The 192,177-nt window shown below is 65.5% G+C and carries 158 protein-coding genes, 4 pseudogenes and 1 riboswitch; of the genes and pseudogenes, 77 read left to right on the plus strand and 85 right to left on the minus strand.

Features of this window, described 5'->3' with window-relative positions:
- The 5 genes and pseudogenes from Q1K70_RS04850 to Q1K70_RS04870 all read left to right on the plus strand — a co-directional run.
- A pseudogene (locus Q1K70_RS04850) lies at nt 1-187 on the plus strand (site-specific integrase); the annotation flags it as partial.
- A 129-nt stretch (nt 188-316) separates the two neighbouring features.
- On the plus strand, nt 317-1,495 hold the full coding sequence (locus Q1K70_RS04855; protein ID WP_300156437.1) for a tyrosine-type recombinase/integrase: 1,179 nt from the start codon (nt 317-319) through the stop codon (nt 1,493-1,495).
- 228 nt (nt 1,496-1,723) lie between these two features.
- Nucleotides 1,724-5,188, plus strand: coding sequence for a hypothetical protein (locus Q1K70_RS04860; protein ID WP_300156439.1), 3,465 nt, complete (start codon nt 1,724-1,726; stop codon nt 5,186-5,188).
- On the plus strand, nt 5,181-11,042 hold the full coding sequence (locus Q1K70_RS04865) for a DEAD/DEAH box helicase (protein WP_300156441.1): 5,862 nt from the start codon (nt 5,181-5,183) through the stop codon (nt 11,040-11,042). The genes Q1K70_RS04860 and Q1K70_RS04865 overlap by 8 nt, the downstream gene beginning before the upstream one ends.
- A 438-nt stretch (nt 11,043-11,480) precedes the next feature.
- Nucleotides 11,481-11,666 (plus strand): DUF1508 domain-containing protein, encoded by a 186-nt coding sequence (locus tag Q1K70_RS04870; RefSeq protein ID WP_300156443.1) that lies wholly within the window; start codon nt 11,481-11,483, stop codon nt 11,664-11,666.
- A 329-nt stretch (nt 11,667-11,995) separates the two neighbouring features.
- On the opposite strand, the gene Q1K70_RS04875 is transcribed toward Q1K70_RS04870, so the two are convergent.
- Nucleotides 11,996-13,468 (minus strand): outer membrane homotrimeric porin, encoded by a 1,473-nt coding sequence (locus tag Q1K70_RS04875; RefSeq protein WP_300156445.1) that lies wholly within the window; start codon nt 13,466-13,468, stop codon nt 11,996-11,998.
- Nucleotides 13,469-13,513: 45 nt separating this feature from the next.
- On the opposite strand from Q1K70_RS04875, the gene Q1K70_RS04880 reads away from it, so the two are divergent.
- From Q1K70_RS04880 to Q1K70_RS04930, 11 genes are all read left to right on the plus strand, one after another.
- Complete coding sequence (locus Q1K70_RS04880) at nt 13,514-13,891, plus strand: TetR family transcriptional regulator C-terminal domain-containing protein (RefSeq protein ID WP_300156446.1); 378 nt, start codon at nt 13,514-13,516, stop codon at nt 13,889-13,891.
- Between the two features lie 337 nt (nt 13,892-14,228).
- Entirely contained in the window at nt 14,229-14,894 is a 666-nt protein-coding gene (locus Q1K70_RS04885) for a CerR family C-terminal domain-containing protein (protein ID WP_300156448.1), read from the plus strand.
- A gap of 18 nt (nt 14,895-14,912) precedes the next feature.
- The gene (locus Q1K70_RS04890; RefSeq protein WP_300156450.1) at nt 14,913-15,905 is read left to right on the plus strand and encodes an efflux RND transporter periplasmic adaptor subunit; all 993 of its coding nucleotides are present in this window, start codon (nt 14,913-14,915) and stop codon (nt 15,903-15,905) included.
- The gene (locus tag Q1K70_RS04895; RefSeq protein ID WP_300156452.1) at nt 15,902-17,107 is read left to right on the plus strand and encodes an ABC transporter permease; all 1,206 of its coding nucleotides are present in this window, start codon (nt 15,902-15,904) and stop codon (nt 17,105-17,107) included. The genes Q1K70_RS04890 and Q1K70_RS04895 overlap by 4 nt, the downstream gene beginning before the upstream one ends.
- Nucleotides 17,104-18,246, plus strand: a complete 1,143-nt coding sequence (locus Q1K70_RS04900) for an ABC transporter permease (protein ID WP_300156454.1) — start codon at nt 17,104-17,106, stop codon at nt 18,244-18,246. Before Q1K70_RS04895 ends, Q1K70_RS04900 begins: the two co-directional genes overlap by 4 nt.
- Before the next feature lie 741 nt (nt 18,247-18,987).
- Nucleotides 18,988-19,587, plus strand: coding sequence for an ATP-dependent Clp protease proteolytic subunit (locus tag Q1K70_RS04905; RefSeq protein WP_300156456.1), 600 nt, complete (start codon nt 18,988-18,990; stop codon nt 19,585-19,587).
- A gap of 366 nt (nt 19,588-19,953) precedes the next feature.
- A complete protein-coding gene (locus Q1K70_RS04910) occupies nt 19,954-21,237 on the plus strand; it encodes an MBL fold metallo-hydrolase (RefSeq protein ID WP_300156458.1) in 1,284 nt (427 codons plus the stop codon).
- Between the two features lie 953 nt (nt 21,238-22,190).
- Nucleotides 22,191-23,141, plus strand: a complete 951-nt coding sequence (locus Q1K70_RS04915; RefSeq protein ID WP_300156460.1) for a tripartite tricarboxylate transporter substrate binding protein — start codon at nt 22,191-22,193, stop codon at nt 23,139-23,141.
- A 153-nt stretch (nt 23,142-23,294) separates the two neighbouring features.
- The gene (locus Q1K70_RS04920) at nt 23,295-23,756 is read left to right on the plus strand and encodes a tripartite tricarboxylate transporter TctB family protein (protein ID WP_300156462.1); all 462 of its coding nucleotides are present in this window, start codon (nt 23,295-23,297) and stop codon (nt 23,754-23,756) included.
- 12 nt (nt 23,757-23,768) lie between these two features.
- The gene (locus tag Q1K70_RS04925) at nt 23,769-25,274 is read left to right on the plus strand and encodes a tripartite tricarboxylate transporter permease (RefSeq protein WP_300156464.1); all 1,506 of its coding nucleotides are present in this window, start codon (nt 23,769-23,771) and stop codon (nt 25,272-25,274) included.
- Nucleotides 25,275-25,391: 117 nt separating this feature from the next.
- On the plus strand, nt 25,392-26,078 hold the full coding sequence (locus Q1K70_RS04930) for a TerC family protein (RefSeq protein WP_300156466.1): 687 nt from the start codon (nt 25,392-25,394) through the stop codon (nt 26,076-26,078).
- A 385-nt stretch (nt 26,079-26,463) separates the two neighbouring features.
- Here the strand turns inward: Q1K70_RS04930 and Q1K70_RS04935 are convergent, their stop codons facing one another.
- From Q1K70_RS04935 to Q1K70_RS04985, 11 genes are all read right to left on the minus strand, one after another.
- Nucleotides 26,464-27,624, minus strand: a complete 1,161-nt coding sequence (locus Q1K70_RS04935; protein ID WP_300156468.1) for a UxaA family hydrolase — start codon at nt 27,622-27,624, stop codon at nt 26,464-26,466.
- Nucleotides 27,625-27,626: 2 nt separating this feature from the next.
- Complete coding sequence (locus Q1K70_RS04940; protein ID WP_300156470.1) at nt 27,627-27,911, minus strand: UxaA family hydrolase; 285 nt, start codon at nt 27,909-27,911, stop codon at nt 27,627-27,629.
- Between the two features lie 397 nt (nt 27,912-28,308).
- Entirely contained in the window at nt 28,309-29,835 is a 1,527-nt protein-coding gene (locus Q1K70_RS04945) for a sigma-54-dependent Fis family transcriptional regulator (RefSeq protein WP_300156472.1), read from the minus strand.
- 309 nt (nt 29,836-30,144) lie between these two features.
- On the minus strand, nt 30,145-31,236 hold the full coding sequence (locus Q1K70_RS04950) for a mandelate racemase/muconate lactonizing enzyme family protein (protein ID WP_300156474.1): 1,092 nt from the start codon (nt 31,234-31,236) through the stop codon (nt 30,145-30,147).
- Between the two features lie 451 nt (nt 31,237-31,687).
- On the minus strand, nt 31,688-32,380 hold the full coding sequence (locus tag Q1K70_RS04955) for a response regulator transcription factor (RefSeq protein ID WP_300156476.1): 693 nt from the start codon (nt 32,378-32,380) through the stop codon (nt 31,688-31,690).
- Nucleotides 32,349-34,142, minus strand: coding sequence for an ATP-binding protein (locus tag Q1K70_RS04960; protein ID WP_300156478.1), 1,794 nt, complete (start codon nt 34,140-34,142; stop codon nt 32,349-32,351). Before Q1K70_RS04960 ends, Q1K70_RS04955 begins: the two co-directional genes overlap by 32 nt.
- Before the next feature lie 236 nt (nt 34,143-34,378).
- Complete coding sequence (locus Q1K70_RS04965) at nt 34,379-35,812, minus strand: MFS transporter (RefSeq protein WP_300156480.1); 1,434 nt, start codon at nt 35,810-35,812, stop codon at nt 34,379-34,381.
- Nucleotides 35,813-36,077: 265 nt separating this feature from the next.
- Nucleotides 36,078-37,460: an aryl-sulfate sulfotransferase gene (locus Q1K70_RS04970; RefSeq protein ID WP_300156482.1), complete on the minus strand. Its 1,383-nt coding sequence runs from the start codon at nt 37,458-37,460 to the stop codon at nt 36,078-36,080.
- A gap of 73 nt (nt 37,461-37,533) precedes the next feature.
- On the minus strand, nt 37,534-38,454 hold the full coding sequence (locus Q1K70_RS04975) for an FAD-dependent oxidoreductase (protein WP_300156484.1): 921 nt from the start codon (nt 38,452-38,454) through the stop codon (nt 37,534-37,536).
- Between the two features lie 6 nt (nt 38,455-38,460).
- Nucleotides 38,461-38,769 (minus strand): thioredoxin family protein, encoded by a 309-nt coding sequence (locus Q1K70_RS04980; RefSeq protein WP_300156486.1) that lies wholly within the window; start codon nt 38,767-38,769, stop codon nt 38,461-38,463.
- 159 nt (nt 38,770-38,928) lie between these two features.
- Entirely contained in the window at nt 38,929-40,455 is a 1,527-nt protein-coding gene (locus Q1K70_RS04985) for a sulfatase (protein ID WP_300156488.1), read from the minus strand.
- A gap of 728 nt (nt 40,456-41,183) precedes the next feature.
- Here Q1K70_RS04985 and Q1K70_RS04990 point away from each other — a divergent pair.
- On the plus strand, nt 41,184-42,650 hold the full coding sequence (locus Q1K70_RS04990; RefSeq protein WP_300156490.1) for an outer membrane homotrimeric porin: 1,467 nt from the start codon (nt 41,184-41,186) through the stop codon (nt 42,648-42,650).
- 395 nt (nt 42,651-43,045) lie between these two features.
- Here the strand turns inward: Q1K70_RS04990 and Q1K70_RS04995 are convergent, their stop codons facing one another.
- The 10 genes from Q1K70_RS04995 to Q1K70_RS05040 all read right to left on the minus strand — a co-directional run bounded on the left by Q1K70_RS04995 (nt 43,046) and on the right by Q1K70_RS05040 (nt 56,531).
- Complete coding sequence (locus Q1K70_RS04995) at nt 43,046-43,741, minus strand: hypothetical protein (protein ID WP_300156492.1); 696 nt, start codon at nt 43,739-43,741, stop codon at nt 43,046-43,048.
- A 100-nt stretch (nt 43,742-43,841) separates the two neighbouring features.
- Nucleotides 43,842-44,261 (minus strand): hypothetical protein, encoded by a 420-nt coding sequence (locus tag Q1K70_RS05000; protein WP_300156493.1) that lies wholly within the window; start codon nt 44,259-44,261, stop codon nt 43,842-43,844.
- A gap of 15 nt (nt 44,262-44,276) precedes the next feature.
- Complete coding sequence (locus Q1K70_RS05005) at nt 44,277-46,262, minus strand: SUMF1/EgtB/PvdO family nonheme iron enzyme (RefSeq protein ID WP_300156494.1); 1,986 nt, start codon at nt 46,260-46,262, stop codon at nt 44,277-44,279.
- A complete protein-coding gene (locus tag Q1K70_RS05010; RefSeq protein ID WP_300156496.1) occupies nt 46,255-48,084 on the minus strand; it encodes an FtsX-like permease family protein in 1,830 nt (609 codons plus the stop codon). The genes Q1K70_RS05005 and Q1K70_RS05010 overlap by 8 nt, the downstream gene beginning before the upstream one ends.
- On the minus strand, nt 48,081-48,806 hold the full coding sequence (locus tag Q1K70_RS05015) for an ATP-binding cassette domain-containing protein (RefSeq protein ID WP_300156498.1): 726 nt from the start codon (nt 48,804-48,806) through the stop codon (nt 48,081-48,083). Before Q1K70_RS05015 ends, Q1K70_RS05010 begins: the two co-directional genes overlap by 4 nt.
- Before the next feature lie 13 nt (nt 48,807-48,819).
- Nucleotides 48,820-51,066, minus strand: a complete 2,247-nt coding sequence (locus Q1K70_RS05020) for a DUF1318 domain-containing protein (RefSeq protein ID WP_300156500.1) — start codon at nt 51,064-51,066, stop codon at nt 48,820-48,822.
- Nucleotides 51,067-51,070: 4 nt separating this feature from the next.
- Entirely contained in the window at nt 51,071-51,718 is a 648-nt protein-coding gene (locus Q1K70_RS05025) for a hypothetical protein (RefSeq protein ID WP_300156502.1), read from the minus strand.
- Nucleotides 51,718-54,981: a tubulin-like doman-containing protein gene (locus Q1K70_RS05030; protein ID WP_300156504.1), complete on the minus strand. Its 3,264-nt coding sequence runs from the start codon at nt 54,979-54,981 to the stop codon at nt 51,718-51,720. The genes Q1K70_RS05025 and Q1K70_RS05030 overlap by 1 nt, the downstream gene beginning before the upstream one ends.
- Before the next feature lies 1 nt (nt 54,982).
- The gene (locus Q1K70_RS05035; RefSeq protein ID WP_300156506.1) at nt 54,983-55,798 is read right to left on the minus strand and encodes a hypothetical protein; all 816 of its coding nucleotides are present in this window, start codon (nt 55,796-55,798) and stop codon (nt 54,983-54,985) included.
- Nucleotides 55,799-55,910: 112 nt separating this feature from the next.
- Nucleotides 55,911-56,531: a hypothetical protein gene (locus tag Q1K70_RS05040; RefSeq protein ID WP_300156508.1), complete on the minus strand. Its 621-nt coding sequence runs from the start codon at nt 56,529-56,531 to the stop codon at nt 55,911-55,913.
- A 723-nt stretch (nt 56,532-57,254) separates the two neighbouring features.
- Between Q1K70_RS05040 and Q1K70_RS05045 the strand changes: the two genes are divergently transcribed.
- The 23 genes from Q1K70_RS05045 (at nt 57,255) to Q1K70_RS05155 (ending at nt 84,151) form a co-directional block, all read left to right on the plus strand.
- Nucleotides 57,255-57,908 carry a cyclase family protein gene (locus Q1K70_RS05045; protein ID WP_300156510.1) on the plus strand — a complete coding sequence of 218 codons (654 nt, stop codon included), beginning with the start codon at nt 57,255-57,257 and terminating at the stop codon, nt 57,906-57,908.
- Between the two features lie 367 nt (nt 57,909-58,275).
- Nucleotides 58,276-58,980: a 6-hydroxymethylpterin diphosphokinase MptE-like protein gene (locus tag Q1K70_RS05050; RefSeq protein WP_300156512.1), complete on the plus strand. Its 705-nt coding sequence runs from the start codon at nt 58,276-58,278 to the stop codon at nt 58,978-58,980.
- A gap of 572 nt (nt 58,981-59,552) precedes the next feature.
- Nucleotides 59,553-60,467 (plus strand): NAD(P)-dependent oxidoreductase, encoded by a 915-nt coding sequence (locus Q1K70_RS05055; RefSeq protein WP_300156514.1) that lies wholly within the window; start codon nt 59,553-59,555, stop codon nt 60,465-60,467.
- 47 nt (nt 60,468-60,514) lie between these two features.
- The gene (locus tag Q1K70_RS05060) at nt 60,515-60,919 is read left to right on the plus strand and encodes a hypothetical protein (protein ID WP_300156516.1); all 405 of its coding nucleotides are present in this window, start codon (nt 60,515-60,517) and stop codon (nt 60,917-60,919) included.
- Between the two features lie 16 nt (nt 60,920-60,935).
- Nucleotides 60,936-62,039: a DegT/DnrJ/EryC1/StrS family aminotransferase gene (locus Q1K70_RS05065; RefSeq protein ID WP_300156518.1), complete on the plus strand. Its 1,104-nt coding sequence runs from the start codon at nt 60,936-60,938 to the stop codon at nt 62,037-62,039.
- Nucleotides 62,036-62,605, plus strand: coding sequence for a methyltransferase domain-containing protein (locus Q1K70_RS05070; RefSeq protein ID WP_300156520.1), 570 nt, complete (start codon nt 62,036-62,038; stop codon nt 62,603-62,605). The genes Q1K70_RS05065 and Q1K70_RS05070 overlap by 4 nt, the downstream gene beginning before the upstream one ends.
- Nucleotides 62,606-62,879: 274 nt before the next feature.
- Nucleotides 62,880-63,605, plus strand: a complete 726-nt coding sequence (locus Q1K70_RS05075; RefSeq protein WP_300156522.1) for an acylneuraminate cytidylyltransferase family protein — start codon at nt 62,880-62,882, stop codon at nt 63,603-63,605.
- Nucleotides 63,602-64,918, plus strand: coding sequence for a hypothetical protein (locus Q1K70_RS05080; protein ID WP_300156524.1), 1,317 nt, complete (start codon nt 63,602-63,604; stop codon nt 64,916-64,918). Before Q1K70_RS05075 ends, Q1K70_RS05080 begins: the two co-directional genes overlap by 4 nt.
- Nucleotides 64,902-65,963, plus strand: a complete 1,062-nt coding sequence (locus tag Q1K70_RS05085) for a class I SAM-dependent methyltransferase (protein ID WP_300156526.1) — start codon at nt 64,902-64,904, stop codon at nt 65,961-65,963. The genes Q1K70_RS05080 and Q1K70_RS05085 overlap by 17 nt, the downstream gene beginning before the upstream one ends.
- On the plus strand, nt 65,963-67,150 hold the full coding sequence (locus Q1K70_RS05090; RefSeq protein ID WP_300156529.1) for a hypothetical protein: 1,188 nt from the start codon (nt 65,963-65,965) through the stop codon (nt 67,148-67,150). Before Q1K70_RS05085 ends, Q1K70_RS05090 begins: the two co-directional genes overlap by 1 nt.
- Before the next feature lie 134 nt (nt 67,151-67,284).
- Nucleotides 67,285-71,778 carry a glycosyltransferase gene (locus Q1K70_RS05095; protein WP_300156531.1) on the plus strand — a complete coding sequence of 1,498 codons (4,494 nt, stop codon included), beginning with the start codon at nt 67,285-67,287 and terminating at the stop codon, nt 71,776-71,778.
- 21 nt (nt 71,779-71,799) lie between these two features.
- Nucleotides 71,800-72,531 carry a class I SAM-dependent methyltransferase gene (locus tag Q1K70_RS05100; protein ID WP_300156533.1) on the plus strand — a complete coding sequence of 244 codons (732 nt, stop codon included), beginning with the start codon at nt 71,800-71,802 and terminating at the stop codon, nt 72,529-72,531.
- Between the two features lie 35 nt (nt 72,532-72,566).
- Nucleotides 72,567-74,879, plus strand: coding sequence for a hypothetical protein (locus Q1K70_RS05105; protein WP_300156535.1), 2,313 nt, complete (start codon nt 72,567-72,569; stop codon nt 74,877-74,879).
- A gap of 40 nt (nt 74,880-74,919) precedes the next feature.
- Complete coding sequence (locus Q1K70_RS05110; protein ID WP_300156536.1) at nt 74,920-75,600, plus strand: class I SAM-dependent methyltransferase; 681 nt, start codon at nt 74,920-74,922, stop codon at nt 75,598-75,600.
- Nucleotides 75,597-76,532, plus strand: a complete 936-nt coding sequence (locus tag Q1K70_RS05115; RefSeq protein ID WP_300156538.1) for a class I SAM-dependent methyltransferase — start codon at nt 75,597-75,599, stop codon at nt 76,530-76,532. The genes Q1K70_RS05110 and Q1K70_RS05115 overlap by 4 nt, the downstream gene beginning before the upstream one ends.
- A 60-nt stretch (nt 76,533-76,592) precedes the next feature.
- Nucleotides 76,593-77,327, plus strand: a complete 735-nt coding sequence (locus tag Q1K70_RS05120) for an FkbM family methyltransferase (RefSeq protein ID WP_300156541.1) — start codon at nt 76,593-76,595, stop codon at nt 77,325-77,327.
- A gap of 41 nt (nt 77,328-77,368) precedes the next feature.
- A complete protein-coding gene (locus Q1K70_RS05125) occupies nt 77,369-78,265 on the plus strand; it encodes a radical SAM/SPASM domain-containing protein (RefSeq protein WP_300156543.1) in 897 nt (298 codons plus the stop codon).
- 501 nt (nt 78,266-78,766) lie between these two features.
- Nucleotides 78,767-79,738 carry a glycosyltransferase gene (locus Q1K70_RS05130; protein ID WP_300156545.1) on the plus strand — a complete coding sequence of 324 codons (972 nt, stop codon included), beginning with the start codon at nt 78,767-78,769 and terminating at the stop codon, nt 79,736-79,738.
- Between the two features lie 98 nt (nt 79,739-79,836).
- Nucleotides 79,837-80,532: an acylneuraminate cytidylyltransferase family protein gene (locus tag Q1K70_RS05135; protein ID WP_300156547.1), complete on the plus strand. Its 696-nt coding sequence runs from the start codon at nt 79,837-79,839 to the stop codon at nt 80,530-80,532.
- Nucleotides 80,529-81,470: a phosphoglycerate dehydrogenase gene (locus Q1K70_RS05140; RefSeq protein WP_300156549.1), complete on the plus strand. Its 942-nt coding sequence runs from the start codon at nt 80,529-80,531 to the stop codon at nt 81,468-81,470. The genes Q1K70_RS05135 and Q1K70_RS05140 overlap by 4 nt, the downstream gene beginning before the upstream one ends.
- Complete coding sequence (locus tag Q1K70_RS05145) at nt 81,467-82,210, plus strand: SDR family oxidoreductase (RefSeq protein ID WP_300156551.1); 744 nt, start codon at nt 81,467-81,469, stop codon at nt 82,208-82,210. Before Q1K70_RS05140 ends, Q1K70_RS05145 begins: the two co-directional genes overlap by 4 nt.
- Before the next feature lie 10 nt (nt 82,211-82,220).
- Nucleotides 82,221-83,288 (plus strand): glycosyltransferase, encoded by a 1,068-nt coding sequence (locus Q1K70_RS05150; RefSeq protein ID WP_300156553.1) that lies wholly within the window; start codon nt 82,221-82,223, stop codon nt 83,286-83,288.
- A gap of 38 nt (nt 83,289-83,326) precedes the next feature.
- A complete protein-coding gene (locus Q1K70_RS05155; RefSeq protein WP_300156555.1) occupies nt 83,327-84,151 on the plus strand; it encodes a glycosyltransferase in 825 nt (274 codons plus the stop codon).
- A gap of 91 nt (nt 84,152-84,242) precedes the next feature.
- Here Q1K70_RS05155 and Q1K70_RS05160 read toward each other — a convergent pair whose 3' ends face one another.
- The 6 genes from Q1K70_RS05160 to Q1K70_RS05185 form a co-directional block, all read right to left on the minus strand.
- Entirely contained in the window at nt 84,243-85,493 is a 1,251-nt protein-coding gene (locus Q1K70_RS05160) for a (Fe-S)-binding protein (protein ID WP_300156557.1), read from the minus strand.
- 2 nt (nt 85,494-85,495) lie between these two features.
- Entirely contained in the window at nt 85,496-86,203 is a 708-nt protein-coding gene (locus Q1K70_RS05165) for a respiratory nitrate reductase subunit gamma (protein WP_300156559.1), read from the minus strand.
- Nucleotides 86,204-86,254: 51 nt separating this feature from the next.
- Nucleotides 86,255-86,494, minus strand: coding sequence for a sulfurtransferase TusA family protein (locus tag Q1K70_RS05170; RefSeq protein WP_300156561.1), 240 nt, complete (start codon nt 86,492-86,494; stop codon nt 86,255-86,257).
- 23 nt (nt 86,495-86,517) lie between these two features.
- Complete coding sequence (locus Q1K70_RS05175; protein ID WP_300156563.1) at nt 86,518-87,066, minus strand: DsrE/DsrF/DrsH-like family protein; 549 nt, start codon at nt 87,064-87,066, stop codon at nt 86,518-86,520.
- A gap of 49 nt (nt 87,067-87,115) precedes the next feature.
- Nucleotides 87,116-87,436, minus strand: a complete 321-nt coding sequence (locus Q1K70_RS05180) for a hypothetical protein (protein ID WP_300156565.1) — start codon at nt 87,434-87,436, stop codon at nt 87,116-87,118.
- Nucleotides 87,437-87,504: 68 nt separating this feature from the next.
- Nucleotides 87,505-87,978: a MarR family winged helix-turn-helix transcriptional regulator gene (locus Q1K70_RS05185; RefSeq protein ID WP_300156567.1), complete on the minus strand. Its 474-nt coding sequence runs from the start codon at nt 87,976-87,978 to the stop codon at nt 87,505-87,507.
- A gap of 133 nt (nt 87,979-88,111) precedes the next feature.
- On the opposite strand from Q1K70_RS05185, the gene Q1K70_RS05190 reads away from it, so the two are divergent.
- Nucleotides 88,112-88,468 carry a DsrE family protein gene (locus tag Q1K70_RS05190; RefSeq protein WP_300156569.1) on the plus strand — a complete coding sequence of 119 codons (357 nt, stop codon included), beginning with the start codon at nt 88,112-88,114 and terminating at the stop codon, nt 88,466-88,468.
- A gap of 79 nt (nt 88,469-88,547) precedes the next feature.
- On the plus strand, nt 88,548-89,612 hold the full coding sequence (locus tag Q1K70_RS05195) for a glycosyltransferase (RefSeq protein WP_300156571.1): 1,065 nt from the start codon (nt 88,548-88,550) through the stop codon (nt 89,610-89,612).
- A gap of 154 nt (nt 89,613-89,766) precedes the next feature.
- On the opposite strand, the gene Q1K70_RS05200 is transcribed toward Q1K70_RS05195, so the two are convergent.
- Nucleotides 89,767-90,675, minus strand: a complete 909-nt coding sequence (locus Q1K70_RS05200; protein ID WP_300156573.1) for an NAD-dependent epimerase/dehydratase family protein — start codon at nt 90,673-90,675, stop codon at nt 89,767-89,769.
- A 51-nt stretch (nt 90,676-90,726) separates the two neighbouring features.
- Nucleotides 90,727-91,983, minus strand: coding sequence for an NADH:flavin oxidoreductase/NADH oxidase family protein (locus tag Q1K70_RS05205; protein WP_300156575.1), 1,257 nt, complete (start codon nt 91,981-91,983; stop codon nt 90,727-90,729).
- A gap of 148 nt (nt 91,984-92,131) precedes the next feature.
- Between Q1K70_RS05205 and Q1K70_RS05210 the strand changes: the two genes are divergently transcribed.
- Complete coding sequence (locus Q1K70_RS05210; RefSeq protein ID WP_300156577.1) at nt 92,132-92,779, plus strand: TetR/AcrR family transcriptional regulator; 648 nt, start codon at nt 92,132-92,134, stop codon at nt 92,777-92,779.
- 32 nt (nt 92,780-92,811) lie between these two features.
- Here the strand turns inward: Q1K70_RS05210 and Q1K70_RS05215 are convergent, their stop codons facing one another.
- Complete coding sequence (locus Q1K70_RS05215; protein WP_300156579.1) at nt 92,812-94,212, minus strand: PLP-dependent aminotransferase family protein; 1,401 nt, start codon at nt 94,210-94,212, stop codon at nt 92,812-92,814.
- Between the two features lie 104 nt (nt 94,213-94,316).
- Here Q1K70_RS05215 and Q1K70_RS05220 point away from each other — a divergent pair, with 104 nt between their 5' ends.
- The 6 genes from Q1K70_RS05220 (at nt 94,317) to Q1K70_RS05245 (ending at nt 100,714) form a co-directional block, all read left to right on the plus strand.
- On the plus strand, nt 94,317-95,177 hold the full coding sequence (locus Q1K70_RS05220) for a DMT family transporter (RefSeq protein ID WP_300156581.1): 861 nt from the start codon (nt 94,317-94,319) through the stop codon (nt 95,175-95,177).
- Nucleotides 95,178-95,267: 90 nt separating this feature from the next.
- Nucleotides 95,268-95,777, plus strand: a complete 510-nt coding sequence (locus tag Q1K70_RS05225; protein ID WP_300156583.1) for a sigma-70 family RNA polymerase sigma factor — start codon at nt 95,268-95,270, stop codon at nt 95,775-95,777.
- An 18-nt stretch (nt 95,778-95,795) separates the two neighbouring features.
- Nucleotides 95,796-96,566 carry an anti-sigma factor gene (locus Q1K70_RS05230; protein WP_300156585.1) on the plus strand — a complete coding sequence of 257 codons (771 nt, stop codon included), beginning with the start codon at nt 95,796-95,798 and terminating at the stop codon, nt 96,564-96,566.
- A gap of 159 nt (nt 96,567-96,725) precedes the next feature.
- Nucleotides 96,726-97,505, plus strand: a complete 780-nt coding sequence (locus Q1K70_RS05235; protein ID WP_300156587.1) for a substrate-binding domain-containing protein — start codon at nt 96,726-96,728, stop codon at nt 97,503-97,505.
- A gap of 373 nt (nt 97,506-97,878) precedes the next feature.
- A complete protein-coding gene (locus tag Q1K70_RS05240) occupies nt 97,879-98,385 on the plus strand; it encodes a cytochrome P460 family protein (RefSeq protein ID WP_300156589.1) in 507 nt (168 codons plus the stop codon).
- A 91-nt stretch (nt 98,386-98,476) separates the two neighbouring features.
- Complete coding sequence (locus tag Q1K70_RS05245) at nt 98,477-100,714, plus strand: ATP-binding protein (protein WP_300156591.1); 2,238 nt, start codon at nt 98,477-98,479, stop codon at nt 100,712-100,714.
- 165 nt (nt 100,715-100,879) lie between these two features.
- Here the strand turns inward: Q1K70_RS05245 and Q1K70_RS05250 are convergent, their stop codons facing one another.
- The 31 genes from Q1K70_RS05250 to rfbF all read right to left on the minus strand — a co-directional run bounded on the left by Q1K70_RS05250 (nt 100,880) and on the right by rfbF (nt 134,643).
- Nucleotides 100,880-102,475, minus strand: coding sequence for a Gfo/Idh/MocA family oxidoreductase (locus Q1K70_RS05250; RefSeq protein WP_300156593.1), 1,596 nt, complete (start codon nt 102,473-102,475; stop codon nt 100,880-100,882).
- Between the two features lie 74 nt (nt 102,476-102,549).
- Nucleotides 102,550-103,722, minus strand: a complete 1,173-nt coding sequence (locus Q1K70_RS05255; protein ID WP_300156595.1) for a DegT/DnrJ/EryC1/StrS family aminotransferase — start codon at nt 103,720-103,722, stop codon at nt 102,550-102,552.
- Between the two features lie 328 nt (nt 103,723-104,050).
- A complete protein-coding gene (locus Q1K70_RS05260; protein WP_300156596.1) occupies nt 104,051-105,469 on the minus strand; it encodes a hypothetical protein in 1,419 nt (472 codons plus the stop codon).
- A complete protein-coding gene (locus Q1K70_RS05265; RefSeq protein ID WP_300156598.1) occupies nt 105,466-106,491 on the minus strand; it encodes a GNAT family N-acetyltransferase in 1,026 nt (341 codons plus the stop codon). The genes Q1K70_RS05260 and Q1K70_RS05265 overlap by 4 nt, the downstream gene beginning before the upstream one ends.
- A complete protein-coding gene (locus Q1K70_RS05270) occupies nt 106,482-107,387 on the minus strand; it encodes a polysaccharide deacetylase family protein (RefSeq protein WP_300156600.1) in 906 nt (301 codons plus the stop codon). Before Q1K70_RS05270 ends, Q1K70_RS05265 begins: the two co-directional genes overlap by 10 nt.
- Entirely contained in the window at nt 107,377-107,877 is a 501-nt protein-coding gene (locus Q1K70_RS05275; protein WP_300156602.1) for a DapH/DapD/GlmU-related protein, read from the minus strand. The genes Q1K70_RS05270 and Q1K70_RS05275 overlap by 11 nt, the downstream gene beginning before the upstream one ends.
- Nucleotides 107,874-108,989: a UDP-N-acetylglucosamine 2-epimerase (non-hydrolyzing) gene (gene wecB, locus Q1K70_RS05280; protein ID WP_300156604.1), complete on the minus strand. Its 1,116-nt coding sequence runs from the start codon at nt 108,987-108,989 to the stop codon at nt 107,874-107,876. Before wecB ends, Q1K70_RS05275 begins: the two co-directional genes overlap by 4 nt.
- 19 nt (nt 108,990-109,008) lie before the next feature.
- Entirely contained in the window at nt 109,009-110,115 is a 1,107-nt protein-coding gene (locus Q1K70_RS05285) for a hypothetical protein (RefSeq protein ID WP_300156606.1), read from the minus strand.
- Between the two features lie 20 nt (nt 110,116-110,135).
- Entirely contained in the window at nt 110,136-111,995 is a 1,860-nt protein-coding gene (gene asnB, locus Q1K70_RS05290; RefSeq protein ID WP_300156608.1) for an asparagine synthase (glutamine-hydrolyzing), read from the minus strand.
- 47 nt (nt 111,996-112,042) lie between these two features.
- On the minus strand, nt 112,043-113,077 hold the full coding sequence (locus tag Q1K70_RS05295) for a glycosyltransferase (protein WP_300156610.1): 1,035 nt from the start codon (nt 113,075-113,077) through the stop codon (nt 112,043-112,045).
- Nucleotides 113,064-114,188, minus strand: coding sequence for a glycosyltransferase (locus Q1K70_RS05300; protein ID WP_300156612.1), 1,125 nt, complete (start codon nt 114,186-114,188; stop codon nt 113,064-113,066). Before Q1K70_RS05300 ends, Q1K70_RS05295 begins: the two co-directional genes overlap by 14 nt.
- Nucleotides 114,185-115,174, minus strand: a complete 990-nt coding sequence (locus tag Q1K70_RS05305; protein WP_300156613.1) for a glycosyltransferase — start codon at nt 115,172-115,174, stop codon at nt 114,185-114,187. Before Q1K70_RS05305 ends, Q1K70_RS05300 begins: the two co-directional genes overlap by 4 nt.
- 489 nt (nt 115,175-115,663) lie before the next feature.
- Nucleotides 115,664-116,977 (minus strand): ABC transporter ATP-binding protein, encoded by a 1,314-nt coding sequence (locus Q1K70_RS05310; protein ID WP_300156614.1) that lies wholly within the window; start codon nt 116,975-116,977, stop codon nt 115,664-115,666.
- 1 nt (nt 116,978) lies between these two features.
- Nucleotides 116,979-117,821, minus strand: a complete 843-nt coding sequence (locus Q1K70_RS05315) for an ABC transporter permease (protein ID WP_300156616.1) — start codon at nt 117,819-117,821, stop codon at nt 116,979-116,981.
- A 128-nt stretch (nt 117,822-117,949) separates the two neighbouring features.
- Complete coding sequence (locus Q1K70_RS05320; protein WP_300156618.1) at nt 117,950-118,765, minus strand: hypothetical protein; 816 nt, start codon at nt 118,763-118,765, stop codon at nt 117,950-117,952.
- 113 nt (nt 118,766-118,878) lie between these two features.
- A complete protein-coding gene (locus tag Q1K70_RS05325) occupies nt 118,879-119,367 on the minus strand; it encodes a hypothetical protein (protein ID WP_300156620.1) in 489 nt (162 codons plus the stop codon).
- Nucleotides 119,368-119,504: 137 nt separating this feature from the next.
- Nucleotides 119,505-120,443 carry an NAD-dependent epimerase/dehydratase family protein gene (locus Q1K70_RS05330; RefSeq protein WP_300156622.1) on the minus strand — a complete coding sequence of 313 codons (939 nt, stop codon included), beginning with the start codon at nt 120,441-120,443 and terminating at the stop codon, nt 119,505-119,507.
- A gap of 23 nt (nt 120,444-120,466) precedes the next feature.
- Nucleotides 120,467-121,894 (minus strand): glycosyltransferase family 4 protein, encoded by a 1,428-nt coding sequence (locus tag Q1K70_RS05335; RefSeq protein ID WP_300156624.1) that lies wholly within the window; start codon nt 121,892-121,894, stop codon nt 120,467-120,469.
- A 48-nt stretch (nt 121,895-121,942) separates the two neighbouring features.
- Nucleotides 121,943-122,959 (minus strand): glycosyltransferase, encoded by a 1,017-nt coding sequence (locus Q1K70_RS05340; RefSeq protein WP_300156626.1) that lies wholly within the window; start codon nt 122,957-122,959, stop codon nt 121,943-121,945.
- Complete coding sequence (locus Q1K70_RS05345) at nt 122,956-123,777, minus strand: alpha-1,2-fucosyltransferase (RefSeq protein ID WP_300156628.1); 822 nt, start codon at nt 123,775-123,777, stop codon at nt 122,956-122,958. Before Q1K70_RS05345 ends, Q1K70_RS05340 begins: the two co-directional genes overlap by 4 nt.
- 223 nt (nt 123,778-124,000) lie before the next feature.
- The gene (locus Q1K70_RS05350) at nt 124,001-124,924 is read right to left on the minus strand and encodes an alpha-1,2-fucosyltransferase (protein ID WP_300156630.1); all 924 of its coding nucleotides are present in this window, start codon (nt 124,922-124,924) and stop codon (nt 124,001-124,003) included.
- A gap of 67 nt (nt 124,925-124,991) precedes the next feature.
- Entirely contained in the window at nt 124,992-126,098 is a 1,107-nt protein-coding gene (locus tag Q1K70_RS05355; RefSeq protein WP_300156633.1) for an SDR family oxidoreductase, read from the minus strand.
- A 32-nt stretch (nt 126,099-126,130) separates the two neighbouring features.
- Nucleotides 126,131-126,865: a cephalosporin hydroxylase family protein gene (locus Q1K70_RS05360; protein WP_300156635.1), complete on the minus strand. Its 735-nt coding sequence runs from the start codon at nt 126,863-126,865 to the stop codon at nt 126,131-126,133.
- 10 nt (nt 126,866-126,875) lie between these two features.
- Entirely contained in the window at nt 126,876-127,667 is a 792-nt protein-coding gene (locus tag Q1K70_RS05365) for a methyltransferase (RefSeq protein WP_300156637.1), read from the minus strand.
- Nucleotides 127,654-128,889, minus strand: coding sequence for an NAD-dependent epimerase/dehydratase family protein (locus Q1K70_RS05370; RefSeq protein WP_300156639.1), 1,236 nt, complete (start codon nt 128,887-128,889; stop codon nt 127,654-127,656). Before Q1K70_RS05370 ends, Q1K70_RS05365 begins: the two co-directional genes overlap by 14 nt.
- Entirely contained in the window at nt 128,886-129,905 is a 1,020-nt protein-coding gene (locus tag Q1K70_RS05375; protein ID WP_300156641.1) for an ATP-grasp domain-containing protein, read from the minus strand. The genes Q1K70_RS05370 and Q1K70_RS05375 overlap by 4 nt, the downstream gene beginning before the upstream one ends.
- A gap of 11 nt (nt 129,906-129,916) precedes the next feature.
- On the minus strand, nt 129,917-131,047 hold the full coding sequence (locus Q1K70_RS05380) for a DegT/DnrJ/EryC1/StrS family aminotransferase (protein WP_300156643.1): 1,131 nt from the start codon (nt 131,045-131,047) through the stop codon (nt 129,917-129,919).
- 5 nt (nt 131,048-131,052) lie between these two features.
- A complete protein-coding gene (locus Q1K70_RS05385) occupies nt 131,053-132,276 on the minus strand; it encodes a class I SAM-dependent methyltransferase (protein ID WP_300156645.1) in 1,224 nt (407 codons plus the stop codon).
- Nucleotides 132,273-132,824 (minus strand): dTDP-4-dehydrorhamnose 3,5-epimerase family protein, encoded by a 552-nt coding sequence (locus tag Q1K70_RS05390; protein WP_300156647.1) that lies wholly within the window; start codon nt 132,822-132,824, stop codon nt 132,273-132,275. Before Q1K70_RS05390 ends, Q1K70_RS05385 begins: the two co-directional genes overlap by 4 nt.
- The gene (rfbG, locus tag Q1K70_RS05395) at nt 132,821-133,885 is read right to left on the minus strand and encodes a CDP-glucose 4,6-dehydratase (protein WP_300156649.1); all 1,065 of its coding nucleotides are present in this window, start codon (nt 133,883-133,885) and stop codon (nt 132,821-132,823) included. The genes Q1K70_RS05390 and rfbG overlap by 4 nt, the downstream gene beginning before the upstream one ends.
- Nucleotides 133,876-134,643 (minus strand): glucose-1-phosphate cytidylyltransferase, encoded by a 768-nt coding sequence (gene rfbF / locus Q1K70_RS05400; RefSeq protein WP_300156651.1) that lies wholly within the window; start codon nt 134,641-134,643, stop codon nt 133,876-133,878. Before rfbF ends, rfbG begins: the two co-directional genes overlap by 10 nt.
- 599 nt (nt 134,644-135,242) lie before the next feature.
- On the opposite strand from rfbF, the pseudogene Q1K70_RS05405 reads away from it, so the two are divergent.
- The 3 genes and pseudogenes from Q1K70_RS05405 to Q1K70_RS05415 form a co-directional block, all read left to right on the plus strand.
- A pseudogene (locus Q1K70_RS05405) lies at nt 135,243-135,343 on the plus strand (IS5/IS1182 family transposase); the annotation flags it as partial.
- 72 nt (nt 135,344-135,415) lie between these two features.
- Nucleotides 135,416-136,491, plus strand: a protein-coding gene (locus Q1K70_RS05410) for an IS3 family transposase (protein ID WP_300156653.1) whose coding sequence is annotated in 2 segments (ribosomal slippage) — nt 135,416-135,677 and nt 135,677-136,491 — 1,077 coding nt in all. Because the reading frame shifts where the segments join, the coding sequence is not laid out codon by codon here.
- Nucleotides 136,490-136,732, plus strand: a pseudogene (locus Q1K70_RS05415) (transposase); the annotation flags it as partial. The gene Q1K70_RS05410 and the pseudogene Q1K70_RS05415, both read left to right, overlap by 2 nt.
- A gap of 19 nt (nt 136,733-136,751) precedes the next feature.
- Here the strand turns inward: Q1K70_RS05415 and Q1K70_RS05420 are convergent.
- The 9 genes and pseudogenes from Q1K70_RS05420 to Q1K70_RS05460 form a co-directional block, all read right to left on the minus strand.
- Nucleotides 136,752-138,368 (minus strand): hypothetical protein, encoded by a 1,617-nt coding sequence (locus Q1K70_RS05420; RefSeq protein ID WP_300156655.1) that lies wholly within the window; start codon nt 138,366-138,368, stop codon nt 136,752-136,754.
- Entirely contained in the window at nt 138,361-139,041 is a 681-nt protein-coding gene (locus Q1K70_RS05425) for a class I SAM-dependent methyltransferase (protein WP_300156657.1), read from the minus strand. The genes Q1K70_RS05420 and Q1K70_RS05425 overlap by 8 nt, the downstream gene beginning before the upstream one ends.
- 130 nt (nt 139,042-139,171) lie before the next feature.
- A pseudogene (locus Q1K70_RS05430) lies at nt 139,172-139,944 on the minus strand (IS5 family transposase).
- Nucleotides 139,945-140,049: 105 nt separating this feature from the next.
- The gene (locus tag Q1K70_RS05435; RefSeq protein WP_300156659.1) at nt 140,050-140,271 is read right to left on the minus strand and encodes a glycosyltransferase family A protein; all 222 of its coding nucleotides are present in this window, start codon (nt 140,269-140,271) and stop codon (nt 140,050-140,052) included.
- 50 nt (nt 140,272-140,321) lie between these two features.
- A complete protein-coding gene (locus Q1K70_RS05440; protein WP_300156661.1) occupies nt 140,322-141,350 on the minus strand; it encodes a glycosyltransferase family 2 protein in 1,029 nt (342 codons plus the stop codon).
- Nucleotides 141,347-142,153: an AglZ/HisF2 family acetamidino modification protein gene (locus tag Q1K70_RS05445; RefSeq protein ID WP_300156663.1), complete on the minus strand. Its 807-nt coding sequence runs from the start codon at nt 142,151-142,153 to the stop codon at nt 141,347-141,349. Before Q1K70_RS05445 ends, Q1K70_RS05440 begins: the two co-directional genes overlap by 4 nt.
- The gene (gene hisH / locus Q1K70_RS05450) at nt 142,153-142,773 is read right to left on the minus strand and encodes an imidazole glycerol phosphate synthase subunit HisH (protein ID WP_300156665.1); all 621 of its coding nucleotides are present in this window, start codon (nt 142,771-142,773) and stop codon (nt 142,153-142,155) included. The genes Q1K70_RS05445 and hisH overlap by 1 nt, the downstream gene beginning before the upstream one ends.
- Nucleotides 142,770-143,942, minus strand: coding sequence for an N-acetyl sugar amidotransferase (locus Q1K70_RS05455; RefSeq protein ID WP_300156667.1), 1,173 nt, complete (start codon nt 143,940-143,942; stop codon nt 142,770-142,772). Before Q1K70_RS05455 ends, hisH begins: the two co-directional genes overlap by 4 nt.
- A gap of 98 nt (nt 143,943-144,040) precedes the next feature.
- Nucleotides 144,041-145,141: a glycosyltransferase family 2 protein gene (locus tag Q1K70_RS05460; RefSeq protein ID WP_300156669.1), complete on the minus strand. Its 1,101-nt coding sequence runs from the start codon at nt 145,139-145,141 to the stop codon at nt 144,041-144,043.
- A gap of 204 nt (nt 145,142-145,345) precedes the next feature.
- Here Q1K70_RS05460 and rfaD point away from each other — a divergent pair, with 204 nt between their 5' ends.
- From rfaD to Q1K70_RS05540, 16 genes are all read left to right on the plus strand, one after another.
- Entirely contained in the window at nt 145,346-146,332 is a 987-nt protein-coding gene (gene rfaD, locus Q1K70_RS05465) for an ADP-glyceromanno-heptose 6-epimerase (RefSeq protein WP_300156670.1), read from the plus strand.
- A gap of 20 nt (nt 146,333-146,352) precedes the next feature.
- Nucleotides 146,353-147,864, plus strand: a complete 1,512-nt coding sequence (gene rfaE2, locus Q1K70_RS05470) for a D-glycero-beta-D-manno-heptose 1-phosphate adenylyltransferase (RefSeq protein WP_300156673.1) — start codon at nt 146,353-146,355, stop codon at nt 147,862-147,864.
- Nucleotides 147,865-147,910: 46 nt separating this feature from the next.
- A complete protein-coding gene (gene lhgO / locus Q1K70_RS05475; RefSeq protein ID WP_300156675.1) occupies nt 147,911-149,134 on the plus strand; it encodes an L-2-hydroxyglutarate oxidase in 1,224 nt (407 codons plus the stop codon).
- A 105-nt stretch (nt 149,135-149,239) separates the two neighbouring features.
- Nucleotides 149,240-149,851, plus strand: coding sequence for a chemotaxis protein CheC (locus Q1K70_RS05480; RefSeq protein ID WP_300156677.1), 612 nt, complete (start codon nt 149,240-149,242; stop codon nt 149,849-149,851).
- Between the two features lie 3 nt (nt 149,852-149,854).
- The gene (locus Q1K70_RS05485; RefSeq protein ID WP_300156679.1) at nt 149,855-151,960 is read left to right on the plus strand and encodes a hypothetical protein; all 2,106 of its coding nucleotides are present in this window, start codon (nt 149,855-149,857) and stop codon (nt 151,958-151,960) included.
- A gap of 63 nt (nt 151,961-152,023) precedes the next feature.
- Nucleotides 152,024-153,532 carry a radical SAM protein gene (locus tag Q1K70_RS05490; RefSeq protein ID WP_300156681.1) on the plus strand — a complete coding sequence of 503 codons (1,509 nt, stop codon included), beginning with the start codon at nt 152,024-152,026 and terminating at the stop codon, nt 153,530-153,532.
- On the plus strand, nt 153,529-154,809 hold the full coding sequence (locus tag Q1K70_RS05495) for a radical SAM protein (protein ID WP_300156684.1): 1,281 nt from the start codon (nt 153,529-153,531) through the stop codon (nt 154,807-154,809). Before Q1K70_RS05490 ends, Q1K70_RS05495 begins: the two co-directional genes overlap by 4 nt.
- A gap of 2 nt (nt 154,810-154,811) precedes the next feature.
- Entirely contained in the window at nt 154,812-155,741 is a 930-nt protein-coding gene (locus Q1K70_RS05500; protein ID WP_300156686.1) for a lysophospholipid acyltransferase family protein, read from the plus strand.
- 62 nt (nt 155,742-155,803) lie between these two features.
- Complete coding sequence (locus Q1K70_RS05505; RefSeq protein WP_300156688.1) at nt 155,804-156,682, plus strand: glycosyltransferase family 2 protein; 879 nt, start codon at nt 155,804-155,806, stop codon at nt 156,680-156,682.
- Nucleotides 156,683-156,895: 213 nt separating this feature from the next.
- Entirely contained in the window at nt 156,896-157,630 is a 735-nt protein-coding gene (locus tag Q1K70_RS05510) for a hypothetical protein (protein WP_300156690.1), read from the plus strand.
- A gap of 92 nt (nt 157,631-157,722) precedes the next feature.
- A complete protein-coding gene (locus Q1K70_RS05515) occupies nt 157,723-159,321 on the plus strand; it encodes a radical SAM protein (protein ID WP_300156692.1) in 1,599 nt (532 codons plus the stop codon).
- A 112-nt stretch (nt 159,322-159,433) separates the two neighbouring features.
- Nucleotides 159,434-160,924, plus strand: a complete 1,491-nt coding sequence (locus Q1K70_RS05520; protein ID WP_300156694.1) for a radical SAM protein — start codon at nt 159,434-159,436, stop codon at nt 160,922-160,924.
- 40 nt (nt 160,925-160,964) lie between these two features.
- Complete coding sequence (locus Q1K70_RS05525) at nt 160,965-161,975, plus strand: glycosyltransferase (RefSeq protein ID WP_300156696.1); 1,011 nt, start codon at nt 160,965-160,967, stop codon at nt 161,973-161,975.
- Nucleotides 161,972-163,099: a glycosyltransferase family 1 protein gene (locus Q1K70_RS05530; protein WP_300156698.1), complete on the plus strand. Its 1,128-nt coding sequence runs from the start codon at nt 161,972-161,974 to the stop codon at nt 163,097-163,099. Before Q1K70_RS05525 ends, Q1K70_RS05530 begins: the two co-directional genes overlap by 4 nt.
- A 363-nt stretch (nt 163,100-163,462) precedes the next feature.
- Nucleotides 163,463-163,864 carry a MucR family transcriptional regulator gene (locus tag Q1K70_RS05535; protein ID WP_300156700.1) on the plus strand — a complete coding sequence of 134 codons (402 nt, stop codon included), beginning with the start codon at nt 163,463-163,465 and terminating at the stop codon, nt 163,862-163,864.
- Nucleotides 163,865-163,962: 98 nt separating this feature from the next.
- Entirely contained in the window at nt 163,963-164,787 is an 825-nt protein-coding gene (locus tag Q1K70_RS05540) for a phosphoadenosine phosphosulfate reductase family protein (protein ID WP_300156702.1), read from the plus strand.
- A 27-nt stretch (nt 164,788-164,814) separates the two neighbouring features.
- Here Q1K70_RS05540 and Q1K70_RS05545 read toward each other — a convergent pair whose 3' ends face one another.
- Nucleotides 164,815-165,213, minus strand: a complete 399-nt coding sequence (locus tag Q1K70_RS05545) for a hypothetical protein (RefSeq protein ID WP_300156703.1) — start codon at nt 165,211-165,213, stop codon at nt 164,815-164,817.
- 80 nt (nt 165,214-165,293) lie between these two features.
- Complete coding sequence (locus Q1K70_RS05550; protein ID WP_300156705.1) at nt 165,294-165,635, minus strand: hypothetical protein; 342 nt, start codon at nt 165,633-165,635, stop codon at nt 165,294-165,296.
- A gap of 154 nt (nt 165,636-165,789) precedes the next feature.
- On the opposite strand from Q1K70_RS05550, the gene Q1K70_RS05555 reads away from it, so the two are divergent.
- Nucleotides 165,790-167,334, plus strand: a complete 1,545-nt coding sequence (locus tag Q1K70_RS05555) for a class I adenylate-forming enzyme family protein (RefSeq protein WP_300156707.1) — start codon at nt 165,790-165,792, stop codon at nt 167,332-167,334.
- Complete coding sequence (locus Q1K70_RS05560) at nt 167,316-168,527, plus strand: DUF362 domain-containing protein (protein WP_300156709.1); 1,212 nt, start codon at nt 167,316-167,318, stop codon at nt 168,525-168,527. Before Q1K70_RS05555 ends, Q1K70_RS05560 begins: the two co-directional genes overlap by 19 nt.
- Before the next feature lie 60 nt (nt 168,528-168,587).
- Here Q1K70_RS05560 and Q1K70_RS05565 read toward each other — a convergent pair whose 3' ends face one another.
- The 5 genes from Q1K70_RS05565 to Q1K70_RS05585 form a co-directional block, all read right to left on the minus strand.
- Nucleotides 168,588-170,579: a ribonucleoside triphosphate reductase gene (locus Q1K70_RS05565; protein WP_300156746.1), complete on the minus strand. Its 1,992-nt coding sequence runs from the start codon at nt 170,577-170,579 to the stop codon at nt 168,588-168,590.
- The gene (locus tag Q1K70_RS05570; protein WP_300156711.1) at nt 170,479-171,270 is read right to left on the minus strand and encodes a radical SAM protein; all 792 of its coding nucleotides are present in this window, start codon (nt 171,268-171,270) and stop codon (nt 170,479-170,481) included. The genes Q1K70_RS05565 and Q1K70_RS05570 overlap by 101 nt, the downstream gene beginning before the upstream one ends.
- A gap of 382 nt (nt 171,271-171,652) precedes the next feature.
- On the minus strand, nt 171,653-173,671 hold the full coding sequence (locus Q1K70_RS05575; RefSeq protein ID WP_300156713.1) for an APC family permease: 2,019 nt from the start codon (nt 173,669-173,671) through the stop codon (nt 171,653-171,655).
- A 239-nt stretch (nt 173,672-173,910) separates the two neighbouring features.
- A riboswitch (cyclic di-AMP (ydaO/yuaA leader) is annotated at nt 173,911-174,045 on the minus strand.
- 43 nt (nt 174,046-174,088) lie between these two features.
- A complete protein-coding gene (locus Q1K70_RS05580; protein ID WP_300156714.1) occupies nt 174,089-175,135 on the minus strand; it encodes a glycosyltransferase in 1,047 nt (348 codons plus the stop codon).
- Between the two features lie 81 nt (nt 175,136-175,216).
- The gene (locus Q1K70_RS05585) at nt 175,217-177,613 is read right to left on the minus strand and encodes a glycosyltransferase family 39 protein (protein WP_300156716.1); all 2,397 of its coding nucleotides are present in this window, start codon (nt 177,611-177,613) and stop codon (nt 175,217-175,219) included.
- A 127-nt stretch (nt 177,614-177,740) separates the two neighbouring features.
- Here Q1K70_RS05585 and Q1K70_RS05590 point away from each other — a divergent pair, with 127 nt between their 5' ends.
- The 5 genes from Q1K70_RS05590 (at nt 177,741) to Q1K70_RS05610 (ending at nt 184,917) form a co-directional block, all read left to right on the plus strand.
- Nucleotides 177,741-178,733: a DNA polymerase III subunit delta gene (locus Q1K70_RS05590; protein WP_300156718.1), complete on the plus strand. Its 993-nt coding sequence runs from the start codon at nt 177,741-177,743 to the stop codon at nt 178,731-178,733.
- An 87-nt stretch (nt 178,734-178,820) separates the two neighbouring features.
- Nucleotides 178,821-179,507, plus strand: coding sequence for a DNA repair protein RadC (radC, locus tag Q1K70_RS05595; protein ID WP_300156720.1), 687 nt, complete (start codon nt 178,821-178,823; stop codon nt 179,505-179,507).
- A gap of 17 nt (nt 179,508-179,524) precedes the next feature.
- Entirely contained in the window at nt 179,525-179,797 is a 273-nt protein-coding gene (locus Q1K70_RS05600) for an acylphosphatase (protein ID WP_300156722.1), read from the plus strand.
- Between the two features lie 132 nt (nt 179,798-179,929).
- A complete protein-coding gene (gene lon / locus Q1K70_RS05605; RefSeq protein ID WP_300156724.1) occupies nt 179,930-182,413 on the plus strand; it encodes an endopeptidase La in 2,484 nt (827 codons plus the stop codon).
- 272 nt (nt 182,414-182,685) lie between these two features.
- Complete coding sequence (locus tag Q1K70_RS05610) at nt 182,686-184,917, plus strand: vitamin B12-dependent ribonucleotide reductase (protein ID WP_300156726.1); 2,232 nt, start codon at nt 182,686-182,688, stop codon at nt 184,915-184,917.
- A 55-nt stretch (nt 184,918-184,972) separates the two neighbouring features.
- On the opposite strand, the gene Q1K70_RS05615 is transcribed toward Q1K70_RS05610, so the two are convergent.
- Nucleotides 184,973-185,170, minus strand: a complete 198-nt coding sequence (locus tag Q1K70_RS05615; RefSeq protein ID WP_300156728.1) for a ferredoxin — start codon at nt 185,168-185,170, stop codon at nt 184,973-184,975.
- 89 nt (nt 185,171-185,259) lie between these two features.
- On the opposite strand from Q1K70_RS05615, the gene Q1K70_RS05620 reads away from it, so the two are divergent.
- Entirely contained in the window at nt 185,260-185,586 is a 327-nt protein-coding gene (locus Q1K70_RS05620; RefSeq protein ID WP_300156729.1) for a zinc ribbon domain-containing protein, read from the plus strand.
- Between the two features lie 12 nt (nt 185,587-185,598).
- On the opposite strand, the gene Q1K70_RS05625 is transcribed toward Q1K70_RS05620, so the two are convergent.
- The 4 genes from Q1K70_RS05625 to Q1K70_RS05640 all read right to left on the minus strand — a co-directional run bounded on the left by Q1K70_RS05625 (nt 185,599) and on the right by Q1K70_RS05640 (nt 188,760).
- Nucleotides 185,599-185,991 carry a hypothetical protein gene (locus Q1K70_RS05625; RefSeq protein WP_300156731.1) on the minus strand — a complete coding sequence of 131 codons (393 nt, stop codon included), beginning with the start codon at nt 185,989-185,991 and terminating at the stop codon, nt 185,599-185,601.
- A gap of 190 nt (nt 185,992-186,181) precedes the next feature.
- The gene (locus tag Q1K70_RS05630) at nt 186,182-188,047 is read right to left on the minus strand and encodes a carbamoyltransferase (protein WP_300156733.1); all 1,866 of its coding nucleotides are present in this window, start codon (nt 188,045-188,047) and stop codon (nt 186,182-186,184) included.
- Nucleotides 188,048-188,060: 13 nt separating this feature from the next.
- Nucleotides 188,061-188,210, minus strand: coding sequence for a DUF5989 family protein (locus Q1K70_RS05635; RefSeq protein ID WP_005995311.1), 150 nt, complete (start codon nt 188,208-188,210; stop codon nt 188,061-188,063).
- 133 nt (nt 188,211-188,343) lie between these two features.
- Nucleotides 188,344-188,760 carry an SxtJ family membrane protein gene (locus Q1K70_RS05640; RefSeq protein ID WP_300156738.1) on the minus strand — a complete coding sequence of 139 codons (417 nt, stop codon included), beginning with the start codon at nt 188,758-188,760 and terminating at the stop codon, nt 188,344-188,346.
- Between the two features lie 266 nt (nt 188,761-189,026).
- On the opposite strand from Q1K70_RS05640, the gene Q1K70_RS05645 reads away from it, so the two are divergent.
- The gene (locus tag Q1K70_RS05645) at nt 189,027-190,841 is read left to right on the plus strand and encodes a methyl-accepting chemotaxis protein (protein ID WP_300156740.1); all 1,815 of its coding nucleotides are present in this window, start codon (nt 189,027-189,029) and stop codon (nt 190,839-190,841) included.
- 81 nt (nt 190,842-190,922) lie between these two features.
- Here the strand turns inward: Q1K70_RS05645 and arfB are convergent, their stop codons facing one another.
- Nucleotides 190,923-191,360, minus strand: coding sequence for an alternative ribosome rescue aminoacyl-tRNA hydrolase ArfB (arfB, locus tag Q1K70_RS05650; protein ID WP_300156742.1), 438 nt, complete (start codon nt 191,358-191,360; stop codon nt 190,923-190,925).
- Between the two features lie 12 nt (nt 191,361-191,372).
- Nucleotides 191,373-192,071, minus strand: coding sequence for an anaerobic ribonucleoside-triphosphate reductase activating protein (locus Q1K70_RS05655; protein ID WP_300156744.1), 699 nt, complete (start codon nt 192,069-192,071; stop codon nt 191,373-191,375).
- Between the last annotated feature and the right edge of the window lie 106 nt (nt 192,072-192,177).

A 192,177-nucleotide genomic window follows, 5' to 3' on the forward strand; every position in this document is an offset into this window, starting at 1 on the left:
CAACCTCGTCGGCAACTTCGGAGCACATTCGCTTCGAAAAACGTGGTGCTACCATCAACGTAAGACATTTGGTGTCAGCTGGGAAGTTCTGGCAAAACGTTTAAATCACAGTAGTCCGTCGATAACAAGACGCTATCTCGGGGTGCAAGAGGAGGAAGTAGAGGAAATTCTTCTGAATACAATCTAACTTTCCTAAAAGGGGTGTTCTGCCCCTTTTGCTTCAATCACTCGTTTTCAAATGGCTTTTCAAAGACCTGAATAGCGTTGCTGTTCAGGGTCTATGTCCTTTGTCAACTGCAACAATAATGGAGTTTTTATGGGAATTTATCAACGTGATGGACGTTATATGGTTTATTGGCATGAAAACGGCAAACGTCGTGATAAGTCTTTTGGCCGGGGCGACGATGCTCGCCTTCGGGCAGAGGCTTACGACTTTGCGATTCAACAGGCGAAAGCTGTGGGCGTAATGCCTGTTGAGGTGGCACCGGTCATCGAAACGGTGACTGGCACGATCCTCAATGCCCAAAACGCCGCGACAGCTGTTGAACCAGTCGTCCAGGTGACGACGCCACCAGCGGTGGCCCCGTCAGTAGCTCCTGTCGTGTCTACCCCTGTGGCTGGAATTACCTTTGGCCAGCTTTCGATGATGTATCTGGACCACTTGCGAGTGTCGGGGCGGACTGAGAAGCACATTGCCAATCTTGAAAGCTTGCTCAAACACATGTTCTTCGACATCCTCGGCAAGGATGCCCCGGTAGCCGGGATGACATACCTGAAGGACATTGTCCCGTTCATCCGCCAGATGCAAGGGGTCAGCCCACAGACTGGCAAGCCACGGTCCCAGACCACGGTGAATCGGTACTGTGACTACGTGGACGCGATCTTCAACTTCGGGATGGAAATGGAACTCATTTCCAAGAGCCCGATGAAGGGTCGGAAGAAAGCGAAGGAGCGTCCCCGGGATGTCCAGGTGTCCGTGGATGACATCCGCCGGATTATGGACCATGCTGAACCGCATATTCGCTGGGCGATGGAGGCTTGCTTCAACCTGGGGACTCGCCCGGGACCCTCGGAACTCTTCGCGCTCAGGTGGGAGCACGTTGACTTTGACGCTGGGACAGTGCGGATTTACGCGACCAAGACGAAAACCTTTCGGACGGTCCCGGTGACGGCGGCTTTCCTGGAACGCTTGCGGGCGATGCGGGAAATATCTAAATCTGGATATCTCGTTGAGTATGCGGGCAAACCGGTGAAGACGATTCGAGGTGGATTCAATAAGGCATGCGCCAAAGCCGGAATTACGGTTGATGTGCGGATGTACGACCTGCGGCATCTTTTCGCCACGACCATGCTCGCCAATGGCGCAGATTTGGCGGCGGTTTCGAAGCTGATGGGGCACTCGACGGTGAAGATGACCGCTGATGTTTACTACCACTACCTGGAAGGCGAGAAGGAAAAGGCGGTGGGGAAGTTGCCCAGCCTTGTTGGAGTTTGATGCGATTACTTGCGAGAGGTTCTTCGGAGCCTCTCGTTTTTTTGCTAATCATTAATATCCCGTTGCAAAGCTCATTTATTGTTAAACTCGACCGAATGGTTTCTGATAGTGACAATGGAATCGGTCGAAAATGGCTTTCCCAACGTCAATAGCGGTTAACGAAGGCCAAGTCATATGCATCAAGCGCGCTCAGAAATATTTACTATATTTTAACAAAAGGCAAACGTCATGGGATCTGGTAATGAGACCTTCATGCCGAGTATGTTCCATGCTTGGGAAGAGGACCTCAGAGGCAAGATCGAAACTGGGGAAGCTCCTTTTCTTGGACTCTTTGCTGATTCTTTTCGTTTGAAGACGCGCAGTTTTATTGTTAAAATTCTTGCAGATGATGGAGTCCCGGTCGAGCGAATAATCCAAGGTCTAAAAATACATCCGGCCCTCTTTGCTTCGTATCTGACTATCTTTCTCTCTGAAGGCTTCGGCAACACAGGTTACTTCGAAGTCTACTCTCATATTGCGAGGGCATTGGGGCTATCAAGATTGCCTGAATGCAAGAAAAAAAAACTTTGGCAAGCTTTCAGGCAAGCTTGTCTAAGCCTTGGCCTCTCTGTCGCTCCCCCAAATTGCAAGCACCACCAGATGGTGACTGAGTATCTTCGGCAGGCTGGACTACCACTTCTCTACGTCGAAAGACTCACCGGCCACATGCTGCGCTATGCTGAGGACGTTGGCATCCCCGACGATAACGATCCAGAGTCGATACGGGTTTGGCAGCAGGGACTCCTTCAGCGTTTGAACACCTCTTTCCCCCAGGTTGCCAAGCAGGCTGTTGAGCTGGATAGGGACGGCTACTATTCCCGCCTTTTTTTGCGTCTCTTCCCCCATCCTCCCTTGCCTGAATCGTTCTCGACTGCGCTTGAGCAGAAGATGGCTGAGACGATCAGGGCAAATGGTACCAAGCAGGAAACGGTTCGGTCAGTAGCCATTCCTCGCATCATCCTACGAGATTTTGAGATCGGAGTCCTTCTCCCGCACGGTCGGGATACAATCTGGGAAATTGCGGTGGACGAGCAGGAACAGCACTACCCGGGTCATAGGGAGGAGCGGTTTGTGCCACTAGCAGGTACGCTGCCCCGGGAAGTCGTAGTCAGGGAGGTAGGCAAAAGTTTATCATGGAGATTTCAGCTCTGGGAAGACGAACGTGACAACCGCTTCCTCCTCTTCGGCCCTGCCGATGGCCGCTACCTGAAAAGTTCGAGCCTTGCCGAGGATGAGATCTCAACGGAGCCTGGAGAGTACACGCTCCTTTGCCGGTTCGAACCGGAGCGTGTCGAAGGAGGGGTTCAGTTGCTCTCAGAAGATCCCTCACTCTATCTCTGGCAGATATCGCTTAGGCCAGGGCAATCGTGTGAGCTTCGCAGGGGGCCGGCCGGCGTACTCCTGAGGGCCGACGACGAACCCTCGCTTGAGTGGATCGGCGATTCAGTGCGGGCTGTTCGTGGAAACGATTTGTTTGTAAGCAGGGGGCTTAGCCTACGCATCTATATTCCTGAAGAGATCCGCCAGGCATGTGAAACAGGCTTTATTGTTTCCTTGCGAACCGCCTCTCTTGGACAAGAGGTAGTGCTCCCGATCGGGCAGATGGAGCGAGATGATATTATTTTCGAGTTAGATTCTGCCTTGGCCACCTGGAATCCGGGAGCAACGCGACTTCTCGTTGAGATTAGGCGTGCTGACAGCCAGCGCACCCTAATCCGGGGGAGTGCCATCGTCTGGAATGGGCTGTCTTTCGTAAAAAAACGTGTGGTGTTCTCCTGCAGCAAGCTCCCGACGAACCTCCTCCAGGAGGAGAGCGATAATATCTCCCTAAATGAGTCGACGCGCACAATTACCTACCGAAATGAGTCAAATCGGTTCTTCCGCCTGTCGTTCAGCGACGGTCCGCGTAAACTTTCTTTCACCTGGGCTGTCCCAGGTGTATTCCTCTTCCTTGAGAAGCCGTTAGAAGGCAATTATGAGGAGCGCCCCTTACGGCTGGGCAGTGCGGTTGTGGTCAGCCTTGCATCGCGGGATGTAGTAAAGATTTACGCACCAGAACTAGCAGTGGTCCGTTTTGGCTCGTTTGAGAGGAAAGTGGATTTCAACCGTTGTGGAGCGACCAGGATTCCCCTAGCCCCACTCCTGGAATATCTAGGGCCCGGTGAAAACGTGCTTGAGCTCTTCATTAACAGCACGGGGGAAACCCACCGGTTGCTCAGCCTTGTTTCTCCGCACGAGGTCTTCTCATTCGGTATCAAGAGTGGAGTATTCGGCAGCACTTTCTCGGTCTCTTTTTTAGTAACTGTTCCTGTCGAGGCCCTCCGCATTGTTGCAACAGAACTACTGCATGGGGGAGAGTCATCAACAGAGATCTGGCTTGCGGAAGATGTCCCTCAGCAAAACGGGCAATTCCCTTCAGGTGGGCAGGTAAGTTTCTTCAGAGAAGATGATGGTAAGTATATTCTTACAATTTCTCCAGACGGATGGAGCCAAGGTATCTGGCTCATCTACTTTGATGCAAAAATTAGTGGCAGATGGGGACGACTAACGAACACGCGACATGATGTATACGCAGGTAGCCTAACCATTTTTGAGGAGGAACTCGGAAGTATCGAAACCCTGCTGGACAGTTTTCTAGAGGAAGCAGGAGAAGGAGGGGCGCTAATGGCGTTCGAGCGGGTGCATCAGGCGCTACTCTGGTGTTACGCGCTTGAGTGTTGGGATAGCGGCCTTTCGAGACTTGAGGGAATCTGGTCGAAGCTTCTATCGCGACTCAGGGAGTGCCGGGGGCAGGTAACGCGCGAACTCCTACGCCTGAGCGTAGCAAAACCTTCGGATGGGGCAGCAGCAAGCTGGATTCCCATGCTCCAGATTGGTGTCGCCCACCCACGCATTTTTTGCGTTGGGAGGGAAACTTATCGCGGGCTTCAGGAAGACGGAAGCACATTCCTGGCCAGTCTTTCTTGCCTGGGCGAACTTGGCGAACTTAATGACCTCACCAATAACGCTGTCTTCAACATCGCTCCCATGGTCGCATTCACGTCCTATCACCCAGTTCTGTCGGGTTTCAGCCCGTCCAAGTACCGTGATGCTCTCGCCCAGACAGATTTGTCCGACCGGTGGAGGCTACTCCTGGATGAGAGCTGGAGCCCTGGGCGGGGGGATTACCTGGGAGCCATGCACTACCGTTACTCGGTCACTCAACTGAAGGACGCATATAAGGGAAGCTTGGCCGGGAACGACCATCGTCGAGGCCTCGCCCTTAAGCTTGGGAGTAGGGCTGACTCAGGAAAACTTCCGGACCCATGTCGGCTTCCAACCAAGGTGGGAGCTGCGTCGCTTGATTTGAGGCTTTTCCAGGAAGAGGCTTGCTTCCGCGAAGGTTCCGAGGAGGAGCTCATGCAGGAGCATCTCCAGGGGCTGGTTCGATTTCTCTGCCTCTTTGCCGGAGTATGCAGGCTCGAAGTCCGACAGCCGGGTGCCCTGGAGGCCTTTACTCGAGAAACACTGGCAAAGACCGATTTCACCCTCGGGGATTTCAAAAACGCATTGGGTTTCATGCTATATATCGGAGAGGACTTGTTCGGGTTTTATTTACTTTTGTGGGAGCTCATTTATTGTGCCGACGTGGATGGGAGAAAACTTCATGCGTGAAACCAATCCAATAGAGCTAGTAAGGACTCTCAGGGATACAATCAGTCGTTACATTCTGACGACTCTTCCGATCAGTCGGCGCTATCCAGACCTTGAACAAGCCTTTTCTCAGCTCGTTAACGAGCAGAAGCTTGTCAAGGGGCCGTATGTTGAGGGACTGCCAGACTTTGAAAAGGGCCGCTCGCTACGGACTCTCGTCGACGGAAACGATGGTTTTCTGCATAAGGCCTTTCTAAGTCTCCCCCAGGATCTACTCGACAGGCGCCTGCATCTACACCAGGAGCAAGCATTGGTCCATGCTTGCAGAGAAGAGCAGAGCCTTATTGTGGCTACTGGAACGGGCAGCGGTAAGACCGAAACCTTTCTTTACCCCATAGCGCAGAAACTCCTGAAAGATGAGGCCCCTGAGAGACTCGGGGTACGGTGTCTTCTCATCTACCCAATGAACGCGCTGGCGAACGACCAGCTCTACTACCGGATTGCCCCCCTCTTTGGGGTCCACCTAGCTGCACAGGGGATTACCTTCGGCCGCTATACCTCCCAAATTAAGGCGAAGTCATTGAGGTCCGAAGAGGAGCAAAGGCTTAAGGAGAACGTAAAGCTCATGCGGGTCTTGGGCAACAAGATCCCACAAAACTGGCTCCTGACCAGGGAGGAAATGCTTCAAACCCCGCCAAAGATTTTGATCACAAATTACGCAATGCTAGAGCACCTCCTGCTCTTGCCACGGAATGCGGCCCTCTTTGCTCAGGATGCCCTCGATTGTATCGTGCTTGATGAAATCCATACATACTCCGGTGCCCAGGCGACAGAGGTCGCTTTTCTCCTGCGAAAGCTCAAGAACAGGCTGGGCGTTAAGCGGCCTCTCCAGGTGTTCGGGACAAGTGCGAGCCTTGCTGCGGGCGAGGGAGCCGACGAGAAGCTCCTTCAGTTCGCAGGCAGCCTTTTTGGCGAGGAGGTGCATCGGGTTATCCGAGGCAAGCGGCAACCGCATGCGAGGCTTCGTGATGAAGCAATTGATATCTTCAGCCTCACGCCGGGCCAATGGATTATTGTGGGAGATGTCCTTCGCGAACTCTCCACGAGGGAAGAATCAAGTCCGAAGGACTGGAACGACGCTCTGGATGAACTTCCTGCCGCACTGCGTCTACAGGAAGATCTGTCGTTGCCTCAGGCTCTCGAGCAAACCTTCAGGGGCAATAGCGAAGTCCGGTCGGTCGCTTTTACCCTCGATACTGACACGATCCAAGATTTCGATATCCTTTCTAAACATGTGCTTGGTGAAGAAATTCAACCGGAAATTAGACACAGGGCCCTAAGTGCTATCATGCACCTGGGTATGTTGGCGAGGCAGGCTCCAGAGTCGTTCCCACTTTTGCCAAGCCGATATCATATCGCAGTAAATAGCATAGAGGGTGTCTGTGTGCGCCTCGATGGCTCTTCATCTGAAGGCTGGAGCGATATCAAGGCCCATCGTACATATACTGCTGAAAACAAAGTGCCATACTACCCGCTTAGTGTTTGTCGTAGATGTGGTCAGCCTTTTTTTGAGGGATACCAAGTAGACGAATTCATATTCAACTCGCCAAGGACAATTGAAGAGAGTGGCTCCAGGTCAATGCGAAAAGTGTTTTGGCTGGGGAGTCCTCCTGTAGACAGAACAAAGGACGAATTGGATGAATCTGTCGATGAGGAGACCAAAGCGGAGCAGCTACTAATCGACCCGTTGACAGGGAAAATTCAGGCTAAACGAAGTGATTGTAGTGTCCTCATCCAGCGGCTCGAAACGACAGCTAACGAGATTGAAAAAACACATTATGTTACGAAGTGCCCAGCCTGCGGCAGCCGGGCATCGGGCAGTATCGCAGAAATCCTGACCCGAATGCATCCAGGAAATGAGGCCATGGGAGCTGTCGTTGTTCAAAAAGTAATTGAAGCCGTTCCCGAAGCCCTCGACTTGGATGAGCCGCGACCGATGCGGGGACGCAACCTACTCGCCTTTTCCGATAGCCGCCAGGACGCCGCTTATTTTGCCCCCTACTTTCAGCGGACGAGCGGTGACCTTGCCTTGCGCACCGCGATCTACCAGACACTAAGGGACAGCGGCGAACCTCTAAATCTTCTCGACCTCGCTTATAATGTACTGAAATACTGGCAAAAGCGAGGGCAGGCCGTCATCCTCGATGCAAGCGGGAGGATGGTTACCAGCAGGGAGCGCCAAGAGGATATTCTCCGTGGGCTTATTGTTGCGGAATTCTGTACCCCGGGCGGGCGCAGGAACTCCCTTGAGGCCTTGGGCTGCGTCAAAGTCAGCTACAAGCCAAAGGCTTTCAACCACCTCATTCGTAGGGTCGAGGACTTTTTGCCTGAAGGGATTCGAGGACAAGCAAGGGCGTTAGTGAGCATCCTCCTGGAAACCATTCGGAGGGAGAAGGCTATCTCGAACCCATACGACTTAGATATGCGTGACCCCGCCATCTGGGGAGAAATTTATTGCCAGCACAGATCCTTTGAACTTCTGAAGGCCAATGATAAGATTAGTCACGCTTGGGTACCTCAGGAGCGGTCGAACCGACATAACCGTAGAACATGGTATCTTGTCGAGCAGCTCAAATTGCCATGGGAGAAGGCTAGGGACTTTCTCGCCCAGATGTGGGCTGCGATGCTTGATGAACGAATCCTCGTCAGCCTCAAGCCAGGGTTTGGCATCGATCTTCAACTTATGCAATTTAATTTCGGCGAGGCTTTCCCGCTACACTACTGCCAATCTTGTGGAATTATGCAGATCGACTGCGTTAACGGTCGCTGCGCTGCGTTTAATTGCCATGGTCAGTTGCTACAGTTATCTGATGAAGCACGAGAAGCGTTGAAGAGGCACAACCATTACATCTCAAGCTACATCCAGGGTACGGCTTTAACTTCCAGGGCAAGCGAACATACTGCAGCCTTGTCAACTGATCTCAGGCAAGAAATTGAGCAGGAATTTAGCGAACGTGCGATAAATCTTCTTAGTTGCACCACCACGATGGAAATGGGTGTCGACCTGGGGGAGCTTGAGGCTGTAGTTTGCCTCAATATTCCACCTGGCATCAGCAACTATCAGCAGCGCACTGGTCGAGCAGGTCGCCGTGCTCAGTCTGCCCCTTTTTGTGTCACTGTTGCTCGTAACTGTCAGTACGACCAATCCGTGTTTCGTGATTTTAAATCCTACCTATTTCAGCCAGCCCCTATCCCTAAGATTCATCTTGAAAACGCACAACTCTTCCAGCGTCATCAGTATTCAATCATCCTTTCGTATTTCCTCAAGGAGAAGATCCGAAACAAGGATATAAACGCACCGTGTCTTGGCGATTTTTTGGGTCAAGACTTCGGATCGGAGGAGTGCGGTCACTTCCTGGATGACCTCTATCACTGGTTAGAAAGCGAAAAAGGAAAGCATGCGATAGAAGAGGCCGGAGCATTAGCCCAACTTCTGCCTGAGCAGGTGCAGGCCAGAATCGCCCTAACTGGAGGTGCGCTTGGAGGAGGTTTCACGCTCCAGATAGAGCAGTTTGTAACCGCCATCAAGGAGCGGTGGGCAATCTATACCCAGAAGCGCGAAGAATACATGAAGGCAGACGATCCCGGTCGGGCCGCTCACTGGGAGAGGTTACGCAAGAAGTACATGGGGCAATTCTTGGTCAACCAACTCTCGGCCCGGGGGATGATCCCGACCTACAGCTTCCCTGTCCATACCTTGTCGCTGGAAGTGGTGAAGGAGATTGGGCAGCAGGGAGGCTTCGGCCAATCAAGTGATGTTGTCCTCAACCGCGATGCCATGCTTGGTATTAGCGAGTACGCTCCAGGCTCGAAGGTCGTCGCCAACGGACGTGTCTGGACAAGTTCCGGACTCGCCTATTATCCTAAGATGTTTATGCCCATTAGGTTCTATGCCATTTGCAAAACTTGCCAACACGTCCATGTTGGTGAGGAGAAAAGCGACCTTCCGGCTTCTTGCTCATTCTGTGGTGATGAAAAGCTGCAGTTCAGGCGACAGTTCATTGAGCCTCAGGGCTTTGTGACCTCGTACGAGTCCCGCAAGGGCAATGATCCATCGGTTCAGCGGATTTCTAGGCAGTATGCTGATGAGGCGCGATTAATATCCCTGGCCAGAGAGGACCAGTACCAGAGGTCTGATCATCCAGAAATATCAAAAGCCCTACTCAGGGGACACGCCCTGGACGCGAAGGAGCCGATTGGCACCCTGTTTATAGTTAATCGAGGCCCTTACGGCCAAGGTTATCATCAATGCCCGCTTTGTAATTTCATGCTCCCTGCAAGGAAATTTGAGTCTAAGGTGCAACAACACACAGAGCTTCTTAGCGACAAGCGTTGCAAAAACCAGAAACTATCATGGCCTATGGATTTAGCTCATATCTTTCATACGGACGTCACGATACTACGATTCACACGACCTCTTCCATCTCCACCAGTAAATACCGATGGAAATAGTAGTGAACATTTTGTGGAATCTTTTGCTCGAACCCTGGTTGAGGCCCTTCGTTTCAGTGCTTCGGAAATGCTGGACGTGCGATCTGGGGATCTGCGAGCTACTTACAAGCTAAACGGCGATTTCATCGAGGCCATCCTTTATGATGCGGTTCCAGGTGGAGCCGGATATGGGGTTCGGCTCTTCAACGAAACGCCCCTTCGTCGCCTTCTCGAGTTTGCCGAGCAAAGACTTGACTGCCCTGATGGTTGCAGCGGAGGTTGTCGTAGTTGCTTATGTGACTATTCAAACCAGCGGGTGTGGGAAATATTCACTCGACTGCCAGTCCTCGATTGGGTGAGAGGTATGCTCTCACAAGAACATGACCATCCATTGGTCAATGCCGGTGCCCAACCATGGGAAAAGCCGAGTTACGCTGGCCTATCAGCTCGTTTGAGCGGCGCACCAGAAATCCATTGTGTGGGTAAAAGACTTTTATCCGGCCAGGAAGATGACCAAGGCGAGGCCTTGTCTTGGTTGTTTGAGCGATTGAACAGCGGAACACGGATTAGTATCTACTTGACGGAGTCTCTCGAAACGGCCCCACATAAGCTTGGTTATGGCCAGCGGTCGATCCATCGTTATCTACATCCCTACGTTATGGATGGGCGGCTCACCATTAGCTGGATTGATGGGACTGTTGATCAACTCCCGCGGATATTTACCGCTCCACGGGAGGGAGCGATTGCCCTTTATACGGACTATCCAGTGCCCTCCATCCTTGAGCGCCTACTGCCCGAGCCCGCCTACCAACTTGTCTTGGACAAGGTGCGGGGGGATATGTTGGCGAAGCTTATTTCACAGGCCAAACCCTACCCGTCGAATTTTCTGGGAGAAGGGGGGGGGCTAGGACGTTGGGAGTTAAGGCCGGGCGAACCGAGAAACCTTGCAAGCTACTTCAAGGCAATCGATGGCGCCTATATTTCAGAGATGGTCATCAAGGACCCCTATTGTGGAGCTGGCCAATACAACCGACGCACCCTGGCGGACTTCATCTCATTCGTCACAGGCAAGGCCGCTAGCGTAAAGAAGGTAAAAATAAACTGCCGTGAGACAGATATGCACGCTCGCAGTTATGAGATTCCTAGTAAGGTCAACACTGAGCTCAAAAGGGTCTTAGGCAGCCTTTGCTCAGATCTAGCCATCAGGGTAATACCTTTTTTGGAGGCCAGAAACTTTCATGATAGAAGCGTTATATTTACGGTCATTGGAGCAGATGGCATGTCGACCCGCCATATATATGATCTCACCGGTGGCATTGATAACTTAATGGACCAGGGAAAGGAAACGAAGATTTTCCATTACGCGTCTACCCCTGGAAAATAACGCAATATATTCCTTGGGATCTGCTACGTCTTAACAATGTTCTTTGGCTATCGCGCCACAGACGCTTTGGCTGTCCGTTGTCGGTATGTTGGCTGATGCGCCACAGACCTACTGGTGACTGTTGGCAGGAGCCAACAAAAGCTCAGTGGCTTCCCCAAATTTTATCAAAAATATTGAAAAATTTCAATATGTTACCTTCTGCTGTTGGCATGGCATTCAAGAGGTCGTGGGTTCGATTCCCTCCAGCTCCACCACGAAGCATGCCAAGGGGTTACCGAGAAATCGGTGACCCCTTTTTCCTTTGAAGAATGTGGCACCGCCAACACGAATCGTTGGCTGGGTGATAAAAAAATTGTCCGATAATATTGCGCTTGACATCTCCTTATTAATAAATTTTATCTGGTTTCTGTTTTTAAATTAGTGACAAGGAGGCCATGAATGTCTCAGTGCACAGATTCGAAAGGTGACAAGTGGGAAGTTTATAAAGATGCAGGAGATAAGTGGAGATGGAGAAGAACCGCATCGAATGGTAAGATCGTCGGAGCTTCTGCGGAAAGCTATTCCAACAAATCTGATTGTATCGCAAATGCCAAGAGAAATGGCTGTACATGCAATTTAGCGTAATGTATTTTATTGTTTAACTATGGTGCAAGAGGTTGTGGGTTCGATTCCCTCCAGCTCCACCAAGAGGATGCCAAGGGGTTACCGAGAAATCGGTGACCCCTTTTTCTTTTGAAAAAAAGCACCAGCGCCAACACTTTTTGACATTTCAGACGCATCCGCTGAAGAAATCCTGGACCGAGGTGAAAACTACCGCTCGAAATCACCACCGCCGGCATCGAAGACTGACCCAGCCTCGCCGCAGTTTGCATAATAAAGGGCACCCCTTGCGAGGGTGCCCAACGCAGGGCCCGAAGGCCCCGATTCCGTGCGTCGAGTACCGTTTTAGCCGTCTAGAACTTATATGTCAGACCGAAAGCGACTTTCCAGGAGTTGTTGTCGTTTTTATCGGCCTGGTGGGTCAGGCGGTGCCCCCAAACGCTTTGCTGGAAATCGCCGTGCGCCCAGCCGGTCTCAAGGACGGCGGCCAGGTTCTCGTAGATCATGTACTTCGTATCGAAGTTGAACCCCATCACGTAATCATTCTCACCCAGGTCGTGGCCCATGGTGAAGTAAGAGTTATTGAGCCAAGTGCGGGCGTAACGGATGGCTCTGTTCGAGTTGTTGCCATGCACATACACGAAGGTCAGGCGATGGGTCAGCTTCTCGATGAACGATATGTTGTTCAGCGATGCGCCGAAACCGTAGTTGCCCACGGGATTGGTGTACATGTTGGAACCCTTGCCGAGTTCCTGGCTGTTATCGAACAGGAAGCTGTTGCCCGGTCCCCAGTAAGAACGCATGTAGGGCATGCGCTCGGAACCGTTGAGGGTCGACTTATCCTCGCCGGAGGACCAGAAGGCGAACACCTGCGGGGTGACGATGTCAAGGCCCGTGTACTCAACGCCGAAGTCGACCATCCAGCCTTCGCGCTTGGCCGCCTTGTGGTCGTTCGTAGCCCCACCGCCATAGATCACGTCACCATAGAACTTGATCGGATCCAAGGCGGTGACTTCAAAAGCGCCGCCAGCCCAGATGTAGGCGTTCTGGTTGTTCTTCCAGTAGCCCATGGTCCCGGGGGTAGCCATGTTGGATGAACTGGCAGCCGACACCAAGGTGTTGGCGAAGTTGTTGCCCCATTCGGCCACGTCCGTGGTGTCCTTGAAGGTGTAGTCGGCATTGCGGCCGGCCACGGCGACCATGGCCCACGGCGTGGCCTTGAAGCCTTCGATGGTAACAGGCAGGGCCAGGAAGTAGGCATCGAGTTCATCGGACTTTTGCGTGGTGCTGGTGTCGTAGGTCCGGTTGGAGTCGATCAGTCTGCCGAAGCCAGTCATGACCGACAGGGTCTTGTCGATCAGGGGGGCACTGATGGTCAGGGCGGCCATTTTGTCGCTCCAGACCGGGCTCTGGTAGAAAAGGCTGCTCTGGGGCAGGTTCACGTCCTGCAAGCCGGCCGTGACCTGTATACCTTCACAACCGGGGACCATAAACTGCAGGTAAGCCAGGTCAACCTGGACAGCCACATCCGGGTTCGCGGCAGTAAAGGTGCCGTGGCCCCAGGTATCCTCCACTTTGATTCCCAGTCTGAACTTCACGGCCTCGTTGGCGATGAAGTCCGTGCGCAGACGAAAGCGCTCCCATATCTCGAAGTTTTCCTCGGTCTTGGTACCGATCTTGTTCCAGCCGGTATAGTTGCGGTTTTCAAAGAAGTTGCCGTAAATACGCGCATCACCTGTCATCTTGACCTCGGTGGCCGCAAAGGCGCTGGCGAAAGCGCAAAGGACAATGAGGCCAGCCAGGACAAGGCTGTTCAATCGTTTCATACTTCCCTTCCTCTTGAGAAGGCCCTTTGCGATGATAGCCCACTCATGAAAATGCTCCTCGACGAAATGGCGCGCTCGGCACCCGAGGGAGGGGGGTCGCTAGCGGCCTTCCTCTTCGAAATGTTCGCGGAAGCCTCGCGGAGCGCAGGGATGGCGTCGATACTTCAGGGGCACAGCCAAAAAGTGCGCGCACTCTTGGCGGACGTTCTTCGGGGGGGCCAGGCACGTGGCGAAATCGATGTCCGTTTGGACCCGGAGACGGTAGCGGCGGTGCTGATTGGGGTGACGGACGGTTTGAGGGGGCTGTGGCTGCGCTACCCCAAGACCGACAGCGCCAAGGCGGTTTCGCTGTTTGCCCTTCTGCTGCAGCGTTTCCTCTCGCCGGCCGTGAGGGATTCGAACCTGCGCCCCATAGATTCTTAGCCTAACTCTCTATTCGGCTGCGTGAGCTACGGATGCATTTGAAAAAAACACAGAGCCGCCTCTAGCCTAACCCCGTCAAGACTGTTTTGTCCGGTCGACGCTTTCTAGACCGATTTGCCGCTCCCCCCGCTTGGACTGAGGCCGGCCGGAAAACGCGCGGATATCTTGCCTCCGCGCATCCGTGATGCCTACCCACATGGCCGGGGCGGACGCGTCCCCGCCCGGCGGACGCGCGACCGGTTGTCTGCCATTTGGATTATTCTCTTGACTTAACCAAATGGATGAATATACCATCCATCAATGGTATCAGCAGAAAATCACAGGAAGGAAGGCACTCATGACCCAGGAATCCGAGGGCAAGGCGGTGCGCGGCGACGCGACCCGCAAGCGTCTGATCGAAGCAGGATTGCGGCTTTTTGCCACGTTTGGCTACCACGCCGTGTCCACCCGCGACATTGCCCGGGCGGCGCAAGTTAACCATGCCGCCATCGGTTTCCATTTCAAGGGGAAGCAGGGGCTCTACGAGGCCGTTATCACCGCCATGGTGAAAAAGCTCCGGGAAATCTGCGTGCCGCTTGTCGCAACCATTGACCGCAATGTTGAAAGCTGTGCTGGAGACAGACCGCGCTTGCGGGAGCTTGTCCGGGAGGCCGTCGAACAGTTCCTGGCGGCTTCCGTGCGCACGGAGCGCTCGCGTTGGCTGGGGGTTCTGCTTCAACGGGAATATGTTGATCCGACACAAGCCTTTGAGACGATTTACCAGGAAGTGGTGGAGCCGGTTATCGGTGCAATAGAACGGCTCGTCCAGGCTGTTTCCGGCCCGGAAGAGACGCTGCAGCGCAATAGAATCAGAGTGTATTGCATCATTCTGCAACTGACCAACATAGGACGGGACCGGGCCATCTTGCAGCGTCGCTTCGGCTCCGAAATCTATGAGCCGGAACTGTTCTCTTCTCTGGTGTCGATCGTAGCCGAAGGCGTGTGCGGTATCCTTGGACTTTGACCCTGCGGAGGCTTTGCTGTGCGCATTACGCGATCCACTATTGTTATCTTGGCCGTTTTTCTGGTGGTTTTGGCCACGGGTATTGGTGCAGGTTTTTTGCTGGTACCGCCTTCCCCGCGCTACATCCAGGGGGAGATTGAAGCCACTCAGATCGATATTTCCCCCAAAATTACCGCCCGGATCACCTCCATTCTGGTCGCAGACGGCGCCACGGTTAAAAAAGGCCAGTCGCTGGTGACGCTGGAAAGCCCCGAGACGACCGCCAGATTGCATCAGGCCGAGGCGGCCCGGCAGGCGGCCCTGGCCGTCAAGAAGAAAACCGATGTGGGCAGCCGGGAGGAGGAGATCCGGGCGGCCAGCGATCGGCTGGCCGAAGCGAAGGCCCAGACCATCGTCCTTGAAAAAACCTACCGGCGCACCAAAACCCTAGAGGAGCGCGGAGCCGTTTCGACCCAGCAACTCGATGAGGCCGAGGCCAACTGGAAGATGGCCCTGGAAAAGGAACGGGCGGCCAAGGCTGCTTACGACATGGCCGTTACCGGCAACCGGGTCGAGGACCGGGAGAATTCCGCCGCGCTGGCGGTGCAGGCAGCCCGGGCCGTGGATGAGGCGCGTTCCCTGACCGATGAGTTGCAGCTGTCCTCCCCCATCAACGGCGAGGTCAAAGAAGCCGTGGCCAAGCGCGGGGAGCTCGTCTCCCCGGGCTATCCGGTCATGACCATCATTGATCTGTCCGATGTCTGGGTCACGGTCAATTTGCGGGAAGATCGGCTGGCGGCCGTACGCATGGGGCAGGAAGTTCTCGGCAAGGTGCCGGCCTTGGGTGGAGCGCCGATGCCGTTTGTGGTCAATTACATCTCCCCGCTCGGGGAGTTCGCGACTTGGCGGGCCACCAGCGACAGCGGTGATTTCGATCTCAAAACCTTCGAAGTGCGGGCCGTGCCGAAGCATCCGATTGTGGGGCTGCGGCCGGGCATGAGCGTGATATTCTCTGTGGGGAGGGCTTCATGAAGCTGCGGAGGGAGCCGCGGCCGCCGGTCCATCCGCGGGGATTCGCCTTCACGGTGCGCCGCGAACTCAAACGGATTCTGTCATGCCGCTTCCACATGGTCTTTCTGGTCCTGTTGCCATGTCTCGGCTTCGCGGCGATGTTGCTGATCTTTCACCGGGAGTTGGTGCGCGGACTGCCGGTGGCCGTGTGCGACATGGACGGCACCGCCGCCTCCCGGTTGGTGATCCGGGAAGTGGGGGCCGCGCCGAGCATGCGGATCGTGCAGCAGGTGGACTCCCCGCAGGAGGGCATGCGGCTCATGCGTCGAGGGGAAATCTATGCGTACCTATTTATCCCCAAAAACTTCGAATCCGATGCCAAGCGAGGACACAGGGGTGCAGCCGTGGCCTATTACAACTCGCAATGGGTACTGCCCGGCAACATGATCAACAAGGATCTGAGTAATGTTTCGTCCGCACTTTCCACCGCCTTCGAGGCCAAGTTGCGTCGTCATGCAGGGGCGCCCCGGGCGGCCGTCGCGGCGCTGGCCCAACCCGTGGCCATCGACGGCCATGCGCTTTTCAATCCCTATCTGGATTACCGCTATTTCCTGACCACGGCCCTGCTGCCGTCCATCCTGCAAATCTGCATCCTGCTGGCCACGATCCACGCCTTCGGCATGGAGCTAAAAAACGGCACCGCCGACATTTTCCTGGCCGGGGCCAAGGACAACGTCGTCGTGGCCGTGGCTGGCAAGCTGCTGCCGTTTTCGGTTTTTTATGTCCTGCTCGGTCTGGGGATGGTGAGCTTCCTTTTCCGCTATCTGGGCATGCCGCTGCGTGGCGGTTTCGGCACGGTTTGCCTGGCGACGGTCCTGTTCGTGTTGGCCTACCAGGCGGTAGGGCTGCTTTTCATCGCGGTACTGGGCAATTTCCGGCTCTCCGTCAGCCTTGCGGCCGTGTATGCCGCCCCGGCCTTCGCCTTTACCGGCATTACCTTCCCGATTCTGGGTATGCCACTTTTCGCCAAAATCTGGGGAGGCTTGTTGCCGCTAACCTGGTATTTGAAATTTCTGGTGCGCTACGGTTTCCACGGGGCGTCGCTCGCCATGGCGATGCCGGATCTCGCCGCCATGCTGGTGTTTGTCCTCGTCTGCCCGGCCATTGCCGTGCCCATCCTGGCCCACCGGTTGGGCACTCCCGCGGAATGGGGGGAATTATGAGCGTGTTTTTCGGGGCGTGCCGCGACGAGTTGAAAGGCATCCTCACCAACAGCGGGGCCAGGCTCATTTTGGTCGGCGCGGCGGTGGTGTATTCGCTGTTTTACCCGACGCCGTACCTCAACGAGGTGCCGCGCGAGGTGCCGCTGGTCGTGGTGGACAAGGACGGTTCCGATACGAGCCGCAAGCTCGTCCGGCTGGTGGACGCCGGCGAGGGCGCAGCCGTGGTCGCGCATATGCCGACCGAGGCCGCAGCCAAGCGCGCCCTGCTCGTGGGCAAGGTCGGGGCCGTCCTCACCATCCCCTACGATTTCGAAAAAAAACTGCGGCGCGGCGACCAGATCACCCTTGGCCTGTATGCCGATGCCAGCTATTTCCTCATCTACCGCCAGACATCCCTGAGTGTGAAGCAGGCCGTGGCCGCCTTATCGGCGGCCGCCAAGGAAACTCGTTTCCGAGCTGCCGGCGTCCCCCGGGAGCAGGCCGGCATTCGACAAAACCCGGCCACGCTGGAGCAGCGGCCGCTTTTCAACCCGTGGGTCGGGTACGCCCACTATACCGTACCGCCAGTTCTTTTGTTGGTGCTCGAACAGACGTTGCTCATGGGCGTGGGGTTTCTGGGTGTCGCCAATCGGCCGCGCCATCCCACCGATGAACCGGCGGGCCGCCTGTTTTCGCGCATGCTCGGTAAGACGCTGGCCTATCTCGCGGTCTACATGGTGCATGCCGTCTATTATTTTTTTCTTGTTCCCCGGATCTATTCCCTCTCCCAGCGGGGGAACCCCGCGGACATGCTGCTTTTTATCCTGCCGTTTTTCCTGGCCACCATCTTTCTCGGTCTGGCCCTGGTGCCGGTCTACCGGTACCGCGAAATGCCGGTAGAACTGTTGTTGCCGCTTTCACTCCCCTTTCTTTTCCTGTCGGGTTTTGCCTGGCCGCCGGAGTGCATGCCGCTGCCCATCCGCTGGCTGGCCCAGTTCGTGCCCACAACGCCGGCCATCGCCGGGTTTTTACGCATCAGCAAAATGGGGGCGGCACTGACGGACGTTCTGCGGGAATGGAGCACCTTGTGGCTGCTGACAGGCGCTTACGGGTGTTGTGCCTGGCTTTCCTTTACCAGGGAGGCGACCATGCGGCGGTAGGTCCTTCAACAGAACTGCACGCAGGTTGCGTATCCTCCTGGCGATTCAAGCGGAAGGGCAAAACAGTCTCGCCTTCCAAGCGGGCATGCGGACCGCTCCAGCAGACGAGGCCGCCAGCCGCTGCCTGGCCTGCATCTGGTTCCCGCCAGGCGCCGGAAGGATAAGAGGCCGGAGACTGGTTGCGGTCGAACCAACTGCCGTCCGAGAGAGCGGCCGGAATCCGTGCCGAATCACTTCGGATTGGAATCGCTCGCGAGATGTTCATGCGACTGACGAGACGCATCCCCTTTGTTGCGGTAGCTCCCGGCACGGCGGTCCCGTGAAATGTATCGGGTCGGCATGGGGCGGATAAGCCGCCCCGAAGCAAGGAGTGGCGAAGACCTCCACCATACGCGAAAGGCCAAGCGTCCATGATGGCGTTGCGGGGACCCGTATCCTCGTTTTTTTGGGCAGCCGTGTGCCGATTCTCGCCGTTCGAGCCTGCTTTCCGACAGGCCATGGCGTGGAAATTTCCGTTTCCCAGAAAAACTTGCGGCTTCTTTCTTCTCCTGATAGGTCCTGAAATGGGCGTTGCCTCCAACAAAGGCCGCTCATTTCTCTTTTTTGCAGACAATTGAGTTGCGACTGATCATCGTGTCCTGCGGCAACCGTCCCCAAACCTGGACTGGTCTGGAGAACTTCGCCTGGACGTCTCCTAGACGGAGTGCATCCGGATTTCATGTCAACCCCCACGAGCAAAATATGCGGCAATTCTTGTGCACGATCTTCCTTGCGGCGATAGCGTTGAGCGCTATGGGCCATATGCGCTTGGCCCATTCCAAAACCATGACCACGGGTGGTTCCGCCTACTTGTTTTTTGACGAAGTCACTCCTGCGTCCATAGGGAAGACGTTGGAAGATATTGTCGTCAACAAAAGAAATGTTATAATTTTAAATAGCGATGGAGGAATGGTTGAGTCGGCCATGGCGTTTTATGACGTTGTTCGGCATGGAATGAAAAGGGAGATAACCGTTGTCGGTGTCGGTCAGATATCGTCTGCGGCCGTGATTCTTTTTTGCTCCGGAAACAAGAGATTGATTGGTCGCAATGCGTATATGTTGTTTCACAATATATCAATGCAATATAAAAATACGAAGCCGACGGAACGAAACAAGCAGGAAGACAAGGATAGAATCCTTATTTTGGAAAATTTATATGCTAAGATTGTTTCGGAAACGACGCGTGGAAAAATTTCTCCGGAGCAGGTGCATCAAATGATGGATAAAAGTACCCTGCTGACAGCGTCGGAAGCGCTCAACATGGGGATTGCTACCGGTTATTTGGAGGGGCCAATATTTTAATGCAGGGATGTCGTCGCATCCAGCCGGAATCTTCCCTTCGAATGGAACGAGGAGCTGTCCCGATGCTCCTGGATGGATACTTCCGTGTCCCTTGGGGTTGTGTTTTTAATTATGGTCTGGAATTGTTAATATTTTACTGTATTGTCTGTCCGGTGCATTTGAGTTGCGGTTTTCCGGGTGAAATTTTCAAGCGGTCGTTGGCTGGCTCCCCTCTTTTCCTGGGTGGGCTTTGATTCTGGCTTATGGACATTCGACGCAGCTTCGGCAAAGTTGGAGGCCAGGGCGATGCCCCTTGACCCGTTGCGCGCCGAGGACGCGAAAGGCTGACCCCCGATAGTGCATTTCCACCGAACCAAGGAGAATCACATGCATTCCCGCAAAGGTTTTGGGTCGAAAATGCTGCGGCGAACATTGCTCAAGGGGATGGGGGCATTGGCGTTGGCGCCGCTCGTGACAGGGCTCGGCGTGAAAAATGCGCTGGCATCCCAGCCAAGCGACAAGCCCAGGATCGGCAGGGGACGCCACAATACCCGGCTGGTGCTCCTCGGCACGACGGGCGGCATGACCTGGTGGCCGGGTTCGAATCGGGCCAGCAATTCCCAGGCCCTGCTCGTCGGCGACGCCATGTATCTCATCGACCTGGGCTTCGGCGCTTGCGCCCGTCTGGCGGAAGCCTTCAACTTCGGACATTTCGTCACCATCGGCGGCCAGCGGACGCAACTGGAACTGTCCACGTTCCTCTCCGACATGCGCGCGGTCTTTTTCACCCATCTGCACATGGACCATCTGGGCGACTATCCCACCTTCCTCGAAATCGGCGCCAGAGCCGGCTATGCCGAGAAGCGGCCGCTGGCGATCATCGGACCCGGCGACCGGGGCAGGCTTGAAGAAAACATGTCCGGCTACAAGGGGACCGTCATCACTGCGGAGAGTCGCAATCCGCCCTTCGCCACCCCGACTCCCGGCACAAAGTCGATGACGGACCACATCCTTCAGGCCTTTGCGCAGACCTTCAACAATTGCGCCCAGGACGAAGGCTACCCGGACATCCCCAAGATCATCGACGTCAGGGAAATCGGCGATCCCAAGACAATACCCTGGCCGTCCGGCTTCGTCGTTCCCGATCCGAACAAACCCTGGACAGCGGACATCACCTGCCCGTCCATGAAGCCCTTCGAGATCTACAAGGACGACCGGCTGCGCGTCACAGCCACCCTCGTCGACCACTATGAAGTCTACCCCGCCTTTGCCTTCCGGTTCGACACCGAAGACGGATCGCTGGTCATTTCGGGCGATACCGGCCCCGACACCCGGGGCAATCTCCAGACCCTGGCCAATGGGGCCGATGTCCTCGTCCACGAGGTCATCGACGACTTCTGGATCAAGACCAGCTTCAAGGGCGTCAAGGAGGGAGACCCCGCTTGGCCGTTGTACCATCACGTCATGACCGCGCACACCAGCACCGCGGATGTCGGGAGAGTCGCGCAGCAATGCAGGGTCAAGACGCTGGTTTTAAGCCATATCGCGCCGGCCAACGCGCCGGTGGCGCGCCTGAGGCTGGCGCAACAGAACTTTCCCGGAGAATTGATAGTCGGCGAGGACCTCATGGAGATCGGCGTCGGCAATCCCCGGGGCCGGTCCAAAGCGTGAATGGCCCAGCCTGCGGATTCGCTGCGACAGTTTTCATGCCCGAGGGTGTTGAAAGGCAACCGGCCGACAAGAAGCATGTGCTCCACAAGGACCGGCGCCGACTGTAAACCTTTGCGCCGGGCGTTGGTTGCGTGTTGCCGTGGGCGTGAGGAAGACGCGAGAAGGAAGGCCGTTGTCGCGTCGGCAGATGCGCAACCAGCGTCAAGACCGGCGCGGCACCAGGCCCCGCCGGAGCATTCCCCTCCAGGGTTCCCCGCGATTTGAGCGAGAAGCTCTCCCGCTGCTTCTGGCAGGCGCCTCGAGTGTCCAGGCGGGTGAGATCTTCAGTCCCGCTGTGAAATGTTGACGAAATCTTGACCCCCTTGCGCGTCATGCCGGGCCGGGCTGGTTCCCCTGGGCGAATTTCCAGGCGGCCCGCGCATCTCAGGGCCTTCGGCCGGCCTGTCCCGTTTCCCGTGATCGGCGCACGTTCCTCTTGAGGGCCGGGCGCCTGCCTGCCGTCTGGCCGGCGAAACGCCGGGGCGGCCGCCGGGTCGGGAGGGCGGCCGGGAGCAGGCCTTTTCTCCTTTGATTTCCCTGAAGATTCCACGCGCCGGCCGCGGCGGGCGGGCAAAGCGAAGCCTGCCCGCGCCCGAGGACCCGAGGGACGTGCGCGCCATTGGGCGGCGGCCCAGGGCGTTTACCGGCGGCATGCCCAATAGTGGGCGCAATCCGGGGCGTTCGGCCGGATTGAAATTATTTTATCATGGTATTTCAGCTTGTTAAAAAACAAACTAGCTGGCACATGTCTTGCTTCGAGAAGAGGGCATACGTGGGTGAACATTCTGTGGCCGTTACTCGGGATGCCCTGCATTCCGGAAACCTGCTCTGACAAGGAGAAGCCGTCGTTTTCTGTCGTTGAGAATTGGCGAATGATTTTAGTCTTTATCAAGCAACAAGGGTTGGAGGTCATGATGAAGCGTATTTTGATGCTCCTCGTCGTTTTTGTTGCCCTGACTAATTCTGGTGCCTCTTTCGCAGCCGACTCCTTTCCCTCGAAACAACTAACCTATATCGTCACTTTCGATCCGGGCGGACAGTCGGACCGTGAGGCCCGCCGGCAGCAGGGGCCGCTGTCGAAGATCCTCGGTCAACAGGTCATCGTCGACTACAAGGTCGGCGGCGGCGGCGCCCTCGGCTGGAAGGAGCTGGTGCGCACCAAGCCCGACGGCTACACCTTCGTCACCATCAACACGCCCCACATCATCCTCCAGCCCTTGCAGCAGCAGGTCGGCTACAAGACCGACCAGATCAACCCCGTGGTCATGTTCCAGCGCACCCCGCTGGCCCTGGCGGTGTTGAAGGAAAGTCCCTACCGCGACCTCAAGGAGTTCGTGGAAGCGGCCAAGAAGGCCCCGGGAACCATCAGCGTCGGCGGCTCCGCCGTGTTCTCCGGCCACCACTTCGCCACGCTGCGCCTCCAGAAGCTGGCCGGCATCCAGCTGACCTACGTCCCCTTCACCGGCTCCGCCCCCCAGATGACCGCGTTCCTCGGCGGACACACCGCCGCCGTCATGGCCAACTCCGACGATCTGGTGCGCTTCGCGGACAAGCTCCGGGTGCTGGCCTTCTCCTCGGACGAGCGTTTTCCCGACTTTCCGGACGTGCCCACCTTCAAGGAGCAGGGCTACAACATGACCGACTCCATCGACCGCGGCGTGGCCGTGCCCATGGGGACCCCGCCCGAAGTGGTCGCCGTGCTCGAAAAGGCCTTCCTGCAGGTGGTCTCGGACCCGGCCATCCAGCAGGCCATGAAGGCCGACGGCTTCGTCCCCCTGGCCATGGGCCACGAGGAAAGCAAGGCCTACATCGCCAAGCTGACCGAACTCTACACCAACCTCGCCAAGGACCTGAAGGCCAACTAGCGTAGCGGCCGTTGAAGGATACGCAGTATTTTCAACGGCCGACGCACGTGAGGCCTGTCGCCCGCGAAGTCCGCCCGGAGAATTTCGCGACCGCGACGCCGGGGACGGCCCCAAGGACCAGCTTGGACGCAAGATCCAAGGGAGGAGTGCTTCGTGAGATCGTTACGCCAGCTCGACATCCTAAGCGGCTTTCTCATCGCAGGGATCGGCCTTCTGTTCTTCATCAGTTCCCTGAGCATCACGGACATGCTGGGCGAGCGCCTCCCCCCCTGGATGCTCCCCATGGGCCTGAGCGTCTGCACCATCGTCGCCGGCCTGGGCTTGTCCTTCAAATCCTGGAAAAGCCACGGCGCGGACATGGAAGTGGAATGGCCCGACCGCGCCGGCGGCCTCCACCTGCTGGTCTTCTTCGGGCTCACCGTGGCCTATCTGCTCGGCATCGAGCTGCTCGGCATGCCCCTGGCCACGGCCTGCTACATCACGGCGACCGTGTGGCAGCTCAACCGCCGCCTGGTCCAGGCCGTGGTCTGCGCCGTGATCACCGCCCTCGTCGTGCACTACGTCTTCAGCGTCGGACTGGAAATGAACTTTCCGGCCGGCCTTTTCGACAGGTAGGAGGCCGCTTTTATGTTTTCCATGAACCTCTTGTTCCAAGGATTCGCCTCGGCCATCTCGCCGGTCAACCTGCTGTGGGCCCTGGTCGGCTCGACGCTCGGCACCCTGGTCGGCGTGCTGCCCGGCATCGGCCCCTCCTCGGCCATCGCCATCCTCCTGCCCCTGACCACGTTCCTCGCGCCCACCCCGGCCATCATCATGATGGCCGCCATCTACTACGGGGCCATGTACGGCGGCTCCACCACGGCCATCGTGGTGAACATCCCCGGCGAGGCCTCGTCCGTGCCCACGGCCCTGGACGGCTACGAAATGGCCAAGCAGGGCCGGGCCGGGCCGGCCCTGGCCATCTCCGCCATCTCCTCCTGGGTGGCCGGCACCATAGGCATCGTGGGCCTCACCTTCTTCGCCCCCATCCTGGCCAGCTTCGCCCTGTCCTTCGGCCCGCCCGAGTACTTCGCCCTGATGTTCATGGGCTTGTCGCTGATCATCAGCCTGTCGGGCAAGGCGCTGTTCAAGGGCATCATCGGCGCGGCCTTCGGCCTGCTGATCTCGCTGGTCGGCCAGAACCCCCTCACCGGGGCGGCCCGGCTGACCTTCGGCTCGGACGACCTGCTGGCCGGGGTGAACTTCATCAGCATCATCATCGGCCTGTTCGCCCTGGGCGAGGTCTTCACCAACGTGGAGCAGCGCGTGGCCCTGGTCTACAACAGCGGCAAGATCGACTGGCTGCCCAAGTGGGCCGACATCTGGATGTGCCGCTGGACCATGGTGCGCTCGAGCCTCATCGGCTTCTTCATGGGGCTCCTGCCCGGCTGCGCCCCGGCCGTGACCACCTTCGTGGCCTACGACATCGAGAAACGCTGCTCCAAGACGCCGGAACGCTTTGGCAAGGGGGCCATCGAGGGCGTGGCCGCGCCGGAGGGGGCCAACAACGCCACCTCGAGCGCCGGGTTCGTGCCCCTGTTCGCCTTCGGCCTGCCCACGGGCCCGGCCCTGGCCGTGCTGCTCGGCGGCTTCATGATGTACGGCCTGCAGCCCGGCCCCCTGCTCTTCCAGAACAACGCGCCCTTCGTCTGGGCGGTCATCGCCAGCATGTACCTGGGCAACATCATCTGCCTGATCCTCAACCTGCCGCTGATCCCCTTGTGGGCGCGCATCGCCCGCATCCCCTTTCCGGTCCTCGGGCCGCTGATCGTGCTGTTCTCCGTGATCGGGGCCTACAGCATCCGCTTCCTGATGTTCGACGTGTGGGTGGCCCTGCTCTTCGGCGTGATCGGCTACTTCATGCGCAAGCTCCGCTTCCCGGTGGCCCCCCTGGTGTTGTCCACGGTGCTGGCCTCGATGCTGGAGACGTCCCTGTCCCAGTCCCTGATGCTCTCCGGCGGCTCTCTCGGCATCTTCTTCACCCGGCCCATCTCCCTGTGCTTCATCGCCCTGGCCCTGGCCTCCATCGCCAGGGGCCTGTGGATGCAGGTGAAAAGCGGCGGGGTCGAGGCGCTTTCCGACGCCGACGATTGAGGCGATCCCGGAATACACATACACTGCCCGCCTCCCCGCCCCGGCCGCCGGGCGCGGGGAGGCGGCGGCCACCGGCCCCGGCCGGGGCCGGCCGCGAACACGACAAGGAACACCGTCATGCCGCATTTCGATTTGCAGTTCATCGGCAGCCTGCTGAGCATCATCTGCATCGACCTCGTCCTGGCCGGCGACAACGCCGTGGTCATCGCCATGGCGGCCAACGGCCTGCCCAAGAAGCAACGCCTGCTGAGCATCGGCATCGGCGCGGGCGCGGCCGTGATCCTGCGCGTCGTCCTGACCGTCTTCGCGGCCAAGCTCATGGGCCTGCCCTTCATCAAGCTGGTGGGCGGCGTGCTGATCGCCTGGATCGGCGTGAAGCTCCTGGTCCAGGGCAGCCCCGACGAGGAGGGGCGCAAGCAGTGCACCACCCTGCTCCAGGCCGTCTTCACCGTGCTCGTGGCCGACCTCGTCATGTCCACGGACAACATCCTGGCCGTGGCCGGGGCGTCCAAGGGGGACCTGGCGCTGCTGCTCATCGGCCTGGGCCTGTCCATCCCCTTCGTCGTCTTCACCTCGTCGCTGCTGGCCAACCTCATGGACCGCTTCCCCTGGATCCTCCTGCTGGGCTCGGCGATCCTGGGCAAGGTGGCCGTGGAGATGATCCTGACCGACCAGTTCACCCTGGGCTTTTTCCAGGTGTCGCACGCGCAGGGCATCGTCGCCGAGATCGTGGGCGCCGTGGGCGTGGTCCTGGTCGGCAAGCTCTGCCTCAGGATGCAGGGGCAGGAGGCCAAGCGCTGTTGACGATCGAGGCCCGGGCCTTCGGCCCGGTTTTCCGCCGCCGTTTTTCCCGGCCATCCTCCACCCTCGGCCAGCCGTCGTCCCTGCCCTGACAGGAGCGGCGGCTGGCTTTTTTCGCCTGCCCGCGCGACGACCAGAGAGCCGGCCTGGCCTGGCTTTCGGCATGGAGGGGACAGCGGTCGCGGCCGTTCCCGGGGGGAGGCGCGCCCTGGCATCCCCCGGGGAACGGAGTTCCCGCCAGCCCTCAGGGGCGTGAAGCCGCTTTCCTCCTCTGCCGCCTGCGAGGAGTCGGTCCCAACCGGTGAAAAAAAAAGCCGGCGAACAGCCGGCCGGGAGAGGCCGATCCCGGCCGGGAGGGGCCGGCCGGGATCGGAGGAGGCGGGGCGCGCTAGGCGCTTTCGTACAGGCGGGTGAAGACGAATTCGCGGTGTCCCAGGGCCTCGGCCGAGGTGTTGCGGCCGTTGGCCGTGCGCACCATCATGTCGAGCAGCATGTCGCCGGCCTGGTCCAGGTTGATCTCGCGGCGCAGGATGCCGGACACGTCCACGTCGACGTGCTCGCTCATGGTGCGCACGGTCCTCGGGTTGGAGCTCAGCTTGATCACCGGCAAAATGGGGTTGCCGATGATGTTGCCCTGACCCGTGGGGAAGAAGTGCACCACGAAGCCGGCGGCCGCCACCAGGGTCACCATCTCGGCCGCGGCCGAGGAGGAGTCCATGAACCACAGGCCCGGGCCCGTGGGCGCGTCGGCCTTGTCCAGCACGCCGTCCACGATGCACTTCTTGCCGATCTTCTGGATGTTGCCCAGGGCCTTTTCCTCGATGGTGGTGAGCCCGCCCTCGATGTTGCCCTTGGTGGGCTGGGAGTCGCACAGGTCGTCGACCTTGTGGGCCTCGACCAAGGCGGCGTAGCGGTCGAACATGGCCATGAACTGGTCGCGGATCTCCGGAGTGCGGCAGCGGGCGGCCACGAGGTGCTCGCCGCCGGTGAGCTCGGTGGTCTCGCCGAAGAGCAGGGTGTTGCCGTTGGCGTAGAGCTTGTCGAAGGCGTCGCCCACGGTGGGGTTGGTGGCCAAGCCCGAGGTCGTGTCGGACTCGCCGCACTTGGTGGACACCCACAGTTCCTTGACGTCGCATTCGACGCGCTGCAACTCGGTGGCGAACTGGACGAATTCCTTGGCCTTGCGGGAAGCGGCGCAGATGGTCTCCAGGTCGCCGTGCTGCTCGATGGAGAAGCCGGCCACGGGCTTTCCGGTCTTGGCGATGCCGTCCACCACCCGGGCGGTCCAGACCGGCTCGATGCCGATGACCACCACGGCGGCCACGTTGGGATTGCTGCCCGTGCCGATGAGCGTCTTGAAGTGCAGGTCCAGGTCGGCGCCGAATTGCAGGCGTCCGTAGGGGTGGGGCAGGGCCAGGGTGCCCTTGATGTTGTTGGCCACGGCCTCGCAGGCGGCGTTGGACAGGTCGTCCAGGGGGAGGATGACCACGTGGTTGCGCACGCCGACCCGTCCGTTCTCGCGCCGATACCCCATGAATTTGGTCTTCATGCCTACCACCTTTTCGTCTTGACGTTGTGCACGTGGAGATGTTCGCCGGCCTGGATGGGAGCCACGACCTTGCCGATGTCCACGCCGTACTTGATGACCGTGTCGCCCACGGCCAGGTCCTTGAGGGCCAGCTTGTGGCCGATGGGGATGTCGTTCTTCACCGCGACCTCGAGGGTCTTGTCGCCCTCCATGACCCAGCCGGTGAGCTTTTGCCCGGCCTTGACGCCCTCGACGACGACGACGCCGACCATGTCGCCCGGTTCATGGACAATGAATTGCACGGACATACCTTCCTCCTGCATTGGATGTTTCTGCCTTGCTTGCCGGCAGCGGCATCGGGTTTCGCCCGGCCTGCCGGTCGTGCGACCCTGCCTGCCCGCAATCCCGCAAGGAACGTGGTCCGGCCAACGGCCCGGCCTGGGATGCGGGGCCGGGCATCCCGGCCCGGCCCGCGTCGCAACTCCTTGCCGCGCGTTTCTTGCGATCCGCTGCGGATCGAGGATTGCGGCCTCTCCAACATGCCGAGGACTAAGCAAGGGGCATGCCCGAGATCGCCGCATCGTAATGCAGCGAAATAATGTTCTTTGATGGTCGCGATGACGGACGGGGCGGCGAGGTCGCGCCGGATATTGGACGTGACGCCCAGTATTGGTCGTGAACGCGCGTTGGGCTTTCCGGGCCGGGTCAGTCCTTGACGGGCGCGGCGATGCCGAGCTTGCGCATGCGGTATTGCAGGGTCGTGCGCGGGATGCCGAGCAGGCCGGCGGCGCTCTCCGGCCCGGAGACGCGCCCCTTGGCCAGGGACAGCGCCTTTTCGATGTGGCGCTTCTCCATCTGGCGCAGGGTGGGGAAGGACGCCGGCGACTCCTGGAGGGCCAGGGGCGCGCCGCCGAGGAGCTCCTGCACGTCGCGCAGGGTCAGGGGGCGATGGGCGTTGGCGATGAGCATGCGGCTAACGAGGTTGCGCAGCTCGCGGATGTTGCCCGGCCAGTTGTACTCCTGGAGCTGGCGCATGATGCCCATGGTCAGGGAGATGTCCGGCACGCGCATGGAGGCGGACAGGATGCCGGAGATCCGCTTGACCAGCACCGGTATGTCCTCCCGCCGCTCCCGAAGCGGCGGAATGGTGATGATCATGGTGGCCAGGCGGTAGTAGAGGTCCGAACGCAGCCGTCCTTCCCGCAGGGACTTGACCAGGTCGATGTTGGTGGCCGCGACGAGCCGGATGTCGGCCTTGAAGGGGATGGATTCGCCCACGCGCTCGAAGCTGTTCTCCTCGAGCACCTGCAGGAGCTTGCTTTGCAGGTCCAGGTGCAGCTCGCCGATCTCGTCCAGAAACAGCGTCCCCTTGTTGGCCATCTCGATGCGGCCCTGGCGCAGGCTGGTGGCTCCGGTGAAGGCCCCCTTGGCGTGGCCGAAAAGCTCGCTCTCGAACAGCGTGGTCACCAGGGCCGGGCAGTTGACCTTGACGAAGTTGAACTTGGCCCGGCGGCTCTGCTCGTGGATGTAGCGGGCGATCATGGTCTTGCCCGTTCCCGTCTCCCCCTGGATGAGGATGGGGATCTCCAGGGGGGCCACCCGCCGGATCTGCTGCATGATCGCCTTCATGGCCGCGCTCTCGAAGACCGGTCCTTCGATCAGGTCCGGCGGCGGCGGCACGGCCTGGGGGCCGGCCCCCAGCATGGACAGGCGCTCGCGGGTCAGTATGGCGTCCACCCCGGAGGAGACGAAGGGGGTCAGGGTGGCGATGAAGTCCACGATGTCCATGAGGTTGGGCGGCTCCTGGCGGAAGGAGCAGTGCAGGGTGCCGAGCACGGCGTCGCGCACGATGAGCGGAAAGGCGATGGAGGCCTGCAGCCCGGCCTCGGCCAGGGGGTTGTCCTCCTGGCACTTGAACTGGCGGGCCAGGTCGCGGATGACCACGGGTTCGCGCGAGGTGATGGCCAGCCCGGCCACGGTCTGCGGGCTGGCCTGGCGGACGCTGGATTGCGCGCCCACCACCACGCCGTCGGCCGTGGTGAAATAGGTCAGGATCTCGACGTCGGAATCGTAGAGATTGATGGCCAGGCGGTCGTGGGGAAACAGGCGTCGCAGCTCGTGGCTGAGGACCTTGAAGTAGCCCTTGCGCGAGACCGCGCCGAGGACCGCGTCGTTGAGCCGGCGGATGACCTGCTGCTGGACCTCGAGGCTGCGCAGATTGATGTTTTCCACGGGTTTCCGGTGCGGCATGCCAAGCGACCCCTGCGACGCTGCGGATGCGGCGCGAAGGACGCCCCCCGCGGTCGCCGGGAAGCGCGCTCCGTGCGCCGGTCCTCAGTGTAGAGGATATCGCCCTGCCTGCAAAGCCGTCGTTCTCCTTCGCCTTTTGGGATCGTCTCCGGCCGCGCTCCTCCCGGCGGCGAGGAGGGGCGCGGCGACGCCTCGTGTCGCGTCCGCGAGGGGCAAGCCTGTGCCTTTCGCGGACAACAGTCGTGAATGGTTCAGTTTTTAATGCCGTTGCATCCTGTGGGGAACGCCAGCCTAGCGGTCCAGCCGATGGTGGGCGATGACGTCCTCGTCGAGTTCGATGCCGAGCCCCGGCTTGTCGCTCACGGCCAGCCGGCCGGCCACGGGACGCAGGGCCGGGACCATGAAGTCGTGGGCCAGGGGCGTGGCGTTGATCTCCATCTCGTCGCTTAAGGGGTTGGCCATGACGAAATGGGCCGTGGCCGCGACGCCCGGGCCGTAGTAGAAGGAATGGGGGATGACCTGGAGGTTGGCCGCCTCGGCCATGGCCAGGATCTTGCGGCAGCACAGCAGCCCGCCGGACTTGATGATGTCCGGCTGGAGCAGGTCGGCCGCCTGCTTCTCGATCAGGGCCTTGAAGCCGTAGTGGGCGTATTCGTTTTCCCCGGCCGCGACGAGCAGGTTGCACCGTTCGCGCACGAAGCGCAGGCCGTCGTAGTCGTCCATGGGATTGATGGGTTCCTCGAGCCAGCGCACGTCCCACTCCTCCAGGCGTCTGGCCATGGCCAGGGCCTCCTTGGGCGTCCAGCAGCCGTTGACGTCCAGGGTGATCTGCGTGGCCTCGCCCACGGCCCGGCGCGTCTGGCGCACGGATTCGAGGTCGCGCTGGTGCAGCTTGACCATGTGGTAGCCCTGGCCGGCCAGCTCGGCGGCGTCGGCGGCCGCGTCCGCGGGATTCTCGTAGGGCGGCAGGCTGGCGTAGGCGCGGATGCCCTCCCAGCAGGCCCCGCCGAGGAGCTTGTACACGGGCAGGCCGCAGGATTTCCCCAGGATGTCCCACAGGGCGATCTCCACGCCGCTGATGGCGTTGAGCACCATGCCCTTGCGGCCGTAGCGGAAGGTCGCCTGGTACATCTTGCGCCACAGGGCCTCGATGCGGGTGGGGTCCGCGCCGAGGAGGCGGGGCTTGAGGGCCTCGACGATGAAGGCGGCCACGGCCCGGGGGGTGAGCCGCCAGGCCTCGCCCAGGCCGACGATGCCCTCGTCGGTCAGGACCTTGACCAGCACGTGGCCGTCGCTTTCCGTGTCGAAGCCCTTGCTCGGGCCGGCGAACTTGCGGTCCTGGGGAATGCTCACGGCGATGGCCTGCACGTCGACGATCTTCATGGACGACACCCTCCTTGGCGGGGAAATTGGTTCGGGTCCGGCCTCGGCGACGACGGCGGGGCACTTCCCCAGGCCGCGGCCGCAGGCAAAGCGACCCGGGGCTGACCGGACAGCCCCCATCAAAAAGCATGCACGGCAAAGATTCAAGGCAACATACCAATATTACGAGATTTATTTTCCGGAATCAAAGCCCGGGGGCCGCAAGGATCGCCCAATAGTCGGCGGGAAGCCCGGGATCGGGCAAGGGAGGCGCTTGCCGGGGCGCGGTGCGCGGGGGCTGCTGACGCAAAGACCTGACGAGCGCGGGTTCGCCGGAGGTGGCCCCCCAAGCCGGCCGCCACGGCCACGGCGACGGCTGCGGATAGGGGCGGGACGAGGATGGCGTCGGCCGTCAAGCCGCCCCGGACGGCGGCGGCATCCGCGGCATTGGCGCCGCGCCGGCGGGTCCTGTTCAGGAACCGCCGGACGAGGGATCGATGTCGCAGGCGAGGCGCACGCCGGCCCGGGACACCCCCTTGGCGTGCTGCACGGCGAACCGGATCAATTCCGCCGAGCTCTTGAGCCCCAGCGATTCGATCATCGTGTACTTGTGGAATTCCACGGTCCGGGAGGAAATCCCTAGAATGGCGGCGGATTCCTTGACGGAAAACCCTTCGGCGATGAGTTGCAGCACTTCGCGCTGCCGGGCGGTCAGCTGGGAAAAGGCGTCCGCGGACACGGCGGGCTTTTCGCGCTGGTACTGCAGCAATTCGCCGGCCAGAAGCGGCGTGATGTAGGTCTTGCCCTTGAGGCCGCAACGGATCGCCGTCAGAAGCTCCGACGGGGCGGAGTGCTTGAGCACGTAGCCCAGGGCCCCGGCCTCGAAGGCGCTGGCGGCGTAATCCACGTCCACATGCATGGTGAGGAAGATGACGGCCACGGACTTGTGGCGCTTCTTGATCTGGCGCACGGCGTCGATGCCGTTGAGCAGCGGCATGGAGATGTCCGCCACCACGGCGTCCGGGCGCAACCGGTCCACGGCCTCGAGCAGGGCCCGGCCGTCCTCGACGATCCCGACCAGTTCGTAGTCGGGTTCGAGCAGGCCGCGCACGCCCTCGGCCACCATGCGATGGTCATCGGCCAGCAGGATTCTCGGCTTGATCATGCCGCTTCTCCTCCAAGGGAACCGTCACGTGGATCACGGCCCCCTGGCCCGGTTCCGAATGGATGGCGAATTCCCCTTTGGCGTACTGGACCCGCTCCCGCATACTGGCCAGGCCGATGCCGGGAGTCAGCTTGGCGCAGTGGGGCTTGAATCCGGCGCCGTCGTCCTTGATGGTCAGGACGAGTTTATCTTCCGTGCCCTGCAGGGAAATGTCAACGCGGCGGGCACGGGCGTGCTTGGCGATGTTGCGCAGGCCCTCCTGGACGACCCGGTAGAGGCACAGGGCCGTATCGAGCGGAATTTCCGTGAATTCGCCCTCGAAACTGCAATCCGCGGCCAGGCCTTCCCGGTCGGAGAAATTGAGGCACATGGCCTTGACCGCCCGGACGAGGCCGAAATCCCGCAGCTTCGAGGGGTGCAATTCCCGGGACAGCGCATGCATATCTTCGGAAAGGCTTATGATCTTCTTTTTCGCATCGATGATTTCGTCCAGAATCCGGCCTCCCGGCTGCCGGATGTGCAGCTCGACCGTGCCGATCTCGATGGCGATGGCGGCCAGGCGCTGGACGAAGTCGTCGTGGAATTCCCGCGACAGCCGGCTGAGTTCCTCTTCCTGGGAGAAAATCAGGCGTCTGGCCAGGGTCTGCAGCTCGTGCTGGCTGCAGCGCAGGGCGACTTCCGCCTTTTTCCGTTGCCGCAGGTTGAAGAGCAGGCCGACGACCAGCAGGGACTGCAAGGCGAAAAGAATCGCCGTGCCGACGATGTACTGCTTGTAGCGATCCCAGGTCGTGGATTCCCGGTACAAGACGGTTGCGTCCCGGGGCAGCAGGTCCTCGTCGAGGCGGAAACGGCTGAGTTGCCGCCAGTCGTAGAGCGTGACTTTCGTGTTCATGCCGTCGTTGAAAGGGATTTCGCCCGCCGGTTGCCCGGACAGAATGCGCAGGGCGATCCTGCCCGCCTCGAGCCCTTGCAGCCGCATGCCGACCATTGGTCCGCCGACGATCCCGCTGCCGAAATAGGAGTCGTAGATGCCCCAGATGGGGCAGCCGGCGTAATTCGACAGGGAAGGGATCACTTCCCTGGGCACGAAGAAGCGCCCCTTGGCATCGACGAAGAGCGTGGAGAAAAAAACCAGGGAATCCGGCGGAAGGCTCTGACAGCGGTCAAGGATCTCGCCAAGGGCGAGGCCGCCGAGGTCGATGAGTTCGACGCGCGGCTGCAAGGCCGTGAGGGCCTGGCGCAAAAGCATGGCCCTGATGATGTCGTTTTCGAACGCCCCGGAAATGAGCACGGCATGCTTGGTTTCGGGCTTGAAGCGTAGCGCCGAGGCCACGAGCCGGCGGGCCAATTCCGAGGGTTCCAGGACGCCGCTGACGCGTTTGCCGAAGGAGGAGGCGAGAATGTTGCCCTTGTACGGTTCGGGAATGTCGCAGACCACCACCGGAACCCCGGGGAAGACCTCCTCCGCCCGTTCGATGAGGAAATGCGTCGCCGGCACGTCCACGGAAATGACGAGATCGATGGGAATGGCCCCATACCGCTGCCGCAGCAGGTCGGACAGCGCCTGGCGCTGGTTCTCGTGGCGAAATCGCGACAAGTCCAGATACTCGGAAAAAATCTGCACGCTGAAAGGGGTTTTCTCGGACAGCGCCTCCCGCAGGCCGTTCTCCGCCAGTTGCGTGGCGGGAAAATCCAGGGGCATGGAGTAGAGGATCACCACCCGTTTTTCGACGCGGACCGAAGCGGAGGCCTCGGCGGCCAAGGCGACTGCGCCGTGCGACGAGAAAAGCGGAGTCCACGGGCTTCCCAGACAGGCAAACCACAAGAGGCACACGCACAGGCGTCTTGAAAAAAAACGGGCGGATGGCGTCCGCATAGGCGTTTCCAGGCGTTTTCCCAGCAACGAGACCTCCCGTCCCGGACGGCGCTTCCATCGTCTCCGACAAGCGGCGGCAAGGTCAAGGGACCCTGCCGCCGCCTGGGCGGCCGCGTCGCGGCCTATTCGATCTCCTCCAGGCTCTTGCCGCCGGTCCGCTTGCCCCACAGCAGCAGGGGCACCACCGGCACCAGGTACAGGAAGCCCACGGCGCCGAAGACGCCGGCGAAGCCGTAAGCCTGGTGGATGAGCGGAATGAGCGGCTGGGAGGCGGAAACGGACAGCCGGGCCAGTCCGTTGTGGAATCCGGTGGCGGTGTTGCGCATCTTGGTCGGGTAGGATTCGGCCGTGTAGGAGAACAGGATGAAGTTCACGGCCATGTTGACGACGGTCACGGTGAAGCCGGCGCAGATGAGCCCGGTCAGGCCGTCCATGAAGGCGAAGGCGATGGCGCTTAGGCCCGTGGCCACGCTCAGAAGCCCCAGGGGGATCTTGCGGCCGCCCCGGTCCGACACGAGGGAGGCCAGGAAGCAGCCGATGGGCACGCCGATGCTGATGATGGTGGCCGCGGTGAGGCTCTCGGTGACCGTGAAGCCCTTCATCTTGATCAGCTGCGTGGTCCAGGTGGTCAGCAGGAATCCGGCCGGGGTGATGGTGACGAACAGCAGGATCAAAAGCGACGTGCGCAGCAGGTAGCGCCTGGTGAACATGCCCGTGAGCACGCTCGTGAACCGGACCTTGGCTTCGACTTTCCGGCTCGCCGCGGACAGGTCGATGTCGCGGTGGGTCATGAAGGCGACCACGGCCTCGGCCTCGGCGACGCGGCCCCGGGAGACGAGCCAGCGGGGCGATTCCTTGAGGTATTTGAGGCCGAAGACGAAGGCGACCAGGCCGACGCCGCCGGCGTAAAAGATGATGCGCCAGGCCTCGGGCCCCATGGGGATGATCAGGCGGCAGAGAAAGGCGACCACGGGCACGGCGCAAAACCCCACGGCCGCCACCTTGCCCTGCCATTTCCCCCGGCTTTCGCACGGCGACATCTCGGCGATGTAGGTCTGGGAAGTCACCATCATGCAGAAGACGCCGAACCCGGTCAGGGCCCGGAACACGGTGAAGACCGCGAAGCTGTCCGTGAAGCCGGTGACGATGGAGGAGATGGAAAAGACCAGGATGGAACACAGGAACGTCTTGCGCCTGCCGATCAGGTCGGAAATGACCCCGCCGAGGAAGCCCCCCGAGGTCATGCCGATGAAATACCAGAAGACGATGGTGGCGATGTCGGTCATGGCCAGGTTCCAGGACTGGGACAGGGCCGGAGCCACGAAGCCGAAGTTCCAGTTGTCGAGCTGCTCGAAGAAGTAGGCGGCCATGATGATGAAGAACAGGAACTTGTGCACGCCGCTGACGGGGACGCCGTCGAAGTAGTTGTTGGCGAAACGCCCCGTGGGCAGTGCCCCGCCGGCGCTGTCCGACGCCGGCGCGCAGGCTTCGCCCTGCCCCATGGACGCCGCGTTTCCGGCGTTTTCGAGGACTTTGTCCATGCTGTATTCGGCCATGATGCTTTTCTCTCCTTTGCGGATAACAGGCTGTCGTTGGCCCGCCGTCGCGCGTCGCCTGCCTGGCGCGGCCCGGGGAATCCCCTCCTCCCGGGCTCGGGCCGCCTCCCCTTGGCGTGCGCCCCGGCGCTTGCGGCGGGCGCGGGCGAAATCCGGGACGCTGGCCGGGTTTCGCTGTCAATGATCGAAGGATCGCCGCGTCAGCGGCGCGCGGCGCGCCTCGTCTCCCCCGAATCCGCGGCCGAGGATTCGGGGGAGGCCTTTGTCAGTTCTTGCCCGCGGCGGCGGTCTTGTAGACGTCGAGGAACTGCGGGCAACCGGGGGCCAGCGGCGTCTTGCGCCCCAGGTCGCGCCCCTTGAGGCCGGGATAGTCCGGGCCGTAGCGGTAGGCCCGGTGGATGGCGTTGCTCATCATCTTGTGATGGCCGGGCAGGGAATCGTGGTCCTCGTCGAGCAGGCACTTGGGCTGGGCCATGGCGATGGGGCTCACGAAGTCCCAGACGATCTGCTTGTCCGGCGTCACCTCGAACAGGTGGCCGTGGTGGGTCGAGGTCACGAGCACGTTGCCGTTGGGCAGCTTCTGCACCCCGCCCTGGCGGTAGCTGAAGAAGCTGTTGATGTCCCTGGTGGCGTATTCCCAGACCACCTTGCCGGTCTTGGGGTCCATCTCCACCACCCGGGAGCGGTTGCCCTGGGGGCGTTCGGAGCCGTTGTCGAACATGAGGACGTGGCCGTTTTCCAGGGGCGTGACGCAGTGCTCGCCGAAGACCTGCTGGTCGCCGTCGTCGTACCAGGAGGGGGACTTGCCCGCGCCGTAGGCCGCCGGGTTGCCCCAGCGGTACTCGATGGCCCCGGTCTTGTGGTTGATGAGGTAGAATTCGCTGAAGTTGCGGGAATTGAGCAGGATCTGGTCCGTTTGCGGCAGGTAGGTCACCGTGTTGAAATGGGTCCAGTCGAAGTTGGGGTAGACGTCGCCCGTGGGCTGGGGCAGGTGGAAATTGATGTCGAGCTTGTCCGGGCCCTTGCCGACGTGGTCCCAGGCGTGCCATTCCCAGACGGTCTTGCCGTCCTTGTCCACCTCGCGCACGAAATCCACCCAGAAGTCGTTGTGCTCCACGCCGTCGCTGACGACCGGCCTCTCCGGGATGGTCTTGGGGTCGCGGCCCTTGGCCAGGGCCTCCTGCTTGGACTTGCGCTCCCAGGCCAGGATGAGGGTGTTGCCGTTCGGCATGCGGTGGAAGGTGTGGTGCTGGTAGTGGTCCTGGTCGGCGAGCTTGTATTCCCAGACCACCTTGCCGTCCCAGTCGATCTCCTGGACGACGCCGCCGATGCCGCCGAAGCCGTTGTCCTTCTGCTCCAGGTGGCCGCCGCGCAGCAGGTTGCCGTTGGGCAAAAGCTCGGCGTAGAGCCCGGCCGGGTACTGGCACTGCCATTCGTGGACGACGTCGCCGTCCATGTCGATCAGGTAGGTGGTCTTGCTTTTGACCGTGGGCGAAACCAGGGTGTAGCCCTGGTAGGCCTTGGCCTTGTCGTGCAGGAGCACACCGGTCGGCCCGACCATGGCCTCGTAGGCGAAGGCCGAGCCGGCCGCCAGGAGCAGTCCGGCCAGGACCAGCGCCGTCGCCGTCGTCTTGATCGCCGTTTTCATCTCGCAGTCCTCTTCGTTCGTTGCGGGTTGAGGATGCAAACGCCCCTGCCGCCCCTTTCGCGCCAAGCGCCCGCTACCGGCAGCGCAGGAACCGTTCCGCCGACAAGGCGGCCACGGTGCCGTCGGCCACGGCCGTGGTGATCTGGCGGAAGGGCTTGTCCACGATGTCGCCGGCCGCGAACACGCCCGGCAGGCTGGTGGACGCATCCGGCGCGGCCGGGATGTAGCCGGCCTTGGTCAGTTCGATCTGATTTTTGAACAGCGCGTTGTTGGGGAGTTGGCCCAGGAAGACGAACACGCCGTCCACGGGCTCGCGCCAGGTCCTGCCCGAGGCGACGTCTTGCAGCACGGCCGCCGTCAGCCGGCAGTCCGTCGTCTCCAGGTCCACCACCCGGGTTTCGGTGTGGCCCTCGGCCTTGCCCGAGGCGAACAGCGCCTCCTGGGCGGCGGCCGCGGCGAAGAACCTGGGCATGATCTCGACGAGGGTGACGTGGGCCACGCCGAGGGACAGGAGGTAGAGGCTCTCGTCGAAGGCGCTGTTGCCGCCGCCGGTCACCAGGACCCGCTTGCCGGCGTAGGGCGCGCCGTCGCAGATGGCGCAGTGGTGGACCTGGTCGCACTCGGTGGGGACGTCGAGCGCCACGGGCTTGCGCCCGGTGGCCAGGATCACGGCCGGGGCGCGGTACACGGCCTCGTCGGTCTCGGCCGTCTTGACCTCGCCGGCCAGCTCCAGGCGCTCGATCTCGCAGACTTCCTCCACCGGCACGCCCAGGCCGTCCACGTGCTCCCGCATGCGGCCCATGAGCTCCATGCCGTGGATGGACGGGTAGGAGGGGAAGTTCTCCACGACGTAGGTGGAATTGACCAGGCCGCCCGTGATGTTGGATTCGAGGACGATGGCCTTGAGCTTGGCCCGGGCGGCGTAGACGGCGGCGGTCATGCCGGCCGGCCCGCCGCCGATGATGAGGCAGTCGTAGCGGTGTTCCGGTTTCATGGCGCGCTACCCCGCCTGGTACAGGGCCAGGAGTTCCTTGGGATTCATGAGCCCGGTCTTGGTCCGGCGCACCGCCCCGTCCTTGATGACGCACACGGTGGGGGCCCGCTCGGCGCCAAGCGCCCTGGCCGCGTCGGGATTCTTCTGGATGTCGAGCCCCAGCAGGACCGCGGCGGGTTGGAGCTGGCCGAACTTTTCCAGGACCTTCTCCATGTTCTTGCAGTGGGGGCACAGTTCCTTGAACACGATGCACACGCCGGCCGGCGTGGCCGCGATGGCTTCCTGGTAGTCGGCCTGGGTGATTTCCTTGATCATCGCATCTCCCTGAGCGGGGCCGGGCCTGCCGAGGCGCGGCCCCGCTCGTCGTCCCTGTGTCGTGCCCGCGAAATATCTGCAACGTATTCCTTGGACAGCACGCTTTGGTAGTTATGTTTCTCTAGAAAAATGCCATCGTATTTTTCTAGGGGCGCTGCGCTAGAGGGTCTTGAGCTCGCCGATGTACAACTTGATCTTTTGCAGCAGGTCGGCGGCCAGATCCTTGTTGTCGGCGATGATGTTCTTGAGCTGGAAGGGGTCCTTGCGGCGGTCGTAGAGCTCGTCGCTGTCGGGCACTTCCTGCTTGGCCCCGGCGGTGCAGGACCACATGGCCTCGTCCTTCATGATTTCCTTGCCCGGGCTGTCGGCGTTGGCGTAATCGCGCTGGCTGCAGTTTTTGAGCAGCCAGTGGATGTAGGTATGGTCTTCGGTGATGATGGACCAGGACATGCCGAAGTAGCCGGCGATGGCGAAGTCGCGGACCTTGTCGATTTCGCCGCGCATCATGGGGAGCAGGTCCTTGCCCTGCATGTCGATGCAGCCGTAGACCGGGAAGCCGTGGCCGCCGTCCAGGTCGTTGACGTCCTGGTACAGGCCCAGGGCGCTCATGATGGTCGGCGCGACGTCCACGTTCTGGACGAAGCCCTCGATCCGCTTGCCGCCCTCGAGGCCGGGGACGTGCATCAAAAGCGGCACGTGCACGAGCTCTTCGTAGGGCCAGGGCCGGCACTTGCGCATGATGCCGTGGCCGTGTTCCCCCTTGCCCATGGGCTGGCCGTGGTCGCTGGTGATGATGACCATGGTCTCGTCCCACAGGCCCTGGTCGCGGATGGAGTCGAGGAGCTTGCCGATCTGCTTGTCCACGAGCTCGATGTTCTCGGCATACAGGGCGCGGATGTGGGCGCACTCCTCGTCGGTGATGCGGCCCTCGACGGGCGTCCAGGGCGCGAGCAGCAGCGGGTTGCCCGGCCACTCGGGGTCGTAGGGGCAGGGCTCCTTGGTCCAGACCGACGGCGGATCCCAGGGCTCGTGGGGATCGAAGGAATCGATCCAGAGCATGAAGGGGCGGCTCTTGATGCGGATGTCGCGCAGCCAGCGGTCGGCCTCGCGGGCCACGACGCTCACGTAGTTGTCGTCCTCGCTGCGCCACTGCTGCCGGAACTTGAGAAAGCACTCGATTTCCTCGAGCAGGGCCTTGCTCGCGTCGTCGATCAGCTCGCCCTTTGCGTCGTAGACCATGGTCGTCGAGGTGTAGTCGATGGGGCGCATGCCCGGATCGAGGGGCTCGTCGGCGTAGGTGGTGTGGTCCAGCTCGTGGCCGGGGCAGAACTTCACGTAGTCGAAGCCCCGGGAGTAGCCGTACTTGGGCAGGCGCATGGGCGGGGTGTCGTAGACCAGGGCGGTCTGCACCTTGCGGCCCCACAGGATGTCGGTGAGCGTCGTGTCCTCGTGGGACAGGGGCTGCCAGCCGCCGAAGGGCAGGGTGAAGCGGCCGGTCATCAGGGCCCGGCGCACGGGAACGGTGGGCAGGCCTTCGCTGTAGGCGTTCTCGAAGAGAAAGCCGTTGCGCGCGAAACGGTCGAAGTTCGGCGTCTTCACCGTCTTGTTGCCGTAGCAGCCCAAATAGTTGTGCTGCAACGTATCGAGCATGATGAAGACGACGTTTTTGATTTTCTTGTCCGCCATGCCAATCTCCTTTGCAGCCGCCCCTTGATGCGGGACCAGGCGGCCGCCAGGCTGTAGGGGCGCCATGGGCAGACGGCGTTTCGCCTGCGGCCCGACGCCCGTTTTCGTTTGTGCCAGCTAATAAGAAAGGCCTTGACGCAACAACTCGTAAAACTACGAGGTTTGCGGTCTTTGTTTTCGGGGCCGGTTTCCCGGGAAAGCAGGGTGGACAGGAGATTCCTGGCCTTCGGGGAAGCGGAGAGGCTTCGGCCGGCCCCCGCTTCCCCAGGCGGCGTCCGGGGGGCCACTTCCTTCGGCCATGGCCCTGGAAAGCGTCCGCCGCTTCACCGCCTCGCCGCAGCCAGGCGCGATTCCTGCGCCAGGATGTCGCCGCGCGACCACGCCTTGACCGCATGGCAAAGCGGCGCGGCTCCGCTTGCCGGCGGCCCCCTGGCCTCGCCAGAGGCGCGACGCCGATGCGACTCGAAAAAATAGCCGGGCAACCTCGTATTTTTACGAGTTGTCCTCGCCGGTCGTTTCTCCGTAACTCCTTCAAAAAATTGCCAGGAACGTTCCTTCCCCACGGCGGGCCAGCGGCGCCGCGCCACGGCGTCGCACCGGCGCTTCGGGGGGTGGGGGGGACGTTGGGACGCCATGACGGCGGAGAGCGCCGGAGAGCGTCAAGGAGACGTCGGCTGTTGCGGCTTCGTATCTACATGGACCAGCAAACGAGTCGGAGGGAGTAGCGAATGAAAAGGCGTTTGTGTTGCATCATGGCTTTCATGCTGTCTCTGGGATTCGCCCTGCATGCCCGGGCGGAGACCTTGGTGAAGATGCGCGGCGACTCTTTCATCATGGGCAATTTTTATGTAAACCATAACTACACGGGCTGGAACAAGACGGGGACGAAGACCGAAGACACCTTCGAGGTCTGGGAACGTTTCCGTTTGCGGGCGGATTTCGAAGCGAGCAAGGCGGTGTACTTCCGCCTCGGGCTGCGCGTCATCAACACCTGGGGCCAGGGCACCTACACGGCCGCCAACCCGGCGGCGGAAGTCCTGGTCGACCTCGCCTACCTCCAGTTCCGGGTGCCGGACACCAAGGTGGAAGTGACCGCGGGCCTGCAGGTGCTGGACCTGCCCCAGGCGGCCATCTTCAACGGCAGCGTGCTCTACTCCGACACGGTGGCCGCCTTGACGGTCAACGCGCCGATCATCCCGGACGCCTTTTCGGTGCTGGCCGGCTTCGGCCGCCTCTTCGACACCAACAGGACCTTCGACACCACCACCACCCAGCAAGGCGACGAGCTCGACGCCTATTTCCTGGCCCTGCCCATCACCGTGGAAGGCATGAAGGCCACGCCCTGGGGCGTGGTCGCCGTGGCCGGCCGCAGCGCCAACTACACGTTCAAGAACACCGCCGACGTCTCGGAAATAGGCAACTCCTTCGACAACGCCCTGTTCTCGGCGGCGAGCGTGGCCAACATGAACGCCTCCAGCGGCCTGGGGCGGTGGAAGAACGCCCAGAATCCCTATGTCTGGGCCGGAGGCAGCTTCGACGTCTCCGCCCTCGACCCCATCCGCTTCTACGCCGACGTCATCTACGGCGAAGGGGCCATGAACGATTCCAGCGCGGCCAAGCGGCACGGCTGGATGGTGGATTTCGCCATGAAATACACGGGATGGAGCGTGGCGACTCCGGAGTTGTACGCCTTCTGGTCCACCGGCGAGGACAATTCCACCCGCAACGGCTCCGAGCGCATGCCGTACATGCGCTCCCAGTGGGGACCCGGCAGAAGCTTCCTGTTTGAAAGCGGACAGGACCTCCCCCGCGACACGACGACCTACACCACGCCGGTCGGCATCTATGGCATGGCCTTCTCCCTGGCCAACATTTCCTTCGTCGAGAAGCTGTCCAACCGCCTGACCTTCGCCTACGTCCACGGCAACAACAGCCCCCGGGCCATCCGCGCGGCCCGGCTGCTGAACGCGTCCTACATGACCATGGGCCACGACCTGGCCCAGAACGATTACCTCACGGGCCTCAACCTCGACACGAAGTACGACCTTTACGAAAACCTCGCCTTGATCCTGCAGACAGGCTGGGCCCACGGCCAATTCCAGGAGAGCGTCTGGGGCCACCGTCTGGTCAGCCAGGCGGAAGCCAACGGCAACAACACCTGGTTGCTGGCCCTTGGTCTGAGCTACAAGTTCTGAGTCTGGCCGTGCCAGGAGCAAAGGAAACTCAAGGCGCTTGTCGCGACCACGGGCACGGGCGGGCGTGCCGCCGTCGGCAGGCCTGCCGCAGGCCGTCGTCGTACAGCGTCCGTCGACCGGAGCCTTCCGGCGTCCGCTGACGCAAGACGACAAGGGATGCGTCTTTGATGAACATGCCGCCTGGGTGACATTCGAGAGGCCTGGACTACCCGCAACGCCGTCGCCAGGGATGCCAGGGGTCGCCGAGAGATCGGCGGCCCCTTTTTCCGTAACGCGGCCGGCGGCTATGGCTTGCCAAGCCGGGCGCGGATGGGTTGCGTCAAATCATCGATGGGGGCGGATCGCCGGGAGGTCATACCCTTGTCCGAGTCGAAAGCCGCCTGCCTGCTCCGGCGTCAGCTCAACGGGCCGACATACCCCGTTTCCGAGATGGCTTGCGCTTGCTTGATCATGCCGTCGAGGCGCTTTTCCTCGTTTTCCAGGCCGGCGAGGGTTTGCTGGTATGCTTCTTTCTGTTCGGGAATGAGGGTCTCGGCGAGCTTGCGCCGTTCGGCGATGGCCAGTTGCAGTTGCTCTTCCTGGGTTTTGAGTTCCTGCAGCTTGGTCTTGGCGATGGTCTGGCGCTCGGTTTTCTTGTGTTTTTCAAGCCCCTCCAGCTCTTGCGCGAAGGCCGCGTTTTGTTGTTCGACCTTGCCGTTGTATTCCTGCGCGGTTTCCAACAGCTTTTCGAGTTGCTTGTTTTGCAGCTTGATATTCCGATAGGTCTCGATCTGCTTTTTCGCGATCGCGGCCGCCGTGGCCACGCCGATGAACGTGCCGACGAGGCCTCCGATTCCCGCGCCGAGCCCCGGGTTGTCGCGGCTGAGCAACGCGCCTGCGCCTGCCCCGACGCCGCCGCCGATCAACGCGCCGGCCACGATGGCCTGCGTGAAGATCTTCCGTTCCGCCGCGTTCTGGGGTTCCTGTTGCGGCGGGGCGGCCTGTTCCTCTTGCGGTTCGAAGTTCTGCGTCGTGCGGCGGGCCGGCGTGCAGGAAGCCGAGAGCAAGGCGAGAATCAACACAAGGACGAGAGGGCGTTTTCCGCACGACATGGTTTTTCTCCTCGGTTCGCGCATTCGGCGACGGGAACGCCGGAAGCTCTCCCGGACATTGCCGCCTGCCGTGCCGCATGATTCCGAAACAGTCGAACGACTACATATTCTGATCGATAAGTCTGTCGAGACGTTGTTTTTTTTCTGTAACGACGGATTGTTTGTCCTTGATGGCCTTTTTGATCTGTTGCAACCGCAGCTCGTCTTTTTGCTGTTTCGCAAGAGCACTTTGATTACGCTTGTTCTGTTGTTGCAGCGCGGCGATGGAGGCGGTCGTGGCGGCGTATTCTTTATTAAGTAAGTCTATATCATGTTCCATGGCTTTGATTTGACTCTCAAGTTCTTGCCTTTTCAGGAGAAGATCTTGTCTGCGCTGTTCTTCTTCGGCATTTTTGCGTGTATTTTCAGCGAACTTCCCTTGCTCGATTCGCATATACTCATTATAGACACACCCTGTCAACGAAAAAAGGATAACAAATAAAAGTAGCCCGGCGCGACGCCGCAGATTCTGGCGGTGCATGGCAGTCTCCTTGGCCTATTGGATTTGAAATTCCGGTTCGGAAGTGAAAACCGCGATGAGCGCGTCCGGTTGCCGGTAAAGGCCAGCCCGGGCGTCGTGCACGTACCGTTCGATGAGGTCGAGGGAATGGCGTTGCAGGCCCGCGTCCCCGGCCTTTTCGCGGTCTTGCAGCCACTGCCACAATTCCCGTTTGACTTCCGGGAAAAGCGTGTCCTGGGTATGCGAGACGATCTGCCGGACGAGGTCGCACAGGTCGCGGACCATCAAGGCCGCTTCGTTGTATCGGCTGCCGTAAGCGGCATCCGCCTTGGACAGGCGCTTGACCTGGACGGCGAGTTCCAGATTCTTGAGATTCCTGTATCCGAACAATGCGTTCGCGCTGGCCTGGCGCAGCAAGGCCTCGAGATACAGTTTTTCCACGGCCCGGACACGGCCCGCGTTCTTTTCGATTTCATGATCGAACATGGCGGCGCGCCGCTTGAGGTCGGCGATCTCGCCGTCCCGTTCCTTGAGCCTTTCCGCGAACGCGTTGTTGGCCTGGCTGCTGACGAAGTTCCGGGAAGCCTCGCTCTGGGCTCTCGTTACGAGTTCGCTATTGTCCGCGGAGAGTTGCCTGTTGAGCGCCTCGAGTTGTTCGATTCTTTCCTGCGTTGCGGCGCTGTGTGCCGTGCCTGCAAAAGCGTGTCGCGACTGGCCGGCTTCCTGCAACGCCTGCGTTTTCTGCTCGAGTTGGCCTTGCAGCGTCCGGTTCGTCTGCTCCAGTTGGAACAGCGTCGCCTTTTGCGCGGCAAGCTCCTGCTCCAGCGTGCTGATCTGTCCGGCCTGGAGGGTCATGGCCGCCCGATCCCGCTCCTGCCGCTCCTTCAGGAAACGCTCCTTGTCCTGCTCCGCCTGGGCCGCCGGGCTGCTGGACGCGCTCGGGCCGGGCTGCGTCAGCCCGAGGGTCTTGCGGTATTCGGCGAACGCGCCGTCCATCTCATCGGCAGTGACCTGCATGGCCGAGATGCGCGTGCCGAGAACCAGCCGAAAACCCAGGCGCGGCGCGCGGTATGGCGCGCCGTCCTTGTCGTGGGCGAGATGCTCGTTGCGCAGCGACGCCGACGGCTCGGCATGGGTGTAATCCGTGCCGCGGATCACGAAATCGCCGAAGCGGCCCTGCTGGTAGTCGGGGGAAAAAAGATTGAGGGTCAATTCCTGGGCATTGCCCAGCATGTCGCGAATGCCGAGGGGGTTGGGCTGGATATCCGGGCTGCCGCAGGCATGGAGCTTTCTCCCGGCATTGTTTTGCAGCCATTCGTGCCGCATGGGATCGTCGCCATAGGGATGGGGCGCGTCGTACAGGGAACGATCGGCGTCGAGCGTCGCGACTCCGCCACGGGCGGCGAACTCCCACTCGGCTTCCGTGGGCAGGCGGCAAAACGCCGGCGCGCCCCGAAAGCGGGGCAGGCTTGCCTGCTCGTGCGAAAGCAGCCACTGGTTGAGGGCTTCCAGAAAGGCATAGATTTCCGACACGGTCACGGCGGTGACCGGCAATTTCGGATCCCCGCCCGCCTGTTGGGCGGGCACGTTCTCCTTGTGCGCATGGCGCAGGACGGCGGCCCATTGGCCCTGTTGGACCTCCGTTTCTCCGACGTAGTAGAGCCAGTCCGGCCGGCTGTTTCGCGTTCCCACGAAGCTGCCGGAAAGCAGGGTCTCCGTGAGCTGCGCCTTGTAGCCGTGCTTTCCCTCCCGGGAGCCGAGCTGCACCTGCCGGGCGGCGAAGAGCTTGTCGGAACCGACCCCGAGATAGACGGCGCGAAAGGCCAGCTCCCCCCCATCGGGCAGGCGGACGACCAGTCGGTCCGGCAGGTCGGGCGGCGGGGCGGCCCACGCGGAACCCGCCAGAAGCGAGACCCAGGCAGCGAGCAGCAGCCAGGCGGCACGACGCCGCAAGGGCGACGTTTCGCCCACACGCCGCGCCAGGGCTTTGCGGACAGCGGCGAATCGCAAGCGGTCATTCACGGATGTATTCCCCCGGGTCGATGCGCAGGACGGAAAGGGCGGCCAGCAGCGAAGCGACGGACGTCGTCGCCAGGATGCCGCCGACAAGGGCCGAGGCGGGCAAAACGCCAAGCCGCGTCAGGGAGGCGTCGCGCAGGTCCACAACATGCGCCGCGACGTGGCCGAAGACCGCATAGGCGGCCAGGGAAAGCAGGATTCCCCCAAGCACGAGGACCAGGCTTTTGAGAAAGGGAAAAAGGAAAAGCGCGCCGGTATGCAGCCCCAGCAACTGCAGCATGGCCATGTCGCGCCGCTTGCGTCGGATGCCGGCATGGACGTCGGCGGTCACGGCGAAAAAGCAGGAAATGCCCGAGACGACCACGATCAGGCCGTAGAGTTGCTCCATGTAGCGGGAGAGCAGCAGGATTTTACGCACGGCGGCCACGTTCGAGACGGGGTTTTCCAGGGCGGGCATCGCCAGGCGTCGCCCGGCGGCGCGCACGAAGTCCACCAGCCCTTCCACCTCGGCCAGGGACGCCGCATAGGCCCGGAAATAGCGGATGGCCTCGTCCGTCACGTCGAAGGCGCCCGTTTCCGGATGGTAGGTGGCCTCTTCCCGGCGGGCGGCGTGCATGCGGCCGGCGAGATCCCGGGGGACGGCGACATGGCCCGGCCCCACCTCGGCCGCCGGGCAGGCCGTGACGGGAATGGCGACGATCTTCTCCTTGTCGCCGGAAGGAAATTGCAGACGCCCCGCGACGCAGCCGCCGAAATCGCCCAGGGTCTCGGGATTGAGCCAGGCGACGGGCCGGCCCGGGGCGGCCGCCAGCGGGGGAGGCGCGAGGCTTTGGGGCAGCACCGTGAGTAGAAGCGGCCGCTTGCCCGCGGCGCTCTCCAGCATCACCGGGAAGTTGTCCAGAAAAGGCACGGCCTCGACCTCGTAGCCCAGGTTGTCGTGCTGGTTGACCATGGCCTCGATGTCCGCGTCGAAGACCCGGCTTCCCACGGGTTTCCACAACATGACGCGCATCCCGGGCGGCAGGGCCCAGCCCGCGGCGTCGACCGGCGCGGGCGGCTGGCTGAAGCCCGATCTGCCGGCGACCATGCGACGGTATTGCTCCTGGGTCGGGAAGCGCCGGGCCAGGGTCAGGATGCCGTCGTATTCCGGAGTGAGCGAGGTGGCGGCTCCCGGCAGTCCGAAGAGGGCGAAAGCCTGTCCGCCGCGCCACCGGTACAGCCCGTCGAAGACCCGGCCGGACATCCATATCTTGTTCACGTCGGGCTGGGGCAGGATGCCTGCCAGGCGAAACGTCAGGACATACCGTTCCTCGCGGCCGGAATCCCGCACGAGGAGCACCTTGAAGGGGTCGCCGATCCGGCTGCCGGCGCGTGCCGCCAGGCGCTCCGACACGACGACGGCGGACGGATCGTCGCCCAGGGAAATGTGGTTTTCCACCAGCAACGGGTCGCCGTCTTCCGTGGGGAAGGCGTTGACTTGTTCCCCGAGCCCGGGAACGTCCAGCATCAGGTAGGCCGTGGGCGAGGCCGCGACGAAGGCCGACCGGCGGCGCAGCGCCTCCAGCCAGGCCGGGCCGAGGGGCGTGGTCAGGGGGGCGCTCGGCGTCACCAGGCGGCTGTCCGGATCGTGTTGCAGCCTGTCGCGCATGGCCCCGATCACGCCGTCCTTGAGGCCGAGCAGGATGAACAAGGGGGTGAAGATGGCCCCCAGGGCCAGGACCAGGCAGACGGACAGGACCCACTCGTAACGCAGGTCGGCGGCGACGAGCCTGGCGACGTGGAGGCTGTCGCCCAGCCAGCCCTGGTTTCGGGGGACGGCGCTCATGGAAGGCGGCACGGCGCAAGCGCCGACTCGAGTCCCCGGCCGGAGTCCTGCGCGATCTGGAAGCGGAAGGCGGCGTCGGCGCTTCCCCGGACCATTTCGGGGGCGTGGGTGACGAGGATGAGGCTGATGCCGTTTTCGCGCGTGAGCTGGCGAAACGTCTCCAGGATCGTCCTGGCGCTCGGGGGGTCCAGGGCGGCGCTCGGCTCGTCGGCGAGGATGATCCGCGGCCGCCGGGCCAGGGCGCAGGCCAGGGAGGCCTTTTGCCGCTGCCCGCCGGAGAGCCTGGCCGGATAGGCGTCCAGGACCCCGTCGAGGCCGAGGAGCTCCGCCAGGTGGCCGGCCTGGCCGGCGGCGGGTTGCCCCAGCCGGGCGGCGAAGCGGATGTTGCCCCGGACCGTGAGGCATTCGAGCAGTCCGCCGCCCTGCAGGGCGTAGGCGAAAAAGTTCCGTCGCACCTGGCGCTTGTCCCGCCGGGACAAGGCGTCCAGATTCGTGGTCGCGCCGCCGGTGAGAACGAACTCGTCCGCGTGGTCGGGCGTGAGCAGCAGCCCGAGCATGTCGAGCAGGGTGCTCTTGCCGCAGCCGTTGGGGCCGAGCACCGCCACGAACGCGCCCGGCGGGACGTCGAACTCCGGCACCGTGATCCGGATGCGCCGCCGTTTGTCCCCGCGCGTTTTCCACATGTTCCTGATCCGCAGCCCCACGGCCGCTTCTTCCGGCATGCCCGGCCTCCGTTCAGGGGAGCTGGTCGAGGTCCAGGGCCACGACCCGGTCGCTTTCCCGCGCGCCCTGGTTGAGCTTCTTCCAGATGCGCGGGTTGGCCTGCTGCCGCAGCAGGTCCTCGTAGTGCCGCAGCTTGTCGGCCATGGCGCGCACGAAATCCCGGACGATGTCCTGGTTGCGGAAATCGTCGCGGGTCTTCATCATGATTTCGCTGTGGTAGGGCAGCTTGTTGATGCCGAGCGGCATGCTGAACACGTCCCTGAAGTTGACGGCGGCCGGGTCCACCATGGTGAAGCGCGTGTTCCTGGACACCAGATCGAAGAAATCGAGGGCGGTGCTCTCCTCGCCGCGCAGCGCCGCATCACCGAGGCCCTTGAGTTCCCGCACCCGGCTTTCGAGCTCCTCCAGTTCCGCCCGCGTGAGCAGCACCATGGGGGCCAGAGCCTCGCGGGCCGGCTTTTCCAGCACCTTGTCGCACACCCAGCCCCGTACTTCCCTGTCGGGCAGGGAGTTGTCGGCCCGCAGCAGCACGGCCTGCTGGAAAATCAGTTCCGTCAGCGATCCAGGTTCGGCAGGCGGCAAGGGAGTGCCCGAGGCGCTTGCCTTGGCGTAGATCTCGGCCGCCTGCATCGCCTCCTTGAAATGCGCGAACATGAGGCCGCACAACTGCGAGGAGCCGGCGTCCACGGGAAAGAAGTGCGTCGTCTCCGGGCTGGTGCCGTAGGCGCCGGCAAAGGTCGCGGACAACTCTTTGAATTGCCGGATGCCCTGTCGTTCGTAGTCCTTGGATTTGGTGTTGCGCAGATAGAAGGAATTGATGGCGATGCTGCGGATGTGCGCCTTGTCGCGCAGGACCCTGGCGGTGTACCCGTCCTCGTCGCGCCCGGGGGCGTCGCCCACCAGGAACACGAGCCGCACGGCGTCCTTGCGCCATTGCAGGCTCTCCAGCGCCTTGTCCAGGCCCTGGAAGACGCATTCGGGAAAGTCGTCCCCCTTGACCACCGGATACTGCGCTTTCACGTCGGCCAGGACGGAGACGAACTCCCGGCCCGGCAGGGTCCGCGACGTGTACTCCTTGACGACGTAGCCGAAGGCGGGATCCTTGTCCCGGTAGCCGACGAAGCCGAAACGCAGGTCGTCGTCGGCCGACGCGCCGATGAAGTCCCGCATCGCCCGCAGCACGTCGTCCAGGTGGGGCTGCATGGACTCGGTCGTGTCCATGACGAACACGATGTCGATGGCGAGTTTTTGTGCGGCCCGGGGGGCTTCCCGCGAACGCGTCCTGGCCGCGACGTCGAGCAGCCGCGCCGCCATGCCGTCGAGGGGCAGCGTCTCTTCGGCGGCGGCGGGGAACGTGTCCAGGAGCGGATAGAAGATGGCGGAATCCTGCGCGACCCCCACGGTCGGCTCCTGGGCGATGATCCCGGTTCCTGCGGCCTTGCCGTCTTTCAGGCGCTCTCGCAGGTCCTTGAGCCGCTGGGCCCGCTGGGCCGGGGCGAGCCGCGCCAGGGCGAGCAGGGCTTCCTTGTCCTTGAAAAACAGGGAAGGGTCCCGGTTGAGGGGGTTGGTGAAGCGCATCGCCAGGGCCTGCTTCCAGGGGATCGCGTCCTTTTGGGCCAGCCAGCCGGCGGCCTGCGGCGACCACTGGGGCGGCTTGATCCTGGGCACGTAGGCGTCGGTGACGCGGTACCATGTCTCGCCGGCCGGATCCTGCTTCTGGTCGATCACGCCGAAGGCCTCGTACTGCTGGAGATTGTCCCTGACGACAGGGCTCGAGGCGTCGGGCGCGGCATGGATCCGGGCCTGGCGCAGGGTCAGGACGCGCGACACCAGCCAGGGCGGGGGCGGCACGCCGTCCCACCAGGCTGTTTCCGAAGGGGAAAGCCGCACCTCCCGCTGCACGCCCTGGCGATACCGGTCCTGGTTGCGCCGGGCGCGCTCCCGGCCCACCTGTTCGGGGGCGAGGCCGAGGTCGGCGGCCATGAGGGCGTTGAGGGCCCTGCGGTCGTTGTTTTCGGCTTCGGCCGTTTTTCTGGCTTCGGCGCTGCAGGGGCCGTTTATTTCGAGCATGCCGTCGAGGCGCTCGCCGAGGCAGCGCGCGGGCCCCAGGAGCAGGTCGTCCAGCGCGCCGCGGCGGGCCTGCATGGAGGCGAAAAGCGTATCGTAAGCGTCCTCGCCGAAGGCGCGCGCCGGCAGCAGGGCGAGGACGCAAAGGACGAGGAGGGCCAACGGCGCGGGCGTGCGGGGATGCGTGGTCATGGGGTCACTGTTCCTTCGTCAGCGTGCTGGAGCCGGCCTCGACCTTGCCGTAGACCCACCAGGGATCGAGGTTCGCGACCAGTTGGACGGGCGGGGCCGGGTCCTGGGCGTTGCTGCGCAACAAAAGCGTCCCTTCCCGCATGGCCGGGGAGGCGGACTGGAAGCGGACGGTCAGGCTGGCCTGCTCTCCGGGCTCCACGACCAGCGGCTGCCCGGGCACGGAGAATTCGGCCGGCCGCGCCTCGCAGTCGGCGATGACGAGCCTGCCGTCGCCGACGTTTCGCACCGTGAGGGTCGCGGTCGCCACACCCCCCTTGGCGGGAGGAAAGGCCAGCGTGGTTCGGGCAAGTTGCAGCCGGGGCGTTCCCCCGGTCCCGGCGAGGAGAAAGGAAACAAGGACGGCCAGCAGCGCTGCGCCGACGCCGGCGAGGAGCCAGCGCCGTGGAGGAAGCAATCCTCCCGGCGTCTCGATGACCACCAGTTTCTGGCCGCAGGGCTTTCCGGAAACGGTCTGGCCGGGACATTTGGGATTGCCGCCGTCCATGGACGCAACGACGTCTTCTTCCGGGATCTTGCGGTTGTCGCGGGCGAGAAGGCAGGGGTCGTCGCCGAACTCGTTTTCGCAGCGGTAAAAGCGGTTGCGTCTGGCCATCACAACCTCGTCCGGTCGGCGAGCTGGCTCGCCAGAGTGGAGGCCGCCCGGGCCTTGGCGTCAAACAGCCGATACTTCGCGTCGCTTTCCTTTTTGCCGCTCAGCAGGAAGCAGCACCCGCTCATGTCCTTAAGGGCCTTGTGCAGCGCATCGAGGTCCGGCGCATCGGACGCGGCCATGCCGTCCCGAATCAGTTTCTGCAGGTCGATCAGGCAGTTCTCGTTGAACTGGTCGGTATAGAAGGAGTAGATCTGGATGGTTTCGACGGGAATGCGCAGGCCGAAGCGGCTTTGGCTCTCGGCGGCGACCTCGCGCGACAGCCGTTCAAGCGTCATGCCGCTTTCGACCTTGTCCGTGACGCGGCCGTAGGCGTCGAGCCGGCCGAAGAGGATCGGCTCGCCGTCCGTGTCGGGAACGCGCATGAGCCCGAGGGCCGTGGCCAGCATCACCTCGGGAAGATGTTCCGCCAGGACCGTCTTGCGGTCCGGCTTCATCAGGTCGGGCAACGGGGGGTTGTGGCTTTCCGTATGGACCTCGAAGGAGGTTCGCGCCGCATCCCGCGCGGTGCCCTGTTCCAGGCGGTCCCGGTATTTGGAGTGCAGGGCGTGGGTGACGCGCGCATGGCGGGCCGGAAAGAAGAAGGCCACGGAAAGGATGGCGATTTCGGTCGGATTGCGTTCCTCCGGCACGTCCTGGCAGGCGGTGTCGATGGTCTTCCAGTTGCCCTGGTCGCCGATGATGCTTTCGATCATCGCGTGCATCTGCTGCTCGAACGTCGCGACCTTGGCGCATTTGGGCAAAAAGACGCAGCGGCGCAGCACCGGCCCTTGGGTCGGCAGCTCCATGGGCTCGGAATTGGGATGGAAGGCGACCATGGGCATGGCCTTGCCGAGCAGTTCGCGCAGCCAGTGCGCGAGCTTGCCCTCCACCTGACCGCCGTAGTCGTTGTAGAGCTTGCGCACGATGTTCTGGCCGAGGATGCCTTCGAAATCCTTGACGTTCTCGCGCACCTCCCGATGGGCTTCCATGGCGTGCTGCTCGGAGAGCATCCGCAGCCGCTCGACGAGGAGGCCGCCGACCAGGTTGGTCTTCTCGTCCACGGCCATGTGGTCGTTGTAGGCGGCGAAGGTGGCATGGTCGCCGCGCAGCTTCTTGAGGGCCTCCATGGTCAGGTTGCCGTAGCGGTCCTGGACCTCCTTGTTGGCTTCGAACCGCTCGCGGATGGAGTCGTTCACGTACTGGGCGTCGACGAGGTAGACGACGTCCTTGCGGTCTTGCGGGGATTTCCTGTCGGAGATCCTGACTTTGATTTCCGCGGCGAAGCGCTCGGCGAGAAGTTTGAGGTTCGTGTTGAAGGTCGCCACCTGGTCGTGCAGGTAGACCAGTTCACGCAGCAGCTCGGTGCAGAATTCATGGCCGTATTGCATGGCATGCTGCATGGTCTGCCAATAGTGGTATTGCGTCGTGGCGATGCGGTATTCGTTGAAGAGCCGTTCCTGCTTGCCCTTGGCCCACCGGCCGCATTTGTCGTACTGGGTGCGGATCTCGTCGCGTTTGCGGTCGGCGTTGCGCACCTCGTCCACGGCCTTGCGCTCCTGCTCGTCGTAGTACGTCCTGTCTTCCTCGATGCGCCGGGACAGATGCTCGACGACGTCGGGAAGATGGTTCAGGGCGTATTCCGGGTCCAGGCGTTCGATGCCGAAGATCAGGTCCCTTTCGACGTAGGCGCGGATGGAGCCCGCGCGGGCGCTGATCTCGTTGGGTTCCCGCCGGGCCTTGAAGTAGTCGAGCACGCCGCCGGCGTCGCCCCGGGCACGGAAGCCCCTTTGCCAGACCTTGTCCGCGCGCCGGTCGAAGTCCGTGAGCCATTGCCGCCGCTCCTTGTCCGCGCCAAGCTGCTCCCGGACTCTTTTCTCCTGTTGCTCCAGCGTGTTGCGCCATTCCACCTCGTAGAGCTCGAATTCCGGCTGCCCGGTGACGTCCTCCACGAGGTCCAGGCACAGGTGCGCCCGGGTCGCCTTCCAGATGGAACGGCGCTTGCCGACGAAGCTGTCGGTGGAGAAGTCGCGAGGGCTTTCCAGGTAGCGCTTGTCCCACTTGTTGAAGATGGCCCGCAGCAGGTACTGCCGCCCGAAGGAGTAGGAGAGCTTCTCCCGTATCTCCCGTTCGGGGATGGCCACGCGCTGCACGCCGTAGCTGATGAAGGCGGTGGAGCGCGCGCCGCCGTTGGCGTCGGCGGGGAACTGGTTGCGGTCTTCCATGGTCAGGGCGTCGCGCAGGGACTTGGGCAGGTCGCCCATCTGGCGCACGGCGACCTGGAAGAGGAATTCCGCCGCGTTTTCGATCTGCTGGGCCAGGGGGACGTCCACGTCGCTTTCGGTCGTGTCCGTGAGCAGGGCGACGGCCTTGTAGGTGTCGCGCAGGTCCTTGGTGGGCAGGCCGTTGCCGGCCTTGGGCACGGCCAGCCTGGCCGGGCTCGCCGCCCGGATGTCCCAGGGCTCGTAGATGCCCAGGCGGAAGGCGTTGAGCTCCAGCAGGGCGGCGTACTGGTTGGCGTAGAAGTTGCCCGTGTTGGTGCTGCCCACGTCCTTGGCCGTGACGAAGCCGTGGATGAACAGCTGGTAGCTGCCGGGCTCGTCCTTCAGGTGGCGCTGGATCTGGGCGACCACGTCGAGGAGCGCGCCGCTGCCCGTTCCGGCGGCCAGGGTGCAGGCGACGTGGATTTCCGCGCCGACCTGGCCGTTTTTGCACAGCTCCTTGATCCGGTCCGCCACGGCCTGGATCACGTTGGCGATGTTGTCGCCGTTGGCCAGGGCGAGCCGCCCCATGCGCCGGATCTGGTTGCAGCCGTTGGGGGTCCTGGTGCCTCGGGTGATGTCGCGCACGAAGTCCATGTCCCGCCGCACCCAGGGCTCGATGCCGGGATAGCGCTCGATGCTGCCCAGGATGGCTTCCAGGCCCTCCGGGTTCAGGAGGACCTTCTCCTTGTCCTTGAGGTGCAGGGTCTTGCCGAAGACGCGCCAGCCCTGGAGGCGTTCCCCCTGGCCCTCCAGGTCCGCCCGGTTGGAATCGACGCTGAGCGTGGCGATGCGGGATTCCACCGGCTGGCCGCCGTATTCGTCGTGAAAGGCGTAGACGTCCGGATACGATTCCCCGGTGTTGCCGCGGGAGCGCCATTCCACGTAGAGTTTCTTCTTCAGCTCCCGGACCACGGCGCAGCCCGTGCCGCCAAGCCCGATCAACAGGAAATTGTGCTGTGCCATGCTAGCCTCCGATGTAGCGCGGGGATGCGCGGTGTTCCGGGATGTCGGCCAGGGCCGCGCGGATGAGCAGCCCGATCGTGATCGCCTGGACCAGGAGAAAGACCGCGACCAGGACGGCGCGGGAGATGACGACGATGCGCGAGGCTTTCGCCTTGAGCTCCACGAGGATGTTCTCGCTGGCGATCTGGATGGCGTCCTGGGCGTGGTAGGTGTTCGTGCCCGACGCGAACACCTGTTCCATGTCCTTGGTGATGGCCTGCTTGGCCGCGTCGGGATGCGGCCAGAGGATCGTGCTGAGGAAGGGATGGTTGGCGCGGAAATGTTCCACCGCGCCGCTTGCATGGACTTGCGCCGCCGTCTGCTGCGCCTGCCTGGTGACCGTGGGGATGGTCGTGCTGGCGCTCGTGTCCGGGCGGGGATGCTTGGCGAAATTTTCCAGTTGCTTGCCTGCGGCGTCTCGCAGGGCGTACACGGCGTCGTAAGCTTGGCGGAACGTATCGTTGCTCCAGGAATCGTCCTGCAGGATGGCCCGCTTCCATTGTTCCACCATGAGCACGGCCACGGGGCCGGTATAGCGGCAGGTCACGAAGAGCAGGGTGCAGACCAGGGTGGTGGCCGCCGTGATGGCGCAAAACAGGCGGTGCTGCCAGTGGAGGGAGAACTGGCGGTTGAAATTGGCGGCCACCCAGCTGGCGAACCACCAGGACAGGCCGCCCAGCGCGAGGCCCGCGCCGCAGGTGGCCAGGAACATGCCGCGACTGTCCTGCCAGAGCTGGGCGATCAGCGCGAAGACGAGATGCAGGAAGTCCAGGATCATGGGATTGCGCCTCGTTGGTTGATGCGTTGCTGCCGATTATTGCGCCCTGCGTTTCATGCGCATGCGTTCGGGCGTCCGTGCCGCCATCTCTGGCGTCGCACATTTCGCCGGCCTACTTGCCGCACCCGGACAGGGGGGTGTAGTCGTATTGCGATTGTGCGGCCTGGTCCGCCTCGTGCATCCTTTCCATGACGACGACGATTCTTTTGTCCGGCGTGTTGTTGAGAATTTGCACGGCGGCCTTCCGGTTGAGGGCTTTGGAATTCAGTTTCTTTTTCCAGTCGAGGAGTTCGGCGTAGAGCTTTTCTTTTTCCTTGGAGATCGCCCGCAGTTCGGCCTTGACGTCGTTGTCCCGGATGTCGTTTTCCCCCAGGTATTTCACGAGAGCGTCCCAATCCGCCTGCATGCACTCCAGGGCCTTCCCCTGCTTGTCCAGGGCGAGCCCCGCCATATCCACGGTCTTTCCGTATTCCTTGCCCAGTTTTTCTCCGGCGTACCCGCCGGCAAGGGGCGCGAGAAGCATCGTGGCCATATTGTCGCTGCGCATCCCCATATAAGTTCCCGCAGCGAAGCCTCCGACAGCGCCGATCGCACCGGCGAACGTCTCATTGGCATGCTGCGGCTCGCTGGTGATTTTGGCGGAAGCCTCCAAAAGGGCGACTGCCTGAGGGTACCAATCGGCGAGGTAATGGGCGTTGCCGAGCGTATGGGTAGTGCTCAGAAGCAGAAGCACGGCTGGTATTGTGTAAGCTGACAGTCTTCTCATTGTTTTTTTCGAAGATAATAGTGTTTTTCCGCCAAGCCATGTTGTGTTGTGCGAAACATGGTCGGTGTTCCGTATTTGCGCCCGTAATTCCCGGGAAGCAGGCCTTGCCGCAAGGCAATAAGAAAACCTGTTGCCGCCGCCGTTGCACATTGCCGCCGGCTTCAGGCAAGCTCGCGCCAGAGCGCCCTGGACGCGCGCCGTGTGGCGCGGTCGGAATTTATATACAAATTATTTATAAATTCGCTCATGAAAATATTTAATTTACCTATTCACGTCAACCGTATTTTGCTCCTCCCGAATGTGCCTGGCCGTTTGACCCGATCCGGCCTGCCGCCCCTTGGGGAAACCGGCCGAAACGCGGACAGCCCGCGGCCGCCGTGGAAGCTGCCGCCGCTGCCTTTCACATGAAAGGGGGTGCGAAAATCCTTTCCCCGGCGCATGGCGCGCCGGCCGGCACCGGGGGGAACGTCGCGCCTGACCCGATGCGCCAGGCCCGGGAGCGATTCTTCCGATATCTGGACAATCTCCTGCCCGTTTGCCAGGATGGGATCGCATGCGGCGCGGCCGGCCGGAGACCGGGGCCGCCGAATGGAAACGCCGCAGCCGCGAGCGCTCCCGAAGCTGTCCTTCGCGCCTTGCCCCACGGCGCCATGACCGCGGCGACAAGCGCCCGTCCCTACGGAGCCCGACATGCCCTCTTCGCCCTGGATCGACGTCTCGGTGCCGCTGCGGACCGGCATGGCCCATTGGCCGGGCGATCCGGCCGCGCGCATCCGCCGCGACCTCGACCTCGCCAAGGGCGACCCCTGCACGGTGACCAGCCTCGAACTGTGCGCCCATGCCGGCACGCACATGGATGCGCCGGCCCATTACCTCGCCGACGGGTGCGGCATGGACGCGATGCCCCTCGACGTGGCCGTGGGCGTCGCCAGGGTGATCGCCCTGGAGGACGGCGACTCCGTCACGCCCGAGGCCCTGCGCGAGCACCGCATCCGGCGCGGGGAACGGCTCCTGTTCAAGACGGCCAATTCCGGGCGCTGCTGGGACAGGGACGACTTCGTGGAGGATTTCGTCGCCATCTCCCAGGCGGCGGCCGATTTCCTCGCCGCGCGCCAGGTGCGCCTCGTCGGCGTGGACTATCTTTCCGTGGCCGGCTATCGGGCCGACGGCGCGGCCGTCCACCGCGCCCTGCTCGGGGCGGGCATCTGGATCATCGAGGGCCTGAACCTGTCCCGGGTCCCCCCCGGCCGGGTCGAGCTGGTCTGCCTTCCCTTGAGGCTGGCCGGGGCCGAGGGCGCGCCGGCCAGGGCCATCGTCCGGCCCCTGGCCGGCAGGACCGGCTGAGGCCGGCCCCGCCCCTTGGCGCGTGGCGCGCCCCTGCTGCGCCCAAGCACGAAGCGGCGCCCAGGACACTGGCCTGCGTCAGGTTGACACGCTCAACCAGCCGTCGTACTTGCCTTTTTTGGCAGGATTCCGGGTGGGCGAAGCCTGCTGCCCGGTTCTCGGCGCAGGAGCCGGAAGCGACGGGCCTATTCACCCCGGCAACGCGTTGCGGTAACGTCCTTTCCCGGCAGGCCTTGTCGCCGGGCCTGGATCCGCTCCGGCGCGCCAGCCCAAACCGGCCGGCCGGGCAGGACGGCCCGGCCTTCGCGGCCCCGCCGGCCGCCGGGGGCGAGGCGGCCGTTGCCGCAGCATGCAAAAAGGGTTTTCCATGCAAAACATCGAGGACTACCGCGACAAGCACCGTGGCCAGGCCGCCTGGGTCGTCGGCAACGGCCCCAGCCTGAACCGGATGGATCTTTCCCTGCTTGCCGGGCGCGTGCATTTCTGCATGAACCGGATCTACCTCGGCGTGGAAAAATTCGGCTTCACTCCTCTCTATTATACGGTCGAGGACGTGTTCGTGGCCGAGGACACGCCCGGGGAAATCGACCGGCTGCCCTACGTCAAGTTCCTGCCCAAGGACCTGAGCTACTGCCTGGCCGACGGCGAAAACGTCTGCTGGGTGGATTTCATCCGCCGCTACACCGGGTTTCCGCTGTTCAGCGACGACGCCAAAAAAGGTATCTATTGGGGCTCGACGGTGACCTACCTGGCCGTCCAACTGGCCTGGTACATGGGCTGCGATCCCATCCTGCTGATCGGCGTGGATTTCGACTACGCCGTCCCCGCCTATGCCGAGGGCCCGGAAATCACGTCGCGGGAAGCGGACGTCAACCATTTCCACCCGGACTACTTCGGCCCCGGCAAGCGTTGGCACCATCCCAGGCTCGACCTCGTCGAGAAGGCCTACGTCAAGGCCAGGGAGCACGTCGAAGCCGCCGGCCGGCGCATCATCAACGCCGGCGTGGGCGGCAAGCTCGAGATATTCGAGCGCATGCCCTATGAGGAGGCGCTGGAGAAATTCCCGCGCTAGAATGGCCGGAGCCGGCCGGCATCGGGCCCGGGCCGCCCGCGGGCGGGAAAGCCATCCTCCGGGGAAGCGCCCGGCGGCGTGTGTCCCAGGCCGGCGCGCGCCGGGGGCACGCCGACGTCCGCAACGGCCGCCATCCGGGCGGGGATTTTCGAAAAGGGGTTAACCTTTTACGATTGCAGCCGATAATGACTCCGCGGGCCGGTTCGGGGTCGGCAACGCTCCTGGCGTGAGCGGCGCGACGAGCACGTTCTCCCCCTGGTCCGCAAGCGCAGGGGCACGCGTTGGCCAGGTTGCCTGGCCCCTTTGGAAAGCCTCCGCGATGTTCGCGTCGATCCGTGGCGGCGTACGGTTCCGCCCGGGCGAGGGGCATCCCGGCAACGGACCGGCCGGGGGCGGCAAGCGCCGCCTTCGTCCTGGGAAGGGCGCGGCGGCCGCGCGCGGCGGAACCCGGAGCGGCGGCAATGCCGCGTTCAGGTCGACGGCGCGTCGCTTCCTGCCCCGGCAAGGGTGGGGCAGGCCTTTCGGGCGGCAGGGCTCTGGAAAATCATCCATTACGAGAAGGACGTCGGAGCATGAACATTCTGGTCACAGGCGGAGCCGGGTACAAGGGGATCATCATCGTCCAAAAGTTGCTCGACAGGGGGCATCACGTCGTCTTGATGGATAATTTCATGTACGGCTATGATCCTGTGCTGCATCTTGTGAACAATGACAACCTCGACATCGTCAAGCATGACATCCGCAACGAGATCGAAGGATTGCACAAGTTCGACGGCGTCATCCACCTGGCCGGCATAAGCGGATATCCGGCCTGCGAAGCCAATCCGCATTCGGCGGACCTGATCAACGTCGAGGCGACGAGAAGGCTGGTCAGGGCTCTCAGCCCGAACCAATGGCTCATCAATGCCTCGACGACCTCCTTTTACGGCAAGTCCGGGACCCGTTGCGACGAGACGACGCCCCTGGACCCCGTGAGCATGTACGGCATCACCAAATACCGGGCCGAGGAGATCGTCAACACGCACCCGCAGTCGGTCAACCTCCGCTTCGCCACGGTGTTCGGCCCGAGCCCCAAGATGCGTATGGACCTGATGGTCAACGACTTCACCTACAAGGCGATGAAGGAAGGCGTGGTCGTCCTCTTCGACAGCTATGCCAAGCGGACCTTCATCCATGTCGACGACGCGGCCGAAAGCTACATGTTCGCTTTGGACAACTGGGACAAGATGGTCGGCGGCACCTTCAACGCGGGCGGCGACAACCTGAACTATTCCAAAAAGGAAATCGCCGAGTTGGTCCTCAAGTATGTCAATTACAACATCATCGACTCGGACATCAAGGATCGCGACGTCCGTCACTTCATCATCTCCTTCGACAAGATCAAAAGCCTCGGCTTCGTTCCGAAGCATACCGTCGAGGACGGCATCAAGCAGTTGATCAAACTCTATTCGTTTTACACCTACTACTCGCATTTCAAGACCATCTAGGCTGGCCGCGTTTCCAACTCCAACCGCGCAATGCACATGGGCGTGTCATGAAAGTTGTTTCCCAAAACGGTGTGAAGCTGGCCATGGTCCTTGGCGGCGAAGACTTCAAGGACGGCCTGTCCTTTTTCACCGACAACGGCGATTTCATCCAGTTGGGGTCCTGGCGCTACGCCGCCGGCACGCGGCTGGCCGCCCACAACCACAACACCGTCCCGCGGCGAAGCGACCGCACCCAGGAGGCCGTGGTGGTGCTGCGCGGCCGCCTCCGGGCCTCGGTGTATTCCGAGGAGGACGTCCTTCTCGACCGGATCGAGGCCGGGCCGGGCGAAGTCATGCTTTTCCTCGCCGGGGGGCACGGGTACGAGATCCTCGAGGACGACACGGTGGTCGTCGAGGTCAAAAACGGTCCCTACCCCGGGCCGGAGGCGGATCGGCGCCGTTTGTCCCAATGACGCCCAGGAGGGAGCCATGGATTTTCTGCATCAGGTGGCGCCGGTCCTGACCGGAACGGAAGCGGCGGCGCTCAAGGAATATCTCGATTCCGGCGGCTGGCTCACGGAATTCCGCCAGACCCAGCTGTTCGAAACCATGCTCGCCGAGTACGTCGGCGTCGGCCATTGCACGGTGGTGACGAGCGGCACGGTGGCGCTCTACTGCGCCTTGCTGGCGGCGGGCGTGGGCCCGGGCGACACGGTGCTCGTGCCCAACTACACCATGATCGCCACGCCCAACGCCGTGGCCTGGACCGGCGCGACGCCGGCGCTGGTGGACGTCGAGCCCGACACCCTGTGCCTGGACCTCGGGGCCGTCGCGCCCGACGTCAAGGCGGCGGCCATGCTCTACGTCCCCATCAACGGCCGCTGCGGCGACATGGACGCCGTGGTCCGCTTCTGCCGGGAGCGGGGCATGGTCCTGATCGAGGACGCCTGCCAGGCCCTGGGCAGCAACTGGCGGGGACGCAGGCTCGGCTCCTTCGGCCAGGCCGGCGCGTACTCGTTCACGCCCCACAAGATCATCACCACCGGCCAGGGCGGGGCCGTGGCGACCGACGACGACGCCTTTGCCGCCAGGCTGGCCAAGGTGAAGGATTTCCACCGCACCGCCCCGGCCACCGACGAGCACGACGGGCTGGGCTTCAACTTCAAGTTCACGGACCTGCAGGCCGTGGTAGGCATCGAGCAGCTCAAGGACATCGCGGCCCGGGTGGAGCGCAAGAAGGCGATCTACGGCTGGTTCAGGGAGATGCTCGACCCGGTGGCGGCCGTCGAAATGCTGCCCACGAACCTGGAGGACACGGCGCCCTGGTTCGTCGACGTGCTGCTGCCCTCCGCCCGGGATCGGGACGCCCTGCGCGGCCACCTCAAGGCCCGGGGCATCGGCAGCCGGCCGTTCTACCCGCCCGTCAACCATCAGCCCATGTACGCCGCCGCCCATGGGGCCGGGTCGCTGCCGGTGTCCGAGGGGCTGGCGGTGCGGGGTTTGTGGCTGCCTTCTTCGCTCGATCTCACCCGGGAGCAGGCGGGCAGGGTGTGCCTGGCCATCGAGGAATTCTTCACCGGAGGCGGCCGGTGAAAAGGTTCGCCCACCTCGGCTGCGGCAAGCGCCGGCTCGAGGGCTACATCCACGTGGACATCGCGGACTGGCCGCACATCGACTACCGCCACGACATCCGCACCCTGCCCATGTTCGAGGACGGCAGCCTGGACGGCATCTACGCCTCCCATGTGCTGGAATACTTCGACCGGGTCGAGGTCGTGGACGTGCTGCGGGAATGGCGGCGCACGCTGCGCCCCGGCGGCCTCCTGCGGCTGGCCGTTCCCGATTTCGCCGCCCTGTGCGGGCTGTACCGGGAGACGGGGCGGCTCGACCTCGTGCTCGGGCCCTTGTACGGCCGCTGGAGTCCGGCCGCCGGGGTGGTCATCCACCACAGGACGACCTATGATTTCGATTCTCTGGCCCAGCTCTTGCAAGAAAGTGGCTTCGAAAAGGTTCGCCGTTGGGACTGGCGCACGGTGTTCACCGGGCCGCACGCGGGGTACGACGACTATTCCCAGGCGTACTACCCGCATATGGACAAGGACAACGGCCGGTTGACGAGCCTCAACGTGGAAGCGGAGAAGGCGGGCGACAGGCCATGAGCATGGCCTCGGCTCCGGCCCCGTTGTCCGGCCCAGGCACAGCGGGGCGCACGGAGACATGTTTCTGACGCGGCCCGGGGGCGGGCCGGGACCGGAAGGCGTCCGCAAGGCGCGCGGCGACTTCGGGCCGCCGCCGGTCCGGACCGGCGGGGCGAGCGGCGCGTTGGGGCGCAGGGCCTTCCCGCGTCTGCCTCGGGCGTGACGCATTGCGGGAGGGCTTCGGATGACGGGCATCGAACACCGGCATGTCAGCCGCGGCGCGAGGGCGATCTGCATGGCAGCGACGGAGGTCGGGGCGGACCGAAGCCCAAGCCCCAAAGAGGACGACGCCTTCGAAACGCTCGTCCTGATTCCCGCCCGCGGCGGCTCCAAGGGGATACGGGACAAGAACATCGCGGACCTCGGCGGCGTTCCCTTGTTGGCGCATACCATCCGCACGGCCCAGGCCGCCCGCAACGTCGACCGCATCGTGGTCTCCACCGAAAGCGAGGGAATCCGGCGCGTGGCCTTGGAGTGGGGCGCGGAGGCGCCTTTTTTGCGTCCCCGCGAGCTGGCCGAGGACCACGCCGACATGGGCGACGCCATCCGGCACGCCAGACTGGAGTTGGCCAAGGACGGCTATTCCCCGGACGCCGTCGTGATCCTGCTGGCCACCAGCCCCTTCCGGTCTCCCGGACTGGTGGAGCTGGCCGTGGACAGCCTGCGGCGGGGCTACAACCATTTCACGACCGTGAAGGAGTGCCCGATGCGGCCATGCGACCTGCTGGAGCGGGACGCCGCCGGCCGGATGCGGATGCTGCACCCCGACGCGGACAGGCGGCTTTTCCTGCGGCCCTATGGTCTCGTGACGGGCCAGCGATTGGGGAAGGCCGGCGGCAAGGGCAATCTCATGCACCGCATCGGCGATCCCGTCGCATGCATCGACATCGACGAGCCGGAGGATCTGGAGCTGGCCCGCAGGGTGCTCGACGCGGGGTTGTTCAGGCCGTGTCGGCCATGAAGGCCCTGCTTTCCCTGTGCCTGGAGCCGGCCGAGCTGGAACTCGTCCTTCGAGCCGAGGGCTTGGACAACGCTTTGGCGGCGCTTCGCGGCCTCGGGGACGTGGACGTGGCGGTCCTGCACCGCGCGGCCGACGCCGAGCTGGTCAGGCGTTTCCCGGGAATCCGGTGGGTCGAGGCCTCGCCCCGGCGGGAGGGCGACGTTTGCGCGGCCGCGGTGGACGCGGCCATGGAACGCGGCCTGGTCGCGGGCGACGCCCCGCTTTTTTTTCTCGATTGCCGCAATCCCCTGCTGGAGGCCGAAGACCTGCGGCAGGCCCTGCGCCTGGCCGGCCCCGGGCTCGATCCCGTGCTGTCCGTGAGCGCCATGCGCGACCATCCATGCCAGTTCCGCACCGCGTACGTCGTGGTGGCCGCCGCCGTGCTCCCGCTGCCCGACCCGGCCTTCGCCGTGGACGCCCTGGCCGGCCGGGAACATGTGGCTTCCCAACCTTTTCCCGTGCTCTGGATGCAGCTGTTCGTCGAAGCTCCCGCCCGTTCGCGTTGCTACCGGGTCCCCCGCGGCCGTGCGAACCTCGTCCCTCTGGACTTCGGGCCTCCGCCCCAGGCCGGGGAATGGCTGCTCCACCATGTGTCCCCGCAATCCGCCCGGCTGGTCCACCTGCCCTGTGCGGACCGCCGCGACGCCCGGGAACTGGCCGTTCCCCCCTTTTACGCCCCCGGCGAGTGGCCTTTCCTCGGATTGGCGCGCCAGGGGAAGGTGACGGTGCATCTGGCCGTGGACGTCGCCGCCGAGGCCGGGGACGAGGTGCAGGTGATCGCCTTGGGCGCGAAACCGCCGGAAGAGGCCGTGGCGGTTCTGCGTCCCGATTGGCGCCGGAGGGAGACGGTGAGGGCGCCGGACGGCCGCCTCTTTTCCGGGGCGTTGGCGACGCTGGACGCCGCCGCCGGCCCCCTGGCCTGCGTCCTGCGGCGCGAAAGCGCCTGCGAGGCCGACGTCTTCGAGATCGTCCGCCACGAGGGCTTCCCCTGGGGCGTGGACGCCGCCACGGGCCTGCCGACGCGCGGGGAAGGGGGGCGGCTGATCACGGGAAGGCAGGATTTTCCGCCGCTTTTCCAGGCGGAGGGCTCCTTGGCCTTCGGCAGGGCCGCGGATCTGCTCCGGCTGCGGGAGCTCGTGGCGGCCGGGGGCGTCGCGGGCCTGGATTTGGGCAAGCGGGCCGTGCGTGTGCGCGGCGAGATGGACCTTCTGCGCGTCGCGGTGCTGCGCGAAGCGCGCGAAAAAGAGAGGAATCCTGATGCACCGGCGGTATAGCGCGGCCGAACTGACACGATTCCGGCCGGGCTGGAACGCCCGGCTGCTGGCCGGGCACGCTCCCGGGCTCGAGCCGGTGGCCGAAAAATACAAGGCCCGCCTGCTTGCGGACATCGAAGCCGGCCGCCTCGTCGTCGAGGAGTCCGGGGCCTGCCTTTGCGGGGGAGGGGATTTCCTGCCGCTCGCCGCCACGGACCGCTTCGGCCTGCCTTTCGGGAGCCTGCTGTGCACGCGCTGCGGCCTGGTGCTGACCTCGCCGCGGCTGGCCGAGGCTTCGCTGCCCCGCTACTACAACGAGATATACCATCCGCTGGTGTTCGGCACGGAACGCATCGCCGAATACGTGAACTTCACCGGCTACGGCCAGGGCCGCCTGGTATGGGAGCGCCTGTCCCCGCACCTGGGCCGCCGCGAGGCGCTACGCGTGCTGGAGATCGGCGCGGGGACCGGCTCGGTGCTGCACGAGATGCGGGAAGCGGCCCTGGCGGACGGCTGCCGCCTCGAACCCTGGGGCTTCGAATATTCCCGGGACTGCCTCGACATCGCCGCGTCCCGCTTCGGCATCACGCTTCTCGAGGGCGGTTGCGCCGAGGCCCTGGCCCTTGGCCGCTCCTTCGACTGCGTCGTGCTGAGCCACGTGCTGGAGCACGTGTCCGACCTGCCGGCGTTCCTGGCGGATGTTCGCGCCCTGATGCGCGACGGGACGCTGCTTTACGTCGAAGTTCCCGGACTCATGGTCCTGCACAAGTCCCCCTGGTACGAATACGACTTTCTCAAGTACGCCATCCACGCCCACACCTTCGCCTTCACCCGCCAGACCCTGGTCGGCGTCTTGCGCCGGTTCGGCCTGGCGGACATCGCCAGCGACGAGCTGGCCTACGGCATTTTCGCCAAGGGGGAGAGGACCCCGGACGAGGACTTCGCCGCCGTCGACCTCGTGGCCTACCTGGCTTTCGTGGAACGCGAACTGGGCTACCTCCAGGGAAAAGAAACGCTCGCCGTCAAGACCCGCGCCGACGACGAACCCACCGACGGCGGCGCCTGATGCATCTTCGCCGACAGATGGAACAGGCCCTGGAAGCGTCCGATCCGGGGCAGGCGGCCGACCGGCTGTGGCGCCAGGGCCATGCCCTGATGAACATGAGCCGCCTTTTCGCCGGCAACGGATACCGGGGGGACTACCAGCAGGTCTTTCACGTGCTTTATTCCCAGCACGTCGAGACGCAACGGCTTCTCGAAGCGGCGGCCTGGGGCGAACGGCTGCGGCGCGCCGACCGGCTCGTGGAGCAAGCGCGCAAGGGGCCGTGGACCGCCGCGACGCCGGCGGCGCTGGCCTCGGTCCTGGCGGAGTGCCCCTGGCATGCCGGGGCGCAGGCGCTCTTGCGCTCGGCCGCCGCGCCGGACGACGACGCGGTCGCGGTCTTGCGCCGCCGCTTCCGGTTTCGCCACGAAGGCCTGCTCCGCCACAAGGCGATCACGCTGCCCATGGCCCTGGCTTGCGATCCCGTCGACGGCAGCCTGCTCGTGGGCGACAGGAACGCCGGCGCGGTGCTGCGCCTGGATGCCGACGGCCGGCGGTGCGGGACGGTCCTCGGCGGCCTGCGCGATCCCCGCTCCCTGGTTTTCGACGCCGACGGCAGCCTGTGGGTCGCCGAAATGCAGGGGGAGCGGCTGTGGCGCGTCGGCCGGGACGGACGCACGCGCCGGTTCTCCCTGCCCGAACTGCTGCCCGAGGGAGCGCCGGCCCTTCCCTTGAGTCTTGCGCCCGTGGCCGGCGGCCTCCTCGTGCTCCTGACGCGGCAGCATTATACGGAGGTGGCCATGGCCCGGCTGGCCGGACCGGACCCCCTGCGGGTCGTCGCCTGGCAACCCGTGGATTGCGGCATGATCTGGAGCATCGGCGCGGGGGGCGGCGGTTTTCTGGGATACTTCCGGCCGGTGGGGCCGGTCCTGCAAAGCCCCGACGGATTCCGCTGGGAGCCTTTTTCGCGGGTCGCACTGCCGGCTCCGTTGCGCACCGGCCGCCAGGCCGAGGACGGGGTCTTCGTTTTGGCCGGCGACAGCGTCGTGCGCCTCGATCTCGCCGGGGAGCTTGTCTGGAGCGCCTCCCTGGCGCATCTTCTCGGCCGGCCCTCGTCCCCCACGGACTGCGCCCTGGGCCGGACGTCCCAGGGCCGCCGCCTGTACATCGTCGACACGGATCTGGCCGCGATCCATGTCCTTGACGTCTAGTGTTGCGTCCCTGAAAAAATACGATAGTATTTTTTCAGATAACTATAGCAACTAAAACATGTTGTCCGACGAATGCGTATGCACGCATTTCGCGGACGCGGCGCGAGACGACTCCTGAAACCGCCGGGAACCCCATGAGAATCATCCACTACCCGTTCATCCGCACCCAGGCCGAATGCGACGATCTCTACCACCGCGCCTGCTGGTACCTGCCGGACATGCGCGAACACACCGTGGTCTTTCCCTTCCACGACGAGGCGTTGCGGCCCGGCGGGCCGCCGCTGGCCTTTGGCGTGGAGGGGCCGCCGCAGTTCACGGCGGAATTTCCCGTGGCCAGGGACAATCCCGACGTCATGCGGCTGCTCAACCGGGCCGATTTCATCCTGCTGTGGCGCGACGACCTCAACCGCATGGAGCGCTACAACCTCCAGGGCCTTTCCAAGCGCCTGCTCAACGTTAGCAAGGCCTCCGAGGAATCCCGCTACGAGGCCTACCACAACGCCATCCTGCGCCACGATCTCATGGCTTCCGAGGCGCGTCAGGCCCTCGTCGCCGAGAACCAGGCGCGGCTGGCGGCCCTGGCCCCGCGGCTGCGGTCGCGAAAGGCCTACGTTTTCGGCACCGGCCCGTCCCTCGGCCTGGCCATGGACATGGATTTCTCCGACGGCGTCTCCATTGTGTGCAACGCCGCCGTGCGCAACGCGCCGTTGCTCGACCGCATCAAGCCCGCCTGCATCGTGGCCGCCGATCCGGCCCTGCATTACGGGGTTTCCCGCTACGCCGCCGCCTTTCGCGAGCACCTGGTCGCAGCCATGCGCCGCCACGGCTCGTACCTGTTCATGCCCATGGGCTATTACCCCTTGTTCGTGCGCCAGTATCCGGACCTCGCCCCCCGGGTCTTCGGCGTACCCGTCGTGCCGGCCCGGCCGGAAAACGTGAGCGTGGACCTGACGCAGCGCTACCAGATCGCCTGCTACGCCAATATTTTGACACTCTTCCTCCTGCCCCTGGGGGCCACCCTGGCCCAGGAGGTCCACGTCCTCGGCTGCGACGGACGCTCGCCCCTGCCCGAGGACGAAGGCGGCAATCCCTCGCCCTTTTGGAAGCACCACGGCGATTCGGAGTTCGAGGAGATCTACGACACCCTCAAGATCTGCCATCCGAGCTTTTTCGACCTCAACTACGAGGACTGGTACGCCGAGCACTGCCAGGGCGTGAGCATCCTGACGCAAAAGGCCGAGGCGGCCGGCCGCGTCGTGCGCGTGGACACCCCCTCCTATATCCCCTGCCTGGCCCGGCGGCTGACGCCCCGCCACCGCGAGGCCTGCCTGGCCGCCCTGGAGAAGGCCCCGGCCCAGGACTCGGCCTACGCCCGGGTCAGGGACACGCGCACCAAAAGCCGCTACACGGTGTCGGTCATCGTCTCCATGTACAAGGCCGAACGCTTCGTGGCCCCCATGCTTCACAACCTGCTGTCCCAGACCCTGTACCGCCGGGGCGAGGTGGAGGTCCTGCTCATCGACAGCGCCTCCCCGGCCAACGACGGCGGCGAGGCCGCGCCCTTCCTGGGCGCCCATGCCCACCTGTTCTACGGCCGCACCAGGGAGCGCGAAACCGTCTACGGGGCCTTTAACCGGGCCATCCGCGAGTCGCGCGGCCGCTACATCATGAACCTCGACACCGACAACCGGCTGCGTCTGGACGCCCTGGAGATCTTCGCCGGGCAACTGGACGGCCGGCCCGACATCGGGCTGGTCTACGGCAACCAGTACATCGGCCAGTTCGAGAACGAGACGTTCTACAACCACGTCAAGTTCGGCCGCTGCCGGCGTCCCCGGTTCTCGCGGGACATGATGCTGCACAAGTATTATTTCGGCTCGGAACTGATGTGGCGCAGGGAGCTGCACGACAAGGTCGGCTACTACGACGAGTCCTACGTGGTGGCCGGCGACTACGAGATGGTGTGCCGCCTGGCGACCGTGACCGACTTCCTCCACGTGGACCGCTACTTCGGCCTGTACCTCAAGAATCTCGGCGGGGTGGAGTACAGCAACCTCGCGTTGTGCGACGCCGAGGACCAGCGCATCCGGGAGGCCTACGCCCAGGCCTTTCCCAAGGCCGTGGACCCGCCCCGGGTGCACGTCCACTACCCCATCGCCCCCAAGGCGCCCAACGACTACATGACCATCGTCTGCCACACCATGAGCTGCGACAAGCCCATCGACCGGTCGGTCATGAAGCTCCACGAAAGCCTGGAATTCCCCTTCATCCTCTACAGCGTCGACCAGAATTCCTCCCAGGCCACCCGGGACAGCATCGCCTACCTGGAGGGCGAGGGGCTGCTCGTCGCCGGAGACGCCCTGCCGCCGACGGTCCGCGCCTTGTTCGAGGGGCGCATCGCCTACCGGCCGGCCGTGCGCTTCCTGCTCCTGGCCCATGGCGAAACCGTGCTGCTGGACAAGGACTTCCTGTCCATGAAGCGGCCCGCCCTCACGAATTATTTCAAAAAGGCCCACCTGGACCTGACTGCACCCTTCCGCACGGCGGAGGGGCTCTTCGATCCGCTGAAGGTCCCGGTCTATTGCGATTACCACGAGTTCGAGCGCCTGGACCTCGGGCCGCACACGGCCGTGGACGCGCGGGGCGTGGCGGACGGCGCCGCGGACGGCGACCTGACGGTGTGCATCCAGCACTACGCGCCGACGGGACAGGAAGGCACGTACCGGGAGGCCCTCAAGCGCGCCGTGGATTCGGTGCGCCGGCAGGACTGGGACGGGACCGTGCGGGTGGTGGTCACGGACGACGGCTCGGCCTGGTCGGCGCAGCTCGCCGGAGACGACCCGGCCCGGCGCATCCGGGCCCACGACCGGGCATCCCTGGCCGGCCGGGAGGCCTTCAGGGACATCGACGCCGACCTTTACCTCTACAAGCCGCGCACCGGCTATTTTTCCAAGGGCGTGCTCTGGAACGCGGCCGTGGCCCTGACCGGCTCGCCGCGTCTGGTCTTCCTCGACGACGACCACCACTTCCTGCGCCCGGATTCGCTTCGCCGCTACGCCGAACTGCTCGACCGCTACGAGCTGGTGGTCGGCGACACCCGGGAATACCGTTTCCGGGACTGCGACGGCGTGCGCCACTCCATGCGCCTGGGCTATGAAAGTCCGGTGGTCCAGGGATCGAACTTCGGCCTGCGGCGCGAACTCCTGCAGGCCGTAGGCGGCTTCGACAAACGCACCTTCCTGTGGGGCACCGGGGACGATCCCGCGCTTTTCTGGAAGCTTTTCCAGCACCTGCGCCCGGCCTCGCCCGAAGCCCCCCTCCGGGCCTGCTACGCCGAGGCCATCGTCACCGAAAATCCCTATTCCGGGCGGTGGCGCGAGGACTGCCGGGTGGAGCTCGAGCTGTTCCTGCGCGATTTCCTGCGGCTTTACGGCGTCCATCCCAACAGCAATCCCAGCCGGGACCGCACGACCTGGATGGAGCGCATTCCCGACCCCCGGGCCGAGGCCCCGGCCGCCGCCCCGGTGCGGGAGGCGGCTTCGGGCGAGGCCGTGCTGACCGTGGTCGTCGCCGCCCAGGGCGCGGCCTTCAGGGACGTCTGGACCACGGTCGCCGCGCTGCTCGAGCAGCGCCTGCCCGAACCGCTCCGCGTCGTGGTCGCGGCCGGCCCGGAGCTCACGCCGGAGGACGAGGCGCTGCTGCCGCGGGCGGCGGAGGTCCGACGCCCGGAGGCAGCCACCCCGGGAGCGGGCGTGCTGCGCTGCCTGCGGGATGTCGCCACGCCGTACGCCGGCTGGATCATGTCCGGCGACCTGCCCGGGGAAAAGCTGCTCAAGGGCGCCCTTACCCGCCTGCGCGAAACCGGGGCCGACCTGGTCTACGGCGCCAGCGCCCGTTTCGGGCGGCGAGGGTTCGGCCTCGACCACGCCGCCGCGCCGTCCCTGGCCGTGGACACGGCCATGGCCATGGCCGGGCTGTGGCAACCCGGGCAGCCGGTGTTCGGCAAGGGCGCGGCCCTGCGGGAGCTGGCCGCCACGGCCACCGAGGACGCGAACTGGGACCTTGAACTGCTGTTTCGCGCCGCCGCCGCCGGCTTGGCCGTTTCGGCCACGGACCGGGTCTTTTCCCTCCACGAGGCCGGGGCGCTCCCCAGGCTTGCGGCCGACCAGGCCGCCCGGCTGGTGGCCGGGCATTTCGGGGACCGCCTGGCCGAGGCCCTGGCCGGGGGCGTCGCCAGCCTGCGCGTCCGGGACGGGGAGGAACGCCGTCTGGAGGAGAGCCGACGTCTCGTGCCCTGGTGCCGGGAGCTTCGCGCCAGGCTGGACTGGATCAGGCGGACCATCGAGGGGGCCGGCCGCGGCGTCGCCGGCAAGGCGGCCATCTTCGGGGCCGACAAGGACGGCGAGCTGCTGCTGACGCTTTTTTGGCCGCGAAGTCTGGAGGCCGTCTGCTTCGTCGACGAGGGCGCTTCCGGTTCCGGCTTCGCGGGATTGCCCGTGCTGTCGCCGGCCGGGCTCGATTCCGCCGGGCTGGCGGCGGTGGCGCCCTCGTCCCCCCGGCACGAGGAACGATTCTTGCTTTTATCGAAGGAACTGGCCTGGCCGCAACGTCGCGTTCCCGCGGCCTGAGCCGCTACCGGAAAGGAAGCCATGTTCGACTACGCGAAGATTTCGACGACACTGGAGCTCAACGGCGGCGATGTGGAGGTGCTCAGCGAGACGGGCAAGTGCGTGCGCGCCTGGGAATGGCCGTGGACGCTGCGCGCCGCCCGGGACTGGCCGCACCGGGGCAGGGGACTCGACGCCGGGTGCGGTACGAGCCGGATGCCCGCCTGGTTGGGCGAACTCGGCTACGAGCCCTACGGCGTGGACAATTTCGATTACGCCGCAGCCGACCCGGAATACGTGGAATACGCCAGGCGGCATTTCGCGGCCAACGCCGCGGCCGCGACCGGCATCACCCTGGTGGAGGCGGGCCTGGACGCCATGCCCTTTCCCGACGACCATTTCGAGGTCATCACCTGCGTCTCGGTCATGGAGCACATTTACGACCGCAAGCAGCCCACCGCCCACCACCGCCACCTCGACGAGATGCGCCGGGTGCTGCGGCCCGGCGGGGCGCTGATCTGCACCTACGACGTCCACGTGACCCCCGGAGTCAACGATTTGGTCATCGGCTTCGACTACCAGACGGACATCGCCTACCTGACGCGCACGGGCATGCGGCCCCTCAAGCCCGGCCCCATCGCCAGCCGGGTGGACATGGCCCTTAACGACGACACGCTCTGTTATCCTCCCTATATCTTCATGAAGCACCATTACAAATCCCGGCCAGCCTTCAGCCGGCAAACGGCGTTCGGGTTCGTGCTGGTCAAGGAATAGCCGGTCGGCAGGCGAGGAGATAGGGTATTCACTTTATGGATGCAAAAGTCACCGTCTTTGATCATGTCGATAAAAGTGGCGGCAGTACGTTCAAAGGCATGCTGCGACAGGAATTCAAAGATAGATATATAGAGATGGGTGAGTATCATTCGTTTTGTAAAGTGCCGACAAGCCTGAGCGGTGAATGGTGCTTCGCAGGGCATTTCGCAGTCGGGGGACTGTATCAACTGGATAGGTTTCCTGATCATCATATATTGACGTTCTTGCGAGATCCTCTGTCCCGGTTTACATCGTTGTATAACTATGTAAGGCGGACGTATTATTCCAAAGCCGACATGGTTTCTTTTCTGCTCACGGAGTATTTCAACAATACATATGTTTATTGGTTTGGCCAGGGCGATCTCGATCGTGCCAAGGCGACGTTGTCGCAGCCGCACATTTCCTTCGGCCTGACCAAATATTTCGACGCATCGATAGGGTATTTCAATCAGCGGATCGGGCGCAATCTCGCGCTTTCATCCAGAAAGAACGTCAATACGCTGCATATGGAGAAATTGCCGGAAGAATTCATTGAGCAATTCGATCGATTCAATCGGGAAGATCAGGAGCTCTATGCCTGGGCAGAGCGGTTTTTCCTGGAACGGACGGCGCACGACGTCCGGCAGGCGTCGGCAGCGCAGCAGCAGGCAGGCGTCGGCAGCGCCTTGCGGGATATCTGCTCCGATGTCTGGGATGCAGACCTGGAGGCGCAGCGGCAAAACGCTGCGGCGAAACGTCAAAGTTCCGGCGACTGGTGGACCATATATCGCTTCGAAGCCCAGACGCTGCGCCGATTGAACAAGATGGACGAAGCGCAGGCCCGGCTCCTGGAAGGAAATCGAAAGTTTCCGGGCTTGCTGTTGTTCGATCTTTTCGAGTTTTATCTCGACCAGGGGCTCGAGGAGCAATCCCAGGATTGTCTCCGGCAGATCGGAAGCAATATTCCGAAGCCGCCGTTTGAAGTCAACCTGGTGCTGCAGCAGCATTATTGCAGATATATAATGTGCGTCTACCAATGGGATAAAAAATTCGGCAATAAAACAAGTGCTCTGGAGAGACTGCGGATTGGCGTGCAGAATCTGAAATGGTTCACGGAATCCCTTTTGAAGACCTACTGCATGGCGCTTATCGAGTGCGCAGACGCCAATGGCGCGATAATGTTCCTTGGTGCTTCCGAGAACAATTATGATGATAAAAAGAAAGCGCTAGTTTATTTACTCAAGGCGGAAGCGTATTTCTCTCTGGACGATCAAGAAAATGTCGTGAAATATGCTCTCAAGGCCGTCGAGGTGGACGGCCTCTCTCCGGATATTGTGATCAAATCTTGCGCCCTTCTCGCCAACTGCGGGCATCGAAAAGAATCCATCTCCCTGCTGGAGTCCGCCGCCCGCCGCCTGCGTCATGCGTGGATCGGCAAACCTGTGGCGGTCGCCCTTGCCCGGTGTCTGCTCGACGACCAGGACGCCGCCCGGGCCGTCGCGGCCCTTCGAGAACTGCCCTTTGACCTCGAAACCGACTACAATCTGCACAACCCCGCGTTGGAGCTTGATATCTGCACGCTTCTGCTCCGCGCGGGGGCGACTGGCGTCGCGCGGGAAAGGCACCTCAAGCGACTGACGCAGGCCGACAAGCTGGAGCAGCTCGATATCGTGCTTTGCAGAAAACTCGATCTCCATCGGCACGCCATCGACCATTTGCGGGCCAGGCTGCCTGGGGAAACCGGCGAGGGGCTCCGCCTCTACGCCAAGGAACTCGCCGTCAGCCTGTTCGAGGATGGCCAGGAAGCCGAAGCGAACAAGATCCTGGCGCAGGTTTTTCCCCCTTCGCGGTTGCCGGACCTGAAACGACTGTTCGCGGGCGCCCAAAGGATCTGCATCATCCGGGCTTGTCCCTGGGTCTTTTGCAACTATGTCTGCGACGCTTTGCCGCCTCTGCTGCGGCAGGCCTTCGGGTTGGTGACGACGCAGCCGGATATCGCGCGAAAACTCGGCTTCGAATCGATTTTCGCCATGCCCGGGGGCACGTTCGACTACGTGCGCGACAAGGGGGCCATCGCTCCCCCTCTCGGGGCCAAGGCCTTCACGGTCTGCCTGCTGCTGGGTTCGACTGCGGACCCTGGGCATTACGCCGCTTTGGCGCGGCTCGCCTGCGAGATCGCCGAGCGGGCGTTCTTCTATTCTTTCGATCAGTTGCTCGGGGCCATGCCGCAAGGGGAGGCCGTCGCCTTGGCGCAGGCGGGGCACGCAGAGGCGTCTGCCGCCTCCGCGGGGCCGCTCGCCGGAAACGGCGCCAAGGCCGGGCACGTCTGATCGCATCGTGAAATCGCTTCGACAAGTTCCGGGAGGAGACATGACCGCATTTACCCAGGAGCAACTGATCGCCACGAGGCCGAACCTGCACCGCCATGGCGACGGCAGCCATGCCAACTGGGGCGTGAGCGATTCCGTCTTGCGCTATATCGCCAAGCATTCCGGACCGGACGCCAAGACCATCGAAACAGGGGCCGGCCTGTCCTCCGTGGCCTTCGTGCTGTCCGGGGCCGAGCACCACGCCGTCTTTCCGGAACCGTACCTCGTGGAAACCCTCACCGCCTTCCTGGACGACAAGGGCATCGACCGCAGCCGCTTGCACCTGCACAACGTGCCGTCCCAGGAATTTTTGCCCGCCATGCCGGAATCGGGGTTCGACATCGCGCTCATCGACGGAGAACACGCCTTCCCCATCCCCTTCCTCGACTGGTACTACATCGCCAGGCGCATGAAGGTCGGCGGCCTGCTCATCATCGACGACACCCAGATATGGACCGGGCAGGTGCTCAAAACCTTCTTGAGCGTGGAGCCGGAATGGCGGCTCGTCTGGGATATCTACGGAACATCCTTCTTCCGCCTGGAAGCGCCCTTTGTGGAGAAGTGGTGGGCCAAGCAGGCCTATACGGTTCTGCACAGCCAGATCACGCCCCAGGCCGTGCCCTATCTTCCGGAACCCGTTCTGGGGATGCTGGCCCCGATCTACGACACGGAGGGCAAATGACCGGGACCGACGACCGGGAGCGCCTGCTCGCGCTTCTCGACGCTCTGAAGCCCTATTTCGGCAATGTGCCGTCCGCCCGGGAGCACTTCGCCCTGGCCCAGGAATGCGGCCTGCACATCACGCCCGTGCATTTCTATTCCCCTGTGCCCGATACGTCCAAGCTGCCCCCCCAAACCTGGACCACGCCCTCGGACATGCCCGGCGTGGACATGGACGAGCCGGGACAACTGGAATTGCTCGAGACGATTTTTGCCAAATACCACGAGGATTTTTCGGCTTTTCCCCTGAAGGGGACCGGCGACGACCTGGAGTTCTCGTTCGAAAACGACCAGGTGTCCGGAGCCGACCCCTTCATCCTGCACGCCCTCGTCCGGGAGCTTCGGCCGCGCCGCATCGTCGAGGTGGGAGGCGGCTACACGACCCTGGTCACCGCCAAGGCCGTGCGCCGCAACGGCTCGGGCGAGATCGTGTGCGTCGAGCCCTATCCCCGGCCCTTCCTGGCCCGGGCTCTGGAGGGCGTCGGCCGGCTGGAGCGGCGTCCGGTGCAGGAGGTCGAGCCGGAACTGTTCGCCTCCCTCGGCGAGGGGGACATCCTTTTCATCGATTCCACCCACGTGGCCCGCATCGGCAGCGACGTCAACAGGCTCTTCCTGGAGATCCTGCCCCGGCTCGCCCCGGGGGTCTGGGTGCACGTGCACGACATCTTCCTGCCCTACGACTATCCCGAGACCTGGACCAGGCAGATGCAGTTCTTCTGGTCCGAGCAATACCTGCTCCAGGCGTTTCTCGTCGGCAACCGGCTGTACCGCCCGCGCTTCGCCGTCGGCTACATGGGACGCCGGCATCCCGAGGCGATGCGCCGGGTTTTTCCCGGCTGGGCCTTGGGATTGGGCGGCGGGAGCTTTTGGATGCGCCGGGAGGACGCACGGTGAGGGCGCGCCGGGACGTCGCGCCGTCGCGGGGAACGTCGTCCGGATCCGGAGGCGAGGCCCATGGATGACGCCAAATACGCCATCGCGGCCGAAGCGGTGGCCGGCATCAGGGAGCAGGTCCTTTCCGATGCGTGGCGGGGCTCTTTCCGGCACGAGAGTTTTACGGAAAAGTTCGTCGAAGCGGCGCGGCGCTCCCATTGCTTCGTGGACGCGGGCGCCGAGTTCGGATTTTACGCCTGGCTGGCCCTGGCCCATATGCCCGACCCGAAGCGCCTCTTTCTGTTCGAGCCCGAGCCCGAGCGCCATCTGGCGCTGCAGCAGGCTTTTGAGCCCCATGCCGAGGTCTCGGTGCTTCCCTTCGCCGTGGCGGACAGGGCGAGGACCATTCGGATGTACAAGGAGTCCGTCGACCATTCCTGCACCCTCGACGCCGCCCTTTCGCAGAGCGCCGTTTCGGTCGCCTCCGAAAGCTTCGAGGTCGCAGCCGTGGCCTTGGACGACTGTTTTCCGGACGCCCCGGATGCCGTCGATCTCGTCAAGATGGACATCGAGGGGGCCGAGGTGTTCGCCTTGCAGGGCATGGAGCGCGTCCTGGCCGCGGGCCGGGCGGAACTTTTCCTGGAATACCATCCCGCCTATGTGCGATCCTGCCACCCCGAGGGGGAGCGGCGGGTCCACGAACTTCTGCGTCGCCATGGGTACGGCATGTTCTCCTGCCAGGGGCTCGAGATCACGCCCCTGAGCGCGCTTGCCACCAGAACCTATCTCAAACCGACGCCGCCCCGCAGGCACTGAGACCGCGTCCGCGGCCTCGCGCCAAGGAGTTTTTCCGGGCCATGAACATCCAGATCCAGACCACGTCCGCCTGTTCGGGCAAATGCATCATCTGCCCCTACGGGGACAGCTGGCACAAGAAGCACCCCGGCCGCATGACCGAGGCGGTCTTCGACCGCATCCTGGACCAGCTTTCCGGCCGCCGCCTGGGCAAGGTGTGCGCCTACCTCGAAAACGAGCCCCTGCTCGATCCGGACATCTTCCGGCGCATCCGGGCGATCAAGGAACGGCTGCGCTTCGACTCCCTGGAATTCTCGACCAACGCCCTGTCCCTCGACGCGGCGGCCGCGGCCCGGCTCGGCGAGCTCTTCGCGGACGTCAAGCACGAAATCTGGGTCAGCTTCCACGGGGTGGACAAGCGCACCCACCAAGGCGTCATGGGCCTCGACTACGAGCGGTGCCTGGAAAACGTCGTGGGGCTCCTCAAGCTCTCGGACGAGCTGCCGCTCCGGGTCATCATCCGGGGCGCGGGGCTGCCCCAGCACCCGGACCTGACCCACGACTTCACCTTCACCGAGCAGGCCTACAAGGCCTTCTGGGAAGAACAGCTGCGCCGCCACGGCATCCGCAACAGGCCGGGCATCAACTGGATCCGCTACCACGACCGGGCCGGCACCATCCGCAGCCGCCCCATCCGGCTCAAGGCCCCCGTGCGCACGGACCTGGCCGGGTTTTCCTGCCCGAGGCCGCAAGGCTGGCTGCACTTCCTGTACACGGGCGAACTCATCCTTTGCTGCATGGATTACCACCGGGAAACGGTCTTCGGGGACATCGCCCGGGAGGACCTGGACGCGATCCTGGCCGGTCCGGCCTTCGGCGCGCTTTTGGCCAGGATCGCGGGCAGGGAGGCCTCCCCCCCGGACTTCATCTGCAAGCGCTGCATCAGCCCCGGGGGATGAGCGATGGCGGCCGCCGGGACGAGCCCCGCTCCGGGGCGGCGCGCCGTCGATCCGCGCCGGGTGGGCGGAAGGCCTTGCCGGCGCGCGCCGTTGTCGGCAATCTGACGCCGCCGGGGGAGGAGCGTCCGGCCGCGCCCGGCCGGACGTCCCGGGAACGGCCCGGGGCATTTTTCGGTTTTGCGGCTCGGGACCCCTCAATTTTCCTGGGATTTCGCCGATAAGGCTTTGGCGGGGCGGGGAGGCCCCGCGACGGGCCCACGCGCCGCCGTCCGGGCGATCCGCCTTTGCGGCACGGACTTTGATAGGAGGCGCTGGACACTGTCCGCGTGCAAGAGGAAACCGCTTCCAGCGAGGACGACATGAACCGCCCGCACAACGCCCGTTCCCGCGCCGCCGTCCCGGCCTTGCGGGACCGCGGGGCGGGCATCGACCCCACGGCGGGCCGCGGCCCCGAAGGCTTGCCCCGGGCCGCCGCCGTGCAGGCGAGGCGATAGGAGTGCCATGGCCGTGCGCTGCTCCATCATCATCCGCTGCTACAACGAGGCCAGGCATCTCGACCGGCTGCTCTACGGCATTTCCCAGCAGACCATGCGGGATTTCGAGGTGCTGGCCGTGGACTCGGGCTCCACGGACGGGACGCTCGGCATCCTCGAGCGCCACGGCGTGGCGATCCACTGCCTGGCTCCCCAGGACTTTTCCTTCGGCCGTTCGTGCAACATCGGAGCCGCGGCCGCGCGGGGCGACGCCCTGGTCTTCGTCAGCGCCCACGCCTATCCGGTCTACCGCAACTGGCTCGAATGCCTGCTTAAGCCCCTGGCCGATCCCGACACGGTCATCGCCTACGGCAAGCAGCGGGGCAACGCCCGCAGCAGCTTCTCCGAGCGCCGGATATTCAAGGCCTGGTATCCCGACCGGGACCAGGCCGACCAGACCCACCCCTTCTGCAACAACGCCAACAGCGCCCTGCGCCGCGAGGCCTGGCAGGCCCTGCGCTTCGACGAAAGCCTCACCGGCCTCGAAGATCTCGACTTCGCCAAGCGCGCCGTGGAGCGGGGGGGCAGGATCGCCTACGTCGCCGCGGCCGAGATCGTCCATGTCCACGAAGAGCGCTACGCCACGGTGCGCAACCGTTATCGCCGCGAGGCCATCGCCTACCGCCGCATCTACCCCCAGACGCGGCTGACCGCCTGGGACTTCTGCCGTCTCTACGTCGGCAACGTGGCCAGCGACTGCCGCAGCGCCCTGGCCGAGGGGAGCCTGCTGCGCCATGTCCCGGAGATCATGTCGTTTCGCCTCATGCAGTTCTGGGGCGCCTACCGGGGGATGGGCCAGACCGAGCCCGTATCCGATCTGCTCAAGCGCCGCTTTTATTATCCCGCCCCCCCCGAAGAGGGCCGGTCCCGCTCGGTCGGGGCGAAGCGGGAGGGATGCGTCGCCTATCCCGAGCATTTCAACGAGAAGACGGCGTCCTGACCCGGCCGGGCCATGGATCGCGCCAAACGCCGGCCCGGAAGCGGGCCGGGGTCGGGAATGCCTCGCGGCCCGTCCCGGCGGATGGAGGAGGATCGTCGATGCCAAGCCCTTTTCCCGAAATCGTGGCCCTGGTGCCCATGCGCCACGACAGCGAACGGGTGCCCGGAAAAAACTACCGTGATTTCGGGGGAGCCCCCCTGTACCATCACATCGTGCGCGCACTTTTGGACTGCGGACGCGTCAGCCGCGTCGTCATCGACACCGACAGCCCCTTCATCTTCGCGGACGCGGCCCGGCATTTCCCGGAGGTGACGCTGCTAAAGCGCCCGCGCGAGCTGCTCGGCGGCGAGGTGCCCATGAACAGCATCCTGCTGCACGACGTCTCCCAGGTGGCCGGGCACTACTACCTCCAGACCCACAGCACCAATCCGCTGCTGCGGCCGCAAACCATCGCCAAGGCCGTGGACGCCTTCCTGGCCGCCCTGCCCGGGCACGATTCCCTCTTTTCCGTCACGGCAAGGCACGTCCGGCTGTGGGACGCCGCCGGCCGCCCGCTCAACCACGATCCCGCGGTGCTTCTGCGCACCCAGGACCTCGAGCCGGTCTACGAGGAGAATTCGAACCTGTACCTCTTTTCCGCCGCCTCCCTGCGCCAGTGCGGGAACCGCATCGGCCGCCGGCCGATGCTCTTCGAAATTCCCGCCTGGGAAGCCATGGACATCGATGAGGAATTCGATTTCCGCCTGGCCGAGTCGGTCTATCGCGCAACCCAAGCCGAAGGTGCTCGCTCATGAAATGGAAAGTGCTTGTGACCGCCCCCTATCTGCAGCCCGTTCTCGACCGCTTCCGCGGCGAACTCGAAGCCCGGGGCGTCGCCCTGGTCGTGCCCCCGGTGTCCGAACGCCTCGAGGAGGAGGAACTGCTGCCCCTGATGGCGGAGATCGACGGCGTGATGTGCGGCGACGACCGCTTCACCCGCCGGGTCATCGAGGCCTCGCCCCGGCTCAAGGTCCTGTCCAAATGGGGGACCGGCGTGGATTCCCTGGACGCCGCGGCCTGCCGCGAACGGGGTGTGGCCATCCGCCGCACGCCCGACGCCTTCAGCGTGCCCGTGGCGGAAACCGTGCTCGGCTTCGTCCTCGCCTTCACCAGGCAGATCGTCGCCGGCAACGCGGACATGCACAGGGGCCGCTGGCAGAAGCTGCCGGGCCGGGTCCTGGCCGAGTGCACCCTGGGCGTCATCGGCGTGGGCGACACGGGCAAGGCCGTCACGCGCGCCGTGCGGCCCCTGGGCATGCGGGTCCTCGGCCACGACATCAGGGAGATTCCCGCCGCCTTCGTGGAAGAGACCGGCCTTTGCCCCACCGGCCTCGACGTCCTGCTCGAACAGGCGGATTTCGTGTCCCTGCACACGGACCTCAACCCCACGAGCTTCCATCTCATGAACGACGCCCGGTTCGAGCGCATGCGCCCGGGCGCGGTGCTCATCAACACCAGCCGCGGGCCGGTGGTGGACGAGCAGGCCCTGGTCCGGGCCCTGGCCTCGGGCAGGATCGCCGGGGCGGCCCTGGACGTGTTCGAGCAGGAGCCGCTGCCCGCGGACAGCCCGCTGCTGGCTATGGACAACGTGCTCATGTCGCCGCACAACGCCAATTCCAGCAGCCTGTATTGGGAAAAGATCCACCGTCGCACCATCGACAGCCTGCTTGGCGTGCTGGAGGGCGGGAAGTGAAGGGCGCGGCCCTGGTGACCGGCGCGGCCGGGGGGATCGGCCTGGCCTGCGCCGAGGCCCTGGCCCGGGAGGGGCTGCGGGTCTACGGCCTGGACATGGTCCCCCCCGCCGGCCAAGCCGCCTTCGCGGGCTTCGGGACGTGCGACCTGGCCCAGGAGGGCGCGGGGGTCCGGGCCGCCGCGCAACTCCTGGCCGGGGAGGATGCCGGCCTGGTCTGCCTGGTCAACAACGCGGCCCTGCAGGTCGCCAAGCCCCTGGAGCGGACCTCGCCGGCGGAATTTCAGGCCGTGCTGGCCACCAACCTTCTCGCCCCCTTCCAGTTGAGCGTCGCCCTGCTCGACGCCCTGGGCCTGGCCGGCGGGGCCATCGTCAACATCGCCTCGGTCCACGCCCAGGCCACTTCCCGCGAGATCGGGGCCTACGCCGCCAGCAAGGCCGCGTTGCTCGGCCTCACGCGCACCATGGCCCTGGAGTTCGCGGCCAGGGGCATACGGGCCAATGCCGTGCTGCCCGGGGCCGTGGACACGCCGATGCTGCGAAGGGGCCTCGAGCGCGACCTGCACGGGGCGGCCGACCCCCTGGCCGAGTTGGCCCGGCGCCACCCCCTGGGGCGCGTCGGCAGGCCCGAGGAGATCGCCCAGGCCGTGGTCTTCCTGGCCGATCCGGCGAAGTCCTCCTTCATGACCGGCCAGGGGCTCGTCGTGGACGGGGGCTGTTTGTGCAAGCTGGCCACCGAGTGAGGGCCGCGCCGTGCCCTGCGCCGATCGCATTTCCGTCGTCATCGCGGCCTACAACTACGGGCGCTTCCTTCCGGACGCCATCCGCAGCGCCCTGGAGCAGCGGGACGTGTCCTGCGAGGTCGTGGTGGTGGACGACGGCTCCACCGACGACACGGCCGACGTCCTGAGGCGGCACGGCCGCGACGTCGTCGTCGTCAGCCAGGAGAACAAGGGGCTCAGCGCGGCGCGAAACGCCGGGCTGGCCAGGGCGCGGGGCCGCTACGTCGTCTTTCTCGACGCCGACGACCTGCTGCTGCCGGGCGTGCTCGCGTCGCAGCTGCGGGCGCTGCGGGAGGACGGGCGAAAGGCCATGGCCGTTTGCCGCAGCCATTTCTTCGAAACCCTCGACGCCCGGGGACAGCCGCGGCCGACCGGGGAATGGCGGCTTTTCCGGGAAGCCCTGGACGCCCACCTGTGCCACTTCAACATCGCGCCGCCCCATGCGTTCATGGTCAGGCGCGAGGCCGTGGAGGGCTGCGGCGGCTTCGACGCCGGCCTGGCCGCCTGCGAGGATCACGACCTGTGGCTGCGGCTCGCCGTGGCCGGCGAAGCGCCGGTCTGCAATCCCGACGGCCGGGTCGCCTACCGCCGCCACCCCGGCAGCATGTCGCGAAATCTCGACCGGCAGCACGCCCACGACGCCATCCTGCACCACCGCGTGGCCGAGGCCCTGCGGCGCACGGATTTTCCGGCCGCCCGCCGCCCGGAAGGCCTCCTCGGCTGCCTGGCCGGATGCCTGCTGACCCGAAGCCGCCTCGCGGCGCGCCAGCCCGGGCCGGCCGAAGGCCTCGGCGGCCCCATCCGGGACATGCTGGACCGCCTGGCCGGGGAGCGGGCCGCCGCCAGGGAGGCGTCGGACACCGCCGCGTATTTCCTTTCGCGCATCGAGGCGACGTTGCGCCTGGACCCGGAGGCCGGCGACGCGGTCCGCGCCCCGTTGCGGCGGGCGTTTCCGGAGCCCATGCCGGCCCTGGCCGCGCTGTCCGAGCCGCAGCTGCGGGACGCGTCGCAGCGGCTGACGGCGCGGCTGGTCTTTTGAGGCGACGCCGGGGCGACACAACCAGTCAGGAGTCAGCCATGGAACTCGTCAGCATCATCGTGCCCACCTACAATCAGGCGAAATACCTCCCCATCTGCCTCGACGCCATCTGGTTCCAGGAATACGGCGACCTGGAGATCATCGTGGTCGACGACGGCTCCCGCGACGACACGCGCGAGGTCCTCGAAGCGTACCGACAGGGCGTCGAAAACGACATGACCTCCTTCGCCTCGCGCTACGACGAAGCGGCGGATGTCGTGGAAAGGACCCGCACCCGGCGCTACGAGACGCGGGGAAGGACGCTCACGGTCATCCGCCACGAGACGAACAAGGGGCTGTCCGAGGCGCTCAACACCGGGGTGCGCGCCGCGACGGGCCGGCTTTGCACCTTCATCGCCTCGGACGACGTCCTTTTGCCGGGCATGGTCCGGGAGCTCAGCCAGGCGATGCGCGACGCCGACGCCGACTTCGCCTACGGCGACCAGCAGGTGATCGACGACGACGGCCGCATCCTGCGGCGGTTCGTCCTGCCGGACTACTCGTTCGCAGCCTGTTTCTGCGACTGGTATTTTTGCGGCGTGGCCAAGCTGTACAAAAGGGAACTGCACGACGCTTTCGGTTATTACGATCCCGCCTACACGGTCCAGGACCACGACATGTATCTCCGCTTCGCCATGGGCGGAGCCAGGTTCGTCCACGTGCCCCGGGTGCTGGTCAGCGTGCGCACCCACGACAAGGACAGGCTGGTCCACAACCACAGCCCGGAAGGCATGAGCAGGCTCTATCGGGAGTCCTCCCGGCTGGTGGTCAAGGCGAGGGAACATCTCGCCGGGCCCGGGGCGAACCCTCGGGCCGGCGGTTGACCGGGGCCGGCGGCCCCGTCCCGCGCCGCGCTCCTTTCCGGCGACGGCCCAGGCCGGCAAGGACGCATGCGTCTGCGGCCGTCTCCCCGCGTCACCGATCGGTCAAGGCCTCGGCCAGCAGCGAGGACAGGAACTTGACGTCCTTGCCCAGGCCGTAGTGCGTATTGATGTTGTCCAGTTGCGTGTGGCAGTTCTCGCAGGCCGTGACCACGACGTCCGCGCCGCTCTCGCGCATCTGGTCGGCCTTGACCCGGGACGAGCGCATGCGGAAATCGAGGGTCTCCTCGCCCATGGCCACGAGCCCCCCTCCGCCGCCGCAGCACCAGTTGTACCTGGGGTCCGGCGACATCTCCCGGAAGTCCTCCACGATGCTGCCGAGGATCAGGCGCGGCTCGTCGTAGACGCCGCCGTTGCGGGCGATCTGGCAGGGATCGTGGTAGGTGAAGGAGCCCGGGAGTTTTTTGACCCGGATGCGTCCTTCCCGCAGGTAGCGGGCGTGGACCTCGGTCAGGCTGACCACCCGGAAGGGTTGCCCGCCCGAAAGCTGCTTGGCCACGCGCACGGCCGTGCCGCATTCGCAGATGCAGACCTCCTTGACGCCGAGCCGCCTGGCCTCGTGGACGATGCGGTCCAGGATGCGCCTGGTCTTGGCCGGGTCGCCCACGAACGCACCGAAGTTGACGGCCTCGAAAAAGCTCAGGCTCCAGTTCTCGCCGGCGGCGTTGAACACGGCCGCGGCCGGGATGATGGAATGGGCTCCGGCCAGGGCCACGTAGAGCATGTCCGCGCCTTCCACTTCCGTGGGGATGGGCGTCGCGCCGGCTTGGACCCGCCAGCGCTCCACCACCTTGGCTTCCAGGCGCTTGACGCCTTCCAGGAATCCCGCCTTGAGGGCGTCGATGTTCTCGCCCTTGGCGATGGACACGTCGGCCAGCATGGCCAGTATCTCCGGCTCGGCCTGGGCCCCGACGAGCAGGAGCTTGGCGATGGACAGGATCTGCTGGGTGTCGACGCCGAAGGGACAGCAGACCATGCAGCGCCGGCAGCCGGTGCAGGAATAGGCCGCCTCGCGCAGTTCCTCCAGGGCGGCGTCGGTGAGGGGCTTGGCCTCGCCGAGCGCGGGCAGCAGGCGGCCCTGGGCGGTGAAATGGCGTTTGTAGACGCGCCGCACCACCTCGGCCCGGTAGGCCGGGGCGTAGCGGGGCTGGGACAGGGAGGCGTAGGCGTGGCAGGCCGGGGTGCACAGGCCGCACCGGGAGCAGGTCTCGAGGTTCAGGACCATCTCCCGCGTGAGCTTGGAGCCGAAAAGACGCAGCAGTTCGTCGCGGACCGAGGCTTCCATGGCTAGCCCCTCCTTATCCGGTTGAGGGCGAAGGTGAAGATGGCGTGCATGAGCTTGGTGAAGGGAAAGGCCATGAGCAGCAGGTCGGCGCACAAGACGTGGGCGACCAGCATGAAGGTATGCCCGGTCCCGTCCACGGAGGCGATGGAGGGCCGCAGCGTGACCAGGCTCCAGAGGTAGGCCCGGTAGTCGTTCACGGACATGGTGGAGTAGTCGTACCAGTTCCTGGCCCAGTCCATCTGGGAGCCGAACAGCACGGTGAGGAAAAAAAGGGCCAGGAGCAGGTAGTCCTCGGGCACGGACAGGTCCTTGGTGGGGGAAACCAGGCGCCTTGAGAAGAAATAGAGCAGGCAAAGGAGCATGGCGAGCCCCACCGCGCCCTTGCCGAGGAAGATGGCGTGGGGGACGGCCTGGAGCGGCGGGATGTCGGCCACCAGTTCGAGATGGCCGAGAACGAGGGCGAGAAGGCCCAGGTGGAAAAGGGCCAGGGCGACCCAGAGCACGGGGTTGTGGCGCAGCACCGTGGGCAGGAGCAAGGCGTCGGCCAGGGCGTAGGCCCAGCCGGGCTTTTGCGTCGGGTACACGGCCAGGGGCAGGCCCAGCCGGGGCCGGCGCAGCAGCCCGGCCAGCCGCCAGAGCGTGCCTGCCGCGAACACGCCGACGGCCAGGTAGGTCATGGGCACGAGGACGATATAGGTCAGCGTCGCCATGGCGTCGGTTCTCTCCCTGGGGGGCCGGGGCAGGCCCGGCCCCCGGTGGCGTTACTTCAGGCGTTTGATGAAGAAGCTGACTTCGCCGCCGGCTTCCTCGGTTTCGAGGATCTGATGCCCGCTGGTCTTGGCCCAGGCCGGGAAATCGGTCAGGGCCCCGGGATCGGTGGTGACGGCCTTGACGACCTGGCCCACGGCGACCTCCTTGATGCCCTTGCTGATCTTGACCACGGGCATGGGGCAGGGGAGGTTTCGCAGGTCGATCTCCTTGGCGAATTCCATGGCGCTCATACGGTTCTCCTTGAGGTTGATCGTCAGATGAAAAGCTGCACCTTGCTGCCCATGGCCTGTTCCAGGAAGGTGGCCACGCCGCAGTAGAGCAGGTCCGGGTAGTCGAGCATCTCCTGGCGCGTAAATCCCATAAGGCTCATGGACAGGTCGCAGATGCAGATCCTGACGCCGAGCTCGGCGGCCAGGTCGATCATCTGGGGCAGGGAGGCGACGTTTTTTTGGGCCATGAGCCCCTGCATCATCCTGGTGCCCAGGCCGCCGAAGTGCATCTTGGACAGCTTGGCCGCCGGCGCGCCCTTGGGCAGCATGGCCCCGAACATGGTTCCCATCATGTCCTTGCCGGGAGCGGATTTTTTGGGGTCGCGCAGAAGCGGCGTGCCCCAGAAGGTGAAGAACATCATGACCTCCATGCCCATGGCCGCCGCGCCGGTGGCGATGATGAACGAGGCCAGGGCGCGGTCGAGGTCGCCGGAGAAGACCACCATGGAGAGCTTGTTCTCCTGTCCTCCCTGCTCCAGGCTCTCCACCCTGGCCCGCAGTTCCTCGAGCTGTTCCGTCAGTCCGGCATCCATTGGTACCTCCGTGGATAGAGATGTGCGTGAATAGTTAGAAAATTTGTAATCACAAATAGTTGATGTTCAAATGATGCTTGTTTTGATATTGCCATGAAACAAATAGGCCAAAAGCATCTCCCGCCGCAGGCGTAGCCTTGCCAGCCAGGCGGGCTTGGCCGGCAAGGCCGGCATCGACGCTGTCGTTGCGCCCGCGACACGCGCCGGACGGTTTTTCGGGTGCCGGCCTGTCGCCCAAGGGCAGGGTGCGCGCCCGGCGTCCAGGTGGCCCGGGCGGATACGCCGGCATCCGTACACGCCCGGCAGACGGACCCGGCATCCGGCCGGGCGAGGGATCGTGAATGTCATGAAGCCTGTTTTTGCCGTTCATGCTGCCAGGAAATCCATATTGTTGACGTAATTAGTGAATACTGTGAAATATTTTGTCAAAAAAAAGGACTAGGCCGAAGCCTCGCCCACGCGTTCCATGGCCGCCTTGAGCAGGTCCAGGGACTGCAGCACCATGTGCCGCCGGTCCGGGGCGATGGCCGCGAGCACCGCGTCGCGCAGGGCGCGCTGCCTGTCGGCGATCTCCTGGCGCAGCTTCTGGCCGGCCGGGGTCAGGGCGAGCAGCACCACCCGGGAGTCGGCCGGGTCGGCCACCCGGACCAGGAGGTTTTTTTCGGCCAGGCCGCTGACGAGCTTGGTCACGCGGCTGCGGGCGATGCCCAGGCTCGCGGCGATGCCCTTGGCCGTGAGGTAGCGCTCCTGGCCGAAGAGCGTCAGGCAGCGCAGTTCGGCCTGGGGGATGCCGCACTGCTCGGCCAGGGAGGCGTGGCTGTCCGAGCAGCACTGGTGGAGCTTGTCCAGCATCTGGCTGAAGTGCCGCCGCTCCTGCTGGGTCAGTTCCCTGGCTTCGCCATGTTCGTTCATGGTATGAAATATATCCGGACGGGCCAGGCTTGTCAACAGGGCGGCCCCTTTCCCCGCCACCCCCGCTTTGGTATCCAAGGGAGCGCGCCGCCGGAGCGCGCCTTTCTGCAACCCTCGAATCAAGGAGGCGGCCATGGCCAAGTTCCTCTTCACCCTGTCCTGCGGTCCCGAAGCCCCGGTGCGGGCGGTGCGCGCCATGTTCCTGGCCAAGGTCGCGGCCGGCAAAGGCCACGAGGTCACGGTCTTCCTGCTCGACGACGCCGTCTACTGGGCCAACCTCGGCATGGCCGAGAAGGTGCGCATCCCCACCGGCGACGCCATGATCGACCAGATCCGGGAGCTGCAGGCCAAGGGCGTCAAGATTCTCGTGTGCAAGCCCTGCGCCGAGGCCCGGCTCATCGGCGGCGACGACCTGCCCCAGAACTTCGAGATCAGCACCGCCTCGGTCATGATCGACATCGCCGTCGAGGCCAAGGTCTTTTCGTTCTAGATTATTGCGGTCCGTTGTGGACGGTCGCGGCCGCCTGCCCGCCCGGGGCGTGCCGGCGGCCGCCGCGCCGGAGGGATCCATGCTTTCGGTCGTCACCTACACCTACAACGACCACAGCTTCGTGCTGGAGACGCTGCGCCGGCTGGAACGCTTCCAGGCCGTCGTCGGCCAGGTGGTCGTGGTGGACGACGGTTCGGCCGAACCCTTCGCCGCGCCGCCCGGCCCCCTCTCAGGCCGCCTGGCCGTGGCGCGCCACGAGGCCAACCAGGGGCCGGGCCTGGCCAAGCGCACGGGGCTCGCCCTGGCCTCGGGGCCGTTGATCCTGTCCGTGGACAGCGACATCGCCTGGGACGCGCTGTGGCTCTACAGCGCCCTGGAGCGCGTCCGGGAGCCGGACGTCGGCATCGTCGGCGCGCGCATCGTGGAGAAAAACCACGGCGACAGCCTGTCCGCCGCCCTGCACTGCGCCTCCCTGGCCAGGCTCGGCCAGGGGCGCGACGAGGGCTTCGCCCGGGGCGGCATCTGGCTCACGCGCAAGGAAGTCTACGACGCCGTGGGCGGCCTTGGCGACTACGGTCGGGCCACCCACGAGGACTGGCACCTGTGCCGCAAGGTGCGGGAACGCGGGCTGCGCGTGGTCGTCAACGACCGGGGGACCGTGTTGCAGACGCGCCGCATCGGCCGGTCCCAGTGCGTGCGGCGCGACGCGCTCTATCTTGCCGACGGCTATGCCGGCCTCATCGCCCGGGAGGAGCCTTCGGCCCTGCTCTCGGTCATGACCCTGGAGCTGGAAGAGGCCCTGGCCGTGGCGCAAACGGGCGACTGCCCGCTTTTGGTCTACCTCAAGATCGCCACCTACGCCGCCGTGTTCGCCCGCTGGGAGGGCCGGTTCGGGGGGCACGGCGCGGCGGCGGCCGTGGCCGAGGCCTTCGCGTCCTATCCGGCCATCGTGCGCGCGATCGTCGCGGATTGCGGCCTGTCCCTGCCGGCGGCCGAAGCGGAGCCGGGGCCGCTGGCGGAAATCTTCCGCTACGTGGCCGAAATCGTGGGCCAGGCGCGCCTGCGCCGGCTCGACGAAGCCGTCCTGCCCCGGGCTCTGGCCGAGGAAGCGGCCGGGCGGCGCGATTTCCATTTCATGGGCTGACCAGCCGTACCGAATAGCGTTTTGCGGCCATGGTTCAATCCGGTCCGCCAAAACGCGTGCCGGCGGGGCTTGGGGTCCGCCCCTATTCCTTGCCTGAGCGGCCACGTTCCAGGGAAGGGAGCGACTCCGGGTTCTGGCGGACCGGTGAAGCGGTCTATGCCACATCAGACCGGGGGAGGCTTTGGAGCCAGGCGGCCAGGGATGGCCCCTGCGGCGTCCAGCCGAGCCGGCGGGCGTTGGCGGCCTGGACGAGGCTGTTCGAGGCCACGCCCAGGCGGGCCGCCTCGCCGTGCATCCGGATGGCCTCCGCCACCGGAAGGCTGACGGTCCTGCCGCCAAATCCCAGGTGTTCGCTGAGCATCCCGGCGATTTCCCGGAAGGAGTTGTGCCCGTTTTCCGCGAAGAAGAAGGAGCCGCCCGGCGCTTTCTCCATGGCCAGGAGATAAAGGTCCACGAGGTCGTCGATATGCACGTTGGAGTAGCGGTTTAGGCCCTGGCCGAAATAGACGCCCGCGCCGATTTGCCGGGCCAGGGCCGTCAGCTTGGGCAACTGGTCGCTGTCGGGCTGCAGGCCCCGCCCCGTACCGTAGATCATGGACGGACAGACGACCACGGTCCGGATGCCTTTTTCGATGGCCGCTTGGCGCACGTACCGGTTCATGTCCACCCGGGGCCGGCGGAAGGAAACGGGCTCGAAGAAGCCGTCCTCGCTTAGGGGGACGGAAGCGGCGTATTCCCCGTCGGCGTGGTCCGCGACGATGGCCGAGCCGCTGGTGTGGATCAGGAGCTTTCCGCTGCGCTGGAGGGCGGCGACGAGCGTCAGCACGGCCCCCGGATGGTCGGCGCTGGCGGCGTGGATCACGGCGTCGGCCGCCCGGGCGGCCTTTCCCAGCGCCTCGGGGTCGTCCAGCGTGCCGGGCAGGGGGATGACGCCGCGCCGTCGCAGCAGCGGCAGCTTCCTTTCGTCCCTGACCAGTCCCGTCACCTCGTGTCCCAAGGCCAGCAGCCTTTCCGCAAGGGAGCCGCCGATGTACCCCGTCGCTCCGGTGAGAAATATCTTCATGTTGCGCCTCCGTGCCGTCGTCGCGTTTTTCGATCTTTTGCGCCTGCGCCGTCAGCCGGCGCGGCGGGACCGGTTCTCCAAAAGCCTGGTCATGTTCCCCGCTTCGAGGGCGGCGAACGCCGTCGTCGCCGCCTCCCCGGACAGGGAGAGGTCCGGGTCGAGGCCTTGCCCGAGGCGTTCGAGCTGCATGTTGTTCCAGGACATGAACTGGAGGATGTCGAACCGCTTCTCGAAGCTCGGCAGGTGATCGATTTCGCCTGCGAGCAGACGCCCCGGCCCATCGGGGTCCGCGATCATGGGCCGGCCCACGCCCACCATGTCGAGAGCTTCTTCCTCGAGGGCCTCGGCCATGGCCGACGCGGACCGGAAGCCGCCGACAACCATGACGGGCATGGCGGCCGCCCGGCGCACGTCCTTGGCGAAGTTAACGAAATAGGCCTCCCGGGCCATCGTGCTCTGGCGGCGGCCGTCCTCGCCATCCTCTCCGAGGGAAAGGCCCATCATTTTCGGGCGTTCCAGGGAGCCGCCGGAGAGTTCCAGCAGATCCACCAGCCCCTTGCCTCCGAGCATGGCGACCAGGGCGGCGCACTCGGCGTTGGTGAAGCCGCCGCGCTGGAAATCGGAGGAGTTGAGCTTGAGGCCGATGGGAAAGCCGGGCCCCACCGCCTCGCGTACGGCGGCCAGGACTGCCAGCAGGAAGCGGGCCCGGCTTTCCAGCCCGCCGCCCCATGCGTCCTCGCGCCGGTTGGTCAAAGGGCTTAAAAATTGCGAAATCAGGTAGCCGTGGGCGGCATGGAGCGTGACGCCGGTGAATCCCGCCTCGCGGACCTTGCCGGCGGCAAAGGCGAACTGCCGGATGGCGCGCTCGATCTCCTCCCCGGTCATGGCCCGGGGCGGGGCAAAGCGCAGGCCCGTGCCCCGGAGCACGTCGAGTTCCACTACCGACGGGGCCAGCGGGGCGGGATTGATGGCGGCGTCGACCTGCCGACCGGTATGGCTGAGCTGGGCCCAGAAGTGCGCCCCGCCGGAGCGGCCGGCGGCGGCCAGTCCGGCCAGGCGCTCCTGGCCGCCGTCGTCGTGGACGACGATGTTGCCCGGCCGCTCCAGGTGGTCGGGGTCGACCTGGATGTTGCCGGAAAAAAGCAGCCCGACGCTCGACGTCGCCCAGCGTCGGTAGAGTGTTTCCAGTTGTGGCGTGGCGTGGTTGTCCGCGTCGGCCAGGCCTTCGCTCGTGGCCGCCTTGCACAGGCGGTTGGCCAGGGTGACGCCGCAGGGCAGCGTGAGGGGCTGGCTGAGGGGATGGGCCATGGACCTCTCCTTTGCCCGGCCTTGATTCCCGGAAAACGTTGCGGGACGGCGGCCGAGGCGCTATGTTCGGTTCGTTCGACAGCGCTTGCTGTCGTTTGAGCGACAGTGATCGCTGTCGTATGGTTTGTCAAGCGGAAAGGGGACGGGAATGGCGAAGACGTGGTCGGCGGAACATCCGAAAGCGGCGCTTCTGGCGCGAAAGCGTGCCGTGATCGTCGCGGCCGCCCTGGAGGCGTTTCTGGAAGCCGGGTATGCGGAGGCGTCCGTCAACAGGATCGCCGCCGCGGCGGGGGTATCCATCAAGACGCTCTACCGGCATTTCGAGAGCAAGGACGAGCTATTCAGCGCCGTCATGCAGGCGGCCTGCGGCAGGACGCCCGGCCAGGAGGCGCAGCGGGAGCCGCCGGCCTGGTACGGCGAGCCGCCGGCCGAGGCCCTGCCCCGGGCCGGGGAGGCGTATCTGCGCCATGTCCTGTCGCCCCGGCAGTTGGCGCTTTATCGCGTGGTCATCCGGGACGCCCCCCGGTTTCCCGAGCTCGGCCGGCGCTACCACGAGGAGACGACCGGCGGCCGCGACGCCGTGTTCGCGGGCTATCTGGAGCTGTGGTCGCCACGCGAGGGTTGGGTGGTGCGCGACAGGCACGGCGCGGCGCAAGTCTTCGCCGGGCTGCTCAAGGCCCGGATATTCGACGAGGCCGTGCTGGGGCTGGGCGAGGCGTGGGACGAGGCCATCGCCGGACGGGCCCGGGAGGCCGCGGGCCACATGCTGCTGCTGCTGCGCGCCGGGCGGCTGTGAAAGGGGCGAACCCCGGCGTGCGAAGGTGTTCCCTAGGCGTTCATGGCGCGGCGCAGCGCCTCGAAAATCCTGTCGTCCGTGGATTGGGCGACGTTGAAGCGCATGAAGCCGCTCGCCGTGCGCGACGGACTGAAGGCGTTCCCCGGGGCGAGGATCACGCCGTCCCGCAGGCAGGTCCGGGCCACGGCGGCGGCATCCAGGCCGTCGGGCAATCGGCACCAGACGAACATGCCGGCCCGGGGCACGAGCCAGGGCCGCACCTCCAGAGGTTCGAGCCGGGCTACCACGCGTGCCATGGCCACGGCGAGCCGCGCCCGCACTGTTTCCATGTGCCTGCGATAGCCGCCGTCGGTCAGCGCCGCCAGCAGGAGGTCGGCGGACAGCCGGCCGCCGCCGAAATTCGTCGCGATCTTGAGGTCCGTGAGGGCCTCGATCCACTCGGGCCGCCCGGCGATGAAGCCGCAACGCACGGCGGCCGAGAGCGTCTTGGAAAAGCCGCCCACATGGATGACCCGCGAGAGCCCGTCGAAGGCGGCCAGCCTCGGCGCGGGCGCGTCCTCGAAATCGGCGAACGCGTCGTCCTCCACGATCACCAGGTCCGCGCGGTCGGCGAGCGTCAGGAGCCTGTGCGCCGTCACGGGCGAGAGCACCGCGCCGGTGGGGTTTTGGATCGCGGCGTTGGTGACGTACAGCCGGGGCTCGTGCGTCCGCAGGGCGGCCTCGAAGGCCGCGACGTCCGGCCCGTCCGGCGTGCAGGGTACCCCGGCGACCGTGACCCGGTGGGCCTTGAGCAGGGCGTGGAAGTTGAAATAGCAGGGGTCGTCCACCAGCACCGTGTCCCCGGGCTCGAGCAGGAAACGGCAGATGAGGTCCAGGGCATGGGTGGCGGATTCGGTCAGCAGGATGCGGTCCGGCCCGGCTTCGACGCCGCTGGCGGCCAGCCGCCGGGAAAGGACCTGGCGCAGGGCGGGCAGGCCTTGTGGCGGGGCGTAGTCCGCGAGGGCGGCGGCCTCGGCCCGGGCCAGGGCGCGCAAGGCCCGGCGCATTGTCGCTTCGGGCATCCATGAGGCGGGAAGCCAGCCGCAGCCCGGCTTGAGCACGTTATCGCCGGCCTCCAGGGCCTGGCGCGAGATCCACAGCGGATCGACCTCCCGGTCGAGTCGCGGCCCCATGGCGGCCAGGGCCAGGGGCGCGAGCGGGCCGGACACGTAAAAGCCCGAACCGGGGCGCGACTGGACCACGCCCTGGGCCGCCAGCCGTTCGTAGGCCTCCACCACGGTGGATACGGAAAGCCCCATGGCCTTCGCCTGGGCGCGCACCGAGGGCAGCCGCACTCCGGGAAGCAGCGCCCGCGCCGCGATCCGGTCGCGGATCGCGGCCATGACGCGTTCGATCCGCGTGCCGACGCGCCTGTCTTCCGGGTCCTTTCCCATCCGTTATGCTCCAACGACCAGAACAGTTTTGCCGGATTGTGTTGGATTGTCCCTGGAAGGTCAACGCCCCTTGCCCGAAGGAAACGGGAAAAAGCGGGGCGCGCATGGACAGGACGACCATCGGCTGGGTCAACGGATGCATCGGCATGGTGATTTTTTCCGGCTCGCTGCCGGCCACGCGGGCGGCGGTCATGGGCTTCGAGCCCTTTTTCCTCACCGCGGCCCGGGCGGCCGTCGCCGGGCTCCTGGCCCTGGCGCTCCTGGTCCTGCTGCGGCAGCGGCGTCCCGACAGGCGGGACCTGCCGCCGCTTGCCGTGGTGGCCGGGGGCGTGGTCATCGGGTTTCCGCTGCTGTCGGCTCTTGCCTTGCGCCATGTCTCCGCCGCCCATTCGCTGGTTTTCATCGGCCTCCTGCCCCTGGTCACGGCCGTTTGCGGCGCGTGGCGCGGCGGCGAGCGCCCTGGTCCGGCCTTCTGGGCCTTCTCGGTCCTCGGCGGCGTCCTGGTCGCGGCCTACGCCGCCGGCCAGGGCGAAGCGTCGCTCCCGGGCGACCTCCTCATGTTCGCCGCCGTCCTCGTCTGCGGCCTGGGCTACGCGGAAGGCGGCCGGCTCTCCCGCCGGCTCGGCGGCTGGCAGGTCATCTCCTGGGTCCTGGCGCTCTCCCTGCCCGTCACCCTTCCCCTGGCCGTGTGGGCCATGCCGGGGTCCTTCGCGGCCGTGGACGCGGCGGCCTGGGCCGGGCTGGCCTACGTGTCCCTTGGCAGCATGTTGCTCGGCTTCGTGTTCTGGTATCGCGGCCTGGCCCTTGGCGGCATCGCGGCCGTGGGGCAGTTGCAACTGCTCCAGCCCTTTCTCGGCCTCGTCCTGGCGGCCCTGCTGCTCGATGAGGCGGTGAGCCCGGCGATGCTCATGGTCGCGCTCGGCGTCGTGGCCTGCGTGGCCGGGGCGCGGAAGTTCGCCGCCTGACCCGGGCAGAATCTTTTTTGGGGACAGCCTGGAATAAAAGGGTTCGGAAGGCGTATGTCGAGTGAACCACCTTTGCGTCACGGGGATGGGATGGACAAGGACATTTCGCTGCTCATGGCGGAAATCCCGCATCTGCGCCGGTATGCGCGGGCGCTGGCCCGCGACCCGCAGACGGCCGAGGATCTGGTGCAAAGCTGCCTGGAGCGGGCGCTTCGCCGCTTCCACCAATGGCAGCGGGACCGGCGCTTGCGCCCCTGGCTGCTGGCCATCATGCACAACCTCCATGTCAGCGCGATCCGCCAGCGCGCCGGCGAGCCCGCGTCCGTGCCGCTGCACGAGACCATGGCCGCGGCCACGGCTGGCGACCAGGAGTCGCGGTTCGACGCGAAGCGCGTGCTGGAGGCGGCGCGGGAGCTGCCGGAAGACCAGCGCCTGGCCGTCCTGCTCGTTGGCGTCGAGGAAATGAGCTACAAGGACGCGGCCGAGATGTTGGGCATCCCCGTCGGCACCTTGATGTCCCGCCTGCACCGCGGGCGGGAGCAATTGCGCCGGCTGCTGGGACTGACCAAGGTCGTGCCCCTGCCTCAGCGGGCGAAGTGACCAGGGAGGACGGAAGCCATGAGCGCCGACCGACACCGTGCCGTGACCATCGAAGAACTGCATGCCTACGTCGACGGGCAACTGCCCCGGGAGCGCGTCCCCGAGGTCGAGGCCCGTCTGCTGGCCGATCCGCTGGCGGCGGCCCAGGTACGGGACTATCAAGCCATAAACGCGGCCCTGCGCGCCGCCTTGGATCCGGGCCTGCCTGAAGCCGGGGATACGCCGTCGCCGCGGCCGGCTCTCCTGCCGGCCCGTCGCCGCGCGTGGCTGCGGATGGCCATGGCGGCCGCCTTCGCCGGCCTGCTCCTCGGCGGGGCCGGCGGCTGGCTGTCGCGCGGCTATCTGCGGGGCGACGTGCCGGAGATGCAGGCGTTGGCCCGTCACGCCGCGGCGGCCTACCAGGTGTTCGCCCCGGACGTGATCCATCCCGTGGACATGGCGGAGTCGGACCGTCTGACGGCCTGGCTCTCCAACCGCATGAACATGGATTTCCCGGTCCCGGAGCTGAGCCAGGCCGGCTTCAGGCTGGTGGGCGGCCGGCTCATGGTGGGCGACGGCCGGCCGGCCGGCATGCTCATGTACGAAAACGGCCAGGGCCGGCGCATCGTGCTCTACGTGCGCAACGACCTGCCGGCCGGCGATCCGACCAGGATGCGCCACGAAAGCACGGCCGCCGGCGCCACGGTCTACTGGCGGGACGCGGCGGCAGGCTTCGCCCTGGCCGGCGGCTTTCCCGAGCCGGAGCTGCGCTCCATCGCCAACCTCATCCGCGCCCGGTTCACGTCCTAGACGACGCGATAAATCCCGCTCCTCAGGGAATAAAGGCCACCCCTTCGTCGTATATGTCCGTGAAGGGATGTCTTCGGCTCCACGGCCGCCCCGTCTGGGAACGTCCCCGGGCCGGGCGGCCCTGGCCGAACAGGAACGCAACAACCTCGGGAGAACACCATGAAGAAGATCCGGACAGCGATTTTCGGCGCGCTCGTCGCCGCCATGGCCTTCGGCGCGACGGCGGCCTTCGCCCAGGAAACGCTCTATCTCTACGGCCCGGGCGGGCCGTATCCGGCCATGCGCGAAGCCGCGGCCGCCTTCGGCCAGGCTCGCGGCGCCCATCTTGAAGTGACGGCCGGCCCTACCGGCAAATGGCTGGACAAGGCCAAGGGGGACGCGGACCTCATCTTCAGCGGCGCGGAAAACATGATGACCGATTTCGTCAAGGCCATGGACGGCCGCATCGACGAGGCCAGCATCACCCCGCTCTACCTGCGCCCTTCGGCCATCCTCGTCAGGCCGGGCAACCCCAGGGGGATAAAGGGCGTTACCGACCTCTTCAAGCCGGGGCTCAAGGTCCTCGTCGTGCAGGGAGCCGGGCAAAACGGCCTGTGGGAGGATGTGGCCGGCCGCAAGGGCGACATCCGCAGCGTCAAGGCCCTGCGCGGCAACATCGTCGCCTTCGCCGCCAACAGCGCCGAGGCGAAAAGCCTCTGGACCGAAAGGACGGACATCGACGCCTGGCTCATCTGGAACATCTGGCAGGTGGCCAACAAGGACCTGGCCTCGCTGGTGCCCACGGAAAAGGACTACACCATCTACCGGGACTGCGGCGTCGCCCTGACCAGGCAGGGCAAGGAAAAGCCCCTGGCCAGGGAGTTCGTCGCCTTTCTGCAGTCCAAGGAAGGCGCGGCCATCTTCGCCAAGTGGGGCTGGCTGACCGACGCGCCCCGCTGAACCCGCCGTCCTCGCGGCGGCGGGCGCGGGCCTTCCCGCGTCGACCTCCCGGGCAAGGGGCCGCCGCGACGAGGACGGTCCGGGCCCGGCGGGCGGGACAGGCGCGGGAAGATCCGCGCGCAGGCGAGGCAGGGCAGGGGGACGGCCTGGGAAGGGCCCCCTGCCCTGCGGCGCTCGGCGGAAGCCACAGCAACAGGCGGGCGAAACGACGCCTTGCGTCACAGTGAAATGCGTGACCGCCAGCAAGGTGCTCATGGTGGGCAGGTCCAATGTAGCAAGATAGGATTTTTTCGCCATAGTGCATGTATATTGGAATATTGTTTTCCGGGAAGCGTATATCCTTGCAGAGCATTTTTATTTGCAAGGAGGCAACATGAGACGTCACTGCGTGCTGGCCCTGGGATTTGTTTTGGCATTTGCGGCGGCGGCCTGGGCCGCGGACCTGGCCGCCCCGTCGCCGAACGGCCTGAAGATGCCGCCGGGCTTCGAGAACTGGGCGGTGATTTCCATCTCGCACCGTCTGGACAACAAGAGCATGCGCGTCATCCTCGGCAACGACGTCGCCGTCAAGGCCGCGCGCGGCGGGCGGATAAACCCCTGGCCGGACGGGGCCATCCTGGCCAAGGTGGTCTGGAAGGAGAAGCCCGAGGAGGGCTGGCCGGACGCCATCGCCCCGGATGCGCTGGTACATGCCGAATTCATGTACAAGGACAGCAAGCGGTTCGCGGCCAACGGCTCGGGCTGGGGCTGGGCGCGCTGGCTCGGCAAGGAGCGCCGGCCCTACGGCCAGGACGCCGGGGTCGAGGGCGAATGCATCCGCTGCCACGCCCCCGTGCGCGACAGGGACTGGGTCTTTAGCGTTCCGGCCCCCATGCCCTGACCGGGCCGGGCCTCCCCGGTGTCGCCGGCCGGCGCGGCGACGCGAACACCAAGCGCCTGGGCCGGCGGCCGGCCCAGGCGGAGCCGTTTCCATGAAGCATCGGCGCATCTTTTCCAGGCCCCTGTCCTTCCGTGGTTCCCTGCTCGTCGTGCTGGCGTCGCTCGGCGTGGTGTTCTCGCTTTTGGGGGCGACCGTCATCGGCCTTCTTTCCCGCAGCGAACTGGAGCGCACGACGGGCGACAACCTGGAAGACCTCGCCTTCCAGATGGCCGACAAATTCGACCGGGGCATGTTCGAACGGCAGCGGGAGATCGTGCTGCTGGCGCGCCGTTCCGTGCTGCGGGACCCGGCCGTGTCGACGGCGCGCAAACGGGCCGCGCTGGAGGATGCCAAGGCGACGCTCCCCATCCATGCCTGGATCGCCGTGGTCTCGCCCGAGGGGCGGGTGGTCGCGGCCACCGGAGGCGTCCTGGAAGGGCAGGACATTTCCGGGCGCCCCTGGTTCCAGCCCGGGCGCAAGGGGCCTTTCGTGGGCGACGTGCACGGCGGGGCGCTCCTGGCCGGCTGCCTTCCGGCCCCGGCGGACGGCAACCTCCGCTTCGTCGACGTGGCCGCCCCCCTGCTGTCCGAAGACGGCCGCCTGGTCGGCGTGCTGTGCTCGCACCTCACCTGGGAATGGGCCAGGGAGGTCGAGGAGTCGCTTTTTCGCGACCTGAAGCGCGGACGCGACATCGAGCTGTTCGTCTACAGCGGCGCGGGCGAGCCGCTGCTCGTGCCCGCGGGCTCCCGCCCCGGGCAGTGGCCCCGCCTCGACGTCCTCTCTCCGGGCCGGCGCAACGCGGCGGGAAACGCCGTGCTGCGCTGGCCCGACGGCGAATACGTCACCGGCTTCGCCCCGGAAGGCGGCTACCGCGACTATCCCGGGCTGGGCTGGACCGTGCTCGCCCGGCAGAAGACCGCCGTGGCCTTCGCCCCGGCCCAGGCCCTGCTCGTCAGGGCGCTTTTCGTCGGCGGGGCCATCGGCCTGCTGGCCGTGCTGCACGGGCTTGCCGCCTCCGGGCGGCTGACGCGCCCGCTGGCCTCCATCGGCCGGGCGGCCGAGGCGATCCGCCGGGGCGATCTGGGCGTGCGCATCCCCCTGCTCGACAGCCCGGCGGAACTGGCCGCCCTGTCGCAGTCCCTGGGCACCCTCGTGGCCGCGCTGCTCTCCAAGAACCAGGCCTTGTCCGCCGTGCGCGCGTCCCTGGAGGAAAAGGTCCGGGAACGCACGGCCGCGCTGCTCAACAACCAGCAGTTGCTGCTGCAGACGCAACGCATCGGCAGGATCGGCGGCTGGACACGCAACAGGGAGGGCACGTCGCGGCAGTGGACGGCGGAAATCTTCCGGCTGCTGCGCCTGCCCGAGGGCCCGACCCCGGATGCGCGCGTCGTGGGCATGCTGTTCGCGCCCTCGGACCAACGGCTCCTCGAAGACGCCATGGAGAAAGCCTGGCGCGACGGCGAAGCCTTCGACCTGAACCTGCAGCTCGCGGACCGAGGCCAGGGACGCCGCTGGCTGCGCGTCATGGGCAAGCGGGACGTGGCGCAAGGCCCCCCCGCCCTTTCGGGCATCGTGCAGGACGTCACGGACCAGGTCCTCTTGGAGGAACTGCACGAGGACATGGACCGCATCGCCCGCCACGACCTGAAGTCCCCCCTCAACGGCATCGTCACGCTGCCGCAATTGATGCTGGAAGACCCCAACCTCACGGACGAGCAGCGGGAATACCTCAAGATGATCCGCGAGGCCGGCGTCGGCATGCTCGACATGATCAACCTTTCCCTGGCCCTTTTTCGCATGGAGCAGGGGACGTACGCCCTGTCGCCGCGACCGGTGGACATGCTCGAAGTGCTGCGTCGGGTGCTCGGCGACCAGACCGGCCTGATCCGTTCCAAGGGCCTGTCCGTGAGCGTGGCGTTCGAGGGCCGGCCCGTCGACGAAACGACGCAGGGTTTCGCCCTGGCGGAAGAGATATTGAGCTACGCCCTGCTCGCCAATCTGGTCAAAAACGCCCTGGAGGCCATGCCCGCCGGCGGCACGCTGCACGTCAACCTGAGCCGGAGACAGGATTTCTACGTCGCCTTGCGCAATGGGGGCGAAGTCCCGGCCGCGATTCGCGACAAGGTCTTCCAGAAATACGTCACCGGCGGGAAACAGGGCGGAACCGGGCTCGGCATGTACTCCGCCAGGCTCATGGCCAGGACCATGGGAGGGGACCTGCTGCTCGATGCGTCGGAATCTGGCCACACGACCTTGCGTCTTCGCCTGCCGCTGCCCGAAGTTCCGTAGGGACGGACAGACAATGCCGCGCGGCGCGTCCGGCCGGAGACGATGATCCCGCCAGGCGCGGCGGCTGCGGAACGGGGGAACGCGGCCCCTGCCGCGGGGACCGTCGGGGCCGAGGGGCCGCCCTGCGGGAAGCCCCTCGCCGTTTGCGCGGATGGCGGGCGGAGGTCAGGCCGGGCGCAGCCCTTCCTCGCCCTCCACGTAGGCGGCGTCGCAGGCCGGGCAGCGCAGGGAGGCGCCCAGCTTCTCGCCGCAGGCGCACATCCAGCCGATGCGCCGGGCCGGGTTGCCGACCACCAGCGCATGGTCCGGCACGTCGCGGGTGACTACCGAGCCCGCGCCGACGAAGGCGTAGCGCCCGATCACGTGGCCGCAGACGATGGTGCAGTTGGCCCCGAGCGTCGCGCCCTTGCGCACGAGCGTCTGACGCACCTCGTGCATGCGCGGGATATGGGCCCGGGGATTGAAGATGTTGGTGAAGACTATGGACGGGCCGCAAAAGACGTCGTCCTCCAGGGTCACGCCCTGATAGACCGACACGTTGTTCTGGATCTTGCAGCCGTCGCCCACGCTCACATCCGGCCCGACCACCACGTTTTGGCCCACGTTGCATTTGCGGCCGACCTTCGACCCCTTGAGCACGTGGCTGAAGTGCCAGATCTTCGTGCCCGCGCCCACGCTCGCGCCGGCGTCCACCAGGGCGGTGGGGTGCACGAAGTGGTCCGGCGCGTTCCCGGCCGGCGCATCCTCGGTCAGGGGCACGGGGAGGGAGCCGTTTTCCAGGGACTTCTGGCTGGCGTTGAGCACGCGCAGCACCCGCAGGCCCTCGTGGCCGTCAGTGCGGGCCGGCCGGCCAGAGGCCATGCAGTCCAGAAAGTGCTGGCACTCCAGACGCAAGGGCTCCCCTTGGGGGATGTCCACGCGCTGGGCCTCGGCCTTGACCGGCACGGGCATCTGATTCTCCCAGCGGATGGCGTGGGGGTAGAGCTGGAGCTTGTCGGCCCAGGGCAGGGTGTCGTCGAACACGGCCATCTTGCGCTCGCCGACCACCACCAGCTTCTGCTCCTTGAACGGGTGCAGCCAGGACACGAAGATGTGGGCCTTCATGCCCGAGGCGAAGTCCATGTGCGTGGTGGTCACGTCGGCGATGGCGTGGTGCAGGTAGTAGCCGCCGGTGGTCTGCACGGCGCTCGGCTCGCCGCCGGCCAGGGTCAGGATCATGGAGATGTCGTGGGGGGCGAAGGACCAGAGGATGTTCTCCTCGCGCCGGATTTTGCCGAGGTTCAGGCGGTGGGAGTAGATGTAGTCGATGCGGCCGAGCTCCCCGGCGGCGGCCATCTCCTTGAGCGCCAGGAAATGGGGGTGGTACTGGAGCAGGTGGCCGACCATGAGGGTGAGCCCCCGGCTCTCGGCCAGGGCGATGAGCTCGCGCGCCTCGGCCTCCACCAGGGTCATGGGCTTTTCCACCAGCACGTGCTTGCCGGCGGAAAGCGCCGCCTTGGCGATGGCGTAGTGGGTCTCGGCCGGCGTGGCCACGGCCAGGCCGGCGACGGACGGATCGGCCAGCACGACGGCCAGTTCCGTGGTGCGCGGCACGTCGGGCAGGGTGGCGGCGTAGCCGTCGAGGAGCGGGCGGCTCGGGTCGCAGATGTGGCGCAGAGCCCCCAGGTTGTGGAAGTTGCGCACCAGGTTCTTGCCCCAGTACCCGGCTCCGACCACGGCCACGCCCAGGGGGTTGGCCGGCTTTTCCGTGATGTCCGTCATGGCGGGGTTCCTTCTCGTGCCTGATCTCGAAAACAGGATAGAAACATGTTTTATGAAAAATAGTTACGTATTTTTCATGAATGCCGCACGGCCGTTTTGACGGCGGCGACGATCCCGTCCTGGACGTCGGCGGTCAGGTAGGGGTGCATGGGGAGGCTCAAGACCTGCTCGCTGGCGGCCAGGCTCTCCGGGAAGTCCCCGGGCGCGTGGCCGAGGCCGGCGAAGGCGGTCTGGGTGTGCAGGGGCTTGGGATAGTAGACCATGCTCGGCACGCCGGCCTCGCGCAGGGCGGCGGCCACGGCGTCGCGACGCGAAAGGCGCAGGGTGTACTGAGCCCAGGCGCAGCGGCAGCCCTCGGGCACGACGGGCAGGGTCAGGCCCGGCAGGCCGGTCAGGCCGGCGGCGTAGCGCGCGGCCGCGGCGTCGCGGGCGTCGAGCTCGCCCGGAAAGGCCGGCAGCTTGGCCAGGAGGATGGCCGCCTGCAGCGTGTCCAGGCGGCAGTTGAGGCCCACCCGCACGTTGTCGTACTTGTGCCCGCCCTTGCCGTGGACGCGGATGGAGCGCAGCGTCTCGGCCAGTTCGTCGTCGTCGGTGAGCACCGCACCGCCGTCGCCGAAGCAGCCGAGCGGCTTGGCCGGGAAGAAGCTGGTGGCCCCGGCCGTGCCCAGGGCGCCGGCCTTTTTGCCCTTGTACACGCCGCCGAAGCCCTGGGCCGCGTCCTCGAGCACGACCAGTCCGTGCTCCCGCGCCACGGCCGCGATGGCGTCGTAGTCCGCCGGCAGGCCGAAGAGGTCCACCGGAATGACGGCCTTGGGCCGCAGCTTGTAGGCCATGGCCGCCACGGGGAGGGGGTGCAGGGTGGGGTCCTGGGCCCTCACGGCGTGTATGGCTTGGGTCAGCCGGGCCGGGTCGATGTTGTAGGTGCGCGGGTCGATGTCCACGAAGACCGGGGTCGCGCCGAGCAGGGCGATGACCTCGGCCGTGGCGATGAAGGTGAAGGGGGTGGTGAAGACCACGTCGCCCGGGCCCACGCCCCAGGCCAGCAGGGGCATGAGCAGGGCGTCGGTGCCCGAGGCGCAGGACACGGCGTGGCGCGTGCCGGCGAAGGCGGCCAGGGCCGTCTCCAGCTCGGCCACTTCCGGGCCCATGATGAATTTGCCGTGGGCCAGCACGGCGTCCATGCGGGCGCGGATCTCGGGTTCGAGGACGGCGAACTGGGCCTTGAGGTCGATGAAGGGGATGGGCATGGGGGTTCCCTGGGCGCGCCTTTTTGCGGCGCGGCAACGAGTTGGCGTGGTCAGGCCGCGGGGCCGGCGGCGGTTCGTGCCGATTCGGGCCGGACCATGCAAGGCGCGGGCGGGGCGGCGCAGGGGCCGCGCCCGCCGGGGCGCGAAGGGCCGGCAGGAAAGAAAGTCGGGGCAAGGGCCATGGGGGCGGCATGCATCGCGACTGCGACACGGGCCGCCGGCGCGACGAAGCGCGAAGCAATATCCATGCGATACCAAAGGCGATCACGTTTGGCGCGGAGCGCTGCCGCTTCTTTCCTGCGATCCCCGGTCCGTGTCAAGTGGCGTCTCAGGCCTGCTTGCGACGCACAAGGACGAGGAAGGCGACCGTGAGCACGAAAAGGACAAGCACGGCCACGCCTTGGCGGCGATAGTCAGCGTCGAGCATCCAGGCTCCGGTGCTTTCGAGATAGCGGCCCCAGACCTCGGGCTGACTCTCCATGGGGCGGGACAGGTCCGCGCCGGCGTTGATGAAGCGCCACACCTTGGACACGGCCAGCGACAGGCCGGCAAGCGCCCAGGGGAACCAGGCGGGAAGGGGCAGCCGGTCGAGGACCAGGCAGGTCGGCAACACCAGAAAAGGCAGGAGGCCGATCATCTGGCGCGACAGGGGGTTGAGGCTTTGCAGCAGGCCGAAGGCCAGCACGGCCAGCCAGCCCGGCCCGAACCCCCGCGCCGCCCGGCAGGCCGGGGCGAACAGGCAGGCGGCGCACAGGAAGAAGGGCCCGAAATACAGGGTGTGGGCCACCAGGAATTCCCCAGGGCGCATCGTGCTGTTGACGACCACGGTGCGGGCGTACTCGAAGAAAAGCGCCACCCAGTCGTAGGCGGCCAGGCCCGGCACGAGCCGGGGCAGCGCGGTGAGGAGCGCGACCAGCCCGGCGGCCAGACCCAGCCGGACCAGCAGCGCCGGCCGTGTCAGGGCGCGGGGGGAAAAGCCGGCCGCCCGGGCCAGGCAGTAGACGCCGCCGGCGAGGAAGGCCAGGGCGACGGGCGTGGCCGGCAAGGGCGGCGAGACGGTCATGGCCAGGGTCAGCCAGGCCGCGCCCACGGCCAGCGCGGTCAGGCCCCCGGCCAGGGACAGGGGGAGCGTGGCGGGCGCGCCGTGCGCCCGGTCGGGCGGGGGCACGAAAAGCAGAAAGGCGAGGAGCCCCACGTTGGGGCCCACGAAGAAGCCGGCCAGGCCCGCGCCGAGCAGAAGCCAGGTCCGGCCGGCCAGGTACAGCCAGGCGAAAAGCGCCGCAAAGCCGAGGGAGGCGGTATCGAGCAGCACCGGGTAGTAGAAATTGTGCTTGAGCACGGCGTAGTTGCAAAAAACGCCCAGGCAGGCCAGCCACTTTCCCCGGCGGGACAGCCCGGCCAGATCGGCGCAGCGGCAGACGGCATAGGCCGCCAGGGTCAGCATGAGGATGTTCACGACCTGGAAGGCGACGATCACGTTGGGGATCGTAAGCGCCACGCCGGCGGCGGACATGGCGCCGCGCACCGCCAGGGCGGGCAGCATGCGCAGGTACACGGCCGTGCCGATGGAGACCGCGCCGCTTCGCACCTCGTCCAGGCGCGTGATGACCGCGCCGTAGGTGCGGCCGTCGAAGCCCAGGCCATCGCCGGCGAAGATGCGCTCGGAGACGAGGGTCAAAAGGACGGAGGCGGCCAGGACCACGAGCGTGGCCGCCAGGGTGTCGCGCCGGGAAGCGGGCGCGGTCACGGCAGAAACCGCCTGAGCCGGCGGCCGAGGAAGGTGGCCGCGCCGAGGGGCAGCCGGCGCCAGAGCCGGGAGACGGCCTCCATGGCCGGGGCGGCGTCGGCGTCGCCGGCCGGGTCGTCGGGGCGCTCGGGCCAGTCGCGCCTTGTCAGGGCATGGGGCACGGCCCCGAACCGGGTCTTGAAGACCGTGGGCCCCGCGCCGGGGCGGCCCCGGCCGAAGTCGAAGGTGGCCGCGCCGCGGGCCACGGCCGCCTCGAGCGCCCGCCAGTAGAGCAGGTTGACGGGGCTCACCGCATGGGCCGAGGCCAGGGAACTCACCCACACGGCCGTGTCCGCGTCGCCGTGGGCCACGCGGATCATGCCGGCCACGGGCTCGCCGTCGAGGGTGGCCAGGCTCACGGTCACGCGCCGGGGCTCGGCGGCGACGAGGGCGGCGAAAAAGGCCGAAGGATGGGGCGGGGTGCCGAGCTCGCGCATGTGGCGCTCGTAGACCCGGCAGAAGTCCGGCAAAAGCTCGCGGCCCTCGGCCACGGCCACGCCCGATTTCTCGGCCTTGCGCGTGCGGTTGCGGATCTCCGGGCGCAGGGATTTCCACAGCGTCTCGGCCGCGCCGGGAAGCGGCAGGCGGTAGGTGGAAAGCCCGGGCCAGTCCGGGTCCGGGGCGGCGGCCGCGGGCTCGCGCCAGGTCATGCGCCCGCCGGCGAGCTTTCGGGCAATGTTTTCCGCTTCCGCCGTCAGGGCCGCCGCCGCCTCGGAATCGTCGGCGGCCAGGCCCGCGGCCTGGGCGTGGGGCACGGAGAGCAGGCGCGCCTTGCCGGCCAGGCCCCGCACGAGGAAAAGGGGCAGCACGCCCCGGACGTCGCCCGTCTCGTCGCGGGCCATGAGATAGTGCGGCCGCTCGCCGTAGGCCGCGACCACGGCGTCGCGCCAGGCGAAGCGGTGGTAGAAGAGCGTTTCCGGGCGCAGGGCCACGAAGGCGTCCCAGGCGGCGCGGTCGGCCTCGCCGGCCAGGCTCACGCGCACGGGTGCTTCTCCGCCGTCTCGGCCGCCAGCTCCCGGGCGGTGACGAATCGGACGTCGAGGGATCCGAGCATCCGGTCCAGGGTGCGTTCGAGCCAGGGGCCGGTGCGGCGCAAAAACAGGCGCACCTTGAGCGGCATGTTGGGGAAGTGCGGCCGGGGCGCGATCTCGTAGGGGTGGAAATAGTAGGTGGCCGCGCCCTGGGCCAGGGCTCGGGAAAGCCCGGCCCGGCACCACCAGCCGCCGGCCACGCGGGTCATGATGCCCGTGGCGGCCGGAAGCCGCACCACCGGAAAGGACGGGATGGGCAGTTCCACCACCGGGTGGCCGCCGCGCCTGGCCAGGTCGTGGGCGGCCGGGCGGTAGGGTGTTTGCGGCGCGTCGGCCAGGCCCTTGAACTTGCCGAAAAGCGCCCGCGACGGGCACACCGAGGCGTCGTAGGAAAATCCCAACTCGTGGAGCGCGTCCAGGACCCAGGGCTCGATGATGAGGTTGGGCGCACGGTAGCCCGTCACCTCCCGGCCCGAGGCGTCTTCCAGCACGGCCTTGGCCCGGCGCAGGTCGTCGGTGAACCGGGGCCGCGCCGGCAGGTCCTCGTGATGCATGCCGTGGCTGGCCACCTCGTGGCCGGCCGCGACCACGTCCCGCACCAGGTCCGGATAGGCCTCGGCCATCTCGCCCAGGATGAAGAAGGTGGCCCGCACGCCCCGGCGGGCGAAAAGGGCCAGCACCCGGGCCATGGGCTCCCGGATCTCCCCGGCCGGGCGGTCGGAACCGTAACGGTCGCGGAAAAAGGCGGCCGTGTCCTTCCAGCGGGACCGGGGCGAGCCCGTGGCCCAGCGGCAGTGGTACCACTCGTCCATGTCCACGGTGACGGCCAGGGCGGGCTTACGCGTCACGGCGGCCTCCCCTGGGGCGCTCGCGCACGTCGCCGATGACGCGCGCCGGCACGCCGGCGGCGATGGCGAAATCCGGCACGTCGCGGGTGACCACGGCCCCGGCCCCGATCACGGCCCCCCGTCCCACGGTCACGCCCGGCAGCACCACGGCGTTGACCCCGAGCCAGGCTCCGGGCCCGATGACGACCGGGCCGCGCCTCGCCACGTCGTACTCCCGGGCGAGAAACGATGCGTTGGGGCTGGCCTCGGCCACCAGGGCCACGCCCGGGGCCAGGGAGGCCTCCTCGCCGATGCTGACCAGCCCCGGCCGGAAGCCGTCCACGGCCACGAAGCCGAGGTTGACGTAGGCCCGCGCCCCGATGCGGATGCCCGAGGCCCGCAGCAGCGCCAGGCGCAGCCCGGCCACGGGGCAGTGGGCGGCGGCGAAGCGCAACAGCGAACGCAGGACCTTTTGCGGCCTGGAGACGGCCGGAGCCTTGTCGCCGGTCATGGGCGCGCTCCTTGGGAGGCGTGCAAAAAGCGGTCGAGGTCGTCGGCCACGCGGCCGGCCGCGCGGCCGTCCCAAAGCTCGGGCCGATGCCCCTCGGGCGCGCCCCCGGCCAGGATCTCCCCGGCCAGGGCGTCGATGTCCCCGGGCCGGCACAGCCGGTTGGTGCCCTGGGTCACGGTGACGGGCCGTTCGGTGTTCTCGCGCACGGTGAGGCAGGGAATGCCGAGGTAGGTCGTCTCTTCCTGCAGGCCGCCCGAGTCCGTGACCACCAGGGCGGCGCGGGTGACGAGCCCCATGAAGTCCACGTAGCCCATGGGCTCGACGCAGCGCAGGCCGGGCAGGCTCTCGAGGGCTTGGGCCAGCCCGAAGCGCGACAGCCGCTCCCGGGTGCGCGGGTGGACCGGAAAGACCACGGGCAGGCGCGCGGAAAGGCGCGACAGGGCCTCGGCCACGGCGGCCAGGGCCTGCGGCGTGTCCACGTTGGAGGGCCGGTGCAGGGTGGCCACGGCGAAGCCTCCCGGGGCGAGCCCCAAGGCGGCCGGGCCGTCCCCGGCCTCGATGCGCGGGCGCAGCATCTCGAAGCAGTCCATCATGATGTTGCCCACGCGCACGATGCGCTCCCGGGGCACGCCTTCGCCCAGGAGGTTCTCGTCGGCGTCCGGAGAGGGCGTCCAGAGGCGGTCGGCCACGGCGTCGGTGACGAGGCGGTTGATTTCCTCGGGCATGGACCGGTCGCGGCTGCGCAGGCCGGCCTCCAGGTGGGCCACGGGCACGCCCTCCTTCACGGCGGTCAGGGCGCAGGCCAGGGTGGAATTGACGTCGCCGACCACCACGACCATGGACGGGCGGTCGCGGCCGAGGACGGCGTCGTAGCCGGACATGACGGCGGCGGTCTGCACGGCGTGGCTGGCCGAGCCCACGCCCAGGGAATGGTCGGGCGCGGGCATGCCGAGGTCCTCGAAAAAAGCCTGGGACAGGGCGTAGTCGTAGTGCTGGCCGGTGTGGACCAGGGCGGGCCGGCACCAGGGGCGGCGGCGCAGTTCCCGAAACAGCGGTGCGGCCTTCATGAAGTTGGGCCTGGCGCCGACGACGAGGTGCACGCGGTGGATCATGGCGATGGATGCTCGGGGGTCAGGCCGGGGCGTACGCGGCAGCGGCCCGGCGCAGGGCTTCCAGGGGCCGGCGCGCGGCGGCCAGGGTCACGAGATCGCGAAAAAGGGGCGTGGGATCGATGCGGACGGCGAGCATGTCCCGGCGGCGCGCGGCCATGGCCGTCGTCGCGTCGGGTTGTTCCACCAATGCCCGCACCGTGTCAAGGAGCCGGCCGGCCTGGTCGGGCCGCAGCCCCGCGCCCAGGCGGAAGTCGTCCTCCAGTTCGCGCAGATAGCTCAGACGGCCCACGAAGTCGTTGATGCGCACCGAGGGCGTGCCGAGGACCATGGCCTCGGCGGCCATGGTCTGGCTGTCGCCGACCACGAGGGCGGCCCCGGCCAGGGCGTGGTGGATGCGCGCCGGGTCGAGGCGGATGCGCAGGGGTTCGAACCGGGGCGGCAGGGGCCGCTCGGAGGTGACGTACACCCGGCCGCGCGCCCCGAGATAGTCGCACAGCTCCCCGGCCAGGGCGTTGTCGATGCCGCGCTTGCCCACGTCGTGGCTGGCCGTGAGCGAAACCAGGCGCAACAGGAAGTAGGGCCGCCCGTCCGGGGAGAGCTCCCGGGCCACGGCGGCGTCCGGACTGAAATGGTCGGGGTGCAGGTAGGCCAGTTCGTGGTAGCCCGGATAGGAGACGCGCCGGGAGGCCCAGCGGCCGCGGTCGCAGCATCGCGGCAGGACCAGGGCCGTGGCGAAGGGGTAGAAGAGGTAGTTCTCCGGCGTGGCCGGGGTGTCGTCCTCGTTTAAAAGCAGCGACGGGATGCCGAGCAGCCGGCCCAGGTGGGCCAGGGTCAGCTCCGTGCCGACCAGCACGTCGGGCCTGAGCTTTCGCAGCAGGGGGAAAAGCCGCTTTTCCGTGCGCCAAAGCAGCAACGGTCCGGCCAGGGCGAAGGGCACGCCCTCCATGCGCCGCCCCTCCGGGGCCAGGTTGACCACGTCCCAGTCCTCGCCCGCCACCAGGGTCTCCAGCACGTCTTTTTTGACGATGACCACCGTGACCTGGGCTCCGTCCCGGCGGAAGGATTCGATGACCCGGCGCAGAAGGTGGTAGTGGGCCGGATGGGCCAGAAAGAAGAGCGGGCGCATGACGGACCTCGCGAGGATTTTCAGGCCGTCCCGCCGGGAATGTCCCCGCCCGTCGGCGTTTCGGACACGGCGTCGAGCCATTCGGCCAACTGGCACCATTTCCAGGCCTGCTGGGCCGTGGGTCGGTAGCCGCGGGGAAAGCGCAGGACGTCGGGCCAGGCGGCGGCGAGGCGCGCCATGGCCGCCTCCGTGCGGCGCTTCCAGGCTGGCGAGGCCATCCAGCGGGCCTCGGGCGTGGCGAAGCCGAGCTTGTCCGTGCGGGCCAGGATCTCCGGCGCGGTGTGGCGGCCGAGCGCCAGGCGCTGGAGGTATTTGGTCTGGCCTCCCCGGATCTTGAGGTCGGCCGGGGTGGCCAGCAGCCGTTCGACCAGGCGGTAGTCCAGGTAGGGCACCCGGGCTTCCAGGGAGAAGGCCATGGAGTTGCGGTCCTCCAGGCGCAGCAAATGTTCGAGCTTGTACTGGAAATGCAGGGCCAGGCTGTGGTTGAGGTCGCGGGCCCGGAAGAACTCCCGGGCGATGCGGCTTTCGCCGTAGCCGGCGGCGAAGAAGTCCCGGCCCAGGAAGGGCAGGGCCCGGCCCAGGGCCAGGGCGCGCCCGGCCTCGGGCAGGAGCGAGAAGGCCAGGGCCCCCAGGCCGCTGGCGTGCTGGCGGCGGGCCAGGACGGCGGCGAACTCCCCGGCGAATTGCCCGATCCGGCCTCGGCGCAGCAGGCCGGAGAGGTTGAAGCCGTGGAAATACTGGTACCCGGCGAAGACCTCGTCCGCGCCCTGGCCGTCCAGCACCACCACCACCCCGGTCTCCCTGGCCAGGCGCATGACCCGGTACTGGGCGTAAAACGACGGGTTGGTGGTCGGTTCGTCGGCGGCCCGGACAAAGGCCGGCAGGTCGGCCAGGGCCTCCTCGGCCGTGGGCGTGACGCGGTGGCTGACGAAAGGATAGCGCGCGGCCAGGGCGTCCACGTAGCGGGCCTCGTCCACGGAGTCGCCGGGATAGACGGCGGTGAAGCAGTGGTAGGGGTTCGGCGCGCCGATGACGTCGTGCAAAAGCCCCACCAGGATGGAGGAGTCCAGCCCGCCGCTGAGCGACGACCCCACGGGCACGTCGCTTCGCAGGCGAAGCCTGGCCGCGTCGGCGGCCAGCTCGGCCACGGCCCGGGCGTGGCCCGCCTCGGTGTCCTCGACGGGATGTTCGAGAAAAGGCAGCGGAGACCACCAGGTCCGCACGGACAGGCCGCCGGCGGCGTCGCATAAGGCCCGGCAGCCCTTGGGCAGCCGGCGCACGGCGGTCAGGAACGTCTCGTCGTGGATGTCGGTGCGGTTGAACGCCAGGTAGTCGAACAGGCTTTGCCTGTCGACCTCGCGGGACAGACCCGGCAGGGCGAGCAGGGCGCGGATCTCCGAGGCGAAGTGGAGGATGCCGTCTTGCAGGACGTAATAGAGCGGTTTGACGCCGAAACGGTCCCGGGCCAGGAAGAGCGTCCTGTCGCGGCTGTCGTAGAGGGCGAAGGCGAACATGCCGTTGAGGCGCGGCAGGCAGTCCGCGCCCCAGGCCTCGTAGGCGGCGAGCAGCACTTCGGTGTCGGTTCTCGTGGCGAAGCGTCGGCCCTTGGCGGCGAGCTCCTCACGCAGTTCGATGTAATTGAAGATCTCGCCGTTGAAGACCATCTGGTAGCGGCCGTCCGGCGAGGCGAAGGGCTGGCGGCCGTCGTCGGAGAGGTCGATGATGGCCAGGCGGCGGTGGCCCAGCACGCAGTGGGCGTCGGCGAAGACCCCGGCCGCGTCCGGGCCGCGGTGGCGCATGATGTCGTTTTGGGCGCGCACGAGCGCGCCGTGGTCCGGACGGATCCGGCCCGGGGCGAAGACCCCGCAGATGCCGCACATGGTTCACCCGTTTGGCCAGAGTTTCCGACGCGACAGGAAAGCCCCGGTTACTTACCCGGCCCCCGGGCGCAAGACAAGCCGTCCGCTTGCCGAGGGAAGCCGAGCAGGGCGGCCATGCGGCGCAGCCTCCGCCGACGGGCGCCCAGGGTGTAGCCCCCTGCCAAATCCATTGCCCGCTCGTTGACGGCCGGCCCCCGGTCGAGGGCCTGGCGCACGGCCCGGGCCAGGGCGTCGGGGTCCATGCCCTGGGCCACGATCCCGGCGTCGCCGACCATCTCCGGCAGGGCTCCGCGCGGCGTGACCACGGGGGTGGCCCCGCACCGCATGGCCTCGACCAGGGCCACGCCGAAGGATTCGGTGGCGGAAAACTGGGCGTAGACCCTGGCCCGCAGCAGGTACGCCAGCAGGCTGTCGCGGCCGGCGTCGTCCACGAGGACGACGTTGGGCGGGGCCAGCCGGCGCAGCTCCCCGGCCGTGGCGTCCATCTGCCGGCCGTAGAGCACGAAAGGCACGTCGGGCAGGCGGGCGGCGGTCTCCAGGAACAGGTAGTGGCCCTTGATGGGCGAACTGCCTTGGTGCACGAGGCCGATGGTGAGGACGAAGGCTTCCTTGGCGGCCGGGTCCGGGACGACGTCGGGCAGGTCCACGGCGTTAGGAACGAGCAGGCTGGCCCTGGGGCGGCAAAAGGCCCGCAGCCTGCGCTCCATGTAGGGCGAGACGGGAAGCACCAGGTCGGCTCGGGTGAAGGCGTAGCGGGCGAAGTGGCGCAGGACCGGATGCAGCGGCAGGCCGTAGCCGATTTCCGGCACGACGTCGGCGTCGTAGCCGCCGGCCACGACCACGGATTTCCTGCCGCGAAGCCGGGCGAAGAGAACGGCCAGGGCGGCCCAGACGTTGCCGAACCAGGCGAAGGCCACGTCGCACCGACCCACGGCCCGCCACAACCGCCACAGGCAAAGGGGCGAAAAGGAGAAGCGCACCTCGGTAACGTCCCAGTCCTCGGCCAGGAGCCGGGAATCCAGGCGCACGAAGTGGACGGGATTACGGTAGACGAAGGCGAGCTTTTTCCTAGGTGCGGGCATCTCCGCCTCCGTCGGATTCGAGGCGGCTAAAGCGAGACTGACCGAAAGCGTCCAGAGCTAGGGCGGCGATGCGCGCTGGGCGCGTCATGCGTCCAGGTCCGCCAAGGACCATGGCCGCCCGGGAGAGCGGGTCGGGCCGGCCAAGGCGCGACAGAGGCGAGCGTCGGTAGCGGTCGAAAGCCCGTCGGTCGTGGATCATGGCCCCGAAGCAGGCGAAATACCAGTACCTCCCGATCACCGAGGCCAGGGCGGCCCGGGGCAGGAAGCCTGCGGCGTCGTTGGCGGCGACGATCCGTGTCAGCCAGTCTTCGGCCTGGGCCAGGAAGTCGCAGTCGTCGGGGATGGCCAGCCCCAGGCACGGCCCGAGGCTCACGGCGTGGTGCAGGGAGATGTCCTCGTCGGTCGGGGTCAGCCCCAGGTGGGCCAGGGCCTTGCCCATGGAACGCATGCGCGCGGCGGCCTGCTTGGCCTGGGAATGGCGCGCGCCCATCTGGCCGGCGTGGCGGCGGTAGCGCAGAAGCGGCCTGGGAAGGTTGGCGAAGGCGAACCGGCCCATGGCCCGGACCCAGAGGTCGTAGTCCTCGCCGTAGCGGACGGCCGGATCGTAGCCGCCGAGGGTCTCGAGCACCTCCCGGCGCAGCATGACCGTGGGGTGCATGACCGGGCAGGAAAACAGCAGTTCGGCCCGGATAGCGGCATCTTCCGTGGGCAGGCGCACGATGCGTCGGGGCGGAGCGCCAAAAGTGCGCAAAAACGTGCCGCACACGGCCACATCTTGGTGAGCGTCGAGAAACGTCGCCTGGTGCGCCAGCCGTTCGGGCAGGCTGACGTCATCGGCGTCCATGCGGGCGAGAAGCCGGCCGTCAGCAACCGCGGCCGCAGCATTGAGGCTCGCACCCAGGCCGCTTTTTATGCGGTGCAGCACACGAAGGCGGCTGTCCTCCCGGGCGATGAAGTCAAGGATGGCGGGTGTGGTGTCGGTGCAACCGTCGTCGACGGCCACGACCTCAATGTTGGCAAGGGTCTGGGCCAGGAGACTGGACAGGCTCTCCCGGATGTGCGCCGCGTCGTTGTGTACGGCCAGAAGGACGGAGACGGCTGGCCTAGTCATGGAGCGCCCTTGCGCTTGCCCATCACCGGGGGAGAAGTTCCGGAAAATGATGGAAGATCACCAAGGGAAGGCGTGCGTCCCGTAAAAAACCACCGCAAGTGCCGTAGCGCCCTGACCTGCCTCGACGGAAGCCCTCGGCGCATGTCGTCAAGCCGATGCAGCAATCGCATCCGTCGCCAGAGTTCCAGGCGGGCCATAGGGTAATATGGGGTCCATGCCAAGCCGCACAACAGGCTGGCGGCGTATTCAGGAAACCGTTCTAAGGGGCAGGACAACTCAAGAAGTCGATAAGGAGAAGGTCCTTCCTGGCATAGGCTATCTCCAGATTCGAGAACTAACCGCTTATGGAAAAGGACTTGGGGCTGAATTGCGATTCCGGCCTCGGCCAACGCCGTGAGGACGAACGCCATGTCCGATCCCCATACGTTGGGCATGGGACTTTTCTCCATGGCCCTGCGGCACACAGGCGTGCGGTAAATGCTGTATATGAGATTCGCCTTGCCCAATGCTTCTGGAGAAAGCAGATACCGGCGGATAGTACGGAAGCAGGCCTTGCCGGCCAAGCCGGGAATGTCGGGATATTGTCGTATGGGGCGACCGCAGGAGTCGGTGTTGTCCAAACCGGTGAAGGCCATGCCGCGCCGCGGGTGTGCCCGTAGTTGGTCGAGGCAGGTCTGGATGAAGTTGGGTTCCCAATGGTCGTCGGCAGCAGCCCACATGAAATATGGGGTGTCCGCCTGATCCAGGAGGAATCGAAAATTATTCGCCGCGCCAATGTTCACGGCATGACGGAAATAGCGTATGCGCCCGTCCCGAGCAGCATACCGTTCGAGAATTTCGCCGGTACCATCTGTGGAGGCGTTGTCCGCCGCGATCAGCCGCCAATCCTCTACGGTCTGGACAAGGAGCGATTCCAGGGTCTCGGCGAGAAAACGCTCCCCGTTGTGGACAGGCAGACCGATCAAGAGTGCCGGGGTGCCGTTCATCGAGGACCGCCCAGTTTCCAGCGTTTAATCATATAGTCGTTGTCCCGCCAAATATGTCGTGCAACCGCTCTTGAAAGGATATGCATCTCCTCGGTCTCAAGCTGAAACATCGCCGGTGGTCTTAATATCGGAGACACAAAGCCAGGGTGGGCAGGAACGCATCCGTAAGGAAGACAGCAGCCAGCCACTCGTAATTTCTCATTTTGTCTGGGCGTACATTTCAGAGAAGGTCCTTTTGTAGAACTCTTCTTTAGGCAAGTCTACAAAAAGGACTTTGTGACGGAACTAAATAAATCGGCCGTCTCTGGATGGGAACTCTTCGGCAATTCACGGTGTTTTTTGTAGAGGAACTATTGGCATGTATATGAATAGGTCTGCTTCTGTAGCAACTTTAGCACTCGACGCAATAATGCGAGATGACTGTACGCCGGTACACCTTATAGTCACAGGGGCGCTACGCTCTCCTTTCGCCCGTGTGGAGGACAGCTTTTATGTGGTCCGCTCAACAGTCCATTGCAATTGAGGTCGAACCAAGCCAGGAATGGATTGCATATAGCCGTTGCGGTAGGATAGGTCTGTCAAGTCGTCTTTTACTTCGAAAGTCAGCGCATAGGGTGCAGAAAAATGTATGATAACGTAATCCTGAAATGAACTTAACGCTAGCATGACTCGAAAGACGCCGTCATTGAGAAGGTGTGAGGGGATTTGACATGTTGCAGTATAGAGCCCAGGTCCATAGCTTTCGATGATGTCATTCGCGGGGTTAACGACGCCGATCAGGATGTTCTCCATATTGTAAATATGGAAATTGGGAACAAGATATCTGTCTGCCGGAGCAAAGACACGATAGCGCATTTCCAAGTAAATGGGCTTGTCAATGGCGTGCGTTGCGCTGATATTTCCCGCCGTGTCGCGCACGCAGGCCTCGACCAGTTCGGCGCACGCATCGCCGAACTGCTTGTCGGGCTGGAAAACCGCCATGACGTCTGGGAGTTTGTTGTCTGTCTCAGTGAGAAGAGGCAGTCCCATGTATTCCTTGATGGCGTTGGCCGTGGGGCCGAAACAGCGAATGCGCCCTTTTTCCAGAAGAATGGCCTGCGGACATAGCTGAACTACCGATTGCATGTTGTGGCTTACGAAAATGATCGTACGCCCTTCCTTTTGGACATATTGCATCTTTTGCAGGCATTTTTGCTGGAAGCGCAAATCGCCGACGGCAAGTACCTCGTCAAGAATCAGGATTTCAGGATCAAGGTGGGCCGCGACGGCAAAAGCCAAGCGCACATACATGCCGCTGGAATAATATTTTACAGGTGTATCGATAAATTTTTCTATTTCTGAAAAATCGACGATTTCATCGAATTTCTTTTTGATCTCGCCCCTGGGCATACCCAGTATGGTGCCATTGAGAAAGATATTCTCTCGCCCCGTCAATTCAGGATGAAAGCCCGTGCCGACTTCCAGCAAACTCGAGATCCGACCATGTATTGTGATGCGCCCCGTGCTGGGTTCGGTGATACGGCTAAGGATTTTAAGCAGGGTAGATTTGCCGGCACCGTTTTGGCCGATGACGGCGAGGTTCTGTCCATGGGCGATTTCGAAGGAAACGTCGTCAAGGGCCTTGTAGGGTTCTGTGCCGGCAAGGTCCTCTTTTTCCCCAGGCAGGAGGGCGCGCAACCTGAGACGGGCCTGGAGGCGTCGCAGACGCTGTTCGACGGCCTCGCGGAACGAGGTGACTTTTCGCCCTTTATGGCTGATGTGATAGGTCTTGGAGACGCTTTCGGCTTTGACGGCGTAGGACATGCTAGAGATAATCCACGAACATGGTTTCGACCTTGCGGAAGTACCGCAATCCCGTCCAGAGGAAAAAAATCGTGACGCCGATGGAAACGAACATGCCCGGCAGGTAGACTTGGCTGGCGCTGCCGAGTTGCGACCAACGGAACATATCGATGATGCCGACCATGGGATTGAGCGAATACAATATCTTGAAGCGTTCAGGCACCAGGGTTGCGCTATAGCCCACAGGGGAAATGTAGATGCCGATCTGCAGCAGGAAGGGGACGAGGTGGCGGAAGTCGCGGTAACGTACGTTAAGGGCCGCGCCCCACAACCCGAAGCCGAAAGCGAGCAGTACCGTCCATAATGTGAGGAGAGGCAAGAGAAACAGGCCCCGACCGTTGAAGACACCACTTGCCATGGCAAACAGCATGAACAGGAGGCAGGAGACGGCGTAGTCCACGAGGTTAATGCCCACGGCGGCACAGGGGACGAGCAGGCGGGGGAAGTATATCTTGCCCACGATGCTGCTGTTGCCAAGGATGCTGTTGCTGACGTCGATGACGATGTTGGAGAACAGGGTCCACGGCAACATACCGGCGAAGACAAGCAGGGGGTAGGGCAGGCCGTTGGAGGCCATGGAGGCCACCGTTCCGAAGACGAAGGAGAAGATCAATAGGGTCACGAGGGGTCGCAACGCCACCCAAGCCACGCCGATGAGGGTCTGCTTGTAGCGCACCCGCAGGTCGCGCAGGATGAGTTCCTGTAGGAATTCCCGGTGTTGCCACATGTCCCGCCAGTAGTCCTTGGCCAAGTGGCCGGCCTCGATGACCGTGGCATGAGCGTTTTCGGACAAGGGTTTGGGCATGGTGTGACAATCTCGCAGTCGGCTGTTGGCGTCAGGTCAAGACCAGAAAGAGACCGCGCCGAGACTCCCTAGCCTTCGCCTCCAGCCGTGTCAAGACGAGGGCACGGCAAGTGGGAGACCAGACAAGCTTACTTGCCGGCGGCGTGATTAAGGTATTGTAGTTGCAAAGCCCGGATCAGAGAGAGCTTCAAGGATTTGCGGGAGAAAAGCGGGTTACCAAATTTATGGTAAGGTGGCTCCAGGCCCAGGTTAACTCGAAAAAGGTATTCTCGGGCGAAGTTGTTCTCCATAATTAACGCGAAGTTGAGTTTGGCGGCCTCCACGGGGGAAATGGTCGGTAGCTCCTTCTCGTGGCCTGCGTTGGCGTGGACAAAGAAGGCATTGGTGCCAAGGAAGCCCACTAGGCGGTAGCCCATCTGCCTGCCAACGGCTACGTACCGACCCAAGGGTTGGCCAGGATCGCTGCCTGAAGGGCGGGGCGGCACGGGTGTCTCGTCGTCCGCGATGTGGCAGGTGTGGGCTTCCACGCAGACAACAAGTGGCGGTGTGGTAAATTCCTTCAGAGAGGAGAATATCTCGAAGTCAAGACCGTCTATATCTATGCTAACAAAGTCGAAGCGATCGGTAATGCCATAGCGGTATGCGATCTTGGCCAAAGAATTTGTCGATCCGTCAACGAACTCTAGGGCGCATATCCCTTCAGACCCAGGAGGATAAGTTTTAAGGAGGTCCTTAAAGCGGTCCTTGTCGCCTTCGATGAGTAGGCCACGCCATCCTGTTTCAAGTAGCGCCCGCGTGTTAGAGAGATGGATGCCATCCCAAGCACCGAATTCACAGCAAAGTCCCTTGTTAATGCCGAGAATGAAAACGATGTGCTTGATGATGCCCTCCTCGCCGGACTGGCTGTAGCCAGTATGCCGATATTCAATTAACGATTTTTCCATGTATATCCCTACGTGAATGGTGGTGCCGTAATGGCGTTTCGCTGTATTGTTGCAGTGTTGCCTGTCTCAGGGCGTAGGCACCTGCCCCGCGGCGTCAAGGTTGCGGTGTGCCACTAGGCCCCGAGCTTGCGGCACAGCATGTTGACGGACAGGAACTGGCCGAAAGGCTCGTGGGCCAGGGAGCCGTCCACGAGGCCGGCAAAATGGGGTTCGTGGGGGTATTCCTCGCAGTCCACGAAGCCGGCCTGGGTGAGCAGGTGTCGCAGCCAGCAGGGGTTGAAGCCGGTCTTGTGGTAATCGTATGGCGTGGTCTGCCCGCCCCAGATGAGCCCGATCCAGGGCGTGTGGCCGGGTACCTGGAAGTGCGCGAAATTTTCCGTGTAGATGCGCACGATGCGGTCCATGTCGGGCACGGAGATGCGCAGCAGGCCGCCCGGGGCCAGCACCTCGTGCCAGCGCCTGAGAATGAGCGGAACCTGGTCGTGGCCGAAGTGCTCCAGCACGTGACAGGCGTAGATCTCCGCAACGCTGCCGTTGCGGAACTTGCGCAGAACGGCGATGTCGTCCACCACGTCCGCGGCGGGGGTGAGCAGCACATCCACGTTACAGAAATCCTCGGCGTGGATATGGCCGCAACCCAGGTGTAGTCGCAGAGGGCTGGGAAGGGAATCCCGGTAGCGCCGTTCCCTACGGGCCGCAGCAAGGCGGTGGAACAGTTTCCTGAGGGGGTGCACGTTCGTTAATCCTTGGTTGATGTTCGCGTCGCAAGTTCCTTCCAGCAGCGTTCGATGCCCCGGTCGAAGTCGATGTGTGGTTCCCAACCGGTGTGGCGGCGCAATTTCGCGGCGTCAAGCACATTGGTCGGCACGTCGAAGGGTCTCGCCGGCAGCAGGTGCAACTGCGCGTCGGCAGAGGTGATTCCGGCTATGCGGCAGATCGCTTCCACCACTTCGATATTGTCGTGCCCCATGCCCGTGCCGATATTGTAGACCTCGCCGGGTTTCCCCCGCAACAGCGCGGCGATGATGCCGGAAACTACATCGTCCACGTGGACGTAGTCACGCACGGTGCCTCGCGGGCCGAAGACGCGAACTTCTTCGCCGGCAGCCAGTCTGGCCATGGCCGTCGCCACGAAACCCTGCCCGCTGTGGGCGTCCTGGCCGCTGCCGTAGGCGTTGGCGGGCCGGACCACGGTCACGGGCAGCCCGTGGCAGTGGTGGAACATGAAGGCGTATTTCTCGATCGTCAGTTTGGTGATGCCATAGGGGGACAGCGGCGAGGTGGGGTGGGTTTCCGCGATGGGCAGAGTCCTGGCCAAGCCGTAGACCGTACCTCCGGAGGAGACGATGACTACTCGGCCCACTCCGGCGGCGCTGGCCGCTTGGAATAGGCGCACGGCGAAGGGCAGGTTGGCCTGGATATCAAAAACGGGGTCCGTGAAACTGGTTTTGGGCACTGTGGCGTAGGCCAGGTCAACCAGTTCGTCGAAGCCTTCGAGCAGCCGGGCCAAGTCGCCGGCACCGGACTGCGGGCACTGCCGGTAGCGTGCCTGCGCGGGGAGGATCCGGGTCGGCCAAGGGGAGCGCCCGATCACGGTCACTTCTCGGCCAAGGCCGGCTAGGGAGGCTGCCAGATGGCTGCCGATGAAGCCGGCTCCGCCGAAGATGCAACTTCGCATGGGCTATCTCCCGTCCACACCGGTCAGGCGTTGGGCCGTTGGGCGTCGGTGGTGGCCAAGATGGCTTCGTAGCGCCGGCTGATGACATCCCAGGTGAAATGTTCCCGCCAGTTGGCCCGACCGGCTGCGCCCAGACTGTCCAGGCGGGCGGGATCGGTCATGGCCCGGCGCATGTGACGCGCCAGTTCCCGCGGCCGCACCCGGGTGTAGCCCCAGCGATCCACCGGTGCCGGGCACAGCCAGCCCCCCCCGGTCCAACGGGCGATTTCCGCGCTGTTGCCCACGGGCACCGTGACGAAAGGCAGCCCGGCGGCAGCTGCCTCATAGAGCACCAGCGGCGAGTACTCGATATTGGAGGCGAACACGAACAGGTCGGCATTGAAAAAGGCCTGCACGAGTTCGGCGCGGGGCAGGTCGGCCAGGAGCACCCGTTTTTTCTTACCGGCTACGGCGTTGATGCGCCGGATGTAGTATTCCAGTTCGTGGTCGGCCGGCCGAAAAAGGCGGCGGGCTAGGCCGACGCTGTTGGCCGCCGCGCGCCAGACCATGTCGCGCACCAGGGAAGCTGCGGCGACCGGTCCGTCCTGACGTCCTGCCTCCCGGATGCGCCGGCCGGCGTCGGCAAATGCCTCGGTCCAGGCCCGGGCAAAGGCCAGAGCCCGGGTGGCGCGGCCGGGAGGCGGCGCGGGCGCGGCCTCCCGGCCGCTTTGCACTACGGGCGTGGCCTTGGCAAAGCTCGGCGAGACGTGCCTGTTGCCGTTAAGCAGTAGCACCAGGGGGCGCGGCGAGCCCTTCATGCGCGCAAACGCCTGAAGGATCTCCCGGTGCCCCTTGACGCCCGTGAGGCTGCCCACGGTCAGGAACACGAAGGCATCCTCGGGGATGCCGTGGCGGGCACGGAAGCCGGGGTCGGTGGGGACGGAGAACTCCGCCTCGCTGGCCCCGTTGGGCAGGATGGAGTAATGCGTCAGGCCGTGCTCCCGGGCGAACCGGATATCCCGGTACTCCTCGGCGTAGAAAATCAGGTGGTCCATGGCCCGCAGAACGTCGGGCATGCGGCGGAAATAGTCCGCGAAAAGGGGTTCGTACAGTCCGGAAAAGCCGCAGGGAATGAAGATCTTGCGGGAGCGGATGTCCCCGAGTACCTCCCACATGGCGTCGAAGGTCCACTGCTGGGCCGCCTTGACCAGGATGGCGTCGTAATTGTCCGCGACCAGGAAACGGCGGTAGGCGTCGACTTCTCCCTCGAGGCCTCGGGCGAGGTTGCCGGATACGCGGAACGGGGCGATCTTCACGCCGTTGATACGGTCGCCCTGACGCTGGGGCAGGTAGGTGGTGGCCACGGTGACGTCGTGGCCCCGGGCGACGAAGCGTTCGGCCAGTTGGCGCATGACCTCTTGCACGCCTCCGACGCTGGGATGATAGAATTCACAGCACAAAAGCAGTTTCATGCCTGTTCCTCGGCGCACCGGGGCCTAACGGCCGCCCGGCGTCGCGGGTCATTGCGGCGCAAGGCCCAAAAGCCGTCGCCAGGTCTTGCGGGACAGAGCCCGCCGCCAGAAAACGGCCCAGGCGCCGCGCCCCGGAGGGGCCGGCCGGCCCGTGGCCCGGACGTAATGGTGGGCCAGGTTGTCGCAGTACCATTCGAGCTTGGCCCACAGGGCCGGGTTGCGCCGGTCCGGATCGATGCCGCCGGCCGCCCGGCGCACCAGCTTCAGGATGGCCGTGATGTTGGCCTGGGGTGAAAGGCGCGACGGCGCGGCGTGGATCAGGGCTGCGGCATCGGCCGCCGGCCGGGGAACGTCGGCCAGGCCGGCCGCCAGGGCGATGTTTTCCGCGCTGATGCGCAGCAATTTGTCCAGGAAGGGATTCGCGCCGGCCCGCGACATGCTGCCCGACACCTCGCGGTAATGCACCAGGCGCTCCGGGAGGTTGGCCACGGCATGGCGCCTGGCCAGGCGGGACCACAGCTCGTAGTCCTCGGGCGGCTGGCGGTCGGGGTCCGTGGTGTAGCCGCCGGCGGCGAGAACCATGTCCCGGCGCAGCATGACCGAGGAGTGGACGAAGGGGTTGTTGAACAACAGATCCAGCCTGAGGATGGCGGTGTCGACGGGGTGATCGTGGAAGCGGCCCGTGGGCGCATCGTCCACCGTGATGATGGCCCGGGTGCCGAGTAGGACGCAGTCCGGATGCGCATCCATGAAGGCCACCTGCCGTTCAAGCCGGCAAGGATCGGACAGGTCGTCTTGGTCTTGACGAGCGATATAGGGTCCCCTTGCCAGGGAAATTCCCCGGTTGAGGGTCGCGGCGAGCCCCGTGTTCTCCTGGCGCAGCAGCCGGATGCGCGGATCGTCGATGGCGGCGGCCACGGCGTAGGACTCGTCGCGGGAGCCGTCGTCGATGATGATGCACTCGAAGTCGCCGAACGTCTGGGAGAGGATGGATTCAACGGCGGCGCGCAGATAGAGCGCGCCGTTGTAGACCGGCAGGACCACGGAGACCTTGGGCGCGTTCACAGCGCGATCCACTGGGAAGGAATGAGGTCGCGGGTGTCCTTGGGCTCCCGGAACCAGTGGCGCGGCGCTACTACGATCTTTTCCGGGTTCTCCCCGAGCCAGGCCCCCCACCAGCTGAAGGAACTGTTGGCCACGACATGGTGGGCGCAGGCCCGCATGAGGGCCATGTCCGCCGCGCCGTCGTCGGCGTTGCCGTCCACCACCGTGCAGGGATGCGCCAAGCGCAGGTTCTCGCGCACCCAGTCCGGGTCGTCGGAAAACAGATAGAAATGCGGGGCGGTCACGCGTCCGGCCACATGGTCTACGGCTCGACGGTAGTACTCCAGGGAGCACGCCCCGTGGTAGGCTGCGGTCACTGGATTGGAGACGTAATCCCCACGTCTCACGTGCAGGGAGACCGCGCCCGCGTCGGCGCGGATGCGCTCGAGTAGGGCGGCGTTGGCGGCGCTCGGTAGCGCAGCCGGGGAGAACTCCCGGCGCAGGATGTCGGCGATGTCGCAGAAGTAGCGTTCGCTTTGCCAGTAGCCGTCCAGGTAGACCGGCGGGCGCAGGGTTTCGAAGGCAGCGTTGTAGCTAAAGCCCGTTTCCCAGTAGACTGCACGGGGACGTCGGCCGGACAGGCGCACGAAGAGCTTTTGCAGTCGTCCAGGGCGGCGCGGTAGGTACTTTGGCGCGTTCTCGGTGTAAATTTGACATTGTACGCACAGACGATTCAGTTCGTAATGGCGTAGCGTGTCATGAGCATAGTCCAGGATGTCGAGCACCAATCCGGCGTCGAACTTGGCTGCCAACGCGCGACCGGCGGCATACTGAAACATCTGGTTTCCCAGTCCGCCTAGTAGGCGTACGACGACAAACGGCCGTTCTGCTATAGCTTGCCGTGGAGCCATAAAAATGGTCTTCTTCCCAAAAAAATTCAATTTCATAAGCTAAAAACTACTGGTGACTTGCCCATTGGCGCGGTCATTTTTTTCTCATGGCCTTGTAGGAGGGGCATCTAAATTTATTCTGCGCACAAAAAACAATTGTAAAAATCTCGATTTAAAGATTGCCTAGGGTCGAGTAATTGTCATGCCCGTATAAATCAACATCAATCTTATTCCATGTTTTTAATGAAGGGTTTATGTGTTGATATTCTGGCTGACGGTACCATAAAGATGGAACATAGATTTGTTGTTTTGTGTGTGGAGATAGCCAAGCACCCCACCAAGCGAAAGAACTATTTGCTAAGATATGATGCTTGCAACAACTTATCAAGTATAGCTGTGTATAGTCAGCGTCTTCAGGAGATAAATTCTTCCAATCAATTATGTGCATCGGGTGGCGAATATTTATATTATCTTCAACCCATTGAGGGTCGTCGCTGAAACAAAAGAAGATTGGGTGTGGTATACACTGGAGTATTTTTTTTATCGCTGTATAATAATAATCGGCATTACATGTTTCATGAAATGATTTGTATTTTGGTATTGCTGTGTAATCACAACGTCTAAATAAAATACAAACTGATTCAGAATTCAAAATTAATGAGTGCAATTTTTTAAAATCTTTATGTACTTCAGAAGAAAACGAAAAAATGTTTTTTATTGTTTCTGAGATTCTCGAAAAATACTGTTCGTTTTGAAAATACCCTGAAAGGTATGTATTTTTTCTGGTATTGAAGAATTTTGCATCGAAATTTATGCTTGTATCGTCATTATACCTATATTTGAAGTCATTTTCAATGCCAGGTTTTTTTTCAATCTTTTCTCCGATTTTAAAAATAGAAAGTCGATATTTACGACTCAATGGGTCATCACTAAATGACGATATGTCCAAAACTAGTGGGGTGTTTGTTAAGAGTGAAATATTCTTTGCGGCAGCGTATTGGAACATTTGATTTCCAAGCCCCCCCTGCAATTTTAAACAAATTTTGTTATTCCTTGTCATCAATGGGTTAAAAAACTGAACTATTTTTTCCCACATGGTCTAGCCTCACTCTGGCTATTTAATAATCATGGGTAAACTCCCAGCTTTGTCGGGGCGCGTGACTTTAAGGAGCATCCAAGTCTGGTGTCAAGAAACGCGTCGGTGCCCCGACATCAGGCCATGGTTGCGCCGGCGTCCCGGCGTCCCGGCGTCCCAAGTACCAGTCCGCGGCGGCCTCCAGGCCTTGGCGCAGGCTGAACTGCGGCGTGAAGCCAAGATGCCGCGCCGCCTTGGAGATGTCGGACAGGGAATGGCGGATGTCGCCGGCCCGGGGCGGGCCGAAGACCGGCTCGATGCGCGCGGCCCCGGGGTGCCTGGTCGCGGCCGTGTCGCGGATGGCGGCGAACAGTTCGAGCAGAGTCACGGCCTTGCCGCTGCCGATGTTGCACACCTGTCCGGACAGGGCCGGATCGTCGCTCGTGGCGGCCAGCAGGTTGGCGCGGACCACGTCGGCCACGTAACAGAAGTCCCGGGTGGTCAGGCCGTCGCCGTTGATCTGCGGGGCCTCGCCCCGGGCGAGCGCGTCGAACCAGCGGGGAATGACGGCGGCGTAGGCCCCATTGGGGTCCTGTCGCGGGCCGAAGACGTTGAAATAGCGCAGACCCACGACGCGCAGCCCGTAGCAGCGGGCGTAGACGTCGGCGTAGAGCTCGTTGACGGTTTTGCTGAGGGCGTAGGGCGAAAGCGGCGCGCCGCGCATGTCCTCGGTCTTGGGCAGGCCCGGTTCCTCGCCGTAGACGGCGCTGGAGGAGGCGTAGACGAAGGCGGCGACGCCCTGGGTTCGCGCGGCCTCGAGCATGTTGCAGCAGCCCGTGACGTTGGCGGCGTTGCAGCCAAGGGGATCCTCAAGGGACAGGGGCACGCTGCCGAGGGCGGCGTGGTGCAGGACGTAGGCCGCGTCGGAGACGGCTTCGCGGCAGTCGCCGGGGTCGGTGATGTCGCCGCGCACGAGGCGCAGCCGGGCGTAGGCCGCCTCGCCGACGAGGGCGCGCACGGCATCGAGATTGGCCATCCTGCCTGTGGACAGGTTGTCGAGGACGGTGACGTCCTGGCCGAGGGCCAGCAGGGCGGCGGCCAGGTGGGAGCCGATGAAGCCGGCCGCGCCGGTGACGCACCAGCGGGCCGGGCGCTGGGCCAACTTGTGCCGGAGGCGGTCGAGCAGGGCGGACATAGGCGGCGTCCAGTCGGCGGAATCGAGCTTGACTATTCCTTGAGACATTTGAGGTAGCCCTTGGGAGCGACGGTGATGAGCAGCTTGTTTTCGATCATGGCATCAGGGGCGAAGCGATCGGTTTCGGCCAGAAAGGTATCCACTGCGCTCATGGGATTGTTGCCCGGGCCCCAGGGGCGGTTGGGGAAAAAGCTTTCGGGCATGCGTTCGATGAGCGTGTCGAAGACGACCAGGTAGCTGCCGGCCGAGACCAAGGGGGCATAGGTGCGTAGTTCCGCCAGCACGTGCTCGTGGGTGTGGTTGGAGTCCAGCACGACGAGCACGGGGCTCTTGCCCGAGGCCATGTCGCGGATGCGCGCCACGATGGCGGGATCAATGGAGGAGCCCTCGACCAAGACGATGCGCTTGGCCATGGGATGCGCTTCGATGGCGGCGCGGTTGTGCGGCCGGATGTCGATGTCGATGCCGACGATCCAGCGGTCTCCGCCCAGCAGTTCCAGCATAGAGGCGTAAAAGACCAGCGACCCCCCGTGGGCGATGCCGGTCTCGATGATCAGCTCTGGCCGCACGCGCCAGATGATTTCCTGCATGGCCAGGATGTCCTGGGGGAACTGGATGATGGGGCGACCCATCCATTCGAAGTGATACGTGTAGTTGTTGGCGGAGGAGCCCTTGACCCAGTCCAGGGTGAGGCGCTGGAGGGGCTGGTCCTGGCCCTGGTTCTCGATTTCCTGCGCGACGGTGCTTTTGAAGTCTTCTTGCGTCATGGTGGTGGCCCTACTTTAAGGTGGCGCAGGCGTAGATGATGTTGCAGTCTTCGGGGCGCCGCCTGCCGTACTCGTAGCATGCCCTGCAGAATTCCGAGCGCCAATCCCGGGGTTTCGCGCCGACCCTCCCCCAGCCAAAGCCGCCTTCCTCCCAGGGACCGTTTTGCAGGAACCAATCCATTTGAGGCGTGGAAAGCATCTTGTAAAAGACGCCGCCCGTGGCAGCGATATGCAAGCCGGCTTCGCGCACGTGTTCGAGCAGGGTGGCCATGTCGTACGAGCGGCGGTGCCCGGCGATGTCGATGTCGAAGGGCGACAGTTCGTAGCAGTCGGTCAGGGTGCCCATGATCGTCGCGATCTGGCGGTTGACGGCCAGCGCGTTGGGAACGTGGACGATGAGGATGCCGTCCGGGGCGAGGAGTCCGGCGACTTTTCGTAGCGCCGCCACCGGGTCGGCGAGGTGCTCGAGCACGTTGAGCATGGAAATGGTGTCGAACCGTTCGCCGGTTTGGAAATCTTCGAGCAGGGCATGGTGAAATTCGGCCTGGGGCATCCGTTCACGGGCCTTGGCCAGGTGCGCGCTGGAGGCGTCGACGCCGACGACGCGCGAAAAACGCTCGGCGAGCATGGAAGTGAGCAGGCCGTCGCCGCAAGGAACGTCGAGCAAGGAGGCTCCCCGGGCGTATTCGAGGCAGGCTTGCGCCTGGTAGTGACCGAGAACCGTATTGTAGCCCTCGAAAAACCCGCTTCGCGACCAGGCAAAACCCTCTTGTCTGCTAATTTCGCTATCAGGTTCCCGCATAGCTGTATCCTTCTAGAATTTTGGTCAGGCCCGAAGACAAGGTTGATTGGGGCCGCCAATCCAGTACCCGCTCGGCGAGGCCGATGTCGTGCACGATATTGGCGACGGAATCCTCTATGTTCCTGTGGGAAATAGTCGCTTCACGGCCCGAGAGTCGGGCGATCAGGGAAGCGATCTCAATGGTGCTGTGGCTTGTGCCCGAGCCGAGGTTCAAGGTCCCGGAAAAGTCGCGCTCGAGCGTTTTTACAATGGCGTTCACAAGGTCGTCTATGTAAAGCAGGTCTATCCTCGGGTCACCGTTTCTGTAGCGATGCGTCGTCACCGACTGGCGTTCATGGATCTCGTGGATGAAGTTGTGCAAGAACTTCGGCCGGCTCACGCCTGGGCCGTACGTCGGAGTCGGCCGGAGGATTGCGCAGGAAAGGGCGAATCTTTCCTGATACATGCCTATGATCTGTTCGCAGAGGACTTTTGTCGTCCCGGCCGGTCCCTTGGCTTTGAGGGGGCAGGACTCGTCGGCAAGCAGTTCGGTCGTCGCGTATCCGGAAAATACGTCCCATCCCGACAAATATACCAATTTTATTGCATTTTGTTTACATGTATCGAGCACGTTGGCAAGCATCGTCAGGGAGTCGCCGAGGGCCTTGTTCGACGTTGAAACCTTGGGATTCGCCAGATGCACTAGGTGGGTGATCCCCTGGCCGCGGGCCAGCGCGTCCAGTTGCACCGTGCCGCTTTGGAGATCGATCTCCTCACGCGTCGGGGTGAAGACGGCATGGCGCAACGGCAGCCCCGCGACCAGGGCCCGGCCGATGAAACCCGTCGCGCCGGTGACCAGCAGACGTACCCCCCCGTCCGCTTTCTCCGGTCCGCGTTCCCCCAGGGCGGCACGCACGACGGCCAGGGGCTCGATCTTGATGTCTTTTTCCCCCGTGGCCGCCATGGTCCGGGCCACGGCCTGATCAAGGGGCATGCCCTCCTTAAGGGCGAGCATGCCCGAGGCGAGGGCGTTGCTGCGCGAGATGCCGTAATCGCACGTGACCACCACCCGCCTGCCCTGCCGCAGGGCCGCGAGTCCCTCCTCGATCCGCGCGCGCACGGCCGTGACAGGATTGCCGCCTTTGTCCACGAAGTCCCGAACGTCGACGACGACCATATCCGTCGTGATGTCGGCGGAATAGGCCGGCCCCGTGCCCAGGGAGGGAGTGATCCATCGGATCATTGCTTGAGCTGCTCCGGGGAAACGAAGGTTTCGGTCAGGGAGCGCAGGTACCAGCCTTCGCGGGGGGGCGCGGGACGCGGGCGCTCGCCGTGGATGACGTGGCGCAGCAGCATGTCCACTTCGTTGAATCCGGCTAGGGCGCGCAGGTAGGTGGAAGCTGAAAAACGCGGATTGATCTCGAAGGGAACGAATTCCCCGTCCTGCACGCGCCCCTGGATGTTGAGGGGGCCCCGGCTGCCGATCGCTTTCGCGATGGCTTCGGCCGTGGCCCGGATGGCGGGGAAATCGGCGATATACCCTTGGGTGTAGCCGCTGGAGATGACCCCGTCCCGGAAGCGGGATTGCACGGACAGCTTAGCGGAGAGGCTGCGGCGCAGGCCGATGGAGCCGACGCATTCCCCGCTTGGCAGGGAGAGGACGCCGACGGTGAATTCCCCTTCCGTTTCCGGAAGGTATTCCTGCACGAGGGGCACGCTGCCGGAATTTTCGATGTACTTCGCGTAGAGCAAGGCGTCTTCGGCCTTGCTGGCGAAAAAGACCATGGCGCTGCCGCCGGATCCCGTGGCCGGCTTGACGATGCACGGGAACCCCACCGCGCCGACGGTTTCCGCGTCGGCGGCCGGGGCCGTGCGCGGGATGCGGATGCCGCGCGAGCCGAGGAAATCGAAGCAGGCTCCCTTGTCCGAGCACAGGGAAACGACGTCTGGATGGTTGGAGAGCAGCGTGATGCCGTTGGCGCGCAGGACGTCGTTGCCGGCCGCGAGCAGCAGCATGGGCTTTTCGCCGCCGGGGATGATGCAGCGGCAGTCCGTCTCCAGGCAGGCCGCGACGACGGAAGGCAGGTACCTGTCCGGGGGGATGAGGAATGTCCGGGAAAAGCCAGCGTCGTAGTGCCCGTAGGCCTGCGGCGAGATGTCGCAGCCCTGGACGACGTAGTCGCCGGCCAGGGAGAGGCATTTACGCACTTCCGTGCCCAGGGAGGCGCCCCCGATCCCGGCGATCATGATGTTTTGCACGGCGGCGTCCCTCAACTTCCCGAGGCCGCGCGGCATTGCTCCCGCACGACGGTTGCGACCCTGTCGATGTCGGCCATGTTCAGGTCGTGATAGCACGGCAAGTTGACGGCCCGGCTCGGGATGTCCCAGCTATTGTGGTTTTCGGGTCGGGACGGGAACATGTCGAGCCCGGACAGAGGGTGGAAAAAGACGCGCCCGTCGATGCGCCGTTGCCGGAAGGCGTCGAGCAGGCGGCGGCGCATGTCGCCCATGCGCGGCGGGAAAACGACCGTGGGCATCCAGAAGCCGTTGACGGTGCCGGGGGGCTCTGGGTTCATGGCCAGATCCGGAATGTCGGCCAGACGCTCCTTATAAGCCAGGAAGATTTCCCTGCGCCGGGCGAGCAACTCGTCGACCCGCTCCAACTGGGCGCAGCCGATAGCAGCCTCGATGTTGGACATCTTGTACTTGAACCCCACCTTCGACGCCCAGAACTGGCGCTTCTCGCCGCGCGCCCGGCCGTGGTTGGAGAGCGTGAGCACGTTTTCGTACAGGGCATCGTCGTTGGTGACGAACATGCCGCCTTCGCCCGTGGTGATAGTTTTGGTGCCGTGGAAGGAAAACGCCCCGAAGCGGCCGAGGGTCCCGGTATGATGGCCCTGCCAGCGTGAGCCAAGGGCTTCGGCGGCGTCCTCGATGAGGAGCAGTTCGTGCTTGTGCGCCAGACGCTCCAGCCGGTCCATGTCGCACAGGTTGCCGTAGAGGTGGACGGCCAGGATCGCCTTCGTTTTTGGCGTGATGGCCCGCTCGACCTGCTGCGGGTCCAGGCACCAGGAGTCCGACAGGATATCCACGAATACCGGCGTTGCCCCCAGGTGGACGATGGGCGCGACCGAGGCGATCCAGTTGGTGTCGGCCAAGATGACCTCATCCCCGGGGCCGATGCCTAGAGCGGCCATGCCCATGTGTAGCGCGCCGGTGGCGCTCGACGTGGCGATGGCGTGGGCCGCGCCGGTGAATTCCGCGAAGGCCGTTTCGAACCGCGCGATGTAGGCGTAGCATTGCTCGCCCCACCCGTGGGCGGCGGCGTCGGCGGCGTAGTGGACCTCCAGGTCAGTGATAGAAGGCTTGGCGTAATGGATTTTCGTCAGTGCTTCGTTCATAGGGCTCACCGAGTGTCCAGCCGGGGCACGGCCGTGACGAAACGTCCGCCCCAGTCGCGGACATAGGCGTGTTGGGCCATGATTTCCCCAAGGATGTTCCAGGGCAGGACGAGCACCACATCGGGTTTGTCGCACCGCAGCCTGTCGGGCTTGACCACGGGAATGCGGGAACCGGGCAGATAATGACCCTGCTTGGAGGGCGCGGCGTCGCAGACGTAGGGGACAAGGTCGGGTCGAATGCCGGCGTAGTTGAGCAGGGTGTTGCCCTTGGCCGCCGCGCCGTAGGCCGCGACCCGCCGGCCCTGGCGTTTCTGCCGGACAAGGAAGGCGCAGAGGTCGTTTTTCACCCGGTTGGCCCGTTCCTGGAAGCCCCGGTAGGTTTCCAGGCGGCCGAGCCCGAAGGTCGCCTCGGCGGCGAGGGTCCGGAGCACGGAGGGGTCCTCGGGCCGGGCAGCGCCGGCATGGCAGCCGTAGACGCGCAGGCTGCCGCCGTGGGTGGCGAGTTCCTCCACCCGCCACACGCGCAGGCCGTGGGCGGCGAAGACCTCCCGGACCACGGACAGCGACAGATAGGAAAAATGCTCGTGGTAGACCGTGTCGAACTGGACGTGCTCGATCAACCGCAGCAGGTGGGGGAATTCCAGGGTGACCACGCCTTCGGAGGCGAGGGCCTCCCGGATGCCGGCGGTGAAGTCGTGGATGTCCGGGACATGGGCGTAGACGTTGTTGCCGACGACGAGATCGGCCTTGCGGCCTTCGGCGGCAAGCCTGCGGCCCAGAGCCTCGCCGAAGAATTCCCGCAGTACCGGAATGCCGAGCTTCTCGGCGGCCTCGGCCGTGCCGGCCGTGGGCTCCACCCCCAGGCACGGCACGCCGGCTTCGAGGAAATGGCGCAGGAGGTAGCCGTCGTTGGAGGCGGCCTCGACGACGAGGCTGTCCGGCCCCAGTCCGAGCAGCTCGCGGATCATGGCGGCGTAACGGGCGGCATGGGCGCACCAGGAGGAGGACACCGAAGAGAAGTAGGCATAATCCGGGGTGAAGAGCGCCTCGGCCCCTGCATAGTCCTCGGTCTGGACCAGGAAGCAGTTGTGGCACACGAAAAGCCGCAGCGGAAAGGCGGTTTCCGGCGTGCGCAGGGCCGCCTCGGTCAGGTAGGCGTTGGACGGCGGCGCGCTGCCGAGGTCCAGGAAGACCTCGCGCAGGGGCGTGCGGCAGTTGCGGCAGTTCACAGGCGTATTCCTTCGAAATCCGGACCGATGCGCGGATGTTCCCGGTCGCGCCCGGAGAGGTCGGTCACGGCCAGGGGCCAGGTGATGGCCAAAGCCGGATCGTCCCAGGCCAGCCCGCCTTCGGCCTGTGGGACATAGGGCGCCGTGTGCAGGTACAGCAGTTCGCTGTCGGCTTCAAGCACCTGGAAGCCGTGGGCGAATCCCTCGGGAACGACGACCATGCGCCCGTTGTCCCCGGACAGGACCGCGGCGTGGTGGCGCAGGAAGGTGGGCGAGCCGGCCCGGATGTCCACGGCCACGTCGAGGACGCGGCCGGCAAGGCAGCGCACGAGCTTCATCTCGGCCGCGGGCGGGCGCTGGAAATGCAGGCCGCGCAGGGCGCCGACGGCGGTGGTGCGGGAGTGGTTCACGGCCATGATGCGGCGTTCTCCCAGGATCGGGGAGAGAGCCCCGGCGCAGAACAGGCGCTCGAAAAGTCCCCGGGCATCGCGGAAGGGGGTGTGCGACACCTCGAAAAGCCCCGGAAGGGGCGTGGGCTGGATGTTCACGACGGGGCTCCGGCCGCGGCGGCGAAGGCCTCGACCTGGGCGGCGCTCGACACCTGGCCCGTGGTGAGGAAGTCGCGGTACCAGGTGATGGTCCGGCCGAGGGCCGCGTCGAGGTCCCACACCGGCCGCCAGCCCAGGACGGCCCGAGCCTTGGCGCTGTCGATGTAAAGCGAGGTCGCCTCGTGGGGCTGGGGCGTTGTGGTCGTGTGCCAGCGCAGGGCCGGCCAGTGGGCGGCGGCCTTTTCCAGGACTTCGGACACGGTGGCGTTGGCCGAGGGGTCGGGGCCGAAATTCCAGGCGTCGGCCAGGCGTCGGTCGCCGGCCGCCAGGCCCGCCGCCAGCAGCAGATAGCCGTGCAGGCAATCCAGGACGTGCTGCCAGGGCCGGCGCGCGGCGGGGCTGCGGATCTCCAGCGAGGCTCCGGTGGCCATGGCCCGCACCAGGTCGGGCAGGAGCCGGTCCTCGGACCAGTCGCCGCCGCCGATGACGTTGCCGCCGCGCGCCGTGGCCACAAGCGGGCCGCCGTTCTCAAAAAACGTGGCCCGGTAGCTGGCGGCCGCCAGCTCGGCCGCGGCCTTGGAGGCGCTGTAAGGGTCGTGGCCGCCCAGAGGGTCGATCTCCCGGTAGCCCCAGGGCCATTCCCTGTTGGCGTAGCACTTGTCCGAGGTGACCACGACCACGGCCCGGGTGTCGGGACAGGCGCGGCAGGCCTCCAGGACGTGGACCGTGCCCATGACGTTGGCGGCGAAGGTGGCCACGGGCTCCCGGTAGGAGCGCCGCACCAGGGGCTGGGCCGCCAGATGGAAGACGACTTCGGGGCGCAGGCGGGCGAAGGCGTCGGCAACGGGCTCGGGCTGGCGGATGTCGTCCAGGAGGCTTTCCATGGGAAGGTCGAGGAGCCCGAAATGGTGCGGCTGGGTCTCAGGAGGCAGGGCCAGGCCGCCGACCGTCGCGCCGAGGCGCGTCAGCCACAGCGAAAGCCAGCTGCCTTTGAACCCGGTGTGGCCGGTGACCAGGACGCGCCGCCCGTCGAAAGCCCGCGCGAGACCGTTTATGTCCATACTTTCCAGGGCGGGTTGTCCTGCCACAGGGCTTCCAGGGCGTTCTTGTCGCGCAGCGTGTCCATGGCCTGCCAGAAGCCTCGGTGCTGGTAGGCCATGAGCTGGCTGGCGGCGGCCAGTCGCTGGAGTGGGGTCACTTCGAAGCTGGTGGCGTCCCCGTCTATGAAATCGAAGATGGCCGGCTCGAGGACGAAGAAGCCGCCGTTGATCCAGGCGCCGTCGCCGGCAGGTTTTTCCTGGAACCGGCGCACCTGGCCGTTGTCCAGTTCCAGGGCGCCGTAGCGGCCGGGGGGTTGGATGGCGGTGACCGTGGCGTGCTTGCCGTGGGCGCGGTGGAAGGCCAGAAGGGCGACGATATCGAGGTCGCTGACGCCGTCGCCGTAGGTGAAGCAGAAGGTTTCGTCCCCCACGTGTTCGCGCACACGCAGCAAACGGCCGCCGGTCAGGGTTTCCGGCCCGGTGTCGACGAGGGTGACGCGCCAGGGCTCGGCCCGGCACTCGTGCACCTCGATGCGGTTTTTGCCCATGTCGATGGTGACGTTGGACATGTGCAGGTAGTAGTTGGCGAAATATTCCTTGATCACGTAGCCCTTGTAACCGAGGCAGACGATGAAGTCGTTGATCCCGAAATGGGAGTAGATCTTCATGATGTGCCATAGGATGGGCTTGCCGCCCACTTCGATCATGGGCTTGGGCTTGAGGTGCGATTCCTCGCTGATGCGCGTGCCGAGCCCTCCGGCGAGGATGACGGCTTTCATGAGTGCCTACCTGCGTCCCGGAGGAAGGGAAAGCCCGCCGCACGTGAGCGGGAAAGGCGGGGACAGCGCGGCAGCCGGCCGCGTCGCTGGGAGTCCCAAGTGGGAGGCCCGGCTTGCATGGCATTCAGTGTGGCATCTTCGGCCCGGGGAGTGTGCATGTGATGAAGGTTCCGCGGTCGGGAGTTGGTTGCGCTCGACGCCGTGAAGGTGGCGTGCTGCCAGAGTTGCTATCCCCAGCTAACGTTCGAAGTCAAGGCGTGAACGTAGCTACGCGACGGTGCCGCCGCGTCCGCTTCTCGTCGGGAAGTCGAGCGTGTGCCCTGTCAGGGGATTTTAGGAGCATTCGAAATGAGAAAATGGTGCCTGACCGGTGCATTGTTGACAGAAAGTCTATGTCTTGTGTTTGGAATTAGAAGCCATCTCAAAAATATTTTCAACTGGACCCCAGGAATCGCTGGACTTTTTTGGTTGTTAATACGAAGTGGTCCGCATGGACCTTACCAATGAGCAATGGGCACGTATTTGGTCTTTAATCCCGCCAGCGAAAAGCCAAGATGGATGCAAAGGAAGACCACCGACGCCTCCGTGAATGAGGAGGCATCGACCTAAGGGAGGCGTTCATTGACGGGACATTTGCTCCCGCTAAAAAAGGGGCGCCGCCGTGGGAAAAACCAAGCGGGGCAAGGGCAGCAAGATCATGGGGTAATCCCCCCGAAAAAAGCTGGTTCTGAAAAGTAGAATTTTCTCGTAAACTCGGACGAGGAGATTTTACATGAAGACGTCCCGCTACTCCGACAGCCAGATCCTGAGCATCCTGAAGCAGGCCGAAAATGGCATTGCCGTGCCTGAGCTTTGCCGCGAGCACGGTATGAGCAGCGCCACGTTCTACAAGTGGCGGGCGAAATACGGCGGCATGGACGCCTCCCTCATGGCTCGGATGAAGGAGCTTGAGGAGGAAAACCGCCGACTCAAGCGCATGTACGCCGAAGCCCAGATGAAGGCCGAGGTGCTCCGGGAGGCGCTCGGAAAAAAGTAGTGAGGCCATCTCGCCGCCGTGAGATGGCCAAAGAAGCCGTGAAGGGGAAAGCCTTGAGCATCAGACAAGCCTGCGAAGCGTTTGGCATCAGCCAGACATGCTACCGGCATGTGCACAAGCTGTCTGACGAGAACGAATTCGTGGCCGACTGGTTGGTTCGGTTGACTGCCAATCAGCGCAATTGGGGCTTTGGGCTCTGCTTCCTGTACCTGCGCAATGTGAAGGGGTACGGCTGGAATCACAAACGAGTGTATCGGATCTATCGCGAGTTGGAGCTGAACCTGCGCATCAAACCCAAAAAGCGTTTGGTCCGCGAGAAGCCGGAGCCGCTGGCCCAGCCTGACGCGGCGAATCAGGCGTGGTCCATGGATTTTATGCATGACCAGTTGGAAGATGGTCGAAGCTACCGTCTATTCAACGTGATCGATGACTTCAATCGGGAAGGGTTGGCCATTGAAGCGGATTTCTCGCTGCCCTCAGAGCGCGTCATCCGGGTCCTGGAACAGGTTATGGAGTGGCGTGGCAAGCCGAAGGCCATCCGGTGCGACAACGGCCCGGAGTATGTCAGCCATCGCCTGCAAGCCTGGGCCGAGAAGAATAGGATACGCCTCGACTACATTCAGCCGGGCAAACCGCAGCAAAACGCCTATGTGGAACGCTACAACCGAACCGTGCGCTACGACTGGCTGGGGCAGCACCTCTTTGAGAACATCGAAGAAGTCAGGGACTATGCCACCAAGTGGCTCTGGACTTACAACAACGAACGGCCCAACATGGGCATCGGCGGCATCACTGGCAGTGGCAGACGCTAGCGATGGAGTTGATCAACGATTGCAAGAAGATTGGAACATCGAGATGATTGCACTCCACCGAGGTGGCCGCAAGCGACTGAAGACCCAGGACGGAAGACAGCTCAGGCGCTATCGCAGACGCTGGAAGATCGAACGCCTCTTTGCCTGGTTGCAAAACTTCAGACGCTTGGTGGTGCGATACGAGTACCATTTTGAAAATTTTTTCGCCTTGGTTCAACAGGATGCGCCGTCATCCTGTTGAGGCATTTTTGAGATAGCCTCTAGTTTAAATTAGAACAACTGGGTGGAATGTTGTTGCATCCAAATTGAGTATTTTGGACAATGACACATTGTTGGATCACCAGGCCCTGCTGCTCATCGACGCGGATATATAAAGGTTGTTGGCTTGTATGCCTTTTCTCGACAACATTTCCATCTGAATTTGTGCAGACGGACTGAACCACGTCGTTGCCATCCCATTGTGTAGCCCATGCGCCTTGTCTGGCAGTTAAAAGCCAAATATCATTGAATGTAAACAGCTCGGGCGACATTAATGCCATCGCCCCGCTAAGTTCCCAAGAAGCTCCAAATATGTTACCATCCTGGTCGCCATCAATTTGAACTATTACAATATGTCGATCGTCCGCATTTTGTGTTGGCACATGGGGATATTTTGTAAGCGAAGTTGCAACAGACTCTAATACTTTTTTGGATTTTTGCTGAATTGTTGCCCATTCTGAAATGCGAAGATAAAATCCTGTCGCGATTATACTGAAAACAGTTAGGAAAAGCATTGTTGAAATTATCATATGGCTATAATGAAGTAGCTTGTTGTTGACTTTTTTACACGCGGCGGCGATCATCGCGCTAACAAAAATTGCAAAGTATAACCCAGGTACTGCCATTGTCCTAGACATCACTCCAGTGCCAGTGAGTCCATATCCTGCCAATCCATACATTATAGCGCTGATAAGCATGCCGATGAGGAGGGAGAATATGATTTTAATAGCCTTTTGAATTTGTAGGTGTCGGAGTAGTAGGAGGTAAAGGAATATGTACAGTATGCTTTTAGAAAACAAGCTCCAGGACGTGGGAGTTATGGATTGCGCGACAAATCGGTCTAAATCACAAATATTATTTATAATTAATGAAGGGTTGAGGGATATGTGGCGGGGGTTGTTTGTAATGCAAAAAGGGACATACAGTCTCTGATAGAGTATCCCAAGGAAAACAGGCACGATGTACCAGAGAGAGTTTTTTAATAAATTTATTATGCCTTTGTAGTTGAATTTATGCGACATCAAGAGAAGCGGAATAAATATAAACCAGTAGGCCTCATAAGCAAGACACCCACAAAGAACAAGTAGTGATCCGTATAATTTTGTTTTTGCATTTGTATTTTCTATTATAATATAGCCTATCCCGAATAAAATAAACCCCCATAGAGTTAAGACTCCTGTTGGCCAGACTAATACTGCGAGAGACCATGGAGAAAAAGCTAGTATGATTGCTCCTATAAGCGCGCCGATAAAAGAAGGATTTTTATTAAAACCAATCTTGTTGAGTACGATCACAAAGACAATAAGAGCAGTCGAGCTATAAATGAATGATATAACTGATGAAATTATTTGCCACTTAAGCGGGTTGCCATCGGATATCTCGTTTAAAATCCAGGTTATCAATCCATAAACTGGTCTTGCATAGTTGTTTGTAGCTATATAATCGTTTATACTGTGTGGGGATATTATGGTCTTTGACAAAAAAATCCAATCGTCTGAGTAAAAACCAAGATAGTTGATACGCCATAAAGTAAAAAAAAACCATATTGTGAGCCATCCAGTTAAAGCGACATAAAGCCGTAGTTTTGTCGATATCAAGAACTGTATATAATTAGTCATTATGTTTAAGCCTTACATAGTATTGGGCTCCGAGTGGAAGCTTTTTAAGGAATACCTCAATTGATCTAAGAAATGAAAGTCGGCATGGGAAAAAAAGTGTATAGCCTTCGTCAATCTCCCTGAGTCCGGCACTGGCTGCTGTTTTTTTCATTTTCCCTTTTGAAATCATTTCCGCATTTTTATCAAAAGGGCACTGCTCAAATACCCAGCGAGTCGCTGGGTTAAATGGGTTATGTTCAAAAATAAAGAACGACCCTCGTTTGTCCAATATTCCGTTGCATTGACACAGTATTGTATGTTGAAAGTCAGAAGGGATGTGATGGAAGACATTTGCGGCAAAAATTAAGTCAAAAGTTTTTCCTCTTAAGGCGTTCCAGTCTGAAGAAAACAAACATCCAGGGTTGTTCTTAGCTGCAATTTGTAGAGATTGTTGTGAAGGATCGTATCCGACTATTTTCGATTTAGGAAAGTACTTTCTCAAAAAGACCAAGCTTCTTCCTGTCCCGCACCCAAAATCGAGAACGTTGTTTACGCTGCTCGTGTCGACAAGTGATGCTGTCAAGACGACTTTGTATTCGGCAAAATATAAATTTTCCTCGGCGGAAAAATGAATTGAATTACTAAGTATTGAATTGTAGTTTTTGGCAAATTTATCAAAATCAGATTTGTTCATTTCTTGCCTCGTTTGTCCAATTGTTGTTCAGTTATATATTCGACTTTATTGGTCTTTAAGTACGTTCGCCGTAGCTGCTTACAAATTAAACGGAGGCCCTTGGTTTGGGCATTGTTCATTAGAGGCTATCTCAAAAATGCCTCAACAGGATGACGGCGCACCCGAGTTGAACCAAGGCGAGAAAATTTTCAAAATGGTACTCCTATCGCACCACCAAGCGTCTGAAGTTTTGCAACCAGGCAAAGAGGCGTTCGATCTTCCAGCGTCTGCGATAGCGCCTGAGCTGTCTTCCGTCCTGGGTCTTCAGTCGCTTGCGGCCACCTCGGTGGGGTGCAATCATCTCGATGTTCCAATCTTCTTGCAATCGTTGATCAAGTCCATCGCTGTCGTAAGCTTTATCTCCGATCAATCGAGTGGGAATTTCGTTGAGAAACCCTGTCTGGAGGGTCTGCTCGACAAGCGTTACTTCATGCGGCGAAGCGCTGGCCACGTACACGGCGATAGGAAGACCAGAAGCGTCTGCCACTGCCATGATCTTGCTGCCCTTGCCCCGCTTGGTTTTTCCCATGGCGGCGCCCCTTTTTTAGCGGGAGCAAATGTCCCGTCAATGAACGCCTCCCTTAGGTCGATGCCTCCTCGTTCACGGAGGTCTTCAGCGAGTGTAACAAGGATTCGCTCGAATACTCCTTGTTTTCGCCAATACTGGAACCGTCGGTGGCAGGTTTGGTATGGTGGATACCGCGCCGGCATGTCTTTCCAGGGCGCTCCGGTCCTGAGAATCCAAGATATGCCATCGAGAAGCTCACGCGGAGGCGTCGGTGGTCTTCCTTTGCATCCATCTTGGCCTTTCGCTGGTGGGATTAAAAACCAAATACGTGCCCATTGCTCATTGGTAAGGTCCATGCGGACCACTTCGTATTAACAACCAAAAAAGTCCAGCGATTCCTGGGGCCCAGTTGAAAATATTTTTGAGATGGCTTCTAGTAAAAAAGAAATCATTAGAGCCCATCAACAGGTTGTTTCGAGGGACTCGGGATTGCGGACGATCGAGGGGCGGGTGCCCAAGGAAAAGGCGCATAGGCTTTCCAGGGCGCCGGCGATGGAGCCGTTGCCCATGACGGTCAACTTGAGGTCGCGACGGGTCTGGTTCAGGACTGAAGCCGCACATGTGGCGATGTAGCCGCTGCCGTTGCACGCGAGGATGCAGACGGAAATGATTGATAGCGACATAGAGGCGTCCTTTGGGGAAAGACGTTGGACCAGAGGGACAAACGACGTCGTCACGGAGCGTCAGACGAAATTGCATTGGCAGAGACTGCCGCGTCATCGTCGGTGGGAGGGCGGCTGCTATCCCAAGTCGTCCGCCCGATGCTGAACTGGGGTTTGCCATTGAGATTCATGTAGGTGCGACCCAGATATTCCCCAACGAGCCCGATGAAGAACAGTTGGAAGCCGCTGCTGAAAAGCAAGATACTGGCCAGAGACGACCAACCAGCCGGGGTCTCCGGGTGTAAAAGCTTTTGAATGATGATTACACCCATAAGCAATAGACTCATGATGAAAAAGAACACGCCGGCAAGGCAGGACAGGCGCAGAGGTAGGACGGAAAAGCCCGTGGCCATCCTCAGCCACAAGGAGATCAACTTGGTTAAGTTGTAGTTGCTGCATCCCTGCGGCCGTTTCATGTGCTCCACGTCGATACTTGCGATACTGCGTGTGAGATCGAGAATGAGCCCGTCGAGATAAACATAGGGACCTTTGTGGGCGGTGATTTCGTCCACTAAGGAGCGACTGAGCGCCTTGAACGAAGACATATAGAGCCCGGCCGGCTTGTGCAGCAGATAGCCGGCCACCCAGCCGTTGAAGCGGCTGCCCAGCTTTTTCCAGCCCGCGTGTTGCCGATTGCGGTAGCGCGTGTAGCAGACGTCGTTGCCGGTTTCGATGGCCTGGATCATGTCCTGCAATGCCTGGGATGGGTGCTGCATGTCGTCGTCCATCACAATGATGATCCGGCCCCTTGCGTGGTTGAGGCCGGCCATGACGGCATTGTGCTGACCGAAGTTGCGGCGCAGGGAGATGCCCCGAACATAGGTATGTTCTTTCGCTAGACGCAAGATCACCTGCCAACTCCCGTCCGGGCTCGCGTCATTGACCAGTATGATTTCATACTTGTTATGGTGCCCGGCTGTGTCTAGGGCGCGGGTGACAGTCGCGACCAGCGTATCGAGGAGGTCTTCGCTGCGATAGACCGGTACGACGACGGAAATAGATGGGTCGGTGGGCGTGTCTGCCCGATGTGCTGTCGTCATGTTGCACAGTCCCATTCGTATTGCTGGTTGCGGTGTGTGGTCGTCCCCCGGATCGCCTCCAGTTCCGCCTTGTCCGGGTAGGTGATGAGCACGGCCCGGCGGGGGCCGTGGAAGACGAACAGGGAGCCGGCGGCAGCCGCGGCGGCCTCGCCCTCGGTCAGGACGCGGCGCAGGTCCTCGTTGCTCCCGGCCCCGCCCAGGGCGATGACCGGCACGTCCACGGCGCGGCTGACGGCGCGCGTGAGCTCGATGTCGTAGCCTTCCATGGTCCCGTCGCGGTCCACGCTTTGCACGATGAGCTCCCCGGCCCCGCGTGCGGCCATGTCCCGGGCGGCCTGCGCCACGTCGCCGGAGAGCTTGCGCCCGGCGCAGCGGGAAACCACCTCGCGCCTGCCCGTCCAGGACTTCTTCACGTCCAGGCAGACCACCACGCTCTGGCGGCCGAAGGCGTCGGCCAGGCGCGAGACGATGTCCGGCTGCTCCAAGGCGGCGGTGTTGAGGCATATCTTTTCCGCCCCGGCGCTCAAAATGTCCCGGGCCTCGGATACGCGCGTCACGCCGCCGCCCACGCCGAAGGGCATGAGGCACTGGTCGGCCACCCGCTCGATGAGGTCCAGCGGCGGGGTGCGGCCCTCGGCCGTGGCCGTGATGTCGAGGATGAGCAACTCGTCGACTTCCTTGTCGTCGAAGATGCGCACGGCGTTCATGGGATCGCCCACGTAGACGTGCTTCTTGAAGCGCACGCCCTTGACCAGACCCCGGCCGCGCAGCAGCAGCACCGGTATGACGCGCGGGACGAGCATCAGTCCGCAAGCCTCGTGAAGTTTTCCAGCATGGCAAGTCCATGGTGGTGGCTTTTTTCCGGGTGGAACTGGGCGCCGTAAATGTTGCCGCGCCGCACGGCGCTGGCGAAGGTCGGGCCGTAGGTGGTCTCGGCCGCGACCTGCTCCGGGTCGTCGCAAAAAACGGCGTAGGAGTGGACGAAATAGTAGCGCTCCCCCGGGGCGATGCCGGAAAAAAGCGGCGAGCCCTCCCGGGCGGTCAGCGTGTTCCAGCCCACGTGGGGCACGCGCAGCCTCTCGCCGCCAGGCAAGGGAACGAGTTTTCGCGTGTCGCCGTCGATCCAGCCCAGGCCCGGCAGGCTCCCTTCCTCGCTGCCCCGGGTGAAAAGCTGCATGCCCAGGCAGATGCCGAGGATGGGGATTTTCCGTTCGAGCACGGCTTCGTTCAGGGCTGCGACCAAGCCGGCGGCGCGCAGGTTCCCCATGGCCGCGTCGAAGGAGCCCACCCCGGGCAGGACCAGCTTGTCCGCGCCGAGGATGGCCGCCGGATCGGCGGACACGGCCGCCTCCACCTTGAGGCGGGCGAACTTCATGGCCACCGAGCGCAAGTTGCCCAGGCCATGGTCCACGACGACGATCATCGGCCGGCGGCGTCCGCTTCCCCGTCCTGGGGGGCGTGGACGTATTTGTAGTAGAGTACCGGGGGCACGACGCCCAGGCGCGCGCCCAGGGCCAGGGGGCCGCGCAGGGCGCGCAGCAGCGGGAAATGGGTCGGGTAGTCGTGGAAGGTTTTCACCGGCGCGGCCATGATGGCCGCGAACTCCTCTTCGGAGAGCTCGAGCTTGCGCCGGGTGTATTCCACGATGTCCGGGTTCTCCGGGTAGGGCGAGCCGGCCAGGACGGCGAGCGCCTCCTCCCGGGTGATCCTGCCCGAGCGGATGCGGGCCGAAAGCCCCAGCTTGCGCTTGTCGATGCCGAACTTGCGCGGCAAGAGGTAGGACTGGAAGAAGTGCGTGTACACCGACTCGTGGTGGTGGCCGCCGTAGTCCTGCCAGCCGACCTCCCGGGCGATGACGGCGGCGGCGGATTTCTTGTCGTATTCCATGAAGTTGAGAAACGGCAGCAGCTGGATGCGCCGGCCGAACATGTACCAGACCAGGGTCGGCAGGGACAGGTTGGGGATGCCCGTCCTGGCCGAGCCGGAAAATTGCTTGTGCACGGCGCGGATGTAGCGGCCGTCGAAATAGGTCCAGTCGCGGGGCACGATGCCCTCGGCCCGGAAGCTGTGGCCGCTTAAGACGTAGCGCAGGCCGAGCTTGGCCGCGGTCTTGAGCAGCACGGCGCTTATCGCCATGTCCGTGGGGATCTCGGCGTCGGAGGTCGAGGCCCTAAGGAAGGAGATCTGGAGCCGGCGGAAGTCGTCCCAGTCCGCCACGTGGGTTTCGAGGGTCACGCCCAGGGTCCGGGTGGCGTTTTCGATGTTGTGGACCGCGATCTCGGAGTTCCAGCCGTTGTCGAAGTGCACGGCCAGGGGGCGAAGCCCCAGGCGCACGGCCTGGTACAGGGTGTAGGTGCTGTCCACGCCGCCGCTGACCCCGACCACGCAGTCGTAGTCGCGGCCCCGGCCCGCGGCCTTGATGCGCGCAACCAGCGCGGCCAGGCGGGCGGCCCCTTCCTCGCCGAGCGGATACCTGCGCTCCATGGCGTCGTGGATCTTGCAGAACTGGCAGACGCCGTCCGCGTCGAAGATGATGCTCGGGATGGTGTCGTCGTAGACGCAACGCGAACAGACGCGGGGACCTGAACCCATGGGGAGACTCCGGAATATCGAGGCGTGGCCGGGAAACGGCCCGGGCCAACAGGTAGCCCATTTGCCGGCCCGACTCAAGGCGGCCGGACCGGGCCGGGCTATTTGTACAGCCTGTCGTTGTCGAGCATGTCCATCCACATGGCCGAGAGCAGGAACTGGATGCCGCTGATGGTCAGGAACACGAAGAGCAGCAGGGCGGAGAACGTCCACGACTTGTCCTGGAAGAAATCGCACATGAGCCGGAAGAAAAGCACCGCGCTGCCGAAAAGGGTGAAGAAGGCCAGATGGTAGAGCATGAACAGGGGGTGGAAGTCCTTGAACAGGTACTTGATCCACAACCGCTTGAAGAAGGATTTGAACAAAAGCCAGCTGATGGTGGGAATGACCTTGAAGATGTTCATTTTCGAGGTTTCGCCCACGTTGTAGACCGGCTTGATCTCGACCTCGCGCACGGTGCAAAACGCGATGTTGAGCTTGACCAGCATGTCGTTGGGCATGCCGTAGCGCTTGTAGATCTTGTGGATGCGAAGGCCCTGCAGGGCCTTGAGCGAGATGGCCGTGTACCCGGTCTGGGTGTCCGAGACCCGCCAGTAGCCCGAGGCGATCTTGGTCAGCATGGACAGGATGGAGTTGCCGAAATAGCGCAGCTTGGGAATGACCAGCCAGGCCGAGCGGTGGATGAGCCGGTTGCCCTTGACGTAGTCGATGCCCTCGGCCACCACCGGCAGGCAGATGCCCTCCAGCTCGGCCGGGTCCATCTGGCCGTCGCCGGCCATGACCGCCGTGCAGTCGATGCGCAGGTCCTTGCACAGCTTGTAGCCCCGGGCGATGGCCGCGCCCACGCCGCCGTTGACCAGATTGTCCACGAGAATGACGCGGTCCGTGTGCGGCGAGGCGTTGTGCACCCTGGAGGGCACGAAGAACTTGATTTCCTCCTCGTCCATCTGCTGCACGAGGATTTCCGCCCTGTTGTATCCCGTATCCACGGGGATGTCGTCGCAGGGCGGGGCGTCGCAGGCGGGCGCGGTGTTGTGGACGGCCATGTAGTCCAGGACGCGTTGCCGGGTGTCGTCCCGGGAACAGTCGTTTACCACCACGATGTGGTCCACGAAATCCGGCATGGTTTCCAGCACCGTCACGATCTGCGCGCCTTCGTTGTAGGCGGGCACGACCACGGCCACAGTTTTCCCCAAAAGCATGTCGCGGCGACCTCGCTTGCCCTGTGCGGGACGTTGACTCGCAACCTTTTGGCGAATGCGGGCCGGTTCGTCAACGCACGATGCCGCCTGGGCCGGGATTTGCCGGTTGTCTTCGCCGGGGCCTTGGGGCACTCTGGGCCGGCGCCGCACGCCGTCCGGGCGCGTCGCCCGGGGCGCGGCCCGGCCGCCCACAGGAGAAGCCGCATGATTTGCATCACCGGAGCCGCCGGCTTCATCGGCTCCAACATCGCCGCCGCCCTCAACGAACGGGGCGAGCGCGACCTGGTCCTGTGCGATCGGCTGCGCGACGGCGGCAAATGGCAAAACATCCGCCGCCGCCGCTTCGACGACCTGGTCGCTCCCGAGGACCTGCCGCGCTGGCTGGAAGGGGCCCGGGGAAAGCTGCGGGCCGTGATCCACATGGGGGCCATCTCCTCGACCACGGTCACCGACGGCGACGCGGTCATGCGCGAGAACTTCAAGTTCTCCCTCATGCTCCTCGACTGGTGCGCCGCGGCCGGCGTGCCGTTCGTCTACGCCTCCTCGGCCGCCACCTACGGCGACGGCTCCCAGGGCTTCGACGACGTGTTTTCCCTGGAAGCCCTGGACCGACTGCTGCCGCTCAACCTCTACGGCTTCAGCAAGCACGCCTTCGACTGCCTGGTGTGCCGGCGCGTCTTTTCCGGCGGGGCGCTGCCGCCCCAGTGGGCCGGACTCAAGTTCTTCAACGTCTTCGGCCCCAACGAGCTGCACAAGGGCTCCATGCAGAGCGTGCTGACCAAGGTCTGGCCGGATATGGCCGCCGGCCGGCCGGTGCGGCTTTTCCGCTCCCACGACCCGCGCTTCCCCGACGGCGGCCAGATGCGCGACTTCGTCTCCGTGCGCGACGCCGAGCGGGTGGTCCTGTGGCTGCTCGACAATCCGCACGTCCGGGGCCTGTTCAACGTCGGCACGGGCCGGGCCCGCAGCTTCAAGGACTTCATCGGCGCGGGCTTCGCCGCCGCCGGCCTGCCGGAATCCATAGAATACGTGGACATGCCCCTGGAGATTCGAGGCAAATACCAGTACTTCACCCAGGCGGGCCTGGGGGGGCTGCGCTCCGTGGGCTACCCTTACGCCTTCACCCCCCTGGAGGAGGCCGTGGGCGACTACGTGCGCGACCATCTCGCCAAGGACTGCCCGTACCGCTGACCTGCAAAGGGGACTCGGCCATGGCCGCGCCAACGGCATCGGAAGGACTTCCCGAACTGATCTCCCTGTGCGACCGCCTGGGCCAGGCCCGGGTGCTGGTCGTGGGCGACGCCATGCTCGACCGTTTCGTGCGGGGCAGGGTGGAGCGCATCTCCCCCGAGGCCCCGGTCCCGGTGCTGTCCGTGTCCGAGGAAAGCGACATGCCGGGCGGCGCGGGCAACGTCATCCGCAACCTGGCCACGCTGGGCGTCGCGGCCGGGTTCGTGGCCGCCGTGGGCGACGACGAGGCGGGCCGGACCCTGGACGGCCTTCTGGCCGCCTATCCGGCCGTGGACGCCCGCCTGGCCGTGGAGCCGGGACGGCCCACCACGCAGAAGACCCGCTTCATCGCCGGCCACAACCACCTTTTGCGCACGGACCGCGAGACGCTCGCCCCGGTGGTCGCCGTCACCGTCCAGGGCGTCCTCGAACACTTGCGGGAACTCGTCCCGCGCTATCCCGTCATCATGGTGTCGGACTACGGCAAGGGCCTGCTCACGCCCGAGGTGCTGGCCGGCGTCATGGAACTCGCCGCCGCGCACGGCGCACGGGTGGTGGTCGATCCCAAGGGCGCGGACTTCTCCCGCTACCGGGGCGCGACGGTCATCACGCCCAACCGGGCGGAGCTGGCCGCGGCCACGGGCCTGCGCCTGACCGACGGGGCGGCCTACGCCGCCGCCGCCCGCCGCGTCATCGACGCGACCGGCGTGGACACGGTGCTGGTCACCCGAAGCGAGGAGGGCCTGAGCATCTACCCCGCCGACGGCCCGGCCCGCCACATCCGGGCCGAGAGCGCCGACGTCTTCGACGTCTCGGGCGCGGGCGACACCCTGGCCGCCATCCTGTGCGCCGGGCTGTCGCTCGGCGCGCCGCTGCCCCTTTGCGCCCGGCTGGCCAACATCGGCGCGGGCGTGGTCATCCGCAAGGTGGGCACGGCCGTGGTGCACCCCGAGGAGCTGCGCCGGGGCGTGCTCGCCGGCTCGGGCACGGGTGGCGACGACAAGGTCGTCTCCCGGGAGCGGCTGCTCGAGCGCGTCGCCCTGTGGCGCAGCCAGGGGCTTCGCGTCGGCTTCACCAACGGCTGCTTCGACCTGCTCCACCCCGGGCACGCCCTCATGCTCTCGCGCACGCGGGAACTGTGCGACCGGCTGGTGGTGGGCCTCAATACCGACGCCTCGGTGCGCCGCCTCAAGGGGCCCTCGCGGCCGGTGCAGAGCGAGGAGGCCCGGGCCGGCATGCTGGCCTCCCTTTCCCCGGTGGACGCGGTGACGCTTTTTAACGAGGACACCCCCCTGGAGCTCATCCGGGTCGTGCGGCCCGACGTGCTGGCCAAGGGCGGCGACTACACCCTGGAAACCGTGGTCGGCGCGGACGTGGTCACGGCCTACGGCGGCCGGGTGGCGCTGATCGACCTCGAACCCGCCGCCAGCACCACGGACATCATCGCCCGCATCCTGCGGACCTCGAGCGGCGGGGACGCGCCCGCCTCCTGACCCGTTCCCGGCCGCGCGGCCGGGGCTTCCCGCAACAAGGTATTTCATGGAAACGACGCAAGACGCGAACATCTCGGATTCGGATTTCCTGGTCGTCGGCGGCGGCATCGTCGGGCTGTCCATCGCCCGGGAGCTGGCCGGCCGCCATCCCGGGGCGCGCATCGCCGTGCTGGAAAAGGAGACCTCCCTGGGGGCCCATGCCAGCGGCCGCAACAGCGGCGTGCTCCACGCCGGCTTCTACTACACCGCCGACTCGCTCAAGGCCCGCTTCACCCGCGACGGCAACGCCGCCATGCGGGCCTTTTGCCTGGAAAAGGGCCTGCGCCTCAATGCCTGCGGCAAGCTGGTGGTGGCCAAAAACCCCGAAGAGTTGCCGGCCCTGGACACGCTTCTGGCGCGCGCCCAAACCAACGGCGTGGCCCTGACCCGCCTGACCCTGGCCGAGGCCCGGGAGATCGAACCGCGCGTTACGACCTGCCAGTGGGCGCTTTTCTCGCCCTCCACGGCCTCCATCGATCCCCTCGAGGTGCTGACGGCCGTGGCCGAGGACGCGCGCGGCCGGGGCGTGGCCGTGTGCCTGGGCGAACGCTACCTGAAGCGCCGGGGCGACGCCGTGGTCACCAGCCGGGGCACGCGCCGGGCCCGCTACGTCATAAACGCCGCCGGGCTCTACGCCGACAAAGTGGCCCGGGACTTCGGCTTCTCGCGCGACCACGCGCTTTTGCCCTTCAAGGGGCTCTACCTTTACGCCTCGCCCGGCGCGCCGCGGCTTCGCACCAACATCTACCCGGTGCCCAACCTGGCCAACCCGTTTCTCGGCGTGCACTTCACCGTGGCCGTGGACGGCCGGGTCAAGATCGGACCCACGGCCATCCCCTGCTTCTGGCGCGAGCAGTACGGCTGGTTCGAAAACTTCGACGCCGGCGAAGCTCTGGAAATTTTGCTGCGCGAGGCGGCGCTCTTCGCCCGGGCGGACTTCAATTTCCGGGAGCTGGCCGTGGAGGAGCTGCGCAAGCAGTTCCGGCCGCACATCGTGGGCCTGGCCGGGGAGCTGGCGGAGTTCGTGAAGACCGAACACTACGCCGCCTGGGGCCGGCCGGGCATCCGGGCCCAGCTCGTGGACGTGAAAAGGCGCAGGCTGGAGATGGATTTCCGCATCGAACGCGACGACCGCTCCCTGCACGTGCTCAACGCCGTCTCCCCGGCCTTCACCTGCGCTTTTCCCTTCGCCGCCCACGTCGCGGACATGGCGGACGAGGCCCTGGCCTGACCGACGGCACGGGAAGCCGACGTGGGCAAAGTTATCGCGTGAACGGCCTTGGGGTGCTATGGTGGGGGCCACGGCGGCCCGCCCCGGCGCCGCAAGGAGGTTACGGTGTCCGCAGTGACCCTCGAATCCCGCATGGATCTCTTGAGCGAATGCGTCAACATCGGCCTCGGCCGGGCGGCCGAGGCGCTCAACCGCATGTGCGCCACCCACGTGGTTCTCTCCGCCCCGGAAATCCGCGTCCTCAGCCGCCCGAGCCTGACCGAGGCCACCATGGGGCGTTGCCCGACCGTGTGCGAGGGCGTGTTCCTGCCCTTCGTCGGAGCCATGCGCGGCATGACCGCCCTGGCCTTCGCCCACGGCGACGCCACCAACCTCGTCACCGGCCTCACCGAGGCCCTGGGCATGCCCGAGGTGTCGGAGCAGATGCGCGAGGACACCCTGCGTGAGGTCGGCAACGTGGTGCTCGTCGGCGTGCTCGGAGCCATGGGCTCCATGCTCGGCCTGCACGTGGACTACCAGCCCCTGTCCACGGCCAAGAACCTCGGGCCGCTGCTCGCCATGGCCGACGCGTTGTGTTCCGTGACGCTCTACGTGCGTGCCAACTTCACCCTGGCCCGCTACATGGCCACGGGCGACATCCTGGTGGTCCTGGCCCAGGAGGGCTTCGACGCCCTGACCGCCGCCCTGGACGCCAAAATTCTGGAAAACATCGGATAGACCGTGACCGCAGCGACGCCGGGGACAGCCTCCTCCCGCCGTGGCGGCAGCCTATCGGCTGCCGTGGCCGGCTGCGCCCTGGTCGGCCTGGCTGTGGCTGCGGCCACCGGCTTGTGGCGCGAGACCGCCCTGGCCGGCGGGCTGCTGGCGACCCTGGCCGGCCTGGTCGGCCGGGCCGGACGCGGGCGGCCACGGCTGGCCGGTCTGGGCGACCTGCTCGCCCTGGCCGTGGCCTGCTACGCCCTGGCGGCGCTGGCCCTTGGCGTGCTCGACGGGCTGCACCAGCTGCGCCTGCCGCAACTCGCCTCGCCCATCGTGGCCAACCCCATCGAGGGCCGCGAGGCGGTCAAGGGCTGGCTGCTGGCCCACGGAGGCGACATCTACCCCGTGGGCGGGGCCTATCCCCGCCTGGTCACGCTCTATCCGCCGCTCTATTACCTGGTCGTCGCCGGCTTCTCCTTTCTCGCCGGGCCGGGGCTGTGGTGCGGCCGGCTGGCCGCCCTGGCCGGGCTGGGCCTTCTTTGCGCGGTGCTTTTCGGCCTTGGCCGCCGGCAGGCCGGGGCGATCGCCGGCGGGCTGGCCGCCCTGGGCTTTCTCGTCCTGCCCGAGGCCGGACACGGCTTTCTCTGCAAGCCCGACGCCCTGGCCGTGGGATTGCTCCTCGGCGGCGCGCTGGCCCTGCCTTCCGGGCGCGCTGAAACGGCCGGCCGGGCCAGGCTCGTGCTCGCGGCCGCGCTTTTCGCCGGGGCGAGCCTGTCCAAGCAGCAGACCTGGCCCTTGGTCGCGGCCGCCCTGGGCTGGAGCTTTTTCGTGCTTTCCCGCCGCGAGTTCCTCTTTTTCGCCCTGGCCCAGGTCCTGGCCCTCGGCCTCGGCTGGGGCGCGGCCCTGGCCTTTTTCGGCCCGGGGCTCGTCGAGCAGGTGGTGGTTTTCCCCCAGAAGATGACCGCCCTCGGGGCGGACAACAGCCTGGCCGCCGCCTTGGCGCGCCTGTCGCGCTTCGCGGCCGAACACGCCTGGCTGCTTTGCGCCTACGCCGCCTGGCTCGCCTCCTGCCTGCGCCGCCGCCGGCTGCCCCTGGCCGATACGCTGCTGCTCGCCTACCTGCCCTTTCTCACCCGCACCCTCATGTGGACCGGCGCGGACACCAACCATTTCCTCCTGGTCGCCGCCGTGGCCGCCCTGGGCGCGGCCGCCGGGGCCCGGCGCTGGCTGTCCCTGGGCGCGCCCCTGCCGCGCCTGGCCGGAGCCCTGGCTTTGGCTTCGCTGCTCCCGTCCCTGGTCACCCTGAACCTTCCCGGCCCGGCCGACCTGCGGCCCACGCCCGCCGCCCTGGAGACCGTGGCCAAGGCCAGGGCGGCGCTGGCCGCCGCTTCCGGTCCGGTGCTCATGGACGCCGAAGGGGCCTACCTCTTCGCCGGCGGCTCGGACTGGCCGCGCCTGCGCCTCTACGACGCCTACGAGACCGACGTCCTGGACCATCTGGGCTTGGCCCCCATTCTCGACTCGGTCATGGCCGGGGACATCCGCTCCCGGGGCGCGGTGCGTTTCGTGGACAGCCAGGTCTTCATCTCCCGCAAGCTCTTGGATCTCCTCGACGTGTACTACGAGCCGGCCGAGAAGGCCGGGCGTTACGCCTTCTATCGGCCCCGAGCGGCGGCGGCCATCGTGGCCATGCCCGCGGCCGACCGGGTGGCCCGACGCGACGGCCCCCTCGAGGCCGTGGCCGCCGAGGCCCAGCATGTGGGCCAGTGGGGCCGCTACATTCAGTCCGACGCTGCCGACGCCCCGCTTGTCCTGGACTACGAGGCCGCCTCCGACGCGCCGCTGGGGACGGCCTCGGTGGCCTTTTGCCCGCGCTTCACCGCCCCGGGGCAGCGGCTCACGGCCACGGCCCGGACCCTGGACGGCCGGGAGCTCGGCCGCCTGGAACTGGGCCACGGCGGCATCCCGGAAACGGGCGAAGGCTGCGAAAAGCCGGCGCGGCTCGACTTCACGCCCCCGGGCCAGACTTTTCGCGTGTCCTTCGTCCTCACCCCCGGGGCCCAGCTGTGGCTCGATCCGGCCCATCCCCTGGTCGTAAGCGCCGAGGCGGCCGCACCCGCGCCTTGACAAGCCGGCCATACCCCCGGCATCTACTGCAAAATGCAGCCAAAGGCCCCCGAAGCGCGCGACGTGCCGCGCGTCGTCCTGATCTCGCCCTATCCCGACATCACGGCTTTCGGCGTGCGGGCCCTTTCGTCGTACCTGCGGGCGGCGGGCGTGGCCACGCGCCTCATTTTTCTGCCCGATCCCCTGGGCGACGCCCTGACCGATGCCCCCGAGCGCTATCCGGCCGAAGTGCTCGAAGCGCTCGTTCCCCTTTGCGCCGACGCGACCCTCGTCGGCGTGTCGCTCATGACCAACTACGCCGACAATGCCGTCCAGATCACCCGGGCTCTGCGGGGGAGCATCGCCGCACCCGTGCTCTGGGGCGGCGTGCACCCGACCATCCGGCCCGAGGAGTGCCTGGAGGTGGCGGACATGGTCTGCGTCGGCGACGGCGAGGAGGCCCTCCTCGACGTGGTCCGGGCCGTGGCCGCCGGCCGGTCCGTGGCCGAGGTCCCCAACATCTGGTCGCGCCGGCCGGACGGAAGCCTGGCCCGAAACCCCGTGCGGCCCCTGGCGGCCGACCTCGACGCCCTGCCGCCGCCGGACTGGTCCCACGAGGATCACTGCATCTGGGTCGCGGGCGAGGGCATCGTGGCGCTGACGCCTAGCGTGACCGAGCGCTTCCTGGCCGGGGGCACGGTCTCGCGCCTGCTTGGCCGCGTGGGCTACCAGACCATGACCGGGCGCGGCTGCCCCCACCGCTGCGCCTACTGCGTCAACGACGCCATAAAATCCCTCTACGGGGCCAAGGGCTACCTGCGCTGGCGCAGCGTCCCCCACGTCATGGCCGAGCTTGCGGCCGCCCGGGCGGCCATGCCGTTTATCGGCTACGTCTGGATTTCCGACGACGCCTTTTTCGCCAGGCCGCTGGAAAACATCCGGGAGTTCTGCCGGGAGTACAAGGCGCGCATAAACCTGCCCTTCACCTGCCTGGGCAGCCCGGCCACCATCAGCCGGGAGAAGATGGACGCCCTCGTGGACGCCGGCATGGTCTACATGCAGATGGGCGTGCAGACCGGCTCGCCGCGCATCCAGGCCCTGTTCAACCGGCAGGCCATGGGCAACGACAGGATGCTCGCGGCCATGGCGATCGTGAACGCCTACAAGGACCGGATGCTGCCCCCGAGCTACGACTTCATCCTGGACACGCCCTACGAGACCCTCGACGATCGCCTGGAGTCCGTGCGCTTCATCGCGAAGATTCCCAAGCCCTTTCGGCTCCAGCCCTTTTCCCTGGTGCTCTATCCGGGCACCAAGCTCGCGGCCATGGCCGCCGCCGATGGGCTGCTTGCCGACGAACGGCGCGACGTCTACACCAAAAGCTACACCATGCGCCGGCCGGACTACGTCAACTTCCTCATCCTGCTGGCCAAGGGCGGCCGGTTTCCGTCGCGGCTGCTGGCCCTGTGCGCGACCGGCCCTGTGGCCCGGGTCCTTTCCGCCAGGGCGCTTTCGCCGCTGTGGCGGCTGGCCTTCGCCGTGGCCGGCCCGGCCAAGCGGCTGCTCAAAAAACTCCTGGGACGCGGCTCGTGAGAATCCTGCTCGTGCAGTCCTGGCTCGGCGGCGACGGACCGCCGGTCTATCCGGTGGGTCTGGCCTGCCTGGCCGCCGCCCTGGCCGGCCACGAGGTCGCCTGCTGCGACCCCAACACGGCGGCCGATCCGCTGGGGGAGCTTTCCCGAACGCTGGCGGAGTTCCGGCCGGACATGGTCGGGGTGTCGCTGCGCAACATCGACTCCACCAACACCCGGGTGAGCGTGTCCTACCTGCCGCCGTTTGCGCGGGTGCTGGACACGGTCCGCGCCGGCTTCTCCGGCCCCCTGGCGGTCGGCGGCTCGGGCTTTTCCATGTTCGCCGAGGCGGTCATGGCCCGCTATCCGGCCATCGACTACGGCGTGTACCTGGAAGGGGAGGGGGCCTTCGCCGCCCTGGCCGCCGCCCTGGCGGGCGGGGGGGACGTTTCCGCCGTGCCCTCGGTCTTTCGGCGCGAGGCCGGCCGGGTGGTCTTTTCCGGCCCGGCGGCCAAGGCCGACTTCGCCGACCTGCCGTCCCCGGACTTCGCGGCCCTGCCCCTTGGCCCCTACGCGGCCGTGCCCTGGGGTGTCGGCGTCGAAACCAAGCGCGGCTGCGCCTTTTCCTGCCTCTACTGTCCCTACGGCTTTCTCAACGGCCGGGCCTACCGCAAAAAGGACCCCGAACGCGTGGCCGACGAGCTGGCCGGCCTCAAGGCCCGGGGGCTCGTCCGCTTCACCTTCCTCGATTCGGTCTTCAACGCCCCGGCCGACCATGCCGCGGCCGTCATGGAGGCCATGGTCCGCCGCGACGTGCGGCTTTCCTGGTCGGCCTGGTTCACCGAGCGGGGGCTCACCCGCGATTTCCTGGAGCTCGCCCGCCGGGCCGGCTGCGACGCCGTGATCTTTTCGCCCGACGCCTACGGCGACGCCGCCCTGGCGGCCCTCGGCAAGGCCGTGACCCGGGCCGAGATCGACGCCGCCTTCGCCCTGGTCGCCGACATGGGCTGCTTCGAGGCCAGCTACAACTTCTTCAAGAATCCGCCCGGCCAGACCCTGCGCGACGCCCTGGCCATGGTCGGCTTCATCGTCCGGGCCAGGAAGCGCCTGGGCCGGCGGGTCCATTTCGAGCTGAGCAGCCTGCGCGTGGAGCCGCACACCGCCCTGGCGCAACTGGCGGAGCAAGAGGGTCTCGTCGCGCCCGGGGCCGACCTTCTCGAACCGGTGCGCTACACCCAGGGCCGCACGGCCTACATCGAGAAGTTCTTCGACCTGGTGCAAAAGGCCCGGGGCCGCTGACCGTGCGCGTTTCCGAGAGCCTGGCCCGCGACCTGCTGCGCCTGATCGTCTGGTATCCCCTGCGCCTAGTCGTCGAGCGCCTGCCGCCGCGCGCCGCCTTCGCCCTGCTGCGCTTCCTGGGCCGGCTGCACCGGGCCGCCTCCCCGGGGCGGGCCGGCCGGGTTCTGGCCGCCGTGGCCCGCCTGCGGCCGGACCTGCCGGAACCCGCCCGCCGGGCCCAGGCCCGGGCCGCCTTCGAGACCCACTACCTCAACCAGCTGTCGGTCTTCGTCTTTCCACGGCTCACGCGCGACAATTGCCCCCAGGTGCTGGAGATCGAGGGCCTGCACCACCTCGACGCCGCCCTGGCCGCCGGGCGCGGCGCGGTCGTGCCCATAGGCCATTTCGGCCCCACCCAGTTGCCGCTCACGGCCCTCGGGCTCCTGGGCTATCCCATGCTTCAGATCGGCTATCTCAACGCCGAGGGTCTGTCGTTCGTCGGCCGCCAGGTGGCCCTGCGCCTGCGCCGGCGCTACGAGGGCCGCATTCCGGCCAAAATCGTGCCGCCGGGACCGGGCACGCGCCAGGCCCTGGCCCATTTGCGGGCCGGGGGCCTGGTCATGACCACCCTCGACGACGCCCCGGGGCAGCCGCCGTTCGGCCGTCACGAGACCTTCGGCTTCCCCGGCGGCCCGTTGCGTGCGCCCCTCGGCCCGGCCCGGCTGGCCTTGTCGGCCGGCGCGGTCCTGTGCCCGGCCTTTTTGGTCCCGGGGCGCACGGCGGACTTTCGCCTGCGCCTGGAACCGCCCATCGCGCCGCTGCCGGGCCTGGACAAAAACGCCGCCGCACTGGCCATGTCCCGGGAGCTCATGGCCCGTTACGCCGCCGTTGTGCGGAAAAATCCGGGATGGTGGCATCTGTTGGAAGCCCACGGCTCTTCTGGTTCCCCTTGATGCCTGCCGCCGGCGTGAGGCATAACCCGCTTCGCGCGTGATATTTCCCAAGGAGCCCGTCCATGGACAACAGCCAGCCCGTCCTTTCCGTCGTCATCCCGGCCCACAACGAGGAAGGCAACATCGCCGCCACGGTCGAGGCCCTCGTCGCCGTATTGCGGCGCGAGGCCATTCCCTACGAACTGGTGCTCGTGGACGACAACAGCACCGACGGCACGGGCGCGATGCTGGAGTCCCTGGCCGCCGCCGATCCCGGCGTGGTCGTGGTGCGCCGCACGCCGCCCCGGGGCTTCGGCCGGGCCATCCGGGCCGGCCTGGAACGGGCGCGGGGCGACGTCCTGGTCATCTGCATGGCCGATCGCTCCGACGACCCCGAGGACGTGGCCGCCTACTACCGCAAGATCGGCCAGGGCTTCGACTGCGTCTACGGCTCGCGCTTCATCAAGGGCTCGCGCTGCTCCAACTACCCCCGGGTCAAGCGCATCGCCAACCGCATCGTCAACCACATGCTCCAGCTGCTCTTCTGGACGCGCTACAACGACCTGACCAATTCCTTCAAGGCCTACCGGGCCGAGGTGATCCGCGACATCTGGCCGCTCAAGGCCTGCCATTTCAACATCACCATCGAACTGTCGCTCAACGCGCTGATCCGCGGCTACAACATCGCCCAGATCCCCATTTCCTGGCAGGGCCGCACCTGGGGCAGCTCCAGCCTGCACCTGAGCGAAATGGGCCGGCGCTACCTCAGCACCATGCTGCGGGCCTGGTTCGAGAAGAACCTCATCCTCGACGACCTGCTGGAGGAATCCGCCGCCTGCCGGGCGCGCGTGGCCGCAAGCCGACCCTCGACGGAGGCGCGCCTGGCCGACGTGGAGCGGCGGCTGGCCGCCCTGGAAGGCAGGGCGGACGAAGAGGCGAAGGAGCGGGGCGGCCGGCCCTGATTTCCCGGGCCGGGAAACGACGGCCCGCTCGCGCCTGCGCATCCGCGCGGCCGTTCGGACGGCCCGGGCGACTGGCCTTGTCACGGGGGCGTGTTGCCCATACAACAGGACCATGGCTCGTAACCGGATGCGTCGTTCTCCTTGACGCCCCGGCGCGGGCCCGGATTTCCCCAAGGGCGCGAGACCGCCCGAAACGGAGCGCCGTCCCTGCCCATGCCAGCCGACCCCTTGGAAAACATCCCCGATCTCCGCGCCCCTGAAGACGTCGTTTCCTGGCTCGCTCACGAGGCGGGGCGGCTGGTCTCGTTGCGTTTCGACGGCCGGGACGACCGGGAGGTCTTTTCCCTCGCGCCCGGCGACGACGCTCTCGGCGCGGGGGCGCTCGGCCCCGGCCGGGACGAGCGGTTCGTCCTGGCCATGCTCCTGGCGGATTGGGCCTGCTATGCCGATCCGGCCCACCGGGAGGAATACGCGCATTTGAGGCAGACGTTTTCGGTGTATCCGAAAGGATTTCGGCTTTGGCTGGGCCGGGTTGGGGAGACCTGCGTCCCGGTCGGCTATACGGCGTTCCATCCCATTGCCCGGGAGACGTATCTCGCGATGCGGGAGCGCCCGGAAAGCCTCATAAGCCGCAAGCAGATACGGCCCGAACCGGAGTCGCCGCGCGGCGCGGCGCATCTGTATCTTTACAACCTGTGCATCCTCGGGCCGTTCCAGGCGACGCCCGCGAGCCGGCGGCTGGTGAAGACCCTTGCCGCGGACATGGCGGCGACGGGTGCCCGCGCCCTGGCCGCCGTGGCCGTCTCGCCGGCCGGGCGACGGGTGGTGGAGCGGTTCGGCATGCGCTCGTCAGGGTTCATGACCCATGACGGGCACAGGGAAATGGTCTACGTGAGCGAGGAAGCCCCGAATGGGGAAGCCTCCGGGGAAGCGGGCGAGCACGCCTGAGCGGCGCGCCCCGTTTGTCCGCTTTTGGCCCGCCGCCCTGACCGCCGGCCCATGCCGCCCCGTCCCCAAACCCGGAAAGGAGCCCGACGCCCATGGCCCGCCTGACCCTGCTCTCGCCGACGCCGCCGGACCTGTCCGCCTTCGGCGTGCGCAGCCTCCAAGCCAGCCTCAAGGCCGCCGGACACGACGTGCGCCTGGTCCTTTTTCCGGGAAGCATCGGCCTGCTCCAGGAGGACGGCTCCTACGTCTACCGCTACCCCGAACGCGTGGTGGACCAAGCCCTGGACCTGGCCGCCGGCTCGGACCTCGTGGGCGTGTCCTTTTTCACCAGCTACTTCGACCGGGCCGTCCAGCTCACCCGGGCCGTTCGCGAACGCCTGGGCCTGCCCGTGGTCTGGGGCGGCATCCACGCCACGGTACGGCCGCAGGAGGCGCTTTCCCAGGCCGATTTCGTCTGCCGGGGCGAGGGCGAGACGGCCCTGGCCGCCTTGCTCGACGCCCTGGCCGGCGGCGGCGAAACGGACGCCATCCCGGGCATCTGGACGCTGCGGGACGGGGAGGTGGTGGACAACGGCCTGGCCCCGCTGGTCGCCGACCTGGACGCGCTGCCGTTTTTCGACTTCAGCGGTGTTGACCAGTACGTGCACGCTCCCGAGCTCGGCCGCATCGTGCCCCTGTCCGCCGAGGTCCTGGCCCGGGCCCTGCCCCGGGTGCCGTACCGGCGCGGCCGGCTCCTACGCGTCTACCGCACCATGACCGACCGGGGCTGCCCCCACGGCTGCGCCTACTGCAATGTGCCCACGGTCAAGGAACTCTTCCGGGGCGGCCCCGTGCCCTACTTCCGCAACCGCGGCGTGCCCCACGTCCTGGCCGAATTGCGCGACGTCCTGGCCCGCTATCCCTTCATCGAGGGCGTGCAGCTCTTCGACGACACCTTTTTTTCCCGGAAAATGGACTGGCTGGAGGCCTTTGCCGCGTCCTACAAAAAAGACGTCGGCCTGCCGCTCTACTGTCAGGCCTCGCCCACCACCCTGGACGCGGCCAAGCTCGACCTGCTCATGGACGCCGGCCTGTGCTACGTGGAAATGGGCATCCAGACCGGCAGCCCCAAGATGCGCAAGCTTTTTCGCCGGCCCGAGTCCGACGAGCGGGTGCTGGCCGGGGCGAAGCTCCTGCACGAGCGCCTCCCCAGGCTGCTGCCGCCGGACTACCATGTCATCATCGACTCGCCCTGGGAGACGCCCGAAGACAAGCTCGACACCGTGCGCCTGCTGGCCCGCCTGCCCAAGCCCTTCGGCCTGGCCATCGCCAGCCTCCTCTATTTCCCGGAAACCGGACTCTACCGCCAGGCCAAGGCCGAGGGCCGCATCCACGACGAGGAAACGGAGATCTACCGCCGGCCGTTCTACATTCCGCCCCGGCGCGACTACCCGTCGTTTCTGCTCTACCTGCTCACCTTCCAGCGCATCCCCGGCGCGGTCTACAAGGCGCTGCTCTCGCCGCGCGCCGTGGCCTTCTTCACCCGCACCGACCCGACCTGGCTCTACAGGCTCGCCTACCCGGTCGGCGAAGCCTGCCGCCTCGTGGCCAAGGGCGTCGCCGCCCTGGCCGGCGGCGATTTCTCCCGCATCGCCGGCTTCTTCCGCCGCCTCCTGCGCCGCGACCCCGTCGCGGCAGGGCGTAAGGGGTAGGAAAGAATAAAGATGCCTCCGGCGGCCGGGGGGCATAATGTCCCCCGGACCCCCTCGCAGGGGGAAAAGGGGGAGGTTGCCCGGGGGAGGGGGTTCAACTATGGGAGACGGCATGATGGCACGAAGACCCGCAATGTCCGTGATGGTGCTCAACGCGCCGTTTCTGCCCCGGTTCTCCCGGCCCCAGCGTTCGCCGGCCGTGACCAAGTCCGCCACGCTCTATTTTCCGCTCTTCCTGGCCCAGGCCGCCGCCGTGCTCGACGCCGACGGCTTCGCCGTGGACCTGGTGGACGCACCGGCCGACGGCTTGGAGCTCGGCGACGTCGTGGCCCGGGCGGTGCAGTCCGCCCCGAAGCTGGTGGTCATCGACACCTCCACCCCGAGCATCGCCGCCGACGTCGCCGCCGCCGCCGCCCTGCGCCAGACCCTGCCCGGACTTTTCACCCTGCTGGTCGGCCCCCACGCCACGGCTCTGCCGGACGAGGTTCTGACCAGCCGGCCCTGGGCTGTCCGCGCCGTGGCCCGGCGCGAATACGACCTCACCGTGCTGGAGCTGGCCCGGGTCCTGGACAGCGGCCCGGCCACGCCCGAACGGCTGGCGAAAATAGAGGGCCTGAGCTTTCTCGACGACGCCGGCCGGGTGGTCCACAACCCCGACCGGCCCTTCATCGACGACCTCGACCGCCTGCCGCCCGTGGCCCCGGTCTACAAGCGCTTTCTGGACATCCGGCAGTACTTCAATCCCAACGCCAAGCCGCCCATGGTGACGCTGGCCACCTCGCGCGGCTGCCCCTATCGCTGCTCGTTTTGCCTGCATCCCCAGACCCTGACCGGCCGGGCGGCGCGCTGCCGCTCCATCGAACGGGTGCTCGACGAAGTGGCCTGGTGCCTGGACAATTTTCCCGGGCTGCGCACGGTCTTTTTCGAGGACGACACGCTGACGGCCGACCGGGCGCGCTGCAAGGCGTTTTGCGCCGCCATCGTGCGCCGGGGGCTGGCGTTCGAATGGTCCGCCAACAGCCGGGCCGACCTGCCGGCCGAGGTGCTTTTCGCCATGGCCAAGGCCGGCTGCCGGCAGGTGTGCGTGGGCTTCGAGTCCGCCGACCCGGCCGCCCTGTCCTCCATGAAAAAGGGCCTCGGCGTCGAGCGCATGCTGCGCTTTCGCGCCGACGCCCGGGCCGCCGGCATCAAGGTCCACGGCTGCTTCATCTTCGGCTTTCCCGGCGACACCGAGGCGTCGATCATGGCCACCATCGACTTCGCCCTGCGCCTGGGGCCGGACACGGCCCAGTTCTACCCGGTCATGGTCTACCCCGGCACCGAGGCCTACGACGACTACCGGGCCCGGGGCCGCATCGAGGCCGCCGACTGGCGCGACTGGCTCACCCCGCAGGGGCTGCACAACTGCGTGGTGCGAAACGAGACACTGTCCCCCCAGGAGCTGGTGCGGCTGTGCGACCTGGCCCGGCGGCGCTTCTACCTGCGGCCGTCGTTTCTCGTCCGCCGCGCCCTGGCCGCCGCCGTCTCCCCGGGCGAGGCGGCGCGCACCCTGCGGGCCGCCAGGACGTTCTTCAAGCACCTGGTCTTCGGGTCCAAGGTCTAGCTCTCCTTAAAAATTACTCAATAGAGATGGAATATTAGCCATGGCTCCCCTTGACGTCGCCGTGGTCGTGCCGGCCTACAACGCCGCCGCCACCCTGCCCGAAACCCTGGCCGCCCTGGCCCGCCAGACCTACGACGCCGGCCGGGTGGAGGTCGTGGTGGTGGACGACGGCTCGAGCGACGGCACCGCCGCCGTGGCGGCGCGGTTCGGGATCACGGTCGTGCGCCAGGAGAACCGGGGGCCGGCGGCGGCGCGAAACGCGGGCGTGGCGGCGAGCGCCGGGCACGTGGTCGTTTTTACCGACGCCGACTGCGTGCCCGAGCCGGATTTCCTGGCCGCCCTCGTCGCGCCGCTTCTGGCCGACCCGGGCGTGGCCGGGGCCCAGGGGGCCTACCGCACGACCCAGACGTCCTTGACCGCCCGCTTCGCCCAGTGCGAGTTCGAGGACCGCTACGCCTACGCCTCGCGCTTTCCCTGCCTGGACCTCGTGGCCACCTACGCCGCCGCCTTCCGCCGCGACGTGTTCGAGGCCGCCGGCGGCTTCGACGCCGCCTTCACCAAGGCCGACAACGAGGACACCGAGCTTTCCTATCGCCTGTGCCGCCTGGGCCGCCGCCTCGTCTTCGCCCCCGAGGCCCGGGTGGCCCACAGGCATCCGGCCACGCTCGGGCGTTACCTGCGCGTGAAGGCCGGCCGGGCCTACTGGCGGCTGCGCGCCTGCCGGAATCACCCGGAAAAGCTCGTGCGCGACGGCTACACCCCGCCCGTGATCCGCTTCCAGACGGCGCTCGGGGCCGTCTGTCTGGGCGGGGTCGCCTTGTGGCCGGTGCTCGGCGGCGCGGTCGCGGCCGGCGCGGCGGCGGGCATCATGCTTTCGAGCCTGCCCTTCGCCCGTTTCGCCGCGCGACGAGACAGCGCCGTGGGCCTGCTGGCCCCGGGCTTCGTCCTGGCCCGTTCCCTGGCCTTCGCCGCCGGAGCCCTGGCCGGGGCGGCCCGGCGGTTCGCGCCCGGCAGCGCCTGCGACGCCTCGGGCGGGGGGAAGCGGCCGTGAGGGTCGGCCTCGACCTGCACAGTCTGTCCGGGCTCATGCAGGGCTCGCGCACCTACATGGCCAACCTGGCGGCCCGGCTGCCCGCCGCCGCGCCGGACATCGACTTCGTCTTCTACGCCGTGGACCCGGATGCCCCCCACATCCGGGCCCTGGCCGGCGAGGCCCCAAACGTCGCCCTACGCCCCATACCGGCCGGCCGTTTCGCCCGCTTGGTCTGGCCGTTCCCGGACCGGGCCGCCCGGGAGACGGACCTGCTCCACTGCCAGTACCTGGGGCCCCTTCGCGGCGGGCCGCCCACGGTGCTGTCCATCCACGACATCCTGCACGAGACCATGCCCGAGCATTTTCCCAAGGGGCTGGGGTCGCTCATGCGCCGGCTCTACCCGGCCGGGGCCCGCCGGGCGGCCGGGGTGCTGACCATTTCCGAATTCAGCCGTCGGGAGATCGTCTCCCGCTACGGCGTGCCCGAGAACCGGGTGGCCTTCGCCCACCTCGGCGTGGGGGAGGAGTTTTCGCCCGTGGCCGATCCGACCCGCATCGAAGCCATGCGCGCCCGGCTGGGCCTGCCGGGCGCGCCGTACATTCTGACCGTGGGGCGCATCGAGCCGCGAAAGAACCTGCCCGCCCTGGTCGCGGCCCACGCCCTGGTGCGGCAGCGCCTGGGAGAGGGCGCGCCGGCGCTGGTCCTGGCCGGCGGACGCGACCGGCTCTTCGCCCGCTTCCACGACCGCCTCCGGGGCGACGGCGCGGCGCGGGGGATTTTCCTGGCCGGCTCCGTACCGCAGGAGGAGTTGCCGGCGCTCTACAGCGGCGCGGCGGCCTTCGCCTACCCGAGCTTCGGCGAGGGCTTCGGCCTGCCCGTGGCCGAGGCCATGGCCTGCGGCGCGCCGGTGGTGGCCACGTCCGCCCCGGCCGTGCCCGAGGTGACGGCCGGGGCGGCCCTGCACGTCGCGCCCGAGGACGTTGCCGGCCTGGCCGAGGCCCTGCTCCGGGTGGTCACGGACAAGGAGCTTGCCGGCGAACTGCGCGCCAGGGGCCTGGCCCGGGCGCGGGCGCTCACCTGGGACGCGGCCGTGGCCCTGGCCGTGGCCGCCTACCGCCGGGCCGCGGCGCGGCCGGCCTGAGGCGGGTGGTTCTCCGTCCGGCCGACCGGGCGGATTACATCTCCGTCACCCCTTCGGTCAGATGGGGCCGGGAAGGCGAAAATGCTCCAGGCAAAACCACCGGTCCGATCGAGGCGCCGACGCCGGGAGAATGGCGCGGACGGGCTTGAGACCTTGCTTTCCGGCGGGGCTTCTGGAACAGGTGTTGCCGCTGGGAAACGTTGTTCGGAGGATGGCTGCAACCGGTATTTTATTTTCGCTTTTCCCGCTTGCCCATAGAATAAACTGGACGCAATGGGAAAAAACATGTTAGAAGTGCTTGATTCCTACCTGTTGAGTAGGTATACCGCCCGTTTCCGAACCAAAGCCAACAAGAGGAAACACATGGAAGAGTATCTGCAAAGCGCGCTGGAAATCGTCAAGGCGCAGGCCGGATCGCGGCCCATGACCGAGGAAGAGATTCTCAGCATGGTGAAATCCGTGGCTGGCGGCATCGCCGGACTTGTGGGCGGCCAGCTTCAAGCGGCTGGCGAAGAATCCGCCGCCCCGGCCATGGACCCGAAAAAAGCCATCAAGGAAGCCTCCATCGTCTGTCTGGAGTGCGGCAAATCCTTCAAGGTCATCACCAAGAAGCATCTTGCGTCCCACGGCCTCACCGCCGAGGAATACCGTGCCAAGTACGGCTACAAGAAGACCCAGGCCCTGGCCTGCAAGTCCCTGGCCCGGGAACGCCGCGCCAAGATGAAGGACATGAAGCTCTGGGAGCGCCGCAAGAAGGCCGAATAGGACGATTCGCCGCCAGTGCCGCCTCCGGCGGTTCCGCCGTTGGGCGGGGGCGTAGCGTCGCGGCGGAGAGCCTCGCCGCGTGATACCTGGGAGCCGCCATGGACGATGCCGGGATGCGGGCCCTTTGGGCCATGACCCTCGACGAGAAGATCGCCGCTTCCAAGGCCGTGCTCGCCTCGGCCATGGGGCGGTTCGGCCGGGATTTCTGGGTGGCCTGGACCGGGGCCAAGGACAGCACGCTGGTCCTGTGGCTCACCCGGGAGGCCTGCGCCGAAAAAGGCCTGCCCATGCCCCGGGTGCTGACCATCGACGAGGGGGACGCCTTCGAGGAGGTCAAGGCCTTTCAGGAGCGCATGGTCCGGGAATGGGGACTCGACCTGACCATGGCCGCCAATCGGGAGGTCCTCTCCAGGAATCCGAACATCGGCGATTACATCGCCGTGGACGAGTTGTCGGCGGAAAGCCGGGCCGAGGTGGAGCGGGCAGGCTTCACCGGTCCGGGGTTCCCCTTCGACCCGGAATCGCCTGTGGGCAACCAGCTCATGAAGGTCGCGCCCATGAACGCGTTTCTGCGTCAGGCCGGCGTGGCCGCCCTGGCCACGGCCATCCGCTGGGACGAGCACCCGGCCCGGGCCGGCGAGGATTACGAAAGCCCGCGCCAGACCCCGCCCCATCTGCGCGTGCACCCCATCCTGCACATGCGCGAGGCCGACGTGTGGGACGTCACCCTTTCCCGGGGCATTCCCTTCTGCGAACTCTACCGCCAGGGCTACCGGAGCCTGGGCACCAAGACCGGCACCGTGCGCGTCAGCGATCTGCCCGCCTGGGAACAGGACCTGACGGACCGCTCCGCCGAACGGGCCGGCCGGGACCAGGAAAAGGAAGAGGCCATGGAGCAGCTGCGCTCCCTGGGCTACATGTAGCTTTCGCCGCCGCCGCGCGCCGCGTGGCTACCAGAGAAAAGCCAGGCGGGCCAGGCCCGTCTTCCCCACGGTGACGGTCTGCGTCCGCGCCGTGCCGAGAGCCGTGGCCGTGACGGCGTAGCGGCCGGGCGGCAGCTGCAGCAGGAGCACCGGCCCCTCGGCCGTCAGCTGCGTGGCCACCGGACCGCGCAGGCTCACGGCCACGTCGCCGAGGTAGGCCCGGTCCGAGCGGGCGAATTCCATCTTCAGGGTGTAGGCTCCGGCCATGGCCTCCATGGCCGCCCGTTCGTCCGTGCCGACGCCGCCCGTGACGTAGGCCACGCCCTGGGGCGTGGTCCGGGCGGTCTGGGCCGCAAGCGGGCCGGCCACGAGCAGGCAGGCCGCAAGACCGAACAGCAGGGTGAAGGAAACCGATTTCGCGGACATGGCGCACCTCCCCGCGAGAGGGACGGGCCGCCGCCCCCATGGCGGCGGCGTTGGACGCGGCGCGGCCGGGACTCCGGGCCCTACTGCGCCGGCAGGGTGCTGACGAAAAGGCTCAAGGATCCGTCCTCGTCCCGGTACACGTTGCCGGTCAGCGTGACCTGCTTGCCCTTGTTCCGCTTGTGGAAGGCCTCTTCGGTCTCCAGCGAAATCTCCTCGGGCGTGAGCACGAGGTAGGTCGTGCCGCCGTCCGTGGTCAGGAGCAGGCCGTCGCTGTAGTCCTCTTCGATGACGCCTGTGATGCTCGCTCCGGTCTTGATGGGCTTCATGTCCTCGTCGGGCGTGGCCGCCCGGGCCAGGCCGGCCGCAAGGATCAAGGCCGCCAGGATGACCGCCGCCGCAACGGTCGTACGCAACGTCTTCATGCCGCCTCCGCGCGACGCTTCGAGAAAATTTCTATCCCGACGGGCGCGCGCCGCACGGGACGCCATCCTTTATACCGGATCGAACCGGTCGGCAATAACCCGCCAATCGCCCGCGAGCCTTGCCAAAAAAGCTGCTCCCGGCGTATGTTGGGGCATGACCGTAAAAGAAAAGCCCCACACGATTCCCTGTTCTCCCCGCGCGCCCCTGGCCGGCGGGATCTACGCCCTGCTGCGGGCCTCGGCCGAGGCCGACCCCGACGGCCCGGCCATCCTGGCCGGGGAAACCATCGTGCGCCAGGCCGCCCTGGCCGAGGACGTGGCCCGGCTCGCCCAGGCCCTGGCCGGCATGGGACTGGCCAAAGGGGAGCGCCTGGCCGTCTTCGGCCGCAAGACGCCGCAGGCCGTCACGGCCTTTCTGGCCGCCGCCGCCGCCGGCGCGGTGTTCTTCCCCGTGGACCCCAACCAGCCGCCGGACGTCACGCGCGCCATCCTCGACCGGCTGCGCCCGGCCGTGCTGTGCGTGGCGGCCGAATTCCTGCCCGTTCTGGGCGCGATCTTCCCGGACGGCCCGCCTTTCGCCGTGGCGGTCATGGACGGCTCGGCCCCGGCGGGGCTGCCGACGTTGGCCGAGCTGGCCGCCGGCCCCTTTCCGGTCGCCCTGCCCGAGGTCGGGCCGGACGACCCGGTCTACCTGAACTTCACCTCCGGCACCACGGGCGCGCCCAAGGGCGCGGTCACGACCCTCGGCAACCTGCTGGCCAACACCGAGGCCAGCGTGGCCGCCTTCGGCCTGACCCCGCAAGACGTGCACCTGTGCATGATGCCGGTTTTCGTCCATCCCCACGAGACGCTCCTGCGCCCGCTTTTCCTCGGCGGCCCCATGGTCCTGTGCGACCGGGTGGCGGCCAAGGCCGTGGCCGGGGCCTGCGCGCGCCACAAGGTCACCGCGCTCATGGCCGTGGCCGCCATCTACGAGACGCTCGTGCGCCTGCCGGCCGGCGCGGACAATCCCCTGGCCACGGTGCGCGTGGCCGAATCCGGCGGCATGCACGTGCCGTCGGCCCTGGCCCGGGGGCTTTTCGCCCGCTTCGGGGCGTCCATCCTGCCGGTGTGGGGCTCGACCGAGACCACGGGCGTGGCCCTGGCCAACCGGCCGGGCGAGTCCCACGTTCCGTGCCGGCTGGGTCGGCCCGTGCCGGGCTACCTGGTGCGGGTTGTGGGCGAGGACGGCGCGGACGTCGGCGACGGCGAACCCGGGGAGCTGGTGGTTTCCGGGCCCGGGGTCTGTCCGGGCTATTTCGGCGAGCAGTCCCGGCGGGAATTTCGTCTCTACGGCGGCCGGTTCCGCACGGGCGACATCGTGCGCCGGGAGGCCGACGGGGCCTACTCTTTCGCCGGCCGGCAGAGCATGCTGCTCAAGGTCGGGGGCATGAAGGTCTTTCCGGTGGAGATCGAGGAGGCGCTTCGGGCCCATCCGGACGTGGCCGAGTGCATCGTCGTGCCCGTGTCCGACCCGCTTCGGGGCGAGGCGGCCAAGGCCGTGGCCGTGCCCAGGGCCGGGGCGGCGCTCACGCCCGGGGAGCTGCGCCGGTTTCTGGCCGGCCGGCTCCACCGCATGAAGCTGCCGCGCGTCATCGAGATTCGCGACGCCCTGCCGCGCACGCCGGGAGGCAAGATCGCATGGCGCGCCCTCGTGTAGCCCTGGCCTCGGGTCCCGTGCCCGAGTCGCCCACGGCCTTTACGGAAAAAAGCCTCGGCGCCGTGCGCGAGCTCGTGGCCCGGGCCGTTGCCGCCTGCTGCGACCTGCCGGCCCTCGTGCGCGGCAAAAAGGTGCTGGTCAAGCCCAATCTGGTGCGGCCCGACCCCCGCAACCCCTGCGCCGTGGTCACGGACGAGCGGGTGATCCTGGCCGTGGTGGAGCTCCTTCGCGACGCGGGCGCGGCCAGGGTGCTGGTCGGCGACAACCCGGGCTTCGGTCTTTCGCTTTTCGAGGCGCTTTCGTGCCTGCCGGACTTTTCCCGCCGCATCGAGGCCGCCGGCGGCGAGCTGGTCCATTTCGACCGCTGCGGCAGCCGGGCCGTGCCCAACCCCGGGGCCTTCGTCTTCGACCCGGTCCGCCTGCCGCGCGCCCTGCTCGAATCCGACCTGCTGGTCGACCTGCCCAAGATGAAGACCCACGTGCACACCCTGGTCACGCTCGGCATCAAGAACCTCTACGGCCTGGTGTGCGATGACGAGCGCATGTTCTGTCACCGCAACGACATCAACGCCAAGGTGGTGGACGTGCTGCGCCTGGCCCGGCCGGCGCTCACGGTGCTCGACGGGTTGTGGGCGGTGCAGGGGCAGGCCCCGCTTTCGGGCGCGGCCGTGCCGGACATGAACGTGATCGTGGCCGGCACGGACGTGTGCGCCGTGGACACGGTGGCCGCCGACCTCATGGGCATCGGCGCGCACGAAGTGGCCATGCTGCGCCTGGCCGGCCAGGAGGGCCTGGGCGAGACGGAGCTTTCCGCCATCGAGGTCGTGGGCGGGGACCCGGCAAGGCTGCGCCGGCATTTCTCCCGGCCGGTCATCGGCTGCGCCGGGGCTTACGCCGCGGTGCGGGTGCACGAGGGCGGGGCCTGCCTGGGTTGTTTGTCGGCCCTGCGCCATGCCCTGGACAAGCTGGCCGGCGAGGGGGCGTTCGAAGGCCGGGAGCCGGTTTCGCTTTACGTCGGCGTGCCCATGCCTGAGCGGCGAAGTCTCAAGCGGCGCGAGGGCGAGTTGTGGTGCTTCGGGGCCTGCGCCGCGCCCCTGGCCTACGAAACCCACGGCCAGGCCGCCCCGGCCCGTTTCATTCCCGGCTGCCCGCCGCACATCCTGGATTTCTACAAGGCCTACAAGGCGCGCTGAGGCGATAAAAAAGGGCGGGCCCCGTGTCCCGCCCTTTTGCGTGATTCTCTTCAAATCCGCCTAACAGATCTCCCCGTAGGTCAGCCGTTCGGCGTATTCCGCCTGCTTGCCCTTGTTCCACAACGACACCGGCCGGTAGTAGCCCACGATGCGCGTGAACACTTCCGAGGGCGCGCCGCAGTCCGGGCATTCGTGGTGCTCGCCCTTGATGTAGCCGTGGGTCTTGCACACGGAAAACGTGGGCGTGATGGACAGGTACGGAATCTTCGTCATGGTGAAGGCCTTGACGATGAAGGATTTCAGCGCCTCGGTGTCGGCCACGGCCTCGCCGAGATAGGTGTGGAAGACCGTGCCGCCGGTGTAGAGCGGCTGGAGCTTGTTCTGGTGCTCCAGGGCGTAGAACACGTCGCGCGAGAGCCCGACGGGCAGGGTGGTCGAATTGGTGTAATACGGCGTGCCGTTGCCCGAGGCCCGGATGTCGGCGTAGAGCGCCTTGTCGATCTTCGCCAGGCGGTAGCTCGTGCCCTCGGCCGGCGTGGCCTCCAGGTTGTAGAGGTTGCCCGTCTCCTCCTGGAAGCGCGAGGTGACCTGGCGCAGGTGAGTAAGCGCCCGGGTCATGAGCCGTAGTCCCGCGTCGGTCTCGATGCCCTTGCCGAGCAGGTTCACGCAGGCCTCGTGGCCGCCGACCAGGCCGATGGTCGAGAAATGGCCCTTGAAGCCGTTTTTGAGATAGCGCCGCGTCCAAGGAAAAAGCCCGCGCTCCAGGTTGTCGCTGATCATCTTGCGCTTGAATTCCAGCGCGTCTCGGGCCAGTTCGGCGTATTCGGTGAGCAGGTCCAGGAAGTCCTCCTCGCCCTGGGCCAGATAGGCCAGCTTGGGGAGGTTGAGCGTCACCACGCCCACGGACCCGGTCAGGTCGCCCGCGCCGAACAGCCCGCCCACCTTGTTGCGCAGCTGCCGCAGGTCCATCTGCAGCCGGCAGCACATGGAACGCACGTCCTCGGGCGAGAGGTCGGAATTGATGAAGTTCTGGAAGTACGGCGCGCCGTACTTGGCCGTGAGCTCCAAAAGCAAGGTACCGATCTCGGAATCCCACGGGAAGTCGGCCGTGATGTTGTAGGTGGGGATGGGGAAGGAGAAGATGCGGCCGTGGTAGTCGCCTTCGGCCATGACCTCGAGGAAGGCCTTGTTGATCATGGCCATCTCTTCGCCGAAGTCGCCGTAGGTCGCGTCGCGCATGGCCCCGCCCACGATCGCCCCCTCCTTGGCCAGGTGCCTGGGCGGGGCCAGGTCGAAGGTCAGGTTGGTGAAGGGACTCTGCCCGCCCCAACGCGAGGTGGTGTTGAGGTTGAACACGAACTTCTGCATGGCCTGCTTGACTTCGCGGTAGGACAGCCCGTCCTCGCGGATGAAGGGGGCCAGGTAGGTGTCCACGTTGTTGAAGGCCTGCGCCCCGGCCCACTCGTTTTGCAGGGTGCCCAGGAAATTGACCATCTGGCCGAGCACGGCGTCGAAGTGCTTGGCCGGGCCGGCGCAGGAGCGGCCGGGCAGGTTGAAGCCTTCGAGCAGCAGGTCGCGCAGGCTCCAGCCGGCGCAGTAGCCGGCCAGGCCGAAGGACAGGTCGTGGATGTGGAAATAGCCGTGGTCGTGGGCCTCGCGCACTTCCTGGGGATACTTGCCCAGGGCGTAGCGGGCCTGGACCGTGCCCGAGAGGTGCAGCATGAGCCCCTGGAAGGAGTGGGTCATGTTGGCGTTTTCGGCCACGCGCCAGTCGGTCTTGGAAATGTAGTTGTCGATGACGTCGGCGATGTCGAGAAAGGCGGCCTTTTGTTCGCGAAGTTCCCGGCGCTTCTCGCGGTAGACGATGTAGCGCCGGGCCACGGCATAAAGCCGCGACTCCATGAGCACCTGTTCCACCGCGTCCTGGACGTCCTCCTGCTCGGGGACGTCGTTATCGGCAAGCTTGGCTTCGACCTTGTGGGCCAGGCGCGTGGAGAGCAGCGGGTCCTGGATGCCGCTGGCCTTGAGAGCCTTCAAAATCGCCTGGGCGATGCGTTGGGTGGACCAGGTCTCCAGACATCCGTCGCGTTTGCGGATCTGCTTGGGCATTGTTCCCTTCCTCCCCCTTGCTCCGTGATGGCTTGCGGTACGGTTGCTCGACAAGTGTGAAACCCGGCGGCAGGGCCTCCCTGATCTCCCTGACGTCGGTCGGCGACAGTTCCGGCACGAGGGTCGTGCGAAAGGCGAAGCGGTCCGGATGGCGCGCGGCCAGGGCGAAGACCTCGCCCAGGCGCGCCGAAGCCTCGGCCTCGGTCGCGGCCCCGCCCGTGACCAGGCCGTACTTGGCAAACGGGGCCTTGACGTCCACGGAAAACCGGGCCCCGGGAAGGCGCTCGAGCACGGCGGCGACCACGTCGGGCCGCATGCCGTTGGTGTCGATTTTGACCTCCGGCCCCAGGGCGGCCAGCTCGGCCGCGAAGGCGGACAGGCCCGGGACCAGGGTCGGCTCGCCGCCCGTGACCACGAAGCCGTCGAGCCACTTGGCGTGGGAGGCGGCGAAGGAGCGCACCGAGGCTCCGGGCAGCGGCCTGCCCGCGGCGAAGGCCAGGGAGGCGTTGTGGCAGTGGGGGCAGCGCAGGTTGCAGCCGCCGAAAAAGAGCACGGCGGAGAGCTTCCCCGGCCAATCGCAAAAGGACATGGGCTCGATGCCGCGCACGAGCTCCCAGGCTGGCGAGAACGTCATTTTTACAATAAAACCGAAATAATAGAGTGTGAAACGATCCCGGCCGCTCCCCAACGGCACAGGGTGGAAGCCCCCTCGAAACGCCCCCGAAAGACCACTTCGTCATACGCCGGCCCAGGGCGAATGCAAGGGGCAAGTTCCCCGCGGCTGCGGGGAAACACGTCAAGGCCGCGCCGGATCGGGCGATTCCCTTTTTTGCGTTTTCGTCAAGAGCGCTCTGTCCGGTCCCGGCCGCGCGGGGCGGGCCGACGGCCCCGCGCGGCATGACGCGTGGTGGGGGGAACGGGGGACAGGGCCGCTTCCCCGGGCGGAGCCCGCGAGGCGGGGAAGCGTATCCTTCAAGCCCGGCGGCCGCCTGGGCGGCGCGGGCCCGAAAGCGGCGTCAGGCCCAGTCGGGCTTGTCCAGGCGCACGGGCATGATCACGAAGGGCAGGCCCATGCGGTAGAGCTGGCGCTGGAGCGTGAAGACCACGTAGTTGTGCAAAAGGCGCGTGACGAAGGTCTCCTTGTCGAACACGAGCTGGCCGCCGAAGAAGATGGACCGGGGAAAGCGTTCCTGGAGCACCGGGGCCAGTCCGGTCAGCTCGTGGACGATGTCCGTGCCCACGGCCCAGTGGGCCTCGGCGTAGTAGCCGCGGTCCCGCATGAGCTCGACGTAGACGCCGAGGTCGCGCTCCATGCCGGCCTTGAGCCGGGCCAGTTCGGCCGCGCCCCGGAACACGGCCGCGTCCACCACGCCGATCTGCACGAACACGTAGTTTTTGATGTCCTTGCCGAAAAGCCGCACCACGGAGAGCAGGGTGTGGATGCCCAGTCCGTTGAAGCCGTTGACGAAGATGACGGCCGTGGGCGCGTCGTGGGCGGGTTCGGCGGCCGGCTCGGCGCTTTCCGGGATGGACGGGGTGTAGGGGTTTTGCGGATCGATGACGGCCCGCAGCACGTCGAGCTTGCGGATGCGCGCGCCCACGGCGTCGTAGTGGCGTTTTATGGCCAGGGCGGCGGCGGCCAGGGCCCCGGTGACGGCGAGCGTCGCCCAGCCGCCCTCGAAGAACTTCACGCAGGTCACCATGACCAGGATGAAGGTCGTCAGCACGAGGCCCAGGCCGTTGAGGCACAGCCCCTTCTTCCAGGGCGCGCGCTGGCCGCGCACCTGCCACCAGTGGCGCACCATGCCGAGCTGGGACAGCACGAAGGTGATGAAGACGTTGATGCTGTAGAGCACGATGAGCAGGTCCACCGAGCCGTGGGAGACGAGCATGAGCGTAAGCGCCGCCGCGCCCATGAGCAGGATGCCGTTCTGGGTGACGAGGCGGTCCGAGAGCAGGGCGAACCGGGCCGGCAGCCAGCGGTCGATGGCCATGTTGGAGAGCACCCGCGGGCCGTCCACGAAGCCGGCCTGGGCGGCCACGAACAGGAGCAGGGCCTCGGAGACCAGCGTGACCAGCACGAAGCCGCCGCCGAGGTCCGGGCCCCAGCCGGCGGTCACGGCGGAAAAGAGCACGGCGTTGAGGGTCTTGCCCTCCTGCGGCCGGACCCCGAAGAGCAGGTAGCACACGATGAGCCCGACCACGGTGACGGCCAGGGACAGGGCCATGTAGAGCATGGTGCGCTTGCCGGTCTTTTCGCGGGGCTCGCGCAGGATGGGCAGGCCGTTGGACACGGCCTCGATGCCGGTGTAGGTGCCCGCGCCCATGCTGTAGGCGTGCAGCACCAGGAGGAACATGCCGAGCAGGCCGAGTTCGCCGTGGGCCGCGCCCACGTCCCGGGTCAGCCGGGCGGCCAGGGCCGGCATGTCCGACACGTGGGCGAAGATGCCGTAGCCGATGACCACGACGTGGGTGACCACGAAGGTCATGAAGATCGGCACCAGGGCCATGACCGATTCCTTGACCCCGCGCAGGTTGAGCACGATCAGCGCCGCCACGCCGGCCACGGCCACGGGCAGCCGGTAGGGCAGCCAGTCCGCGGGCAGGAAGCTGAACACGGCGTCCGCGCCGCTGGCCACGGACAGGGTGATGGTCAGCGCATAGTCGATGAGCAGGGCGCAGCCGGAGACCATGCCCACCTTGGGGGAGAGCAGCTTGCTCGCCACCACGTAACCGCCGCCGCCGGTGGGGAAGAGCTCGATGATCTGGGAATAGGCGGCGCTGATGACGAAGATGGTCAGGGCGGTGCCGAGCGCCACGAACACGGACAGGAAGGGATGTTCGCCCAGGGCCAGGAAGGCCTCGGCCGGACCGTAGCAGGACGAGGACAGGCCGTCGGCCCCCAGACCCACCCAGGCGAAGAACGCCACCAGGGAAAGCTTGTGGAAGATGGACTGGTCGGCGAGGTTGATGCTGTCGCCGATGACGGCGCGGCGCAGCAGCCGCGACACGGGGAGGCGTTTTTCCTGGGACATGGCGTTTTCCTTCAAAGATGCGGGCGTCTGGAAAGACCCTCGCGGCGACGGGGCCGCGAAGGCGCGCAAAGGGGCAAGGCCGGCCTCAGGGCACGGCGAGGTCCTGACGCTTCTGCGACGGACGGACGAAATTGGCGGAAAACGCGAAGAAACGGAAACGCGGCGCGGCAAGGCGCGCCAAAGAGCCGGGCATGGCATCCCTCCGGACGACCGGTTGCGGGAAACCAGCGGCAAAGCGACGGTTTCCCCTTCGACGTCTACGAGGTTAGCTGACGGGCTCGGGCCGAAGAGGTTGCCCTACGCCATGCTGGCGATGCGCCCCGGGAAGTGGGTCCCCCGTTCCCGCCACGGGCGGGACTCGACGTTCGTTGGGAGGTAACGCCGGAAGCGGCCGGCGTCAACAGGGTCGCCCGGGACTTAGGCGCTGCGGCGTTCCTGGCCGGGCAGCAGGCCGTGGGCGGCCAGAAAGTTCTCGGGCGTGCCGGGATGCGTGTGCATCTTGTGGACGAACACCTTGTCGAAGTCCTCGGCGAAGGTGTCGGCGCGGCCTTCCCGGGCGATGATGCCGCCGACGAGGCGGATGAAGTCCTGGCGCATCTCCCGGATGCGCAGCAGGGCGCGCAGGCGGATCTCCCGGGGCGGGATCTTCAGCCGGACGAGTTCCGCCACGGCCTTGGCCACGGCCGTGGCGCTCGGCGGCACGATGCGGGAGATTTCCGGGTCCAGGAACAGGTCCCGTCCGCCCTGGCTCGGGGTGGAGACCACGGGCAGGCCGGCGAGCTGGTATTCCGTGGTGGCGTAGTTGCCGCCTTCCTTTTCCGACAGGCAAAGGCCCACCCGGGCCGCGTTGTAGGTCTTGTTGATCTCGCGGGGGGACAGGAGGCGGTACTGGCCGGTGCGCGGGTCGGCGTTGAGGGGGATCATGCCCGGCATGGCGCGGGTCAGGGAGCGCAGGTAGCTGTCCTGGGCATCCCGGGGGCCGGGCATGTAGTAGTAGACGAGGCCCCAGGAGGGGATGCGCCGGGCCAGAATATGGCGTTTGAAGTGGCTCAGGCGCGCCGTGTACACGGCGTCCATGGTCTTGGCCACGCCCGGGATGGGATGGAACAGGCGCTCGTCGAGAAAGGCGTTGTGGTGGCAGTGGTAGTGCGGCAGGCCGTGGCTTTCCAGGACCTTGTCCTCCTGCGGGTCGTTGGTCAGGAAGATGTAGCGGTGCAGGGGATACATGTCCGTCATGAGGGAATAGAGCTGGCGCGTCTGGGCCAGCAGGCGCTCGTCGAGGAGCGACCACCAGTTGCCCATGAGGAAATAGGCCTTGCGGTCGGTCAGGAAGGGGCCGAGCTGCATGGGCGCGCCGAGCGGCGCGCCGTAGGAGATGATGATCAGCGGCTCGCGGCTGATCAGGTGGCAGCGCAGGGTTTCCTTGATGGAAAGACGGTAGGTGATGACGGGGGCGGCGGTCATGGGCCTGGCCTCCTTGCGGCAAGCGTCCGGGACGGCAACAATTGCCGGTGGAAGACGCCAAGCAAGAACAGCGCCAGCCGATCAGAAAAAGAGCGTGTCCCCCTGCTGCCACAACTGGGCCCAGCGGCCCGAGAGCTCGACGTCGAGCCGGACGTTTTTTCCCCGCAGCTGGGGCGGCACCACGAGTTCGTACTGGGCGCTGACGGGCGTCCAGCGGCCGGTGGCGTTTTCGAGGCCGAAAAGCAGGGTGCGCGGGCCCTGTTCGGGCACGGCCCAGACCCGCACCGAAGCGCCCTTGCCCAGGCGGGGGAAAAAGACCAGGCGGGGCCTGTCGAGGGTCACGTCGAGGCCGAGGACGCCCGGCCGGGCCGGGTCGGCCGCCAGCAGGCGGCTCCAGCCCTCCTGGCCCTCGCCGTCGCCTTCCGTGATGTTGTCGCGGGAAAGGACGTCGCGATGTTGGAGCACCGTGGAGGCCTCCAGGAACCGTTCGTCCAGGTAGTTGTCCAGCATGCTGGCCGTAAGCCCTTTTTCCGCGGCGTCGGCGCAGGCGGCGTCGCCCTGGGGGCAGAAGAAGGCCTCCACGTCGCGCAGGCGCAGGGTCTCCAGGTTGCCGCCCTCGAGCGTCGGGGTCAGCGAGGCGCAGCGCAGCACGATTTCCAGGCGCAGCCGTTTCCAGGGCCTGTCCCGGCGAAGCTTCACCTGGCGCTGGTGCACGGCGTCGTCGCCGGCGGAAAGGGGAAAAACGGCGGCCGGCTCGTCGTCGAAGGCGGCCCTGGCCGCAAGCAGGTTCTCCCGGCCGCGGTTGTCGTAGACCACGTTGCAGAAGATGTCCTGGGGGGCTTGGGGAGCCTTGTTCTCGAAGTCGAAGGCGGCCACGGCGTCGCGGTCGTTGCGGGTGGGAACGAAGGCGGCGCTGCGGGCGTTCTGGTGGTGGCGCAGGCCGTCGAGAACGGCGGCGGTAGCGAAAAAGCCCGGGTAGGCCGCGGCCAGGCGCAGGCGGGCCGGCAGTGCCTCCAGGGGATGGGTCGGGGTGCGGGGCACGTCCAGGGTGTAGAGCATGGTCGTGTCCACGCGCGTGGCCCGCGCCCCGGGGCCGAACTCGCGTTTGAACTCCGCCTCGGACCGGGCCAGGTAGCCGTGGTGGGTGCTGGCCGCGTAGACCAGGCGGGCCGTGGCGTCCTCGGGCGTCAGGCGCTGGTCGTCCACGGGGTTGGGATGGGGCTTGCGGGAGAGATACCAGGAAACCGCGTTGCCGAAGAAGTCGTTGGAATAGGAAACCGCCGTGCCCGGCCCGGACAGGGCGGCCAGGACGTCGGCCGCCTGCTTGTAGTTGTTGCCGATCACCGGCACCTGGTAGCTGTGCAGGTCGTAGAAGTCCTTGCGGTGGGGCCCCAGAGCGTCGCCGACGGCCAGGGCCAGCACGCAGACCGTGACCAGGCCCGTCCTTGCGGCCAGCGGGGGGAGGGAGGCCGCCGCCCCGGCCATGGCCAGGCTGGCCAGAGGAGCCAGGAAGGCGAGGTGGCGGGAATAAAGCCCCGTGCTCCTGCCGAAAAGGAAGAGCAGCAGGACCGGCACGGCGGCCAGGGGCAGCAGGAAGCGCAGGGCCGGCCGGTCGCGCCGCCACAGCGCGAAAAAGCCGAGCAGGACGGCCGAAAGCCACAGCAGGCGCGGCACGGGGGCGTCGAAATAATAGAAAGCCCCGGCCACGGCCTGGCCCAGGGCCGTCAGGATGCGCGCCGGCACGTCGTTGTAGTCGAGGATCGTCTGGGGGGTGCGGCTGTGGCGCAAAAGCACCCAGTAGGCGATCGCGACGACGGCGGCCGCGCCGGCCAGGTACAGGCCCAGGGCGCGCAGGCGGCGACGGACGGCCAGGCCCCCGGAACAGGCGAGCAGGCAGCAGGCTTCGGCGGCCATGAGGAAGAAGCTCAGGTAATGGGTGGCCGTCATGAGCAGGTTGGCGGCCAGAAGCAGCTGCAAGTCCCTGGCCCGGCCCTCCCGGGTCGCCCGCAGCAGGAAGCGCAGGGAGCACAAAAAGAAGAAAAGCCACAGGGCGTAGGGCCTGGCGATGCGCGACAGCCACAGGTCCTGGGGCATGGCCAGCCACAAGGCCGCCGCCAGCGCGCCCGCGCCCCAGCCGAACAGGTCCCGGCCGAGCAGGGCCACGAGGACCAGGCAGCCGAGGCCGCACAGCGCCGAAGGCAGGCGCAGCAGGAAGTCCCCCTGCCCCAGGGCCATGACGCCCTTGAGCGCCAGGTAGTACAGGGGCGGATGCTCCTCCAGGGTGCGGGACAATTCGAGGATGTAAGGGAAGGGATAGCGCGCGTTGAGCGGCGAGGCCGCCTCGTCGAGCCACAACGAGGGGACGCCCAGGTTCCAGAAGATCAGGACCGCCCCCAGGCCGAGCACGAGCCAGAAGGCCGGCGGCGGCGCGGCGGCGGTGCGTTTGAAAGCGGGCACGGGGCTATGCACGATTCCCATGAAATTGGTCCACATAGAGACGCTTGTGCGAGAATTGTCAAGGCTGTCGGCCAGTTGAGAACGAAAGTCATTGCGCGGCGGCCCTGGGGCCGTTGCCCCCGGTGCGGGCCTCGGCTACTCTTCGGCCATGGAACGCCCCGGATTCACCTTCCTGGCCTGTCCCGACCCCGAAATCGTCCGGGAGCGCATCGACCGCCTGATCGGCGAGGCCGGCGTGCCCTTCGAGAAAGTCGTGTTCTGGGGCGACGAGGAGCTCGGCCCGCCTTTCTGGAGCGCGCTGACCGTGGGGAGCCTTTTTTCGGGCAGCCGGGCCGTGGTGCTGCGCCGGGCCGAGGCCTGCCCGGCGGAATTGTGGCCCAAGCTCGCCTCGGCCCTGCGCGGGTTCAACCCGGCGGTATGGCCGTTTTTCTGCCTGGAAGGCCCCTTCGATCGCAAGGGCCCCAAACTCCCCAAGGGCCTGGCCGAGCAGCCCTATTTCAAGGTGGCCGAGAAGCGGGGCTGGCTTTTCGTCTCGGCCGGGCTCTCCCCGCGCGACATGGGGCCGCTGCTCGCCGACTGGGCCGCCGGCCGGGGCCTCGATTTCGAGCCCGGCGCGGCCGAGCGCCTGGCCGCCGCGCTGCCGCTCGACCTGGCCCGGGCCGACAACGAGCTGGCCAGGCTGGAACTTTCCCTGGGCGATCGGACCACGGTCACGGTGGCCGACGCGGCCGGCTTCGGCCGCCACGAGGAGCTCGACGGCTTCGCCTTCCTGGACGCCCTGGCCGGCGGGCGCGACCCGGCCGCGGTCTGGCGCGAGATCTTCGACAAGCAGCTGGCCGGCGAGGAGATGGTTTTTCCCCTCATCGGTCTTCTGCTCTACGAGGCCCGCACCATGTGGCGCATCGCCTCGGGCGACGACGGCGACGTGCGCCTGCCGCCGTCGATTCTCCAGAAAAAGCGGGCCATGGCCCGCCGCCTGGGCGCGTCCGGACTGGCCAGGCTGTTCGAGGCGGCCTTCGCCGCCGAGGCCGGGATCAAATCCGGCAGCCGCCGGACGGATCAGGCCATGGAATACCTGACGGCCGAGCTTTTTCGCGTTTTCGGCGGCCAAACGCGGGCGGGAGGCCGCTCTTCGCCATGAACGCCGCGTGTTTTAAGGCCATTTGTGCCGCTTTTCCCCGCAAACAACCGCCGTTTTCCGTCAAACGCCTTGCCCGGGCCGACAATCATGCTTACTAAGAAAGAGCCGCCGCACTACCTTGGCCATCGACGCCGCCTCAAGGACCGCCTGATGGACAATCCCAGGGCTCTTGCGGACTATGAGGTGCTGGAACTGCTCCTGGGCTACGTCAACGTGCGCCGCGACAACAAGCCCCTGGCCAAAGAGCTGCTGCAACGCTTCGGCAGCCTGCGCGGGGCGCTGCTGGCCCGGGAGGAGGAGCTGCGGGGCGTGCCGGGGATCGGCCCGGGGGCCATGGAGTTCGTGACCTTGTGGCGCGAGGCCTGGGCCCGGTTCCACGAGCAGCCCGTGCGCGAGCGGGCGCTGCTCAATTCGCCGGAGATCGTGGCGGAGATGGCCCGGGCCAGGCTCGGGGCCAACGAGCGCGAGGAGTTCTGGATGGCGCTTGTGGACACGAAGAACAGGCTCATCGGCTGGGAGCAGGTGAGCCAGGGCACCATCGACCACGCCGTGATCTACCCCCGGGAGATCATCAGCATCGCCATCCGCCACAAGGCCAGCGGCGTGATCCTCGTGCACAACCACCCGGCCGGCGACCCCCGGCCCTCCGCCGAGGACGCGGCCTTCACCCGGCGCATCGCCAGCGCGGCCCGGGAGGTGGACGTGCGGGTGCTCGACCACCTGGTGGTGACGGCGGGCGGCTATTTCAGCTTTCAGGCGGAAGGCATGTTGTAGCGCAAGGAGGGATTCCCATGACGCCGAGTCTGCATGCCACGGTTTCGGGCAAGGTCCAGGGCGTGTACTTCCGGGCCTGGGTCTTCGATCAGGCCAAGAGCCTGGGGCTGGCCGGCTGGGTGCGCAACCTGGCCGACGGCAAGGTGGAAGTGCTGGCCCAGGGCGACCCCCGGGGCCTGGACGCCCTCAAGGAACGCCTGCCCCAGGGCTCGCCCCTTTCCCGGGTGGAGTCCGTCCAGGCGGCCCTGATCGAGTACGAAAAGGCGTATCGGGATTTCCAGATACGTTGAGAACGCGCCCGGCCGCGTTTTCGGCCAAAGGAAGCAACGCGCCCGTGCCGCCGGAAGTGCCGGCCGCGCGGGCGATCCATCATAACGCGACGGCCCTTCCGCCCAGGCGGGAGGCGCGAGGAGCAAGCGGTAATGGACAACGAATTCGATCCCAAAAACGCCCCGGAACAGGGTGCTCCCCCGGCCGAGGAGGCGCGCGGTCACGAAGCGCCGGTGGCCAGCGAGGGCGAGGACAAGAACCAGCCCGACATCCCTTCCGAGCTGCCGGTCCTGCCCGTGCGCGACATCGTGGTCTTCAACTACATGATCCTGCCGTTGTTCGTGGGCCGCGACAAGTCCGTGCAGGCCGTGGACGCGGCCCTGAACGGCTCCCGTTACATCCTCGTCCTGACCCAGAAGGACGAGAAGGTGGACGAGCCCGGCCCCGACGACCTGTACCGCGTGGGCACGGTGGGCATGATCATGCGCATGCTCAAGATGCCCGACGGCCGGCTCAAGGTCCTGGTCCAGGGCCTGACCCGGGCCCGGGTCAAGGACTTCGTGTCCACGGACCCCTTCCACCTGGCCTCCGTCGAGGTCCTGCCCGAGCGCGACACCAAGGAGGTGACCCTCGAGCAGGAAGCCATGATGCGGGCCGCCAGGGAGCAGAGCGAGAAGATCCTGTCCCTTCGCGGCATGGCTTCGGCCGACATCATGGCGGTGCTCAACAGCGTCAACGAGCCCGGCCGGCTGGCCGACCTCGTGGCCTCCAACCTGCGCATGCGCGTGGAGGAGGCGCAAAGGCTGCTCGAATGCGAGGACCCCATCGAGCGCCTGCGGCTGGTCAACGAGCAGCTGGTCAAGGAGGCCGAGGTCGCGGCCATGCAGGCCAAGATCCAGAACATGGCCAAGGAAGGCATGGACAAGGCCCAGAAGGACTTCTTCCTGCGCGAACAGATGAAGGCCATCCGCCGCGAGCTCGGCGAGGGCGGCGAGGAGTCCGACGAGCTCGACGAGCTCAAGGAGGCCCTGGACAAGGTCGGCATGCCCAAGGAAGTGAAGAAGGAGTCCGACAAGCAGTTCAAGCGGCTGAGCTCCATGCACCCCGATTCCTCCGAGGCCGGGGTCATCCGCACCTACCTGGACTGGCTGGTGGATTTGCCCTGGAAGAAGCTCTCCAAGGACCGGCTGGACATCAAGGAGGCCAAGCGCATCCTGGACGAGGACCACTTCGACCTGGAGAAGGTCAAGGAGCGCATCCTCGAATACCTGTCCGTGCGCAAGCTCAACCCCGGCATGAAGGGCCCGATCCTGTGCTTCGTCGGCCCTCCCGGCGTCGGCAAGACGTCGCTTGGCCGCTCCATCGCCCGGGCGCTCGGGCGCAAGTTCGTGCGCATGTCCCTTGGCGGCATGCGCGACGAGGCCGAGATCCGCGGCCACCGGCGGACCTACATCGGGTCCATGCCCGGCCGGGTCGTACAGAGCATCAAGCAGGCCGGCACGCGAAACCCGGTCATCATGCTCGACGAGATCGACAAGGTGGGCTCGGACTTCCGGGGCGACCCGTCGTCGGCGCTGCTCGAGGTCCTCGATCCGGAACAGAACTTCTCGTTCTCGGACCATTACCTCAACGTGCCCTTCGACCTGTCCAAGGTGATGTTCATCTGCACGGCCAACATCCTGGACACGATCCCGCCGCCGCTGCTCGACCGCATGGAGCTCATCCGGCTGCCGGGCTACACCGAGCAGGAGAAGATCAAGATCGCGCGGCGCTACATCCTGCCCCGCCAGATCGAGGAGAACGGCCTGGAGGAGGGCGACATGGTCATCTCCGACCAGGTGCTCTCGCGCGTCATCCGCGACTACACGCGGGAGGCCGGGCTGCGCAACCTCGAGCGCGAGGTGGGCTCCGTGGCCCGCAAGCTCGCCCGCAAGAAGGCCGAGGGCGAGGCGCCGCCTTTCCGGGTGACCGTGGCCTCGCTGCAAAAGCTCCTCGGGCCGCCCCAGTTCATGGACGACGAGCGCGAGGCGGACCTGCCGCCGGGCGTGGCCGTGGGCCTGGCCTGGACGCCGGTCGGCGGGGCGATCCTGCACATCGAGGCGGCCACGCTGCCGGGCAAGGGCGGCCTGCAGCTCACGGGCAAGCTCGGCGACGTCATGAAGGAATCGGCCCAGGCGGCCCTGACCTACGCCAAGTCCCGGGCCAGGGAACTCGGCATCGACCCCGAGGTGTTCGAGAAAAACGACATCCACATCCACGTGCCGGCCGGGGCCACGCCCAAGGACGGCCCGTCGGCGGGCGTGACGCTGGTGACGGCGCTGATTTCGGTGCTCACCAACACGCCCGTGGCCAGCGACCTGGCCATGACGGGCGAGATCACCCTGCGCGGCCGGGTGCTGCCCGTGGGCGGCATCAAGGAGAAGGTGCTGGCCGCCGTGGCGACCGGCATGAAGCGGGTGATCATCCCGGCCCAGAACATGAAGGACCTCCACGACATCCCGCGCGACCTGCGCGGCCGGGTGAAGGTCTACCCGGTGGAGCGCATCGACGAGGTGTGGCCCATCGCCCGTTGCGACGCGGCCCCCAAGGAAGGCGCGCCCGAAGCCAAGGCGGCCGTGGCGGCGAAGGCCTCGTAAGAGGACTGAAAAGGATTGCAAAAAAGGCCGGAACGCTGGTTCCGGCCTTTTTTTCGGCGCTTCCGGCCACGCGTCGCGACCATGGCCTGTGGCGTCCCGGCCTCGACGGTGGTTCCCTTTCCGGGCGGGCTGGTGTAGGTTCCCATTCTGTTGGGGACCGTCTGCTTCCGGACAAGCTGTTGTTGGAACAGGCTGGAATAGCTTGTGAAATTTTAAGCCGCATCCGCGGCCGCCCTTTTTTTGCGACACCGAAACCGTAGGAACGCCCGCCCATGACAACCCTGCCCATGCCCGCCGATCTGCCCGAAGCCGAAGTCAACGCCAACGCCCAGGTGGTCCTGACCAAGCGCTATCTGCAAAAGGACCCGGACGGCGCGCCCGTCGAGGACGTGCGCGGGCTTTTCTGGCGCGTGGCCTCGGCCATCGCCGCCGAGGAGGCCAAGTACGACAAGTCTCCCTACGCCCCGGACGTCCTGGCCCGGGCGTTTTACGACCTCATGACGGGCATGCGCTTTTTGCCCAACTCCCCCACCCTCATGAACGCCGGCGCGCCGCTGGGGCAGTTGGCCGCCTGCTTCGTGCTGCCGGTCGGCGATTCCATGGAGGAGATCTTCGACGCCGTGAAGTTCGCGGCGCTCATCCACAAGTCCGGCGGCGGCACGGGCTTTTCCTTCTCCCGGCTGCGGCCCAAAAAAAGCCGCGTGGGCTCCACCGGCGGCGTGGCCTCGGGGCCGGTGTCCTTCATGCGGATCTTCAACACCGCGACCGAACAGGTCAAACAGGGCGGCACCAGGCGCGGGGCCAACATGGGCATCCTGCGGGTGGACCACCCCGACATCCTGGAATTCATCACCTGCAAGGAACGCGAGAACGAACTCCAGAACTTCAACATCTCCGTGGCCCTGACCGAGCGCTTCATGCAGGCCGTGGAAAAGGCCGAGGACTACGACCTGGTCGATCCCCGCGACGGCAAGGTCGTGGGCAGGCAGAGCGCGGCCGAGGTGTTCGATCTCCTGGTCAGGAAGGCCTGGGAATCCGGCGATCCGGGCATCGTCTTCATCGACCGCATCAACCGCGACAACCCCACCCCGGCGCTGGGGGCCATCGAGTCCACCAACCCTTGCGGCGAACAGCCGCTTCTGCCCTACGAGGCCTGCAACCTGGGCTCCATCAACCTCTCGGTCTTTTACGACCCGCAGGCCCCGGACGGCATCGACTGGAAGGGGCTGGCCGAAACCGTGCACCTGGCCGTGCGCTTTCTCGACAACGTCATCGACGCCTCGCAGTACCCCCTGGACCAGATCACGGAGATGGTCCACGCCAACCGCAAGATCGGCCTGGGCATCATGGGCTTCGCCGACCTGCTCTTTCTCCTGCGCGTCCCCTACGACGGCACCGAGGCCCTGAGTCTGGCCGAAAAGCTCATGGAGACGATCCAGGCCGAGGCCCGCTCCGCCTCCAAGACCCTGGCCGCCGAGCGCGGCCCCTTCCCGGCCTACGCCGACTCGGTCTTCGGCAAGCGCAACCTCGGCCCCTACCGCAACGCCACCACCACCACCATCGCCCCGACGGGCACGCTCTCCATCATCGCCGGCTGCTCGTCCGGCATCGAGCCGCTTTTCGCCCTGGCTTTTTCCCGCAACGTCATGGACGGCGAAAAGCTCGTGGAGGCCAACCCCCATTTCGTGGCGGCCATGCAGCAGGCCGGGGCCTACTCCGAAAGCCTCATGGAGGAGGTCACGCGCAAGGGCACCATCGCCCACATCGGCATGCTGCCCGAGGAGCTGCGCGAGGTCTTCGTCACGGCCATGGACATCGAGCCGGTCTGGCACCTCAAGATGCAGGCCGCCTTCCAGAAGTACACGGACAACGCCGTGTCCAAGACCGTGAATCTGCCGGGCGCCGCCACCAAGGAGGACATCCGGGAGATCTACTGGCTGGCCTACGAACTGGGCTGCAAGGGCGTGACCGTCTACCGCGACGGCTGCAAGTCGAACCAGGTGCTGTGCACGGGCGACGGCGCGCCGGCCGACCCGGCCAAGCCGCAAAGCAAGGTGCGCGTGCGGCCGGACATCGTTTTCGGCTTCACCCAGAAGGTCAAGACGGGCCTGGGCGAGCTCTACCTCACGGTCAACGAGGTGGACGGCAAGCCCTTCGAGGTCTTCGCCACCATCGGCAAGTCGGGCCGCTCGGTGACGGCCAAGGCCGAGGCCATCGGCCGGCTGGTGTCGCTGGCCCTGCGCTCGGGCGTGAACGTGGCCGACATCGTGGGCCAGCTCAAGGGCATCGGCGGCGAGAACCCCGTCTTCCAGAAAAAGGGCCTGCTGCTTTCCATCCCGGACGCCGTGTCCTGGGTGCTGGAGAACCGCTACCTGCAGGGCCGCAAGGTCCACGACGACACCGGCAACCTGGGCCAGCCCCAGTGCCCGGACTGCGGCGGCGAGCTGACCTTCGAGGAAGGCTGCCACGTGTGCAAGGGCTGCGGCTACACCAAGTGCGGCTGAGGCCGCCGGCGCTCGCGGGCGTTATGGGCCGTTCCGCCGTCGGCGGCGGGGCGGCTCAGTCCATTTCGATGCAATCGTGGGGACAGAAGGCCATGGCCCGTTCGATGGCCTCGGCCGGGGCCTCGGGCAGGAGAAGGACGGGTTTCTCCGAGACCGCGTCCATGGCGAAAAGCTCCGGAAGCAAGCTGGCGCAGGCGCCGCAGCCGTTGCAGCAGACGAGGTTGACGCTGTAGCCGTGCAGGGTCGTCTCCATGCGGGGTCCTTGGTTTCTTCGGTGGCGGTCGGGCCTCTTTCCATCTATGCTCGGTCCCTGGCTTGTCAACGCCGGAGCTGACTTCGAGCATGCGCTGCACCAAATGCGGGGCCGAGAGCCCCGACGAGACCCGTTTCTGCCCGGTGTGCGGGCACAAGCTGCAATCCGGCCGCCAGGGCGGCGACGGTGATGACGAGGCCGGCGAGGCGGGCACGGGGAAAAAAGAAGGCCCACGGCTGCTGGATTTCCAGGGCTGGACCAAGCCGGGACGAGGCCTTGGTCCCTATGTCGAGGCCAGCCTCCTGGCCGTGGTCCTGGCCGGCACGGTCGTCGCCTGCCAGTACGCCGAGGCGCTTTGGCCGCTGTACCCGGCCGTGGCCGTGTGTGCCCTGGTTCTTTTGCTGCGCCGCCTGTAGGCGGCGCGCCGGCTATTGCTGGCTGCCGCAGCAGCGGGCCGAGGTGAACTTCGAACAGGTCAGGGGGTCCACCAGCACGTTGACGCAGCCGCCGTTGTAGTCCTTGACGATGCGCCCGGCCGGCATGCGGCCTTCCCAGGCCCGGCTGGTGAAGACGGCCCGGTCGGCATTGAGCTGCACGTAGAATTCCACGTGGCCCTTGGCGAAGAAGCTGTTGAACACGTAGACGCCGTCGCGCACGCCCACGAAGCTGTACTTGTCCGGCTCCTTGCAGGTGAGGATGGCCAGGGCGCGTTTGAAGGCGCAGACCATGACGGCCTGCTCGTCGAAGGCGGCGGCCGGGCGCGCCAGCGCCGGCAGGCCCGCCAGGGCGAGCGTCAGGACAACCATCGCCAGCCGTTTCATGCTCTCCTCCCCGGCGGCCCGGGCCGCCGTTTCCGCCTCATCGTCCCTTGGGCGCGTTCCTTTAGCCTGCTCGGATCACGAGAGGCCCCACTCTTTCATGCAACGCCGGCTCGGGCAAGAGGCGGCCGCCAAAAAGGAAACGCCGCCCCCAAGGGGCGGCGTTTTCGGAAGCGGTCGCGATGCCGGCGGGCTAGTCCAGCTCGTATTCGTCGCGCCAGTCACCGGCGTCGGCGTACTCGGGCTGGGCGGCCTTGTCGAAGAGGCAGTCGCCGACGACAAGGTAGTCCATCTCCGTGCGCATGAAGCAGCGGTAGGCGTCGGAAGGGGTGCACACGATGGGCTCGCCGCGCACGTTGAAGCTCGTGTTGACGACCACGGGGCAGCCATGGCGGGCCTCGAAGGTCTTGATGAGCTTGTGGTAGCGCGGGTTGGTGCGCTCGTGCACGGTCTGGATGCGGGCCGAGAAGTCCACGTGGGTGATGGCCGGCAGGGTCGAGCGGGGCACGTAGAGGCGCTCGAACATGGGCATTTGCCAGTAGCCCTCGGGCAGCGCCTGGCGCAGCTTCTCGGCCACCGGGGCGACGAGGAGCATGTAGGGCGAGGGCCGGTCGATCTCGAAGCAGTCCGAGGCGGCCTCGGCCAGCACCGACGGGGCGAAGGGCCGAAAGCCCTCGCGGTACTTGATCTTGAGGTTGAGCTTTTTCTGCATCTCCGGGTTTCGCGGATCGCCCAGGATGCTGCGGCCGCCGAGGGCCCGGGGGCCGTATTCCATGCGGCCCTGGAACCAGCCCACCACCTTGCCGTCGGCCAGAAGGTCGGCGACCGTGGCGCAAAGGGCGTCGAAGTCGTCGTACACGGCGCAGGGCGCGTCGTTTCGCGAGGCCACGCGCAGGGCGTCGCGGCGGGTGAACTGCGGGCCGAGGTACGAGCCGGCCATGCGGTCGGCAGCGCCCTCGGGCAGGGGGGCGCGCTCGTGGCCGCCGCGCACGTGCCAGGCGGCCAGCGCCGCGCCCAGCGCCCCGCCGGCGTCGCCGGCGGCCGGCTGGATCCAGACGTCGTCGAAGACCCCGGAGCGCAGGAGCTTGCCGTTGGCCACGCAGTTGAGCGCCACGCCGCCGGCCATGACGAGGTATTTCTCGCCGGTCAGCTCCCGGGCCGTGCGGGCCAGGCGCATGACCACCTCCTCGGTGACCTGCTGGATGGCCAGCGCCATGTCCATGTGCTCCTGGCCGAGCTCGGACTCGCCGGCGCGCTTGGGGAGGCCGAAAAGCGCCTCGAACTTGCCGTCGCGGCACATGGTCAGGCCGGTGGCGTAGTCGAAGTAGGCCATGTTGAGGAGCAGCGAGCCGTCCGGGCGCAGGTCGACCAGTTCCTCCAGAATCTTGGCCTTGTACGTCTCCACCCGCTCGGAGCCCTCGATGCCGTAGGGGGCCAGGCCCATGAGCTTGTACTCGCCGGAATTGACCTTGAAGCCGCAGTAGTAGGTGAAGGCGGAGTAGAGCAGGCCCAGGGAATGGGGGAAGTCGAGCTCGCGCAGGAAGGTGACGTCCTTGCCGCGGCCGACGCCGATGGTGGTGGTGGACCACTCGCCCACGCCGTCGATGGTGAGGATGGCGGCGGACTGGTAGGGCGAGGGGTAAAAGGCCGAGGCGGCGTGGGACAGGTGGTGCTCGGGAAAGAGGATGCGCGGCTTGCCCTGGCCGAGCTTGGCCAGTTCCTCGCACAGCATCTTCTTCATGAAGAGCTTTTCCTTGATCCACACCGGCATGGCGGACAGGAAGCTGACCACGCCGCGCGGGGCGAAGCCGTGGTAGGTTTCCATGAGCCGCTCGAACTTGAGGTAGGGCTTGTCGTAGAAGGCGATGGCGGACAGCTCCGACAGGCCTATGCCGGCTTCCTCCAGCACGTAGCGGGCGGCCCGTTCGGGAAAGGACGGGTCGTGCTTCTTGCGGGTGAAGCGCTCCTCGTGGGCGGCGGCCACGATCTCGCCGTCGCGCAGGAGCGCGGCGGCGCTGTCGTGGTAGTAGGCGGAGATCCCCAGGATGTATTCGGCCATGGGCGCTTCCGGTCTAGAAGAGCGTGTAGATGAAGGGCGCCACGGCCGTGCCGCTGGTCAGGACGACCAGGACGCCGAAGAGCAGCAGCACCAGGATGATGGGCAGCAGCCAGAATTTTTTCCTGACTCGCAGAAAGCCCCAGAGTTCGCGTAGAAATTCCATGATTCCTCCATGACGAGAACCGGCCGGCCCCGAGGGCGGCGGCGGATCGGCGATGTCTTGCGTCCGTGCAAACGGGCGGACGATACCCCAATACCCTCTCGGGGCCAATGGCGCAGGCGGCCCCGGCCGGGCGTCAGAACGGCTGTTCGATGTCGGCGGCGACGAACTGGTGGTCGCGGACGCGGAACACGGACCCCTCGCCTTTCTTGAACTGGCGGGCGCGCATGGGGTCCTTGCCGAGAAGCGAGCGCACCACGCCCATGGGCGTGAGCACCAGATAGAAGATGAGCGAAAGCATGACCTTGGACATGACCGTGCCGAGCACGTGGGACAGGCCGAACCACAGCTTGGCCGCCGGCTTGAAAAGGGCCGGCGCGATCATGTCCAGGAGCAGGAGCCCGGTGGCGATGGTCACGTAGCGGATCTCGCGGGTGACGAAAAAGACGATGAGGCTGACCAGGACCAGGGCCATGCCCGTGTCCTTGGCCTGTTCCTTGGTGGCGGAGAGCCAGAAGGATTTCTTGGCGTGCTTTTGTTCCAGTGAGGACATGCGATGCGTGCTCCGGATGGGTCGTCGGGCGCGGCCGCGGCCGTGATTTTGCGACAGGCTTCCCTAGCCCGCGCCGATGGCGGGCGTCAAGGCCGCCATGTCGGCGACGGCTTCGGGGGCAGGAAATATGGTAACATTATTTTTCCGATACAGAACCGAAAGGGAGGCGAAAAGCGGCTTCATGAGTTCCAAATGGGTTGCGGTTGTGCTACGGAGAAATACGGGTCTGTGCGCTTTTCCGATATCATGATTTCACGGGGGTTAAAATGACCATCAGACAGCGGGCGCTGCTTGTCGTGACGATCGGCCCCATTCTCACGGCCTTGGTCGGTTATTTCGTGAACATGCGGTTCATTACCGAATCCTACGACGCCGCCGTGCTGCAAGCCTCGCGGGGCGTGGTTTCCATGGCCACGGCGGCGCGTTCGGAAATGGCCAAGAAGATGGATATGGAGATCATCCGGCCCTTCGGCCAGATCCCGAGGGACAAACTCGTAGAGGCGGTGCCGGTCATCACGGCCATCAACATGGTCAAAGAGAACGCCGGGAAGCTCGGCTTCACCTTTCGCGTGCCCAAGGAACAGCCGCGCAATCCGCACAACGCGCCGAACGCGGAGGAACAACGCGTGCTCGCGGAGATGCGGGACAAGAACCTGACGGAGATGGTGATCAAGGACGCGGACTACATCCGGTATTACCAGGCCATCCGACTGACCAAGGAATGCCTGTACTGCCACGGCGACAGCAAGGGCGAGCGCGATCCCGTGGGTGGGATCAAGGAAGGCTGGAAGGAAGGGGAGCTGCACGGGGCCTTCGAGATCATTTCCTCCCTCGACGGGGCCAAGGCGGAAGCGCGCGAGGCGGCCGTGACGACCGGGGTCACCACCCTGGGCGTGCTCGTGGTGGTGGTGGGGCTTGCCTGGTGGCGCTTGCAGGGCGAGATCCTCACGCCGCTTTGCCAGTTGCAGTCCTACGCCAAGGCCGTGGCCGAGGGCGACCTGGGGGCCGTGCCGCGCGGGAGATTCATCCAGGAGCTGGCGTCGGTCAAAAACGCCATCGCGGCCATGGTCGCGGCGCTCAAGGACAAGATCCTCCTGGCCGACCGCAAGAGCGAGGAGGCGGACAAGGAGGCCGAGGCCGCCCGCCGGCACGCCAAGGTGGCCGAGGAGGCCATGCAGGCGGCCAGGCGGGCCAAGGCCGAGGGCATGCTGCAGGCGGCGGGGGAGCTGCAAGGCATCGTCGAGGCCGTGAGTTCCGCCTCGGAGGAGCTTTCGGCCCAGGTGGACAGTTCGAGCGACGGCGCGGCCGAGCAGGCCAAGCGCCTGGAGACCGCGGCCACGGCCATGGAGGAGATGAACGCCACCGTGCTCGAGGTGTCGCGCAACGCGGCCCAGGCCGCCGCCACCACGGATACGGCCATGGACCGCGCCGCCGAGGGGTCGCGGGTCGTGGGCGAGGCCGTGGCCGGCATCAACCGGGTCAAGGAGCAGGCCCTGGCGCTCAAGACCGACATGGACGCCCTGGGCCGGCAGGCCCAATCCACGGGGCATATCCTGTCGGTGATTTCCGACATCGCCGACCAGACGAATCTTTTGGCTCTCAATGCCGCCATCGAGGCGGCCCGGGCCGGCGAGGCCGGGCGGGGCTTCGCCGTGGTGGCCGACGAGGTCAGAAAGCTCGCGGAAAAGACCATGGTCGCCACCAAGGAGGTGGAAGCGGCCATCACCGGCATCCAGGACGGGGCCAAAAAGAACATGGGCAACGTGGACCAGGCCGCCGCCGCCATCGAGGAGGCCACGGTCATGGCCCGCAAGTCCGGCGAGGCCCTGGGGGCGCTGGTGGAGCTGATCCAGGCCGCCGCCGACCAGGTGCGGGCCATCGCCACGGCCGCCGAGGAGCAGTCGGCCGCCAGCGACGAGATCAACCGCACGGTGGACGACCTGAGCCGCATCGCCGGGGCGACGTCCGAAGCCATGCGCCAGTCGGCCATCGCCATCGACGAACTGGCCGGCCAGATCGGCGGCATCCGCCGGCTGATCGACGACATGCGCCGCAACAACCAGGGCGAGGCCCTGGAGTAGCGGCCGGGCCGGCGACGGGCGGACCCGGGACGGGCTGCGGCGCGTGGCGTGGTCGTTTCGCGACAGGGAACGGCGTCGGGTCTAGTCCCCGCCGTCCGTCCGGCCGGCGCGGTCCCGCTTGACCGCGCCGCGCCGCTTCTTGCCTTCCAGGCGGCGCAGCTTGGAGGCCAGGGTGGCCCGGGTCCTGCGGCGGGGCGGGCGCGGGGTCAGGGCCTCGCGCACGAGCGCGGCGAAGCGCTCCACGGCCAGTTCCTTGTTGGCGGACTGGCTGCGCGTGGACTGGCAGACGAGGCGCAGCACGCCGCCCTGGCCGATGCGGCCGGCCAGGGCGGCCAAAAGGCGCGCCTTTTGCGCCTCGGTCAGGCTCGGCGAGGCCTGCACGTCGAAAAGGAGCGTCACCTTGGTGCTCACCTTGTTGACGTGCTGCCCGCCCGGACCGCCGGCCGTGGTGGCCGTGAAGCGCAGCTCGTCGTAAGGGATGACGAGGCCGGGAAGAATGGAGAGGGTGGAAGCGTCCATGGCGGTCCGTGGTCAGGAGCGGGTGGCGATGGTCAGGCGCGGCGCGGCGGCTTGCAGCCGGGCCACGAGGTCCGGGGGGAAGACCGTGGTCCCGGCCGCGGCCAGGGCCTCGTCGGCGCAGCCGTCGGGCCGGAAGGCCTGGATGACCCAGCGGTCGGCCCCGGCCTCGGCCAGCTCCCGGGCCAGGGCCACGAGCTCGTCCTCGTTAAGCAACCCCGGATGCCAGGTGGTGCGGGCCTCGAAGGGGACGGCGCTTCGCAGCAGCAGCGCGAGGCTTTCAAAGGCCGCTTCGCCGCCGCCGCCGCGGCCGGTGATGCGGTCGTAGGCGGCGCGCGGGGCCTTCACGTCGAGCCCCACCCAGTCGCAAAGCCCCAACACGTCGGCCAGGGCGTCCGGGAACATGCCCGTGGTGTGCAGGCCCGTCTTGAAGCCGAGCCCGCGCACGGCGGCCAGCGTCTCGGCCAGCCCCTCCTGGAGCGTGGGCTCGCCGCCGGAAAAGACCACGGCGTCGAGCAGTCCCCGCCGGCTCTCCAGCCAGGACAGCACCGAGGCCGCGTCGCGCTCGCCCTCGCCGTCGATCTTGCGTAGCGGTTCGTTGTGGCAGTAGGGGCAGCCCCAGGGACAGCCCTGGCAGTAGATGACCGCGGCCAGGGCGTCGGGGAAATCAAGGCTCGAAAGCGGCGTCACGCCGCCGATGGTCAGTCCGTCCATGGTTTGGGGCCCTTGCGAGAAGATGTCCCGGAACTCTGGCCCGGGCGGGCCGCCGGCGTCAAGTGGCGGGGGGGGGGGGGGGCGGCCCCCCCCCCCCCCCCCCCCC

The sequence above is a fragment of the Solidesulfovibrio sp. genome, from assembly GCF_029978005.1.
In the GTDB taxonomy this organism is placed as follows: domain Bacteria; phylum Desulfobacterota; class Desulfovibrionia; order Desulfovibrionales; family Desulfovibrionaceae; genus Solidesulfovibrio.

Bases quoted from the DNA above. Each gene is read 5' to 3' on its own strand.
- Q1K70_RS05420 (WP_300156655.1), bottom strand. From the start codon at position 138,368: ATGACTAATTATATACAGTTCTTGATATCGACAAAACTACGGCTTTAT.
- Q1K70_RS05590 (WP_300156718.1), top strand. From the start codon at position 177,741: ATGGAACGCCCCGGATTCACCTTCCTGGCCTGTCCCGACCCCGAAATC.
- Q1K70_RS05095 (WP_300156531.1), top strand. From the start codon at position 67,285: ATGAGAATCATCCACTACCCGTTCATCCGCACCCAGGCCGAATGCGAC.
- Q1K70_RS05065 (WP_300156518.1), top strand. From the start codon at position 60,936: ATGGATTTTCTGCATCAGGTGGCGCCGGTCCTGACCGGAACGGAAGCG.
- Q1K70_RS05060 (WP_300156516.1), top strand. From the start codon at position 60,515: ATGAAAGTTGTTTCCCAAAACGGTGTGAAGCTGGCCATGGTCCTTGGC.
- Q1K70_RS05045 (WP_300156510.1), top strand. From the start codon at position 57,255: ATGCCCTCTTCGCCCTGGATCGACGTCTCGGTGCCGCTGCGGACCGGC.
- lon (WP_300156724.1), top strand. From the start codon at position 179,930: ATGGACAACGAATTCGATCCCAAAAACGCCCCGGAACAGGGTGCTCCC.
- Q1K70_RS05115 (WP_300156538.1), top strand. From the start codon at position 75,597: ATGACCGGGACCGACGACCGGGAGCGCCTGCTCGCGCTTCTCGACGCT.
- Q1K70_RS05030 (WP_300156504.1), bottom strand. From the start codon at position 54,981: ATGGCACAGCACAATTTCCTGTTGATCGGGCTTGGCGGCACGGGCTGC.
- Q1K70_RS04930 (WP_300156466.1), top strand. From the start codon at position 25,392: ATGCCGCATTTCGATTTGCAGTTCATCGGCAGCCTGCTGAGCATCATC.
- Q1K70_RS05455 (WP_300156667.1), bottom strand. From the start codon at position 143,942: ATGGGTTCAGGTCCCCGCGTCTGTTCGCGTTGCGTCTACGACGACACC.
- Q1K70_RS05515 (WP_300156692.1), top strand. From the start codon at position 157,723: ATGGCCCGCCTGACCCTGCTCTCGCCGACGCCGCCGGACCTGTCCGCC.
- Q1K70_RS05170 (WP_300156561.1), bottom strand. From the start codon at position 86,494: ATGAGCGCCATGGAATTCGCCAAGGAGATCGACCTGCGAAACCTCCCC.
- Q1K70_RS05345 (WP_300156628.1), bottom strand. From the start codon at position 123,777: ATGTTTCAGTATGCCGCCGGTCGCGCGTTGGCAGCCAAGTTCGACGCC.
- Q1K70_RS05035 (WP_300156506.1), bottom strand. From the start codon at position 55,798: ATGATCCTGGACTTCCTGCATCTCGTCTTCGCGCTGATCGCCCAGCTC.
- Q1K70_RS05295 (WP_300156610.1), bottom strand. From the start codon at position 113,077: ATGCCCGCACCTAGGAAAAAGCTCGCCTTCGTCTACCGTAATCCCGTC.
- Q1K70_RS05220 (WP_300156581.1), top strand. From the start codon at position 94,317: ATGGACAGGACGACCATCGGCTGGGTCAACGGATGCATCGGCATGGTG.
- Q1K70_RS05205 (WP_300156575.1), bottom strand. From the start codon at position 91,983: ATGGCCCATCCCCTCAGCCAGCCCCTCACGCTGCCCTGCGGCGTCACC.
- Q1K70_RS05085 (WP_300156526.1), top strand. From the start codon at position 64,902: ATGCACCGGCGGTATAGCGCGGCCGAACTGACACGATTCCGGCCGGGC.
- Q1K70_RS04940 (WP_300156470.1), bottom strand. From the start codon at position 27,911: ATGTCCGTGCAATTCATTGTCCATGAACCGGGCGACATGGTCGGCGTC.
- Q1K70_RS05575 (WP_300156713.1), bottom strand. From the start codon at position 173,671: ATGTCCCAGGAAAAACGCCTCCCCGTGTCGCGGCTGCTGCGCCGCGCC.
- Q1K70_RS05425 (WP_300156657.1), bottom strand. From the start codon at position 139,041: ATGAACAAATCTGATTTTGATAAATTTGCCAAAAACTACAATTCAATA.
- Q1K70_RS05350 (WP_300156630.1), bottom strand. From the start codon at position 124,924: ATGTGGGAAAAAATAGTTCAGTTTTTTAACCCATTGATGACAAGGAAT.
- asnB (WP_300156608.1), bottom strand. From the start codon at position 111,995: ATGTGCGGCATCTGCGGGGTCTTCGCCCCGGGCCGGATCCGTCCGGAC.
- rfaE2 (WP_300156673.1), top strand. From the start codon at position 146,353: ATGGCCGCGCCAACGGCATCGGAAGGACTTCCCGAACTGATCTCCCTG.
- Q1K70_RS05195 (WP_300156571.1), top strand. From the start codon at position 88,548: ATGCTTTCGGTCGTCACCTACACCTACAACGACCACAGCTTCGTGCTG.
- Q1K70_RS05240 (WP_300156589.1), top strand. From the start codon at position 97,879: ATGAGACGTCACTGCGTGCTGGCCCTGGGATTTGTTTTGGCATTTGCG.
- Q1K70_RS05435 (WP_300156659.1), bottom strand. From the start codon at position 140,271: ATGTCGCTATCAATCATTTCCGTCTGCATCCTCGCGTGCAACGGCAGC.
- Q1K70_RS05580 (WP_300156714.1), bottom strand. From the start codon at position 175,135: ATGACCGCCGCCCCCGTCATCACCTACCGTCTTTCCATCAAGGAAACC.
- Q1K70_RS05370 (WP_300156639.1), bottom strand. From the start codon at position 128,889: ATGATCCGATGGATCACTCCCTCCCTGGGCACGGGGCCGGCCTATTCC.
- Q1K70_RS05050 (WP_300156512.1), top strand. From the start codon at position 58,276: ATGCAAAACATCGAGGACTACCGCGACAAGCACCGTGGCCAGGCCGCC.
- Q1K70_RS05600 (WP_300156722.1), top strand. From the start codon at position 179,525: ATGACGCCGAGTCTGCATGCCACGGTTTCGGGCAAGGTCCAGGGCGTG.
- Q1K70_RS05200 (WP_300156573.1), bottom strand. From the start codon at position 90,675: ATGAAGATATTTCTCACCGGAGCGACGGGGTACATCGGCGGCTCCCTT.
- Q1K70_RS05075 (WP_300156522.1), top strand. From the start codon at position 62,880: ATGGCAGCGACGGAGGTCGGGGCGGACCGAAGCCCAAGCCCCAAAGAG.
- Q1K70_RS04895 (WP_300156452.1), top strand. From the start codon at position 15,902: ATGAAGCTGCGGAGGGAGCCGCGGCCGCCGGTCCATCCGCGGGGATTC.
- Q1K70_RS05335 (WP_300156624.1), bottom strand. From the start codon at position 121,894: ATGAAACTGCTTTTGTGCTGTGAATTCTATCATCCCAGCGTCGGAGGC.
- Q1K70_RS05640 (WP_300156738.1), bottom strand. From the start codon at position 188,760: ATGTCCTCACTGGAACAAAAGCACGCCAAGAAATCCTTCTGGCTCTCC.
- Q1K70_RS05180 (WP_300156565.1), bottom strand. From the start codon at position 87,436: ATGAACGGCAAAAACAGGCTTCATGACATTCACGATCCCTCGCCCGGC.
- Q1K70_RS05510 (WP_300156690.1), top strand. From the start codon at position 156,896: ATGCCAGCCGACCCCTTGGAAAACATCCCCGATCTCCGCGCCCCTGAA.
- Q1K70_RS04970 (WP_300156482.1), bottom strand. From the start codon at position 37,460: ATGAAAACGGCGATCAAGACGACGGCGACGGCGCTGGTCCTGGCCGGA.
- Q1K70_RS05210 (WP_300156577.1), top strand. From the start codon at position 92,132: ATGGCGAAGACGTGGTCGGCGGAACATCCGAAAGCGGCGCTTCTGGCG.
- Q1K70_RS05625 (WP_300156731.1), bottom strand. From the start codon at position 185,991: ATGAAACGGCTGGCGATGGTTGTCCTGACGCTCGCCCTGGCGGGCCTG.
- Q1K70_RS04965 (WP_300156480.1), bottom strand. From the start codon at position 35,812: ATGGCCGAATACAGCATGGACAAAGTCCTCGAAAACGCCGGAAACGCG.
- rfaD (WP_300156670.1), top strand. From the start codon at position 145,346: ATGATTTGCATCACCGGAGCCGCCGGCTTCATCGGCTCCAACATCGCC.
- Q1K70_RS05320 (WP_300156618.1), bottom strand. From the start codon at position 118,765: ATGGAAAAATCGTTAATTGAATATCGGCATACTGGCTACAGCCAGTCC.
- Q1K70_RS05275 (WP_300156602.1), bottom strand. From the start codon at position 107,877: ATGACCGGCGACAAGGCTCCGGCCGTCTCCAGGCCGCAAAAGGTCCTG.
- Q1K70_RS05630 (WP_300156733.1), bottom strand. From the start codon at position 188,047: ATGGCCGAATACATCCTGGGGATCTCCGCCTACTACCACGACAGCGCC.
- Q1K70_RS04935 (WP_300156468.1), bottom strand. From the start codon at position 27,624: ATGAAGACCAAATTCATGGGGTATCGGCGCGAGAACGGACGGGTCGGC.
- Q1K70_RS05225 (WP_300156583.1), top strand. From the start codon at position 95,268: ATGGACAAGGACATTTCGCTGCTCATGGCGGAAATCCCGCATCTGCGC.
- Q1K70_RS05570 (WP_300156711.1), bottom strand. From the start codon at position 171,270: ATGACGTTCTCGCCAGCCTGGGAGCTCGTGCGCGGCATCGAGCCCATG.
- Q1K70_RS04865 (WP_300156441.1), top strand. From the start codon at position 5,181: ATGCGTGAAACCAATCCAATAGAGCTAGTAAGGACTCTCAGGGATACA.
- Q1K70_RS05080 (WP_300156524.1), top strand. From the start codon at position 63,602: ATGAAGGCCCTGCTTTCCCTGTGCCTGGAGCCGGCCGAGCTGGAACTC.
- Q1K70_RS04955 (WP_300156476.1), bottom strand. From the start codon at position 32,380: ATGATCAAGCCGAGAATCCTGCTGGCCGATGACCATCGCATGGTGGCC.
- Q1K70_RS05315 (WP_300156616.1), bottom strand. From the start codon at position 117,821: ATGCCCAAACCCTTGTCCGAAAACGCTCATGCCACGGTCATCGAGGCC.
- Q1K70_RS05285 (WP_300156606.1), bottom strand. From the start codon at position 110,115: ATGCGCCCGCTCTTCTTTCTGGCCCATCCGGCCCACTACCACCTTCTG.
- Q1K70_RS04990 (WP_300156490.1), top strand. From the start codon at position 41,184: ATGAAAAGGCGTTTGTGTTGCATCATGGCTTTCATGCTGTCTCTGGGA.
- Q1K70_RS05300 (WP_300156612.1), bottom strand. From the start codon at position 114,188: ATGACTAGGCCAGCCGTCTCCGTCCTTCTGGCCGTACACAACGACGCG.
- rfbF (WP_300156651.1), bottom strand. From the start codon at position 134,643: ATGAAAGCCGTCATCCTCGCCGGAGGGCTCGGCACGCGCATCAGCGAG.
- Q1K70_RS05610 (WP_300156726.1), top strand. From the start codon at position 182,686: ATGACAACCCTGCCCATGCCCGCCGATCTGCCCGAAGCCGAAGTCAAC.
- Q1K70_RS05110 (WP_300156536.1), top strand. From the start codon at position 74,920: ATGACCGCATTTACCCAGGAGCAACTGATCGCCACGAGGCCGAACCTG.
- Q1K70_RS05655 (WP_300156744.1), bottom strand. From the start codon at position 192,071: ATGGACGGACTGACCATCGGCGGCGTGACGCCGCTTTCGAGCCTTGAT.
- Q1K70_RS04915 (WP_300156460.1), top strand. From the start codon at position 22,191: ATGAAGCGTATTTTGATGCTCCTCGTCGTTTTTGTTGCCCTGACTAAT.
- Q1K70_RS05440 (WP_300156661.1), bottom strand. From the start codon at position 141,350: ATGACGACAGCACATCGGGCAGACACGCCCACCGACCCATCTATTTCC.
- Q1K70_RS05015 (WP_300156498.1), bottom strand. From the start codon at position 48,806: ATGCCGGAAGAAGCGGCCGTGGGGCTGCGGATCAGGAACATGTGGAAA.
- Q1K70_RS04980 (WP_300156486.1), bottom strand. From the start codon at position 38,769: ATGATCAAGGAAATCACCCAGGCCGACTACCAGGAAGCCATCGCGGCC.
- Q1K70_RS05100 (WP_300156533.1), top strand. From the start codon at position 71,800: ATGTTCGACTACGCGAAGATTTCGACGACACTGGAGCTCAACGGCGGC.
- Q1K70_RS04880 (WP_300156446.1), top strand. From the start codon at position 13,514: ATGAAAATGCTCCTCGACGAAATGGCGCGCTCGGCACCCGAGGGAGGG.
- Q1K70_RS05185 (WP_300156567.1), bottom strand. From the start codon at position 87,978: ATGAACGAACATGGCGAAGCCAGGGAACTGACCCAGCAGGAGCGGCGG.
- arfB (WP_300156742.1), bottom strand. From the start codon at position 191,360: ATGGACGCTTCCACCCTCTCCATTCTTCCCGGCCTCGTCATCCCTTAC.
- Q1K70_RS05135 (WP_300156547.1), top strand. From the start codon at position 79,837: ATGCCAAGCCCTTTTCCCGAAATCGTGGCCCTGGTGCCCATGCGCCAC.
- Q1K70_RS04855 (WP_300156437.1), top strand. From the start codon at position 317: ATGGGAATTTATCAACGTGATGGACGTTATATGGTTTATTGGCATGAA.
- wecB (WP_300156604.1), bottom strand. From the start codon at position 108,989: ATGATCCACCGCGTGCACCTCGTCGTCGGCGCCAGGCCCAACTTCATG.
- Q1K70_RS05310 (WP_300156614.1), bottom strand. From the start codon at position 116,977: ATGTCCTACGCCGTCAAAGCCGAAAGCGTCTCCAAGACCTATCACATC.
- Q1K70_RS05460 (WP_300156669.1), bottom strand. From the start codon at position 145,141: ATGCTTTTGGGGAAAACTGTGGCCGTGGTCGTGCCCGCCTACAACGAA.
- Q1K70_RS04975 (WP_300156484.1), bottom strand. From the start codon at position 38,454: ATGAAACCGGAACACCGCTACGACTGCCTCATCATCGGCGGCGGGCCG.
- lhgO (WP_300156675.1), top strand. From the start codon at position 147,911: ATGGAAACGACGCAAGACGCGAACATCTCGGATTCGGATTTCCTGGTC.
- Q1K70_RS04905 (WP_300156456.1), top strand. From the start codon at position 18,988: ATGCGGCAATTCTTGTGCACGATCTTCCTTGCGGCGATAGCGTTGAGC.
- Q1K70_RS05365 (WP_300156637.1), bottom strand. From the start codon at position 127,667: ATGCGGGAACCTGATAGCGAAATTAGCAGACAAGAGGGTTTTGCCTGG.
- Q1K70_RS05505 (WP_300156688.1), top strand. From the start codon at position 155,804: ATGGACAACAGCCAGCCCGTCCTTTCCGTCGTCATCCCGGCCCACAAC.
- Q1K70_RS05165 (WP_300156559.1), bottom strand. From the start codon at position 86,203: ATGGCGACGCTGACCTATATCGTCCTCGTGCCCATGACCTACCTGGCC.
- Q1K70_RS05635 (WP_005995311.1), bottom strand. From the start codon at position 188,210: ATGGAATTTCTACGCGAACTCTGGGGCTTTCTGCGAGTCAGGAAAAAA.
- Q1K70_RS05025 (WP_300156502.1), bottom strand. From the start codon at position 51,718: ATGGCCAGACGCAACCGCTTTTACCGCTGCGAAAACGAGTTCGGCGAC.
- Q1K70_RS05010 (WP_300156496.1), bottom strand. From the start codon at position 48,084: ATGAGCGCCGTCCCCCGAAACCAGGGCTGGCTGGGCGACAGCCTCCAC.
- Q1K70_RS05355 (WP_300156633.1), bottom strand. From the start codon at position 126,098: ATGTCCGCCCTGCTCGACCGCCTCCGGCACAAGTTGGCCCAGCGCCCG.
- rfbG (WP_300156649.1), bottom strand. From the start codon at position 133,885: ATGGACATAAACGGTCTCGCGCGGGCTTTCGACGGGCGGCGCGTCCTG.
- Q1K70_RS05255 (WP_300156595.1), bottom strand. From the start codon at position 103,722: ATGCCCATCCCCTTCATCGACCTCAAGGCCCAGTTCGCCGTCCTCGAA.
- Q1K70_RS05140 (WP_300156549.1), top strand. From the start codon at position 80,529: ATGAAATGGAAAGTGCTTGTGACCGCCCCCTATCTGCAGCCCGTTCTC.
- Q1K70_RS05360 (WP_300156635.1), bottom strand. From the start codon at position 126,865: ATGACGCAAGAAGACTTCAAAAGCACCGTCGCGCAGGAAATCGAGAAC.
- Q1K70_RS05215 (WP_300156579.1), bottom strand. From the start codon at position 94,212: ATGGGAAAGGACCCGGAAGACAGGCGCGTCGGCACGCGGATCGAACGC.
- Q1K70_RS05585 (WP_300156716.1), bottom strand. From the start codon at position 177,613: ATGGGAATCGTGCATAGCCCCGTGCCCGCTTTCAAACGCACCGCCGCC.
- Q1K70_RS05540 (WP_300156702.1), top strand. From the start codon at position 163,963: ATGGACGATGCCGGGATGCGGGCCCTTTGGGCCATGACCCTCGACGAG.
- Q1K70_RS05125 (WP_300156543.1), top strand. From the start codon at position 77,369: ATGAACATCCAGATCCAGACCACGTCCGCCTGTTCGGGCAAATGCATC.
- Q1K70_RS04995 (WP_300156492.1), bottom strand. From the start codon at position 43,741: ATGTCGTGCGGAAAACGCCCTCTCGTCCTTGTGTTGATTCTCGCCTTG.
- Q1K70_RS05615 (WP_300156728.1), bottom strand. From the start codon at position 185,170: ATGGAGACGACCCTGCACGGCTACAGCGTCAACCTCGTCTGCTGCAAC.
- Q1K70_RS05555 (WP_300156707.1), top strand. From the start codon at position 165,790: ATGACCGTAAAAGAAAAGCCCCACACGATTCCCTGTTCTCCCCGCGCG.
- Q1K70_RS05160 (WP_300156557.1), bottom strand. From the start codon at position 85,493: ATGGAAGCCTCGGTCCGCGACGAACTGCTGCGTCTTTTCGGCTCCAAG.
- Q1K70_RS04875 (WP_300156445.1), bottom strand. From the start codon at position 13,468: ATGAAACGATTGAACAGCCTTGTCCTGGCTGGCCTCATTGTCCTTTGC.
- Q1K70_RS05155 (WP_300156555.1), top strand. From the start codon at position 83,327: ATGGAACTCGTCAGCATCATCGTGCCCACCTACAATCAGGCGAAATAC.
- Q1K70_RS04950 (WP_300156474.1), bottom strand. From the start codon at position 31,236: ATGAAGATCGTCGACGTGCAGGCCATCGCCGTGAGCATTCCCCAGGAC.
- Q1K70_RS05020 (WP_300156500.1), bottom strand. From the start codon at position 51,066: ATGACCACGCATCCCCGCACGCCCGCGCCGTTGGCCCTCCTCGTCCTT.
- radC (WP_300156720.1), top strand. From the start codon at position 178,821: ATGCTTACTAAGAAAGAGCCGCCGCACTACCTTGGCCATCGACGCCGC.
- Q1K70_RS05330 (WP_300156622.1), bottom strand. From the start codon at position 120,443: ATGCGAAGTTGCATCTTCGGCGGAGCCGGCTTCATCGGCAGCCATCTG.
- Q1K70_RS05545 (WP_300156703.1), bottom strand. From the start codon at position 165,213: ATGTCCGCGAAATCGGTTTCCTTCACCCTGCTGTTCGGTCTTGCGGCC.
- Q1K70_RS05230 (WP_300156585.1), top strand. From the start codon at position 95,796: ATGAGCGCCGACCGACACCGTGCCGTGACCATCGAAGAACTGCATGCC.
- Q1K70_RS05175 (WP_300156563.1), bottom strand. From the start codon at position 87,066: ATGGATGCCGGACTGACGGAACAGCTCGAGGAACTGCGGGCCAGGGTG.
- Q1K70_RS05560 (WP_300156709.1), top strand. From the start codon at position 167,316: ATGGCGCGCCCTCGTGTAGCCCTGGCCTCGGGTCCCGTGCCCGAGTCG.
- Q1K70_RS04885 (WP_300156448.1), top strand. From the start codon at position 14,229: ATGACCCAGGAATCCGAGGGCAAGGCGGTGCGCGGCGACGCGACCCGC.
- Q1K70_RS05130 (WP_300156545.1), top strand. From the start codon at position 78,767: ATGGCCGTGCGCTGCTCCATCATCATCCGCTGCTACAACGAGGCCAGG.
- Q1K70_RS04985 (WP_300156488.1), bottom strand. From the start codon at position 40,455: ATGGCGGACAAGAAAATCAAAAACGTCGTCTTCATCATGCTCGATACG.
- Q1K70_RS05550 (WP_300156705.1), bottom strand. From the start codon at position 165,635: ATGAAGACGTTGCGTACGACCGTTGCGGCGGCGGTCATCCTGGCGGCC.
- hisH (WP_300156665.1), bottom strand. From the start codon at position 142,773: ATGATCGTCGTCGTGGACCATGGCCTGGGCAACTTGCGCTCGGTGGCC.
- Q1K70_RS05380 (WP_300156643.1), bottom strand. From the start codon at position 131,047: ATGAACGAAGCACTGACGAAAATCCATTACGCCAAGCCTTCTATCACT.
- Q1K70_RS05105 (WP_300156535.1), top strand. From the start codon at position 72,567: ATGGATGCAAAAGTCACCGTCTTTGATCATGTCGATAAAAGTGGCGGC.
- Q1K70_RS05525 (WP_300156696.1), top strand. From the start codon at position 160,965: ATGGCTCCCCTTGACGTCGCCGTGGTCGTGCCGGCCTACAACGCCGCC.
- Q1K70_RS04900 (WP_300156454.1), top strand. From the start codon at position 17,104: ATGAGCGTGTTTTTCGGGGCGTGCCGCGACGAGTTGAAAGGCATCCTC.
- Q1K70_RS05190 (WP_300156569.1), top strand. From the start codon at position 88,112: ATGGCCAAGTTCCTCTTCACCCTGTCCTGCGGTCCCGAAGCCCCGGTG.
- Q1K70_RS05235 (WP_300156587.1), top strand. From the start codon at position 96,726: ATGAAGAAGATCCGGACAGCGATTTTCGGCGCGCTCGTCGCCGCCATG.
- Q1K70_RS05120 (WP_300156541.1), top strand. From the start codon at position 76,593: ATGGATGACGCCAAATACGCCATCGCGGCCGAAGCGGTGGCCGGCATC.
- Q1K70_RS05000 (WP_300156493.1), bottom strand. From the start codon at position 44,261: ATGCACCGCCAGAATCTGCGGCGTCGCGCCGGGCTACTTTTATTTGTT.
- Q1K70_RS04925 (WP_300156464.1), top strand. From the start codon at position 23,769: ATGTTTTCCATGAACCTCTTGTTCCAAGGATTCGCCTCGGCCATCTCG.
- Q1K70_RS05535 (WP_300156700.1), top strand. From the start codon at position 163,463: ATGGAAGAGTATCTGCAAAGCGCGCTGGAAATCGTCAAGGCGCAGGCC.
- Q1K70_RS05645 (WP_300156740.1), top strand. From the start codon at position 189,027: ATGACCATCAGACAGCGGGCGCTGCTTGTCGTGACGATCGGCCCCATT.
- Q1K70_RS05305 (WP_300156613.1), bottom strand. From the start codon at position 115,174: ATGAACGGCACCCCGGCACTCTTGATCGGTCTGCCTGTCCACAACGGG.
- Q1K70_RS04860 (WP_300156439.1), top strand. From the start codon at position 1,724: ATGGGATCTGGTAATGAGACCTTCATGCCGAGTATGTTCCATGCTTGG.
- Q1K70_RS05055 (WP_300156514.1), top strand. From the start codon at position 59,553: ATGAACATTCTGGTCACAGGCGGAGCCGGGTACAAGGGGATCATCATC.
- Q1K70_RS04870 (WP_300156443.1), top strand. From the start codon at position 11,481: ATGTCTCAGTGCACAGATTCGAAAGGTGACAAGTGGGAAGTTTATAAA.
- Q1K70_RS05250 (WP_300156593.1), bottom strand. From the start codon at position 102,475: ATGACGGACATCACGGAAAAGCCGGCCAACCCCCTGGGCGTGGCCGTG.
- Q1K70_RS05445 (WP_300156663.1), bottom strand. From the start codon at position 142,153: ATGCTCGTCCCGCGCGTCATACCGGTGCTGCTGCTGCGCGGCCGGGGT.
- Q1K70_RS04910 (WP_300156458.1), top strand. From the start codon at position 19,954: ATGCATTCCCGCAAAGGTTTTGGGTCGAAAATGCTGCGGCGAACATTG.
- Q1K70_RS05245 (WP_300156591.1), top strand. From the start codon at position 98,477: ATGAAGCATCGGCGCATCTTTTCCAGGCCCCTGTCCTTCCGTGGTTCC.
- Q1K70_RS05090 (WP_300156529.1), top strand. From the start codon at position 65,963: ATGCATCTTCGCCGACAGATGGAACAGGCCCTGGAAGCGTCCGATCCG.
- Q1K70_RS05620 (WP_300156729.1), top strand. From the start codon at position 185,260: ATGCGCTGCACCAAATGCGGGGCCGAGAGCCCCGACGAGACCCGTTTC.
- Q1K70_RS05520 (WP_300156694.1), top strand. From the start codon at position 159,434: ATGATGGCACGAAGACCCGCAATGTCCGTGATGGTGCTCAACGCGCCG.